The sequence below is a fragment of the Agromyces allii genome, from assembly GCF_009749385.1.
GTDB classification, from domain to species: domain Bacteria; phylum Actinomycetota; class Actinomycetes; order Actinomycetales; family Microbacteriaceae; genus Agromyces; species Agromyces allii.
On sequence record NZ_WBIN01000008.1, the window covers coordinates 1 to 230,686 of the forward strand.

At 71.1% G+C, this 230,686-nt stretch carries 186 protein-coding genes, 2 tRNA genes and 1 other RNA gene (1 of these 189 cut by a window edge); 74 read left to right on the forward strand and 115 right to left on the reverse strand.

Features of this window, described 5'->3' with window-relative positions:
* The 3 genes from GQR16_RS19600 to GQR16_RS11120 all read left to right on the forward strand — a co-directional run.
* A partial coding sequence (locus GQR16_RS19600) for an Ig-like domain-containing protein (protein WP_246200749.1) occupies positions 1 to 1,063 on the forward strand: 1,063 nt, incomplete at its 5' end.
* Between the two features lie 38 nt (positions 1,064 to 1,101).
* Complete coding sequence (gene purU, locus GQR16_RS11115; protein ID WP_157415220.1) at positions 1,102 to 1,974, forward strand: formyltetrahydrofolate deformylase; 873 nt, start codon at positions 1,102 to 1,104, stop codon at positions 1,972 to 1,974.
* 131 nt (positions 1,975 to 2,105) lie between these two features.
* Entirely contained in the window at positions 2,106 to 2,471 is a 366-nt protein-coding gene (locus tag GQR16_RS11120; protein ID WP_157415221.1) for a YrdB family protein, read from the forward strand.
* An 88-nt stretch (positions 2,472 to 2,559) separates the two neighbouring features.
* Here the strand turns inward: GQR16_RS11120 and GQR16_RS11125 are convergent, their stop codons facing one another.
* Positions 2,560 to 3,612 carry a hypothetical protein gene (locus GQR16_RS11125; RefSeq protein WP_157415222.1) on the reverse strand — a complete coding sequence of 351 codons (1,053 nt, stop codon included), beginning with the start codon at positions 3,610 to 3,612 and terminating at the stop codon, positions 2,560 to 2,562.
* Between the two features lie 112 nt (positions 3,613 to 3,724).
* Here GQR16_RS11125 and GQR16_RS11130 point away from each other — a divergent pair, with 112 nt between their 5' ends.
* Complete coding sequence (locus GQR16_RS11130; protein WP_157415223.1) at positions 3,725 to 4,315, forward strand: TetR/AcrR family transcriptional regulator; 591 nt, start codon at positions 3,725 to 3,727, stop codon at positions 4,313 to 4,315.
* 25 nt (positions 4,316 to 4,340) lie between these two features.
* On the opposite strand, the gene GQR16_RS11135 is transcribed toward GQR16_RS11130, so the two are convergent.
* The 9 genes from GQR16_RS11135 to GQR16_RS11175 form a co-directional block, all read right to left on the reverse strand.
* Positions 4,341 to 5,126 (reverse strand): glucosamine-6-phosphate deaminase, encoded by a 786-nt coding sequence (locus GQR16_RS11135; protein WP_157415224.1) that lies wholly within the window; start codon positions 5,124 to 5,126, stop codon positions 4,341 to 4,343.
* Positions 5,111 to 6,037, reverse strand: a complete 927-nt coding sequence (locus GQR16_RS11140; protein ID WP_157415225.1) for an ROK family protein — start codon at positions 6,035 to 6,037, stop codon at positions 5,111 to 5,113. Before GQR16_RS11140 ends, GQR16_RS11135 begins: the two co-directional genes overlap by 16 nt.
* Positions 6,034 to 7,563, reverse strand: a complete 1,530-nt coding sequence (locus tag GQR16_RS11145) for a glycoside hydrolase family 3 protein (RefSeq protein WP_157415226.1) — start codon at positions 7,561 to 7,563, stop codon at positions 6,034 to 6,036. The genes GQR16_RS11140 and GQR16_RS11145 overlap by 4 nt, the downstream gene beginning before the upstream one ends.
* Entirely contained in the window at positions 7,560 to 8,489 is a 930-nt protein-coding gene (locus tag GQR16_RS11150; protein WP_246200751.1) for a carbohydrate ABC transporter permease, read from the reverse strand. Before GQR16_RS11150 ends, GQR16_RS11145 begins: the two co-directional genes overlap by 4 nt.
* Positions 8,486 to 9,469, reverse strand: coding sequence for a carbohydrate ABC transporter permease (locus tag GQR16_RS11155; protein WP_157415227.1), 984 nt, complete (start codon positions 9,467 to 9,469; stop codon positions 8,486 to 8,488). The genes GQR16_RS11150 and GQR16_RS11155 overlap by 4 nt, the downstream gene beginning before the upstream one ends.
* Before the next feature lie 130 nt (positions 9,470 to 9,599).
* Positions 9,600 to 10,847 carry an extracellular solute-binding protein gene (locus GQR16_RS11160; protein ID WP_157415228.1) on the reverse strand — a complete coding sequence of 416 codons (1,248 nt, stop codon included), beginning with the start codon at positions 10,845 to 10,847 and terminating at the stop codon, positions 9,600 to 9,602.
* A 66-nt stretch (positions 10,848 to 10,913) separates the two neighbouring features.
* The gene (locus tag GQR16_RS11165) at positions 10,914 to 12,149 is read right to left on the reverse strand and encodes an ROK family transcriptional regulator (RefSeq protein WP_157415229.1); all 1,236 of its coding nucleotides are present in this window, start codon (positions 12,147 to 12,149) and stop codon (positions 10,914 to 10,916) included.
* A gap of 76 nt (positions 12,150 to 12,225) precedes the next feature.
* The gene (locus tag GQR16_RS11170; protein ID WP_157415230.1) at positions 12,226 to 14,130 is read right to left on the reverse strand and encodes a heavy metal translocating P-type ATPase; all 1,905 of its coding nucleotides are present in this window, start codon (positions 14,128 to 14,130) and stop codon (positions 12,226 to 12,228) included.
* 110 nt (positions 14,131 to 14,240) lie between these two features.
* The gene (locus GQR16_RS11175; protein WP_157415231.1) at positions 14,241 to 15,458 is read right to left on the reverse strand and encodes an NADP-dependent isocitrate dehydrogenase; all 1,218 of its coding nucleotides are present in this window, start codon (positions 15,456 to 15,458) and stop codon (positions 14,241 to 14,243) included.
* A gap of 229 nt (positions 15,459 to 15,687) precedes the next feature.
* Between GQR16_RS11175 and GQR16_RS11180 the strand changes: the two genes are divergently transcribed.
* On the forward strand, positions 15,688 to 16,140 hold the full coding sequence (locus GQR16_RS11180; protein WP_157415232.1) for a GNAT family N-acetyltransferase: 453 nt from the start codon (positions 15,688 to 15,690) through the stop codon (positions 16,138 to 16,140).
* Positions 16,141 to 16,189: 49 nt separating this feature from the next.
* Positions 16,190 to 16,522 carry an MGMT family protein gene (locus tag GQR16_RS11185; protein ID WP_246200753.1) on the forward strand — a complete coding sequence of 111 codons (333 nt, stop codon included), beginning with the start codon at positions 16,190 to 16,192 and terminating at the stop codon, positions 16,520 to 16,522.
* Between the two features lie 31 nt (positions 16,523 to 16,553).
* On the opposite strand, the gene GQR16_RS11190 is transcribed toward GQR16_RS11185, so the two are convergent.
* Together GQR16_RS11190 and GQR16_RS11195 are read right to left on the reverse strand one after the other, a co-directional pair.
* The gene (locus GQR16_RS11190) at positions 16,554 to 18,407 is read right to left on the reverse strand and encodes a sensor histidine kinase (RefSeq protein WP_157415233.1); all 1,854 of its coding nucleotides are present in this window, start codon (positions 18,405 to 18,407) and stop codon (positions 16,554 to 16,556) included.
* On the reverse strand, positions 18,407 to 19,069 hold the full coding sequence (locus GQR16_RS11195; RefSeq protein WP_211373498.1) for a response regulator transcription factor: 663 nt from the start codon (positions 19,067 to 19,069) through the stop codon (positions 18,407 to 18,409). The genes GQR16_RS11190 and GQR16_RS11195 overlap by 1 nt, the downstream gene beginning before the upstream one ends.
* Positions 19,070 to 19,264: 195 nt before the next feature.
* Between GQR16_RS11195 and GQR16_RS11200 the strand changes: the two genes are divergently transcribed.
* A complete protein-coding gene (locus tag GQR16_RS11200) occupies positions 19,265 to 19,831 on the forward strand; it encodes a hypothetical protein (protein ID WP_157415234.1) in 567 nt (188 codons plus the stop codon).
* A complete protein-coding gene (locus tag GQR16_RS11205) occupies positions 19,828 to 21,252 on the forward strand; it encodes a type III PLP-dependent enzyme (RefSeq protein ID WP_157415235.1) in 1,425 nt (474 codons plus the stop codon). Before GQR16_RS11200 ends, GQR16_RS11205 begins: the two co-directional genes overlap by 4 nt.
* Positions 21,253 to 21,372: 120 nt before the next feature.
* On the opposite strand, the gene GQR16_RS11210 is transcribed toward GQR16_RS11205, so the two are convergent.
* Together GQR16_RS11210 and GQR16_RS11215 are read right to left on the reverse strand one after the other, a co-directional pair.
* Positions 21,373 to 23,178 (reverse strand): ABC transporter ATP-binding protein, encoded by a 1,806-nt coding sequence (locus tag GQR16_RS11210; protein WP_157415236.1) that lies wholly within the window; start codon positions 23,176 to 23,178, stop codon positions 21,373 to 21,375.
* Complete coding sequence (locus GQR16_RS11215; protein WP_157415237.1) at positions 23,175 to 25,073, reverse strand: ABC transporter ATP-binding protein; 1,899 nt, start codon at positions 25,071 to 25,073, stop codon at positions 23,175 to 23,177. Before GQR16_RS11215 ends, GQR16_RS11210 begins: the two co-directional genes overlap by 4 nt.
* Positions 25,074 to 25,551: 478 nt before the next feature.
* Between GQR16_RS11215 and GQR16_RS11220 the strand changes: the two genes are divergently transcribed.
* The 4 genes from GQR16_RS11220 to GQR16_RS11235 are packed head-to-tail and all read left to right on the forward strand — an operon-like array spanning position 25,552 to position 33,146.
* A complete protein-coding gene (locus tag GQR16_RS11220; protein WP_157415238.1) occupies positions 25,552 to 28,617 on the forward strand; it encodes a hypothetical protein in 3,066 nt (1,021 codons plus the stop codon).
* On the forward strand, positions 28,614 to 31,361 hold the full coding sequence (locus GQR16_RS11225; RefSeq protein WP_157415239.1) for an ABC transporter permease: 2,748 nt from the start codon (positions 28,614 to 28,616) through the stop codon (positions 31,359 to 31,361). Before GQR16_RS11220 ends, GQR16_RS11225 begins: the two co-directional genes overlap by 4 nt.
* A 4-nt stretch (positions 31,362 to 31,365) precedes the next feature.
* A complete protein-coding gene (locus GQR16_RS11230) occupies positions 31,366 to 32,451 on the forward strand; it encodes an ABC transporter ATP-binding protein (RefSeq protein WP_157415240.1) in 1,086 nt (361 codons plus the stop codon).
* Positions 32,448 to 33,146: an ABC transporter ATP-binding protein gene (locus tag GQR16_RS11235; protein WP_157415241.1), complete on the forward strand. Its 699-nt coding sequence runs from the start codon at positions 32,448 to 32,450 to the stop codon at positions 33,144 to 33,146. Before GQR16_RS11230 ends, GQR16_RS11235 begins: the two co-directional genes overlap by 4 nt.
* On the opposite strand, the gene ddaH is transcribed toward GQR16_RS11235, so the two are convergent.
* The 13 genes from ddaH to sp36 all read right to left on the reverse strand — a co-directional run bounded on the left by ddaH (position 33,118) and on the right by sp36 (position 48,532).
* Complete coding sequence (gene ddaH, locus GQR16_RS11240; protein WP_157415242.1) at positions 33,118 to 34,371, reverse strand: dimethylargininase; 1,254 nt, start codon at positions 34,369 to 34,371, stop codon at positions 33,118 to 33,120. The two genes, GQR16_RS11235 and ddaH, sit on opposite strands and share 29 nt — an antisense overlap.
* A gap of 31 nt (positions 34,372 to 34,402) precedes the next feature.
* Positions 34,403 to 35,503: a Glu/Leu/Phe/Val dehydrogenase family protein gene (locus tag GQR16_RS11245; protein WP_425482622.1), complete on the reverse strand. Its 1,101-nt coding sequence runs from the start codon at positions 35,501 to 35,503 to the stop codon at positions 34,403 to 34,405.
* A gap of 171 nt (positions 35,504 to 35,674) precedes the next feature.
* The gene (gene purH, locus GQR16_RS11250; RefSeq protein WP_157415243.1) at positions 35,675 to 37,285 is read right to left on the reverse strand and encodes a bifunctional phosphoribosylaminoimidazolecarboxamide formyltransferase/IMP cyclohydrolase; all 1,611 of its coding nucleotides are present in this window, start codon (positions 37,283 to 37,285) and stop codon (positions 35,675 to 35,677) included.
* A complete protein-coding gene (gene purN / locus GQR16_RS11255) occupies positions 37,282 to 37,872 on the reverse strand; it encodes a phosphoribosylglycinamide formyltransferase (protein ID WP_157415244.1) in 591 nt (196 codons plus the stop codon). Before purN ends, purH begins: the two co-directional genes overlap by 4 nt.
* 9 nt (positions 37,873 to 37,881) lie before the next feature.
* Positions 37,882 to 39,459, reverse strand: a complete 1,578-nt coding sequence (locus GQR16_RS11260; RefSeq protein ID WP_157415245.1) for a cell division protein PerM — start codon at positions 39,457 to 39,459, stop codon at positions 37,882 to 37,884.
* Between the two features lie 31 nt (positions 39,460 to 39,490).
* A complete protein-coding gene (locus tag GQR16_RS11265; RefSeq protein WP_157415246.1) occupies positions 39,491 to 41,101 on the reverse strand; it encodes a hypothetical protein in 1,611 nt (536 codons plus the stop codon).
* A 184-nt stretch (positions 41,102 to 41,285) separates the two neighbouring features.
* A complete protein-coding gene (gene sucD / locus GQR16_RS11270; RefSeq protein WP_157415247.1) occupies positions 41,286 to 42,188 on the reverse strand; it encodes a succinate--CoA ligase subunit alpha in 903 nt (300 codons plus the stop codon).
* Positions 42,189 to 42,209: 21 nt separating this feature from the next.
* Positions 42,210 to 43,376, reverse strand: coding sequence for an ADP-forming succinate--CoA ligase subunit beta (sucC, locus tag GQR16_RS11275; protein WP_157415248.1), 1,167 nt, complete (start codon positions 43,374 to 43,376; stop codon positions 42,210 to 42,212).
* Positions 43,377 to 43,608: 232 nt separating this feature from the next.
* Entirely contained in the window at positions 43,609 to 44,712 is a 1,104-nt protein-coding gene (locus GQR16_RS11280; RefSeq protein ID WP_157415249.1) for an FUSC family protein, read from the reverse strand.
* Positions 44,709 to 45,251 (reverse strand): NUDIX domain-containing protein, encoded by a 543-nt coding sequence (locus tag GQR16_RS11285; RefSeq protein ID WP_157415250.1) that lies wholly within the window; start codon positions 45,249 to 45,251, stop codon positions 44,709 to 44,711. Before GQR16_RS11285 ends, GQR16_RS11280 begins: the two co-directional genes overlap by 4 nt.
* Positions 45,252 to 45,262: 11 nt before the next feature.
* The gene (locus GQR16_RS11290; protein WP_157415251.1) at positions 45,263 to 47,746 is read right to left on the reverse strand and encodes an ATP-dependent helicase; all 2,484 of its coding nucleotides are present in this window, start codon (positions 47,744 to 47,746) and stop codon (positions 45,263 to 45,265) included.
* Positions 47,747 to 47,834: 88 nt separating this feature from the next.
* Complete coding sequence (locus GQR16_RS11295; protein WP_157415252.1) at positions 47,835 to 48,305, reverse strand: RidA family protein; 471 nt, start codon at positions 48,303 to 48,305, stop codon at positions 47,835 to 47,837.
* Positions 48,305 to 48,532, reverse strand: coding sequence for a Sp36 family protein (sp36, locus tag GQR16_RS11300; protein WP_157415253.1), 228 nt, complete (start codon positions 48,530 to 48,532; stop codon positions 48,305 to 48,307). Before sp36 ends, GQR16_RS11295 begins: the two co-directional genes overlap by 1 nt.
* A 166-nt stretch (positions 48,533 to 48,698) precedes the next feature.
* On the opposite strand from sp36, the gene GQR16_RS11305 reads away from it, so the two are divergent.
* The 3 genes from GQR16_RS11305 to GQR16_RS11315 all read left to right on the forward strand — a co-directional run bounded on the left by GQR16_RS11305 (position 48,699) and on the right by GQR16_RS11315 (position 52,446).
* A complete protein-coding gene (locus tag GQR16_RS11305) occupies positions 48,699 to 51,320 on the forward strand; it encodes a transglycosylase domain-containing protein (RefSeq protein ID WP_157415254.1) in 2,622 nt (873 codons plus the stop codon).
* Positions 51,317 to 52,294: a metallophosphoesterase gene (locus GQR16_RS11310; protein WP_157415255.1), complete on the forward strand. Its 978-nt coding sequence runs from the start codon at positions 51,317 to 51,319 to the stop codon at positions 52,292 to 52,294. The genes GQR16_RS11305 and GQR16_RS11310 overlap by 4 nt, the downstream gene beginning before the upstream one ends.
* A 78-nt stretch (positions 52,295 to 52,372) precedes the next feature.
* Positions 52,373 to 52,446: transfer RNA gene (locus GQR16_RS11315), tRNA-Pro, on the forward strand.
* Between the two features lie 92 nt (positions 52,447 to 52,538).
* Here GQR16_RS11315 and GQR16_RS11320 read toward each other — a convergent pair.
* The 5 genes from GQR16_RS11320 to GQR16_RS11340 are packed head-to-tail and all read right to left on the reverse strand — an operon-like array spanning position 52,539 to position 58,717.
* Complete coding sequence (locus GQR16_RS11320; protein ID WP_157415256.1) at positions 52,539 to 53,237, reverse strand: 4'-phosphopantetheinyl transferase family protein; 699 nt, start codon at positions 53,235 to 53,237, stop codon at positions 52,539 to 52,541.
* Positions 53,234 to 53,485 (reverse strand): acyl carrier protein, encoded by a 252-nt coding sequence (locus GQR16_RS11325; RefSeq protein ID WP_067874251.1) that lies wholly within the window; start codon positions 53,483 to 53,485, stop codon positions 53,234 to 53,236. The genes GQR16_RS11320 and GQR16_RS11325 overlap by 4 nt, the downstream gene beginning before the upstream one ends.
* Positions 53,482 to 55,248: an acyl-CoA dehydrogenase family protein gene (locus GQR16_RS11330; protein WP_157415257.1), complete on the reverse strand. Its 1,767-nt coding sequence runs from the start codon at positions 55,246 to 55,248 to the stop codon at positions 53,482 to 53,484. Before GQR16_RS11330 ends, GQR16_RS11325 begins: the two co-directional genes overlap by 4 nt.
* Positions 55,230 to 56,975 carry an acyl-CoA dehydrogenase family protein gene (locus tag GQR16_RS11335; protein ID WP_157415258.1) on the reverse strand — a complete coding sequence of 582 codons (1,746 nt, stop codon included), beginning with the start codon at positions 56,973 to 56,975 and terminating at the stop codon, positions 55,230 to 55,232. The genes GQR16_RS11330 and GQR16_RS11335 overlap by 19 nt, the downstream gene beginning before the upstream one ends.
* Positions 56,972 to 58,717, reverse strand: coding sequence for a fatty acyl-AMP ligase (locus GQR16_RS11340; RefSeq protein ID WP_170298470.1), 1,746 nt, complete (start codon positions 58,715 to 58,717; stop codon positions 56,972 to 56,974). Before GQR16_RS11340 ends, GQR16_RS11335 begins: the two co-directional genes overlap by 4 nt.
* A 232-nt stretch (positions 58,718 to 58,949) precedes the next feature.
* On the opposite strand from GQR16_RS11340, the gene GQR16_RS11345 reads away from it, so the two are divergent.
* From GQR16_RS11345 to GQR16_RS11365, 5 genes are all read left to right on the forward strand, one after another.
* A complete protein-coding gene (locus GQR16_RS11345; protein ID WP_157415260.1) occupies positions 58,950 to 60,191 on the forward strand; it encodes a polysaccharide pyruvyl transferase family protein in 1,242 nt (413 codons plus the stop codon).
* 138 nt (positions 60,192 to 60,329) lie between these two features.
* Positions 60,330 to 60,890, forward strand: coding sequence for an acyltransferase (locus GQR16_RS19910; RefSeq protein ID WP_157415261.1), 561 nt, complete (start codon positions 60,330 to 60,332; stop codon positions 60,888 to 60,890).
* The gene (locus GQR16_RS11355; protein ID WP_157415262.1) at positions 60,887 to 62,104 is read left to right on the forward strand and encodes a glycosyltransferase; all 1,218 of its coding nucleotides are present in this window, start codon (positions 60,887 to 60,889) and stop codon (positions 62,102 to 62,104) included. The genes GQR16_RS19910 and GQR16_RS11355 overlap by 4 nt, the downstream gene beginning before the upstream one ends.
* A 342-nt stretch (positions 62,105 to 62,446) precedes the next feature.
* A complete protein-coding gene (locus GQR16_RS11360; protein ID WP_157415263.1) occupies positions 62,447 to 63,964 on the forward strand; it encodes a sugar transferase in 1,518 nt (505 codons plus the stop codon).
* 31 nt (positions 63,965 to 63,995) lie between these two features.
* Entirely contained in the window at positions 63,996 to 65,165 is a 1,170-nt protein-coding gene (locus GQR16_RS11365; RefSeq protein WP_157415264.1) for a glycosyltransferase, read from the forward strand.
* Here the strand turns inward: GQR16_RS11365 and GQR16_RS11370 are convergent.
* The 7 genes from GQR16_RS11370 to GQR16_RS11400 are packed head-to-tail and all read right to left on the reverse strand — an operon-like array spanning position 65,114 to position 73,027.
* Positions 65,114 to 66,067, reverse strand: coding sequence for a glycosyltransferase family 2 protein (locus tag GQR16_RS11370; protein ID WP_211373499.1), 954 nt, complete (start codon positions 66,065 to 66,067; stop codon positions 65,114 to 65,116). The genes GQR16_RS11365 and GQR16_RS11370 overlap by 52 nt on opposite strands.
* Before the next feature lie 48 nt (positions 66,068 to 66,115).
* On the reverse strand, positions 66,116 to 67,099 hold the full coding sequence (locus tag GQR16_RS11375) for a glycosyltransferase (protein ID WP_157415266.1): 984 nt from the start codon (positions 67,097 to 67,099) through the stop codon (positions 66,116 to 66,118).
* Entirely contained in the window at positions 67,096 to 67,959 is an 864-nt protein-coding gene (locus tag GQR16_RS11380) for an SGNH/GDSL hydrolase family protein (protein WP_157415267.1), read from the reverse strand. Before GQR16_RS11380 ends, GQR16_RS11375 begins: the two co-directional genes overlap by 4 nt.
* Positions 67,959 to 69,656 carry a lipopolysaccharide biosynthesis protein gene (locus GQR16_RS11385; RefSeq protein ID WP_157415268.1) on the reverse strand — a complete coding sequence of 566 codons (1,698 nt, stop codon included), beginning with the start codon at positions 69,654 to 69,656 and terminating at the stop codon, positions 67,959 to 67,961. The genes GQR16_RS11380 and GQR16_RS11385 overlap by 1 nt, the downstream gene beginning before the upstream one ends.
* Entirely contained in the window at positions 69,653 to 70,501 is an 849-nt protein-coding gene (locus GQR16_RS11390) for a glycosyltransferase family 2 protein (protein ID WP_170298471.1), read from the reverse strand. Before GQR16_RS11390 ends, GQR16_RS11385 begins: the two co-directional genes overlap by 4 nt.
* Before the next feature lie 8 nt (positions 70,502 to 70,509).
* Positions 70,510 to 72,174, reverse strand: coding sequence for an O-antigen ligase family protein (locus GQR16_RS11395; protein WP_157415270.1), 1,665 nt, complete (start codon positions 72,172 to 72,174; stop codon positions 70,510 to 70,512).
* Between the two features lie 7 nt (positions 72,175 to 72,181).
* Positions 72,182 to 73,027, reverse strand: coding sequence for a hypothetical protein (locus GQR16_RS11400; protein ID WP_157415271.1), 846 nt, complete (start codon positions 73,025 to 73,027; stop codon positions 72,182 to 72,184).
* 265 nt (positions 73,028 to 73,292) lie between these two features.
* Here GQR16_RS11400 and GQR16_RS11405 point away from each other — a divergent pair, with 265 nt between their 5' ends.
* From GQR16_RS11405 to GQR16_RS11435, 7 genes are all read left to right on the forward strand, one after another.
* Positions 73,293 to 74,507: a glycosyltransferase family 4 protein gene (locus tag GQR16_RS11405; RefSeq protein ID WP_170298472.1), complete on the forward strand. Its 1,215-nt coding sequence runs from the start codon at positions 73,293 to 73,295 to the stop codon at positions 74,505 to 74,507.
* Complete coding sequence (locus GQR16_RS11410) at positions 74,491 to 75,438, forward strand: glycosyltransferase family 2 protein (protein WP_157415273.1); 948 nt, start codon at positions 74,491 to 74,493, stop codon at positions 75,436 to 75,438. The genes GQR16_RS11405 and GQR16_RS11410 overlap by 17 nt, the downstream gene beginning before the upstream one ends.
* The gene (locus GQR16_RS11415; RefSeq protein WP_157415274.1) at positions 75,435 to 76,748 is read left to right on the forward strand and encodes a wax ester/triacylglycerol synthase domain-containing protein; all 1,314 of its coding nucleotides are present in this window, start codon (positions 75,435 to 75,437) and stop codon (positions 76,746 to 76,748) included. The genes GQR16_RS11410 and GQR16_RS11415 overlap by 4 nt, the downstream gene beginning before the upstream one ends.
* A 4-nt stretch (positions 76,749 to 76,752) precedes the next feature.
* A complete protein-coding gene (locus tag GQR16_RS11420) occupies positions 76,753 to 77,394 on the forward strand; it encodes an acyltransferase (RefSeq protein ID WP_157415275.1) in 642 nt (213 codons plus the stop codon).
* Positions 77,391 to 78,518 carry a glycosyltransferase family 4 protein gene (locus GQR16_RS11425; RefSeq protein WP_157415276.1) on the forward strand — a complete coding sequence of 376 codons (1,128 nt, stop codon included), beginning with the start codon at positions 77,391 to 77,393 and terminating at the stop codon, positions 78,516 to 78,518. Before GQR16_RS11420 ends, GQR16_RS11425 begins: the two co-directional genes overlap by 4 nt.
* A gap of 85 nt (positions 78,519 to 78,603) precedes the next feature.
* Positions 78,604 to 80,352, forward strand: coding sequence for an Ig-like domain-containing protein (locus tag GQR16_RS19745; RefSeq protein WP_211373500.1), 1,749 nt, complete (start codon positions 78,604 to 78,606; stop codon positions 80,350 to 80,352).
* A 50-nt stretch (positions 80,353 to 80,402) separates the two neighbouring features.
* Positions 80,403 to 81,704: a UDP-glucose dehydrogenase family protein gene (locus tag GQR16_RS11435; protein WP_157415277.1), complete on the forward strand. Its 1,302-nt coding sequence runs from the start codon at positions 80,403 to 80,405 to the stop codon at positions 81,702 to 81,704.
* A 67-nt stretch (positions 81,705 to 81,771) separates the two neighbouring features.
* On the opposite strand, the gene GQR16_RS11440 is transcribed toward GQR16_RS11435, so the two are convergent.
* Positions 81,772 to 83,019: a hypothetical protein gene (locus tag GQR16_RS11440; protein WP_157415278.1), complete on the reverse strand. Its 1,248-nt coding sequence runs from the start codon at positions 83,017 to 83,019 to the stop codon at positions 81,772 to 81,774.
* 252 nt (positions 83,020 to 83,271) lie between these two features.
* Between GQR16_RS11440 and GQR16_RS11445 the strand changes: the two genes are divergently transcribed.
* Complete coding sequence (locus GQR16_RS11445; protein WP_157415279.1) at positions 83,272 to 83,775, forward strand: VanZ family protein; 504 nt, start codon at positions 83,272 to 83,274, stop codon at positions 83,773 to 83,775.
* Here GQR16_RS11445 and GQR16_RS11450 read toward each other — a convergent pair.
* The 4 genes from GQR16_RS11450 to GQR16_RS11465 form a co-directional block, all read right to left on the reverse strand.
* Positions 83,700 to 85,499 (reverse strand): glycoside hydrolase family 15 protein, encoded by a 1,800-nt coding sequence (locus GQR16_RS11450; protein WP_157415280.1) that lies wholly within the window; start codon positions 85,497 to 85,499, stop codon positions 83,700 to 83,702. The two genes, GQR16_RS11445 and GQR16_RS11450, sit on opposite strands and share 76 nt — an antisense overlap.
* Before the next feature lies 1 nt (position 85,500).
* A complete protein-coding gene (locus tag GQR16_RS11455) occupies positions 85,501 to 86,607 on the reverse strand; it encodes a heparan-alpha-glucosaminide N-acetyltransferase domain-containing protein (RefSeq protein WP_157415281.1) in 1,107 nt (368 codons plus the stop codon).
* 122 nt (positions 86,608 to 86,729) lie between these two features.
* A complete protein-coding gene (locus GQR16_RS11460; protein WP_157415282.1) occupies positions 86,730 to 87,227 on the reverse strand; it encodes a hypothetical protein in 498 nt (165 codons plus the stop codon).
* 93 nt (positions 87,228 to 87,320) lie between these two features.
* Entirely contained in the window at positions 87,321 to 89,054 is a 1,734-nt protein-coding gene (locus GQR16_RS11465) for a DUF4012 domain-containing protein (RefSeq protein WP_157415283.1), read from the reverse strand.
* A 10-nt stretch (positions 89,055 to 89,064) separates the two neighbouring features.
* Between GQR16_RS11465 and GQR16_RS11470 the strand changes: the two genes are divergently transcribed.
* The 3 genes from GQR16_RS11470 to GQR16_RS11480 all read left to right on the forward strand — a co-directional run bounded on the left by GQR16_RS11470 (position 89,065) and on the right by GQR16_RS11480 (position 92,465).
* A complete protein-coding gene (locus GQR16_RS11470) occupies positions 89,065 to 89,280 on the forward strand; it encodes a hypothetical protein (RefSeq protein ID WP_157415284.1) in 216 nt (71 codons plus the stop codon).
* Positions 89,281 to 89,603: 323 nt separating this feature from the next.
* On the forward strand, positions 89,604 to 91,334 hold the full coding sequence (locus tag GQR16_RS11475; protein ID WP_157415285.1) for a thiamine pyrophosphate-binding protein: 1,731 nt from the start codon (positions 89,604 to 89,606) through the stop codon (positions 91,332 to 91,334).
* Entirely contained in the window at positions 91,335 to 92,465 is a 1,131-nt protein-coding gene (locus GQR16_RS11480; RefSeq protein ID WP_157415286.1) for an NAD-dependent epimerase/dehydratase family protein, read from the forward strand.
* Between the two features lie 27 nt (positions 92,466 to 92,492).
* Here the strand turns inward: GQR16_RS11480 and GQR16_RS11485 are convergent, their stop codons facing one another.
* The gene (locus GQR16_RS11485) at positions 92,493 to 93,959 is read right to left on the reverse strand and encodes a lipopolysaccharide biosynthesis protein (protein WP_157415287.1); all 1,467 of its coding nucleotides are present in this window, start codon (positions 93,957 to 93,959) and stop codon (positions 92,493 to 92,495) included.
* Between the two features lie 536 nt (positions 93,960 to 94,495).
* Here GQR16_RS11485 and GQR16_RS11490 point away from each other — a divergent pair.
* The 3 genes from GQR16_RS11490 (at position 94,496) to GQR16_RS11500 (ending at position 97,546) form a co-directional block, all read left to right on the forward strand.
* Positions 94,496 to 95,536, forward strand: coding sequence for a glycosyltransferase family 2 protein (locus tag GQR16_RS11490; RefSeq protein WP_170298473.1), 1,041 nt, complete (start codon positions 94,496 to 94,498; stop codon positions 95,534 to 95,536).
* An 8-nt stretch (positions 95,537 to 95,544) separates the two neighbouring features.
* Positions 95,545 to 96,681: a polysaccharide pyruvyl transferase family protein gene (locus tag GQR16_RS11495; protein ID WP_246200790.1), complete on the forward strand. Its 1,137-nt coding sequence runs from the start codon at positions 95,545 to 95,547 to the stop codon at positions 96,679 to 96,681.
* 304 nt (positions 96,682 to 96,985) lie between these two features.
* Entirely contained in the window at positions 96,986 to 97,546 is a 561-nt protein-coding gene (locus tag GQR16_RS11500) for a hypothetical protein (RefSeq protein WP_157415290.1), read from the forward strand.
* Between the two features lie 137 nt (positions 97,547 to 97,683).
* Here GQR16_RS11500 and GQR16_RS11505 read toward each other — a convergent pair whose 3' ends face one another.
* From GQR16_RS11505 to GQR16_RS11535, 7 genes are all read right to left on the reverse strand, one after another.
* On the reverse strand, positions 97,684 to 98,853 hold the full coding sequence (locus GQR16_RS11505) for a hypothetical protein (RefSeq protein WP_157415291.1): 1,170 nt from the start codon (positions 98,851 to 98,853) through the stop codon (positions 97,684 to 97,686).
* A gap of 260 nt (positions 98,854 to 99,113) precedes the next feature.
* Positions 99,114 to 99,893 carry a glycosyltransferase family 2 protein gene (locus tag GQR16_RS11510; RefSeq protein ID WP_157415292.1) on the reverse strand — a complete coding sequence of 260 codons (780 nt, stop codon included), beginning with the start codon at positions 99,891 to 99,893 and terminating at the stop codon, positions 99,114 to 99,116.
* A complete protein-coding gene (locus tag GQR16_RS11515) occupies positions 99,890 to 100,804 on the reverse strand; it encodes a glycosyltransferase family 2 protein (RefSeq protein ID WP_157415293.1) in 915 nt (304 codons plus the stop codon). The genes GQR16_RS11510 and GQR16_RS11515 overlap by 4 nt, the downstream gene beginning before the upstream one ends.
* Positions 100,805 to 102,268, reverse strand: a complete 1,464-nt coding sequence (locus tag GQR16_RS11520) for a sugar transferase (protein ID WP_157415447.1) — start codon at positions 102,266 to 102,268, stop codon at positions 100,805 to 100,807.
* Positions 102,268 to 103,209 carry a hypothetical protein gene (locus tag GQR16_RS11525; RefSeq protein WP_157415294.1) on the reverse strand — a complete coding sequence of 314 codons (942 nt, stop codon included), beginning with the start codon at positions 103,207 to 103,209 and terminating at the stop codon, positions 102,268 to 102,270. The genes GQR16_RS11520 and GQR16_RS11525 overlap by 1 nt, the downstream gene beginning before the upstream one ends.
* Positions 103,199 to 103,864, reverse strand: coding sequence for an arsenate reductase/protein-tyrosine-phosphatase family protein (locus GQR16_RS19610; RefSeq protein WP_211373501.1), 666 nt, complete (start codon positions 103,862 to 103,864; stop codon positions 103,199 to 103,201). The genes GQR16_RS11525 and GQR16_RS19610 overlap by 11 nt, the downstream gene beginning before the upstream one ends.
* Positions 103,861 to 105,324, reverse strand: a complete 1,464-nt coding sequence (locus GQR16_RS11535) for a tyrosine-protein kinase domain-containing protein (RefSeq protein WP_157415296.1) — start codon at positions 105,322 to 105,324, stop codon at positions 103,861 to 103,863. The genes GQR16_RS19610 and GQR16_RS11535 overlap by 4 nt, the downstream gene beginning before the upstream one ends.
* 93 nt (positions 105,325 to 105,417) lie before the next feature.
* Between GQR16_RS11535 and GQR16_RS11540 the strand changes: the two genes are divergently transcribed.
* Positions 105,418 to 106,152, forward strand: a complete 735-nt coding sequence (locus GQR16_RS11540; protein ID WP_157415297.1) for a CPBP family intramembrane glutamic endopeptidase — start codon at positions 105,418 to 105,420, stop codon at positions 106,150 to 106,152.
* Between the two features lie 62 nt (positions 106,153 to 106,214).
* Here the strand turns inward: GQR16_RS11540 and GQR16_RS11545 are convergent, their stop codons facing one another.
* From GQR16_RS11545 to GQR16_RS11575, 7 genes are all read right to left on the reverse strand, one after another.
* A complete protein-coding gene (locus tag GQR16_RS11545; protein WP_157415298.1) occupies positions 106,215 to 106,829 on the reverse strand; it encodes a thymidine kinase in 615 nt (204 codons plus the stop codon).
* A gap of 30 nt (positions 106,830 to 106,859) precedes the next feature.
* Positions 106,860 to 108,020: a hypothetical protein gene (locus GQR16_RS11550; protein WP_157415299.1), complete on the reverse strand. Its 1,161-nt coding sequence runs from the start codon at positions 108,018 to 108,020 to the stop codon at positions 106,860 to 106,862.
* Positions 108,017 to 109,219 (reverse strand): sensor histidine kinase, encoded by a 1,203-nt coding sequence (locus GQR16_RS11555; RefSeq protein ID WP_157415300.1) that lies wholly within the window; start codon positions 109,217 to 109,219, stop codon positions 108,017 to 108,019. Before GQR16_RS11555 ends, GQR16_RS11550 begins: the two co-directional genes overlap by 4 nt.
* A 114-nt stretch (positions 109,220 to 109,333) precedes the next feature.
* Positions 109,334 to 111,439 carry an intein-containing Rv2578c family radical SAM protein gene (locus GQR16_RS19750; protein ID WP_211373502.1) on the reverse strand — a complete coding sequence of 702 codons (2,106 nt, stop codon included), beginning with the start codon at positions 111,437 to 111,439 and terminating at the stop codon, positions 109,334 to 109,336.
* 76 nt (positions 111,440 to 111,515) lie between these two features.
* Entirely contained in the window at positions 111,516 to 113,396 is a 1,881-nt protein-coding gene (locus tag GQR16_RS11565; protein WP_157415301.1) for an ATP-binding cassette domain-containing protein, read from the reverse strand.
* Between the two features lie 366 nt (positions 113,397 to 113,762).
* The gene (locus tag GQR16_RS11570; protein ID WP_157415302.1) at positions 113,763 to 115,241 is read right to left on the reverse strand and encodes a malate:quinone oxidoreductase; all 1,479 of its coding nucleotides are present in this window, start codon (positions 115,239 to 115,241) and stop codon (positions 113,763 to 113,765) included.
* Between the two features lie 212 nt (positions 115,242 to 115,453).
* On the reverse strand, positions 115,454 to 115,873 hold the full coding sequence (locus tag GQR16_RS11575) for a hypothetical protein (RefSeq protein WP_157415303.1): 420 nt from the start codon (positions 115,871 to 115,873) through the stop codon (positions 115,454 to 115,456).
* 133 nt (positions 115,874 to 116,006) lie between these two features.
* Between GQR16_RS11575 and GQR16_RS11580 the strand changes: the two genes are divergently transcribed.
* Positions 116,007 to 116,627, forward strand: a complete 621-nt coding sequence (locus GQR16_RS11580) for a MerR family transcriptional regulator (RefSeq protein ID WP_157415304.1) — start codon at positions 116,007 to 116,009, stop codon at positions 116,625 to 116,627.
* A 42-nt stretch (positions 116,628 to 116,669) separates the two neighbouring features.
* Here GQR16_RS11580 and GQR16_RS11585 read toward each other — a convergent pair whose 3' ends face one another.
* From GQR16_RS11585 to GQR16_RS11630, 10 genes are all read right to left on the reverse strand, one after another.
* Entirely contained in the window at positions 116,670 to 117,719 is a 1,050-nt protein-coding gene (locus GQR16_RS11585) for an N-acetylglucosamine kinase (protein WP_246200755.1), read from the reverse strand.
* Complete coding sequence (locus tag GQR16_RS11590) at positions 117,716 to 118,975, reverse strand: family 4 glycosyl hydrolase (protein WP_157415305.1); 1,260 nt, start codon at positions 118,973 to 118,975, stop codon at positions 117,716 to 117,718. Before GQR16_RS11590 ends, GQR16_RS11585 begins: the two co-directional genes overlap by 4 nt.
* 105 nt (positions 118,976 to 119,080) lie before the next feature.
* Entirely contained in the window at positions 119,081 to 120,235 is a 1,155-nt protein-coding gene (locus GQR16_RS11595) for an ROK family protein (protein ID WP_157415306.1), read from the reverse strand.
* 65 nt (positions 120,236 to 120,300) lie between these two features.
* Positions 120,301 to 121,149, reverse strand: coding sequence for an ABC transporter ATP-binding protein (locus tag GQR16_RS11600; protein ID WP_157415307.1), 849 nt, complete (start codon positions 121,147 to 121,149; stop codon positions 120,301 to 120,303).
* The gene (locus GQR16_RS11605) at positions 121,146 to 121,997 is read right to left on the reverse strand and encodes an ABC transporter ATP-binding protein (protein ID WP_157415450.1); all 852 of its coding nucleotides are present in this window, start codon (positions 121,995 to 121,997) and stop codon (positions 121,146 to 121,148) included. The genes GQR16_RS11600 and GQR16_RS11605 overlap by 4 nt, the downstream gene beginning before the upstream one ends.
* A gap of 50 nt (positions 121,998 to 122,047) precedes the next feature.
* On the reverse strand, positions 122,048 to 123,145 hold the full coding sequence (locus GQR16_RS11610; protein WP_246200757.1) for an ABC transporter permease: 1,098 nt from the start codon (positions 123,143 to 123,145) through the stop codon (positions 122,048 to 122,050).
* On the reverse strand, positions 123,138 to 124,142 hold the full coding sequence (locus GQR16_RS11615; RefSeq protein ID WP_157415308.1) for an ABC transporter permease: 1,005 nt from the start codon (positions 124,140 to 124,142) through the stop codon (positions 123,138 to 123,140). Before GQR16_RS11615 ends, GQR16_RS11610 begins: the two co-directional genes overlap by 8 nt.
* Positions 124,143 to 124,193: 51 nt before the next feature.
* Positions 124,194 to 125,858: an ABC transporter substrate-binding protein gene (locus GQR16_RS11620; protein WP_157415309.1), complete on the reverse strand. Its 1,665-nt coding sequence runs from the start codon at positions 125,856 to 125,858 to the stop codon at positions 124,194 to 124,196.
* 250 nt (positions 125,859 to 126,108) lie between these two features.
* Positions 126,109 to 126,768: a bifunctional 4-hydroxy-2-oxoglutarate aldolase/2-dehydro-3-deoxy-phosphogluconate aldolase gene (locus tag GQR16_RS11625; RefSeq protein ID WP_157415310.1), complete on the reverse strand. Its 660-nt coding sequence runs from the start codon at positions 126,766 to 126,768 to the stop codon at positions 126,109 to 126,111.
* A complete protein-coding gene (locus tag GQR16_RS11630) occupies positions 126,765 to 127,661 on the reverse strand; it encodes a sugar kinase (RefSeq protein WP_157415311.1) in 897 nt (298 codons plus the stop codon). Before GQR16_RS11630 ends, GQR16_RS11625 begins: the two co-directional genes overlap by 4 nt.
* A gap of 110 nt (positions 127,662 to 127,771) precedes the next feature.
* Between GQR16_RS11630 and GQR16_RS11635 the strand changes: the two genes are divergently transcribed.
* From GQR16_RS11635 to GQR16_RS11660, 6 genes are all read left to right on the forward strand, one after another.
* Positions 127,772 to 129,109, forward strand: a complete 1,338-nt coding sequence (locus GQR16_RS11635; protein ID WP_157415312.1) for an alanine racemase — start codon at positions 127,772 to 127,774, stop codon at positions 129,107 to 129,109.
* Positions 129,109 to 130,758: an N-acyl-D-amino-acid deacylase family protein gene (locus tag GQR16_RS11640; protein WP_157415313.1), complete on the forward strand. Its 1,650-nt coding sequence runs from the start codon at positions 129,109 to 129,111 to the stop codon at positions 130,756 to 130,758. The genes GQR16_RS11635 and GQR16_RS11640 overlap by 1 nt, the downstream gene beginning before the upstream one ends.
* A 1-nt stretch (position 130,759) precedes the next feature.
* On the forward strand, positions 130,760 to 131,491 hold the full coding sequence (locus GQR16_RS11645) for an IclR family transcriptional regulator (protein ID WP_157415314.1): 732 nt from the start codon (positions 130,760 to 130,762) through the stop codon (positions 131,489 to 131,491).
* 107 nt (positions 131,492 to 131,598) lie between these two features.
* On the forward strand, positions 131,599 to 131,982 hold the full coding sequence (locus tag GQR16_RS11650; RefSeq protein ID WP_067874113.1) for a RidA family protein: 384 nt from the start codon (positions 131,599 to 131,601) through the stop codon (positions 131,980 to 131,982).
* Between the two features lie 72 nt (positions 131,983 to 132,054).
* Entirely contained in the window at positions 132,055 to 133,257 is a 1,203-nt protein-coding gene (locus tag GQR16_RS11655; RefSeq protein ID WP_157415315.1) for a glycoside hydrolase family 6 protein, read from the forward strand.
* Positions 133,258 to 133,272: 15 nt separating this feature from the next.
* Positions 133,273 to 134,160, forward strand: coding sequence for a response regulator transcription factor (locus GQR16_RS11660; protein ID WP_157415316.1), 888 nt, complete (start codon positions 133,273 to 133,275; stop codon positions 134,158 to 134,160).
* 85 nt (positions 134,161 to 134,245) lie between these two features.
* On the opposite strand, the gene GQR16_RS11665 is transcribed toward GQR16_RS11660, so the two are convergent.
* Positions 134,246 to 135,742 (reverse strand): glycosyltransferase family 2 protein, encoded by a 1,497-nt coding sequence (locus GQR16_RS11665; protein WP_157415317.1) that lies wholly within the window; start codon positions 135,740 to 135,742, stop codon positions 134,246 to 134,248.
* A 184-nt stretch (positions 135,743 to 135,926) separates the two neighbouring features.
* On the opposite strand from GQR16_RS11665, the gene GQR16_RS11670 reads away from it, so the two are divergent.
* Positions 135,927 to 136,529 carry a hypothetical protein gene (locus GQR16_RS11670; protein ID WP_157415318.1) on the forward strand — a complete coding sequence of 201 codons (603 nt, stop codon included), beginning with the start codon at positions 135,927 to 135,929 and terminating at the stop codon, positions 136,527 to 136,529.
* A gap of 9 nt (positions 136,530 to 136,538) precedes the next feature.
* Here GQR16_RS11670 and GQR16_RS11675 read toward each other — a convergent pair whose 3' ends face one another.
* The 5 genes from GQR16_RS11675 to GQR16_RS11695 all read right to left on the reverse strand — a co-directional run bounded on the left by GQR16_RS11675 (position 136,539) and on the right by GQR16_RS11695 (position 142,688).
* Complete coding sequence (locus GQR16_RS11675) at positions 136,539 to 137,696, reverse strand: GGDEF domain-containing protein (protein WP_157415319.1); 1,158 nt, start codon at positions 137,694 to 137,696, stop codon at positions 136,539 to 136,541.
* Positions 137,693 to 139,300 carry a sensor histidine kinase gene (locus GQR16_RS11680; protein WP_157415320.1) on the reverse strand — a complete coding sequence of 536 codons (1,608 nt, stop codon included), beginning with the start codon at positions 139,298 to 139,300 and terminating at the stop codon, positions 137,693 to 137,695. Before GQR16_RS11680 ends, GQR16_RS11675 begins: the two co-directional genes overlap by 4 nt.
* 86 nt (positions 139,301 to 139,386) lie before the next feature.
* On the reverse strand, positions 139,387 to 140,085 hold the full coding sequence (locus GQR16_RS11685; RefSeq protein ID WP_157415321.1) for an SGNH/GDSL hydrolase family protein: 699 nt from the start codon (positions 140,083 to 140,085) through the stop codon (positions 139,387 to 139,389).
* A 71-nt stretch (positions 140,086 to 140,156) separates the two neighbouring features.
* The gene (locus GQR16_RS11690; protein ID WP_157415322.1) at positions 140,157 to 141,212 is read right to left on the reverse strand and encodes an aspartate-semialdehyde dehydrogenase; all 1,056 of its coding nucleotides are present in this window, start codon (positions 141,210 to 141,212) and stop codon (positions 140,157 to 140,159) included.
* A 201-nt stretch (positions 141,213 to 141,413) separates the two neighbouring features.
* Positions 141,414 to 142,688: an aspartate kinase gene (locus GQR16_RS11695; protein WP_157415323.1), complete on the reverse strand. Its 1,275-nt coding sequence runs from the start codon at positions 142,686 to 142,688 to the stop codon at positions 141,414 to 141,416.
* 115 nt (positions 142,689 to 142,803) lie between these two features.
* Between GQR16_RS11695 and GQR16_RS11700 the strand changes: the two genes are divergently transcribed.
* A complete protein-coding gene (locus GQR16_RS11700; protein ID WP_157415324.1) occupies positions 142,804 to 143,298 on the forward strand; it encodes a hypothetical protein in 495 nt (164 codons plus the stop codon).
* Positions 143,299 to 143,361: 63 nt separating this feature from the next.
* Here GQR16_RS11700 and GQR16_RS11705 read toward each other — a convergent pair whose 3' ends face one another.
* The 3 genes from GQR16_RS11705 to GQR16_RS11715 form a co-directional block, all read right to left on the reverse strand.
* Positions 143,362 to 143,724, reverse strand: a complete 363-nt coding sequence (locus GQR16_RS11705) for a nuclear transport factor 2 family protein (RefSeq protein ID WP_157415325.1) — start codon at positions 143,722 to 143,724, stop codon at positions 143,362 to 143,364.
* A gap of 155 nt (positions 143,725 to 143,879) precedes the next feature.
* Positions 143,880 to 144,476 carry a recombination mediator RecR gene (gene recR, locus GQR16_RS11710; protein WP_157415326.1) on the reverse strand — a complete coding sequence of 199 codons (597 nt, stop codon included), beginning with the start codon at positions 144,474 to 144,476 and terminating at the stop codon, positions 143,880 to 143,882.
* A gap of 3 nt (positions 144,477 to 144,479) precedes the next feature.
* Positions 144,480 to 147,041, reverse strand: a complete 2,562-nt coding sequence (locus tag GQR16_RS11715) for a DNA polymerase III subunit gamma and tau (RefSeq protein WP_157415327.1) — start codon at positions 147,039 to 147,041, stop codon at positions 144,480 to 144,482.
* 78 nt (positions 147,042 to 147,119) lie between these two features.
* On the opposite strand from GQR16_RS11715, the gene GQR16_RS11720 reads away from it, so the two are divergent.
* Positions 147,120 to 147,494: a TraR/DksA family transcriptional regulator gene (locus tag GQR16_RS11720; RefSeq protein ID WP_246200759.1), complete on the forward strand. Its 375-nt coding sequence runs from the start codon at positions 147,120 to 147,122 to the stop codon at positions 147,492 to 147,494.
* 67 nt (positions 147,495 to 147,561) lie between these two features.
* Here GQR16_RS11720 and GQR16_RS11725 read toward each other — a convergent pair whose 3' ends face one another.
* The 4 genes from GQR16_RS11725 to pta all read right to left on the reverse strand — a co-directional run bounded on the left by GQR16_RS11725 (position 147,562) and on the right by pta (position 153,196).
* Positions 147,562 to 148,971, reverse strand: coding sequence for an MFS transporter (locus tag GQR16_RS11725; RefSeq protein WP_170298475.1), 1,410 nt, complete (start codon positions 148,969 to 148,971; stop codon positions 147,562 to 147,564).
* A complete protein-coding gene (locus GQR16_RS11730) occupies positions 148,968 to 149,618 on the reverse strand; it encodes an ArsR/SmtB family transcription factor (RefSeq protein ID WP_157415329.1) in 651 nt (216 codons plus the stop codon). The genes GQR16_RS11725 and GQR16_RS11730 overlap by 4 nt, the downstream gene beginning before the upstream one ends.
* A gap of 204 nt (positions 149,619 to 149,822) precedes the next feature.
* Positions 149,823 to 151,031, reverse strand: coding sequence for an acetate/propionate family kinase (locus GQR16_RS11735; protein WP_157415330.1), 1,209 nt, complete (start codon positions 151,029 to 151,031; stop codon positions 149,823 to 149,825).
* Entirely contained in the window at positions 151,031 to 153,196 is a 2,166-nt protein-coding gene (gene pta / locus GQR16_RS11740) for a phosphate acetyltransferase (RefSeq protein ID WP_157415331.1), read from the reverse strand. Before pta ends, GQR16_RS11735 begins: the two co-directional genes overlap by 1 nt.
* Positions 153,197 to 153,396: 200 nt before the next feature.
* On the opposite strand from pta, the gene GQR16_RS11745 reads away from it, so the two are divergent.
* From GQR16_RS11745 to GQR16_RS11770, 6 genes are all read left to right on the forward strand, one after another.
* A complete protein-coding gene (locus GQR16_RS11745) occupies positions 153,397 to 154,752 on the forward strand; it encodes a flavin-containing monooxygenase (RefSeq protein ID WP_157415332.1) in 1,356 nt (451 codons plus the stop codon).
* Positions 154,749 to 155,777 (forward strand): bile acid:sodium symporter family protein, encoded by a 1,029-nt coding sequence (locus GQR16_RS11750; protein WP_157415333.1) that lies wholly within the window; start codon positions 154,749 to 154,751, stop codon positions 155,775 to 155,777. The genes GQR16_RS11745 and GQR16_RS11750 overlap by 4 nt, the downstream gene beginning before the upstream one ends.
* Positions 155,774 to 156,739 carry an SDR family oxidoreductase gene (locus GQR16_RS11755; RefSeq protein WP_157415334.1) on the forward strand — a complete coding sequence of 322 codons (966 nt, stop codon included), beginning with the start codon at positions 155,774 to 155,776 and terminating at the stop codon, positions 156,737 to 156,739. The genes GQR16_RS11750 and GQR16_RS11755 overlap by 4 nt, the downstream gene beginning before the upstream one ends.
* A gap of 175 nt (positions 156,740 to 156,914) precedes the next feature.
* Positions 156,915 to 157,011, forward strand: an RNA gene (ffs, locus tag GQR16_RS11760) — signal recognition particle sRNA small type.
* Positions 157,011 to 157,098 (forward strand) — tRNA-Ser (locus GQR16_RS11765). Before ffs ends, GQR16_RS11765 begins: the two co-directional genes overlap by 1 nt.
* 390 nt (positions 157,099 to 157,488) lie before the next feature.
* Positions 157,489 to 158,043, forward strand: coding sequence for a hypothetical protein (locus tag GQR16_RS11770; RefSeq protein ID WP_170298476.1), 555 nt, complete (start codon positions 157,489 to 157,491; stop codon positions 158,041 to 158,043).
* An 87-nt stretch (positions 158,044 to 158,130) separates the two neighbouring features.
* Here GQR16_RS11770 and GQR16_RS11775 read toward each other — a convergent pair whose 3' ends face one another.
* From GQR16_RS11775 to GQR16_RS11790, 4 genes are all read right to left on the reverse strand, one after another.
* Complete coding sequence (locus GQR16_RS11775) at positions 158,131 to 158,793, reverse strand: GNAT family N-acetyltransferase (protein ID WP_246200761.1); 663 nt, start codon at positions 158,791 to 158,793, stop codon at positions 158,131 to 158,133.
* 35 nt (positions 158,794 to 158,828) lie between these two features.
* Positions 158,829 to 160,787, reverse strand: coding sequence for a helicase HerA-like domain-containing protein (locus GQR16_RS11780; protein ID WP_157415337.1), 1,959 nt, complete (start codon positions 160,785 to 160,787; stop codon positions 158,829 to 158,831).
* Between the two features lie 90 nt (positions 160,788 to 160,877).
* On the reverse strand, positions 160,878 to 161,369 hold the full coding sequence (locus GQR16_RS11785; RefSeq protein ID WP_157415338.1) for a hypothetical protein: 492 nt from the start codon (positions 161,367 to 161,369) through the stop codon (positions 160,878 to 160,880).
* A gap of 92 nt (positions 161,370 to 161,461) precedes the next feature.
* Positions 161,462 to 161,917 carry an SRPBCC domain-containing protein gene (locus tag GQR16_RS11790; protein WP_157415339.1) on the reverse strand — a complete coding sequence of 152 codons (456 nt, stop codon included), beginning with the start codon at positions 161,915 to 161,917 and terminating at the stop codon, positions 161,462 to 161,464.
* 264 nt (positions 161,918 to 162,181) lie between these two features.
* Between GQR16_RS11790 and GQR16_RS11795 the strand changes: the two genes are divergently transcribed.
* The 3 genes from GQR16_RS11795 (at position 162,182) to moaA (ending at position 165,805) form a co-directional block, all read left to right on the forward strand.
* Complete coding sequence (locus GQR16_RS11795) at positions 162,182 to 163,303, forward strand: AraC family transcriptional regulator (protein WP_246200763.1); 1,122 nt, start codon at positions 162,182 to 162,184, stop codon at positions 163,301 to 163,303.
* A gap of 54 nt (positions 163,304 to 163,357) precedes the next feature.
* Positions 163,358 to 164,593 (forward strand): DNA polymerase domain-containing protein, encoded by a 1,236-nt coding sequence (locus tag GQR16_RS11800; RefSeq protein ID WP_157415340.1) that lies wholly within the window; start codon positions 163,358 to 163,360, stop codon positions 164,591 to 164,593.
* Positions 164,594 to 164,740: 147 nt separating this feature from the next.
* Positions 164,741 to 165,805 carry a GTP 3',8-cyclase MoaA gene (gene moaA / locus GQR16_RS11805; protein WP_157415341.1) on the forward strand — a complete coding sequence of 355 codons (1,065 nt, stop codon included), beginning with the start codon at positions 164,741 to 164,743 and terminating at the stop codon, positions 165,803 to 165,805.
* A 76-nt stretch (positions 165,806 to 165,881) separates the two neighbouring features.
* Here the strand turns inward: moaA and GQR16_RS11810 are convergent, their stop codons facing one another.
* Together GQR16_RS11810 and GQR16_RS11815 are read right to left on the reverse strand one after the other, a co-directional pair.
* Entirely contained in the window at positions 165,882 to 166,496 is a 615-nt protein-coding gene (locus GQR16_RS11810; RefSeq protein ID WP_157415342.1) for an FMN-binding negative transcriptional regulator, read from the reverse strand.
* Between the two features lie 7 nt (positions 166,497 to 166,503).
* On the reverse strand, positions 166,504 to 167,694 hold the full coding sequence (locus GQR16_RS11815) for a ThiF family adenylyltransferase (protein ID WP_157415343.1): 1,191 nt from the start codon (positions 167,692 to 167,694) through the stop codon (positions 166,504 to 166,506).
* Positions 167,695 to 167,750: 56 nt separating this feature from the next.
* Here GQR16_RS11815 and GQR16_RS11820 point away from each other — a divergent pair, with 56 nt between their 5' ends.
* On the forward strand, positions 167,751 to 167,999 hold the full coding sequence (locus GQR16_RS11820; RefSeq protein WP_157415344.1) for a MoaD/ThiS family protein: 249 nt from the start codon (positions 167,751 to 167,753) through the stop codon (positions 167,997 to 167,999).
* Here GQR16_RS11820 and GQR16_RS11825 read toward each other — a convergent pair.
* A complete protein-coding gene (locus tag GQR16_RS11825; RefSeq protein WP_246200794.1) occupies positions 167,996 to 168,628 on the reverse strand; it encodes a TetR/AcrR family transcriptional regulator in 633 nt (210 codons plus the stop codon). The two genes, GQR16_RS11820 and GQR16_RS11825, sit on opposite strands and share 4 nt — an antisense overlap.
* Positions 168,629 to 168,781: 153 nt before the next feature.
* Between GQR16_RS11825 and GQR16_RS11830 the strand changes: the two genes are divergently transcribed.
* Both GQR16_RS11830 and GQR16_RS11835 read left to right on the forward strand, forming a co-directional pair.
* Positions 168,782 to 171,271, forward strand: a complete 2,490-nt coding sequence (locus GQR16_RS11830) for a glycoside hydrolase family 3 C-terminal domain-containing protein (protein ID WP_157415346.1) — start codon at positions 168,782 to 168,784, stop codon at positions 171,269 to 171,271.
* A gap of 3 nt (positions 171,272 to 171,274) precedes the next feature.
* A complete protein-coding gene (locus GQR16_RS11835) occupies positions 171,275 to 174,019 on the forward strand; it encodes a glycoside hydrolase family 3 protein (protein WP_157415347.1) in 2,745 nt (914 codons plus the stop codon).
* Between the two features lie 105 nt (positions 174,020 to 174,124).
* Here GQR16_RS11835 and GQR16_RS11840 read toward each other — a convergent pair whose 3' ends face one another.
* The 9 genes from GQR16_RS11840 to GQR16_RS11880 all read right to left on the reverse strand — a co-directional run bounded on the left by GQR16_RS11840 (position 174,125) and on the right by GQR16_RS11880 (position 186,351).
* On the reverse strand, positions 174,125 to 175,432 hold the full coding sequence (locus GQR16_RS11840; protein WP_157415348.1) for an FAD-binding protein: 1,308 nt from the start codon (positions 175,430 to 175,432) through the stop codon (positions 174,125 to 174,127).
* Positions 175,433 to 175,564: 132 nt separating this feature from the next.
* A complete protein-coding gene (gene arfA, locus GQR16_RS11845) occupies positions 175,565 to 177,076 on the reverse strand; it encodes an arabinosylfuranosidase ArfA (RefSeq protein ID WP_157415349.1) in 1,512 nt (503 codons plus the stop codon).
* Positions 177,077 to 177,173: 97 nt separating this feature from the next.
* Complete coding sequence (locus GQR16_RS11850; RefSeq protein ID WP_157415350.1) at positions 177,174 to 178,127, reverse strand: carbohydrate ABC transporter permease; 954 nt, start codon at positions 178,125 to 178,127, stop codon at positions 177,174 to 177,176.
* Complete coding sequence (locus GQR16_RS11855; protein WP_157415351.1) at positions 178,127 to 179,080, reverse strand: carbohydrate ABC transporter permease; 954 nt, start codon at positions 179,078 to 179,080, stop codon at positions 178,127 to 178,129. The genes GQR16_RS11850 and GQR16_RS11855 overlap by 1 nt, the downstream gene beginning before the upstream one ends.
* A gap of 93 nt (positions 179,081 to 179,173) precedes the next feature.
* On the reverse strand, positions 179,174 to 180,508 hold the full coding sequence (locus GQR16_RS11860) for an ABC transporter substrate-binding protein (protein WP_157415352.1): 1,335 nt from the start codon (positions 180,506 to 180,508) through the stop codon (positions 179,174 to 179,176).
* Positions 180,509 to 180,703: 195 nt separating this feature from the next.
* The gene (locus tag GQR16_RS11865; RefSeq protein WP_157415353.1) at positions 180,704 to 181,726 is read right to left on the reverse strand and encodes a LacI family DNA-binding transcriptional regulator; all 1,023 of its coding nucleotides are present in this window, start codon (positions 181,724 to 181,726) and stop codon (positions 180,704 to 180,706) included.
* A gap of 112 nt (positions 181,727 to 181,838) precedes the next feature.
* Positions 181,839 to 182,711, reverse strand: a complete 873-nt coding sequence (locus GQR16_RS11870; RefSeq protein ID WP_246200764.1) for a phosphatase PAP2 family protein — start codon at positions 182,709 to 182,711, stop codon at positions 181,839 to 181,841.
* A 309-nt stretch (positions 182,712 to 183,020) separates the two neighbouring features.
* Entirely contained in the window at positions 183,021 to 184,295 is a 1,275-nt protein-coding gene (locus tag GQR16_RS11875) for a multidrug effflux MFS transporter (protein WP_157415354.1), read from the reverse strand.
* 304 nt (positions 184,296 to 184,599) lie between these two features.
* Entirely contained in the window at positions 184,600 to 186,351 is a 1,752-nt protein-coding gene (locus GQR16_RS11880; protein WP_157415355.1) for an FAD-binding protein, read from the reverse strand.
* A gap of 55 nt (positions 186,352 to 186,406) precedes the next feature.
* On the opposite strand from GQR16_RS11880, the gene GQR16_RS11885 reads away from it, so the two are divergent.
* Positions 186,407 to 187,015 carry a TetR/AcrR family transcriptional regulator gene (locus GQR16_RS11885; RefSeq protein ID WP_246200765.1) on the forward strand — a complete coding sequence of 203 codons (609 nt, stop codon included), beginning with the start codon at positions 186,407 to 186,409 and terminating at the stop codon, positions 187,013 to 187,015.
* A gap of 15 nt (positions 187,016 to 187,030) precedes the next feature.
* Here GQR16_RS11885 and GQR16_RS11890 read toward each other — a convergent pair whose 3' ends face one another.
* Positions 187,031 to 188,221, reverse strand: coding sequence for an ROK family transcriptional regulator (locus GQR16_RS11890; RefSeq protein ID WP_157415357.1), 1,191 nt, complete (start codon positions 188,219 to 188,221; stop codon positions 187,031 to 187,033).
* 144 nt (positions 188,222 to 188,365) lie between these two features.
* On the opposite strand from GQR16_RS11890, the gene GQR16_RS11895 reads away from it, so the two are divergent.
* Genes GQR16_RS11895 through GQR16_RS11915 form a run of 5 tightly spaced genes read left to right on the forward strand, consistent with a single transcriptional unit; the run spans position 188,366 to position 195,797 of the window.
* Positions 188,366 to 189,661 carry an extracellular solute-binding protein gene (locus GQR16_RS11895; RefSeq protein WP_157415358.1) on the forward strand — a complete coding sequence of 432 codons (1,296 nt, stop codon included), beginning with the start codon at positions 188,366 to 188,368 and terminating at the stop codon, positions 189,659 to 189,661.
* Positions 189,662 to 189,674: 13 nt separating this feature from the next.
* Complete coding sequence (locus GQR16_RS11900; protein WP_157415359.1) at positions 189,675 to 190,727, forward strand: carbohydrate ABC transporter permease; 1,053 nt, start codon at positions 189,675 to 189,677, stop codon at positions 190,725 to 190,727.
* Positions 190,724 to 191,593, forward strand: coding sequence for a carbohydrate ABC transporter permease (locus tag GQR16_RS11905; protein ID WP_157415360.1), 870 nt, complete (start codon positions 190,724 to 190,726; stop codon positions 191,591 to 191,593). The genes GQR16_RS11900 and GQR16_RS11905 overlap by 4 nt, the downstream gene beginning before the upstream one ends.
* Positions 191,590 to 194,064, forward strand: a complete 2,475-nt coding sequence (locus GQR16_RS11910) for a beta-xylosidase/alpha-l-arabinosidase (RefSeq protein WP_157415361.1) — start codon at positions 191,590 to 191,592, stop codon at positions 194,062 to 194,064. The genes GQR16_RS11905 and GQR16_RS11910 overlap by 4 nt, the downstream gene beginning before the upstream one ends.
* A complete protein-coding gene (locus GQR16_RS11915; protein ID WP_157415362.1) occupies positions 194,064 to 195,797 on the forward strand; it encodes a glycoside hydrolase family 43 protein in 1,734 nt (577 codons plus the stop codon). The genes GQR16_RS11910 and GQR16_RS11915 overlap by 1 nt, the downstream gene beginning before the upstream one ends.
* A 145-nt stretch (positions 195,798 to 195,942) precedes the next feature.
* Here the strand turns inward: GQR16_RS11915 and GQR16_RS11920 are convergent, their stop codons facing one another.
* Positions 195,943 to 196,977, reverse strand: coding sequence for a LacI family DNA-binding transcriptional regulator (locus GQR16_RS11920; RefSeq protein ID WP_211373503.1), 1,035 nt, complete (start codon positions 196,975 to 196,977; stop codon positions 195,943 to 195,945).
* Positions 196,978 to 197,090: 113 nt separating this feature from the next.
* On the opposite strand from GQR16_RS11920, the gene xylA reads away from it, so the two are divergent.
* The 5 genes from xylA (at position 197,091) to GQR16_RS11945 (ending at position 203,516) form a co-directional block, all read left to right on the forward strand.
* Positions 197,091 to 198,284: a xylose isomerase gene (xylA, locus tag GQR16_RS11925; protein WP_157415364.1), complete on the forward strand. Its 1,194-nt coding sequence runs from the start codon at positions 197,091 to 197,093 to the stop codon at positions 198,282 to 198,284.
* Between the two features lie 211 nt (positions 198,285 to 198,495).
* Entirely contained in the window at positions 198,496 to 199,890 is a 1,395-nt protein-coding gene (locus tag GQR16_RS11930) for an FGGY family carbohydrate kinase (protein ID WP_157415365.1), read from the forward strand.
* A 308-nt stretch (positions 199,891 to 200,198) separates the two neighbouring features.
* Positions 200,199 to 201,245: a sugar ABC transporter substrate-binding protein gene (locus tag GQR16_RS11935; RefSeq protein ID WP_246200767.1), complete on the forward strand. Its 1,047-nt coding sequence runs from the start codon at positions 200,199 to 200,201 to the stop codon at positions 201,243 to 201,245.
* Positions 201,246 to 201,456: 211 nt separating this feature from the next.
* Positions 201,457 to 202,209, forward strand: coding sequence for an ATP-binding cassette domain-containing protein (locus GQR16_RS11940; RefSeq protein WP_157415367.1), 753 nt, complete (start codon positions 201,457 to 201,459; stop codon positions 202,207 to 202,209).
* The gene (locus tag GQR16_RS11945; RefSeq protein WP_157415368.1) at positions 202,206 to 203,516 is read left to right on the forward strand and encodes a sugar ABC transporter permease; all 1,311 of its coding nucleotides are present in this window, start codon (positions 202,206 to 202,208) and stop codon (positions 203,514 to 203,516) included. The genes GQR16_RS11940 and GQR16_RS11945 overlap by 4 nt, the downstream gene beginning before the upstream one ends.
* A 112-nt stretch (positions 203,517 to 203,628) precedes the next feature.
* On the opposite strand, the gene GQR16_RS11950 is transcribed toward GQR16_RS11945, so the two are convergent.
* The 12 genes from GQR16_RS11950 to GQR16_RS12005 form a co-directional block, all read right to left on the reverse strand.
* Positions 203,629 to 204,663, reverse strand: a complete 1,035-nt coding sequence (locus tag GQR16_RS11950) for a DUF1648 domain-containing protein (RefSeq protein ID WP_157415369.1) — start codon at positions 204,661 to 204,663, stop codon at positions 203,629 to 203,631.
* On the reverse strand, positions 204,660 to 205,013 hold the full coding sequence (locus tag GQR16_RS11955) for a GntR family transcriptional regulator (protein WP_157415370.1): 354 nt from the start codon (positions 205,011 to 205,013) through the stop codon (positions 204,660 to 204,662). Before GQR16_RS11955 ends, GQR16_RS11950 begins: the two co-directional genes overlap by 4 nt.
* 83 nt (positions 205,014 to 205,096) lie before the next feature.
* Entirely contained in the window at positions 205,097 to 206,242 is a 1,146-nt protein-coding gene (locus GQR16_RS11960; protein WP_157415371.1) for a glycerate kinase, read from the reverse strand.
* Complete coding sequence (locus GQR16_RS11965; RefSeq protein WP_157415372.1) at positions 206,239 to 208,248, reverse strand: beta-galactosidase; 2,010 nt, start codon at positions 208,246 to 208,248, stop codon at positions 206,239 to 206,241. The genes GQR16_RS11960 and GQR16_RS11965 overlap by 4 nt, the downstream gene beginning before the upstream one ends.
* 54 nt (positions 208,249 to 208,302) lie before the next feature.
* Complete coding sequence (locus tag GQR16_RS11970) at positions 208,303 to 210,138, reverse strand: FAD-dependent oxidoreductase (protein ID WP_157415373.1); 1,836 nt, start codon at positions 210,136 to 210,138, stop codon at positions 208,303 to 208,305.
* A gap of 167 nt (positions 210,139 to 210,305) precedes the next feature.
* Positions 210,306 to 210,950, reverse strand: coding sequence for a hypothetical protein (locus GQR16_RS11975; protein ID WP_246200769.1), 645 nt, complete (start codon positions 210,948 to 210,950; stop codon positions 210,306 to 210,308).
* Positions 210,947 to 211,855: a carbohydrate ABC transporter permease gene (locus GQR16_RS11980; RefSeq protein WP_157415374.1), complete on the reverse strand. Its 909-nt coding sequence runs from the start codon at positions 211,853 to 211,855 to the stop codon at positions 210,947 to 210,949. The genes GQR16_RS11975 and GQR16_RS11980 overlap by 4 nt, the downstream gene beginning before the upstream one ends.
* Positions 211,852 to 212,904: a carbohydrate ABC transporter permease gene (locus tag GQR16_RS11985; RefSeq protein WP_157415375.1), complete on the reverse strand. Its 1,053-nt coding sequence runs from the start codon at positions 212,902 to 212,904 to the stop codon at positions 211,852 to 211,854. Before GQR16_RS11985 ends, GQR16_RS11980 begins: the two co-directional genes overlap by 4 nt.
* Before the next feature lie 38 nt (positions 212,905 to 212,942).
* Positions 212,943 to 214,241, reverse strand: a complete 1,299-nt coding sequence (locus tag GQR16_RS11990; protein ID WP_157415376.1) for an ABC transporter substrate-binding protein — start codon at positions 214,239 to 214,241, stop codon at positions 212,943 to 212,945.
* A 593-nt stretch (positions 214,242 to 214,834) separates the two neighbouring features.
* Positions 214,835 to 215,815: a family 43 glycosylhydrolase gene (locus GQR16_RS11995; RefSeq protein ID WP_157415377.1), complete on the reverse strand. Its 981-nt coding sequence runs from the start codon at positions 215,813 to 215,815 to the stop codon at positions 214,835 to 214,837.
* Positions 215,812 to 216,816: a DUF6807 domain-containing protein gene (locus GQR16_RS12000; protein WP_157415378.1), complete on the reverse strand. Its 1,005-nt coding sequence runs from the start codon at positions 216,814 to 216,816 to the stop codon at positions 215,812 to 215,814. Before GQR16_RS12000 ends, GQR16_RS11995 begins: the two co-directional genes overlap by 4 nt.
* Positions 216,813 to 217,907: a Gfo/Idh/MocA family protein gene (locus GQR16_RS12005; protein WP_157415379.1), complete on the reverse strand. Its 1,095-nt coding sequence runs from the start codon at positions 217,905 to 217,907 to the stop codon at positions 216,813 to 216,815. The genes GQR16_RS12000 and GQR16_RS12005 overlap by 4 nt, the downstream gene beginning before the upstream one ends.
* Positions 217,908 to 218,130: 223 nt before the next feature.
* On the opposite strand from GQR16_RS12005, the gene GQR16_RS12010 reads away from it, so the two are divergent.
* From GQR16_RS12010 to GQR16_RS12025, 4 genes are all read left to right on the forward strand, one after another.
* On the forward strand, positions 218,131 to 219,159 hold the full coding sequence (locus tag GQR16_RS12010; protein WP_157415380.1) for a LacI family DNA-binding transcriptional regulator: 1,029 nt from the start codon (positions 218,131 to 218,133) through the stop codon (positions 219,157 to 219,159).
* Positions 219,160 to 219,580: 421 nt separating this feature from the next.
* Positions 219,581 to 220,819, forward strand: coding sequence for a Gfo/Idh/MocA family protein (locus GQR16_RS12015; protein WP_157415457.1), 1,239 nt, complete (start codon positions 219,581 to 219,583; stop codon positions 220,817 to 220,819).
* A gap of 2 nt (positions 220,820 to 220,821) precedes the next feature.
* Entirely contained in the window at positions 220,822 to 222,129 is a 1,308-nt protein-coding gene (locus GQR16_RS12020) for a dihydrodipicolinate synthase family protein (RefSeq protein ID WP_157415381.1), read from the forward strand.
* On the forward strand, positions 222,126 to 223,004 hold the full coding sequence (locus GQR16_RS12025) for a sugar phosphate isomerase/epimerase family protein (protein ID WP_246200771.1): 879 nt from the start codon (positions 222,126 to 222,128) through the stop codon (positions 223,002 to 223,004). Before GQR16_RS12020 ends, GQR16_RS12025 begins: the two co-directional genes overlap by 4 nt.
* A 208-nt stretch (positions 223,005 to 223,212) precedes the next feature.
* Here the strand turns inward: GQR16_RS12025 and GQR16_RS12030 are convergent, their stop codons facing one another.
* Positions 223,213 to 225,009, reverse strand: coding sequence for an ABC transporter ATP-binding protein (locus GQR16_RS12030; RefSeq protein ID WP_157415382.1), 1,797 nt, complete (start codon positions 225,007 to 225,009; stop codon positions 223,213 to 223,215).
* 45 nt (positions 225,010 to 225,054) lie between these two features.
* On the opposite strand from GQR16_RS12030, the gene GQR16_RS12035 reads away from it, so the two are divergent.
* Together GQR16_RS12035 and GQR16_RS12040 are read left to right on the forward strand one after the other, a co-directional pair.
* Positions 225,055 to 226,458, forward strand: coding sequence for a GNAT family N-acetyltransferase (locus GQR16_RS12035; RefSeq protein ID WP_170298477.1), 1,404 nt, complete (start codon positions 225,055 to 225,057; stop codon positions 226,456 to 226,458).
* A gap of 175 nt (positions 226,459 to 226,633) precedes the next feature.
* Complete coding sequence (locus tag GQR16_RS12040) at positions 226,634 to 228,205, forward strand: peroxidase family protein (RefSeq protein ID WP_170298478.1); 1,572 nt, start codon at positions 226,634 to 226,636, stop codon at positions 228,203 to 228,205.
* A gap of 48 nt (positions 228,206 to 228,253) precedes the next feature.
* Here the strand turns inward: GQR16_RS12040 and GQR16_RS12045 are convergent, their stop codons facing one another.
* Together GQR16_RS12045 and GQR16_RS12050 are read right to left on the reverse strand one after the other, a co-directional pair.
* Complete coding sequence (locus tag GQR16_RS12045; protein ID WP_246200773.1) at positions 228,254 to 229,921, reverse strand: SulP family inorganic anion transporter; 1,668 nt, start codon at positions 229,919 to 229,921, stop codon at positions 228,254 to 228,256.
* 91 nt (positions 229,922 to 230,012) lie between these two features.
* A protein-coding gene (locus tag GQR16_RS12050) for an AI-2E family transporter (protein ID WP_246200775.1) crosses the window boundary here: on the reverse strand, positions 230,013 to 230,686 show its 3' portion. Its footprint extends 415 nt past the window's final position; 674 of the gene's 1,089 nt are visible here — the last part of the coding sequence; the start codon falls outside the window, past its right edge — the gene reads right to left on this strand; the stop codon is at positions 230,013 to 230,015.

Here is a 230,686-nt window from a genome sequence, read left to right on the forward strand (position 1 = left end):
CGGAGCCGCCGGAGGCACCGCCGCCGCCACCGCGGCCGCATCGGGCGGCTCCGCCGGCATCGGCGGCGTCGCGATCGGCACCGGCATCGGCGTGCTGACCCTCGCCGCGGCGGCCGTCGCCGCGGCCGTCGTGATCGCACCGAACTTCGGCCAGGGTCCCGAGCAACCGGCACCCCCAGCCGCGATCGCAGCCGAGCCGGCTGAGCAGCCCGCGGCGCCCGCGGCCGTCGCTCCCGTCACCGAGACGCCGGCGCCACCGGTTCCGGCTGAAGAAACGCCGGCACCCGCGCCACGCCGGCAGGCGGCACCCGAGGCCGCGCCCGTCGCCCCTCCGGTCGTCACGACGCCGATCACGACCCCCACGACGCCGCCGGTCACCCAGCCGACCCCCGACCCGGTCGACCCGGTGGACCCCGTCGATCCCGTCGACCCGGTGGACCCTGTCGACCCCGTCGACCCCGTCGACCCCGTGGACCCCGTGGACCCCGTCGATCCCGTCGACCCCGTCGACACGATCGCCCTCCCGCCGTCCGTCGCCGCCGTCGACACCGCCGGCGGCCTCGTCGACCCGGTCCTCTCGGGCACCGCCGAGCCGGGCGCGACGGTGCAGGTCACGATCGCACACGACGCGATCGCGCAGGCGGCGACCGCCCAGGCCGCCGGGTCCGCCGGCACGTGGACCACCACGGCAGCGGCCGACGGCGCCTGGTCGCTCATGGTCGACGGACTGCCGGCGGGCACCACCGCGCTCGCGGTCGTCCAGACCGACACCGCGGGCAACGTGTCCGAGGCCGCCGCGGTCGACGTGACGCTGTCGAGTCCACAGCTGGTGCTCACGAGCGGACGCCTCGGCTGGCAGGGCGAGTACTCGGGCGCGGCGAACGCCGTCGTCCAGGTGCGCATCGGCGGGTGGTTCACGACCGAGGTCCGGCTCGACGGCGACGGCCGCGCCGCGGCATCCGGGTTCCTGCTCTCGCTGATCTCGGAGTTCTTCGACGTCACCGTGCGCTACATCGCCGACGACCGCACCGGCCCGGCCTCGGGCATCACCTGGCTGAGCTGAGTCACGGGCGTGCCGTGCCGCCCCGGTACGCTGGGCGGATGACCTCGGATGCCTCGACCGAACACCTGAACCACTGGGTCCTCACCCTCAGCTGCGTCGACTCTCCCGGCATCGTGCACGCGATCAGCGGGGCGATCGTGGCCGCGCGCGGCAACATCACCGAGAGCCAGCAGTTCGCGAGCACCGAGACCGGCCGGTTCTTCATGCGCGTGCAGATCGAGTCGCCCTCGCAGCGCGCCGAGTTCGAGACCGCGCTCGAGCCGGTCACCGCGCGCTGGCAGATGACGTGGGACCTCGACGAGGTCGGCCGTCCGCTGCGCACGCTCGTGCTCGCGTCGACCGCGGGGCACTGCGTCAACGACCTGCTGTTCCGTCAGCGCGCCGGGCAGCTGCCGATCGAGATCCCGCTCGTGCTCTCGAACCACGGCACGCTTCGCGACCTCGTCGACTTCTACGGGGTTCCGTTCGAGGCGTCCGCCGTCACCGACCCGGCGGCGAAGGCGGCGTTCGAGGCGCGCGTGCTCGAGGCGGTCGACGCCCACGACATCGAGCTCGTCGTGCTCGCCCGCTACATGCAGATCCTCTCGCCCGAGCTCTGCGCGGCGCTCGCGGGGCGCTGCATCAACATCCACCACTCGTTCCTGCCCGGGTTCAAGGGCGCGAACCCCTACCGTCAGGCTCACGCGCGCGGCGTCAAGCTCATCGGTGCGACCGCGCACTTCGTCACGAGCGATCTCGACGAGGGGCCGATCATCGAGCAGAACGTCGTGCGCGTCGACCACTCGCGCTCGGTGTCGGAGCTCGTCGCGATCGGTCAAGACGAAGAGAGCCGCACGCTCAGCCAGGCCGTGAAGTGGTTCGCCGAGCGCCGGGTGCTGCTCGACGGCGCGCGGACGATCATCTTCCGCTGAGCCGGTCCGCCGGTCGGGTCGCTCCGCGCCGTCCGAGCAGGTCGGGGGGCGGATGCCGCTGGCCGGCGTCGACGGGCCACGACACCGTTCGAGGCGGTTGCACAGCGCGAGGCGAAGTAGGCTGGTCTCCCGTGAGCAGTGCACTCCCCCAGTCCCAGCCCAAGGTCGGCCCGAACGACATCCTCCGCTTCCTGCTGGAGCTCTTCGCGTTCGTGAGCCTCGGCATCTGGGGCTTCCTGTCGTTCCCGCTGCCGTGGCCCGGCGTGCTCGTCGGCCTCGGCGCACCGCTGCTCGCGGTGCTCGCCTGGGCCCTGTTCCTCTCGCCGAAGTCGGTGTTCCGCATCGACGTGTTCGGCCGCGCCCTCGTCGAGATCGTCATCTTCACGACGGTCGCGATCGCCTGGTGGATGCTCGGCCAGCCGATCGTCGCCATCGTGTTCGCCGTCGTCGCCGCGATCAGCGGCATCCTGCACGGGCGCAGCCAGCTCGCCGACTGAACGGCGACCCGAGCGTCGACGAAGGCCCGCGACATCCGTGCATCGGATGTCGCGGGCCTTCGTGCGTCGTGCGCTCGCGCGCTGCGGCTCAGGCCGCCACGGCCGCCTCGGCGTCGGACTCGGCCCCGCCCGCGGTGCGGAAGTGCCCGACGACCGAGAGCAGCAGTCCGCCGACCGCCCACGACCCGAGCACGAGCCACGGGAACGTCGCATCGGCCTCGGGGAAGTACGACAGGTCGCGGAGCAGCGTCGCGGCCGCCCCCGGCGGGAACCACTGGCCGATCGCCCCCCACGGTGCGAGCAGGAACTCCTTGGGCACGGCCGCGGCCGAGAGCGGGTTGGCGAAGAGCAGCATGACGACCGGGCCGAACGCGATGCCCGCCCGGCCGATCAGGGCGACGAGCCCGGTGATCGGCGCGGCGATCGCGACGAGCGTCAGCCCGATGGCCGCGGCGTTCGCCCAGTAGTCGCCCTGGAGCGAGCCGAACCAGCCGCCCAGGATCCACGCGAGGAGCAGACCGCCGACGGCGCCGTAGACGACCACGGCGAGCACGCGGCGCAGGGCGCCGATGACGACGAGCGAGACGGCGATGCCGCCGATCATGCCGCCGAGCACGAGCGGGAACATCGCGGTGGCGATGCCCGTGCCGCGGGCGTCGGTCTCGGCGAGCGGGACGATGTCGGTGACCGCGACCACGATGGTGTCGGGCGCAGGGGCACCAGCGGCCGCTGCGGCCGCCTGGGCCTGCGCGTTCACGCCCTCCTGCAGGTTCGCGGCGACGCCCGTGAGCATCTGCGCGACCGCGAGGCCGCCGCCCGAGGCGATGAGCACCTCGGGCTTCTCGCCGAGGATCACGGCCCCGTAGACCTCGCGCCGCTCGATGGCGTCGACGGCCGCGGCCCGGTCGTCGACCGTCTCGAGCGCGACCGCACCGTCGGCCTGCTGGTCGATCGCCTCGGTGGCCGCGGTGACGGCCTGTTCGGGCCCGGCGATCGCGACCGGCAGGTCCTTCGGGTCGATCGTCACGGTCGGCCATGAGAAGGCGAGCACGAGCACGCCGACGAGCGCCACGAGCCCGAGTGCGAGCCCGACCACGCGTCCGAGCGACGTGTGCGCCGTCGTGGCATCCGGATGCGACATGGTTCCTCCAATAAAAACGAATATTCGTTCTTTATTGTGAGCCGAGCTTCTATGATTGTCAAGAACGCCCGTTCGGTTTGCGCGTCCGGGTGCACGTTCGAGGGGAGCACCGATGCCGAAGGTCACCGAGGAGTACCGCGCGGCACGCCGCGACGAGATCATCGAGGCCGCGCTGCGGAGCTTCGCCGAGCGCGGCATCCAGCGCACGTCGATGGCCGACGTCATCGAGTCGTCCGGCCTCTCGGCCGGCGCGATCTACGGGCACTTCGCCGGCAAGAAGGAGCTCTTCACCGCGGTCGCCGAACGCGTGCTCGGCACCCGCACCGCCGAACTCGAGGCGCTCGGCGAAGGCGGGGCGATCCCCTCCCCCGGCGAACTGATGGCCTCGCTCCTCGGCGGCATGAGCCGCGAGCCGTTCGCCGACGTCGTCGTGCAGCTCTGGGGCGACGCGGCCATCGACCCCGAGATCCGCTCGATGGTGCAGGGCGTGTTCGCCAAGCTCCGCGGGCTCCTCGAGTCGGGCGTGCTGGCGTGGGCGCTGGCGAACCCCGATCGCATCGAGGGCGACCCGGCCGAGTGGGCGAAGCGGGCCGCGCCCGTCGTGCTGGGGTTCGGGCCCGGCTTCCTGCTGCAACGGGCGCTCATCGACGACTTCGACGGCGACGCCTACATCGCGATGCTGCCCCGGCTGCTCCCCCGCTGACGGCTCGGGCCCGCCCCGATCGGGCTCAGATGCCCTGCCACTCCGGCTTGTTGTTCCACGCGTGGCGGTAGTAGTCGAGGTTCTCGAGCCGCGCGGCGGCCGCCTCGTCGACGATCACGGTCGTGTGCGGGTGCAACTGCACGGCCGAACCGGGCTGGCTCGCCGTGACGGGGCCTTCGACGGCCGCTGCGATCGCCTCGGCCTTGGCCTCGCCGAACGCGAGGAGCACGAGGTGCCGCGCGCGCAGGATCGTGCCGATGCCCTGCGTGATGCAGTGCATCGGCACGTCGTCGGGCGAATCGAAGAACCGCGCGTTGTCGGCGCGGGTCGGCGCGGTCAGCGTCTTCACGCGCGTGAGCGAGGCGAGCGAAGAACCGGGTTCGTTGAAGCCGATGTGCCCCGTGCGACCGATGCCGAGGATCTGGATGTCGATGCCGCCGGCCGCGACGATGGCCGCCTCGTAGTCGGCACCGGCGTGCTGGATCTGCTCGGGATCGCCGTTCGGCACCCGGACGAGCTCGGGCGTGAGTCCGAGCGGCTCCACGACCTCGCGGGTGATGACCGAGCGGTAGCTCTCGGGGTGGCCGGCCGGCAGGCCGACGTACTCGTCGAGCGCGAAGCCGCGCACGCCGCGGACGTCGATCGAGCCTTCGGCGATACGGCCGGCCAGGGCGCGGTACGTGGCGAGCGGGGTCGAGCCCGTCGCGAGACCCAGCACCGCGTCGGGCTTGCGACGGATGAGCGAGACGATCGATCCGGCGACGAGTTCGCCGGCCGCACGCTCGTCTTCGACGATTACGAGTTCTGCCATGAGGGTTCTCCTACGAGGGCGGCGCCGACGGCGGCCGCCGGGAATCCGAGCGGGATGACCTGCACCCGCTCCGCAAGATCGGTCGAGGCGAGGAAGGGCGACCTCCCTGCCCATTCGTTCAGGATACGGCGGATGCCGACGAGCAGCGGTTCGCCGAGCGAGGCGAGCCCGCCGCCGATGACGATGTCGTCGACATCCGTCGTCAGCGCGAGCAGGCGCACCGCCGAAGCCGCACCGCGCAGGAACTGCTCGCGCACCTCGACGGCACGCTCGTCGCCGGCCTCGGCCAGCTCGAAGAGCTCGCGGGCGGGCAGCGGGTGCGCGGTCGGCCACATGCGTGCGATCGCCGAGCCCGACGCGAGGGTCTCGAGGCATCCGCGCTGACCGCAGCCGCAGACGACGCCCGCCGGGTCGACCGGGATGTGCCCGATCTCGCCCGCGACGCCGTGTCCGCCGCGCAGGAGTTCGCCGTCGAGCACGATGCCCGCGGCGAGACCGGTGCCGAGGTTCAGGTACGCCATGGAGTGCGCGGTGATGCCGTCGGCGACGCCGAGCAGGTGATGCGCACCGAGCGCGGCCGCCTTCACGTCGTTCTCGATGCGCACGATCACGCCGAGCTCGTCGGACAGCCGCGGCCCGAGATCGAGCCCCTCGAGTCCGAGGTTCACGGCGTGCTCGACCCGACCGGTCGAGCTGTCGACCGCCCCGGGGATGCCGATGCCGATCGACGAGAACGACGAGACGTGCACGCCGGCGAGTTCGCTCATGCGGGACACGACCTGCAGGGCCGTCGAGACGACCTCGGGCGCACCGAAGCCGGTGGGCAGGGACACGAGGTCGCTCAGCTCGCCGTCGGCGCCGATCGCGACCGCGGCGGTCTTCGTGCCGCCGATGTCGATGCCGAGCTTCATGCCACCCCAACCGTCGAGCCGGAGAGCGTCGAACCGACGAACGCGAGCAGGGCCGATCCGATGAGTCGCGAGGCGCCGAACGTCGACACGTCGGCGTAGGCGCGGTCGTTCGACGGCCATCCCATGTCGACGGTCACCACGTCGGCACGCGCCGCACGCAGACGGTCGATCGCGTCGACGGCGAACGGATGCCGGTGCAGGTCCTTTCCGACGACGAGCACCGGTCCTGCGAGGTCGGCGACCTCGGCGAGGGGCGCGGCCTCGGAGATCGGGACGACCGCGGCATCCTGGAACCAGGCGGGCACGCCGTCGACGAGCGACGACGCGAAGGGGCCCCATGGCGCGACGCCGACCGCGATGTTCGCGATCGTGTCGACGCGGACGATCGTGCCGATGCGCGAGGCGGACGCGAGGCGCGTGCGCGCGGCATCCGACACCTCGAAGGAGGCGGCGAAGGCCGTGACCTCGCCGTCGTCGTGGGCCGGCTCGATGACCGCCACCGCGGACGGGATCGCGGGCGCGTCGGCGCCCAACGCGCGAACCCGGGCCGCGGCCTCGCGGATGCGCTCGGCCGGGAGCCTCCCTGCGGCGACGGCGGCCTCGACCGCCTCGACGATCTCGTCGAGCTGCGCGTCGGTGTTGTCGGAGCCGATGCAGAGCAGGTCGCAACCGGCGGCGAGGGCGAGCACGGCAGCCCCAGGGATGCCGTGCACGCCGCTCGCCCCCTTCATGTCGAGGGCGTCGCTGACGATGACGCCCTCGTACCCCAGCTCCCCGCGGAGCAGGCCTTGCAGAATGCGGGAAGAGAGGGTGGCCGGGTTCTCCGCATCGAGTTGCGGGAGCAGGATGTGGCTGGTCATGATCGTGCGCGTGCCCGACGCGATCGCGGCACGGAACGGCACGAGTTCACGCTCGCGCAGCGTCTCGAGCGAGACGTCGACGATCGGCAGGGCCAGGTGCGAGTCGGTGGCGGTGTCGCCGTGGCCCGGGAAGTGCTTCGCGCTGGCGGCGACGCCCGCCGACTGCACGCCGCGCACCCACGCGGAGGTGTGGCGCGCGACGAGCTCGGGATCCGACCCGAAGCTGCGAACCCCGATCACGGGGTTGTCGGGGTTGGAGTTCACGTCGATGTCGGGCGCGAACGTGACGGTGCAGCCGGTGGCCGCGAGCGCCTCGCCGACCTCGCGGGCGACCCGTTCGGTCAGCTCGGTCTCGTCGAGTCGGCCGAGCACGGCGTTGCCCGGGTACGGCGCCCCGCGGTCGTAGAACAGGCGGGTGACGTCGCCGCCCTCCTCGTCGATCGCGACGACCGCGAGCGGGTTCGCCTCGCGGAGGCTCACGTTGAGGGCCAGGAGCTGTGCGGCGTCGACGATGTTCGGGCCGAACACGCAGACTCCGCCGAGCCCGTCGCGCAGGCGGGCGAGCAGCCAGTCGGGGGCGTTCGTGCCGGCGAATCCGGGGAGCAGGGTCGTATGGATGTCCCGGCGCAGCTCCGCGACCGCGTCGGTGTGGTGCGGCGCGCTCATCCCTTGACGGCTCCGCTCACCAGACCACCGGTCATGCGGCCCTGCACGAAGAGGAAGAAGATCACGACGGGCAGTGCGATGAGCGTGGATCCGGCCATCACCGCACCCCAGTTCGTCGCCTCGGTGGCCGACTGGAAGGAGTTCAGCCACGGCGGCAGCGTGAGGTTGTAGCCCTTGAGGAAGAGGAGCGCCATCAGGAACTCGTTCCAGCTCTGGATGAAGGCGAAGATGCCGGTCGAGACCAGGCCGGGCGCGAGCAGCGGGAAGGTGACCTTCCAGAAGGCCTGCGCCTTGGTGCAGCCGTCGATCTGGGCCGCCTCCTCGAGATCGGCGGGGACGCCGGCGACGAAGCCGCGCAGGGTCCAGATCGTGAACGGCACGACCGAGGCGAGGTGCACGATGAACAGCCCGATGAGGGTGTTCATGAGGCGCCAGTCGTCGACCATGTTGTAGATCGTGTACATCATGGCCTCGCCGGGCACCATCTGCACGACGAGCACGCTCACGATGAAGACGTAGCGGCCGCGGAACGCGAACCGGGCGAGCGCGATCGAGGCGAGGAATGCGAAGATGCCGCACACCACGACGACCGAGAGCGCGACGATCAGGCTCGAGGCGAGCGCGTGCGGGAAGTCGGTCTGTCCGGGCGCCGCCTCGCGGGTCCAGGCGGTGATGTAGTTCTTGAACGTGAACTCGAGCGGGAAGAAGCTCGGGTTGCGGCTGATGATCTGGTTCGACGGGGTGAACGACATGTTCACCATCCAGTAGACCGGGAACACGGAGCAGAGGAACACGAGGATCGCGACCGTGTTGACCACGGCGCGCGGTGCACTGCCGCGGAACGTCCGACGGGGCTTCTGGGGGCCTGGCGTCATGCGCCCAGGTGTCTCGGCGAGTTGGACGGCGGGAGAGATCTGCGTGGTCACGCCTCCTCCTCCTTCAGGCTGGAACGGACGTTGTAGTAGGAGATGCCCATGAGCAGTAGGACCATGAACACGCCGATGGCGGCGGTCACGCCGAATTCGCCCAAGCCCTGCCTGAACAGATAGGTGCCGAGCACGTTCGTCTCGGAGACGAGGCCGCCCTGCTGTTGCAGTGCGTAGACCTGCGTGAAGATGCGGAGGTTCCAGATCGTTTCGAGCACGATCACGGCCGTGAGCACGTTGCGCAGGTACGGCAGCACGATGAGGCGGAACCGTTGGACGGCGTTCGCGCCGTCGAGCTGCGATGCCTCGAGCACCTCGTCGGGCACCTGGCCGAGTCCGGCGTAGAACGTGAACGCAGCGAACGGAAGGCTCTGCCAGACGATGATGATGACGAGGACCATCATGAACGACCAGGGATTGGCGAGCCAGCTGTGGCCGCGGAAGTCCTGCGAGTCGGTGAGGGTGTTCAGGGCCCAGTTGACCAGTCCGTAATCGGTGTCGAAGATCCAACCCCAGACGACGGTCGCGGACAGCGGCGGCATCGCCCAGGCGAGCAAGAGACCGACGGAGACGAGGAGTCGCCAGCCCTTCGTCAGCCGCAGCATGAGGAGCGCGATCAGCATTCCACCCGCGACAATGATCACCGTCAGGACGACCATGAGGCCGAGGCTGCGGGCGAGGACGGCCGGGAAATCCGATGCGGTGAAGACCTCGACGTAGTTGTCGAACCCGACGAAGTTCGCCGGAGTGTCGAGCATCTTGTTCTTGATCTCGAGGTCGGTGAACGACGTGATGAACATGACGATCGTCGGGTAGACGACCATGACGGCCAGCAGGACGATGCTCGGGGCGAGCAGCATCCACGGGGCGAAGGGGAACTTCTTCTTCCGGGGGCTGCGGCCTGCGGAGGTCTCGGGCTTCGGGGGGCGGGTACCGGGCGTGCGCGGCGCTGCGTCGTGTTCCGTGAGGGTTGCGCTCATCGGCTGCTCCTCGGGGTGGTCGCGAGGGGATCGCGGGTGGGACTGATGGTACGGGCACGGGAGCGTTCCCGGCAGGGGAACGGGGGGCGGAGCTGTGTGGGACTCCGCCCCCCGCGTCGTGCTCAACAGGTCAGCTGTTGAGGATGTCCTCGATCTGCGCGTCGAGGTCGGTCGCGATCGACTTCACGTCGCCACCCTGGGCGATCTTGACGAGCGCCTCCTGGATGATCTGCGCGGCCTCGACCTCGGCCCACTTCGGGGTGGTCGGCGTGACCTTCGAGTTCTCGAGCGCGACGGCCTGGGCCTTGGCGATCTCGGTGTCGGGCAGGTTCGCCGCCGAAGCCGTGAGGCCCGGGGTCAGACCACCGGCGGCCAGGAGGTCCTGGTAGCCGGCGCTCGCCATGATGTCGAGCGCGGCGCGGGCCTGCTCGGGGTTGGCGCTCTTCGTCGCGACGGCGACGTTCGAGCCACCGGCGAAGATCGGGGCGGTCTCGCCGGCCGTCTCACCCGGGAGGGCGAAGGCCTTGAGGTCTGCACCGTAGGTGTCGGGGCAGCCGGGCGCGTCGGCGTCGGCCGGCGCGTTGATCGACCACTGCACCCATGCCGGAGCGGAGAGGAACAGGTCCTCACCGGCGCAGAACGGGACCTGGGGGTCGGTCTCGTCGCCGTCCTTGGCCGCGTTGGACGCGTTCAGGTAGACGTCCTGCAGCTGGGTCAGGCCCTCGATGCCGCCCTCGCTCGAGAAGCCGGCCTTCCAGGTGTCGCCATCCTGCTCGGCGATGAATCCGCCGTGCGACCAGACGTAGGGAAGGGCGTTGTACCAGTCGCGACCCGGAGCCCAGATGCCCGAGAGGGTGTCGGTCTTGCGCGCCTTGCCGGTCTCCACATACTCGTCGAGCGTCGTGGGGATCGCCGTGTCACCGAGGATCTGCTGGCTGTAGAAGACGATGCGGCCACCGGCGTAGTACGGGGCTGCGTAGAGGTCGCCGTCGTACGTCGCCGACTCGACGAGACCCGGGAGGTAGTCGTCGGTGGCGAAGTCCTCGAGCGGGAGGAACAGGCCCTGGTCCGCGAAGCTCGCGGTCTGGGTGTTGCCGACCTCGACCACGTCGGGCGAGTCGTTCGACTGGAGCGCTGCGGCGTAGGTGTCGCTCACGTCGGCCCAGGTCTTCTCCTCGACCGTGAGGGTCCAACCGTCGTTCTCGGACTCGAACGTGTCCTTGAGGTAGGCGCGCGCCTCCTTGGGCGTGTCGGTGCCGACGACCCAGACGGTGATGTCGCCGCCGTCAGCCGACGTCGACTCGCCGCCACCGGTGCTGCAACCGGCGAGGGTCAGCGCAGCAGCGGCGCCGAGGGCCACGATGCCGAGTTTCCTCATTTGCGTTTCCTTTCATGGGGGGTGGGTCGCGGCGGGGGTTCGCCGCACCCTTGGTGCGTAGGGTCTCTAGGAGACCCCGAGTTGTCCGGAGAGGACCATGACGGCCGCGCCGCGAAGGACGATGTCCTGCGCCTGCTCGGTCATCCGGAGCCTCAGATCACGGTTGTGTTCCGCCATCGTCCGCGTCCGGAGCGTTTCGACGGCCGCCAGGGCGAGGGGGCCGTCAAGCAGTTCGGCGGGGCCGCTGAGCGCGACCTCCGACAGGTTGAGGGCACCCACGACGGGTGCCAGCACGATGCCGAGCCGGCGACCGGCCTCGGTGAGGATGGCCTCGCGCTCGGATGCCGCGTGCTCGCCGCTCTCGATGGCGTCGAGCTGTGCGGTGAGCCGGGGCACGGCGAGCCAGGTCTCGAGGCAGCCGTGCTTGCCGCACGCGCAGCGGGGACCGCCGTCGGTGCCGACGGTGACGTGGCCGATCTCGCCCGCGGCGAAGCCGCCGCCGATGACGGGGCGTCCGCCGATGATGAGCCCGGCGCCGACACCGTGGCCGATCTTGACGAGCAGGAGGTCGTCGGCGGTCGAAGAGCCGTGCTCGGCGAGCACGGCGACGTTCGCGTCGTTGCCGACGTGCACGGGCAGTCGGGATGCGGCGTGCAGTCGGCCCTGCAGGTCGAGGCCGCGCCAGCCGAGGTTGGGGGCCGACCGGATGACGCCCTGGGGGTCGACGACACCGGGCGAGCCGACGCCGATGCCGAGCACGGGGGCGGTCGCGGTTGCGACGAGACGGGCGACGAGGGCGTCGACGAGGGCTGCGGCGGCCTCGCCGGTGGCGCCGTCGCGGGGCACCTCGGCGCGGGCGACGATGCCGCCGTCGAGGTCGACGATCGCGCCGAGGAAGCGCTCGTGGTCGGAGAGGTCGACGCCGACGATCTGGAACGCGGCCCGGTCGACGTCGATGAGGATCGCGGGCTTGCCGGGGCGGGAGTCCTCGCGGTGACCGAGCTCGACGACGAGGCCCTCGGCGATGAGCTCGGCGACGAGGTCGGAGACGGTGACCCTGGTCAGGCCGGTCTCGCGGGCGACGTCGGCGCGGCTCTGGGCGCCTGCGGTGTAGAGCGTCTGCAGTACGAGCGCACGGTTGTGGCTGCGAGCGTGCTCGGGCAGGACCTTGCCGGTGGGGCGCAGGGCACGCGACCTGGTGAAGATCGGTGCGTTGTCGAACGGCGCGGTGAGCACGTCTGCGCCGACCCCGGTGGGGGTCTGGCTTTCGAGGGTCTGACCTCGCTGCGCCTCCGTTGACATGTTTGTTAGTAAAGCTTACGAACAAACATCGCGCAAGAGTTCGCCTGAGGTTTTCCAGGCTGTTATCGAACCGTGATCAGCTCGATCCGGCGGGCCGGGTTCCGAGTGCGGCTCCGGGTTCCGGAGCCGGCACGACGGTCCGCGGCGCGCGATCGTCGAGCCGGCCGCCGATCGCCCGCAGCGCGGCCAGGATCGTGATCAGGTCGACGACCTCCTGCAGCACGGCCCCGACCGTGGCCGGGATCACGCCGAACGCCGCGATGAGCATGAGTCCGACGCTCACGACGATGCCGACCCAGATGCTCTGCAGGGCGATCCGCACCGTGTCGCGCCCGATCTCGACGGCCTTGGCGACCCGCGAGATCTCATCGACCAGGATCACGGCGGAGGCCGACTCGCTCGCGGCCGTCGCTCCCCTCGCCCCCATCGCGATGCCGACGTCGGCCGCGGCGAGCACCGGTGCGTCGTTGACGCCGTCGCCGACCATGATCACGGGCCGCTCGACGATCGCCCGGACCTCGTCCACCTTGTCGGCCGGCAGGCAGTCCGCCCGAACGCGCGTAATGCCGAGCTCGGCGGCCACGTGGTCGGCCGTGGCCTTCGCATCGCCCGTGAGCATGACCGCGTGGTGCACGCCGAGCGCATCGAGGCGGACGAGGGTCTCCCGCGCGTCGTCGCGCAGGCGATCGCTCGCCAGCAGGGCGCCGGCGAAGCGCCCGTCGATCGCGACGTAGACCGCGAGTTCGCCGGGGGCGATGCTCGTGCGCACCGCGTCGGGGGCGTGCTCGAGCACGAACGCGAACTTGCCCACGACGACGGCTCGACCGCCGATGCTCGCCTGCACGCCGTTCGTCGCCGTCTCGCGGGCGCCGGTCGCCTCGACCAGCGGCAGGCCGCGCTCGCGGGCGGCCTCGATCATCGAGGCCGCGAGCACATGCGAGGAGTACTGCTCCGCGGATGCCACGGCGGCGAGCACCTCGTCCTCGCCGAAGCCGTCGGCGGCCCTGATCGCCACGAGCGCCGGCCGGCCCCGGGTGAGCGTGCCCGTCTTGTCGAACACCGCGGTGCGCGCGGAGGCGAGGAGCTCGAGCACTCCCCCGCCCTTCACGATGACGCCGTTGCGCGCCGCGCGACTCATGCCGCCGATGAACGCGACCGGAGCGGCGATGAGCAGCGGGCACGGCGTCGCGAGCACGAGCACCTCGGCGAACCGCACCGGGTCGCCGGACACCCACCAGGCGACCGCCGCGAGCGAGAGCGAGAACACCGTGAACGGCACCGCGTACCGATCCGCGAGGCGCACGACCGGAGCCTTCGAGTCCGCCGCCTCTGCGACGAGCGCCACGATCTGCTGGTACTGACTCTCCGCCGCTGTGGCGGTCGCGACGATCTCGACCGCGACCTGGCCGTTGACCGCGCCGCTCAGCACGGCATCGCCCTCGTGCCGCTCGACCGGCACGCTCTCGCCCGTGATCGACGACTCGTCGAGCGTCGCCGAGCTCGACCGAAGCGTGCCGTCGACGGGCAGGATCTCGCTCGGCCGCACGAGGAGCACGTCGCCCACCCGCACCTCGTCGGCGTGGATCTCGACGATGCCGTCGCCCTCGACCCGGTGCGCCAGCTGCGGCGCCCGCGTGAGCAACGCGTCGAGTTCTCGCTTGGCCCTGCGGTTGGCGTAGTCCTCGAGGGCCTCGCCCCCGGTGAGCATGAGCACGACGAGCAGCGCGGCGATGTACTCGCCGACCGCGACGGTCGCGACGATCGCGGTGATCGCGAGCACGTCGAGCCCCCAGTGCCCGCGGAGCATGTCGCGCACCATGCCGACCGCCTGCCAGGCGGCGATCGCGATGGCGTAGCCGCTGAAGAGCCAGGCGACCGCGCTGCCGGCTCCCGCGAGGGCGAGCACGATGCCGAGGCATCCGATCGCGATCGTGAGCGTGACGGCCCAATAGCGGCGGGCGAGCTTCAGCAGGCGTGCCATGCCTCCATCCTGCCCCGACCTCCGGCCGTCACGCGCGACATCCGACGCCCGGCGGATACGACGGAGGGGCGGATGCCGCAGCATCCGCCCCTCCGATTCGAAACCGCCGACTAGGCCGCGACGCGGGCCTTCAGGTTGTCGGAGAGGGTCTGCAGGAACTCCTCGGTCGTCTGGTAGGGCTGCTCGGGACCGACGAGGGCCGCGAGGTCCTTCGTCATGGCGCCCGACTCGACCGTCTTGATGACGACGTCTTCGAGGGTCAGCGAGAAGTCGATGAGCTCCTGGTTGCCGTCGAGCTTGCCGCGGTGCGCGAGGCCGCGCGTCCAGGCGTAGATCGAGGCGATCGGGTTCGTCGAGGTGGGCTTGCCCTGCTGGTGCTGGCGGTAGTGGCGCGTGACGGTGCCGTGCGCCGCCTCGGCCTCGACCACCTTGCCGTCGGGCGTGGCCAGGACCGAGGTCATGAGGCCGAGCGAGCCGAAGCCCTGCGCGACGGTGTCGGACTGCACGTCGCCGTCGTAGTTCTTGCACGCCCAGACGTAGCCGCCCTCCCACTTGAGCGATGCCGCGACCATGTCGTCGATGAGGCGGTGCTCGTAGGTGAGGCCGGCGGCGTCGAACGCCTCCTTGAACTCGGACTCGAAGACCTCCTGGAAGAGGTCCTTGAAGCGGCCGTCGTAGGCCTTGAGGATGGTGTTCTTCGTCGAGAGGTACACCGGGTAGTTGCGCGAGAGGCCGTAGTTCAGCGAGGCGCGCGCGAAGTCGCGGATCGACTCGTCGAGGTTGTACATGCCCATGGCGACGCCGGAGCCCGGCGACTGGAAGACCTCGAACTGCTGCGGCTCGGAGCCGTCCTTCGGGGTGAAGGTCATCGTGAGCGTGCCCTCGCCCTCGAACCGGAAGTCGGTGGCGCGGTACTGGTCGCCGAAGGCGTGGCGGCCGACGATGATCGGCTTGTTCCAGCCGGGCACCAGGCGCGGGATGTTCGAGATGATGATCGGCTCGCGGAAGATGACGCCGCCGAGGATGTTGCGGATCGTGCCGTTCGGCGAACGCCACATCTTCTTCAGGCCGAACTCCTCGACGCGCGCCTCGTCGGGCGTGATCGTGGCGCACTTGACGCCGACGCCGTGCTTCTGGATCGCGTGGGCCGCGTCGACCGTGATCTGGTCGTCGGTCTCGTCGCGCTTCTGGATCGAGAGGTCGTAGTACTCGAGGTTCACGTCGAGGTACGGGTGGATGAGCTGGTCCTTGATGGCCTGCCAGATGATGCGGGTCATCTCGTCGCCGTCGAGTTCGACGACGGTGCCTTCAACCTTGATCTTGGACACGTGCGTGTTCTCCTTGCGGTCGTTCGGGAAGAATCGAGGAAGCCTCGAGAGGGCGCGCGAACGCCATCGAGCAGTTTACCGTGTCGGCCGGAATGTCTTGACATCGAGACATCCGACCCGCTTCGGAGGCCCGGAGACACGCCATCCGCCCGGTGTTCACGACGCGTTCGCTGCCGGCATGACGACCTGCGCTACCTCGGCGCGGCCTCGTCGGGTTAGCCTTGGCTGCATGGCTGAGCTGAGACTCGAAGAACTGTCCGCGTCGAACATCGTTGCGGCGAACTCGCTCTCGCTGAAGCCGGGCCAGGAACAGTTCATCGCACCGGTCACCTACTCGGCCGAGGCGACGGTCGTGAATCCGGCCACCTCGTGGCAGCGCGTGGTGACGCTCGAAGATCGCGTCGTCGGCTTCATCCACGGCAACTTCGACCCCGAGAACTCGCACGAGGAGTTCCGCGCGTGCATCTGGCGCATCAACGTCGACGCCGGCGCGCAGGGCAAGGGCGTCGGCCGATTCCTCGCCGAGTCGCTCGCGCAGGAGGCGAAGAGCCGCGGCTTCGACCGCATCACGGTGCTGTGGGAGCCGGGCGAAGACGGGCCCGAGGCGTTCTTCCACCGCATCGGGTTCGCCGATGTCGGCGAGACCGCGTACGGCGACGTGATCGGCGCGCTCGCGCTCTGAGCGCGCGGCGCCGATCCACGCCCGCGACCGGGTTCCGAGCCGAATGCCGATGAGCGAGGGCGAGCGGATGCCGCAGCACCCCGTCGGCTTCGTCGAGGCCGTGCTCGTCGTGGTCGCCGACATCCCGTCCGGGCAGGTGGCCACGTACGGCGACGTCGCCGCGCTGCTCGGCTCCCGCGGCGCGCGCGCCGTCGGCGGTGTCATGGCCCACTACGGGTCGGAGGTCGCGTGGTGGCGCGTCATCCGTGCCGGCGGTCGCCCGCCTGCCGGGCACGCCGAAGCCGCACGGCAGCACTACGAGGCCGAGGGCACGCCACTGCTGCCGGCCGAGAACGAAGACGGGTACCGCATCGACCTGCGCGCGGCGCGCTGGCGGGCCTGAGGCCCCAGAGCGCGCAGACCGGCGCGGAGGCTCAGAGCCCCCATTCGGCGGCCGCCCACTTCGCCTCGCCGAGCGGGATCCGCACGGTGAGCGTCGTGCCCGCGCCCGCCGGGCTCTCGACCGAGAGCGTGCCGCCGACCGCGTCGATGCGGTCGCCGATGCCGAGCATGCCCGTGCCGGCGTCGATCGAGGCGCCGCCGACCCCGTTGTCGCGCACCTCGAGCACCAGGTCGCCGTCGACGACGTGGGCGCGAACCCATGCGCGGGTCGCCCACGAGTGCTTCGCGACGTTCGCGAGCGACTCGGCGATCACGAAGTACGCGGTCGACTCGATGAGCTCGGGCAGGCGCCCCTCGCCCTGCACCTCGACCTCGACGGGCACCGGGCAGCGACCCGCGAGTTCGGGCACGGCGAGCGCGAGCCCGCCGGAGCTGAGCAGGCTCGGGTGGATGCCGTGCGCGAGTTCGCGCAGTTCGCGCAGCGCCTGGTTGAGCGTGACGATCGTGCGCTCGAGGTCGGCGGCCAGGTCGGCGTCGCCGATCGCCTTCGCGGCGTTCGCCGACAGGCGCAACTGCATGCCGAGCGACACGAGGTGCTGCTGGGCGCCGTCGTGCAGGTCGCGCTCGATGCGCCGTCGCGCCTCGACGCCCGCTTCGACGATGCGCTGACGCGACTGGCGCACCTGCTCGAGCGTGCGCTCGATCTCGGACCGGAGGCGGCCGTTGTCGACCGAGAGCCGGAGGGCGCTCGAGACGCCGTCGAGCAGCCGCATGTTGTCGGTGAGCACCCGGTCGTGCCGGATAAGGGCGATCGGCGCCCCGAGCGGCGACGCCACGGGCAGGATGCTGTGGCCCGCCCGCGAACCGAGATCCTCGTCGGAGATCGGGTCGCCCGCGGCATCCGCATACCTGCCCCGCGTCTCGTCCCACCAGAAGACGCGCACCGAGGCGTCGCGCAGCGTGCGGGCGAGCGACTCGGCCCAGAGCCCGCGGTCGGCGCCCTCGCGCGTGATGCGCATCAGGTCGGCGACGCGGGCGCGCATGTTGCGGGCGTGCGAGACCCCGGCGTCGAAGCTCACGGGGATCGACGCGATCGCGATGAGCGAGAACGTGCCGAGCACCATGGCGGTGTCGGTCGCGACCGTGTCGGGCGCCGAGGCCGCAGTGGTGGCCGACGCGGGCGAGACCGCGTACGCCACGGCCTGCGCGGCGAGGGTCGTCGCCCAGGCGAACAGGGCGACCGGCATCAGGAACGCGACGGTGCGCGCCGGCACGCTCGCGCGCACCCACCGCACGAGCAGGCGGCCGGCGATGACGAGCGCGAGCCCCACGCCGATGATGCGGTAGGCGATGTCGGTCACGGCGAAGAGCAATGGGGCCTCGGCGAGCTGGTACCCGTTCGGCGCGCAGCCGCACGGATTCACGTCGGGGCCGGCGAACAGCACGACGACGAGCAGGTTCACGACGAACGACACGATCGCGATGCCCGCGATCCAGAGGTCGAACCGGCCGCTCAGGCGGCCCTTCGGGTACACGAGCACGAGGATGCCGGCCACGACCGCCCAGGCGAGGTCGACGCCGCGGAGGACCGGCCAGACCCACTGCCAGCCTCCGATGACGTAGTAGAACGACTGCGGGATCCAGGTCACGACGAACGCGATCATCAGCCGTGCGGGCGTTCGCGCCGGCCCGATGTGCCATGCCACGCCCGCGCAGGCGGCGAACACGAGCGGCACGAGCGCGTGCAGGGTCGTGTACGAGACCTCGGGGCGCTCGTCTGCGGGCGTCGCGAGGAATCCGCTGATCTCCATCGCGAGGCTCAGCGCCACGGCGAGCGCGATGGTGATCGTGCGCCTGATGATCCGGCCTTTGCGGCCGGGCGCCATCACCGTTCGCCGAGGAGGGTGAGCACGGCGAGCACGCGCCGGTGGTGCTCGGGCGACTCCTCGAGGTCGAGCTTCTGCAGGATGCTGCGCACGTGGGTCTCGACGGTCTTCAGGCCGAGGAACAGGGTCTGGGCGATGCCGCCGTTCGAGTAGCCCTGCGCCATGAGCTCGAGCACCGACCGCTCGCGCTCGGTGAGCCGGGAGATCGGGTCGTCGGCGCGCGTGCGCTTGACGAGCTGCTCGACGACCTCGGGGTCGACGACGGACCCGCCGGAGGCCACGGTCTCGATCGCGCGCACGAGGGTCTCGGGTTCGGAGACGCGTTCCTTCAGCAGGTAGCCCGTGCCGCTGCCGGCCTGCATGACCCGCAGTGCGTACTCGGGGGTCGCGTACATCGACAGCAGCAGCACGCCGATCGTCGAGCCGCTCGCCCGGATCGTTTCGAGGGCGCGCACGCCCTCGTCGCGGTGGGTCGGAGGCATGCGGATGTCGAGCACGGCCGCGTCGATGCCGCCGCCGCGCACGGCCTCGACGAGCTCGTCGCCCGTGCCGACCGATGCGACGACCTCGATGCCGCCGCCCTCGAGCACCTTCGCGATGCCTTCGCGCAGGAGGAGGGCGTCGTCGGCGACGGCGACGCGCAGCGGGCGGGCATCGTTCATCGGGGTACCCTCCGGTCCTCAGGCACGCAGGAAAGCGGTGGCTCGTCCGCTGGTGCGACGATACCGCCCGCGCACCCCCGCCCCGTACCCCCAAACTGGGGGTGCCGCCCTAGGAGGGCCCTCAGTGCCTGCCCAGACGCCGACTGGGTGGAGGCACCGATGCGGCGCCCGGCCGCTTCGAACAGGCTCCTCGTCATGACCACGAATCGCGGCCGCGCACGCGTCTGGCTGCTGCGCTACCTCCCATTGGAGGTGTGCGGCACGATCGCCGCGCTGCTCGGCGCCTGGTACGCGTACGAGGCGAGCGGTTCGCTCGCGATCGCGGCCCTGGCCGGCAGCCTGGCCGAATCCGTCGGGTACTACACGCTCGTCGTGGTTCGGGCCGTCCGCGGCCACGCCGCCTCGGCGCGCGTGCTCCGGGTGAGGGGCCGCGACGGACGGGGACGCGCAGCGCTCGTCACGGCCGGGCTGACGCTCCGGAGCGTCGCCGTCGAGTTCGGGCCGGCCGAGATCGTCGACTCCGTGCTCGTGCGTCCGGCACTGCTCTGGGCCGCGAGCGCCGCCCTCGGGGCGCACCCGTGGGCCTGGCTCGTCGGCAAGCTCGCCGCGGACGCCGTGTTCTACGCGATCGCGATCGTCTCGTTCGAACTCGGCCGCCGGGTGATCCTGCCCGCCGAGACGGGCGCGTCGGCACCCGCCCAGTCCCCCGCATCCGTCGATCGGCCGATCGCCCGGCCGCTGATCTCTGGAGCCCCACGATGACCGTCACCACCACCGAGCACGGACGCCACGCCGAGCCCCCGCATCCGGAACGCCGACCGCGTCGCGGCCGGGCCGAACGCCGGGCCGAACGTCGGTCCGTTGGCCGGGCCGACGCCGCGTCCGCCGATCACGGGCCGAGCACGCCGAACGGGTCGCCGCCTGCGGCAGGTCGCGCGGCACCGCCCGAGCTCCCGCCCCACCGCGAACTCGAGCGACGCCGGCTCGCAGAGGACGCGCGCCGGATCGACCTCCTGGGCCTCGCCGACCGGCTCGGCACCCCGTTGCTCGTGCTCGACGCCGATCGCGTCGCCTCGCAGCTGCTCGAGCTGCGGCGGCAGCTGCCGGGCGTCGAGATCCACGTGGCGCTGAAGGCGCTCCCCCACCCGGCGCTCATCCGGGCGGTCGACGCGTTCGGCGCGAGCTTCGACGTCGCCTCGCGCGGCGAGCTCGACCTCCTCGAGGGCGAGGGGGTCGACGTGTCCCGCTGCGTGCACACGCACCCGGTGTCGTCGGTCGCCGAACTCACGGGCGCCTACCTCCGCGGCATCCGCACCTTCGTGGTGGACGCCCCGGGCGAGGTCGACCGGTTCGCGGGCCTGCCCGCCGACGCACGCGTGCTCGTGCGCCTCTCGTTCCCGAATCCGGATGCCGTCTCCGACCTCTCCGCGAAGTTCGGCGTCACGCCAGAGGCGGCGCCCGACCTCGTCGAGCACTGCCTGCGCACCGGCCGCGAGGTCGCGGGCTTCACGTTCCACGTCGGCAGCCAGACGACGAGCGCCGAGCCGTGGCGGCGCGCGATCGCCCGCACGCTGAAGCTCATGCGCGATCTCGAGGGCCGCTTCGGCGTCGAGTTCGACACGCTCGACCTCGGCGGCGGGTTCCCCGTGGCCTACGACGAGCCGGTGCCCGCGCTCGCGGTCATCGCCCACGGCATCCGCGAGGCGCTGGCCGAGGTGCCGTCGCGCTACCGGGTGCTGGTCGAGCCAGGGCGGTTCGTCGCGGCGCCCGCGATGACGCTCGTCACCAGGGTGGTCGGCACGGCGACGAGGCCCGACGGGTTGTGGGCGTACCTCGACGACGGCGTCTACGGCGCCTACTCGAACATCCCCGCCGAAGGCGTGCACGCGCTCGTGTTCGCGGCGTCGGAACTCGCGCACCGCCCGCCCGCCGACGAGGGCGCCGAGCGGGCCGTGCGGCGCCTGCGCGAGCTCGCGTACGTGCCGGTGACCCTGGCCGGCCCGACGTGCGACAGCGTCGACGTCGTCGCACGCTCGCTGCGCCTGCCCCCGCTCGCCGCAGGCGACCTGCTCGTGAGCCCAATGATGGGCGCCTACACGTCGGCGACCGCGACGCGCTTCAACGGCCTCGAACCGACGCCGATCCACGTGCTCGTGCGCGACGAGCAGGGTGTCTCGCACTGACAGCCGCCGAACCCGACGACGGCCGCCCGCGGCATCCGCCCATCAGACGATGGTGACGGATGCCGCGGGCGGCCGCGGGGTCGAGCATGCGGCGCCCGACGGGGTGCTGCTCTGGTGGCCTCAGACCAGCGAGTCGCGCCAGGCCGCGTGCAGTGCCGCGAACCGGCCCTCGCCGCCGATGAGGTCGGCGGGGGCGCCGTCCTCGACGATGCGACCGTGCTCCATGACGAGCACGCGGTCGGCGATCGCGACGGTCGACAGCCGGTGGGCGATGATGATCGCGGTGCGGTCGGCGAGCAGCGACTGCAGGCCCTCCTGCACGAGGCGCTCGCTCGGGATGTCGAGCGAGCTGGTGGCCTCGTCGAGGATCAGCACGGCCGGGTTCGCGAGGAACGCCCTCGCGAACGAGATGAGCTGTCGCTGCCCGGCGCTCACACGGCCGCCGCGCTTGTTCACGTCGGTGTCGTAGCCGTTCGGCAGGCCCTCGATGAACTCGTGCGCGCCGACGGCCTTCGCCGCCGCGACGATCTCGGCGAACGTCGCATCGGGCTTGCCGAGCGCGATGTTGTCGGCCACTGAGCCCGAGAACAGATACGCCTCCTGCGTGACCATGACGATCGCGCGGCGCAGGTCCTTCGGGTGCAGTGAGCGCAGGTCGACGCCGTCGAGCTCGAGCACGCCGTCGCTCGGGTCGTAGAACCGGGCGATGAGCTTCGCGAGCGTCGTCTTGCCCGCACCGGTCGACCCGACGAGCGCGATCGTCTGGCCCGCGGGCAGGTCGAGGTCGAAGCGCGGCAGGATGACGCGGTCGGGCGTGTAGGCGAACTCCACGTTCTCGAACCGCACGTGGCCGTTCGCGTTCCAGAGGTCGACCGGGTGCGCCGGATCGGGCACGCTCGGCTCCTCCTCGAGCACGCCCGAAATCTTCTCGAGTGCGCTCGACGCGGACTGGTACCCGTTGTAGAACACCGCGATGTCCTCCATCGGGTCGAAGAACCGCTTCACGTAGAGCACGGCGGCCAGCAGCGCGCCGATCGCGAGCGAACCCTCGACCACCCGGTACCCGCCGAGCACGATCGTCGCCGCAACCGACACGGCGCCGATGAACGCGAGCGCCGGGTTGAACACCGTGAACAGCCCGAGCACCCGGGCGTTGACGTCGCGGTAGTCCTCGACGAGCCCGCCGAACTCGTCTGCGTTGCGGCGCTCGGTGCGGAACGCCTGCACGGCTCGGATGCCGGTCATCGTCTCGACGAACTTCACGATGAGGCTCGCCGAGGCGACGCGCGAACGCCGGAACAGCGCCTGCGAGCGCACCTGGAACCAGCGCGTCACGAGCGTCATCGGGATCAGCGCGCCGAGCAGCACGAGCCCCGACATCGGGTCGAGCAGCACGAGCGCCAGGGCCGTGAACGCCATGTAGGTGAACGAGCGCACGAGCACCACGAGCCCCTCGTCGAGGAGTTCGCGGATCGCGTCGAGGTCGCTCGTCTGCCGCGAGATGATGCGACCCGACGTGTACGACTCGTGGAACTCGAGGCTCAGTCGCTGCGTGTGCAGGAACACCCGCGTGCGCAGGTCGATGAGCACCGCCTGGCTGACGCGCGCCGACAGTCGGATGTACACCGCGATCAGGAACGCCCCGACGACCCCGGTCGCGAGGTACGCGAGCACCGCGAGCCCGGCCGGGAACCAGTCCTGCTCGACGAGCGCGGGAATGCCGCTGTCGATGCCGTACGCGATGATCGCAGGCCCGGCGGCCTGCGCGGCCGAGGAGAGCACGACCGCGAGCGCGGTGAGCCACAGCCGCGAACGCTGCGGACGCAGCAGCGACCCGAGCAGGCGCACCGAACGGCGTCGGATCTCGCGCGATTCGGCGCGCGTGTAGTCGAGGCGTTCTTCGCCCTGGACGCCGCTCACGCTCATGATGCGCCTCCCGTGCTGATCGGTCCGGTCATGGTGTTCTGCAGTCTGCGTTCTCGTTCGGCGGCTTCGAGCCCTGCCGCCTCGGTGTCGGATGCCGCGACGTCGCCGAACCCCGGCTGGTTCACGGCGTCGTCCTCGAGGCTCGAGATGACGAAGCGGTAGTGCTCGCTCTCGCGGAGCATCTCGGAGTGCGTGCCGACCGCGGTGACGCGGCCGTCCTCGAGCAGTGCGACCCGGTCGGCCATCATGACCGTCGAGGGCCGGTGCGCGACGACGAGCGCCGTGGTCGAGGCGAGCACCGATCGGAGTTCGGCCTCGACGCGGGCCTCGGTCGCGACGTCGAGCGCCGACAGCGGGTCGTCGAGCACGAGCACGGCCGGCCTGGCCGCGACCGCTCGCGCGAGCGCGAGCCGCTGACGTTGGCCGCCCGAGAGGCTCATGCCCTCTTCGCCGACCTTGGTGTCGACGCCCTCGGGCAGGTCGTACGCGAAGCCCGCCTGCGCGATGCGCAGCGCCTCGTGCAGCACCTGTTCGGCCTCCTCGCCTTCGAGCTCCGGACGGCCGAGCAGCACGTTCGCGCGAACCGAGTCGCTGAAGAGCGTCGCGTCCTCGAAGGCCATCGCGATGTGCCGGCGGAGCTCTTCACGGGTGAAGGCGCGCACGTCGACGCCGTCGAGCGTGATGGAGCCGCCCGTGACGTCGTAGAGGCGCGTGGTGAGGGCCGTCATCGTGGTCTTGCCGGAGCCCGTCAGCCCGACGAGCGCCATGGTCTCGCCCGGACGGATGTCGAGGTCGACGCCCTGCAGCAGGTCGCCGAAGCGCTCGGGCGAGTCCTGGTACCGGAATCGCACGCCGGTGAAGCTCAGCGCGCCGACGGGGTCGCCCAGCTCGCGCGCCTGCTCGGGGTCGACGACGGTGTTCTCGCTGTCGACCACCTCGAAGAACCGGTCCGTCGCGGTCCGCGCGTCGAGCGCGAACGCGAGCAGGAAGCCGATCGACTCGATCGGCCACGCGAGCATCGTCGCGGTCGCGAAGAACGCGACGAGCGCGCCGACGCTCATCTGGTCGTTCGCGGTGAGCCAGATGCCGAGGCCGAGGCAGAGCGCGATCGACAGCGCGGGAACGAGCAGCAGCCACGCCCAGATGTTCGCGTCGAGGCGCGCCTTCTCGATCTCGGTGCTGCGGAGCGACTCCGCCTGCTCCCGGAAGCTCGAGAGTGCGTGCTTGCCGCGACCGAACGCCTTCAGCACGCGGATGCCGTGGACCGACTCCTCGACCGCGGTCGCGAGGTCGCCGGCCTGGTCCTGACTGCGGCGCGAGAGCGCGGAGTAGCGACCCTCGAACCGGAAGCCGACGATCCAGAGCGGCATCGCGCACACGAGGAACACGAGCCCGAGCATCCAGTTCATCGAGATGAGGATGCCGGTGCCGACCACGATCGTGAGCAGGTTCACGAACGTGAACACGAGTCCGAACGAGAGCCAGCGGCGGATGAGGCCGAGGTCGCTCACGGCGCGCGAGAGCAGCTGACCGCTCGGCCACTTGTCGTGGAAGCTCACGGGCAGGTCCTGCAGCTTGGCGTACAGGGCGTTGCGCATGCGCGACTCGACGCGCGTGCCGGGGCCGACGACGACCCAGCGACGGAGCGCGTAGAACACGGCCTCGAGCGTGCCGAGGCCGAGGATGAGCAGTGCGAACGGCATGACCGCGCTCGCGTCGCCGTCGGAAAGCGGCCCATCGACCATCGACTCGAGCACCTGCGGGATGGACAGGCCGATGAGCTGTCCGGCCGAGGCGAACACCGCGCTCAGCACGAACGCCGGCGCGGCGCGGCCGATGAAGACGCGGAGGCGCCAGAGCGCGCGGACCGCATTGAGGTCGGAACCGACGGGCATGTGATCTGGGTGGTGCTGGGTGGCGGGCAAAGCCGTGTCCCTTTCGAGAGTGGTTTCGAGACGACCGCGCGCGTGAGCGGGTCGGCGGCGCGGCGGACCGTGAGGTCGTGGCGCGGAACGGCGTCGCGTGCGACGCGGGTGCGGGGCTACCGCTGATCAGGCAGGCGGAGCCTGCGGGGCCGGGTGCGAACTACCCTGAGATGCCCATGACCCGGGAGACCGGACGCAGAGCGCTACCGGCCACGAACGGGCGGGCGTAGCTGTCTGTCTGCATAGTGTCCTCCTGCGTCATCGTCGTCTTCTCACCAGCCGGCCGCGTCGAGCGCAGCCAGCCCTCCAGAATACGACGCCCGACGCCTCGCATGCAACACCGATTGCGCGAGTAGGCTGTGCGGACTCGTCATGCGCTCGCGGGCCCCTGCACCGTTCCGCCCCGATGCGTCCCGCCGGCGAGACCCGAACACCACGAGGAGATCGCGTGGGAGCGATATCGACCGCTGCGGCGCGCGCCGGTGCGCATCGTGGCGTGTTCGCGGCCGTCGCGGCGGTCGTGCTCGTGCTCGCGTTCCTCGGCACGGCGGTCGTCGACTCCCTCGCGAGCGCCTCGCTCAGCGGCCTGCGGAGCGGGCTCGCGGCGACCACCGGCAGCGACGGTGCCGCGCGGTGGCAGATCCGCGTCTCCGACGATCCCGTGGAGCAGGCGGATGCCGCGGCGACCGTGCTCGACCGCATGCTCGTTCCCCGCGGCGCGGAGTGGTCGAGATCGGTGCAGGCGTTCCCCGTCGACGCGCGCGCGGGCGGCGCCGCCTTCGACGCGGTGGTCCTCGCCGACGACGGACTCGCCGACCGGTCCTCGCTCGCGAGCGGCGTGTGGCCCGACGACCCGGCCGCGGCCGCCGTCGTCGAGCGCGCGGCATCGGGCGGCATCGCGACGACCGTGCAGGCGACCGCCGCCGCGGCGGAGGGGCTCGAGCTGGGCGATGTCGTCGAGGTGGGCGACGTCGGCGGGATCGGCGCCCCTGGCGCCCTGCCGCTGGTCGTCGTCGGCACCTGGACGCCCGACGACGCCGCCGATCCGGTCTGGTTCGACGACCCGGTCGTCTCGGCCGGCGCGGTCGAGGGGGCGGTCGGCCCGTTCGTGGTCGCCGACGAGGGCGCGCTCGCCGAGCTGCCAGCGGCGGTCGTCGTGCGGTGGACGGCGACCGCCACGCCCGCCTCGTCGACCCCCGAGATCGCGGCCGACCTGCGTGCCGTGCTCCCGAACGTGGAACCCGCCCTTCGCGCCGCCGACGGCATCGGCACCGATGGGCTCGGCACCTCGGGCGGGCTCGTCGCGACGCTCGACCGCCTCCTCGCGGGCCTCACGACGGTGCGGGCCGTCGCACCGCTGCCGGTGCTGCTGCTCGGGTTCGCCGGGTTCGCGGCCGTCGACCGCCTCGCGGCCCTCCTCGCGGCCGGGCGACGCGGCGAGACGCAGCTGCTGCGGGCCCGCGGGGCCTCGGCCGTTCGGCTGACGTCGAGCACGGCGGGCGAGGTCGCGATCCTCGCGCTGCCGACCGCGTTCGCCGGTGCCGCCCTCGCCGAGGCCGGGCTCGGCGCCCTGCGCCCCGACGAGGCCCGGTCGTGGGCGATCGCGGCGCTCGTCGCGGGGGTCGCGGCCCTCGGCACCGTCGCGCTCGTGGCCGGGCGAGCCTGGTGGGAGGCCACGCGTCCGCTGCTGCGCGGCTCGGGCGACGAGGTGGGGCGGATGCCGCGGGCGGCCGTCGCGGGCGGCGTGCTGCTCGTCGTGGTCGCCGCGGCCGTGACGCTGTGGCAGTTCCGGCTGTACGGATCCCCGCTCGTGGCGAACGCGTCGGGCGTGCTCGAGGTGGATCCCGTCGCGGTGCTCGCGCCCGTGCTCGTGCTCGTGGCACTCGCCCTCGTCGGCAACGCGCTCTCCCGTCCGGTCGCGGGCGTGCTCGAGCGGGTCGCCGTCGCCCGTCCCGGGCTCGTGCCCTCGCTGCCGATGCGCCAGCTCGCACGGCGCGCCGGACTCTACGCCTCCGCGTCGCTCGTGACCGTGCTCGCGGTCGGCGGCCTGACCCTCGCCGCCGCGTTCGCCGGAAGCTGGCAGGGCTTCGACCGGGCGGCCTCGGCGATCGCGGTCGGCGGCGACGTCCGGGTCGCGTACGCCGGCCGCTCGATCGTGCACGACGCAGATCCGCTCGCGCTCGTCGACCCGTTCTCGGGCGCGCCCGGCGTCGACGCGAGCCTGCCCGTGGTCCTCGGCGAGGGGCGCATCGGCTCCGACCCCGCGACGCTCATCGCACTGCCCGCGGCCGCCGTGGCCGCCGACGCGGGATCGTCGGCCGCGGCCGACGCGCGCTCCGCGCTCGCGCCCGCGCAGGTCGCGCCCGAGCTCCCGCCTGGTGCCTCGACGCTCGACGTCGACGTGCAGGTCTCGGCCCCGTCCGGCGTTCCGGGCTCCGTCGCGGTCACGGCCTGGGTGCTCGGACCAGACGGCGATGCCGGCCGGCTGCCGGCGGGCTCGTTCGACGTCGCCTCCGGCGGCGGCGCCGGACGGGTCGCCCTGCCCGACCTCGACGGGCTGCGGCTCCTCGGCTTCGACGCGACGCTCGACGGATCGCAGGGCCTCGGCACCGTCGAGGTGCGCTTCGGCGACGTCCTGGTCGACGGCGCGCCCGCGGCATCCGACCTGCTCGCCGATGCCGTCGTGCTGGTGAGCGCGAAGGCACCGACGGGGCGCGCGCCCGTCGCCGGTGCGACCGACGTCGCGCCCGTGTCCGCGGTGCTCGGCGCAGCCCTCGCCGCCCGCATCGACGCCCAGCGCGGCGATGCGTTCACCTTCCGGGTGCTCACGGGCGGCGCGGATGTCGCGGCCGTCGTCTCGGACATCGCTCCCGCCGTGGCGGGCGCCGGCGGCTCGGGCCTGCTCGTCGACCTCGCGGAGCTCTCCCGGGCCGCGTTCGTCTCCGGCGCGGGCGTACCGGCGTACACCGACCGCTGGATCTCGACCTCGGAGCCCGCGGCGGTGGCCGACGGCATCAGTCGGGAGCGCAGCACGGCGCTCACCACGACGACCCGGGCCGACGCGTCGTCCGAGCCGCTCATCGGCCCGGCCGTCGCTGCGCTCTGGGCGGGCGCGGGCGGCGCGCTGCTGTTCGCCGCGGTCGCGGTGGCCGCGCTCAGCGCCGCGCTCTCCCGCGCGCGCTTCGGCGAGGTCGTCGTGCTGCGCGCGCTCGGCATGCCCGCGCGGCTGCAGGCCAGGGCGCGGTCCGCCGAGCTCGCGGCGGCGCTCGGAACGGCCGTCGTCGTCGGGGCGGTCGTCGGCGCGCTCACGGCCGTCGCGACGGCCAGGGAGCTCGCGCGCGCAGCGGTCGCCGGCGCCCCGGCCTCGCTGGGCGTCGACCTGACGCTCGACGTGCTGCCCTGGGCGATCGGGCTCGTCGCGTTCGTGGCGGCGACGGCCCTGATCGGCCGCCTCGCCGCGGCATCCGTTCGACGACTGGCGGCGACGCCCGGCATCCGCGAGGAGGAACGATGAGCGGCTCGCACCGTTCGCGGCTCTCGACGGCCGGGCTGCTGCGCCGACAGCTGACGACCTCGCCGGGGGCGTCGATCGCGCTCGCCCTGCTCGTGCTCGTGGGGGCGCTGCTGGCCACCGCGGTGCCGCGCGCCGCGACCGCGCTGCACACCGAGGCGCTCCACGAGCAGCTCGCCGACCTCCCGGCGGCCGAGCTCGACCTCACCGCCTCGGCTCGCGAGCGCCCCGGCGTCGGCCCGTCGGCGAACGGCACCACGCTCGCCCCCGACGTCGAGGCGGTCTGGGGCGCGCAGGAGGACCACCTCGCGGCGATCGTCGACGAGATGCCCGCACCGCTGGCCGCGATCACCGAACCGCCGCTCGCGATGCTCACAGTCGCCCCGGTGCGGGCGAAGGTGCCCGGCGCGGGCCCGAGTGCGCCGTCGTACCGCATCATGCCCGGATTCGACCCACGCCTCCGGGAGCACGTGACGCTGACCGCCGGCGCGTGGCCGGCCCCCATCGAGGCGGCGGTCCCGTCGGGCACGCCCATCGAGCTCGTGCTCACCGACGCCGTCGCCGAGCGCATGGACTGGGCCCTCGGCGAGGAGCGCTTCATCGACATCGACGGCACGCCGCAGCCCGTCGTCCTCTCGGGCACGGTGGCGCCCGTCGACGCCGGCGACGGCGTCTGGACGCACATCGTGCCCGCCCTCGAGGCGTCGGTGGTCGACAACGGCCTCGCACCGCCCGAGATCACCGCCGTCGCGTTCCTCGACCCGGCCTCGTGGTCGGACTTCGCCCGGGTCAGCGTGCCGCTCACGCTCGAGGTCTGGATCCCGATCGACACGGCGAGCATCACGGCCGACGCCTCCGCCGAGCTCGCGCCCATGCTCGGCCAGTTCTCGAGCGACCTGCACGCGGTCGGCGAGGGCGGGTGGGTCGACGAGTACTACACCGTGGCCGGCCTGGCCTTCTCGAGCAGCCTGCGCGACGAACTCGCGCTCGCCTCCGCTGCCGCCACCGCGAGCGACGCCCTGCTCGCGACCGTGGCGTCCGGCCCCATCGGCGTGATGGTCGCCGTGCTCGTGCTCGGCGCGCGCGTCGTCTTCGAGCGCCGGCGCGAGGGCCTCGAGCTCGTCGCCGCACGCGGAGCGTCGAACGGGCAGCTGCGCGGCATCCTCGCGCTCGAGGGCGGCCTCATCGGCCTGCCGGCCGCGATCGTCGGCGGTGTGGTCGGGACCCTGGCGTTCGACGCCGACGGCGGGTCTGCGGGCTGGGTCGTCGCCGCGCTGTTCGCCGTCACGCCCGCCGCCCTGCTCATCGCCTCCGCCCCGTCGCTGAGCCCGCTCAGGCGGGTCCGCGCCGACCTCGGCTCCGCGAACGGCGGGCGTCTGCGCTGGATCGGCGAGCTCGTGCTCGTGCTGCTCGCCGCGGCATCCGTGGTGCTGCTGTTCCGGCGCGGGCTCGCCTCGTCCGCCTCGGTCGGCGTCGACCCGCTGCTCGCCGCCGTGCCGCTGCTGCTCTCGCTCGTGGCCTGCCTCGTCGTGCTGCGGGTCTACCCGCTGCCGCTCGCGCGCATCGTGCGATCGATGGCCGCCAAGCCCGGACTCGTCGGGTTCCTCGGGTCGGCGCGGGCCCTCCGCGACCCCTCGGCCGGCCTCGTGCCCGTGCTCGCGGTCGTGGTCGGCGTCGCGGTCGCCGTGTTCTCGTCGGTGCTGCTCGGCACGATCGGCTCGGGCGTCGAGGCCGCGGCTTCCCACCGGGTCGGTGCGGATGCCTCGGTCGCCGGTCGACCGCTCACGCAGGCGCAGCTCGACGAGTTGCGGGCCGTGCCCGGCGTCGAGGCGATCGCGCCGGTCTACTCGACCCGCAATGCGTCGATCACGATCGACGGCCGGCAGCGCACCACGACGCTCATCGTGATCGACGTCGCCGAGATGCAGGTCGTGCAGCAGGGGCGGCCCGACGCGACGCCCCTGCCCGACACGCTCGCCGAGCCCCCGGGCGCCGACGGCGTGCCCGTGCTCGTCTCCGGCGTCGTCGCCGCGGTGACCGCCGGCGCGACCGACGTCGAGATCGACGGCGACCCGTTCTCGGTCGAAGGGGTCGTCGACGGCACCACCGCGTACTCGCCCCGTGCGAACTGGATGCTCATGGACGCCGCGAACGCCCGCCCCTACACCGACACGCTCGTGCCGCGCACCGTGCTCGTGCGCTTCGACGCCGGAGCCGACACGCAGGCCGTCGTCGCCGACCTCGAGCGCATCGCCCCCGACAGCACCGTCGAGACGCCCGAGCGCGTCGCCGACGACCTCGGCTCCCGGCCGACCGTGCAGGGTCTCGTCGCCGCGCTCATCGCCGCGATCGTGCTCGTGAGCCTGCTCACCGCGCTCGCGATCGTCCTGACGCTGATCGTCGGTCGCCCTGCCCGCGAGCGCCTGCTGCCCCTGCTCGCGACCCTCGGCCTCGACCGCCGCGGCGAGCGCGCGCTCGTGGCCTGGGAGATCGCGCCCGTCACGGCCGTGTCGCTCGTCGTGGGCGCCGCGCTCGGGGCCGTGCTGCCGTTCGTGGTGCTCGGCGGCATCGACCTGAGCTCGTTCACCGGCGGCGATGCCCAGCCCGCGGTCGCCTACGACCCGTGGCTCATCGCAGGAGTGCTCGCGACCTCGGTCGTCGTGACGGTCGTCGCATCGGCGCTCGCAGCTTCGCTCGGGTCGCGCATCGACGTGGCACGCGCGATGCGCAAGGAGGAGGAAGGATGATCACGTGGCAGACACGCTGACCGGCCCGCACATCCTGTGCACCGACCTGGTGCGCATCTTCACGGCCGACGGAGTCGAGGTGCAGGCGCTGCAGGGGCTGAACCTGCGGGTCGAGCCCGGCGAGATGGTGGCCGTGATCGGCGCCTCGGGCTCGGGCAAGTCGACGCTGCTCACGATCCTGTCGGGCCTCGACACCGCGACCGCGGGCAGCGCGAGCGTGGCTGGCCATGACCTGCTCGCCATGCGCTCGCGCGAGCGGGTGCAGTACCGCAGGCGCACCGTGGGCTTCGTCTGGCAGCAGACCTCGCGCAACCTCCTCCCCTATCTCACCGCCGCCGAGAACGTCGCCCTCGCGATGAACGTCGCCGGCACCTCGCGCGGTGCGGCACGGGCCGCGCGGGTCGATGAGCTGCTCGAGCTGCTGCGCGTCGACGATGTGCGCGATCGCCGCCCGGCCGAACTCTCGGGCGGTCAGCAGCAGCGCGTCGCGATCGCGGTCGCGCTCGCGAACGACCCGCTCGTGCTGCTCGCCGACGAACCGACGGGCGAACTCGACGAGGCCACCTCGGCGGCCGTGCTCGAGGCCATGCGCAGCGTCAACGAGGAGCTCGGCGTGACCACGCTCATCGTCACCCACGACCCCACCGTGTCGGGGCACGTACGGCGCACGGTGCAGATCCGCGACGGCCGCACCTCGACCGAGGTGCTGCGCTCGACGCGCGTCGACGAGCACGGCGCCGAGGAGCACGTCGCCGAAGAGTTCGCCGTGCTCGACCGCGTCGGGCGCCTCCAGCTGCCGCACGAGTTCGTGCAGCGCCTCGACCTGCGCGACCGGGTGCGCCTCGCGCTCGAGCCCGACCACGTCGGCGTCTGGCCGGGCAGCACGGCGAGCGGGGCGGATGCCGCAGCCGGCCGTCGATCCGACGACGCCGCCGCCGAGCCGAGTGCAGCCGGCCTCCCCGCCGACGGGAGCGTTGCCCCGACCGGCGACTCCCTCGCCGACCCGGCCGATGACCTGCTCAGCGACGCATCGCGCGCCCCACGGCGCGCCCCGCGGCACGCCGCGCCCGACGATGAGGAGTCACGATGACCACGCTCGCCGCCGAACACGTGAGCCGCGACTTCGCGACCGACGCCGGTGTCGTCCACGCGGTGGTCGATGTCTCGCTCGAGGTGCGCCCCGGCGAGCTGCTCGTCGTCACCGGCCCGTCGGGCGCCGGCAAGACGACCCTGCTGAACCTGCTCGGCGGCCTCGACCGCCCCACTTCGGGCCGGGTGCTGCTCGGCGACGCCGACCTCTCGACGCTCGACGACGACGCGCTCGCGGCGATCCGCCGCGAGCGACTCGGCTACGTGTTCCAGTCGTTCGGACTCATCCCGGTGCTCTCGGCGTCCGAGAACGTCGAGGTGCCGCTGCGCCTGCTCCGCATGCCGCCGGCCGAGCGCGACGCGCGCGTCGTCGAGGCGCTCGAGGCCGTGGGGTTGGGCGCGCACGGAGCGCAGCGACCGTACGAGCTCTCCGGCGGTCAGCAGCGACGCGTGGGCATCGCCCGCGCGCTCGCGGCGCGACCGAGCCTGCTGCTCGCCGACGAGCCGACGGGCCAGCTCGACAGCAGCACCGCGGCGACGGTGATAGACCTCATCGGCGAGCTCGTGCACGCACGAGGTGTGGCCGCCGTGGTCACGACGCACGATCCGGCCCTCGTGCGTCGAGCCGACCGCGTGCTCGAACTGCACGACGGGGTCGTGAAGCGGGTCAGCGCACCCGCACCGACAGGCACGTGACGCAGCCCTCGAGCTTCTCGAACTCGCTGATGTCGACCGTCACGACCCGGTAGCCCAGGTTCGAGAGCATCGCCGCGGTCTCGGGAGCCGCCGACGACATGAGCAGCGACTCGTCGCTGAGCGCGACGACCGCGACGCCCTCGGGCTCGCGAACCGGCAGGAACCGCGGGAACAGGCTCGGCACGTCGACGCGCTCGGGGTCGCCGATCACGGTGCCGTCGGGCAGCGCCGTGACCGCGCTCTTCAGGTGCAGCGCCTTGGTCAGCGGCACTGCGACGACCTCGTACCCGTGCGGTGCGAGCAGCGCGCGCAGCTGGCGGATGCCCTCGGCGTTCGTGCGGGAGCTCGCGCCGACGTAGACCGTGGAGCCGACCTTCAGCACGTCGCCGCCGTCGAGCGTTCCGGGCGCGAGGATCGTCGCGACCGTGATGCCCGGGATGTTGCGCACCGCGCGCTCGACCGCTTCGGTCTCGGGGCGACGCGACTCGGCACCCGGGTGGGCGATCACGGCGAGGTCGCCGAACATGACGACCGCGTCCTCGACGAAGACCGAGTCGGCCAGGTCGGGCGCGGCGTCGACCTCGACGGTCTCCCAGCCCTCGGCCACGAGCGCGGCGCAGTAGTTGTCCCACTGGTCGTCGGCGAGTGCGTGATCGACGGGCCGTCGGTCGAGGTGCGTGAGCAGCCCCTCGTCGAGGTTCGTCGCGGGAATGCGCACGAGCGCGATGCGCCGCGGATCGCGCTGCGGCGCGTAGGCGAGGATGCCGTTCAGCACGCGTGGCGCGAGGAGCATCTCGCCCACGACGACCGCGGCGATGAAGATCAGGTTGAGGCTCACGAGCGAGCCGACGACGAAGAGGAACAGCGGCCCCGAGAACGGGATGCCGATCGAGGTCGCCGTGACCGTGGTGCCGACGAGCGCCGCCAGGCAGGCGGAGGTGAAGCCCACGATGAGCGTCAGGAACCACGCGCGGGTCGCGCCGGCCGCGTTGCCCACCGAGAGCAGCGCCCAGGCGATGAACGCCACGAGCGCGAAGTGCCCCGAGACCTGCGCGAACGCCTGCGGCGACTGCCCGTTGCCGATGAAGAAGGCCACCACGGCGACGAGGCCCGCGAGGCCGGCGACCGCAGCCGACGAGAGGAACACCGCCAGAACCCGGCGTCCGAGCGTCGGCTCGGGCTTGAACCGGGCAGGGGCGGCGGGCGTGGCGGCGGGGGACGTCATGGGGTTGAGCCTAGCGGCCCCCGCCGCGCGCTCAGTTCGCGGCGTCGAGGCGCGCGTGGGCCAGCCGGTCGGCTGCCGCGAGCGTCGTGGTGCCGTGCTCGTCGGCCGATCGCAGCACGGATGCCACGGTGTCGCCGATCGCCGCGATGCGGGCGTCGAGCGCCTCGACGTCGGCGTCTTCACCGCTCGCGACGTCGAGGTAGATGACCCCGCCGGCGTTCACGACGAAGTCGGGAGCCCAGACGATGCCGCGTTCGGTGAGGAGCCCGGCGACCTCGCGCGACGCGAGCTGGTTGTTCGCCGCGCCGACGACGGCGCGGACCCGCAGGTCGCGCACCACCTCGGGCGTCAGCACGCCGCCGAGTCCGCACGGCACGAAGACGTCGGCCTCGACGAGGTGCGCGTCGGCCGGGTCGACCCAGGCGGCGTCGAGCTCGTCGGCGAGGGCGCGCTTCTCGGGTGCGACATCCGTCACCGTCAGCTCGGCCCCGCCCGCCGCGAGCGACCGGGCGAGGCGTCCGCCCACCTGGCCGAGACCCGAGATCACGAGGTGACGGCCGGCCAGGTCGCGCGACCCGAACACATGCTCGAGCGTCGCGAGGATCGACGCGTGCACGCCGGCCGCGGTCGCGTCGGCCGGTTCGCCGACGCCGCCCTGCTCGGGCGGGAGGCCGCACACGTGCGCGGTGCGCTCGGCGACGACGGCCATGAGCTCGGCGCTCGTGCCGACGTCTTCGGCGGTCATGTAGGCGCCGCCGAGCGACTCGACGGCGTCGCCGAGGTCGAGCATGGCGTCGTGGATGGCCCGACCGTCGAGGGGTGCGCCGTCGGGGATCACGACGACGGCCTTGCCGCCGCCGCGCGCGAGTCCGGCCGCGGCGTTCTTCATGGTCATCGCCTGCGACAGGCGCAGCGCGTCGGCGAGGCCGTCGGTCCAGCTGGCGTACCGCCAGAGGCGTGCGCCGCCGAGGGCCTGGCCGAGTCGGGTCGAGTGCACCGCCACGATGACGGTGAGCCCCGATCGGCGTCCGTGCGAGATGAGCACGCGCTCGTGATCGGGGGCTTCGAGCGGGAGGGCTGTCATGGTCGCCCGGGCTGCGAGGGGGTCGGCAGGGGCGTGGGTGATCGTCATCGATCGTTCTCCTTGTTCATCCGCCTTGTGGGCGGAACGGTGCCGGCGCCTCATGAGCGCCGTTCCGTTCAAGAGTACTGCGATCGGCGGTTCGCCGAGGGAACGACGGATGCCGCGGGCGGCCGCCCGCGGCATCCGGGATCCGCTGTCGTCGTCGCCGTGCGACGCGCCTCAGTGGAAGAAGTGGCGCTCGCCCGTGAAGTACATCGTGACGCCGGCCGCGCGGGCCGCCTCGACGACCTCGTCGTCGCGCACCGAGCCGCCGGGCTGCACGACCGCGCGCACGCCGCCGTCGAGCAGGATCTGCAGGCCGTCGGCGAACGGGAAGAACGCGTCGGAGGCCGCGACCGAACCCGTCGCACGCTCGCCGGCCCGCTCGATCGCAAGCTTGCACGAGTCGACGCGGTTGACCTGGCCCATGCCGACGCCGACCGAGGCGCCGCCCGAGGCGAGCAGGATCGCATTGGACTTGACCGCACGGCACGCGCGCCACGCGAACTCGAGGTCGGCGAGCGTGGCCTCGTCGGCGGCTTCGCCCGCGGCGAGGGTCCACTCGGAGGCGGGGGCGAAATGGCGGTCGGCCTGCTGCAGCAGGAGTCCGCCCGAGACCTGCTTGAGCTCGACGGCCGTCGGCTCGAAGCCCTCGGGCAGCGTGAGCAGGCGGATGTTCTTCTTCTGGGTCAGCAGTTCGAGCGCCTCGGCCTCGAAGGCGGGTGCGATGAGCACCTCGGTGAAGATGCCGGAGACGGTCTGCGCCATCTCGAGCGTGACGATGCGGTTCGCCGCGATCACCCCGCCGTAGGCCGAGACCGGGTCGCACTCGTGCGCGCGGCGGTGGGCGTCGGCGATGGGGTCGGATGCCCCGGCCGACGCGACCGCGATGCCGCACGGGTTCGCGTGCTTGATGATCGCCACGGCGGGCTCGTCGAAGTCGAACGCCGCGCGCACGGCGGCATCGGCGTCGACGTAGTTGTTGTACGACATCTCTTTTCCGTGCAGCTGCACGGCCTGCGCGATGCCGGGGCGCCCGCCGTTCGAGGCGTAGAGCGCGCCCTTCTGGTGCGAGTTCTCGCCGTAGCGGAGGTCGGCGTCCTTCGACCAGGTGCCGCCGACCCACGCGGGGAAGGGCGACTCCTCGGCGGGCTGGTCGGGCGCGACGACGGAGCCGATCCACGACGCGACGGCGACGTCGTACGACGCCGTGTGCCGGAACGCCTCGCGGGCGAGCACCGCGCGCTGTGCGAGCGTGGTGCCGCCGCGGGCGACGGCGGCCGCGATCTCGGCGTAGCGGTCGGGCGAGACGACGACGGCCACGTTCGCGTGGTTCTTCGCCGACGCACGCACCATCGCGGGGCCGCCGATGTCGATCTGCTCGACGACCTCGGCCTCGCCCGCCCCCGATGCGACGGTCTCGGCGAAGGGGTAGAGGTTCACGACGACGAGCTCGTAGGGCTTGATGTCGAGTTCGGCGAGCTGCGTCTCGTGGTGCTCGAGTCGCAGGTCGGCGAGCAGCCCGGAGTGCACGGCGGGGTGCAGCGTGCGCACGCGGCCGTCGAGGTGCTCGGGGTAGCCCGTGACCTCGGCGACCTGCGTGACCGGCAGGCCCGCGTCGGAGATGGCCTTGCCCGTGCCGCCGGTCGAGACGAGCTCGACGCCCGAGGCGACGAGCGAGGTCGCCAGCTCGACGAGGCCGCGCTTGTCGCTCACGGCGATGAGCGCACGACGCACGGGAACGACGTCGCGGGGTCGGTAGAGGCTCGGGTCGATCGTGTGTCCGCTCATCGGGCGAGTTCCTTCAGGTCGAGATGGGAGTTGGCGATGTCGAGCACGGCCTGGATCATCAGGCGGCGCTCCACGGGCTTGATGCGGTCGTGCAGCGACGACTCGGTGTCGCCCGGCAGCACCGGGATGCGCTCCTGCGCGATGATCGGGCCGCCGTCGACCGAGTTGTCGACGACGATGAGGCTCGCGCCCGTCTGGTCGACGCCCGCCGCGAGCGCGTCGCGCACGCCGTGCGCGCCCGGGAACTCGGGCAGATAGGCCGGATGCGTGTTGATGAGCGCCGGCGAGAACGCATCGACCACGGCGGGCGGCACGAGCCGCATGAGACCCGACAGGATCACGAGGTCGGGCTCCCACAGCCGCACCTGCTCGATGAGCTCGGCGCCCCACGCATCACGGTCGGGGAACGCCGTGAACGGCACCGTGAAGGTCGGGATGCCGAACTCCTCGCCGAGGGCCAGCCCGTCGGCGTCGCGGTCGGCGCCGATCGCGACGACCCGAGCGGGGAACTCGGCGTCTCGCGAGGCTTCGAGGAGGGAACGCAGGTTGGATCCGGTGCCAGAGATGAGCACCACGAGCTTCAGCACCATACGAGCCTACCGGGTCGTGTCGAAGGCCTCGGTGTCGTGAGCATCGCCGTCGTGGCCGCCGTCGTCGGCATCGCGATCGGGTGCCGAGCCTCGACGCCACCACGGTGCGTCGGGGTCGGCCGGTGCAGGGTGCGCCGGTGCCGGACGGCTCGTCGGCGTCTCGCGCGACTCGGACGCGGGCCGTGCGGATTCGCGCGGCGCGGGCTCGCGCGGCACCGACGTGCGCGGCGTGGACGCGGGCTCGCGCTGCGCCGGAACCGTCCGCGCGGCCGGCACCCGACGACCCGCCGGTTCGCGCGGCTCGTCGACCCATGGTTCGCGCTCGGCGGACCGGTCCCGCAGCACCAACGACGATTCGACCTCCTCGCGGCGACGCAGCAGTGCCGCGAAGCCGCCGACGAGCGCGCCGATGCCGACCGTGGTCGCACCGGCCAGCCCGACCGCGAGGCCGTCGGGGCCGACGTCGGCGAGACGCCCCGGCCCGACCGCGCCCGCCGACCACCATGCGAGCAGTCCGAGGGTGAGGCCCGCAACGAGGGCCGAGCCCGCGGCGATCGCGAGCGGGCGCCACCACTCCGTGCCGACGCCCGAGGCCGCGCGCCCGCGGGCGGTGGCGACGATCCAGGCTCCGACGAAGCCCAGCAGCACCGGCACCACCAGCCACAGCCCGCCGAGCGCGGGCGAGGTCTCGGGCAGCGCGCCGAGCAGCGGGATGCCGGGCACCGGCCCGAGCACCGTCGCGCCCGAGGACACGACGGAACCCGTGCCGAGGGCGAAACCGGGCCCGAGGAGCCAGGCCGCGGCCCAGACGATGACGTTGGGCAGGAGTGCGAGCTCGGCCATCGTGATGGCGATGCCGCCGTCGATGCCCGGATCGAGTGCCTGGTAGAGCCCCGCGATCGTCGCATAGTCGAGCATGACGGCGACCGCGACGAGCACGCCCGCCACCGCGAGCACGCCGAACGCGGCACCCGCGCCCACGCGCACCGAGACGCCGACCAGCTCGGTCAGCAGGGGCGGCAGCGCGGCGACTCCGCGGCGCACGAACCCGGCGCGCGCGACATCCGTCGACGGATTGCGCACCGACTCCCCCACCGAGCCGATGAGCGCGCCGAGGCCCACCACGAAGGCGGGCAGGCCGACCGACCACCACGGGTTCGCGTGCAGGGCCGGCGAGTCGACGAGCAGCCCGGCACCGGCGCCTGCCAGCGCGAACACGGACATCGCCGCGATCGCGCCCGTGAGCGCGTGGCCGGCCGCGGCCGAGCGACGCCCGACGCGCACGCCCGCCGCGAGCGACAGCAGCGCGATGCCGAGCAGCGCGATCGAGATCGTGAACGGGTCGCCGGCGCCCTCGAGGCCGGTGCGCGAGGCGGTCACCGGATCGATCTGGGCGGTGAGGTTCACGCCGTGGCCGAGCAGCCATACGCCCGCCCCCGCGTGCACGAAGACCATGGCGTCGACCGTCAGCCCGAAGTGCACGGCCCACAGCAGCATGAGCGGCACGATCGCGAGCGCGAAGCCGATGAGCGCCGCGACGAACGCCTCCAGCGAGGCGAGCAGGGCGATCGTGGTGCGTCTCATTCCTCCGGGAGCCTAGCCCGGACGGCGCTCGTCATTCGACAGGCTTCGGGCGATCCTTCGGACCCGACGTCTTCTTCGGTCGAGTGGCCGTGGTCGTTCCGGCTCCCGTGGCGCCGGCACCCGCATCCGACGGCTCGACGGATGCCGCGTCGACCCCGTCGCCGAGGTCGAGGCGCTCGTCGGGCTCCGCGTCGCGCTCGTCGACGACCACCTCGTCGACGACGACCACATCGTCGATCACGAGCGTGTCGGCGTCGCCGGAGGCATCCGGACCGCCCCCGTCGACCGCGGCCCGGGCCGCATTCGCCGCGGCGACCTCGTCGGCCGGACGCTGGAGCATCTCGACGAGCGCGACCAGGAGCAGGGCGATCACGATGGTCCACACGACGAGCCCGAGCGAGATCGGCCTCGTGAACAGGATCACGGCGACCGCGCCGAGCGCGATGACCGCGAAGACCACCCCTCGATACCGGCCGAGCCACGCGCCGAACGAGCCCGTCGTGAGCCCGCGCGCGGCGGCCGAGCGGCGCACCGCCCCGAACCCGGAGTCGACGAAGCCGCGCAGCTTCGTCGGCGTCGCCGTCGGCCCGCTGAGCCACGCGATGAGCGCGACCGAGACCGCGAACACGATGAGCGCCACCGTCGTCGCGAACATGCGATCGACGATCTGGTCGTAGATGACCTCGGCGGCGCCCTTCGGGATGAACGCCGGCGACACGCTGCCGATGAAGTAGAGGCGGCCGATGCCGAAGCCGCTCGCGAGCACCGCGAGCACGACGGCCATCGCCGACGTCGTCCAGATGATCGCACGCCGACGACGGGGTGCCACGAGGATTCCGGCGATGAGGAAGGCCAGCGCGATCCACGGCAGCCAGGTGCCCGCCGACACGGCGAGGCCGTACGCGAGCTGCACCGTCACCAGCGAATCCGCCTTCGCGACGATGATCGTGCGATCGATGGCCGGGATCTGGGAGGCGAAGCCGATGCCCGCATCGACCAGACGCTGCTTGACCTCCTCGATGATCGGTGCCAGCTGGATGCCGATCTCGCCCTTGCCGGTGATCTGCAGTGCCGCATCGGGGTCGCCCTGCAGCGCCGCGACCGTCTGCGTGTGCGTCGTGCGCAGCGCCTGCTCGAAGATGTCGCCGAACGCGTCGGAGGTGACGAACCGGTTCACGAGCTGCCCCACGAGCGACTCGATGCCCTGTACGGCCGGCCCTTGGAGCAGCAGCAGCGCCTGCTCGGCGCGGGGCGGCAGGCCGAGGTCCTTGATCGCGTCGAAGACCGCCGTCGTGTAGCCCTCGATGTCGACTGAGTCGAGGATCGCCGCCGTCGCCTCCTCCGAGACGTACGCCTGCACCTGCGGGTCGTCGGCGAGCGGCGCGAACGTCGCGACGAACGTGTCGGTGTCGACGAGCTGGTTCTTCGCCCACCCGCCGAGCACGGCGATGGGCGTCAGCAGCACGCCGATGAGCACGAGCACGACCGCGGCCGCGGCCCGGCCGCGCCCCGATCGCCTCGTCTTCGCGGGCGAACCCGATGCGGCCTCCCGCGGCGCCTCGGCCTCGACGCGCAGTCGCGCGTTCTCGGCCTCGAGCGCATCGATGCGTGCAAGCAGTTCCTGGTCGCGCGTCTCAGCCATGCCGTCCCCCTCGGACTCCACCTGTCCACACCATATCGGCGCGGATGCGGCGAGCACAGCGATTCGGACCCGCGGAGACGCGAAAACGCCCGCCCCGGCCGCCGTGCGAGGCACGGAACGGTGGGAACGGGCGTTCTCGGGTGGTGGGGCGGCCGACGCTCGAGCGCCGGCCGCCCACCTGGGATCAGAGGGCGGCGTAGACCTCGCGCAGCAGCTGCGCGGTCTCGGACGGCGTCTTGCCGACCTTGACGCCGGCGGCCTCGAGGGCCTCCTTCTTCGCCTGCGCGGTGCCGGCCGAGCCGGACACGATCGCACCGGCGTGACCCATGGTCTTGCCCTCGGGGGCCGTGAAGCCCGCGACGTAGCCGACGACCGGCTTCGTGACGTTGGCCTTGATGAAGTCGGCAGCGCGCTCTTCGGCGTCGCCGCCGATCTCGCCGATCATCACGATGGCCTTGGTCTCGGGGTCGGCCTCGAACGCCGCGAGGGCGTCGATGTGCGTCGTGCCGATGATCGGGTCGCCGCCGATGCCGATGGCCGTCGAGAAGCCGAGGTCGCGCAGCTCGTACATCATCTGGTAGGTCAGGGTGCCCGACTTCGAGACGAGGCCGATCGGACCCTTGCCCGTGATGTTCGCCGGGGTGATGCCGACGAGGGCCTCACCGGGGCTGATGATGCCGGGGCAGTTCGGGCCGATGATGCGCGTCGCGTCGCCCTTCTCCTTGGCGTACGCCCAGAACTCCGCGGAGTCCTGCACGGGCACGCCCTCGGTGATGATCACGAGGAGCGGGATCGCGGCGTCGATGGCCTCGACCACGGCGTCCTTCGTGAATGCCGGCGGCACGAACGCGATCGACACGTCTGCGCCGGTCGCCGCGATGGCCTCGGCCACCGAGGCGAACACGGGCAGCTCGACCGCGTTGCCCGCGGCATCCGTGTGCAGCACCGTGGTGCCGGCCTTGCGCGCGTTCACGCCGCCGACCACCTGGGTGCCCGCCGCGAGCATGCGCGCGGTGTGCTTGGAGCCCTCGCCGCCGGTGATGCCCTGGACGATGACCTTGGAGTCCTTGTTGAGGAAGATCGTCATTGCTCTGCAGTCCTTCTTCTACTACGCGGCGTTCGCGAGCTCGGCGGCCTTGTCGGCGCCCTGGTCCATGTTCTCGGCGAGGGTGACGAGCGGGTGCGCGGCCTCCTCGAGGATGCGACGGCCCTCGACGACGTTGTTGCCGTCGAGGCGCACGACGAGCGGCTTGTTCGCGGTCGAGCCGAGCTCGGCGAGCGCGCCGACGATGCCCTTGGCGACCTGGTCGCAGGCGGTGATGCCGCCGAAGACGTTGACGAACACGCTCTTGACCTGCGGGTCGCCGAGGATGATGCCGAGGCCGTTGGCCATGACCTCCGCCGAGGCTCCGCCGCCGATGTCGAGGAAGTTGGCGGGCTTGACGCCGCCGTGGTTCTCGCCGGCGTACGCGACGACGTCGAGCGTGGACATGACCAGTCCGGCGCCGTTGCCGATGATGCCGACCTCGCCGTCGAGCTTGACGTAGTTGAGGTCGAGCGCCTTGGCCGCGGCCTCGAGCGGGTCGGCGGCGTCCTTGTCTTCGAGGAGCGCGTGGCCGGCGTGACGGAACTCGGCGTTCTCGTCGAGCGTGACCTTGCCGTCGAGCGCGATGACGTTGCCGTCTTCGTCGAGGATCAGCGGGTTGACCTCGACGAGCGTCGCGTCTTCGCCCTTGTAGACCTCGTAGAGCTTCACGAACACGTCGGCGACCTTGTCGACCAGCTCGGCCGGGAAGTTCGCGGCGACCGCGATCTCACGGGCCTTGGCGGCGTCGATGCCGGCGATCGGGTCGACCTCGATGCGAGCGAGGGCCTCGGGCTTCTCGACCGCGAGCTGCTCGATCTCCATGCCGCCCTCGACGCTCGTGAGCGAGAGGTAGGAGCGGTTGGCCCGGTCGAGCAGCACCGAGAAGTAGAACTCCTGCGCGATGCGTGCGCCGCCGGCGACCATGACGCGCTTGACGACGTGGCCCTTGATGTCGAGGCCGAGGATGGCCTGCGCCGCCTCGAACGCCTCGTCGGGGTTCTTGGCGACCTTGACGCCGCCGGCCTTGCCGCGCCCGCCGGTCTTCACCTGCGCCTTGACGACGACCACGCCTCCGAGCTTCTCGGCTGCGGCGCGCACCTCCTCGGCGGTGTCGGCGACGATGCCCGGAAGCACCGGGACCCCGTACTGTTCGAACAGGTCTCTGGCCTGGTACTCGTAAAGATCCACGCTCTACTTCCAATCGGTCCGCACGCGCGACCGCGCACAGTGGCTGGTGGGTGTATGCCCGACTGGAATGTCTCGATGTCGAGATATCCGCTGGGGCCGGGTCAATGCTACTCCGCTCGCATGGCGGCTCCGAACCCGCCGTCGTTGCGGGCTCGGAAGGCAGTGCTGAACCGCGCTCACCGCGGCCGTCGCAGCCGCGGTCATGACGCGTTCGGCCCGCGGCACGACGAGATCAGGGGCGGTCGGATGCCGGTGGCCCGACGCTCGGCATCGCGCTCGTCGGCGGCGGCATGGGCCTGACCTCGACGAACCGGCGGGCGGCGAGCACCGCGAGGAAGCCGACGGCCGCGCCCAGCACGGTCTCGAGCACGCGGTCGGCGAGCAGCCCGAACAGCGGCACGGGCGAGGCGAGGTGCACGACGGTGAGCGCGAGCGGCGTGACGAACACGAGCGCGGCTCCGTAGTGCCGGCCGACGAGCAGTTCGGCGCCGAACTGGCACACGGCGATCACGACGATGAGCACCCACGGCGGCGGATCGGGCCAGAGCACGAGTGCGGTGACCACGACGCCGACCAGGGTTCCGGCGACGCGGTGCACGGCCCGTTGCGCGGTGTGCGCCGCCCGGGCGGGCGGGATCACGGCGACGGCGCTCACGACGGCCCAGTACGGATGCCCGATGCCGAGCGCGAGCGCGGCGGCTCCCGCGAGGAGCGCGGCGACGACGTTCTGCACGACGTTCAGCCACAGGCGCGGGTCGGTCCAGCCGCGGGTGCGCACGGGCGTGCGACGCGGCAGGTCGCGGAACACCGCTTTCGTCCGCCCCGGAGCCGCACGTCGCAGCAGCCAGCCCGACATCGCGAGCAGCCACGCGAAGGCGGCCGCGGCCCATGCGACGCCCCATCGCTGCCACCCCGTTCCGTCGTCGATCGGCTGCGCGGCGCACACCAGCAGGCCGAAGACCGCGAACAGCGGACCCGAGGGGGTGACGCCGAGCAGGTTGTAGGCGACGATCACCGCCGTGATGAGCGCGGCGAGCACCGCCGCCTCGACGGCGAGCGGGGCGTGCACGATCGAGAGCAGGATGCCGAGTCCGGTGGCCGTGATCTGCACGACGGCGGCGGTCGTGACGGTGCGGACGCGCGTGCCGTAGGGCTCGCTGCGACCGAAGATCGCGGTCATCGCGCCGAAGGCGGCGTACGCGGCCCATTCGGTGCGCCCCGTCGCGACGAGGATCGTGAGCGGAACCGCCGCCGCGAGGGCCGCACGGATCGCGACCTCGACGTCGAGCGTGCGGAACTCCCGCCACCACCCGCCGACCGGGGTCGCCCGGCTCACGACACCCGGCCCAGGTGCACGGCCGCGAAGCCGAGCGCGGCGACGGTCTCGCCGTCGGTGATCGCTCCCTCGCGCACGAGCCGCCAGACCTCGGCCCACGGCACGGCCCGCACCTGGCTGATTCCCTCCTCGTGCTGCGAGTGCCCGGCGGATGCGGCGATCTCGAGCCCGGTCGCGAGGAACACGGTCTCGGGGGCGCGGGCGACGCCGTTGAGTGCGGCCATGCGACCGATCTCGCACCACTCGGATGCCGCGTACCCCGTCTCTTCGAGGAGCTCGCGCTGCGCGGCGAGGAGCGCGTCTTCGCCGTCGCTGCCGCCCGCGGGAACCTCGATCGACTCGCCGACCGTGTGGCGGTCGACCGTCACGAGCAGCACTTCGTCGGCCGCCGTCATGGCCACCACGAACACCGCCGGATGCTGCATCTCGACGACGCCGTAGATGCCGGGCTCGCCGTCGGGCCGGATGACCTCGTCTTCGACGACCCTGATCCACTGGTTCTCGTACACGGTGCGCTGCGCGCGGGTCTGCCAGGCCATGTCGGGGCGTCTCAGAGTTTCTCGATGGGGGCGATCTTGATGAGCAGCTTCTTGGGCCCCGCCGTGTCGAAGGCCACGTGCGCGATGCGCTTGGTGCCCTCGCCGGTGACCTGGTTGACGCGGCCCTCGCCGAAGTCGACGTGCCGGATGCGGTCGCCGGCCTCGAGCGTGAGGTCGCCGTTGTCGCGCACGGTGCCCGTGACCCGGTTGGCCCACTCGGCCTTCGGCTTGGCCGATGCCGTGACGCTGAACTTCTCGAGATCGCGGTCGCGCGTGCCCCACGCGCCGCCCGGGCGGCGGGCGTTGAGCGCACGGGGCTGGGTGCCGCCGCGCGAGGTGGCCATGCCGGGCGACTGCTTCCAGTCGACGAGGCCCTCGGGGATCTCCTGGAGGTAGCGCGACGGCATCGCCACGGCGACCTCGCCGAACTGGGCGCGGCTCATCGCGAGCGAGATGTAGAGGCGCTGGCGCGCACGCGTGATGCCCACGTAGAAGAGGCGCCGCTCCTCGGCGGGGCCGCCGGGCTCCGAGGCCGACATCTGGTGCGGCAGCAGGCCCTCTTCGAGGCCGGTGAGGAACACGGCGTGGTACTCGAGGCCCTTCGCCGTGTGCAGGGTCATGAGCGACACGGTACCCGACGCGTCGTCGAGGTCGTCGGCCGCGGCGACGAGCGACACCTGGGTCAGGAAGTCGACGACCGTGGCGAGCGGGTTGTCGCGGTCGAAGTCGCGGGTCTGCGCGACGAGCTCGTCGACGTTCTCGGCGCGCGTCTCGTCTTGCGGGTCGCGGCTGCGGCGCAGCGCCTCGATGAGCCCCGAGCGCTCGAGCAGGAACACGAGCACGTCGGAGACCTTCGACGCGCCCTCGTTCGTGCCGGCCGCGAGACCGGCCGCCGAGGGGGCGAGCATCGCCGCCGCCTCGTCGAGCACGCTGGCGAGCGTCGTGATGGCGCCGGTGACCTTCGGCCCGAGCCCGAGCGCGTCGGCCGAGCGCATCGCCTCGCGGAACGTGACCTGGTTCGCCTCGGCGAAGCTCGCCAGGGCGGTCTCGGTCGCCGGGCCGATGCCGCGCTTGGGCGAGTTCAGGATGCGTCGCAGTGCGAGCTCGTCGAGCGGGTTGGCGACCGAGATGAGGTACGCCATCGCGTCCTTGATCTCGGCGCGCTCGTAGAACTTCGTGCCGCCGACCACCCGGTACGGCAGCGCCGAGCGCACGAAGATCTCCTCGAGCGCACGCGTCTGGGCGTTGGTGCGGTAGAACACGGCGATGTCGCGGTAGGCGACGCCCGTGCGGTGCAGCGCCTCGATCTCGTCGGCGACGAACTGCGCCTCGTCGTGCGCGGTGTACCCCGTGTAGCCCGTGATCTTGTCGCCGTCGCCGACGGCGGTCCAGAGCTTCTTGTCTTTCCGGTCGAAGTTGTTCGAGATGACGGCGTTGGCGGCCGAGAGGATGTTCTGCGTCGAGCGGTAGTTCTGCTCGAGCAGCACGACCTTCGCACCCGAGAAGTCGCGCTCGAACTCGGAGATGTTGCGGATGTCGGCGCCGCGGAACGCGTAGATCGACTGGTCGGAGTCGCCGACGACGGTGAGGCTCGCCCCCGGGATGGCCCCCGTGGAATCCGCCACCGCGCGCACGTTGAAGCCGTGGTCGGCCATCTCGGCGACCCGCTCGGCGGGGATCGGCTGCGTGAACTCGCGGATCAGCGAGTACTGCGCGTGGTTCGTGTCTTGATACTCGTCGACCAGGATGTGGCGGAACCGCCGCTGGTAGAGCGACGCGACCTTCGGGAACGCCCGGAACAGGTAGACCGTCTCGGCGATGAGGTCGTCGAAGTCGAGCGCGCTCGCCGCCCGCAGCCGGCGCGTGTACTGCCGGAAGATCTCGAGGAACATGACCTCCTGCGGGTCGTTCATGTTCGCGTTGCGCGCGTACGACTCGACGTCGGAGAGCTCGTTCTTGAGCTTGGAGATCTTCGACTGGGCGCCCGCAGGGGTGAAGCCCATCGTGTCGGCGTCGAGCTCCTTGATGATGCGCTTCAGCACCGTGCGGGTGTCGGCGGAGTCGTAGATCGTGAACGTCGACGACAGCCCGATGGCCTCGGCCTCGCGGCGGAGGATGCGCACGCACGCCGAGTGGAACGTGGAGATCCACATGCCCGACGCGCCCTCGCCGAGCAGCGCCTCGACGCGCTCGCGCATCTCGGCGGCGGCCTTGTTGGTGAACGTGATCGCGAGGATCTGGCTCGGCCACGCCTCACGGCTGTCGATGAGGCCCGCGATGCGGTGCGTCAGCACGCGGGTCTTGCCCGAGCCCGCGCCGGCCACGATCAGGAGGGCGGGCCCGCGGTACTCGACCGCCTCGCGCTGCTCGGGGTTCAGGCCTTCGGTAAAGCGGTTGCCGGATGCCGCGGGCGCGCCCGGTGCCACTGGTGCACCGGATGCAGCGGGCGCCTCGCGCCAGCCGGCCGGGTCGTCGGGGTCGAGGATCAGCGTCATGTCCCGACAAGTCTAGGCGCGGCATCCGACAGCGCTCCCCCGCTCCTGACGGAGCGAGGGAGCGCGGACGAGCGGGTGCGGTGACGGCTCAGGCGAACTCGACGAGGAGCTCGACCTCGACCGGGGAGTCGAGCGGGAGCACCGCGACGCCGACCGCCGAGCGCGCGTGGCGGCCGGTCTCGCCGAACACCTCGCCGAGCAGCTCGGACGCGCCGTTGATGACGCCCGGCTGGCCGGTGAACGCGGGGTCGGAGGCCACGAAGCCGACGACCTTCACGATGCGCGTGATGCGGTCGAGCGAGCCGATCTCGGCACGGACCGCCGCGAGCGCGTTGAGCATGCAGGTGCGGGCGTAGGCCTTGGCGTCGTCGGCGGGCACGAGGCCGTGCCCGTCGCCCACCTTGCCGGTCGCGGGCAGCGCCCCGGCCGTGAAGGGCAGCTGGCCGGAGGTGTGCACGTAGGAGCCGGTGGCCACGGCGGGGATGTACGCCGCGACGGGCGGCGCGACATCCGGGAGCTCGATGCCGAGCTCGGCCAGGCGAGCCTCGAAGCCGGCCATCAGGCCTGGCCCTCGAACGCCTTCGCCGCCTGCGCCGCGGCCGCAGCGCCCGCGGAGGCCGCGACCGACTCGGAGCCGCCGACCGGGCGCTTGAGGTACGCGACGAGCCCGCCCTCGGGGCCCTGCACGATCTGCACGAGCTCCCAGCCCTCGGAGCCCCAGTTGTTGAGGATCGCGGCGGTGTTGTGGATCAGCAGCGGGGTGGTGATGTACTCCCAGGTGACCATGGGATCCTCGTCTCTTCGTCGACAGGCGGCTTCGGATCGGATCCGACCGGCACCGCGGACGCGTGCGCGCCGCCGAGCGACGGAGCAGGCGTTCGCCCAGCTTCCGTGCCGTTGATTGCCAGTCTTCTCCGTTACGCTCCACTATATGTCTGCCCAAAAACGTACGATGAGCGACGTCGGATCAGGGATCCTCGCGTTCGTCGGCATGAGCGCTCTCGCCGGCGTGCTCGTGACGGCTGCGGTGACCCCCGCACTCGCCGTCACCGGACTGGCCGCCAACAACAGCATCACGATGTTCGAGAACCTGCCAGGGTTCCTCAACATCGACGATCTCGCGCAGAAGTCGACCATCTACGCGATCCAGCCCGACGGCACCCCCGCGGCGATCACCTCGTTCTACGAGGACAACCGCGAAGAGGTCGAGTTCGACTACATCTCGCAGTACCTGAAGGACGCTGCCGTCGCCGGTGAGGACCCCCGGTACTACGAGCACGGCGGCATCGACATCAAGGGAACGCTGAGCGCCGTCGCGAACGAGTTCATCCCCGGCGGTGCGACGCGAGGCGGTTCCTCGATCACGCAGCAGTACGTCAAGAACGTGCTGATCAACAACGGCATGAACGAGGCGAAGACCGAAGAGGAGAAGCAGGCCGCCTACGACGAGGCGACCGCGACGACCCCCGAGCGCAAGCTGAAGGAGATGCGCTACGCGATCTCGATCGACAAGAAGTACACGAAGGACGAGATCCTCAAGGGCTACCTGAACATCGCCGCGTTCGGCGGACAGGTCTACGGCGTGCAATCGGCCGCCCAGTACTACTTCCACACGAACGCGAAGGACCTCACGCTGCCGCAGGCCGCGAGCCTCATCGCCATCGTGAACTGGCCCGAGAAGTTCCGCCTCGACTACCCCGACAGCGAGACGAACGGCGCGAACACGGTCGTCGACGGCGAGAGCGTCCCGTACGCCGACAACAAGAGCCGTCGCGACTACATCCTGAAGGAGATGCTCACCGAGAAGAAGATCTCGCAGGAGGACTACGACGCCGCGGTCGCGACTCCCGTGCAGCCCGACATCCAGGAACCCACCACCGGATGCCAGGCCTCGCCGTACTACGCCTACTTCTGCGACTACGTGACGTGGGAGATCAAGGACAAGCTCGACAAGGCCGACACCCCCGACGTGAACGAGGGCGCCGAGATGCTCTCGCGCGGCGGCCTGAACATCTACACGACCATCGACATGCAGATGCAGGATGTCGCGACGCAGGCGCTCAAGGAGAACGTGCCCTCGTCGATCCCCGAGATGGATCTCGGTGGCTCGGTGGTCTCGGTCGAGGTCGGCACCGGCCGCATCCTCGCGATGGTGCAGAACACCGACTACAACGTCGACCCCGAAGTGACCGGCGACAACTACTCCGCCGTCAACTACAACTCCGGCATCGACTACGGCGGATCCAGCGGCTTCCAGCCCGGCTCGACGTTCAAGACCTTCACCCTGGCCGAGTGGCTCATCGAGGGCCACTCGCTCAACGAGAGCATGAACGCGACCAAGCGGAGCAACTGGGGCACGTTCAACGACAGCTGCAACGGCCCGGTGAACGTCGACGGCTGGGACCCCGGCAACGACGAGGGCGGCAACGGCGGGTTCTGGACCGCGTTGTTCAACACCGTCAACTCCGAGAACACGGGCTTCGTCGCCATGGCGAAGCAGCTCGACCTCTGCGGAATCAAGAACACCGCGACCGCGCTCATGAGCGCGGGCCGTGCCGACGGCGGCGAGCTCGGCACTCCCGCCGGGACCGACTGGACCTTCCAGCCCTCCGCGGTGCTCGGCACCGAAGAGGTCGCGCCCCTGTCGATGGCGACCGCGTTCGCCGCCTACGCGGGTGGCGGCGTGTCGTGCACGCCGATCGCGATCGACAAGATCGAGGATGCCGAAGGCAACCCGGTCGAGTCGCCGAAGTCGACCTGCACGCAGGCGATCACCACCGATGTCGCCGCAGGCATGGACTACGCGCTCAACAAGGTCATGACCCAGGGCACCGGCACGTCCTCGCTCTACAAGATGGACACCTCCGGAACGCCCATGATCGGCAAGACCGGCACGACCGACAACAACGAGGCCACCTGGATGAGCGGCGCCTCCTCGAAGGTCGCCACCGTCGTGGGCGTCTACAACGCGACCGGGCACGTGAACCTGCGACAGACGTACATCAACGGCGAGCAGGCCGCGGTGCTCCGACACAACATCTGGCCGCGGGTCATGGACTTCGCGAACATGAAGTACGGCGGCGACGCCTTCCCCGAGCCGAAGAGCGAGTTCTTGAACGCACCGCAGGCCGAGGTTCCGAGCGTGCTCGGTCTCAGCCCCGACGCAGCCCAGAAGGCGCTCGAGGCCGCCGGCTTCGGCGTGGCGCTCGACGGCGAGGTCGACTCGGCCCAGCCGAAGGGCACCATCGGCGAGCAGAGCGCAACGGGCAGCGCGGCACGCGGCTCGCAGATCATGCTGAAGGTCAGCAAGGGCAACCTGGCAGCCGTGCCGAACGTGGTCGGCCAGCAGGCCGATGCCGCCGAGGCGGCACTGAAGTCCGCCGGGTACAAGGTCCGCCGGGCGACGCAGGACACGGGCGACGACAGCAAGGTCGGCGTCGTGCTCTCGCAGGATCCCGCGGGCGACGGATCGGCCAAGGCCGGCGCGACCGTCACCATCACGGTCGGCAAGAAGTCCAGCGGAGGCGACGACGGCGGAACCGACACCCCGACGCTGCCGGGGGGCGGCGGTTGAGCCCTTCGAAGCTGTCACCGGCCGCGTCGATCGCACTCGCGATCGGCGCGGCCGGTGCCGCAACACTGGCTTGGGGCGTGCTGGTCGAACGCACCCGATGGACCCTGCGCCGCGTCGAGGTGCCCGTGCTGCCCACCGGCTCGAAGCCCATCAAGGTGCTGCACCTCTCCGACCTGCACATGGCGCCCTGGCAACGTGAGAAGCAGGCGTGGGTGCGCTCGCTCGCCGAGCTGGAACCCGACCTCGTCGTCGACACGGGCGACAACCTCGGCCACGAGCGCGGCATTGAGGGCATCCGTGCGGCGTTCGAACCGTTCCGCGGGGTTCCGGGCGTCTTCGTCAACGGATCGAACGACTACTTCGGCCCCGTCCTGAAGAACCCGTTCCTGTACTTCTCCGGGCCCTCGGGCCACGTGCCGCGCAGTGCTCGGCTCGACATCGACGAACTGCACGCCTACTTCGCCGAACTCGGCTGGCAGGACCTCGACAACACGGCGACCTCGCTCGACCTGAACGGCACGCACTTCGAGTTCTTCGGCGTCGACGACCCGCACAAGGGCTACGACCGCCTCGACCTCATCGCGAGCGCGATCGACGACCTGCGCGCCGAAGACCCGCTCGGCGACGAGAGCTGGCCCGACGCCGCATCCGCGGCCGCAGCCCGCCCGACCGTGACGGTGGGTGTGGCGCACGCGCCGTACCAGCGCGTGCTCAACTCCTTCGTGAACCACGGCGCGCAGTTGATGCTCGCGGGCCACACGCACGGCGGACAGGTGTGCGTGCCCGGGTTCGGCGCACTCGTCACGAACTGCGACATCCCCCGCGAGCAGGTCAAGGGCCTGAGCGTGTGGCGCCACGGGCTGCGATCGGCGTTCCTGAACGTCTCGGCGGGCCTCGGCACGTCGATCTTCGCGCCCGTGCGCTTCGCCTGCCCGCCCGAGGCGACCCTCATCACGCTCGTTCCCTCGAGCTGATCGATCGAGTGGTCAGCGGGCCTCGGTTTATCGGCTATCCTTGTTGAGGCCCGCAAGGGCTGTGACTCGCAAGAGCACCGGGGTGTGGCGCAGCTTGGTAGCGCGCGTCGTTCGGGACGACGAGGTCGCAGGTTCAAATCCTGTCACCCCGACACACGAGATGAAGGCCTCCGCGAAAGCGGGGGCCTTCGTCGTTTCCAGCCGATACGTGCGGTCCGCGAGCACGGGCGTGGTTCCGGCCGCGTCAGGCGAGCGGATGCCGGAGCTCGGCGCCCGTCGCCGACAGGCGCACGATCGACAGCTCGGGCTTCGCCCGCTGCTCGTCGTCGCCCGGTCCGGAGACGACGTCGGCGAGGATCGCCTCCGCATCGACCTCGACCGTTCGCGGATCCTCGGCGAGTCCGGTGCCGCGCGCCTTCAGCGTCGCCTCCTTGACCGTCCACGCGCGGGCCAGCGCCCGTCGACGGATCGATCCGTCGGGCACGGACGCGAAGACCTCGAGCTCGGCCGACGAGCACATCCGCCGTACGAGCTGCGGGCGGGCGAACGCCTCGAACGGCGCGTCCTCGACGTCGGCGCCGACCGGAACCCCGACGGCGACCGCGACGAGCATCACGGGCCCGCTGTGCGCGATGCTCACGTCGAGTCCGTGGTCGCCGTCCAGTGCCGGCTTCCGGCCGGGCCGATCCGGGCGGAAGCCCGGCCAGGCCCCGTCGAGCACGTCGCGCACGAGGTCCTCGGCCCAGGCCCGGCCCGTGGCTCGCCGTGCGAGCAGGCGATGCGCGCGCTCGTCGCCACGCGGACCGAGGGATCGGCCGGTGCCGAGGGGATCGGCCGCCCGCGGCATCCATTCGCCGAAGCACCACCGGAGTCCGTCGACCGCGCCGAACGTCCGGCCGCGCCGGTCGGACGAGGCGAGCAGGCCCGGAGCGCCGGAGGTCACGCCGCGGCGAGCCGTTCAGAGATGCCCTCGGCGAGTTCGCCGATCGTCGGGTGGTCCCAGACGATCGTGGGGTCGACGTCGAGGTCGAACTCGTCCTCGATGTCGCCGCACAGGGTGAGGGCGTAGACCGAGTCGAGTCCGAGGTCGGCGAGCGGGGTCGCCGCGTCGAACGTTCCGGCGTCGACCTTGCCGTAGGCCACGACGCGGCCCATCAGCCAGGACTCGATCGTGGGGGCATCCGTGGTCATCTGGTGTCTCCTTCTTCGTCGGGAGCCGGCGACGACGTCGCAGGCTCCGAGATCGTGAATCGCGCGTCGTGGTCGACGAGGCGCCCGGCGATGTCGACGAGGTGGTCGACCGTGCCGACGTCGAGCGGCCCGATCCGCCCGCTGAGCCGGGCCTCGAGCCTGGCCAGGACCGCGGCCTGCACGACCTCGTCGTCGGGCAGCGAGCCCGACGGCGCCTCCGCGCAGACGCCGGCCCAGGCACCGCCCGCGAGCAGCAGGGCCAGTCGGTGCGCGAGCGCGAACGTCGCGGGCGGGGCGTCGGCGCCGAGCAGGGCCGGCGGAACCTCCGCGATCTCGGCGCGCAGTCGGTCGAGCTCGACGGCGAGGCGATCGACCGACTCGGTCGCGAGCGGGCAGAGGCCGTCGCGCACTGCGGGGTCGACGAGCGCCGCGCCGAGCGGGTCGCTCGATCCGGCGCCGAGCGTGAGCCGTGCGAGGTCGAGTTCGTCGAGCGGCTCGCCGAGCCGGAAGAGCGCCGGATCGGTCTCGGTTGTGCGGCGCGACCGCCGCACCCAGGCCGGCAGGTTGGGCAGGATCGTGAGCAGGCAGGCCGTGGATCCCGCATGCCCGATGGGCACCACGGCCAGGTCGCGCACGAACTTCTCGACGATGCCGTACGGTGCGACCCTGGCGTAGAAGGTCGATCCGAACAGCACCGAGAGGTCCTGCATGGCCGACTGCAGCAGCTGGGGCACGAGGTACTTCGACGCGGCGGTCAGCACCATGCACTCGGCCGGGGCGAGGTGCAGTGCGCGCACGACCACGGCGCTCAGGGCGTCGGCGAGCCAGAGGTCGGCCATCGCGCCGGCGAGGAGGGCGCGTGCGTGCGGCAGGTCGAGCACGGCGCCGCCGTACAGCGACCGCTCGCCGCCGTATCGCACCGCGAGGTCGAGCGTCGCATCGACGGTCGCGACGGCGAGCGCCGGGATCACCGCTCGGCTGACCTGGAACGCCGTGAGGGCGGTCTGCGCCGCGGTCCCGGTGGCGCCGACGACCGCCGTGCCCGGGACCGGCAGTCCGCGGAACTCGGCGACCCCGATGCGGCACCCGCGCATGCCGGCGGTGAGCACGCGACGGCTCGTGTCGACGAGCGGCCGCGTCGCGGCATCCTTGTGCCAGAGCAGGAGCGAGTGGCTCCGCGCACCGGGTTCCGGCGACGTGCGGGCCATCACCAGCACCGACTCGGCCCGGTCGACGTTGTTGATGACCTGCTTGACGCCCGTCAGCAGCCATCCCCCGTCGTCGTCGGGCTCTGCGGCGAACTCGTTGGCCAGCAGGTCGTTGCCGTGATCGAGCTCGTGGAAGCCGACGGCGATGCGCTCGCCGCGCAGCAGCCGCACGGCGACCTCGCGACGTTGCGCCTCGTCGCCCGCGACCCAGACGTTGAGCGAGGCCATGAGGGTCGTCAGCCCGTAGCCGAGCCCGAGCGCCGGGTCGCGACGGAAGATCGGACGCCAGCGCCGCACCAGGTCTTCGGTCGACACCCATCGGCCGCCGAGCGAGGCGGGCACGAACTCGGCCGCGGCATGCCATTCGTCGAGCAGGCTCTCGGCGGTCGAGCTCAGGCGTCGCGCATCGTCGTCGGCGACGATCGACGCGTAGTCGAAGGGTCCCGGATGCCGAGGGTCGCCGAAGAGCTCGTCGAGGTCGTCGGGCTCGGCCGCCGCTCGTGGAGACCGCGTCTCGGCGGGGCCGTCGAGGATCGTCATGCGGCGTCCGCCCATCCGTCGAGCATGGTGACCGAGCGGGACCGGCCCGCCTCCTCGAGGGCGAGTTCGGCGAGCGCGGCGGCGGAGGCCGCCGCGGCCGTCGACGGCGCCAGTCCGAGCCGCACCGCGAGTCGGTCGAGGATCGCGGTCAGTCGCACCTCCGACGGCGCGCTCGCGTGCTGCGGCGAGGCGAGTTCGGTGGCGATCGCGCACGCGGCGCCGAAGCAGAGCGCGATGCGTTCGGCGAGGTCGAACGACTCCGCCGACGGCGCGGACTCCCGTGGCGCGAGGCCCGCCGCGGCGACCAGCCGGTCGAGCTCGAGGGCGATGCGTCGCGCGGATGCCGCGGCGGGCCGTTCGCCGAGCAGGTCGACGAGGGCGGGCAGGCTTCGGAGCAGGCGCGAACCGCGTTTCGTCACGAGCCGGAGCCTCGTGGTGTCGACCCAGCCGTCGGCCTCGCCGAAGCCGAAGTCGGCGACGACGGCCTCGGCGGCGACGGCATCCGCTTCGCGCGCGATCGAGGGGAACTCGTTGATCACCATGTTCAGGTTGACGACCGAGTTGCCGTCGAAGATGCCGACGACGCGGTTGTCGCGCGCGGCCTTCTGGAACGCGCCGACGCCCGCGATGCCGAGCAGTTGCGACCTCGCCCCGACGAACGGCGTGAGGTCGCGGAACATGAGGTCGACCGTGTCGGGCACGAGGAACTTCACGAGTGCGCTGACGAGCGACATCTCCTCGGTGGTCCGGTGCGCGCCACGTGCGCCTGCGTACATCACGGACTCCGCGAGGAGCGAGTCCGCGATCGCCGTGCCGAGCGTCGCGCGGGCCGTCGGGAGGTCTGCGAGCGTGCGTCCGAACAGCCTGCGGTTCGACGCGAATCCGGTGGCGATCGCGATCGCGTGGTCGGCCGCCCCGAGCGAGAGCGCCGTGGTGAGCGGGCGTGTGAGTTGGAGGCTCTTCAGCACGATCTCGAGGCCGTGGCCCGGGGCGCCGACGAGGTGATCGCCCTCGACGACCGCGCTGCGGAACTCGAGTCCGCTGATGTCGGCGCCACGGATGCCGTGCGTCGCGACCTTGGGCCGGTACGACAGCGAGCCGGCATCGACGCGCTGCTTGTCGACGAGCACGAGCGAGAGGGAGCGCGGGCCCGGCTGGTCGCTCGTGCGCGCGAGCACGGTCATCGCCCGTCCACGGGTGGCGTTGTTGATCGGCCACTTCACACCGGACACCCGGATGTCGGCGCCGAGGGCGGCGACCGTGGCCGTGTTCGAGAGGTCGGAGCCGCGGCCCTGTTCGGTGAGCCCCCAGGACACCGGGTCGCCCGTGACCACGATGGCGGCCATCTCGGCGGCGATCGGCCCACCGGCGATCCAGGCTCCGACCGCCCCGAGGAACGTCTTGCCGTGCGCCACGGCGGCGGTCACGTCGCGGCCGGCGAGCCGCCGGATCATGGTCATCGGCACGAACACGTCGCCGAGGCATCCGCCGTGCTCCTCGGGGACGTAGGCGCGCTGGAGGCCCCACGCGTCGACGGCCGAGATCTCGGCTCGGGGGAACGCGGAGGCCTCGTCGAGCTCGATCGAGCGGTCGGTCGAGATCACCGCGCCGGGCTCGCTCGGGTCGCCGAGGAACGCGTCGAACGCGGCCACCGACGAGCGGTCGAGCCGCTCGGGCGACACGACCGACTCGGCCGTCGCCTCGGCCGCCTCGATCGGCGGCGCACCGACCGGCGCGCTCACGCCGCCGTCCGATCGAAGCCGAGGCTCAGCACGGTCGCGAGGCGCTCGTCGGCGAGGAGCGACCGGGTGAGCGCGCGCTGCACCTTGCCGCTCGTCGTGCGCGGCAGGGTGCCCTTGCGGATGAACACGACGCCGAGCTCGGGCAGCGTGTACTCGTCGACGACGCTCTTGCGCACGGCCTCGGCGAGGCGCTCGAGTTCGTCGAGCGGTACGCGCGCCGAGTCCACCTCGGCCACGAGCCCGACCGCGGGCTGCGAGCCGAGCCCCTCGAACGCCGCGCTGAGGCATCCCGAGTGCAGCAGGCCCTCTGCCGTGGTCTCGAGGTCCTGGGGGTAGAGGTTGCGGCCGCGGATGATGATGAGGTCCTTGATGCGGCCCGTGATCACGAGCTCGCCGTCGACGAGCGACCCGAGGTCGCCGGTGCGGAGATAGCGGCGCCCGGCCGGCTCGCCGACGATGCCCGCGCCGAACACCTGCTCGGTCTCGTCGGGGCGGTTCCAATACCCCTGGGCGACGCTCGGGCCCCGCACGAGGATCTCGCCGATGGCGCCCTCGACGGCGCGGAGGCCCGACGACGGGTCGACGATCGCGATCTCGTGCCCGGCCGCCGGGGGGCCGCAGGAGACCAGGTCGGCGACCTTGCCGCTCTCGGACGGATCGCGGAGCTCGCCGGCCTCGAGGCCGGCCGCGTCGACCCGGATCGGAGCGACCGGCTCGGCGCGCACGCTCGCCGTCACGAGCAGCGTCGTCTCGGCCATGCCGTACGCGGGGATGAACGCCCGACCGTCGAAGCCCGCCGCGGCGAACCGCTCGGAGAAGGCCGCGAGCGTCGTTCCGCGCACGGGCTCGGCTCCGGTGATGACGCCCTCGAGCGCCGAGAGGTCGAGCTCGGCGAGCTGTTCGTCGGTGACGAGCCTCGTGCACAGGCCGTACGCGAAGTCGGGCCCGACGGTGTGCGTCGAGCGGTACTCGCTGATGAGCCGCAGCCAGAGCAGCGGTCGTCGCAGGAACTGGCTCGGCGAGGTGAGCACGCTGTCGGCACCGACGAAGATCGGTTGGAGCAGCTGACCGACGAGCCCCATGTCGTGGTAATGCGGCAGCCACCCCATCGTGCGCGACTCGGCCGAGATGCCGGCCGCCGCCGTGATCGCGGCCTCGTTCGCCACGAGGTTGCCGTGGCTCACCATGACGCCCTTCGGGGTTCCGGTCGAGCCCGAGGTGTACTGGAGCAGGGCGAGCGACTCGGCGGTGATCGGCGGCGGCGTCCAGGCCGCGGCATCCGCCTCTCCCCCGAGCGCCTCTCCCCCGAGCGTCGCGACCTGCGTCACGGAGGCGCCGGCGGGCTCGTCACCCGGCTCGAGGCCCATCGCGGCGAGCGCGGTGCCGTCGGTGAGCACGAGCGTGCTGCGCGAGTCCGCGATGATCGCCTCGAGTCGGCGCAGGGCCGCGCCGGGCTGCCGCATCGCCGCGACGGGCACGGGGGCCGCGATCAGGCCCGCGTAGAACGTGGCGTAGATCGCCCGGATGAAGGGCAGACCGGGGTCGAAGGCGAGGATGGCCACGTCGCCCGCCCGGTGGCCGCGGGCGGTCAGCGTCGCGGCATCGGCGCGCGCCTGCCGGTCGAGTGCGGCGTACGACCTGAACTCCGAGTCGGACTGACTCGAGTAGAACCTGATCCCGCGCGCCTCGCCCGCCGTCGATGCCGTGCGCATCATGACGTCGATGAACGTGTTGTCCGTCACGTCGGCTCCCTCCCTGTCGACCGCCCGGCTTCGGGAACGCCGTCGTCCGGCAGTGCCTCCGGGTGCACCGCGAGCATAGGGAGCGTTGTTGAACACCACGCACACGGCGTGTTGCGCGCATGTTACGGCTGGGGCCGGCCGCACCCCCAGCTCGGGGGGTCGTTCTCTGAGGTGGGTATGCTGTCCGCCTGTCGGCGCTCCTCGCCGCGCACCGCCACGGAAGGGACCCTCGATGGCCATCGGACTCGGCGCACTCAGACAGCGGATCTCCCAGCCCCTGCGGTCACCGGGGCTGCTCTCGGCAGCCGACCGCATTCTCCTCGCCAAGCATCACGTCGCCGGCGCCCGCGACGGCGCGCATCACGTCCTGCTCGCCCCGGCCGGCGGAGGGAACATCGGCGACCAGGCCCTGGTCGAGGCGTTCATCGAGAACGTCGACGGTCGCGTGAGCGTCGTCTGCCGCCGGCCGTCGGACTACGCGTTCGACGACGAGCGCGTGCAGGTCGTGCCGTTGCTCTCGCTCGTCTACGGCGACCTCGTCGGGCACGCCCGCGACATGCGCGCCTTCCGCGAGCTGCTCTCGACCGCCACGTCGTTCTCGGTCGTCGGCGCCGACGTCATGGACGGCGGCTACGGCTACCGGGCCTCGGCCAACCGCGCGAACCTCGCCGCGCGCGTGGCCGAGGTCGGCATCGACACCCGCATCCTCGGCTTCAGCTGGAACGCGGCCCCCCACCCGGTCGCGCTCGGCGCCGTCCGCGGTGCCGCTGCCCGGGGCGTCCAGACCGTGGTCCGCGACCCGCGCTCGGCCGCCCGCGCACGGGCCGACGGCATCGCGCCCGTCGTCGACGGGGCCGACATCGTCTTCCTCGCACGGCGAACGGATGCCGCGGCCGCCGCGGAGTGGGCCGACCGCGTCACCGGCCCGCTCGCCCTCGTGAACTTCTCGGGGCTGGTGCCCGCCGACGGCGGACTCGAGCCGTACGTCGAGGTGGTGCGCACCCTCCGCGAGCGCGGGCACGGCGTGCTCCTCGTTCCGCACGTCTCCCGGCCGGGCGCCGACGACCTGCCGATCTGCCGCGCGGTCTCCGAGCGGTTCGACGGCGACCCCGACGTCGTGCTCGTCGACCGGCTGCTCTCGCCCTCCGCGATCCGCGGTCTGACCCGCCGCGCGCGGCTCACGGTCACCGGCCGCATGCACCTCGCGGTGATGAGCCTCATGCACGGCGTACCCGCGGTGACCGTGGCGACGCAGGGCAAGGTCGAGGGGCTCATGGACCTCTTCGACGCCCCGCAGCTCTGCGTCGCGACCGACCGCCTCGCGACTGACCTTGCCCGCGTCGCCGGCGAGACCTCCGATGCGGCGGAGGCGCTCTCGGACTCGATCCTCGCCGGGCTCGACGAGGTCCGCGACCTCGCCGGGCGCAACGTCGCAGGCCTCCCCCTCGTGGAGCGCACTGTTACCTCCGGGTAAACAATCGGCGTCCGGCCATCGGTTCGCCGCCTCCGGCGGTTACGCTGAGCGAGCTGGCGACTCGGCCGATGACGGACGCTCGAAGGACGTATTCGGATTCGGGCGTCAGGTCGGTCGCCGCCGGTCGGGGAGGCGGATGTGGACGTTCTGAAGCTGGTGCTGCTCCTGCAGCGGGCGCGCGATGCGGCCTTCTCGAAGATCGCGTCGACGGGGTTCGCGAGGTTCGGCGCGCGCACCCGGATCCTGCTGCCGTTCCGGGTCGGCAACGCGCATCGCATCGCCATCGGCTCCGACGTGCTGATCGGTCCCGGCTCCTGGCTGATCGTGCCGCGCCTCGACGGTCCGACGCCCACCATCGTGATCGGCGACCGGGTGCGCATGAACCAGACCTCGATCTCGGCCGTGCAGAGCGTGGTGCTCGAGGACGGCGTGGCCATCGCGCGCGGCGTCTACATCTCCGACCACACCCACGGATTCGATCAGCCTGACGTCTTCATCCGCGACCAGCCGCTCGACCGGGTCGCCCCGGTCCGGATCTGCCGCGGCGCGTGGATCGGCCAGAACGCCGTGATCATGCCGGGCGTCACGATCGGTGCGGGCGCCGTCGTCGGCGCGAACTCGATCGTGCGCGACGACGTGCCACCGCGGTGCGTGGTCGCGGGCGCTCCGGCCCGCCTGATCAGGGAGCTGGCCGCATGAGCGACCACGCCGACGCCTCGTTCGCCCTCTCCGAGGACGACTCCGAATCGGATGCCGCGCGGGCCGTCCCCCCGTCGCCGACCGACTTCGTCTTCACGTTCAGCTACGAGACCTACACCGATGCGGTCCGCCGCGGCATGATGCGCCCGCCCGACCGGATCCTCTCGAGCCTCATGCGCAGCGCAGAGGTGCGCCGGCTCCTCGTCGCCGACCCGTTCCGCTGGCTGCCGAGGGTCGCGGCGTCGCCGCTGCTCGACCGCGACGTGCGGTTCCCGGTCGACGAGCGCGTCGCGTACCTCCGGCCCTCCCGCCTGCTGCGCGAGGACCCGGTCGACCTCGACGGCGTCTCGACCCAGTACGGCCGTTACGACCGCTCGCTCGAGCGCGGGGCGCGTCGCCTCGGCCTCGACGCGCCGCACCTGCTCACGACCAACCCGCTCGTCGCCGGCTTCGCTCCGGCCGACTGGGCCTCGGGCGTGACGTTCTTCGCGAGAGACGACTGGCTGAGCTCGCCGGCCAGGCGGGCCTACTGGCTGGCCTACCGCGAGGCGTACCGGCGCATCGCCGAGACGGGGCGTTCGGTGGCCGCCGTCTCGGCCGAGATCATCGATCGCATCGCGCCGACCGGCCCGGCGATGGTCGTGCCCAACGGCGTCGAGCCCGACGAGTGGTTGGGCCTGCTCCCCGCGGCGCCGGCCTGGTTCGCCGAGATCCCCGGCCCGCGCGCGGTGTACGTCGGCACGCTCGACTCGCGTCTCGACGTGCCCGGCATCGCCGATCTCGCCACCCGCAGGCCCGAGCTCCAGGTGGTGCTGCTCGGGCCGTGCCCCGATCCCGAGTACGTCGCGAGCCTGCAGCGGTTCCCGAACGTGCACATCCACCCGAGCGTCGCGCGCGCAGAGCTCGTCGCGACGCTGCGGAACGCCGAGCTCTGCCTGCTCGCGCACCGGAGGACCCCGCTCACCGAGGCGATGAGCCCGCTCAAGGTCTACGAGTACCTCGCAGCGGGCGTGCCGGTCGTCTCGATCGACCTGCCGCCCGTGCGTGGCATCGACGAGCGCGTGCTGCTCGTCGACAGCGTCGGCGACTTCGCCGACGTCGTCGACGACGCGCTCGATCTCGGCCCGGTGCCCGAGGAGTGCCGCATCGACTTCATCGCGGCGAATTCATGGTCGGCGCGACACGAGATGGTCTTCGCGCTGGCGCGCGCCTGAGGCTGTCAACCCCCGTTTCCGCCCGGAACACCCCCCGTTCGGAGGGCACCGTCGGCCCCTTTGTGTCGGCGGTGTATCGCGGGCCTGAAGACCCTGTGAACAGCAGGGCGAGCCCCTACCGGTGTTCGCGTGCGACTGATTTGATCCTCGCAGAGCGTGTTTCGACGTCGTCCGGTTCTCAGTTCGACGACGTCGACCGAGGATCCGCCGAGGCCGGAGTCCGCGCTCCATCCCACAGGCAACGACCGCCTGGTCCAGCACCCGTCCCATGAGGCGGGGCTCCGTCGGTCCCCGTGCCGTCGCGGCTCCGCAGGAACACCGACCGACGTCCGAGGGGGTCAGATGTCGACTGAGGCAGAACCGATCGTCCGCCTCGTGAGGCCCGGCGAGCGTCTGCTGGGCCGTGCGTCCGCAGCCGGGGCCCGGGTCGTCGCGCAGCCGAGGCGGCTCGGCTGGCGTCGACGCCTCGTCGCGGCGATCTCGGTGACCGACGCCGCGCTCGTGCTCGTGGCGCTGCTGGTGGCCCAGCTCCTGCGGTTCCAGACGACCGGCCTGCGGGCGTCGACGCCCCAGGCCGATCTCGCCTACCTGACGCTCACGACGGCGATCGCGATCGGCTGGCTCGTCGCGCTCTCGGCCACGAGATCCCGGATGCTGCGCAACATCGGCACGGGCATGGTCGAGTACCAGCGGGTCGTCAACGCGACCTTCCTCACGTTCGGCACGCTCGCGGCCGTCGCGTTCCTCTTCCAGATCGACATCGCGCGCGGGTACCTCGCGGTCGCGTTCCCCCTGGGCCTGGTGCTCCTGCTCATCGGCCGGATGACCTGGCGCGGCGCCCTGCACCGGATGCGACGGGTGGGCCGCTGCACCACGGGGGCCATCATCGTGGGCCGCCCCGACGACGTCGCCCGCGTGGCGGACGAGCTGCGTCGGCAGTACCGGGTGGGCTACCGGGCGATCGGCGCGACCTACGCGGGCCCGGCCCGTTCGACGAAGCGGGTCGCGATCGACCTGCCGACGGTCGAGTTCAAGGACCTCGCGGCGACGTCCAAGCGCACCCGCACGAGGGCCGTGATCATCGCGGGCGACCTCCCGGGCGGCAACGCGACGATCCGTCGTCTCGGCTGGGACCTCGAGAACTCCAACACCGAGCTGATCCTCGTCTCACGGCTGACGGATGTCGCGGGTCCCCGCATCCACCTCCGGCCGATCAACGGCCTGCCCATGGTGCACGTCGACCTGCCGCAGTACTCGGGATTCGCGCACGCCGTGAAGCGCGTCTTCGACGTGGTCGTGGCCGGCGGCATCCTGCTCCTGCTGCTGCCGCTCATCCTCGGGATCGCCATGACGGTGCGCCTGACGAGCGTCGGTCCCGTGCTGTTCCGGCAGGAGCGGGTCGGCGTCGGCGGGGCGCGGTTCACGATGCTGAAATTCCGCTCGATGGTGATCGACGCCGAGGCGCAGCTGGCCGGCCTCCAGTCGCGCAACGAGTCCGACGGCGTGCTGTTCAAGGTCAGGAACGACCCTCGCATCACCCCGATCGGGCGCACCCTGCGCCGGTACTCGCTCGACGAGCTGCCCCAGCTGTGGAACGTGCTCGTGGGCGACATGAGCCTCGTCGGGCCCCGTCCGCCGCTGCCAGCCGAGGTCGACCGCTACGAGGAGGACGTCAACCGGCGCCTGCTCACCAAGCCCGGCATCACGGGGCTCTGGCAGGTCAGCGGGCGCTCGAACCTGACGTGGGACGAGAGCGTGAAGATCGACCTCTACTACGTCGAGAACTGGTCGCTCACGGGCGACATCGTCATCCTGCTGAAGACCGCTCGGGCGGTCGTCGGCAGCACGGGCGCCTACTGACCCTGCACGCCTCACGGATCGGACCACGCGCATGACCGGATTGATCGTTCAGGAGTGGATCGAGGAGTCCGGAGGGGCCGAGCAGGTGCTCGACGCGCTGCGGGCTGCACTGCCGGACGCCCGCGTCGCGTGCCTCTGGAACGACGATCCGGCGCGGTTCCCCGCCCACACGGTCGACGAGTCGTGGCTCGCGCGCACGCCGTTGCGTGGTCGCAAGGCGCTCTCGCTGCCGCTCATGTCGGGCACCTGGCGGCATGGGTGGGGGTCGCTCGAACCCGAATGGGTGGTCACGAGCAGCTACGTGTTCGCCCACCACGCGGGCTTCGGCACCGCACGCGGGATCCCGAAGTTCTCGTACGTGCACACCCCGGCCCGGTACCTGTGGGAGCCCGACCTGGACAGCCGCACGGCCGTGCCCCTCGCAGGCCTGGCCCGTGCGTACCTGCGCGGGGTCGATCGGCGTGCTGCCGCGACATCCGGATCCCTGGCGGCGAACAGCGCGTTCGTGCGCGAGCGCATCCAGCGTGCGTGGGATCGCGATGCCCGCGTCATCCACCCTCCGGTCGACGCGATCGCGATCGCGGAGGTGCCCGTGTGGGCCGACCGCCTGACCCCCGCCGAGGCCGACCTGCTCGAGTCCCTGCCCGACCGGGGATTCCTGATGGCCGCCTCGCGGCTGGTGCCGTACAAGCGGCACGACGCCGTCATCCGCATGGGCGCGCACCTCGGCATCCCGGTCGTCGTGGCCGGCTCCGGACCCGAACGGGAGCGGCTCGAGGCCCTCGCGGCCGCCGCCCCGGTTCCCGTGCACGTGCTCGGCCGGGTCTCCGACGAACTCATGCGCGCGCTCTTCCAGCGTGCCCTGGCCTTCGTCTTCCCGCCGGTCGAGGACTTCGGCATCATCCCCGTCGAGGCGATGGCGGCCGGATGTCCCGTCATCGCCAATCGCGTCGGCGGCGCGGCCGAGTCGGTGCTCGACGGCGTGACCGGGGTGCACTACGACCCCGACGACGTCGAGGGCTTCGCGGCCGCCGTCGACGCCGTGCGCGCCGTCTCGCCGGAGGCCGCACGGGCGAGGGCGCTGGAGTTCGACGCGTCGCGCTTCGTCGACGAGGTGCGCGACTGGGTGCTGGGCGGGGTCTCTGCGGCTCAGGCCGAGGCGAGTTCGCGGCCGAAGAGCGTCGCCTCGGCGCGCGGGTAGCCGTCGATCCAGTCGGAGCGGCGACGCCACACCGTGCGCCAGGGTGCCCGGCTGCGGCGCGTGAGCGCCTCGAGGGCAGCCCGCACGCCGACGCCCGCGACGAGCAGTCGCACGCCGATCGCGGCACGCACGGGCGACCACGTCTTGCGGAGCAGCGTGACCTTGCCCGCCATGACCATGCAGCCCTTCGCCCCGCCGGCGTCGCTCGAACCGCCGACCTCGTGCACGATCTCGGCTGCGGGCACGATGACCCTGCGGAGGCCCGCCCGTCCGGCGCGCAGGCTGAACTCGGCGTCCTCGCCGTAGAGGAAGTACTCCTCGTCCATGCCGCCGAGCCGCTGCCAGTCGGCGAGACGGACGAGCAGGAGGCAGCCGGTGATGATCGGCACCTCGCGCACGGTGTCGCGCGGCCAGCTGCCGAGGGACTCGGGGTCGAAGATCGGCGAGCGCTTGAAGGCGGTCGAGGCCATCGTCGCGAACATCGCGAGCGACCAGAGGCTCGGCTCGCCCCAGCACGAGCTCGGGTCGACGCCGCCGTCGGGTCGCAGCGTGCGCCCGCCGAAGACGCCGTACTCGGGGTGCAGGCGTGCGAAGTCGAGCAGCGCCTCGAGCGAGCCGGGCAGGGTGATCGTGTCGGGGTTGAGCAGCAGCACCCACGATCCCGTGGCCGCCCGGGCGCCCAGGTTCACGCCGCGCGCGAAGCCGAGGTTCTCGCCGGCCGCGATGACGGTCGCATCGGCGAACCGCTCGCGGAACGCCTCGACGCTGCCGTCGGTCGACCCGTTGTCGACGACGACGAGTTCGAGGTCGACGCCGGGCGAGGCGTCGATGACCGAGCGCAGGCATGCGCTCGTCGCCTCACGGGTGTTGTAGTTCACGACCACGATGCTGAGTTCGGGCACGCGCTCTCCGTTCATCGGTCGGCCATTCCGGTCGGCTCGGCCGATCGGTCAGATGCTCACGGGTTCGAGGTCGTCGCGTCGCGTGACGCGCCACCGCGACGCCTCGACGAGGTCGTCGAGCGTGATCTCGTCGGCGGGTCGCACGATCGCGAGCCCCCGCTCGGCGAGGAACGCGGCGAGATCGTCCTGATGGGCGTCGACGTGCTCGCCGTGCCCGACCGATCGCGCGGCGAGCACCGGCACCTTTCCGGCGCTGAGCGCGGCGAGCGCCGTGCCGGTTCCGGCGTGGCCGATGACCACGTCGGCGCGCTCGAGTTCGGCCGACAGCACGGCCGACGGCACCGAGGGCTTCGCGTCGAGTGCGAGGCCCGAGACATCCGTGGAGCCGGTCTGCCAGAGCACCTCCGCCTCGGCGGGCAGTGCTCGCGCCGCGGCCTCGATGAGCCGTCGGAACCCGTACTCGCCATTGCCGCCGACCGTGACGACCGCGCGTTCGATCGGCTTCGCGACCACGCCGACACCCGAGCCGGAGAGGTCAGCACCGGCGCCCGAGCTCGACGGGACCTCCTCGACCTGGAACCCGTCGAAGACCGAGAGCGCGTACCCCCACCGCTCCGACGTGCGGTTCGGATACTGCACGTAGCGGCGCACGTTCGGGATCCGGTCGATGACCTTGCCGGTCGTCGAGAGGTCGGTGACGCGCGTCGCGCTCTCGACGTAGCTGAACGGCACGCGCCGGAGCAGTGCGGGAATGAGCGCCGAGAGCGCGATCTGCGCGCCGGAGCTCACCACCCGGTCGACGCCGTGCTCCGAGAGCGCGCGGGTCGCGATCCGGGTGTCGCGCAGCACGCCGATCGTGTCGCGCGGCGGCCGCGTCGGCACGTGGACGACGGTCTGCCCGTCGAGCAGCGAGCGGCTCTGCGCCGTGTCGTCGGTCATCCAGACCACGTCGTCGCCCGCCGCGATGCGCGGCGCGAGCATGTGCAGCTGCGCGAGGTGGCCGCCCGAGATGGCCACGAGCATCGTCGTCATGACCGGCCCTTCTCGAGGGCCTGCCAGGCGATCTCGGCGATCACGCGCTGGCCCGCGATCGACGGGTGGAAGTGGTCGATCGAGGAGATCTCCTCGGTCGTGAACGGGTAGGCGTACACGGCGCCGTCGTCGTCGATGCAGCGCTCGGCGGCCGCGCAGACCTCCTCGATGACCGCGTTGTACTCGACGACGCGCTCGGCGACCGCGTCGCGCCGCTCGTTCGCCGCGGCCGAGTCGTCGTCGGCCGAGCCGAGCAGGTTCTTGCACGACGGGCTGGAGTTCCATGCCTGCACGGCCGTCGCGTCGCCGCGCCCGATCTCCCACAGGTGGTGCAGGTCGGGCACCGACAGCACGAGGAGGGTCGCGCCGGGCAGGTCGGTGTTCAGCCGCGCGAGCAGTTGCCCGAGGCGGGCCTCGTAGTCGGCCGTCGAGGTCATCTCGTCGAGCGTCGGCGCGCACGCGTCGTTGCCGCCGAGCAGCACGGTGACCAGCTCGGGCTGCGCGGCCACGACCTCGTCGGCGAGGCCGAGCGCGTCCTCGACGTCGCCGCCGTCCTTCGCCGCGTTCACGACGTCCGGTTCGGTTCCGGATGCCGCGGCGAGGCGCGCGGCGACCGACCCGACTGCGGGGTCGCTGCCGCCCGACCACGACGCCTGGGCGCACTGCCCCTGCTCGGCGCAGGCGTTCACGCCGAGCGACACGGAGTCGCCGAGGATGCCGAGGGTCGCCACGGTCGGCGCCGTGGTGGGCTGCGCGATCTCGGTGAGGTCGGGCGGTGCCGCCGCGCTCGGGGTGCATGCGGCGAGTGCGACGGCGGCCAGCACGGCGAGCGCCGCGGCCAGGATCTTCGGGGATCGCATCACGAGTCAGCCTTCCTGTGGTCGGTCGCGGGTTCGGCGACCTGCTCGCGCGGACCGCGCGTCTCGCGCGGACCGCGTTTCTCGTGCAGGTCGCCGGGCTCGAGCAGGTCGACCGGGTCCCGCGGCTCGATCGGCTCGAGCAGGTCGACCGGGTCGCGGAGCTCCGCCTGCTCGGCGAGATCCGCCTGCGCTGCGGCATCCGCACCGCCCTTCGCCTTCGCCGCGGCCGGCTTGCGCACCTGCTTGACGAACCCGATGATGGCCGCGAGGTCGCGTCGGTACGCGGGGATCGCAAGGCAGGCGAAGAGCGGCACGACGCCCGCGGCGACGCCGAGCACGAGCTGCACGATCGTCGGCAGTCCGTCGGTGAGCCGTTCGACGCCCCATGCCGCGCCGAAGCAGAGCGGCGCGAGGATCACGGGCCGCACGATCGGGCGGATGATGTCGCCGACGCGCACGAACGTGCCGACCGTGGCGTAGTAGAAGCCCGGCACGAGCAGCACCATCGTGAGCAGGCCGTAGACGAGCGCCAGCCCCTCGACGCCGGCCCACCAGAGGCCGAGGAAGTACCCGCCGATGACCATCGGCCGGGTCACGAGGTAGTAGACGAGCTGGCGGTGCGCGCGCCCGAGCGTGATGTAGAGCCAGCCGAGCACGCTGCCGATCGACTGGGCGATGCCGGCGATCGCGAGCAGGCTGAACAGCGTGGCCGCCTGCTCCCACCCGGGCCCCAGCAGGATCGCGATGAGCGGCGACGAGACCGCGGCCGCGACCGCGTACACGGGGATCGTCAGGTACCCGATGATCATGAGCGCGCCGCGGATGTACCGGCGGTAGCGGTCGCCGTCGTCCTGCAGCTTGCTGAGCACGGGCAGCGCGACCCGGCCGAGCGTGCCGTTCAGCTGCTGCATCGGCAGCAGGTAGAGCGCGTAGGCGCGCGAGTACTGGCCGAGGGCGGCGGGCCCCATCTGCTGGCCGATGATGACGTTGTCGGCGTTCTTCGCGGCGTAGTTCAGGAGCTGCACGCCGAAGATGCTGCCGCCGGTCGTGACGAGCGGCACGACCTCGCGCGAGATGTGCGGGCGCCCGAACTTCGGCCGCGACGCGACCCAGAGGGCGACGAGGCGGTAGAGCTGGCCCGCGCCCGACATGACGACGAGCGACCAGACGCCCCAGCCGAGCGCCGCGGCCCCGATGCCGAGCACGACGCCGCAGAGCATCGACACGACGTCGATGTTCGCGAGCGTGCCGAACTTCAGGTCGCGCTGCACGCGCGCCTGCATCGGCATCGAGAGTCCGTTGATGAGCAGGATCGGCGCGATGGCGAGGGTGAGCGGAACGAGCCGCTCCTCGTCGTAGAGCAGCGCGATGAGCGGCGCGCTCGCGGCGATGACGCCCATGAGGCCGACGCCGAGCGCGACCGAGAGCCACATCACGCTCATCCACATGCGCTCGCTCAGCTGCTTCGCCTGGATGATCGCGCCCGTGAGGCCGAAGTCGCGCACCAGGTCGGCGACGCCGACGATGGCCGTGACCATCGCGACGAGGCCGAAGTCGGCGGGCGTGAGCATGCGGGCCAGCACGACCGTCGACGCGACCTGGATGAGCGTCTTGCCGCCGAAGCCGCCCATGGTCACGAACACGCCGCGCGACGACGTGTGCGCGAGGCGGTCGGTGCCGGGGCCGGGGCCGCTCACGCCGCCACCCGACTGGTGTCGTCGCGCGACCACTCGCGCGAGGCGTCGGCCATCACGGCACGTCGCGCCCGCACCCGAGGGATCGTCGAGGTCGCGCAGTACACCGCGAACGCGGGCCACAGCGACGGGCGCCGCGCCACGCGCCGGATCAGGTTCGCCATACGGTCTCCGATCGGGTCGTCGTCGAGCACCCGCGGGTCGTCGGGCAGCTCGAGGTTGCCGCGCGCGATGCGCGTGGTGCGCCGCAGGTGCGCACCGAGCGTGCGTGCGCTGCGCACGGTGAAGACGTGGCCCTCGAGCGTGCCGCGCTCGTCGTGCGTGAAGAGCTGCTGCACGAACCGGTCGTCGGCGATCACGTCGGGCCACGCGTCGAACCGCGCTCGGCCCTCGCGGGAGAGGGCGTAGACGCCGGAGCCGATGTGCCCGCGACGACGGTAGTCGGTCATCTCCCAGATGCGGTAGTGCGACTGCACGGCCCACGACGCGAGGCTCGTGTCGACCTCGAACCGCGGCGAGGCGATGAGCGGGCCGTCGCCGGCGTCGAGCAGGTCGGCGAGCGCGAGCAGCGCCGGCAGGTCGACGAGCACGTCGGCATCGACGTAGGCGCGTGGGAACGCGGTCGCCGCGGCGTCCCCTGCCTCGAGGGCCGCGATCTTCGACGCGGTCTCGATCTCGACCACGCGCACCACCGGCTCGAACGTGCGGGCGATGCGCACGGTCGCGTCGGTGCAGCCGTTCGCGACGACGACGATCTCGCACTCGTCGGCCCGCGGGTCGGCGACGAGCGACTCGAGCAGGCGGCTGATGATCGCCGCCTCGTCGTGCGCGGGGATGACGATCGACATCCGGGCGGTCATCGCGCCCCGGCCCCGAGCATGAGGTCATCGGCCGCCGCTGGGTCGGCGAACGTGTCGTCGACGGATGCCGCGGCATCCGCCCCTCCGACGGTCGACCGCCTCGGCGCCTCGGTCACGAGCCACGCGCCCACGGCGAGCAGCATGCAGAGAATGAAGAAGGTCTGGAAGAAGCCGAACGCGTCGTAGAAGAAGATCGCCGCGATGTACCCCGAGATCGCCACAGCGATCGCGAGCGCGAGCACCGCATGACGGCGCTCGGCCGCCTGCGCGAAGGCGAAGCGCAGGAGCATGATCGGGGGCACGAGGAGGAACACGGCGAGCCCGATCACGCCGAGCGCCCCGGTCTCCATGAGCGTGCCGAGGAACTGGTTGTCGAGGATGAACGCGTTCGCGTCGTCGCCGATCACGATGCGGCTGCCGAACCCGCTGCCGAAGAACGGTTGCTGCTCCACCTCGGCCATGGCCGGTTCGAGGTCGGCCAGACGGCCGGCACCGCCCATGCCCGCCGACGTGTACTGCGAGGCGACGAGCGAGTCGACGTCGAGGAAGGACAGCACCATCGACTCGAACACCTTCGGCAGCACCGCGGCCGCGAGCAGCACGACGGGCAGCGAGAGCGCGAACAGCACGCCGGCGACCTTCGGGTGGAAGATCAGCGTCACGAGGAACATCACGGCGAGCACGACGACCGCGGTGCGGGAGATCGCGGCCATGATGCCGCCGAACAGCAGGATCACCGCCCCCGCGTAGACGATCTTGCGGTTGATCTCGTTGCGCGGCCAGGCCGCGTACTTCGCGAGGTAGACGGCGAGCGGGATCAGGATGCACAGCGCCACGGCCAGCGCGATCGGATGCTGCGCCGAACCGAACGCCCGAGCGACACCGGCCCGGCTCACGTCGCCGCCCTCGCGGAGCAGCGTGAGCGGTAGGAAGTTGCCGAGCACGAGGAACACGTTGAAGCGCGAGAGCCGCTCGATGATCGCGAAGAAGGCGACGACCACGCCCGCCCAGGTGACGAACGTGATGAGCAGCATGACGTCGCGTTCGGAGCGGAGCAGGAGCCGGAAGCAGAAGAAGACCGCGAGCATGAAGAGCATCTGCGTGATGCCGCCGACGGCGGTCTGGACGAGCGCCTCGTTCGCGAGCTCCGTGACGTTGACCACGAACGACACGGCGATCGTCACGAGGAAGATGCCGATCGGCCAGCCGAACGCCACCGGCCGCCAGCGCACCTCGGGCTTCAGGATGAGCGAGACCACGAGCGCGACGAGCACGATGCCGAGCACGAGCCGGTAGGGCTCGAGCTGGAACGGCAGCGGGATCGGGATCGCGTAGCGTCTGGCCGGCACGAGCATGATGACCCCGGCGAGGCCGATGATCATGGCCGACCAGGTGAACACGAACCGGCGGAACAGCACGAGCACCGCGACGAACCCGATGGCCGCGGCGGCGATGAGCGGCGGCAGCAGGAGGACGGCGGCGAGGGCGACGACGGCGAGCACGGCCGCCGCGACGACGACCCTCCTGCGGCTCGGCCGGCCCTGCCCCTCGACTTCAGCGGATGAGCCTGCGGACCCCGGGCCGGCCCCGGAAGGGGTCGAACCGGTGCGCTGCTCGCCGTCGCGGGCGTCGAGCGCCCGCACGGCGTCGGCGACGCTCATGCGAGCCTCAGTCCGCCCGGGTTCCGGCGCCGACCAGGACCTGGTCCTCGTCGGCGGTCTCGATCTCCTCGATGCCGGACGCGTCGGATTCGGGCGCCGTGTCGCCTCCGGTCGGCGCCGCCGCGCGCGAGCGACGACGGGAGCGGCTGCGCTTGCTGCGGTTCGAGCGGAACGCGGCGAGCACGAAGGCCAGAGCGATGAACCCGAGGAAGACCGCGAATCCGGTCACCACGATCGGGATCGCGGGGTTGCCCGTCTCGGTCGCGACGGCGTTGCCGGAGCTCAGGACCTCGAGCTCGACGCGGTTCTCGGGGGCGATCTGCTTCGCCTCCTGCTGGTCGTCGACGTACCCGAGGAACACGTCGGTCGCCGTGGCGCTGATCTCCTCGGCCCGCTCGGCCGTCGGCGCGGTGCCCACGATCTGCAGCACCGGCAGCTTCAGCGAACCCGGGAAGCGCTCGTCGCCGGCGGGCTGCGTCGTACGGCGGATCGCCGTGATCGACTCCGTGTCGTCGTCGAGCGCACCGGTGGCCGCCTCGACCTCGGAGCGCACCTCGGCGCCCGACACGAGGTACGCGTAGATCTGCGTCGCGGCCGCGAGATCGAGCGGTTCGGTCGCGGTGACCCCTTCTTCGATGGCCTGGCCGGGAACCTGCGACTGGAAGAGCGTGTCGTTCGGACTCGTCACGAGCACGGTCGTGCTCGCCGTGTACGACTGCACCGCACGCGACTGGATCTCGCCGTTCGAGATGCTGAACCCGGCGAAGAACGCGGCGACCGCGGCGACGACCAGGCCGAACGCCAGCAGCCACTTGTAGCTCCACAGCGTCTGAAGGTACTTCGGAGTCTCCATGTGTTCGTCTCCCTCGAATTCGCGACCCGGAAGGGTCGTGGACAGCGCATGCTCCCCGTGCCGATCGCTCGGAACCCGGTGCGCCGTCGCAGAAGAGATAGAGGAACACTTCGTCATGCTCATGGTGCGGCCGGGGTATTAACGGCGCCCCCGTTTTCTGTTGCGGGCCTGTTAACTCTCCGAGTCAAAACGACGCACCACGTTGTGCCCGCCGCATGCGAACCGGATGGTTGGAAGGACACAGTCTGCGTCACGGGGGTTGCTCATGGGCTCTACGAGATCGGCGAGGGACGGCGAACGCATCTCCATCCTCTACAGCTTCCCGCACGCCTTCGGGGCGGCCGGCATCGGATTCACCGCATGGAACCAGGTCAACGAGCTGGTCCGGGCGGGGCACGAGGTGCACCTCGTCGCCGCCAGCATCGCGCGCCCGGTCGACGGGATCGCCTCGGTGACGACCTCGCTCGAGGTCGCCGGCCGCCGCATCCCGCACCGCGTGCTCGGCCGCGATCGGGCACTCGCCTGGCACGACCGCGTCGCGTCCCGTTCGGTCGCGTCCCGACGCCCGGACGTCGTGCACGTCTGGCCGCTCGCCGCGACCCGCACCATCGCCGCGGCCGAGGCCCGCGGCATCCGCTCGTACCGCGAAGTGCCGAACACGCACACCGCGAACGCCTACGAGGTCGTCGCCGCCGAGTCCGCGAGGCTCGGCATCGCGCCCCGCGCCGGCTCCTCGCACGCTGCCGACCCCGTGCGCCTCGCGACCGAGGAACGCGAGTGGGCGACCGCGACGGCGCTGCTCGTGCCGTCCGACGCCGTCGCGACGACCTTCCTCGATCGTGGGTTCGACGAGTCCAGGCTCCGACGCCACCGCTACGGGTGCACGCCCACCGGTCCGGTCGAGCGACACGACGTCGAGGGCGCGCCGCTCACGGCGGTGTTCCTCGGTCGGGTCGAGCCGCGCAAGGGGCTCCACTTCGCGCTCGACGCGTGGCTCGCCTCCGAGGCGAGCGCACGGGGCACGTTCCTCGTGTTCGGTCCCGTCGACGAGGCCTACCGCACCGTGCTCGGCGAGCGCCTCGCGCACCCGAGCGTGCAGATGCGGGGCACGACGACCGAACCGCTCGAGGAGCTCATCGGCGCCGACGTGCTCCTGCTGCCCAGCATCGAGGAGGGCAGCGCGCTCGTGACGTACGAGGCCCAGGCCGTCGGATGCGTGCCGCTCGTCTCGACCGCGGCCGGCGCCCTGCTCGAGCACGACGTGCACGGCCTCGTGCACGACACGGGCGACGTCGCGACCCTCACCTCGCAGCTCGACCTGCTCGCGAGCAGCCCGAAGACCCTCGGCCGCCTCAGGAGCGCGGCGCTCGCGCACGGGCCCGAACTCACCTGGGCCGCGGCCGCGGCCAGCCTCGTCGAGGCGTACACGTCGCGGCAGGCCCTCGCAGTGGACGGACGTGTGCGTGCCGACGCCGCATGACCTCGCCGTCATCGTCTGCACGCGCAACCGTGCCACGATGCTCGGAGCCGCGCTCGAGTCGATCCTCGCGTCGGTGCCCTCCGACGTCGAGGTGCTCGTCGTGGACTCGGCCTCCGACGACGCCTCCACCCGCGACGCCGCGATCGCCGCGGGCGCCGCGTACGTGCGCAGCGACATCCGGGGCCTCTCGATCGCCCGCGATCTCGGGCTGCGCACGAGCACCCGCCCGCTCGTGCTGTTCACCGACGACGACTGCGTGGCCGTCACCGGCTGGATCGACCCCGTGCTCGAGCACTTCGCCGACGCCGAGGTGGGCGCCGTGACGGGCCGCATGCTCGACCACACCCTCGTCGGGACCGGCGGCGCCGAACCCCCGAAGCGGTACACGCGCACCGTCCAGGGCATCGACGCCGGGCACGGCGCGGTCATGGCCTTCCGACGCGAGCTCGTGCTCGAGCTCGGCGGCTTCGACCCCGTGCTCGGTGCGGGGCGCACGCTCGCGGGCGCCGAGGACCTCGACATGTTCTGCCGGGTGCTCGAGGCCGGGCACGCGATCGTGCACGATCCGACGTGCGTGATCCACCACATGAACACGCGGCAGGGCGACTCCTACACCGAGCTGCACCACGGGTACGGGCTCGGCCTCGGTGCACTCGCGAACAAGATGCTGCGGCTGCGGTTCACGGTCGGCGTCGCGACGCTCGCGGTGCTCCTGAAGCGCACGGGCGGACGCGCGGTGCGGCACATGCGCGACCCGCGCAAGGGCAAGGCCGACCGGGCGATGCTCCGCGGCATCCGCCAGGGCTTCTTCGCCGGCGCCGGCATGCGCTTGGACGGTTCGACGTTCGTCGATGAGCACCCGCCGCCCGTGACGCCGCTCGAACCCGCGATCGACACCCCGATCGATCGAGACCCCGGGAGGGCCAGATGACCCGACGCGAGACGAAGGCCGAACTGATCGGCACCCTCGACGAGAAGTACGTCGCGAACGTGGTCGCGTTCGAGTCGATGATCGCCGCCGCGGCGCTGATCCTCGACGGCGAGCGGATGCGGGCGGCCGACGGCTCGCTCGACCTGGCCGCCGTGCAGGACCGGCTCGCCGCGCTGACCTGGCGGGTGCCGGCGATGCGGCAGCGGCTCGCCCCGACGCCGCTGCGCCTGACGACCCCGGCATGGGTGCCCGTCGACGAGATCGACATCGCGAAGCACGTGACGCTGCACCCCGACATCGAGCCCGACGACCCTCGGCGCGTCGAGATCCTCACGGGCCGGCTGAACGGGCCGATGGACCTCTCGCGACCCCTGTGGGACTTCCGAGTCGTCGAGCTCGACAGCGGCCGCGTCGCGATCGTCGCCCGGTACCACCACGTGATCGGCGATGCGCTGTTCGGCCTGAAGATCGGCGACGTGGTCGCCGGAACGACTCCGACGCCCGAGCTCCCCGCGGTCACCGACGCCGAACGCGAGGCGGTCGGCGCGCCGCCGCGGACCGGCCTCGGCATCCTCGTGATCGCCTGGCGGTCGTGGTGGTCGGCCAGGGACGGATTCGGCTCGGCGTGGCACGAGTACTGGCGGAAGCCGTTCACTCGGCGCCTGCGCAGGTGGGGCGGCCGCGTCATCCGCCCCATGAAGAACCGGGCGATCGTCGCGTCGGGCGAGGCCGAGCGCCTGCTCGTGCCGCGCCACTCGCGGTTCCTCGAGGTCGAGCTCGGCCCCGCGATGAAGCTCGCCTACCGGCTCGGCGGCACGATCCACGACCTCACCGTCGCCGCGACCCTGCGCGCGGTCGCCGAACTCGAACCGGACTCCGAGACGGTGTCGCTGCTCGTGCCGATCTCGAGGCGATCGCGAACGGACGACTCCGCCCGCAACCACATCAGCATCGTGAAGGTGACCGTGCCGACCGCCGACCCGCTCGACCTCGTGGTGCCGTCGGTGCGGGCGCAGGTGCAGGCCGCGGTCGACGACCGGACCCCCCGCGACCTCGGAGCCCAGGACTGGCGCGGCTACGCGACCTACATCACCTGGGGGCCGAAGCAGCGCTTCTTCGGCGAGGCGCCCATCGCCTCGGTCACCGGATGGCCGGCGGGCGACCCGCGCGACGACCTCGCGGTCCTCGCCTGCTCGTACGGCACGAAGCTCACGATCTCGGTGACTGCACGGGCGACGACCGACGTCGACGGCGTGCTGGCCGTGATCTCCGAGTCGTTCTCGGGCGTGCCCGCGATCGTCGGGCGGTGACGGCATGCCCAGGATCTCCGGTCTCGCCCAGTCCCTGCTCGACCTCCGCACGTATGCGCACGCCCTGCGGCTCGCGCACTTCTCGAGCTACTCGCACGTGCGCCAGGTGCGCCGCCTGCACCTCGGCGAGGGCGTCTCGATGGCGCCGAACGTGTCGTTCCGCAACGCCGAGCGCATCAGCATCGGCGCGGGCAGCCACCTCGGCGAGCACTCCGTGATCTGGGCCGGCAACAGCACCGGCCGCATCCTGATCGGCGAGAAGTGCCTGTTCGCGCCCAACGTGACCCTCACGGCCTCGAACTACGGCATCGAGCAGGGCGAGGTCGCGATCATGGACCAGCCCAAGATCGAGCAGGACATCGTGATCGGCGACGGCGCGTGGCTCGGCGCCAACGTGGTCGTCCTCGCCGGCGTCACGATCGGCGCCGGCGCCGTGATCGCCGCGGGCGCGGTCGTCACGAAGGACGTCCCGCCCCAGGCGATCGCCGGAGGCGTCCCCGCGAAGGTCATCGGCGAGCGGCCGAAGCCGTCGGTGCCGGTGGCCGAGGTTGCGACGCCCGAGGTCGCCGAGCCCGAGCCCGCCCAGGCCGGGTCCCAGAGCGCGGTGCCCGCCGAGGCCGGGTCCCAGAGCGCGGTGCCGGCATGACGGGCGCGCGCGAACCGGATGCCGCGGGCCGCCCGCTCGTGATCGAGGCCGAGCCCGCCTTCCGCACGGCGCACGCCAACCCGTACAACGCCCGCCTCTACGCGACCGTCGCAGCCGAGGGGCACACCGTGCGGGACCTCTCGTACCTGCGGCTGTTCACCCGGCCGATCGACGTCGTGCACCTGCACTGGCCCGAGCTGACGTTCCTCACGGGTCGCCGGTGGCGGGTGCTCGCGCGCCTGCTGCTGTTCCGGGCCGGCCTTCGCGTCGCACGGCTCCGCAACGACACGAAGCTCGTCTGGACCGTGCATAACGTCGCCTCCCACGAACAGCGTTCGACGCCCCGACTTCGCGCGATGCACCGCAGGCTGCTCGTCGAGGAGGTCGACGCGCTCCTCTCGCTGAGCGCCGGAGGGCTCGACGCCGCGCGTGCGGCCTACCCGGAGCTCGCCGCCAAGCCCGGCACGGTCACGCCGCACGGCCACTACCGCCTCGACTACGACCTGAGCGTGTCGCAGGCGGATGCGCGCGCGGAACACGGCATCGACGAGGGCGCCCCGGTCGTCGCGTCGGTCGGCATGATCCGCAGCTACAAGAACATCCCCGATCTCGTGCGCACCGTCGTCGAGAGCGACGACGAGGTCCGCCTGGTCGTCGCCGGAAAGCCGGCGGGCCAGGCGCTCGCGGCCGAGATCGTCGCCGCCGCCGACTCCGATCCCCGGGTGCGCCTCGATCTCGCGTTCCAGTCGGATGCCGCGATCGTCGCCTGGATCCGGGCGTCGGACGTCGTCGTGCTGCCGTATCGCGCGATCCAGAACTCCGGGTCGGCGATCCTCGCGCTCTCGGCCGATCGCCCGGTCGTCGTTCCGGCGCTCGGCGCCATGCGCGAACTCCAGGAGCAGGTCGGATCCGAGTGGGTCCGCTGCTACGACGGCGAGTTCGACGCCGCCGAACTCGCCCGCACGCTCGAGTGGGCCGCGACTCCGCGCCCCGAGCGGGCGCCGCTCGACCGGCTCGACTGGGGCGCCATCGCCCGGTCGACGGTCGATGCCTACCGGCGCGTGCGAGACCCGGGGCGGATCGAGGATCCGCTGCCCGAGGCATCCGCGTCGATGACGCGCTGACCCGGCCGCCGACCGCCCGTCGGCAGGCCGCCCCGAAACCCTGCACCGTCACCCATCACAGCACCCGACAGAACCGAGGAGTCCGATGTCCGAACTCGAGTCCCCGACGCGATCGGTGCCCCGCACCCGTCGCCGTCTCGCCGTGCTCGCGAGCCTGGCCGCCGCCGTGTTCGCGACGGCGGCCTTCATCGCGGCGCCGGCGTCCGCGGCCGAACCGCCGCCCGCCGGGGCCTACACCGTGACGTTCACGGATGTCGCGGCGCGCGACGCGGCGATCGGCTCGACGGGCGTCACGCCCGCGCGCCTCTACGACGCCATCTTCGCGGGCTTCTCCGCCAAGCTCACGGCCGAGCAGACGGCGTCGCTCACCGCCGATCCGTCGGTGCTGGGGCTCATGGCCGAGGAGCCGGTCATCGCACTCGCCCAGGACGTGCCGCCGGCCGTCGGGGCGGTCGAGGCCGACGAGCCTCCGATCAAGGCCGGCGACGGCGTCGGCACCTGGACCGGACCGGGCGTCGCGGTCATCGACTCGGGCGTGAGCACCCACACCGACCTCAACCTCGCGACGGCGGTCAACTGCCTGCCGACCGGCACCGCCGCCGACGGCGACGGCCACGGCACGGGCGTCTCGGGCGTGCTCGGCGCGATCGACAACGCGACGGGCATCGTCGGCACCGCCCCCGGCGTGCCGATCCACTCGGTGCGCGTGCTCGGCGACGACCTGCTCGGCACCGTGCAGTCGCTCCTCTGCGGGCTCGAGTGGGTGGCCGACAACGCCGCGGCCAAGGACATCGCGGTCGTGAACATGAGCATCGCGTACACCGGGACCGACGACGGCAACTGCGGCCGCACGAACGGCGACGCCGTGCACCAGGCCGTCTGCGCGCTGACCGACGACGGCATCTCGATCGTCGCGGGCGCCGGCAACTCGGGCAAGGACCTCGCGCTCTACTCCCCCGGCAACTTCGACGAGGTGCTCGTCGTGACGAACATGGCCGACTTCGACGGCAAGCCCGGCGGACTCGGAACGGCGCCGTGCAGCGTGACGACCAAGGACGACGCGTACGCCGTCTCGACCAACTACGCGGTGAGCGCCGCCGACCAGGCGCACACCGTCGCCGCACCCGGCGTCTGCCCGTACACGACGAAGAAGGGCAACCGGTACGGCTACGTCGCGACGGGCACGAGCATGGCGACGGGTGCGGCGAGCGGCGTCGTCGTCGCCTGCTACGCGTTCGGCCCCTGCGACGGCCGTTCGACCGACGAGGTCATCTCGATCATCCGCGGCCAGGCCCAGGCCGCCGCGGCACGCGGTCACGTCTTCACGGGCGACCCCACGAAGCCCGTGGCCGGCAAGTACTTCGGCTACCTCCTCTCGGCGGTGCCGACCGGCTCGACGCCGACGCCGACGCCCACGCCGACGCCCACTCCTACGCCGACGCCGACTCCCACGCCCACACCGACGCCGACTCCCACGCCGACGCCGACTCCCACGCCGACGCCGACTCCCACGCCGACGCCGACGCCGACGCCGACGCCCGACCGCACGGCCCCCGTGGCCACGATCACGTCGCCGGTCTCGGGCAGCACGGTGTCCGGGACATCCGTCGTCGTCACCGTCTCGGCGACCGACAACGTCGCAGTGACCGCCGTGGCCCTCTGGGCGGGCACGACTAAACTCGGCAATGCGACGAAGCAGGCGGACGGAACCTGGCGCGCCGTGCTCAACTCGCGCCTGTACCCGAACGCGGCCTACGGCGTGACCGCGAAGGCGACGGATGCCGCGGGCAACGTCGGCACGAGCGCGCCCGTCACCATCGCAGTACGCAACTGAGCCCCGCCGCAGCGCGCCGACCGGCTCGACCCCGAAGAGAGGAACCACGTATGAAGCTCTCCGTCATCGGATGCGGCTACCTGGGGGCGGTGCACGCCTCCGCCATGGCCGAGCTCGGCCATGAGGTGATCGGCATCGACGTGGATCCCGCGAAGGTCGGCGCGCTGCAGGCCGGACGGCCCCCGTTCTTCGAACCCGGACTGCCCGAGGTGCTCACCTCGGCCGGCGCCACCGGCCGGCTGAAGTTCTCCACCGACATCGCCGAGGTCGCCGACGCGACCGTGCACTTCGTCGCCGTCGGCACCCCGCAGTCGGCCGACGGGTACGCGGCCGACCTGAAGTACGTCGACGCCGCGATCGAGGCGCTCCTGCCGCACCTCAAGGAGGGCGACCTCATCGTCGGCAAGAGCACGGTGCCGGTGGGCACCGCCAGGCGTCTCGCCGATCGGGTCGCCGAGTCCGGAACGGGCGCCAGGCTGGCGTGGAACCCCGAGTTCCTGCGCGAGGGCTACGCCGTGAAGGACACCATCGAGCCAGACCGGCTCGTCTACGGCGTCGACGACGAGCGCGACGTCGACGTGCTCGACCGCGTCTACGCGACCGCGATCGGCGCCGGAACGCCGCGCATCGTGACCGACTACGCCACGGCGGAGCTCGTGAAGGTCGCCGCCAACGCGTTCCTCGCCACGAAGATCTCGTTCATCAACGCGATGGCCGAGATCGCCGAGGTCACGGGTGCCGACATCACGAGCCTCGCCGACGCGATCGGGCACGACGCGCGCATCGGCCGACGCTTCCTCAACGCGGGCGTCGGCTTCGGAGGCGGCTGCCTGCCGAAGGACATCCGCGCGTTCACGGCGCGGGCCGAGGAGCTCGGTCGCGGCGAATCGGTCGCCTTCCTCAAGGAGGTCGACGCGATCAACCTGCGACGGCGCGTCCGCGTGGTCGATCTCGCCGTCGACGCGCTCGACGGCGCTCCGTTCGGCAAGAAGGTCGCGGTGCTCGGCGTGACGTTCAAGCCGCACTCCGACGACGTCCGGGACTCCCCCGCGCTCGACGTCGCGGTGCAGCTGAAGGGGCTCGGAGCCGACGTGGTCGTCACCGACCCCGAGGGCATCGACAACGCCCGCCTGCGGCATCCGCAGCTCCTCTACACCGCCACCACCGAAGAGGCGCTGCGTCACGCAGACCTCGTGGTGCTCGTGACCGAATGGCCCGAGTACGTCGCGCTCGACCCCGAGCACGCGAAGTCGATCTCACGGGCCTCGACGGTCATCGACGGACGCAACGCGCTCGACCCGGCCGCGTGGAAGGCCGCCGGCTGGCAGTACGTCGGCATGGGCCGCAACTGACCGAGCCAGACGCGAAACGGGGGTGCCGCTCGATGAGCGGCACCCCCGTTCGTCGTGCGAGGCGGCCTCAGGCCCAGATGCGCGCCAGGTAGGCGTCGGTCGGCGTCGGCGTCTGCTGGTCGAACCACGACGCCCCGTACGAGCTCATGCCGCGATCGACCTGCCATCCGCCCTCGCCGGCGACGTTCTTCGACGCGGCCTTGTCGTACGACGTGAAGCTGTTGGTGACCGAGGCCCACTGCGTGTCGTACATCGACCCGAAGACGTACGAGTCGTTCGCGAAGAGCTGTCCGGGCTCGCCGCTGCCGTTGATCGCCTGGCCGATGGTCGGCCCCTGCGCACCGGAGGGCAGCGGGTAGCGCGCGCGGATCGCGAAGATCTGCGCGGTGAGGATCGTGTGGTCCAGGGTGAGGAACGGCGTGCCGAGGTTCGGATCCTGCGGCTTCGACCCCCCGACCTGGAGTGCGCTGTTGAGTGCGCCGAAGAACGTCGAATCGCGGATCGTGAGCCCGCGATACGCCCCGTTCCCGTACATCTGGAGCGTGTCGATGTGGTCCTTCGCGCCGCTCGGCCGGAACACCGGCGCGCAGTAGCAGCCCTCCCAGAGGGAGTCCTTGATGATCGAGTTCGTGCCGGCGGCGTAACCGAACGGGTCGTTGATGTCGACCTTCGCGTCGGCCATCACGACCTCGTGGGCCGAGCAGCCCTCGAGCACGCCGCTCGAGGAGGTCATGCGGAACCCGTGCGAGACCTTCGACTGCGCCCACGCGGTGCGGGAGCAGTCGGTGAGCAGCATGAACCGCCCGTTGATGCGCGCGAACGTGACGCCCTTGACGCCGACGAGCCGTGCCGAGTCGGCGACAGTCACGCTGCCCCAGCCGTTCTTGGGCGACACGAGGATGTTCTTTGCGGCGGTGCCCCGACCGACCCCCTTGAGGGCGGCCGGCGACCCCGAGGACGCACCATACCCCGGCAGCGTTCCCGGAGCGACCCTGATGTGCACGCCCGCCACGATCTGCGCGTCGGTGACCGAGGCGATGGCCCTGCCGATGGCGGTCCAGTCGCAGGCGACGTCGATGACCTTCTGGAAGGTCGCCGTCGGCTTCGGCGTGTGCGTCGGCCAGTGCGTGCCGTTCGGGCCGAAGGACCGCACGGTGGATGCCGCGACGGCTCCGGGCACTGCTGCCGTCTGCGCCGAGCTCGGACGCCAGAACGACGGCTTGAGCGGATCGAGGTAGGCGGCACTGGCCATCGCCGCGGGGGCCAGGAGCGCGGCTCCGGTGAGCAGGGTTCGTCGGGAGATGGGTTTCGTCATGCGGTTTGCTCCGATCATCGGAAGGACTCCGTGACGCAATCGGTATCGACCTGACGCGCCAGATCTCTGCGAACTGTCGCGCGAGCCCCCTTGTGCGACACTTCGACGCTAGTCGTGAAGCGTTAACCCGTCGTTACGAGTGCGCGACGACCTCGCGTCACGCGGCGGCCGCCCGCTGCGACTCCGGCAGACGACCACGTCCGGATCCGCACGCGATACCCCGCCGTCATGATGTCGGACTAGTCTTGCCCGATGATCGGCCGGATCCCACGTCGTCGGCGCATCGCGCTCGCGGTCGTCGCTGCGGTCTACGTCGCGGCGCTCGCCGTCGTGCTGTTCTGGCCGGTGCACATCGACGGCGACGGCGGGTTCGTCCGCTTCGACCCGCTGCTGCGGGCGCTCGCGGCGTTCGGCATCCCGGCGTGGGCGAGCTACGCGTTCGTCGAGTTCGCGTTCAACGCGGCCCTGTTCGTTCCGCTCGGGATGCTGGTGGCCGCCGCCGCGTCGCAGCGTCCGGTCGTGCAGCGCATCGGAGCGGCGGTCGTCGGAGGCCTCGTGGTGAGCTGTCTCGCCGAGCTCGTTCAGCACGTCTTCCTGCCCCAGCGCACGACCGATGCCCGCGACGTGCTCGCCAACACGCTCGGCGCCGCTCTCGGCGCGGTCGTCGTCGTCGCGGTGGGTCACCTCGTCCGGCGTCGGCGCGCGTCGGCGATCGCGTCGGCCGCGCGCACGAGCGCGAGGTGCGAGAACGCCTGAGGCGTGTTGCCCGCCTGGCGCCCGGTCACGGGATCGACCTGTTCCGCGAGGAGTCCGAGCTCGTTCGCGAAGCCGAGGAGGCGGCGCATGAGGTGCTCCGCGTCGTCGAGGCGACCGCTTCGAGCGTACTGCTCGACGAGCCAGAACGAGCAGGCGAGGAACGCGTTCTCGTCGCCCGCGACGCCGTCGACGTCGTCCTCCGTGCGGTAGCGCCGGAGCAGCCCGTCGCGCAGGAGGGTGCGCTCGAGGTGCGCGACGGTGCCGAGCATGCGCGGGTCGTCGAAGGCGACGTACCCGACCTGCGCCAACTGCAGCAATGCGGCATCCGGCTCCCGAGCCCCCTCCGCCTGCACGTAGCTGCCGAGTTCGTCGTCGTAGCCGCTGCGCTCGATGCGTTCGGCGAGCCCGTCGCGCATCGCGCGCCAGTGCTCGACCGGACCGCGCCGGCCGTCGTTCTCGACCGCGCACACGGCCCGGTCGAAGGCCGCCCAGAGCATGACCCTGGAGTGCGTGAAGTGGCGTTCGGGCCCGCGGATCTCCCAGATGCCCGAGTCCGGCCGATCGAGGCTGCGTTCGGCCTCGTCGAGCAGCGCGCGCTGCAACGGCCACGAGAACCCGTCCTCGTGCGCCTCGGCGTGCCGAACCGAGTCGAGCGCGATGAGCACCTCGCCGAACACGTCGGCCTGGAACTGGTCGGATGCCGCGTTGCCGACGCGCACCGGACCAGCGCCGCCGTAGCCGGGCAGCGTTTCGGCCTCCCACTCGGGCAGCCGTCGTTCGCCGGCGACGCCGTACATGATCTGCACGTCGGCCGGGTCGCCGGCGACCGCGCGCTCGAGCCAACGTCGCCAGGCCTCGGCCTCGTGGTCGAGTCCGTGCACGAGCAGGGCCTGCAGCGTGAGCGAGGCGTCGCGGAGCCAGACGTAGCGGTAGTCCCAGTTGCGGGAGCCGCCGAACGCCTCCGGCAGGCTGGTCGTCGCGGCGGCCACGATGCCACCGGTGTCCTCGTGCGTGAGCAGTCGCAGGACGAGCAGCGACCGGCGCACCTCGTCGTCGTAGGCGCCGAACGACGTCGAGCGTCGCGCCCAGTCGCGCCACCACGCGTTCGTGCGTTCGATCGCCTCATCGACGTCGACCGGCTCCGGCGGTTCGAGGTGCGACGGGTACCAGGTCAGTCGAAGGTCGACGGTCTCGTCCTGGGCGACGGCGAAGGTGCCGGCGTGCGCGTGGCCGTCGGCCCGGAGCCTCGGCCCGCGCAGCACGAGCGCGTCGGGGCCGGCCACGGCGAGCACGGCCGGCTCGGCGGTCGATCCGCCCTGCCGCATCCAGGGAAGGGTGGCCGCATAGCCGAAGCGCACCCGCAGCTCCTGTCGCATGGTCACCGTGCCGCGGATGCCGCGGACCCGCCGGATCACGTCGCTGCGCTGGTCGTGCGCACCGGCGCCGATGGGCATGAGGTCGGTGACCTCGACCTCGCCTGTTCCGGTCGTCCATCGCGTGACGAGGGTGAAGGTGTCCTCGGCGTAGCTTCGCGCGGCGGTCGCGGCCGGGTCGTCGGGTCGCAGGAGCCATCGGCCGTGGTCCGCGTCTCCGAGCAGCGCTCCGAAGACGGATGCCGCGTCGAACCGGGGCGGGCAGTACCAGTCGATCGAGCCCGCCGCGTCGAGCAGGGCGGTCGTGCGGCAGTCGCCGATGACCGCGTAGTCCTCGATGGGTGCCGGCATCTCAGCTCCGTCCGCTCGCGGTCGTGTCCACTGGTTCCCGCGCCGTGCGCGAGCGACCGCTCGCCCAACGAAGCAGCCACTCGAGCGGACCTCGACCGATGTACCGCCGCCAGAGCCATGCGAAGACCATCGAACCGACGACGAGCCAGAGGAGCAGCGGCCACGAGTCGTCGGTCAGGTACCCCGACGCCGGGTCGACGCGCACGGCGAGCGCGATCACCACGAGATGCAGCGTGTAGATGCTGAGCGGCATCGACCCCATCGCGGCGACCGGGCTGGTCGCGGCCACCGAGACACGGCGTACGCCGGGCGTCGCGAGTCCGGTGAGCACGAGCAGCACGGCGACCACCACCGCGGCCACGCCCGTGTTGGCGAGCGTCTCGAGCGAGGCACGCACGGGCACCGACCACGCGGCATCCGCCACCATGTACGGCGACGGCAGCAGGGTCGAGAGCGGCAGCAGCACGCAGGCGACCGCACCGCCGACGAGCCCGACGAGGTACACCGTGCTGCGCGAGCCGAGGTCGAGGCGGGCGAGCGCGAGGCCGATGAGCATGACCGGCACCCACACGATCACCGGGTACGCGCCGCTCACGGCCCAGTCGACGGGGATCTGGAGCGCGCCCTGTCGCGCCTCGGCGACGAACGGCGTGCGCGCCGCGATCTCGGCGAGCGCCGGCGCGACCGCCAGCAGCCCGATGCCCGTGACGAGTGCAGCCCGCGGCGGGATGAAGAGCAACGGCAGCATGAGCAGGAAGGCCACGCCGTAGACGTCGAGGATGATGAACACCAGCGGGTGCAGCGTGGCCGCGATGAGCAGGCCCATCGCGATGAGGATCACCGCGCGGATCGCGATCTGCCGACGCAGGATGCCGCGCCCCTCGCCCGCCGCGAGCGGCCGCACGCCGCCCGAGATGAACCCGAGCCCGATGCCGGCCGTCAGGGCGAACAGCAGCCGCGGGCGTTCGTCGGCGATGGCGATGAGCGCGAGGGCCGTCGGATCCTCGACGGCCGGGGCGACGTGGGCCACGAACATGCCGATCAGCGCGAGGCCCCTCGCGGCGTCCACGCCGATGACGCGTGCCGGCGCGGCACCTCGCCTACTCATGACCCCATGTTCGAGGCATCCGCTGGGAACCGCGTGCAGACACGACGGAAGCCCGGATCACCGACCCGGGCTTCCGCACCGTTCGTTCTCGTGGCGACGTCTCGCGGCGTCGGCGCGAACCGTCAGCCCTGCCGGCGAGCGCGACGCACGGTCGTCATCACGACCACCAGCGCGACGCCGAGCAGCAGCGCCCCCGCGCCGATCCAGATCCAGAGCACCGGGGCGTCGTAGCCGGTCGTGGCGATGCCCCCGCTCGCAGAATCGGCCGGCACGACGGTCAGGGTCCCCGTGGCGACCCAGTCGCCCGCGGTGTCCGTGATCGTGTACGTGCCCGGCGTGTTCGAGGACACCTGGAAGGAGACCGAGCCCGACGCATCGGTCGCCCGTGAGGCCGTTGCGGCCTTCAGCACGGCGAGCGTGACGGCATCGGGTGCGGTCGCGGTCGACGGCGTGTTCGGCGGCAGCCCGCTGAACGTGATCGTGCCGACTTCGCCGACGGTCAACGTGACGTTGGTGCCCTGACCGGTGTAGCCGGCGCCCCCGGCCGCCTGTGCCGCGGCTGGTGCTCCGATCAGCGCGGCGGCGACGACAGCGACGGTTGCAAGGATCTTTCGGATCATGATTGCGTTACCCCTCGTAGGCTTCATGAGCACAGAGAAACCCCGAATTCGGAACCCCCCAGTGGTGCCGCCGTTCCGAAAGACGACACGACCTCACCTTAGGGGGGATTCACAGGAAAGCGCGACCCCCAAAGTTTCTGGCGTGTAAGCAAGTGGAGTCGATTCGATGAGCGTATGCTTCTCGCCCGCGCTGCCACCGAGGAAGCCGAAGCGGTACTCGGCACTCTCACCCGGAGCGAGCGTCGAGACCACCTTGCTCAGCGTGTACCCCGAATCCGACGTCGGGTGGTACCCGGTCGGCTCGTCGTTGAGCAGCACGCCCAGGTTGTACGTGCCCTGCGCGCTGTACACGTGCACCGACGTCGCGATGGAGCCGGGCGGCGTGCCGTACTCGCCGCCGCCGGTGACGTAGGTCGGAAGGCTCGTCGCGGCATCCGCCGGCGCCGTGTTCGTGAGCTTCACGACGATGTCGTAGTTCGGGAGCCCGTCGTTACGGCAGGTGACCGTGCCGGCCCCGATCTGCACGTCGAGGTAGGGGTCCATCTTCGACCCCGTCATGTCGTTGAGGTAGACGCCGAACGCCTGCTCGTCGGCCGTGCTCTCGGGCAGGCCGCCCGCGATCGTCGTGCCGGCCAACACCGCCTGCTCCTCGACATCCGCGTTCCAGATCAGGATGCGGCGCTCGGAGCCGGCCTGCGCGAGCGCCTCGACGAGCGCGGCAGGGTCGGCTCCCCCTGACGCGAGCGTCGTGAAGACCGCGGTCGCGACCTCCGCGAAGATCGCGTCCTGCTGCGACACCGGATACCGCGCGTAGACGTCGCGCAACAGGAACTGCACGGCGTTCTCGCTCGTGAGCTGGTCGCCCGTGCTGATCGTGACGGGACCGGTCGCGCGCAGCAGGTAGCTCAGCATCACCGGGTCGACCGCCACGACCGCCTGCACCTCGGTGCCGAACTTGCGGTTCCACATCTCGCGGGCGATCGTCGCCGCGAGCGGGAACTGGGGCGTGAAGTTGACGTCCTGCATGTAGCTCGCGGTGTTGTCGCCCCAGAGAGCGCGCGTCTCGATGGGCAGGTCGATGACCGTGGGGCGATACACCGGGAACTCGCTCGCAGCGGACTGCTGCGTCATCGTCACGGTGCCACCGTCGGCGTGGACGAGGGCGAGCGCCCCGGGCACGCCGCCGAGCGATCGCAGTTCGGCGTTGTTTTGGAACAGCAGCAGCGTGTCGCGGGGCCCGTCGGCGCCGAGCATGGGCGGCAGCAGCCGAACCGCGTTGTCGAACCCGGTGACGGTGCCGCCCGTCTCTTCGACCATGCGCGTCAGCTCGTCGCGCGCATCGACGAGCGGAGCGATGACCGGGGCATCCGCCACGCCGTCGAGCGCGAGGGAGGCCGTATCGAAGGCGACCCGGGCCTCGTGCACCGGAGCCTGCAGGTCGATCATCGGCTGGAGGTCCACCGCGCCCCCGCTCGGTGCGAACGCCGCCAAGTCGACCGCCCCTGCCGAGGCCGCGAGCGGCACCACGGCATCGCGCGCGATCCGATCGACCGATGCCGACACCACCCGCACGACCTCGAGGTTCGGGCCCACCAACGGCAGCACCTCGGCCCCGCGCCAGATCGGGTCGCCGGTCAGCGAGGCGGCGGATGCCGCGTGCCCGGCCAGTTCGTCGGCCGCACGCTGCGCCGCCGCGGCGTCGCCCGCCACGATCTGCTTCTGAGCCGCCTTCGCGAGCGGCACGGCCGCCTGGAGCTCGTTCACGGCCAGGAATCCACGGATGCCGATCCACGCTGCCGCGAGCACCAGGAACGCGACCACGCCCACGATCGACCAGATGATGATGCGCCTTCGGTGCTGCCGCTTCTGCTCCTTGCGGCGCTTGCTGCTCGAGCCGTGGCGGCGATGGTGGGAGCTGCCGGAGCTGGAGCCGCCGGAGCCGCGGCTACTCGAGCCGCTGCTGCTCGATCCGGAATCGCTCGACGCCGAGCGGCTGGAGCCCGAATGCGAGCGGGAACTGCCGGAGGCGTTGGACCGTCCTGAGCTCGAATGATGCAAGTCGCCCGAACGGCTCGACTCATGTCGCCGGCCGGAAGCCCCATCCCCATGGTGCCGACCCGACGACTCCGAACCCCCGGAAGACGGCGTCACGATCAGTAGCGTAACCCGCAGCATTCTTCGGGCTCATCACACACGGCGGAATCGGATGCACCCATAGCTCCAAGCGAGGTGTTGCTGTCCGCCGTCCACCCTGGTGCAGCGCAGCTTCGGGCCCAAAGTATTACCGTTTGTCCTACGCTGGACAACGCAACTACTCGTGGGGAAACGGCAGTGGTTGCGGGCTTGTCACAAGCTGGGCGAGGGGGACGCAAGTCAATGCCGGAGTACGCGAGTCAGCGCAACGTTCAGATACTCGTCGCGCTGTTGAAAGAGTTCGGAGTCCGTCAGGCAGTGATCTCTCCAGGTTCACGGAACATGGCGTTGGTCAGAAGTCTTGAGAGCGACCCGTACTTCACCTGCCACTCGATTGTCGACGAGCGAAGCGCAGTGTACTTCGCGATCGGCGTCTCAACCGCAGAGCAAAACTCGCCAGTGTTGCTCAGCAGCACGAGCGCCCAAGCCACGCGCAACTACATCCCCGGCATGACCGAGGCGTATCACCGGGGCACTCCCCTCGTCATAGTCACGGCAGACTACGACATCAGCATGATCGGTCAAGGCATCATGCAGACGCTCGATCAGATGTCGATTCCGCATGATGCTGCGAAATCATCGGTGCGCCTTCCGCTCGTACGAACAGATGCTGAAGCGGCGTATTGCACACGGCTCGTCAACGAGTCTCTGTTGGAACTGCGGCACCATGGTTCCGGGCCGGTGCACATCGATATCCCTATAGATGAGCACTGGGTCGGGAGTGTCGATTCGTTGCCCAAAGTGCCAGCTCTGTCGCGCCACGTGCCCGGTGACGAACTTCCGTCGCTCGATGGCAAACGAGTACTAATTGCGGTTGGCCAGCACGCGCCCTTTTCGAAGGCTGAGCAAGCAGCAATCGATGCCTTCGCCGACCGCTATGACGCCGTCATCTATACGAATCATCTCTCGAACTGTCACGGCCCACGCACCGTGCAGGCGAGTCTGCTGGTCGAGCGGATGGACACCACCAATTGGGCGAAGCATCAGCCCGATGTGCTCCTTACAATTGGCGGGCAGATCGGCGAGTACGGATTCGATCAGAAGGCCAAGACCGGAAGATTCGAGCACTGGCGGGTACACGAAGACGGCAAGGTCCAGGATACGTTCGGAAAACTCACCCGAGTATTCGAGTATCGCGAGCGCGACTTCTTCGACGCCTACTCGGCCAGACGCGAAGTATCCGGCCCGACTGCATACTTTCAGCAGTGGGCGAAGGGCAACGCGCGCCGGAACATTCCGGCGGATTTGCCCCTCTCTCACGCCTTCGTCGGCGCGACCCTCGCGCCAATGCTGCCCGAGAATGCTGTCGTCCACTTTGCGATCCTCAGCAGCCTGCGGAACTGGAACTACTTTGAGCTCCATCCGTCGATCGAGGGATACTCGAATGTATCCGCGTTCGGCATCGACGGGTGTCTCTCTACATTCATTGGACATTCCGTTGCCACCGACCGGCCTGCATACCTCGTCATCGGGGACCTCAGCTTCTTCTACGACATGAACGCCGTCGGTATTCGCAGCGTCAAGGACAACGTCCGGGTCATCCTCGTCAACAACAGCGGTGGCGGAGAGTTCCAGCTGTACTCACACGCCGCCAATCAGTTCTTCGGCGATGGCGCGGACACCCACATCGCGGCCGCGGGCCACAATGGATCGGCTCGCGGTTGGGTCGAGTCGATGGGGTGGGACTACATCGGTGTCACGACAAAGGACGACCTTCACGCTCACTCGAGCAGGTTCGTAGGCTCATCTGAGAAGCCGATTCTCATGGAAGTCTTCACGACCATGAGTGATGATTCGGACGGCGTGCAGATCATTCGAGAGGCGAATACCCTCGAAAGCATGCAAGGAAGGATCGGGAGGCGTCTGCCTCCTCGAGCCAAGAAGGCCATTAAAGCGATGATGGGCCGGAAATAGATGAAGGTCCTCATCCTGGGCTCGACGGGAATCATCGGTCACCATCTTTGTGCCGTTGCATTAGCCGCGGGTCATAGTGTCTGGGGACTGAGCAGGGGCAGCAACCAACGCGTTCCAGCGATCGACGGTGTTCGATATCTCGTGGGCGACGTCAGCGATACATCGAGCATGCGCTCACTATCAGCAGAGATCAGGTTCGATGCTGTCGTCGACCTGCTGTCTTTCCGCCCCGATCAGGTGTCGTCAACACTGGGATGGATCGCCGACACGAGCGTGCAGTACGTGCTCGTGTCATCGGCCACCATCTTTGCGGGCGCCCACGTCGGAGCGCGGCTGACCGAGGGCTCTCCGCAGCTTACGGATGGGTGGGCATACGCTTCGAAAAAAATTGCGAGCGAACAAGCACTCAGGATCATCGCCAGCCGAGATCAACAATTGTTCACGATCGTCCGCCCGTACATCACATACTCGGAACAGCGCCTGGCGTTCGGAGCGTGGGAGGGCGAGGTAGCGTTGGCGCGGCTGCGCGCTGGTCAGCCAATTGTGATCGGTGACGAGATCGCCCGGGCACGCACGTCGCTCACGCATGCTGGAGATGTCGCAGGCGCGATCGTGGCGTTACTAGGAAACCCAGCAGCATCAAGCGCTGAGTTCAATATCGCTACAGCGGAGTCCACGACATGGCGTGATGTATACGCGACCGTTTCCGAGCTCCTTGACGTACCGCTCGACGTCATAGACGCACCAGTCTCAGCCATCCTCAGCGTGTACCCAGAGCTGGGCGGGAAGGTCAACGATCGCGTGCTCGATAGGACATTCGATCCCGCCAATCTTCACGCGGCCTGTCCCGGGTTCGAATTCTCAACCACGTTCGAATCCGGGTATCGCAGCGCACTTGATCAGGCGCTTCCTAGTCGCAGCCGCTCCTCGGGGCGATTGAGTGGGAAAATGGACCGTCTCCTCGCTGTGGCGGGTGCTCCACGGGAGCGGCTCGATTTCATGAGACAAGTGATGAGGATCTCAGGGCTCCGCCAGCGAGCCGGGTACGTCCTTGGCCGATCGCAGTTTCTCTCCACGACCTATGGCCGGCTACGCAACCTGGATTCAACCGGCGACTATTCGGCTGCCTGAGCGCCACGATCGTCCTCGGCGAAACCCCTACTCCAGTAGGCGTCGTCTCACCATCAACGGGACGAGTCGCAATGCTGCCGCAAGATGGCTATAGCCGCCTGGGATCGCAACCATAACGCCGAAGAAAAAGGCGGTTGCAAGAATCGAGCCCACGATGGTCGGGGCCACATCACCCGGCATGTCAAGTGACACGAGCACCACTCGAGTGAGCGCAAAAGCCACACCAGCCGGTACGAGAGTTCGAAGACCAGTTCGAAAGTACGCCCAAGAGTCTTGCTGCGCGACTCGCGATAGCCAGAAGAGGTTGATCGGCCACGCGAGTGCCTGGGCGAGCGCATACCCCGCCGCCACGCCCGTAATACCGAATGGCAGACCGCACAGCACGAGCGCAACCATCATCGGCTTCGTCACCAAGTGGAGATAGAGAAGTTGTCGGCTCTTGCCCTCGAGCAGGAACACCCAGTAACTAACAGTGCCGAACGCAGCAAAGAATCCGCCCAGAGCAAGGACCTGAAATGGACCGACGGCTTGGCTCCATTGTTCGCCGAGCAACAGTGGAAGCAGCCAGTCGGCCGTGGTGGCGGCAATCAAGTACGCAAGCGACAACGCCGCAGAGAGGGTGAACTGAATTCGCAGCAAGAGGTCAGACGCTTTCCGTCCTCTCTCTACGGCGGCGCTGAGCGTCGGAAGCGCGACTTGAGTCAGCGGATCCAGCACTCCGGATCTCGGCACGGTGTACAACTGGAACGCACGGTTGTAGAACCCGAGTTGCCCTGGCCCCCACCGGAGTCCGATGACGAGCGTATCGACGTTGTTCGCGGCGAACGCCAGAAGCTGAGCAAGGCCGATGTCCCAGCCAACGCGAAAGAGTGCCCCGGTCTCATGTCCGCGCCTGGGAAGTCGCGGAATCCATGCAAGAAGGCTGGCACGAAGCAGAAGCAGGAGTGCGGTCGCCACAACAGGTTGCACCACGATCGCCCAGTAGCCCCAACCTGCTGCCGCGCCAAAAAGTGCGACCACGAGCGCAGCACCCTGAGCGACGACATCAGTGACAGCCAGGCTTGTAAATCGTGATGCCCGAGCGAGCTGAACTTGAAGCTGCGCCTGCGCACCGCTCAGGGCAAGCGTGACGGACATGGCTGGTGCGATGAGCAGGAGCCGAGGCTCGGCATAGAGCGAGGCAAGAAGGGGGCTCACTAGCGACAACAGCACGGCGGCCGCGATGCCGAGCACAGTGCTAGCCCAGAAGAAGTTCGACGCCTGCTGGTCAGTGAGCCGCTTCGCCTGCAGCGCGGCAGTGGGCATCCCGAAGTCACGGAGCAAGCTGCCGAGGGCGAGAAACACCGAGACCATTGCAACGAGGCCGAAGTCCTCTGGGGCAAGTAGACGCGACAACAGCACGAGACTCGCAAACTGGATAGCGAGCTTCAGGAACTGGCCGACAATAAGTGCTGCTCCGCCACGCGCGCCGCGGGACAAAGAATCCGTCGACATCAACGATGCCCAAAATGCCGCAATGCACAGTGGCGTTCGGCCCGAGAGCAGCACATCTCGCCACCCATCAACCGACGATCCACCGATGGTTCCTCAACACCACGATTCATTGGATAGCTCCTAGTTGGTCCCGCGCGCGCGACAACCGCCAGTCTCGAAAGAGGACGTTCTCATCCCTTCCCCGTTGGATGACACAAGGTTGATGACACGAGCCAGCGAGCCCCGTCTCCCGAATCTAGCGAAGTACCCGCGGCGGACGTCACCTCGGCGCGCTTCGCAAGCCCGACCGGTGCCTGGCATCAAGAACTACCGGCACGTGCGTGAATCTTCCACGGAAGCACGCAATCCCTCACCAACGCGCCCTCTGTGCCTGGCTTTCAGCATGCTGGGCACCACTAGCCCAGCCCACTTCGAGCGGCGGGGCACGCTGGACTGTTGAAGTCCCGCGCATGTAGCCTCATGGAACTGTGAATCACTCGAACGCCTAGTTGCGTGCCGCACGTGAGAACAAGTGGGGAGCCACCGCGATGCATCGGATGAGCATTATCGTTCCGATGTACAACGTAGAAGAGTTCGTGGGCGTTTGCATTCGTTCGATCGTTGAGAGCGCGCGCAAAGCGGACCATGCTGCCGAAATTGAAGTGGTCTTGGTCGATGATGCCTCAACAGATCGCTCTCTTGAACTCGCGGAGTGTGAACTCCGCTCGTCCGCAGTCAGCTTCAAGACACTGCGGCACATTACCAATCAAGGCGTCGGACAAGCACGTCGCACAGGGTGTGGCGCGGCAGACGGGGAATTCCTCTGGTACGTCGATCCTGACGATGAGATAACGGAGACGGCTGTTCAGACCGTCTTCTCGAGCCTCGATGCCATACCCGAACACGGATTCGCCGAATATCCTCGAATCCTGTGGGAGACCGAGCGAGGGGTTCGTCGACCACCCGATTATTTTGTCGGGTCCGCACCCGGCGGTCGAATTCACGCAGACGGGGCGCCCATATCGACTGCGGAGTACGCCGAACAGCTCCTGCTCCGGCGCGTTCCCGGGGTCGTTTGGACGAAGATTTTCCGTCGTTCGATCCTGACCCCGGATATCGTCGACACAAGCCGGCAGTCGGAGGATCTTGTGACGCTCTTCCAAGTCCTGGATCGCCAGCCCACTGTCTTGTTTCGCTACGACGCCATATATGTCTACCGACAGCGGAACGGTTCTCTCACGACCGGCCGCCAATACCAGCGCGGCTCACATGACGCGTACGAGAAGTGCCTCGCGATCGCACGGAATTCAGCATGGTTTGAGATCGAATCTGTTCCAGCATCGAAGTTCTTCGAAATTTCGCGAATTGCCGTCCCCCGATTGCAGGCGCTTGCTTCAGTGGGTTCACTTCGACAATTCCTCAGCTACTTTCGGAGCGTGACTCGCTCTCTAGATCATGAGGACAGACTGACACTTCGCGAGCCCGGCTATTTAGGGGAAGGGCGCACCTCGCGGCAGGCTCGTCTGATCATCTGGTCGCGAAAGGCCTGGATGCTATCCGCGATTCCTCTGTACGTGTATGGGCGGTTTCGATCATGAATGACGACATGGCGAATGACCGCTCACCAATAGCGGTACTCATCCGGACGCTCCCCCTCCGAAACGGCAACATCGGCGGTGTCCTTCAGGCGTATGCACTTCAGACCGTATTGCGCGAGTTGGGGGCTTCAGTCGTCACCGACACGTCAACCAAGCATCGTTGGACGGCACGCTGGACACTCGGAGCATTTCGGGCGCTCATCACAGGGGCGCCGGTACGCGCTTCACCGAAGATCCGTAACGAGATGAACGCTCGACTCCTTGCTTTCGTGGAATCACGCATGGCAACCATCGATACGACGCAGTCTCGCTCCGCTCGAAAGACAAGCCTCCAGGCCGAGGTCGCTGTCGTCGGGAGCGACCAAGTCTGGCGACCCCGTTACGGTGACACTGCGCGGAACATGTTCGCAGACCTCGACGCAGTCGGTTGGCAGGGAAAGCGAATCTCGTACGCAGCCTCGTTCGGAACCGAATCAGCCCTCGAGTTCTCATCTGACCAAAAACGGAAGAGTTCGATTCTGTTGGGTGAGTTTTCCGCAGTGTCGGTTCGCGAAACCTCCGCCGTCAGAATATGTGCTGATGAGTTCGGGGTGACAGCAGTCCAGCACGCGGACCCGGTATTTCTCCTCTCGCCTTCGCACTATCGCCACCTTGCCGAAAAGGGGACAGCGGAGGGAGGTGGCATTTTCGCGTATGTACTCGACTCCACGGACTCCACACGTTTCATTCTCGATACCGCTGCATCTGTCCGCGGTGTCGTAGCGCACGGGGTACTTCCATTGCCGTATGCGGGGCGAAAAGCGTTCGAGCAAAACCCTCTGCTTTTTTCCATGCCAACTGTCGAAGATTGGCTTGCTGGGATCGCTCGTGCAGATCTCGTGATCACGGACTCGTTCCACGGCACCGCTCTCTCGCTCGTGCTGAATCGCCCTTTCTGGGTGCTCGACAACCCTCTGAGGGGTACAACCCGAATTTCCTCGTTGCTCAGCAGGTTCAACCTCTCGCATCGTTCGGTCTCACACGCACCGAGCCCAGGAGAGGACACCCGAATCGATTGGGTGGCTGTGAACCAGACGATCGCAGCGGAGCGCGAGACCTCGCTAGGGTTCCTTCGTCGCTTCGTCGGTGCCGCAGATGAACCCTAGGTCGCATGCGCCCACATGGGCGAGGCTATGGCGCAAGAGCGAAAGCCTCTGGAATTCGTTCGTCGCTGGCCCCCGACTCCTTCGGGCTGGTAGGCAGGTCGGTAGGGGAATTCCAGGCCTGGATCGTTCCAACCCCGTCATCGTCAGCCTCACGACCCACGGAAACCGGTTCGAGACGGTGCACTTAGTTATTGGGTCCATCCTGTGCGGTCGCGTTCGACCCGGCAGATTGGTCCTCTGGATAGATGACGAGACACTTCTCCGGAACACTTCGGAACAGCTCAGGTCGCTGGTCGCAGCGGGCGTGGAGATCAAACTCACGGACAACTTCGGCCCGCATACCAAGTACTATCCGACGTTGATCGACCCGGCCTTCCAAGCTGAATCAGTACTGGTCACCGCCGATGACGACATCTTGTACCCACCATGGTGGCTCTCTCGATTACTGCGTGCCTATGATTCAGCCCCCGATCTCATCCATTGTCACCGAGCTCATCGCATCGGAGTTGGCGAAGGCGAACGATTCCAGCCCTACAACACTTGGGCGCCGTGCGTCGGCAGGCGCATCTCCAACAAGAATTTTGCAACGGGAGTCTCTGGCGTCCTATACCCCCCTGTGATGCTCCGCGCACTGAAGGCCGCTGCAACAGGGTTCCGCGATCGCGCCCCGTCCGCAGACGACATCTGGATCAATTTCGTCGCTCATCAAGCCGGAATCCCTGTTCGTCAAGCTGGGGTGTTCGCACGCCATTTCCCTTTCGTGCCTGGCTCCCAAGCGTCGGGCCTTTACGTGACGAACGTTGCTGAAGCACAGAACGACGTACAGATCGCACGTACCTACGGGCCACGTTTACTGCGGAACTGAGTTTCGATATGCGCTACAGATCGAAAACTCCGCGAACAGTCGGCCGCCTCAGAGCGAGAGATGTCGCCCAACCAAGTACCACGAAGCTCCGCGAGCGGGCACAAGCACTTGGTTCGGGCGACCCACCCCCTGCACAATCATGGCGCGTAGCGCGGCTCGGCCTCGCCCTTCAACTTGTGTGGCACCGATTCCCGTGATGAGTCGATCATCCAACGACCGAGGAGAACCAGGATTGGAATCTGGAAAACAGTGTTCAGATTGCCGAAATTGTTGCTGAAGATCATCAGCACGGCACATTGATACGAAACGATGAATGACAGGCCGCCCGCCATGTCTTTCGCCCGTGCCAGCAAGAGTGCCGAAAACAGGCTGATCGCAACGGTGAATAGGAAGACGCCAACTAGGCCGGCCTCGACCAGGGGCACGATGTAGCCCGTGGAGATATTGAAGCTGCTTGTCAGCAGCCATGGCGCGGTGGAGTAGGCGGTACCGCCTTCCACATCCACCTGCGATGACCCTTCGAACGCACTAGGCAGCAGGCCTGAGAACGCCTTCCATGGAAATGGTGCATCACCCGCATACCCATGCGCATAGGCGTTCTGCCAGTTGGCAATCGGTGTCACAAGATACGAGTAGAACCACACGAATGCATCCGGCACCCAGTCCGGGCCGCTGTACGCAAGCTTCTCCTTGATTCCTACTCCGGCCGACGACCGGAAATCACCCAAGAAGCCGAACAAGAACACAAGCGCCAGGATGGCCGCTCCCCATCGGATCATGTGAGCGAAGCTGGCGCGAATAACGCGCCTCGCGAGAAGCAGCAATACAAGCTGAATCGCAAGTATGATCAGGTGTTTTCTCCCGATGATGAGGATCATCCAGAAGACAATCACCAACGTGTAGGGGCCTATCGGTTGTCGCCCTTGGTTCAGTCGGACGGCCTGCTCGATCAGGGCGATGGCACAGGCCATGGCAAGAAGCAGGCCGTGAATCGACGTGACTCCGAACTGGAGGTAATCAGAATTCTGACCCAATAGAGAGCGCACCAGCGGCGGAGTACCTTCCAGTGCGATCTCGGCGACAGCGATCGCAATCCATACCCAGAACACCTGACGGAACAGAGGCGTGAGCCTGTTGCCAACTGACAGCGCGCGATCAAGGCGCAGCCGGTCAGGCCGACCCGACAACAACCTTCCGCCGAGCAGGGTGAAGCCAACCACAGTCCCAAGCACAACGACGATCACGAACGGGAGCAGGGCGGCTACCGGTTCCGTAATGTACGCGCTCCACCGAACGCCGTACAGCACGGAAACTCCAACCCAAACGCACGTGACGGCCGATACATACCCCGGAAGTGCGAGAGTTCGGATCCTCCTCATTACCGACTCTCCTCGCCGCACTGGCCGATCACGCATCAGCGACTCCCCGGTAGCGCCGGAAACTCTGGAGACGGCGCGAAGCACGCATGAGTCCTGAATTCATCCGTGCACACACCAGCCTCGAGAATGCCAATGCGCTCAGAGAACATCGATCCAACGCTCGAACAACGTCATTGCGATCGATCATGTCAAATCGCTCGCTTCACAACCGACCGCCGACGATGCCGTACAGCGACGATCTTGCCCGGCGAGTATGCCCGAACGAAAAGGCGAGCCAACGCCACGGGATCTCGGCGAAGCACCCTCATGTGTTTCGCCAGAATGAGTCGGAGGCTACGTTGGCGTGCGCCAGAAGGTCCCTCCGAGATACTGTCGTCTTGTCGGTAGAGCGTGGCACCGCTGATCGGAATGTGCACGAACTTCACGTCGGCGGCAATAAGGGTCAGCCAAAGGTCCCAATCTTGGAATCGCGGAAGCGAAACGTCGAACGGATTGCCTTGCGCCAGGTGAGTGGGCAGCAACGCCGTTTGGGTGGACGCAATGTTTCGGCGAAGTAGGGTGCGCACCGCGTCGGAGACCGGGGCGTCCGGGACCAGCTCTACAGTTCCAGATCGGAAAACCACCGTGTGGGATGTGAATACAACCCGATCGTTCGCAGCGAAGGGCAGTATCGCTTCGAGAAGTTCTGGATCCCATTCATCATCGGAATCCAGAAACGCTATCCAGGCTCCCTTCGCAACGGCGACGCCACGGTTGCGTGCACTGGGCGCGCCAGCGTTGTCCTGCCTGATGTAGCTGACACGCTCATCCCGGCGGCGCTCCACCACCACGCCAGTGTCATCAGTAGACCCATCATCGACCACGATCAGTTCGAGTTCTCGGTAGGTCTGAGACAGCACGCTATCGATTGCCCGGTCAAGCAAATGCCCACGATTGAACGTCGGGATAACGACGCTGATGAGCGTCATCTTGCTCTCCGAACGACGCGCTGCACCGATGCGACTGCGCTCGTGGTGGCGAATCGAGCCCAAACTCCACCACTGACGAGTGCATCCTCAATGAAATGGCGCTTGCTCGCGTGGTCGCGGTAGAACACGAGCATGCTTCTGTGGAAGTGGTAGTTCTGTCGCAGCGGTCGTCGACCACTCGTGCTGCCGCCCTTCAAATGATGTGCAATGACTCGGCCGTCGTATACAACTCGCCACCCTTCGCGATGGAACCGAGCACACCAGTCGAGATCCTCTCCATACATCCAATACCTCTCGTCAAGGAGGCCGACATCCAGTAGCGCCGCGGACCGAACGAGCATGAACGCGCCGTTCACGGCGTCGACGTCCGCGAAGTCCAGTTCTCCAACATCTGGACGTGTGTAGTTCGAGCCTGTCCGACCAATTGCTTTCAGGGCGAAGTACTTGAGTGCTGTGGTCGGCGAGGGGAACGAACGCTTCGCGGCATGATCGAGCGTTCCGTCTCTCGTCAGAAGACGACAGCCGAGGACACCGATCGTGGCATCGCGTTCCATGACACCAATCAAGTGGTCAAGTGTCCCTGATTCGAGGCGAGTATCAGGGTTAAGCACAAGAACGTACGGCGACGATGTCAGGCGAAGCGCCACGTTGTTCGCAACAGAAAATCCGTCATTGCTTCCGCGAGCAATCAATTCAACGAGAGGATACTTTGACCGAACGACTTCAACGGTGTCGTCGGGCGAGGCATTGTCAACGACGAACACCCGCATCGGCACTTGGGGTCGGTGTTCGAAGAGACTGTCAAGACACACTTGGATCAGGTCTCGGCTTGCGAAGGTCACGATGATCACGTCGAGCGCCACGGATACCGACGAAGCCTCACCCGAACGTTGTGTCTTCTGAGCCACCATTTAGAACGCCCCATCCTTCGTGGCCACCGCGCGCGCAGTCCGCCACAAGATCGCGACATCACCAGTGATTGACCAGTTCTCCACGTAATACAAATCGAGACGGACGCTCTCTTCCCAGCTCAAGTTCGAGCGGCCGCTCACCTGCCAAAGCCCTGTCATTCCGGGCTGTACGAAGAGGCGACGGCCGGCGGTCCGGTCATAGAGCTCGACCTCAGCACGGCGCTGCGGCCTCGGACCGACCAAACTCATGGTGCCGTGCAGCACGTTGAAGAGTTGGGGCAGTTCGTCGAACGAGTACTTGCGCAGCACCTTGCCGACCCGCGTCACGCGCGGGTCGTCCCTCACCTTGAAGAGCGGCTGCGTGTCGGCGCCGTTCTGGGCGAGGAGGCCGGCGAGTTCCACATCGGCGCCGTCGGTCATCGATCGGAACTTCAACATCGTGAATGGCTTGTGCTTGAGGCCGACCCGCTCCTGCCGATAGAAGACTGGCCCCGGCGACGAAGCCTTCACGAGCACGGCAAGAACGAAGAACAGTGGCGACAGCACGACCACGAGTCCGAAGCCGACGATCAGGTCGAACGCGCGCTTGGCGACGAGTTTACGACCTTCGAACTTCGGAGTCTCGACGTGCATAAGTGGCAGACCTGCGACAGGGCGGGTGTGGATACGTGGGCCGCCGATGTCAATGAGGCTCGGGGCGACGACCAGATGTTCGGCGCCCGGAATCAGGCCCCAGCTGAGTTCGCGGACGCGCTCGGGGCCGAGTTCGTCGGCACTCGTAATCACGACCGTGTCCGCACCGAAGTCGCGCATCACGGCGAGCGCATGTTCGACGCCGTACTCGACGGGAATCGTCGTGCCGGGCAGGTACGGCGCTCCGTGCCCGGGCACGCAGGCCCCCGCGACCTGATAGCCCGCCTCCGGCATGCGTTCGAACTCGCGCGCGATCAGGGCGACGGAGGCCTCGGACCCGACCAGCAGCACCCGCGATGAGTACTCGCCGCGCTTGCGCATCACGCCCAGCCATTGGCGCCACATCCATCGGGAGAAGATGAGCACGATCACGCCCAAGGGGAACGAGATGAGGATGTACCCACGCCCGATGTCGATCTTGAAGAGGAATGCGACGATCGCAACGAGCCCGAACAGTCGAAGCGTCGCATCCGCCACTCCGCGGTACTCCTGTGTGCCGAGGCCGAGAACGCGAGCCGACCGGGTGTCGTAGAGCTCGAGCGCGACCATCCAGGCAGCGACGATCACGAAAGACATGACCGTATAGCTGATCGTGATGTCGTCGCGCGAGCCACTGAACCCCGGCGTGTTGTAGTCGATGCCGACCCACGCGATCTGCGTGCCGAAGACGACCCACAACAGCACGAGCAGGTCGGTGATGCGCACGCGCGACGCGAGCTTCGACGACCACGCCGAGGTGGTCATGGTCGCGGCGGCATAGAACCTGCGCATCACCACGTCGCACCCCCATCGGTCGAGCGCGCGAGCACTCCCCCGCTCCAAGCCCAGACGATGCCGCCGGATGCCGCGTCGATCACGGTCGACCCCGGTGCAGCGTCGGCATCGAGACAGGCTCCCGGCGCGCTGACACCTGTCGCGCTCGCGAGGTCGACGTCGGCGATGCGGATGCCGCGGCATCCGTCGCTCGTGAGCGCCACGACGTACCCCGACGGTCCGGCCGCGAGCGCCACCGCTCCCGTCGCGGTGGCCGCCGCCCAGGTGGCGCCGACATCGGTCGTGACGAACAGCTCCCCCGAGGCGCACAGCACGGCGGCCGAGGTCGGGGACGAGCCCGCGGCCTGCACGGCGCCCGCCTCGCAGGGCGCCGAGTCGCCGTTCGGTCCGACGACGCGCTCGCCGTCGAGGTACCACGCGGGTTCGACCTCGCCCGTGGGCTCCCAGTCGTCGCCCTGCACGTAGCTGCGATAGCGGCCGAGGGCGCAGGCCGGGTCGCGGGCGACCATCGTGACGATGTCGCCGTCGCTCGCTTCGACCGACTGCAGCTCGGTCAGCCCCTCCGTGAAGCCCGCGGTCCATGTTTCACCGCCATCGACCGTCACCTCGATCGTGGCCTCCGCACCCTGGCATGTGCCCGTTGCGCCCCGGTAGGCGGTGTTCGCGTCGAGCGCGGCGAGCATCACGGTCGGGCGGATGCCGGTGGCGGGCGTCGGCCCGGTCGTCGCAGTCGCGCTCGAGGCATCCGTCTGTGGCGGCGACCCGGTGGGCAGGGCCGGGAAGGTGGGCAGCACCTCGCGTTGCGGGGTCGACTCCTGGCGCATCGACGCCAGCGCCCACCAGACGAGCGCTGCGTCGACGAGGACGAACACGACGATCGCCGCGACGGCCCATGGGGCGGTGGCGAGGCGTGCCTGCGGGGAATCCCTACGAGCCACCGCGACCACCCGACACCGACGTCGTGGCGAGCGCGGACATGATCGAGTCGACGGCTTCGTCGATCAATCGTCCAGCCTCGTCGTAGACCGCGTCGGGAGCGCGGTACGGATCGAGGATGTCGTCGTCGTTCGGGTCGGACGGCGGTGGCGCGAGGCCACGGGATCGTGCTGCGGCATCCGTCGCCTGTTGCAGCCGAGAAGTGATGCCGGGGTGGGCGAGGTCGAGGGTCGATGCGGCGGGGTCGAGACGGGCGGCGATCGAGTCCGGCGGTGCGGCGCCTTCGTCGAGGGCGCCGTCGGCGGCGAGGAAGTCGAGCACCCGCGCGAACTCGCGCAGGGTGTAGGCGCGGCGGGCAGCCCGCGGCACGAGCTCGGCGACCTTCGCCCGATGGGCCCGGGTCGCGGTGAGCACGAGGTCGGCGTCGAGCACCGTCTCGGCGGTGAGTTGCCGGGCGGCGTGCCCGGACGGATCGGCGCCGAAGCTCCGCGAGAGCTCGGCCGCCTCGCGCGTCATCGGTTCACCGGCGAGGGCATTTGTGCCCGCGCTCGAGACCCGCACCTCGTCGAATCCGGCAGCGCTAAGCCGCGCGGCGAGCACCTGCGCGGCCACGGGAGACCGGCAGATGTTTCCGGTGCACACGACGAGCACGTTCACGCGCCGGCCACCGGCTCCTGCTTCGGCGCCGGCGCAGGCTCTTCCCTCGGGGCGTAGCCGTAGCCGTATCCATAGCCGTAGCCGTATCCGTAGCGCCCGTACCCGTACGCATCGGGTCCCTTGGTCGGGAGCATCGTGAGCACGATGCCCGAGACCTTCGCGTCGACGTTGTCGAGCACCGAGAACGCGCCGCGCACGTGCCCCTTGTGCGCACGACCGGCCGCGACGACCAGGATCGCGCCGCCCGCGGCCCGCGTCAGCACGGCGGCATCGGTGACCGGCAGCAGCGGCGGTGCATCGAAGAGCACCACGTCGAACGCCCGGTTCAGCTCGGTGATGGTCTGGGCCATGACCGCCGAGCCGAGCAGCTCGCTCGGATTCGGTGGAACGCGGCCTGCGGGCAGCACGTACATCTGCGTGCGACCCCACGGCTGGATCACGTCCTGCAACTCGGCCTTGCCGATGAGCAGGTCGGTCAGGCCGACCGCTCCCTCGATGCCGAGGTACGACGCGACCTTCGGCCGCCGGAGGTCGGCGTCGACGAGCAGCACCCGCGCACCGGCATCCGCCAACGCGATGGCCAGGTTCGCGGCCGTGGTCGACTTGCCCTCCGACTCGATCGAACTCGTGACCACGAACGAACGCTCGGGCCGGCCCGCATCGAGGAACTGCAGGTTCGTGCGCAGCGCGCGGAACGACTCCGCGCGCGGCGAATGCGGATCGGCGTGCACGATGAGCGGGCGGTCCTTGGCCTTCGGGTCGAACACGATGCCGCCGATCACGGGCGTGTCGGTCACCTGCTCGAGGTCGCGCTCGTTGCGGATGCGGGTGTCGAGCGTCGCCCGCAGCACGGCTGCGCCGACGCCGAGCGCGAGGCCGATCAGGCCGCCCAGCACGATGTTCAGCGGCACGTTCGGACTCACCGGCTTCTGCGGAACCGAAGCGTGCTGCACGAGCGTCAGCCGCACGGGCGACGCCGCCGCGGGCTCGGCGTCGGTCCCCGTGCCGTCGGCATCGGCGCCGGTCGTCTCGATGGCCTCGACGACGTTCGTGAGGCTCTGGGAGACGGCCGTCGCGACCTCCGCCGTGAGCGCCGGATCGCTGTCGGTCACGGTGATCTCGATGAGCGTGGTGTCGGGAAGGCTGACGGCGGTCACCTCGCGCACCAGCTCATCGCTCGTCATGTCGAGCTGAAGGTCGGCGATCACGGGCAGCAGCACGATCGGTGTCGACACGAGATCCGCATACGTCTTGACGCGCTGCTGGGTGAAGGTGTTGCCCTGCGCCCGCTCGCCGATCGAGTCGCCGCTCGAGGTCGAGACGAACACCTTCGCCGAGGAGCTGTACAGCGGCGTCTGCACCATCGAGAAGACGGCGCCCGCTGCGACGCCGAGGAGCGTGAGCAACGCGATCAACACCCAGCTCTGCCGCAAGATGCGGATGTAGTCGCGCAATTCCACGTGTTCAGTCCCCGTCCCCACAGCGTGCTGAAACGCGACACGGTTACGCTTGGCCCCGTGGCACCCTCTCAACATGCCCCGCGGAGTGGGGGTGTGTCAACAACCGACACTCCGCCGATCGGTCGCGGTGACGCTGCGAACGTGCGCTGGGGCGTGACGGATGCCGCGGCGGGCATCCTGCTCGCGGCTGCCTGTTCGCTCGGCTGGGCGTGGCTGACCCGCACGGTCGTGATCGACGAATGGCTGCAGGTGCTCGGCGCCTACCTCGCCGTCTGGGTGCCCCTCGTCGTCGTGCTCTGCATCGCGGATGTCGCGCGCGGCCGCCGATCGTTCGCCGCCGACTTCGGACTCCGCGTGCGCTGGATCGACCTCCTCTGGGGCGTCGGCCTCGGACTCCTCGTGCGCGGACTCGTGACCCTGATCGAACTCGCCTGGACCGGACGCACCTCGCTCGACGGCGGCGTGCTCGCCCTGCCCACGGGCTTCGCCCTGTGGTTCGGCATCGTCATCGCCCCCGTCGTCATCGGGCCCCTCGTCGAGGAGACGTTCTACCGCGGGCTCGTGCTGCGGGCCGTGCAACGGCGCACCGGCGGCCGGGCGGCCGTCGCGGCATCCGTCGCCGTCGTCGTGAGCGCGCTCGTCTTCGGGCTCGCGCATCTCGCTCAAGGGGCCGCGCTCAGCCCGACCGCGGCCGCCGTGACGTTCGTGAGCACCTTCGTGTTCGGGCTCGCAGCCGGGGCGCTCGCGGTCGCGACGGGCCGGCTCGGCGGTGCGATCATCGCGCACATGGTCTTCAACGGGATGCTGGTGCTCGCGATCCTGAGCTGAGCAGGCCGCGCCCTCGCATGGCTGATCGCAACCGGTCAGTGACGATCGGTCAGTGGCAACTGTCAGTGGCGGCCGTTCAGCACGCCGCCCGACTCCTCGAGGTAGCAGACGCCGCAGAGCGACTCGTAGGTCACGGTCTCGCCGTCGATCGCGACCTGGTCGCCGTCGAACACGAACCGGCCGTCGATCGTGCGCCCGTTGAAGATCGCCTTGCGCCCGCACCGGCAGATGGTCTTCAACTCCTCGAGGCTGTGCGCGACCTCGAGCAGTCGGCGGCTGCCGGGGAACGCGACCGTCTGGAAGTCGGTGCGGATGCCGTAGGCGAGCACCGGGATGCCCTCGATGAGGGCGATGCGCAAGAGGTCGTCGACCTGCTCGGAGGTGAGGAACTGCGCCTCGTCGACGAGCAGGCAGCTGACGTCGCGCCCGTTCTCGGCCGCCGACACGGCGCGACGCTGCTCGAACAGCTCGCGGGCGTTCGCGGTGGGCTCGATGACGAAGTCGACCTCGCGCACCACGCCGAGCCGCGAGACGATGTCGCGATCGCCCTTGGTGTCGACCGAGGGCTTGGCGAGCAGCACCGCGTGCCCGCGCTCCTCGTAGTTGAACGCCGCCTGCAGCAGCGCCGTCGACTTGCCCGAGTTCATCGCGCCGTAGCGGAAGTACAGCTTCGCCATCAGACGCTCCCGCCCCTCGACGGACGGACCTCAACCGATGACATGACGAAACTCCACCGTGACATTCTCCCCCGTCGTCGCGACCTCCGCCGCCAGGCCCACCGCTCGCGCCACCGCGGCGAACCGCTCGATCGACCGGCGGTTCGGCGGTTCGGCGCCGACGACCGCGTCGACCGCGATGCGAACCACCCGTCCGCGCATGAGCTCCGTGTCTTCACGGTTCACGGCCACGCGGATCGACGCAGCCCGCTCGTCGCTCGCGAGCCAGCTCAGCAGTGCGGTGAGCGCGGCACGCTGGTCGTCGTGGAGGCTCGCGACCGCCGTATCGCTCTCGACGACCTCGACGGGCACCCCCTGCCTTCGCTCGAGATCGGCCGCGAGGTCGTTCAGCCAGCTCGTCGCGATCTCGTCGCGGAGGGTCGCGCGGAGCGCCTCGGCCAACTGCCGGGCACGGTCGGCCTCCGCCACGGACACGCGTTCGACGCTGAGCATCGAGGCGAGGAACGGCAGCACCTCGCGGCGGAGCACCGCCACTCGCCCGTGATCGGCGGAGCGGGCGAGTCCGGCGCGGAGTTCGGCGTCGCGCTGGAGCAGCACCTGGTTCGCCTTGCGCTGCCACTCGAGCGTGATGTGCACGATGGCCCACGAGTACCCCGCGGCCGCGGCGCTCGCCACCACGGTCGGCATCACGAACACGAGCATCATCGCCACGACGGGCAGGCGATGCCACACGGGGCCGGCGCCGTCGGCGACGAGCACCGAGAGCACGGCGGCCGAGAGGGCGCCGGCGGTGAGCAGGGTCGTCCAACTGCAGTACGGCGCGAGCGACACCATCAGGATCCCGATCACGATCGGGCCGAAGTCGTCGTAGAGGTACCGGTCGTTGCCGATCGTGCTGAGGTACTCGGCGACCGCGGCGCCGACGCCGAACACGACGACGATCCACAGGCGCTCGGGGGTGAACGGCGCACGCGACGGACGTGTGGCGAGCGTCGCCGTCACCGAGGCCACGACCACGAAGACGACCGCCGCGATCGCCGCGACGGGCGAAACGACCTCGGGCCAGTGCGCGATCGTGATGACGACCGCGGTCAGGGTCGCGACGACCCCGCCGAAGTGCTGCAGGATCGACGACGAGGCGAGCCCGACGATCGGGTCGATGTCTTTCGGGGCGAGGCGCGCGGTGCTCATGCGCCGCCCTCGGGCACCGTGAGCACGATCGTCGTGCCGACGCCGATCGCCGACCAGACCCGGGCCGTACCGCCCTCGCGCTCGATGCGGGCGACGACGCCGTCGCGGAATCCTCGCCGACCGGCCGGGATCTGGTCGGCGTCGAACCCCGAACCGATGTCCATGACGGCGACGGTGACCTCGCCGCCGCCGATGCCCAGGATCATCTCGGCCTCCTGCACGCCGGCGTGCCGGGCGACGTTGCGCAGGCACTCGGCCACGGCCGCGTCGAGCTCGGCGGCACGTCGCGCTCCGAGGTGCGAGAGCACCGCCAGGTCGCCGGTCAGCTGCACGTCGAGCCCTTCGTCTTCGGCGGCCGCGAAGGCCAGGTCGAGCACTGGGGTGCCGTCGGCATCGCCGTCGACCGCGACCACAGCCACGTCGCCAGCTTCGCTTCGGTGCTGGGCGATCCAGTCGCGCCCGACGAGCAGTTCGAGATCTTGTCGGATGTCGGTGCGCAGGCGCTCGTCGACCGGCCCCGAGCCGGCCGAAGCGATGGCGAGCAGGTGGCTCATCGCGGTGTCGTGCAGGCGCGTGACGGCCTCGAGTTCGTGGTCTCGCCGGGCCGTGGCCTCGCGGGCCGCGACGTTCGCGCGCACGAGCGCGGCCTGGCGGCGGAGCCCCGCCCGTCTGGTCAGCCCGTCGACCCCGCGGATCAGCATGACGAAGACGGCCACGGCGGTCGCGGCGGTATTGATCTGGAACGTCGAGTCGCTGATCGTCGCGCCGACGTACGCGGCGGGCTGGCCGACCGTGTAAGCCACGACGACCCACAGGCACGCGATCCACGACCCGCTACCGGCTCCGCCGACGAGCACCAGCGCGATGCACGGGATCGCGACGACCGCGTTGTCGGTGCTGGCGAAGTCGTACTCGGAGCGCATCGCGAGCGCCGTCATCCACACGGTGATCCCGGCCCCGGCGACGAGGTAGAGGAGCGTCGACATCACGGTTCGATGCAGTGCGACGAACGAGAGCAGCCCCGCCATGATGAGCAGGAGTCCGGCGGCGATCCAACCGGCCGGTCGGCCGCCGATCGCGAGGGAGAGCGAGACGAGCCCGCCCATCGCGAGGTAGACCCACCCCGCGACATGGCCGGCGTGCACGATCGCACGGCCCACGGAGTCGCGCGACAGATCGCCGGGGAGCCCCAGCGTCATGGGCACCTCCGTGAGCTCATGCCGAGCGCGACGGGTTCACACTGGACTCTCCGGATTATCCCAGCAATGGGGCAGGATTCGTGCATGTGCGGAGCCGTGGCGCCGCCGCGACGCTCAGAACAGCACGTCGGGCGCCGCCGCGAACTGCGTGCGTTCGGCGGATCGGCGGGCCGCCGCATCTGCGAGACCGGCCGACCTGACTCCGCCCGTGGCGGGATCTTCCTGCCCTCGCGCCAGCCCGTGAGCCCGAAGCAGCGGCGCCACTCTGGCGGCCAGCCATTTGCGGTACTCCTTGGGCGCGTAGGCGTTCTGGCCGTAGTACATCGACCGGTACTTCGTCACGAGTTCGGGGTGCTCGCGGTCGAGCCACTGCATGAACCACGGCTTCACGCCGCCGCGCAGGTGCAGCGCGGAGTACACGACGCTCGTCGCGCCGGCCGCCTTCACCTGCCGCAGCGCCTCGTCGAGGTGGGCCCGGGTGTCGGTGAGGTACGGCAGGATCGGCATCAGGAACACCGTGCAGTCGAGCCCCGCCTCGCGCACGGCGGTGACGGTCGCGAGCCTCGCCTTCGTGCTCGGCGTGCCGGGCTCGATCGACTGCTGCAGTTCGTCGTCGTAGACCGCGATCGACATCGCGAGGTCGACCGGAACCTGCTGGGCCGCATCGACGAGGAGCGGAAGGTCGCGGCGCAGCAGCGACCCCTTCGTGAGGACGCTGAACGGCGTGCCGCTCGAGGCGAGCGCGTCGATGATGCCCGGCATGAGCCGGTAGCGCCCCTCGGCCCGCTGGTACGGATCGGTGTTCGTGCCGAGCGCCACGGGCTCATGGCGCCACGTTCGCTTCGCGAGCTCGCCCGCGAGCACCTCGGCGACGTTCACCTTGACGATGATCTGCCGATCGAAGTCGTCGCCCGCGTCGAGGTCGAGATATGTGTGCGTGGGGCGGGCGAAGCAATTGTGGCTCACCACGCCGTTCGCGATGAAGTCTCCGGTGGAGGTCGTGATGTCGAGCAACTCACGCTCGCCCGGAAGCCGCTCGATCGAGACCACGCGCAGATCGGCGTTGCTCTTGATCGCCGATCCCACGAGGGCGAGCTTTCGCGTGATCGCGGGTTGCGCGATCGAGAAGAAGGCGCTCCTCGAGGGAAGGCCTCCCGTGAGTCGAATGTTGGCGACACCGATCGAATTGGCCTTCTCACGGATGAACGGAACTGCGAACCGTCGGAGCGCGCCCTCGATGGCACCCAAGATGGTCTCGTCCTTGTTCGAGATCCGCAGGATGCCCCGGCTGCACGACCCCTCTGCATCGAAGATGCCCCCGAGATAGCCGGCCGCCCACTCGTCGCACGGGTCTTGCGGCCACGAGATCAGACGTGAGATCGACTCGTGGTCGGCACGACGGGCCGTGCGGATCGCGGACATCGGACGACGTGTCGTGCTTGCCGGAGCGAACTCGAACGACTTCGTGGTGATGCCGAAACGCTCGAGATACGCACGCGTGCGGACGAGCGCTTCGGTGTCGGCGAGCGCGAGCCGGAATTGGAAGACGTTGTTCGGGGTTCCGCTCGGTCGTGTGTACGTTCGCGCGAACAGCAGCCCGTCGCCTCGGATCATGCCCGCAAGATATCCGGTCGCATAGCGGTCGGAGTCGATCGAGATCTCAGGACGAATGCCGGCTCGACCGAACCCCATGAGCGAGTTTCCGGTGGTGAGGTAGGGCCGCTGGCCCGGACCGTTCATCGCCCCCGTGACGTGCTTCCACCCGCGTTCGGTGAGGAAGCGGTGGTCGCCGCTCGCGATGACCGTCGTGCCGTCTGCGAGCGTCACGCGATAGGCCGGCTTGCGCGTCGGCCACTTCGCGAGGACCTTCGCAGGCGTGTAGCGGCGGTAGCGCCCCTCGACACGGGTGCCGAGCACTTCATCGCCCACCTCGATTGTTCGGAGCGCCTTCTCGCGCCCGTCGCTCATCGTGATGATCGTCTCGGGGTCTAGGCAGTACACACACGCATGGCTGCAGCCCCGGTAGGGATTGACGGTCCAGCTGAAGGGCATCGACGACGGGCCCGGCACGTGGTTCAGCGCCGACTTCGCGAGCACCTCGTGGAAGGTGATGCCCGCGAAGTCGGGGGTCTGCACCGATCGCACGAGGTTGTTCAGGCGGGCCAGGCCCGGCAGCGTGCCGGCCTGGTCGACGCCCAACTCCTGCCCGCTCCACCTCATGCTGACATTCGAACACATGTTCGAATGAGGTGCAAGCGGCGCGCCGCGACATCCGGATGCCGCGGCGCGCCGTCGCTCAGGCCGGAACCGTCACCCGGGCCGGCGCCCGACCCGAGGCCCGACCCGCCACCGCCCCGCGACCGGCGGCGAGCTCGAAGCTCTCCCCCGCCCACCGCCGGCGCAGCCACCGGTCGTGGCTGGCCAGCACGACCGCCCCCGGGTAGGCGCCCAGCGCCTCCTCGAGGTCGGTCGCGAGCGAGAGCGAGAGGTGGTTCGTCGGCTCGTCGAGCAGGAACAGGTGCGGCGGCCTCGCGATCACCAGGGCGAGCGCGAGGCGCCGCTGCTGTCCGACCGAGAGCGCCCCGACCGGCCTCGACTCGTCGCGAGGGGCGACGAGGCCGAGGCTCGACAGCGGCACCTGCTCGGCCCGCCGCTCGCCCAGGGTGCGCTCGTAGACCCGGCGCGCCGCGGCATCCGGATCGGCGAAGCGCACGTCCTGCTCGAGCAGCTGCACGCGCAACCCGCGACGGCGGAGCACCGAGCCGCCGTCGACCGCCTGCGTGCCCGCGAGCACGTTGAGCAGGGTCGACTTCCCGGCGCCGTTCGCCCCGGTCACGAGCAGTCGCGTGGTCGCCGCGAGGTGCAGCGACGGCACCTCGAGGCGGCCTTCGACGGCGGCATCCGTCACCTGCACGAGCAGCCCGGCCGCCTCCTCGAGCGCGTGCGACCCCTGCGGGATGCCCGCGAACGAGAGCGGCGCCGGCGGCTTCTGCACCTGCTCGCGCTCGAGCACCTCGAGCCGCTGCTCGGCGTTGCGCACCCGCCGGGCGACCGCGTGCTCGACGCCCTCGCGCTTGAAGTGCTTCAGGAACTTGTCGTTGTCGGTCGGCGCTCGACCGTGCGCCACGGAACGCGCCGCACCGCCCGCTGCGACCTCCGCCCGAAGCGCGGCGAGCTCCTTCTGCTCGACGTCGAACTGCCGCTGCCAACGCAGCCGCTCGTCGGCCTTCACCGCGAGGAACTCGGTGAACCCGCCGCCGAACACGGTGCCGCCGGTGGCCGCGAGCAGGTCGTCGCGCGTGACGCGAGTGCTCGCGTACGTCGACGGACCCGATCGGCCGCGCGTCGCCTGCGGCTCGGCCACGGCCAGCGCCCCTCGACGCCCCGGATCGAGGTCGAGCAGGCCGGTGGCGACCCGGTCGAGGAACTCCCGGTCGTGGCTGGCGAAGATCACCGGCCCGGCCCAGGCGCGAAGCCTCGACTCGAGGAACGCCGCGGCGTCGTCGTCGAGGTGGTTCGTCGGCTCGTCGAGCAGCAGCGCGTCGGGTGCGCGGAGCAGCAGCGCCGCGAGCGCGAAACGGCTGCGCTGGCCGCCCGACATCTCGTCGACCCGACGGTCGAGGCCGAGCCCCGCGACGCCGAGCCCGTGCAGCAGCTCGTCGCGCCGGGCATCGGCTCCCCAGACGTCGGCCCGCTCGGCCGCGTCGAGCGCCGCCGCGTACCGGTCTGCGGATGCCGCGGCGGCGCGTTCGCCGTCGAGGTCACCCACGCCCGGAGAGCCCCCAGGGGCATCGGCCAGCGCGGCCGCCGCGTCGTCGAGCTCGCGCTCGATGGCGCGCACCTCGCCGAGCGCATGCTCGAGCACGTCGCCGATGCGGTCGCTCGCCGCGAACGGGAGTTCCTGCGTGAGCAGGCCTGTTCGTCGCGGACGGCTGACCCGGCCGTCGCCCGAGACGTCGGGCATCGACGCGGGCGGCCCGGCTGCGGCATCCGTCGCCTGCGAGAAGGCGATCAACCGAAGCAGGGTCGATTTTCCGGCACCGTTCTCGCCGATGAGGCCGAGACGCTGGCCGGGGGCGACCGAGAAGCCGAGATCGCTGAACACACGGCGATCGGGGTAGTGCGCCGACAGGTCGTCGACGCGGAGATACGAGGAATACGAGACGTGTACCGTCATGCGGTCCGCCTTTCACGAATGCTCCCGAGCCGTCGACGGATGCCGCGGGCAGGCGGCCGGTCGAACGGTGCACCGCACGGGTCCGTCGCGCGCGCATGGCAGCGCCGACGACCCGGGAGCGGAGAAGGATCCCGCCGGGCATTGCCGAGATGGATGCAGCCGTCACCGTCGCGAACAGTGGAATGGGTACACCCGATGTCTACGGCGCCTCAGGCGCGGGACGGTGGGAGTACTTACTTCATAGCGGGGTCGACGATAGCAGAGGTCGATCGGTGAAGTACAGGGCGCGCCCCAATTCCGCGCGACGCGTGCGACACGGGCGGCTCGTGACGCGCGGCCACCGCGGGAGACGCGGGCGAACGCCGCCTACGCCTGGAGCTGCAGGGTCTTCGCGGTCTCGGCGAGCGACGCCTCGGCCGCGGCCGGGTCGCTCGAGAGCGTCGTGCCGTAGCCGGGGATCATGTCGCGGAGCTTCGGCTCCCACTCGCCCATGCGGTCGGGGAAGCAGCGCGCGAGCACGTCGAGCATGATGGGCGCGGCGGTCGAGGCGCCGGGCGAGGCGCCCAGCAGACCCGCGATCGTGCCGTCGGCGCCCGTGATGACCTCGGTGCCGAACTGCAGGATGCCGCCCTTCTCAGGGTCTTTCTTCATGACCTGCACGCGCTGGCCGGCCGTGATGAGCTCCCAGTCTTCAGTCTTCGCAGTGGGCATGAACTCGCGCAGGGCCTGCATCTTCTTCTCGCGGTTGGCCATGAGCTCGCCGACGAGGTACTTCACGAGGTCGAAGTTCTTGAGGCCGACCTGGAGCATCGGCCCGAGGTTGTGCAGGCGGATCGAGAACGGCAGGTCGAACCAGGTGCTCGTCTTCAGGAACTTGGGCGTGAAGCCGGCGTACGGGCCGAAGAGCAGTGCGGTCTCGCCGTCGACGACGCGCGTGTCGAGGTGCGGCACCGACATGGGCGGCGCGCCCACGGCCGCCTTGCCGTAGACCTTCGCTTGGTGCTGGGCGACGAGCTTGGGGTTCGTGGTGCGCAGGAACTGGCCCGAGATCGGGAAGCCGCCGAAGCCCTTGATCTCGGAGATGCCCGAGTGCTGCAGCAGGGCGAGCGCGCCGCCGCCGGCGCCCACGAACACGAAGCGCGCGTTCACCTCTTTGGGCGTGCCGCCGACGAGGTGCTTGACGCGCAGACGCCAGGTTCCGTCTTTCTGGCGCTTCAGGCGCGTGACCTGGTGGTTCGTGTGGATCTCCGCGCCGTGCGCGGCGATGTCGGTGAAGAGGTACTTGGTGAGCGCGCCGAAGTCGACGTCGGTGCCCGAGACGATGCGCGTGGCCGCGACCTTCTGCTTCGGGTTGCGCTTCTTCGCCAGGAGCGGGGTCCACTCGGCGATGCGCTCGAGGTCTTCGGTGTACTCGAGGTCGGGGAACAGCGGCTGGTCCTTCAGGGCCGCGACGCGCTTCTTCAGGTACTCGATGTTCGCCTTGCCGCGCACGAAGGTCATGTGCGGCGCGGTGTTGATGAAGTTGTGCGGCTCGGGCAGCGCCCCGATCGACACGAGGTACGCCCAGTACTGGCGGCTGATCTGGAACTGCTCGTTGATCGAGACGGCCTTGGCGGCGCTGACGCTGCCGTCGGGGTTCTCGGGCATGTAGTTCAGCTCGCAGAGCGCGGCGTGACCGGTGCCCGCGTTGTTCCAGGCGTTCGAGGACTCCTGGGCGACCTCGCCGAGGCGCTCGTAGACGCGGATGGACCAGTCGGGCTGCAGCCGGGAGATGAGGGAGCCGAGCGTCGCGCTCATGATGCCCCCGCCGATCAGGACGACGTCGACCGTTTCCGCTGAATTCACGGATTCCAGTGTATGCGCCGTCGAGGGTGCCCCCGACCACGTCCGTTCGACGTCGAGAGACTCTCGAATACGGCGCTGACCGGGCGCGTTCAGGGCGGGCGGATGCCGCGGGCGGCTGCGGCGCGTCGGGCGGCCGCCCGCGGCATCCGCTCGCCCGTCGCCTTCGGCCGTGCCGCCCGAGATGCCGCTCGCAGCTACGCCCGCGCGTCGGGTCAGAGCGCCGCGATGCCGCCGCCGATGAGGCCGACGCCCGCGACGACGAGGCCGACGGTGAGCGAGAGCGCGCCGACCCAGAGCAGGGCGATGGCGCGGCCGGGCTTCTGCGGATCGGCCCCGAGCACCGAGAGGAAGAAGCCCGCGGGCATGAGGATCGCAGCGACGGGGGCGCCGAGTCGGGCGACCCACATCCACGCGTCGTCGAGCGCGGCGGACTCCAGCACCCCGAGGATCGCGACCGAGAGCACGAGCAGCACTGCGGCGTGCGCGTGACCTGCGCGGAAGAAGTTCTGCTGCAGCCGATTGGCGGGCGCCAGGCCCCGAACGACCCTCGTGAGGAAGTACCCGCCGCTCTCGACCGTGACGAGGGCGAGCAGCAGGGTGCCGATGAGGATGGCGTCGATCGCGTGGTTCATGCTCGATTCCTTCCGGAGATCGTGATTGGATAGTTGTGCTCTCCAATATTAGAGAGTTGTACTATCCAATGCAAGGGATCGACGCGACCCCGCCGCCGGACGAACACCGCCCGCCGCACGAGAAGGAGCCCCGATGCGCATGTCAGCCCTCGCCGCCGAGGCGGGCCTGCCCGTCGCGACCGTCAAGTACTACCTGCGCGAGGGCCTCCTGCACGCGGGCACGGCGACCGGGGCGACCCAGGCCGTCTACGACGAGGGCCACGTGCGGCGGCTGCGCATGGTTCGCGCGCTCGTCGGCCCCGTCGGGCTCAGCGTGCAGCAGGCGCGCACCGTGCTCGACCTCGTCGACGAGCCCGGCGGCGACCTCTACACGACGCTCGGCCGGGCCGTCGGAACGCTGCCGCCCGCCGCGGCACCCCCCGGCGAGGCATCCGACCCCTACCCGCGCGCCCGCGCCGCACTCGAGGCGCTCGGCCAGGTCTACGACCCCGAGTTCGCCGCCGTCGCGCAGCTCGAGGGCGCTCTCGCCGCCGCAGCCGACGCGGGCCTGCCGATCGACGCCGAACGGCTCGCCGCCTACGGCAGTGCCGCGACCGACATCGCCGCCTTCGACCTCTCGCGCATGCCGGCCGAGCCGCACGCCGCCGTCGCCTACACCGTGCTCGGCACCGCGCTCTACGAGCCCGTGCTGCTCGCGCTGCGGCGCCTCGCGCACCAGGACGCCGCGGTGCGGCGCCTCGCGCGGGAGGAGTGACGCGAGCCCGGCCCACCGGGGCACGTGCTCGAACGGCGCGCCTCAGGAACGAGCAGGTGCCGGCTCGCGTGCGGCCTCTGAGGGCGCGACGCCGCCCGTGGCCAGGGTCACCTCGGCTCGAGCACGTTCGAGCGCCTCCCCGGTCGCTCCCGCCCGACTGAGCGCGAGCAGCGCGGCCCCGACGATCGGTGCCGTCTCGAGGATCTCGATGCGGGCGCGGGGCGCGACCCGCTCGAGTCCGGCGACGATCCCGCCGATGAGGCGCTCATCGCCGGAGCGGATGATGCCGCCGCCGAGCACGATCGGAACCGCCTGCTCGGCGAGGCCGAGCCGCGTCACGCACGCACGGGCGAAGGCCACGAGCTCCTCGGCCTGGCGGTCGACCAGTCCGATCGCCACGGCGTCGCCGGCCCGGGCGGACGCGAAGACGGCGGGGGCGAGCGCGGCGAGCTCGCTCGCATCGCGGCGGCCGAGGTGGAGCTCCTCGATGAGCACCGAGACCGACGCGACGCCGTACTGCTCGACGATCGCGGCCGACAGCGCGGTGCGCGGCCCGCGGCCGTCGACGTCGCGCGCCGCATGCCACAGCGCCTGCTCGCCGAGGCCGCTGCCCCCGCCCCAGTCGCCCGAGAGCCCGCCGAGCGACGGGAAGCGCACATCGGCACCGTCGGCGCGCACACCGACGGCATTGACCCCCGTGCCGCAGACGATGGCCACCGCGTCGGGTTCGTCGGTGCCGGCCCGCAGCAACGCGTAGAGGTCGTTCGCGACGACGGTCGTCGACGACGCCCAGTCGAACGCGGCGATCGCGGCGGCGTACTGGTCGACCTCGACCGGGAGGTCGAGCCCCGAGATGTACAGTCCGGCGTGCCCGACCCGACCCCTGCCCGCGACGGCGCGCACGAGCTCGTCGACGACGGCGACCGCCTGGCCGAGCCCCTCGAAGTGTGGGCTCGACCCGGCCCCCCGCTCGTGCGCCACGAGCTCGCCCGTGATCGTGAGGGCGACCGCGTCGGTCTTCGAGCCGCCGCCGTCGACGGCCACGACGAGGTCGGCGCCGCCGAGGCCGCCCACGCGGTTCGGGGCGCTCACCGCGCCCACTCCAGGAACGGGGCGTTCTCGGCCATCAGCAGGTCGGTGAGACGCTCGGCGCGCTCGTGCTGCAGCACCAGCGGGTGTGCGCGCATCGCCCGGAGCACCCGGTCGCGGCCCCCGTGCACTGCGGCGTCGAGGGCGAGCCGCTCGTACCCCGCGACGCCGGCGATGAGCCCGCGGATGTCGTCGGGCAGCGGCGCGACCGGCTCCGCGACGAATCCCCCGTCGCGGAACACGGCCGGCACCTCGATGACGTGGTCGTCGGGCAGGAACGGCAGCACGCCGTCATTGCGCAGGTTCACCACCCGCGACCGACCGGCGCCGTCGCGCATCGCCGCGAGCAGCTCGATCGCCGCCTCGGAGTAGAAGGCGCCGCCGCGCCCCTCGAGCGCGGCCGGCTTCTCGTGCTGGGCCGGGTCGGCGTAGAGCTCGAGCAACTCGCGTTCGATCGCGCGGACGGCTTCGGCGCGCGTCGGCTCGTGCCGCTGCTCGCGCAGCACCTCGTCGTGGGCGTAGTAGTACCGCAGGTAGTAGGAGGGCACCACGCCGAGCTGGGCGACGAGCGCGGGTGCGAGATGCACCTCGTCGGCGAGGTCGCCGAGTCGATGCTGCAGGAGTCCCGGCAGCCGGTCCTCGCCGTCGATGACGACGCTCCGCTCCCAGGTCAGGTGGTTGAGCCCGACGTGTCCGAGGCTCACCCGGTCGTGGTCGACGTCGAACATCGAGGCGAAGCGCCGCTGGAACCCGATCGCGACGTTGCAGAGGCCGACCGCGCGATGGCCGGCCTCGAGCAGGGCGCGCGTCACGATGCCCACGGGGTTCGTGAAGTCGACGATCCACGCATCCGGCTTCGCGTGCGCGCGGACGACGTCGGCGATCCGGAGCACCACGGGCACGGTTCGCAGCGCCTTCGCGAGTCCGCCGGGGCCCGTCGTCTCCTGGCCGATGCATCCGACCTCGTGCGGCCAGGTCTCGTCGGCGTGGCGGGCGTCCTGCCCGCCCACCCGGAGCTGGATGAGCACCGCGTCGGCATCGGCGACGCCCGCGACGAGGTCGGTGGTGCCGAGCACCTTCGCCGGATGCCCAGCATGCTCGAGCATGCGCCGCGACATGCCGGCGACGAGCGCGAGCCGCTGCTCGTCGGGGTCGACGAGGCGGATCTCCTCGAGCGGCAGCGTGTCGCGCAACCGTGCGAATCCGTCGATGAGTTCGGGCGTGTAGGTCGAGCCTCCGCCGACGATGGCGAGCTTCATGGGTCCTCGATTCCGTGCATGGTCGGCCGCGCGCACTGGCGCGGAACGAAGGGTTTCAGGGGTCGGTCGACGGATGCCGCGGCATCCGCGGTTCGAACGAACGGGTCAGTTGGCGAGCGAGATGTCGGCCTCGAGCTGATCGCGGATCTGGTCGACGAGCTGTTGGCGCGCGCCGAGGAGCACGGGCTGCGCGCCCGTTCCGCTCGTGCGCATGGCGAGCTTGGGGTGGGCGGCCGGATCGACGCGTTCGGCGACCAGCTCGGCGAGCCTGGCGCCTCCGGCGATGCCGGTGGGCCCGCCCAGCACGATCATCGAGGGGTCGAGGATCGCGAGGAGCGGATTGACGGCGAGGATCACGCGGTCGGCCAGCACCGTCAGGACGGCCGGATCGTCGGCGAGGCGGGGCAGCACGTCGGCGAGCGTCGCACCGTCGGATCCGAACAGGCGCGCCACCGCCGGGCCGCCGAGCAGGTCCGTGAAGTCGTTCGCCGCCGGCGCGAGCGGCGCAGCCGTGCGGGGCACGGCGAGGTAGCCGATCTCACCCGCCCCGCCCGAGGCGCCGCGGTGCACGCCCCAGCCGAGGTCGAGGCCGACGCCGAGGCCGTCGCCGATCCAGAACAGCGCGAAGCTCTCGGCCTGCTGCGCTGCGCCCGCCGACCGCTCGGCCATCGTCGCGAGGTTGACGTCGTTGTCGATCGTCACCTGCAGGCCGAGCTCCCGCTCGATCCGCGCACGCGACCCGACGGCGGGCCACCCCGGCAGGGTGTCGGTGAACGAGAGCTCGTCGCCGTCGACGAAGAAGGCCGCCTGCACGCCGATCACGACGCGGCTGACCGTGCCCTCGTCGATGCCGGCCGCCTCGCACGCCGCTCGGACGGCGGCGCGGACGTCGCCCTCGGGCGTCCGGGAGCCGGTCTCGGCGGCGACCTGCACGATCGGGTGCTCGTGGTCGACGGCGTCGACGACCACGGCCTGGATCGCCCGGTCGAGGATCGAGATCGCGACCCCCGTGATGCGATCGGTGCGCACGCCGTACGTGATCGCGTTCGGCCCGCGCCCGGCCGACCGTTCGCCGACCGGCTTGATCAGGCCGACCCGCTCGAGGCGCGCGAGCATCTGGGAGGCGGTGGGCTTGGACAGGCCCGTGAGCTCGCCGAGCGCCGAGCGCGTGAGTGGGCCGTGCTGCAGCAGGAGCCGGAAGGCGGCGCGGTCGTTGCGCGCGGCGAGCCACGTCGGGGTGCCCGGGTCGATCTGGTTCATGCCGTCCGCCGCTCTCGTCTCGATCTCGTCACTCTATCTGAAAGGAATGTTTACTGATTGATGCCTCACCCGCCGTTCCGAACCTCGTCGCGGAGCCGCCCGAGCCGATCGGGATCGGCCGCGGCCTCGAGCAGGGTCTTGGTGTACTCGTGCTGAGGATCGAGGATCACCCGTTCGCTCGGCCCCCGTTCGACGATCTCCCCTCGGTACATCACGAGGATCTCGTCGGAGAAGTGCCGCGCGGTCGCGAGATCGTGCGTGATGTAGAGCACGCCGAGGTTCTCCTGCCGTTGCAGGTCGGCCAGCAGGTTCAGCACGCCGAGGCGGATCGACACGTCGAGCATCGACACCGGCTCGTCGGCGATGATGAACCGGGCCCCCGGGGCGAGCGCCCGGGCGATCGCGACGCGCTGCCGCTGGCCGCCCGAGAGCTCATGCGGTCGTCGATCGGCGAACGTCGCCGCCGGCGACAGTCGCACCCGCTCGAGCAGCTCGTCGGCCCGCTCGCGGACCTGCCGCGACGACAGCCCCGGGTGATGGATGCGCAACGGACGCTCGAGGTGGTGCCGGATCGGGTGGAACGGGTTCAGCGAGCTGAACGGGTCCTGGAAGACCATCTGCACGTCGCGCCGGTACCTGGCCAGGCCACGTCCGCGGGTCGCACTCTGGCGCCCGTCGAGCAGGATCTCGCCCGACGAGGGCGTCTCGAGCTTCGCCATCATGCGTGCGATCGTCGACTTGCCGGAGCCGGACTCGCCGACGAGGGCGATCGTGCGCCCGGGCTCGAGCGTGAACGAGACGTCCTTCACGGCGTGCAGCGTTCGCACGTTGACGCCGCTCCGCAGCCGGAAGTCCTTGACGAGGTTGCGCGCCTCGAGGGTCGTTGGCTCTCCTGCCCGGTCGTGCCCGCTCATGCCGCACCTCCCGCCGCAGCGCCGGTGCGGATGAAGTCGCCGCGCTCGCCGCGAAGGCTCGGGAAGCTCGAGAGCAGGCGCCGCGTGTACGGATGCTCGGGGTTGCGGTAGATCTGCTCCGACGCGCCCTGCTCGATGATCTCTCCTTCGAGCATGACGGCGATCCGGTCGCTGATCTCGATGAGCAGCGGCAGGTCGTGCGTGATGAAGATGACGGCGAAGCCGAGCCGCTCGCGCAGGCGCATGATCTCGCGGATGATGCCGCGCTGCACGACCACGTCGAGCGCCGTGGTCGGCTCGTCCATGATCATCACCTGCGGATCGAGGGCGAGCGCCATCGCGATCATGACGCGCTGGCGCATGCCCCCCGACAGCTCGTGCGGGAAGCTCGACAGGCGCGCGGGGTCGACGCCGACGAGCGTCAGCAGCTCCGCGCAGCGCGCGTCGCGCTCGGCGCGCTTCATCTTCGGACGGTGCGTCAGGAACACGTCGGCCAGCTGCTTGCGCACGTTCATGACGGGGTTCAGGGAGTTCATCGAGCCCTGGAAGACCATCGACACCTTGTCCCATCGGAACCGGCGCAAGGACTCGCCGTCGAGGGCGACCACGTCGATGTCGGCACCGGACGCGTCGTGGAACACGACCTCGCCGCCGGTCATCAGCGCGGGCGCCTTCAGCAGCCGGTTCAGTCCGTACGCGAGCGTGGTCTTGCCGCACCCGGACTCCCCGGCCAGGCCGAGGATCTCGCCGCGGTGGAGCGTGATCGACGCCCCGCGCACCGCCTTCACCGGCGGGTCGACCTCGTACTCGATCGAGACGTCGCGCGCGGTGAGCACGGGCTCGCCCATGACGGTGTCGCGTCTCGTGACCTCGGTGGTCGTGACGGCATTCGTGGGGTTCATGCGAAAGCTCCGGTGTCGGCGACGCCCTTGCCGGCCTTCGCGGCCCTGCGCTGGCGCTTCGCGTTCTCAGGCGCGAGCCTGAGCTTGGGGTTCACGACCTCGTCGATCGCGAAGTTGATGAGGGAGAGTCCGGCGCCGAGTGCGGCGATGATGAGCCCGGGCGGCACGAACCACCACCAGGCGCCGGTGCCGACGGCCTGGCCGGTCTGGGCGTCGTTCAGCATCGTGCCGAGCGTGATCGACCCGGTCGGCCCGAGGCCGAGGTAGGACAGGCCGGCCTCGCCGAGCACCGCGAAGATGACGCCGAAGATGAACTGGGCGGCGAGCAGCGGCACGAGGTTCGGCAGGATCTCGACGAAGATGATGCGGCTCGGCTTCTCGCCCGCAACGCGGGCCGCTGCGACGTACTCCCGGGTGCGCAGCGAGCGCGCCTGCGCCCGCAGGACCACGGCCGAACCGGCCCAGCCGGTGATGCCGAGCACGAGGGCGACGAGGAGCGAGCTCCGGGCGAGCGGTCCGAGGCCCTCGGCGTTCTGCACGTAGGCCGCGATCACCATGACCACGGGCAGACCCGGGATGACGAGCACGATGTTCGTGAAGAGGGTGAGCACCTCGTCGAGCACGCCGCCGAAGTACCCGGCGAACACGCCGAAGATCACGGCGAGCAGCTGCGCCACGATGCCGGCGACGATGCCGATGAACAGCGAGCCCTGGGTGCCCCACGCGAGTTGCGAGAAGACGTCGTAGCCGAGCTTGGTCGTGCCGAGCCAGTGCTCGGCCGACGGCGGCTGCAGCGCCTCGTTGCTGGAATCGCGCGGCGGCTGGGCGATCATCGGCCCGAAGATGCCGAACAGCGTGATCAGGCCGACGATGACGACGCCGGTGATGAGCTTGCCCGACCGGCTCGGCAGGATGTGGCGGAACCGGCCCGCCCGGGTCGAGGTCGCCGCGGCGATCGCCGCCGTGGCGCTCGCCTCCCTGGCCGTCTCGCGGACGGCTTCGGCCGAGACGGGCGACTGGAAGGGTGCGTCGTCGCCCATCGCGTAGCCGGAGTCGTCGGCCGTGCGGTCGAGCGTGGGTTGTGAGTCAGCCATTGTGTCGCACCCTCGGGTCGATGAATCCGTAGATGAGGTCCATGAAGAAGTTGGCGGCCAGCACCGTGAGCGTGATCACGAGGAACACGCCCTGCATGAGCGCGTAGTCGAGGCCCTGCACCGCCTGGATCATGAGCTTGCCGATGCCCGGATAGCTGAACACCTGCTCCATGACGATCGACCCGGCGACGACGAAGCCGAGGGCGATTCCGAAGCCGGCGAGGCTCGGGATGGCGGCGTTGCGCGACGCGTACTTCGTGCGGACCCGACGCGGGGTGAGCCCCTTGGCCTCGGCGGTCACGACGTAGTCCTCGGACATCGTCGAGACCATCATGTTGCGCATGCCGAGCAGCCAGCCTCCGACCGAGGAGATCACGATCGTGGTCGCCGGCAGGATGGCGTGGTACACCGCGCTGCCCACGAACGCCCAGCTGAGCTCGGGGCCCGCCGGGAACTCGAACACGTCGTAGCCGCCGACGATCGGGAACCATCCCAGCTGCACCGAGAACACCGCGACGAGCACGAGCGCCAGCCAGAAGTACGGGATGGATTGGAAGACCGTCGTGACGGGGACGAGATGGTCGAGCTTGGTGCCGCGCCGCCACCCCACCCATGCGCCGACGACGATGCCGAGCATGAATGAGATGACGGTCGCGACGCCGACCAGCGTGATCGTCCACGGCAGTGCCGCGGCGATCAGGTCCGAGACGGTGGCCGGATACCGCGTCGAGGAGACGCCGAGGTCTCCCTGCAGCAACCGGCCCCAGTACGCGAGGTACTGGTCCCACATGGACATGTCCTTCCCGGCCCCGAGGATCGAGGTGATCGCCTGGATCGTCTCCTCCGAGAGCGGACGCCCGCCGCTCGCACGCCGGAGCTTGCCCAGCATGATCGCGGCCGGGTCGCCCGGCAGAAGGCGCGGGAGCAGGAAGTTGAGCGAGATCGCCGCCCACAGGGTCACCAGGTAGAAGGCGACCCTCCGCAGGTAGAAGCTCATGCCGCTGCCGTCCTCGGGTTGGGGATGGTTCGTTCCATGGGACCGCTCGGCCTACTTCGCCGGCGTGAGGTGCGTGAGCACGACCGCGTTGGCCACTGCGAGGTACGGCAGCGGCGCGGCGTACAGGTCGCCCTCGGTCGGCCATCCGCTGAACTTCTCGGTGTTGAAGAAGGACTGCGAGGCGTTCAGCACGACCGGGATGTACGGCAGGTCGCGAGCGATCTCGGCCTGGATGGCGGCGTACGCCTCCTGCTTCGTCGCGACGTCCTGGGTCGCTCCGGCCGCGAGCACGGCCGCGTCGACGGTCGGGTTCGTGTAGCGCGAGTAGTTCTGCCCGACGAGCGGCATCTCGCCGACCTTGGCGGTCGAGGTGCCCGCGAAGTACTCGTGGTAGTTCGAGTACGGATCGGCGACCAGGCTCTGGGTGAGTCCGTACAGCGCCATCTGGAAGTCGCCGTTCTGGATCGGGGTCCAGTACTCGGCGTCGGAGACCGTGCGGGCGTTGATGCGGATGCCCGCCTCGGCCGCCTGCTCGGAGATGAGCTTCGCGGCGTCGTTGTAGTCGGTCCAGCCGTCGGGCGAGAACAGGTCGATCTCGATCGCCGTGCCGCCCTTGCCGTAGAACCCGTCGGCGTCCTTGGTGTAGCCGGCGGCTTCGAGGATGGCGCCGGCTTCTGCGGCATCCGCCGTCTGCGGGCTCGTGGCGAGCTCGGGGTCGCTCAGCCACTGCTCGTCGCGCGGCTGGAGGGTGAACGACGGCGAGGATTCGCCCGCGAGGCCGGCGAACGCCTTGTCGGCGATCGTCGCGCGGTCGATGGCGACGTTGATCGCCTGGCGCACCGCCGGATCGGTCTGCGGGCCGACGCAGCCCAGGTCGGCGTTGGCGCAGGTCGTGATGGTGGTCGGGTCCTGCTGCTGGTTGAGCGTGGTGATCTTGCCCGAGGCGGTGACGGCGTCGGGGTTCGCGATGAACTGGCCGACCCAGTCGATCTTGCCGGTCGTCAGCAGGTCCTGCGACGACTGGTTCGAGTCGAGTCCGACGTACTGCACCTCCTCGACGGCGGGGGCTCCGTCGCGGAACTGGTCGTTCGCCTCGACGGTGTACGCCGCGTCGGAGAAGCTCTTCAGCTTGTACGGGCCCGAGCCCACCGGCTCGGGGTTCGTCTCGGCCATGAAGTCGTCGATGTCGGCCCAGATGTGCTCGGGGATGATGTAGGTCGAGCCGAGCGTGAGCGAGGCGCTCGTGAACTGCGGTTCGCTGTAGGTGAGCACGACCGTGGTGTCGTCGGTGGCCTCAGCCGAGACGAACTGCTCGGACTTGTTCGAGCCGTAGCCGAACGTGAAGGCGACGTCGGCGGCGGTGAGCGCCTCGCCGTCGTTCCACTTGAGGTCGGGCTTGATGGTGACCGTGAGGGTGCGGCCGTCTTCGCTGTACTCGAAGCTGTCGCCGATCAGCCCCATGGGCGCGTCGGCCGACAGCTGGTTGAAGAAGAACAGCGGCTCGTAGATCGCACCGAACGTGGCGTGGACCGCGGTGTCGACGGCGAACGGGTTGAAGTTGTTGTTGATGGGGGTCGCGCTGCCCGCCCAGACCCGGAGGACGGCGGCGTCGCCGCCGGATCCTCCGGCCGACGGGGCGCACCCGGTCATTCCCAGGGCGATCGCGGCCGCTCCGGCGGCGAGCGCCACCGCGAGGGAGCGTTTGGTTCGAGTCATCTCCGACATTCCTCTCGTGCTTCGTTGCGTGGAAGGTGGTGCAGTGACGCCGCGTGCAGGATCTCGGTGCTCACGCGTTACTGGAAGCGACCCTAACAGAAAACATAGTAACTGGAAACAAATCATTCAGTTTCTGTTTCCAGCGCGTTTCCGCGCCGCGTCGGCCACGCGCAGAACTCGTTCGCGCACGACGAAAGCGCGGCCCCGACCAGGTCGGGACCGCGCTCAGACGAGGGGCGAAGGGAGCGGACTATCCGCCGAGCAGCGCGGCGAGCGCCGGCAGCTGCGCCGGGTCTTCGAGGGCCGAGCCGACGGCGACCGTGCGCACGCCGGCGTCGAGGTACGTGCGGGCGTTGGACGCGTCCATGCCGCCGGTCGCCACGAACCGCGCCTGCGGGAACGGGCCCGCCATCGCGCGGAACCACGGCACGCCGAGGAGCGACGCCGGGAAGGCCTTCATCCACGTGAGGCCGAGCGCGAGCGCGGCCTGCACCTCGGTCGCCGTCGCGACGCCCGGCAGCGACGGCAGCCCGGCGGCCGTCGAGGCCCGCACCACGTCGGCGTCGAATCCGGGGCTCACGGTGAACGCGGCGCCCGCCGCCGCCGCGAGCTCCACGTGGCGGGTCGAGAGCACGGTGCCCGCGCCGACGAGGCGGCCCTCCGCGCGACCGGCTTCGGCGACCGCGGCGAGCGCCGCGACATCCGCCTCGGACTGGATGGGCAGTTCGACGAGGTCGATGCCGAGATCCCACGCGGTGCGGGCCAGCTCGAGGCTGCGCGCCTCGCCGAGTCCGCGGAAGAGCGCCATGAGCGGGCGGCCGGCGAAGATCGCGTCGAACTCCCCGTTCGAGACCGGGGCGGTCGAAGCAACGGCGTCCGCGGGAGCGGCGGGCGGGGTGTGGCTGGTCATCGGATGCCTCTCGGGACGTCTGCGGTGTCGGCGATGGTGAGCACGGCGCGCTCGTGGCCTGCGAGCAGGCGCTCGTCGGGGGCCGCGCCTCGGAGCATGGCGTGCAGGTAGCCGGCGGCGAACGCGTCGCCCGCGCCGACCACCTCGACGACGTCGACCACGAATGCGGGCACGTGCACGCCCTCGGCATCGCCCAGGTATGCGGTGGCCCCCACGGCGCCGTCCTTCACGACGAGTTCGCGCACGTCGGGCAGCAGTCGGCGCACGTCGTCGGGCGTCTTCGCGCCCCAGAGCACCTGGGCCTCGTCGAGCCCGACGAACACGAGGTCGGCGCGGGCGGCGAGGGCGGCCAGGCGCCCGGCCGCGGCATCCGTCGACGGCCAGAGTTGCGCGCGGTGGTTGACGTCGAAGCTGACCGGCACGCCGGCCGCCGCCGCGCGGTCGAGGATCGCGTCGACGAGCGCGTCGCAGGAGGTCGAGAGCGCGGGCGTGATGCCCGAGACGTGCACGAGGCGCACGTCGGCGATCGGCAGGTCGTCGGCGAACGACGGCTCGAGCCGAGAGGCCGCCGAGCCGGCGCGGTAGTACCGCACGCCGTTGCCCGGATCCTTCACGTAGAGACCGGTCTGGGCTGCGGCATCGCGGCGCACCCATGCGGTGTCGACGCCGTGGTCGGTGATCTGGCGTACGAGCCGGCGCCCGAGCGCATCGTCGCCGACGGCGCTCGCCCAGGCGACGGACGTGCCGAGGGCCGCGAGGTGGCAGGCGACGTTCGACTCGGCTCCGCCGGGGTCGAGGTGGAAGGCGGTGGCGGATTCGAGCGGCTCGGCGACGGCCGGCGTCACGAGCACCATCGTCTCGCCGACGGTGAGCACTTCTGGGTGCGGGGTCACGCCCTCTATGCTGACTGGTGTGCAGATATGGCGCAAGCCGGTTGCAGCATGTGCAACACAGGCCGCACCGCACACCTGATCCCACGAACCGAGCACCTGAGGAGCAGCGGATGTCACGCCGAATCGACGACCTGTCCGACGAGGTGCTGACGACCGCCGACACCGGCCTGCCGGCTCGCGCCGCAGGGCTGACCGTGCGCGAGTTCCTCGCGACGGAGCCGCGCCTCGGCGAGTTCTGGACGCCGCTCACGGTGCTCGACGCCGACGCCATGCGCCGCAACGCCGCGACGATCCAGGCGTGGGCCGAGTCGAAGGGCATGGAGCTCATGCCGCACGGCAAGACGACCATGGCCCCCGCGCTCTGGCAGCTGCAGCTCGAGATGGGGGCGACCGGCCTCACGCTCGCGACCCCCGGACAGGTGCGCACGGCGCGCGCGTTCGAGGTGTCGAGGATCATGCTCGCGAACGCGCTCGTCGCGCCGCCCGCCCTCGCCTTCATCGCCGGCGAACTGGCCGATCCCGACTTCTCGTTCCGTTGCTGGGTCGACTCGGTCGACACCGTCGAGGCCATGGAGCGCGGGCTCGCCGAGGCCTTCTCGGGCACGAACCGGGCCCTCGCCGGAACGGATGCCGCGCTCCCCCGCCCGATCGACGTGCTCGTCGAGCTCGGCGCACCGGGCGGCCGAACCGGTGCGCGTTCACTCGACGCCGCCGTCGAGATCGCCCGGCGCGTCGCCGACTCGCCCGTGCTGCGCCTCGTCGGCGTCGCCGCCTACGAGGGCAGCCTCGGCCACGACCGGTCGCCCGAGGCCCTCGCCGCGGTGCGCGGCTACCTGGCCGATCTCGTCGCGCTCCGGGACCTCCTGCTCGATCGCGGGCTCCTCACACCAGGGCGCATCGCGGCCGACGACGTCATCGTGAGCGCCGGCGGCAGCGCCTACCTCGACCTCGTGGCCGAGGCGTTCGCCCCCGCGATCGAAGCGGATGCCGCGGCCGGCCGCCGCACGCGATGGATCCTCCGCTCGGGCGCCTCGCTGCTGCACGACCACGGGTTCTACCGCGGCATCTCCCCGCTCGACGACCTCCTCGAACCGGCCATGCGCGGATACGCCCGCGTCGTCTCGCATCCCGAGCCCGGCCTCGCGCTGCTCGACGGCGGCAAGCGCGACCTGCCCTACGACGAGGGCCTGCCCGTGCCGCTCGGGGTCGCCGCCGCGCTCGGCGCCGAGCAACGGGCGCTGCCCGCGGCATCCGTCACCGCCCTGAACGACCAGCACGCGTTCCTGCGCGCCGACGAGCCCGGCGCGGCGCTGCCCGTCGCGATCGGCGACGTCGTGTCGCTCGGGCTCTCGCACCCGTGCACCGCGTTCGACAAGCGGCGCTGGCTCCCCGTGGTCGAGCGCGCCGGCTCCGACCTCGTCGTCGACCTCGTGCGGACGTTCTTCTGATGCCGGCCGCCGCTCACGTCCTCCGCGACGTCATCGTCGTCGACGGCGACTCCGGTGCGGGCCCGGAGCTCGCCGAGCCGGTCGACGTCGTGATCGACGGCGAGCGCGTCCTTCGCGTCGAGCCTCGTGGCACCACGCCCGACGCCGCGGCGACGCACGTCGTCGACGGCCTCGGCCGCCTGCTCCTGCCGGGCTTCATCGACGCCCATGCGCACGCCGACGGCCTCGTCTTCGACGCCGACGTGCAGCTCGCGCTGCTGCGCCAGGGCGTCACGACGGTGATCGGCGGGCAGGACGGCGTCTCGTACGCCCCGGGCGACGGCGCCTACGCGAGCGAGTACTTCGCCGCGATCAACGGCCCGCACCCGCGCTACGCGGGCGGCGGCATCCGCGAACTGCTCGCCTCGTACGACGACGCGACGGCCGTGAACCAGGCGCTGCTCGTGCCCGCCGGCACGGTGCGCAGCCTCGTCTGCGGGCGGTCGACGGATGCCGCGAGCCCCGCCGAGCTCGACGCCATGCTCGCCCTGGTCGCCGAGGGCCTCGCCGACGGCGCGGTCGGCCTGTCGACCGGACTCGACTACGTGCCGGGCGCCTTCGCCTCGACCCACGAGCTCGCGCGCCTCGCCGAGCCCGTCGCCGCGGTCGGAGGCGTCTACGTGTCGCACATGCGCGGCGGCTACGAGTCGGGCTCGCAGGCCGGCATCGACGAGATCCGGGCGATCGCGCAGCGCTCGGGCGTCGCCGCGCACGTGTCGCACTTCCACGCCGAACCGCATCTCGTGCACGAGCTCATGGCGGGGCTCTCGGCATCCGGCGTCGATGCGAGCTTCGACGCCTACCCCTACACGCGCGGCTGCTCGATCCTCGCGATGCCCGTGCTGCCCGCGTCGATCACCGTGCGCCCGACCGCCGAGGTGCTGGCCCTGCTCGCCGACGCCGTCGAGCGCGCGCGGCTGCTCGACGAGTGGTTCCCCACGATCGTCGACTATCCGAGCCTCGGCCCCGACTGGCCCGAGCAGCTCACGCTCGCGCACATCGCCGCACCCGAGTTCGCGTGGGCGCACGGACTCACGATCGGCAAGGCTGCCGCCCGCACCGGCACGACGCCCGCCGAGTTCACGCTCGACGTGCTCGCCGCCTCGCGGCTCGAGGTCAACGTGGTCATGGCCGTGCGGTACGCCCGTACCGACGCCGACCTCGCGTCGATCCTCGCCCACCCGCGCGCGATGGGCGGCTCCGACGGCATCTTCGTGGGCGCGCACCCGCATCCGCGGGCGCGCGGCTCGTTCGCCCGCTACCTGCGGTCGCTCGTCGTCGACCAGGGCGCCATCGGTTGGGCGGATGCCGCGGCGCTCGTCTCGACGCGCGCCGTCGACCGGTTCGGGCTCGGCGATCGGGGGCGCGTGCGACCGGGCGCCGTCGCCGACCTCGTGCTCGTGGATCCCGCGCGGGTCGCCGACTGCGCCACCTACGACGCGCCGCTCGCCCTCGCCGAGGGCATCGACGACGTGCTCGTCGCCGGGGTGCCCGTGCTGGCAGGCGGGCGACTCACGGGGGCGACGCCCGGCCGCGGCATCCGTCGCTCGCCCGTCGCCGGTCGAGGAGCGCAGCGTCTCGAGACCCCGAGACCGACCGAGGGAGCCTGACATGTCGCAGTCCGTGACCCGCGCCGCGCGCATCATCGACGCGATCGCCGCCGACCCTCGCACGGTCGCCGAACTCGCCGAGGCGTTCGACCTGCACCGCTCGACGATGTTCCGCGAGCTGCAGGCGCTCGAGGAGGTCGGCTGGGTGCGTCGCCGCGGCAACGGCCGCTACACGCTCGGCACCCGGCTCGCAGCGCTTTCGAAGGAGGCGCTCGACTCGCTCGACCTGCGCGAGGCCGGCTCGGCGCACGTTCGGCGGCTGCAGCGGCGCGTCGGCAACACCGTGCACCTCGCAGCGCTCATGGACCGCTCGATCGTCTACGTCGACAAGGCCGAGGACGAATCGGGCGTGCGCATGTACTCGCGCGTCGGCAAGGCCGTGATCCCCTACTGCTCGGCCGTCGGCAAGGCGATCCTCGCCAACCTCGACGTGCCCCGACGCGACGCCGTGCTCGACGGCGTCACCTGGGAACGGTTCACCGACCTCACGATCACGACCCGCGAACGCCTCGACGAGGAGCTCGTGCGCGTGCGCGCCCGCGGCTGGGCGACCGACGACCGCGAGTTCGAGCCGTACGTCAACTGCCTCGCCGTGCCCATCGAGAGCCCGCTCGGCGTCGTCGGCGCGATCTCGGTCACGGCCGTGCGCATGGTCGCCGACCTCGACCAGCTGAGACGCCACCTGCCCGCCCTGCGCGAGGCGGCCACCGCCATCTCGGCCGAGATCGCCTAGGGCGACGGATGCCGCGGGCGCGCGCCGCGACATCCCACCCCGCTCCCCTGCCGACCGCCCGCCCATCGTCCATCCCTCACCGAAACCGAATCACACTGGAGGAACCCATGCCCAAGACCGCCGTCACCCTGTCGAACGCACCCAAGCCCGCCGGCCCCTACAGCCACGGCGTCGTCGCGAACGGCTTCCTGTACACCGCGGGCTTCGGCCCGCAGGACCCGGCCACGGGCCTCGTCGTCGAGGGCGGCGCCGCCGAGCAGACGCGCCAGGTGCTGCGCAACATCGGCGCCGTGCTCGCCGAGTACGGCCTCGGCTTCGACGACGTCGTGAAGGTCACGGCCCACCTCGAGGACCTCGCCGACTTCGCCGAGTACAACGTCGCGTACGCCGAGTTCTTCACCGAGCCCTACCCCGTGCGCACCACGGTCGGCTCGCGCCTCGCGAACATCCTCGTCGAGATCGACGTCGTCGCGGCGATCCCGCAGGACTGACCCCCGAATGGGCGCACGTCGCCCCTTCCCCTCGTAGACTGGCCCGACACCGGCCGCTGGGGAGGGGGCGACGTGCCGAACGATGCCGCGCGCGGCGACGAGCCCGTCGTGCGTCACGACCGTGACGACGCCCGCTACGTGCTCCGCGGCCACGACGCGGGGTCGCCCGATGCAGGGTCGCCCGACGCGGGGCCGGCCGGCGCGGAATCGGCCGATGACGCTGCCCCGCGCGCTCCGGTCGACGGCACGATCGCCGTCTGGGCCCCGGGCGCACCGGCGCCGCGGCGATCGGGCCGGGCCCTGCCCATCGCCCTCATCGCCGTCGCAGCGCTGCTGCTGCTCGCCCTCGCCGCGTTCGCGACGACGCTCGTCATCGTGTCGCAGCAGGCCGCGGGCAACCCGTTCCGGGATCGCGCGCTCTTCGTCGACCCGGATTCCAACGCGGCCCGCGCGGCGACCGGTTCCGGCACCGAGGCGCAGCGCGCCGCGGCCTCGCGCATCGCCGAGTCCCCCGCCGCGATCTGGTTGACGCCCGAGCGCGTGCGACCCGGAACCGCGTCCGACGCGGTCGCCGACACCGTGGCGCAGGCGACGGCCGCCGGTGCACTCCCGGTGTTCGTGGTCTACGGCATCACCGACCGCGACTGCGGCGGGTTCTCGTCGGGGGGCCTGCCGCGCGACGAGTACCTCGACTGGGTCGACGAGATCGCCGCCGGCCTCGGCGACCGCACGAGCATCGTCGTGCTCGAGCCCGACTCCCTCGCGCTCGCCTCCGAATGCCCCGACCCCGAGGCGCGCACCGCGCTCGTGCGGTCCGCGCTGGAACGCTTCTCGGGCACCGGCGCCGAGGTCTACCTCGACGGCGGGCACTCCGCGTGGCTGCCTGCCGCCGACATGGCGGAACTGTTGCGCGCCGCGGGCGTCGACCAGGCCCGCGGCTTCGCCACGAACGTGTCCAACGCGCAGGCGACCGAGGCCGAGTCCGCCTATGCCGCACGGGTCTCCGACGCGCTCGGCGGCGCTCACGCGATCGTCGACACGTCGCGGAACGGCGCAGGGCCGCCCGCCGACGGGCAATGGTGCAACGCACCCGATCTCGCACTCGGCGAAGCGGCGCACGCCGTCGACGACCCGGTCGTCGACGCGGTGCTGTGGGTCAAGCCGCCAGGCGAGAGCGACGGAACGTGCAACGGCGGGCCGGCCGCGGGGACCTGGTGGCCCGAGCAGGCGGAGGAGCTGGTCGCGAACGCCGATCGGCTCGCCGGAGGATCATGATGAACGGGGGAACACATGACGGCACGTGACCGCGTCGCGGTGATCATCGAGGACGACGCGGACATCCGCCGACTCCTCGAGGAGGTGCTCGAGCAGGGCGGATTCGAGACGCACAGCGCCGGCAACGGACTCGACGGGGTCGAGAAGGTGCGCCGCTACCGGCCCACGCTCACGACCCTCGACGTCAGCATGCCCGGCATCGACGGCTTCGAGGCGGCCAAGCGCATCAGGGCGTTCAGCGACACCTACCTCATCATGCTCACCGCCCGGACCGAGGAGATCGACACCCTCATGGGGCTCGAGTCTGGCGCCGACGACTACATCGCGAAGCCGTTCCGACCTCGCGAGCTCCGGGCCCGGATCGACGCCATGATGCGACGTCCACGGCTCGCCGCGTCCGGCGGCGACGGCGATCAGTCGGCTTCGCCCTCGACGGACACCGTGCCGCCCGACGTCCCGGCCGGCGAGAAGGCCTCAGCGCAGCCGGGTGCGCCCGCCGAACCCGCGACGGCAACGGCATCGCCGCCGTCGGCGGCCGTCGTCGTGCCGGCGACCGCCGCGGGCGACGAGGACTGGATCGAGCATCGGGGCCTGCGGGTCGAACCCGACATGCGCCTCGTGGTGGTCGACGGCGAGGAGGTCGAGCTGACGCGCAGCGAGTTCGACCTGCTCAGCCTCATCATCTCGTCGCGTCGGCGGGTGCGCAGCAAGGCCGATCTCGCCCTCGCGCTGCGAGGCGAGAGCTACGTCACGTCGTACTACGTGAGCGACGCCGACAAGCGGGCCGTCGAGGTGCACCTCGCCAACCTGCGCCGCAAGCTCGGCGAGAACGCCAGCCAGCCGCGCTGGATCGAGACGGTCCGCGGAGTCGGCTACCGCCTCACCGCCGACGACGGCGCCTGACCGGGACGACGGATGCCCCGCCTCGAAGTTCGAGGCGGGGCATCCGTTCGTTCCGCCGCGAGCGTCGCGCCCGCGGCATCCGTCATCAGACCTTGTAGCCGTGGTGGCGGCGCACCAGCTTGCCGAACATGCTGAGCGTCTGCAGCACCGTGATGGTGCCGAGCACGGGCCAGCCGACCCAGAGGATCGAGGACTGCACGACGGGGCTGAGCTGGGTCCAGATCGCGACCATGGCGATCACCGCGGCGAGCGCGATCAGCAGCGGTGCCAGGTAGGCGTGCCCCGAGCCGCGCTCGGCCTTGGCCTGAGCCGCCCAGTTGTCGACCTGCTTCTTGCTGGCGAACTTCGTCCAGGCTCGGGCGAAGTGCCCGATGCGCACCCACATGTACACCTCGGCCGGCAGCAGCAGCACCGCGAACAGGATGTCGCGCGCCGAACGGCTCTCCATCGACAGCGCGATGCGGAGGTTCAGGAGGATCGCGACGACGGGCGGGATGAGCCAGACGGGGCTGAACACGAACGCGCCGATCGAGAGCGACCCGGCGAGCAGCACGAGGAACAGGATGCGGCTGAGGGCGTTGATCACCATCGACGCGTTCTCCCACCAGCGCAGGCGCAGGTTGGGGTGGAAGGGCTGGCCCTTCGTGTCGCCGCGCTGCCCGGGCCACATGAGCTCGATGGCGCCGTAGTTCCACTTCACCTGCTGGGCGTCGAGCGCCCGCAGCGTGGTCATGCCGCCGACGTCGGCGCGAGCGCGCGCGCTGATCTTCGTGAGGTACCCGGCGCTCTTGATCTGGAGCGAGAGGAGCGAGTCCTCGACCTCGCTGTCCTTGACCCAGGGGGTGGTCTGGCGGTTCGCGGTCATCGCGTCGCGCAGGGCGTGCGTGGCGAAGATCGAGTACTGGCCTCCGAGCACCGCCATGTTGCGGCCTCGAAGCATGTTCTGCATGTTGAACGCGGCGAACTGCGCGCGCTGGCCGGCGATGAGGAACGGGGCCACGACGCCCGTCATCTCGCGGTCGTCGATCGAGTAGATCGCCGAGATGCCGCCGATGCGGCTGTCCGAGGCGATCTCGGCCTCGAGGAACTCCACGGCGCGCTCGTCGGCCACCGTGTCGCCGTCGACGCCGAGCAGGAAGTCGAGGCCCTCGACGAGCGTGTAGCCGTAGTTCAGGGCGCCGACCTTCTTGTCGGGGTTCTTGCCGATGTCGTGCACGAAGATCTCGGTGAACTGCTCGACGCCGTCCGCATCGACGCGGGTGTGCGCCCCGGCGAACGTCGCGGCGACCTCGACGGTGCGGTCGGTCGTGTTGTTCACGACGACGTGCACCACGTCGGGCAGCCGCGTCTGGGCGAGCAGCGACTCGAGGACGGCCCCGATCGACGCCTCCTCGTTGTAGGCGGGGACGATGCACCCGATCGTCGATCGCGTCGACGGAAGGGTGTCCACGAGCGCGGCGAAGTCGTCGACGTACGCTTCGAGTTCGGGAGCGGGAAGCGGCCGGACGTACGATTCTGCGATGCCCGCGCCGTCTCGCGTGACGGCCCCGTGGGCGATGGGGCTGGCGACGACACCGGTCATCATGGAACTCCTTCGACGATCTGGGTGCAGCGTCCCCGCACCACGTTCCGAGTCTGGCGGGGCGACCTCGGGTTCAGCGCTGGGATGCGATAGCGTCGGCTCAAGATCTGCTCAAGATTCCGGCGTTTGGGGGGCCAGACGTCGCCGGACCGGAAGGCATCCCGTGCGCGAGCGACCCGTTCACATGTCCGTCACCCGCATCGCGGCGGTCGGGGTGATCTCGGCCGCGGCGTTGCTCGTGTCCGGGTGCTCGGCACCGCCGTGGCTCTCGGCGGGCGGCTCCCCGTCGCCATCGGCATCGGCATCGCCGACGAGCACCGCGGCGCCGGTGCAGAACGATCTCGCGGCGGGCGCGGTCACCCGCACCGTCGAGGTCGGTGCGATCACGCTGACGATCGACTACTGGTCGACGCTCCCGATGGACCAGTGGACCGCCGCGGCCAATAAGCCCCTGAGCTTCGCGGTGCACGCGACGGTGACCCCCGCCGACGGCCAGAAGATCTACCTCTCGAGAGTCACGGCCACCCCCGTCGTCGCCGGAGACGACGGCGCCCTGCCGGCTCCCGACCCCATCGTCGACCAGGCGAGCGTCGCGCCCGGCTACCTGGTGCTCGACCCCTACAGCTACAGCCAGACCTTCATCGTGCCCGCCCTCGACAGCGCCGCCACGAGCCTCGAGCTCACCGTGAAGTACGAGCTCCTGCAGCAGTCCACGCCCACGTCGAGCGACTACGCGAAGCAGACCGCGGTCGACACGCTCTCGATCGCGATCGCACCGGAGGACTGACCGCGGCGGTCAGTCTGCGACCGCGACCACGCCGCCGCCCTTCGCACGTGCGGATGCCGCGGCATCCCGTGCTGCGGCCATCAACCCGTCGAAGTCGTACCCGAAGCGATCGGTGCCCGCGAGGCCGATGCTCGCCGACAGTCGCAAGCCCTGCGCGGCCTCGATGCGATGCTCCCGCAGCCCTCGCTGGACCGCCTCGGCGTCATCGACGGCCAGGTCGAGCCGTGCGAACGGCGCCACCAGGACGAGTGATCCGCGCCCGTCGTGGCCGATGTCGGAGTGCGGCGACCCGTGCCGCCGCACGACCTCGGTGAACTCCGTCAGGAGCTGGTTGCCAACCGATCGGCCGAACGCCGTGTTCAGGGCATCCAGCTCGTCGACCTCGATGCGCAGGAACACGAGCTGCTCGTCGTGGTAGTTCGCGCGCTCCAGCCAGTCCTCGACGATCTCGCGGAACGAAGCGTCGTTCAGCACGGCATCGGGAGCGTACGACGGCACGGTGTCGCGTCGGTTCGAGGTGCGCGGCACCCGTTCGCCCTGGAGGACGACGAGACTCACGACGGCGACGACCATGAGCGAGATGAGCACGAACCCGGCGGCCTGGGTGCCGAGTGCGGCCCTGAACCACGGGTCGTCGGGGCCGAGCACGACGAACGCCGCCGCCCTCGTGGCGTAGTACACGGTGACGACCACGAAGATGACCGTCAGGCCGCGAGCCGCCCAGTGCACGCGCATCGGCGTCCGCAGCGTCTCCCACGCGCCGAGCGCGGCGAAGAGGGCGATGAGCGAGAACATGACGATCGCACCGGCCCAGTCGCCGCCGTCGGCCCCCTGCGCGACGACGGCGACGACCGCTGCACCCGCCGCGACGAGGGCGACCCAGGCGAGCTCACGTCGACCGTTGTACGCCCGCGCGCCGGACCAGAGCAGGGCCGGGCTCAGCACGACCGCGCCGTTGCCGATCGCCACGGCCCACCACGCCTCGGGACTCACGATCCACGTCGCGTACGACAGCGACGCGAGGATGCCCGACAGGAACGCGACCGTCCACACCCGCCCCGCGGCATCCGCCGTGCGGAGCACCGTGTCGAGGATGAACATCACGGCCGCCACGATGGTGACGGTGATGACCGCGAGCTGCATGGTGTACGGATCGATGGTGGTCATGCATCCTCCTGGCCCGCGGTCGGCAGCGTGACGATGACGGTCGTGCCGACGCCCTGCGTGCTCTCGATCGTCAATCGTCCGCCGTGCCGTTCGACGAAGTCGCGCGCGATGCCGAGACCGAGCCCGCTGCCGTGCACGCTGCCCTTGCGCACCGACTCCGAGCGGAAGAACCGATCGAAGATCTTCGGCATCTCGGCCTCGGCGATGCCGATGCCGGAGTCCCGCACGACGATCCAGGCCGTGCTCTCGTCTGCGGTCACCCCGATCGAGACCTCGCCGCCCTCGTCGTTGTACTTGATGGCGTTCGAGAGCAGGTTGTCGACCACCTGCCTGATGCGGAAGGGGTCGGCACGGACGATCACGCACTCGGCCGACGTGATGTTGACGGTGATGCCGCGCTCGTCGGAGCGAGGACGGAGCGACTCCACCGAGTCGCGCACGATCGCCCCGAGATCTGCGTCGTCGAACTGCAGGAGCGGGGGCGCGTCGACCTGACGCGCGCTCTGGAGGATGCTCGCGATGAGCTCGAGCATCCGCTCGCCGTTGCGCTCCATGATCTCGAGGTTGCGCCGCACCGAGGCCGGCAGCTCCGGATCGTCGAGCGAGAGCTCGATGTAGCCGAGCACCGAGGTCATCGGCGTGCGCAACTCGTGCGAGACCGAGGCGACGAGGTCGTCGCGGGCCCGGATCGCCCGGAGCTCGGCCGTCACGTCGCGCACGACGAGCACGCTGCCGTCCGGCTCGTTGTCGACGTCGTACAGTCGGCGGGCCGTCGCGGCCACGGCCGCCAGCTCCTGCCGTTCCGTGGGGATCCACGTGATGACGTCGTCGAACTCCTCCCCGTCGGCGGCCCGGTTGAAGGGGAGCTCACCCGGTTCGAGGGCGGTCGCCCGATCCTCGGCGAACGCCATGCCGTGGCGGGCGTCGTCGGGTCGCCCGATCTCCAGCCCGTAGAGCCTCGCGTATGCCGCATTCATGATCGCGCCGCGTCCATCGCGGTCGAGCCGCACGACGCCGAACTCGACCGCGTTCAGCACGTCGGCGATGAGCGCCTCCTGACGGCTCGCCCGTCGCAGTGCCCGCTCGAGCTGGGTCGCCTGCGAGCGCAGCAGCACGCGCTGCGCCGCGGCGCGTCGATTCGACAGCACCGCGCTCGTCGCGACGAAGAGCAGCGCGATCGGCAGCAGCACGACCCCCGGCACGCCCGCGGCGGCGAACTCCCGCTGCGCGAGGATCTCCGACGTCCAGACCAGCACCGACGCGGACCCGACCGAGATGACGGCCCCGCGCACCCCGAAGTAGCTCGAGAGCCAGATGGTGGGGAAGATCCAGAGCAGGCCGACGCCGACCGCCGGGTCGCCGATGCGCATGAGGCCGATGGCGACGATGTCGAGGATCGGCACGACCATCACGAACTCGCGCGGCAGCCGATGCCAGGGCGTCACGACGGTGACGCCCGTCACGACGAACGCCAGGAGGATGCCCGCGAGCACGAGCGGTTTCGCCATCGAGCTCGGCGCGAACGCCTGGAGGGTGAAGACGACGACGATCAGCGCCGCGCCGAACAGCAGTTGCGAGAGGATCACCGAACGGTCGAGGGTCACGCTGCCCCTCTGAGGCTCCCCCGATGCCCGCATGCAGCGAGCCTACTCGGGCGAGTCGGGCACGGGCCCGAGGCCGCCCCGGCCGGTCACAGCCCGAGCGCCCGCAACTCGGCGTCCATGCGGCGCGCCATCTCGGCGTACCCGTCGTCGTTCGGGTGCAGGCCGTCGGCCGCCATCCACTCCGGGTGCCCCTCGATCCAGTGCGAGGCGCCGCCGATCCAGTCGGCGTCGACCCGCTCGGCGCCGTCCTCGACCCATCCGATGATCTCCTCCACCGACGCCGGGCGTTCATCGGTGTACCAGAACGGCTCGACCACGATCAGCCGGGCCTCCGGGAGTTCCGCGGACAGCCGCGCGAGGTCGGCGTCGATCGCCGCTCGGATGTCGTCGGCGCGCGACGGCATCGAGAAGTTGTCATTCAGTCCCATCGTCACGAAGACGAGGTCGGGCGCGGGCTCGTGCGCGACGATCGCCTCGACGAGGTCGGGCTCCGGCCCGCCGATGTCGGGATCACGGTTGTTCACGAACCCGAGCCCGTTGACGCTCGGGTTGAACTCGTCCCAGCCCCGATCGGCGGCGATGATGCTCGACCAGCGCCGCTCGGGCGAGCTCGCGCCGGTGCCGAGCGTGTACGAGTCGCCGTAGAAGGCGACGACGGGTGCACCGGCCGGCACCGCGTCATCCGCCTGATCGGATGCCGGTGCGCCGGCGCAGGCCGCCAGCAGCAGTCCGACCGCGCCGAGTCCTGCCACCGTGCCGAACGCCCGCCTGCCCCGAGTCCTCATGGAGGTGGTTCGTGGCCGGCGGGCGTTCGGATGGTCGGCGTGATCGCCTCGACGTGATCGTCTCGCGGGGGTCAGACCGCCGCGGGCAGCTTCGCCGCGATGAGCTCGGCGATCTGCACGGCGTTCAGCGCCGCGCCCTTGCGCAGGTTGTCGTTCGAGATGAAGAGCACGAGGCCCTTGCCGTCTTCGGCCGACTGGTCCTGGCGGATGCGGCCCACGTAGCTCGGGTCGGTGCCGGCCGCCTGCAGCGGGGTCGGCACGTCGCTGAGTGCGACGCCCGGAGCGGCCGAGAGCAGCTCGGTCGCGCGGTCGGGCGTGATCGGGTTGGCGAACTCGGCGTGGATCGAGAGCGAGTGGCCGGTGAAGACGGGCACGCGCACGCACGTGCCCGCGACGCGGAGGCCGGGCAGCTCGAGGATCTTGCGGCTCTCGTTGCGGAGCTTCTTCTCCTCGTCGGTCTCGAGGTCGCCGTCGTCGACGATCGAGCCGGCCAGCGGGATCACGTCGAACGCGATCGTGCGCGGGAACTTCTCGGCGGGGGGGAACTCGACCGCACGGCCGTCATGCACGAGGTTGATCGCGTCCTGGGCGACCGCGGCCCGCGCCTGCGCGAGCAGCTCCTCGCCACCGGCGAGTCCCGCGCCCGACACGGCCTGGTACGTCGAGACCATGAGGCGCTCGAGTCCGGCCTCGTCATGCAGCACCTTGAGCACGGGCATGGCCGCCATCGTGGTGCAGTTGGGGTTCGCGATGATGCCCTTGACGGCCTCGTCGATCGCGTGCGGGTTGACCTCGCTCACGACCAGCGGAACCTCGGGGTCCATGCGCCAGCCGCTGGAGTTGTCGACGACCGTGACGCCGGCCGCGGCGAAACGGGGCGCCTGCGCCTTCGAGAGCGTCGCACCGGCCGAGAAGATCGCGATGTCGAGGCCCGACGGGTCGGCCGTCGACGCGTCCTCGATGACGATGTCTTCGCCCTTCCAGGGCAGCGTCGAACCGGCCGAACGCGCCGAGGCGAAGTAGCGGATGGATGCGACCGGGAAGTCGCGCTCCTCGAGCAGCTGGCGCACGACGGCGCCGACCTGACCGGTGGCGCCGACGACGCCGATGTTCACTCCGTGTGCCATGCGTGTATCCCTATCTCTTCGGGTTCGCGGAATCACCGCGACCCGGACGATCGTCATTCCAGTGTGCCGGACGTGGATGCCGCTTCAGGACCGAAATCGAGCATTCGTCCTGTTCTGGCAGCTTTCACCCGATCTGCGGCAGTCCGTCGGCTCTCGACGGATGCCGCGGCATCCCCTCGTGTGCGAAGCAGCCGGCCTGGCTCAGCGGCCGGTGCCGCCGTGCACGACCGCGTCGACCTCGGAGTCGAGCCCGAACGCCGTGTGCACCGCGCGGGCCGCGTCGGCGACGCTGTCGGCCCGGGTGACCACCGAGATGCGGATCTCGCTCGTCGAGATCATCTCGATGTTGATGCCGGCCTCGTAGAGGGCCTCGAACAGCTTCGCCGAGACGCCCGACGCGTTGCGCATCGCGTTGCCGACGAGCGAGAGCTTGCCGATCTGGTCGTCGTACTGCAGCGACTCGAAGCCGATCGAGTCCTTCGCGTTGGCGAGGGCCGTGAGCGCCTTCTCGCCGTCGGCCTTCGGCAGCGTGAACGAGATGTCGGTGCGACCCGTGGTCGCCGCCGAGACGTTCTGCACGATGACGTCGACGTTCGCGTTGGTGTTCGCGACGATCTTGAAGATCTTGGCGGCGACGCCCGGCTTGTCGGGAACCCCGACGACGGTGATCTTGGCCTCGGTGAGGTCGACGGCGACACCGGCGATGACGGACTCTTCCACAGCTGCTCCTTCGGGAAGACGCGAGGGGTCGTAGACGATGGTCCCCTCGGTGTTGTTGAACGACGAGCGCACGTGCAGCGTCACGCCGTGGCGGCGCGCGTACTCCACGGCACGGATGTGCAGGACCTTGGCTCCGGATGCCGCGAGCTCGAGCATCTCTTCACTGGTGATGCGGTCGAGCTTGGCGGCCTTCTTCACCATGCGCGGATCGGACGTGAACACGCCGTCGACGTCGGTGTAGATCTCGCAGACGTCGGCCTGGAGCGCTGCCGCGAGCGCGACCGCGGTCGTGTCGCTGCCGCCTCGACCGAGCGTGGTGATGTCGCGCGACTCTCGGCTGAAGCCCTGGAAGCCGGCGACGATGACGATCGCGCCCTCGTCGAGCGCCTCGCGCAGGCGCACCGGGGTGACGTCGACGATGCGCGCGGCGCCGTGCGTGGCATCCGTGATCATGCCGGCCTGGCTGCCCGTGAAGCTGCGTGCGTCGTGGCCCATGCTCTTGATCGCCATCGCGAGCAGCGCCATCGAGATGCGCTCGCCCGCGGACAGCAGCATGTCGAGCTCACGAGGCGCCTGGATCGGCGTGACGTCGTTCGCGAGGTCCATGAGCTCGTCGGTCGTGTCGCCCATCGCGGAGACCGCCACGACCACGTCGTTGCCCGCCTTGCGGGTCTCGACGATGCGCTTGGCCACGCGCTTGATGCTCTCCGCATCGGCGACGGACGACCCGCCGAACTTCTGCACGATCAAGCTCACGTGGTCTCCAAGGGGGTGGGTGGGGCGCCGGGTTTGCACCTCGGGACGCCGGAACCCCCATCATACGTGCGGCGCGTATGCCCCTCCGGCAATGTGACGGCGCTAGAGTGCGGGCATGGCTGAGGCACTCGAGCAGTGGTCCGAGTTCAACGTCGCGATGGTCGGGGCGACCGCCGCACTCGCCGGTCTGCTCATCGTCGCGATGTCGGTGAACATCGGCACCATCATGCAGTCCAAGACCATGCCCGCGCGTCTCGCGGCGTCGATCGCGGCGCTCGTGCTCGCGATCGCGGTGAGCGCCATGGGACTCATCCCCGGCCAGCCGGTGATCGCGTACGGCGTCGAGATCATCGTCGCCACGCTCGGCGCCGGCGCGTTCCAGTGGCACGTGGTGAGCCTGGTGTTCCGTCAGCCCGGGGTGCCCGCGAACTACCGGCTCGGCCAGAGCGCAGCCGGGGTGTTCCCGATCGCGGCGTTCCTGCTCGGCGGCGTGCTCGTGGTCGTCGGGCAGGTCGAGGCGGGGCTCATCGCCGTGGCGTTCGGCGCGATCCTCGCGATCATCGCCGCGCTCCTGATGGCGTGGGTCGTGCTCGTCGAACTGCTCAGGTGACGGATGCCGGTGGCGGGCCGGTCGTGCTCGGACCCGGGGCGGCGCGTTCCGCGTTCGACGCGTTCAGTCCTTGTGCCCGCGAGCCATGTACCACTCGGTGTACTCGCTCGCGCGACCGTCGGGCGCGAGGCGGATGATCCAGAGGTTCAGGTAGTCGCTGCGGGCCGGGTAGACGGTGCGCCCCTGCACGACGACGAATCCGTCGTGCTCGTGCAGGATCTTCCAGTCGAAGGCCCACGTGCCCGGCTCGTCGAGGTCTTCGAGCCACCCGGCGACGATCTCGTCGCGCCCGACGCGCGGCCTCGAATCGGGGCTCGTGAGGTAGACGGCGTCATCGGTGAACAGGGCGCCGATCTCGGCCGGGTCGTTGGACTGCCAGGCCGCGACGTACCCTGCAACCCACTCGGCACCTCGACTGACGGCCATGACCCCAGTCCAGTCCACGGCGGGGCCTGCGTCAACCCTCGCCGGAACGAGCGGATGCCGCGTCGCGCCGTTCGCTCGACGCATCCGCTCGCGCGGTGCGCCGGGGCCGCCCGACGCATCCTGCCCGTCTGGAACGGCTGATGCGTGGCGCAGCGTCAGCCGACGACGCGACGGCCCTCGAACGCGCGGCCGAGCGTGACCTCGTCGGCGTACTCGAGGTCGCCGCCGACGGGCAGGCCGGAGGCGAGACGCGTGACGCGGATCTCGAGCGTGGTCAGGAGCCGGCTGAGGTAGGTGGCCGTCGCCTCGCCCTCGAGGTTGGGGTCGGTCGCGATGATGACCTCGACGACCGTGCCGTCGGCGAGACGCTGCATGAGCTGGCGGATGCGGAGCTCGTCGGGCCCGATGCCGTCGATCGGGCTGATTGCGCCGCCGAGCACGTGGTAGAGCCCGCGGAACTCGCGCGTGCGCTCGATGGCGACCACGTCCTTGGCCTCTTCGACGACGCAGATCAGGGTCGGGTCGCGGCGCGGATCGCGGCAGATCGCGCACGTCTGCTGCTCGGAGACGTTGCCGCAGATCTCGCAGAAGCGCACCTTCTGGCGCACCTCCGAGAGGATCTCGGCGAGCCGGCTGACGTCGAACTGCTCGGTCTGCACGATGTGGAACGCGATGCGCTGCGCCGACTTCGGCCCGATGCCCGGAAGGCGACCGAGTTCGTCGATGAGTTCTTGGACGATGCCCTCGTACACGCGCTACCCCCGCTCACCGAAGCCGGGGCGCGCGGGCGCCTCGACCTCTTCGAGGAACGTGGCGCCGAGCACTTCGCGCACGACGGCCTCGCCGTAGCGCTGGATGCCGCCGCCGTTCGCCGCGCTCGGGCCCGGGTTCGACCGGCCCTGCGAGCGCGCCGACCTGGCCGGTGCCGACGCCGGTGCGGATGACGCCGCGGGCGCCGACGCCGGTGCCGGCGCGCCGCGCGACGGCTGCGCCCCTGCGGCGCGCGGCTCGTCGGCCGGAGCTCCCCGGTCGTAGTCGGGATCGAACGGCGGCTCCTCGTCGAGCGGCGGAGCATCGGCGTCGTCTGGGACGGTCGGCGAACCGGGTGGGCGGGTCGTTCCGCGGGCTGCGACGGGGGACGCGGATGCCGCGGCTGCGTCTGGACCGGTCTCGACGACCGGCTCGACCTCGCGCGTGAGCACGGCGGTCGCAGTGGCGGGCACCGACGGCGCGGCGAGAGCCTCGGACGAGGCGGCCGGCTCGTCGCGCGGGATCGCGACCGTCGCCCACGAGTCGACCGGCGCGGATGCCGACGTGCTCGACGGCGCGCTCTTGGACGCACGGTTCTTCGAACCGGCGCCCTGCTGTGCGGAATTCGTCTGGGCCGCGCTCGACGCGTCGGAGCTCGCAGCACCCGCGGGTGCGGCGCTCGGCGCGCCCGCGCCCGGCGCTGCGGCCGACGCCGCGGCGCGCGAACCTCCGCCGCCCGGCGCAGATGCGGGAGCAGACGCGGATGCGGGCCCCGACGCGGAACCGTCGCCATCGGCAGGACGGGTGCCGGACGCCGGGGCTCCTGACGACTGCGCGCCGACCACGCGAGGGACGAACTTGACCTGGATGCCGAGCACCTCGGTGATCGCCGCACGCAGCAGCTCGGCGGGACTCTGCGCACCCGCGGAGCCCCTGAGGTCGTTCACGTCGTTCTGGCTCGGGAAGCCGAGCACGAGCACGTCGTCGTCGGAGCGGTAGTCGATGACCTGGGCCGTGAGCGCGGCCATCCATGCCGTGCGCTTGACGCGCTGCAGCGCGGCGAGCACCTCGGGCCACGCGTCGCGCATCTGCTGCACGGTCACCGGTCCGACGGGCTTCAGTCTCGGCACGGCGACCCGTTCGGGCTCGCCGCCCGCGGATGCCGGTGCAGCTTCGGCGGGAACCGGTCGCGAGGTCGCGGCCGCCGACTCGGCCGTCTGCGTCGCGGACTCGGTCGCCGATGCAGCAGGTGCCGCCGATGCAGCAGATGCGGGCGCTGCGGCGGGCGCCGAGACGGCGGGCGCCGGACCAGCGCTGCGGGCCGAGGCCGCGGGGGCGCCGCCGGTCGCTCGGGCGGGCGCTGCGGCGGGTTCGTCGCGAGTGGGGGCGCCACCGGCATCCGAGACGCCGACGCGACGCTCGAGCCGCTCGACGCGGGCGAGCGCGCCGCGCTGGGTGTCGTCGATGGCGGGCACGAGCACGCGCGCGAGCATGAGCTCGAGGTGCAGGCGCGGCGAGGTTGCACCGCTCATCTCGGTGAGGGTCTGGTTGACGAGGTCGGCGACGCGCGAGAGCTCGGCGGCGCCGAACGCCGCCGCCTGCGTGCCCATGCGCACGAGCTCGTCGGCCGGGACGCCGCGCAGCACCGCCGCAGCGGCCTCGGGCGTCGATGCGGCGACGATGATGAGGTCGCGCAGGCGCTCGAGCAGGTCTTCGACGAAGCGGCGCGGGTCTTGCCCGGTCTGCACCACGCGATCGGCGGCCGCGAAGGCGCCCGCCGCGTCGCCCTGGCCGATGGCGTCGACGACCTCGTCGAGCAGCGCGCCGTGCGTGTAGCCGAGGAGTGCCACGGCCCGCTCGTAGTCGATGCTCGTGCCCTCGGAGCCGGCGATGAGCTGGTCGAGCAGCGAGAGGGTGTCTCGCGGCGACCCGCCGCCGGCGCGCACGACGAGCGGAAGCACGCCGGGCGCGACCTCGACGCCCTCTTCGGTGCAGAGCTGCTGCACGTACTCGAGCATGGGGCCGGGCGGCACGAGCCGGAACGGGTAGTGGTGCGTGCGCGAGCGGATGGTGCCGAGCACCTTGTCGGGCTCGGTCGTCGCGAAGATGAACTTGACGTGCTCGGGCGGCTCCTCGACGAGCTTCAGCAGGGCGTTGAAGCCCTGCGGCGTGACCATGTGCGCCTCGTCGAGGATGAAGATCTTGTAGCGGTCGCGTGCTGGGGCGAACACGGCGCGCTCGCGCAGGTCGCGCGCGTCGTCGACGCCGTTGTGGCTCGCGGCGTCGATCTCGACCACGTCGAGCGACCCTCCGCCGCCGCGCGCGAGCTCGACGCAGCTCGGACACGTGCCGCACGGCACGTCGGTCGGGCCCTCTGCACAGTTCAGGCAGCGGGCGAGGATGCGCGCCGACGTCGTCTTGCCGCAGCCGCGCGGGCCGCTGAACAGGTAGGCGTGATTGACACGATCGGTGCGCAGCGCCGTCATGAGGGGATCGGTCACCTGCGACTGTCCGATCATCTCGGCGAACGTCTCAGGCCGGTAACGGCGATACAGGGCGGTGACCACGGCTCAATCGTAGTTGCCGCGTCTGACACCCGTTCCTGACGACGTGGGCGTAGCATGCGGTGATCGAAAGGGGGCGTGATGACGGCGACGACGATGACACCGGCACAGCTCACGAGATTCGAGGCGAGGCTGCGCGCCGAGCGAGCCGACGCCCAGGAGCGCCTGGCCGAGTTCGACGACGCGATGACCGCGGTTCGCCTCGCCAGAACCGACGCGACGGCCGACGACGAGCACGACCCCGAGGGGCCGACCATGACGCAGGAGTGGTCGCAGCGCAGCGCCGTGCTGGCCGACGTGCGCGCCGAGCTCGCCGACGTCGACCGCGCCCTCGCGCGCATCGCCGACGGAACCTACGGCTTCTGCGCGAACTGCGGCAAGCGCATCACGGTCGCGCGCCTCGACGCGCGCCCGACCGCCGAGCTCTGCATCGACTGCGCGCGCCACGTGCGCTGAGCGGATGCCGCGGCATCCGTCATCGCGCGCTCCGTAGCGCGCCGACGCGCGCCGACGCGCCGGAGCATCACGCCGACCGGTCGGATTCCGCCGCTTCGGGCGCCGACGACGACGCCGCCGGACGCGACCCCTCGACGTCGGCGTCCTCACGGGTCGCCCCGGCGGCCAGGCCGCTGAACGCCCTGATGAACAACGGGCTGGCACCGAGCACGAAGTAGAGGCAGCCGGCGCCGACGAGCGTCGGCGTGAGACCGACCTGCTCGACCGCGAACCCGCCGACCAGTGCGCCGAGCGGCATCGACGCGGCGACGCCGGCCGTCATCGCGCCGAACACCCTGGCCCGCATGCCGTCGGGCACCTCGCCGTACATGGCCGTGGCGATCATCGGGTTCAGCATGCCCGCCGCGAGGCCCGAGCAGAGCAGCACCACGAGCAGCACGGGGAACGGAACACCTGCGGCCATCGCGAGGTAGGGCGGCGTGCCCGCGAGCATGAAGCAGGCCGCGAACATGCCGCGCCCCGACCAGCGGTGCCCGATCCAGCCGAACACCGCCGACCCCGTGAGCGCTCCCGCTGCGAAGCACGCGATCATGCCGCCGAGCAGGCCGGGCTCGCCGAGCACCTCGGTCGCGTAGACGGGCTTGAGCACCGTCAGCCCGGCCGCGTCGATCGCGTTCGTCAACGTCACGAGCAGCACGACCGCGAGCAGCAGCGGCGAGCGCACCATGAAGCGGATTCCGGCGACGAAGCCGTCCTTCGCGCGCTCGCCCGCCGTTCCGGTGGCGGACGCCTCGGCCGAGGCCGAGACGGTGCGCGGGATGAACGCGAGCACGAGCACCGCGGAGACGAGGAATCCGGCCGCGTCGAACACGAGCGCCGGCATCGGCCCCACCAGCGCCACGGCGAGACCGGCGATGCCCGCCCCGATCATCGAGGCGGTGCGCTGCACGGTCGACTGCACGCCGGCGGCGCGGGCCAGCGGCATGCGCGCGAGGGCGGCGAGGTCGGGCACGAGCACCGTCTTGGCCGTGTCGCCGGGCGGGTCGAGCAGGCCGCCGAGGAACACGAGCGCGAGCAGCACGCCGAAGTGGAGCCCGGTGGTGGCCGCGAGGATCGGGATCGCGATGACCGTGAGGCCGCTTGCGACATCGGCCACGATGCTCGAGAGGCGGTAGCCGAAGCGGTCGACGAGCACGCCGCCGAGCGCGCCGCCGATCACGAGCGGCACGGTCGCGAACACGCCCGCGACGCCCGCGGCGAGCGGGGATCCGGTCTGCTGCAGCGCGATGATCGGGATCGCGATCAGGGCGATCGCATTGCCGGCGAGCGAGAAGAACTGCGCCGCGAACAGCGCGAGGATCGGCAGGCGGCGGCGCGCGGCATCCGTCGCCTCGGGGTCGGGCCGCAGCGCATCGGATGAAGGGGCGTCGAGCGCGGCAGCGCCGGCGCCGATCACGCCCGCGTCGTCGCCGCTCACGATTCGCCCCGCGGGAAGACGTGCGTCATCCACCGCACGGTGCGCGCACCCTCGCGGGGCTCGCGACCGACCGCCCACCACTTGTCGTGCACGGCGGAGAGGTCGGCCGCGAGCTCGCGCATCTCGTCGAGTGTGAGGCGTGCCGCGCCGTCGCTCGAGTCGGACGCCTCGACCCATTCGGGTTCGAGCGAGAGCTCCGCGTCGAGCGCGTCGAGCAGTTCGCGGTGGTACGACTCGAGCACCGTGCGCCGCATGGCCTCGGAGGCCTCGCGTCGCTCGGGGTCGCCCGAGTACTGCTCGGGGTGCCAGGTCGTCATCTCGTGCGCCGACTTCCACCAGCGCTCGCGGCCGTCGCGCTCGCGCTCGGGGGCCGGCACGACGAAGCCGTGCTTGGCGAGCGTGCCGAGGTGGTAGCTGATCGAGCCGGATGCCGCGCCGGTGGCCTCGACGAGCATGCCGACCGAGTGCGGTCCCCCGACGCGCAGCAGGCCCAGGATGCGCAGGCGCAGCGGATGCGCGAGCGCGCGCATCGAGCCGGCGTCCTGCACGTCGATGGTGCGGGTCTCGCGGACGGGCGGCGGAGCTGCGGCGGCGTCGGCCGGAGGGCTCGCCGCGGCATCCGTCGTCGGGTTCTCTGGGCTGTCCATACCCGCGATGCTAGTTCAGCAAGAGTTCTTGCACAAGTGTTCTTGCAGAATCGCGGATGCCGCGACGAACGCCCGACGCGCCCTGGAAGCAGGCAGCGGGCAGTGCACAGCGCACAGCCGGAGTGGGCAACGCGCAGCATGGCAGCGCGCACAATCTCGCGAGCGACCGTGCGCCCCGCGATCGGGCCGGCGGGCCGGCGGGTCTCAGCCCAGCACGACCTCGAGCGCCTGACGCGCGATCTCGAGCTCCTCGTTCGTCGGGATCACGAGCACCGCCGTGCGCGACGCATCGGTCGAGATGCGCCGGGCTCCGCGCTCGCGCGACGTGTTGCGCTCCTCGTCGATCTCGACGCCGAACCCCTCGAGCCCGGCGAGCGCCGCGCCGCGCACGGTCGCCGAGTTCTCGCCGACGCCGGCCGTGAACACGATCGCGTCGACGCGTCCGAGCTGCGCCGCGTAGGCACCCACGTACGAGCGCAGGCGGTGCGTGTACACGTCGAACGCGATGACGGAGGCCTCGTCGCCGGCCTGGCGCGCCGCCTCGAGGTCGCGCATGTCGGCGTGGCCGCTCAGGCCGAGGATGCCGCTCTGCGAGTTGAGCAGGCGGTCGGTCGCGTCGGCGTCGAGCGAGGCCCTGCGCTGCAGGTGCAGCAGCACGGCCGGGTCGATGTCTCCGGAGCGCGTGCCCATGACGAGCCCCTCGAGCGGGGTCATGCCCATGCTCGTGTCGACCGAGCGCCCCTCGGCGACCGCGCAGGCGGACGCCCCGTTGCCGAGGTGCAGCACGATGAGCCGCAGTTCTTCGACGGGTCGTCCGAGGAACTCGGCCGCGGCGCGCGACACGAACCGGTGCGACGTGCCGTGGAAGCCGTAGCGGCGCACGCGGTGCCTCTCGGCGAGCGCGCGGTCGATGGCGTACGTGTACGCAGCCGGCGGCATGGTCTGGTGGAACGCGGTGTCGAACACCGCGACGTGCGGCACGCTCGGGAACGCCCGCTCGGCCGCGCGGATGCCCGCGAGGTTCGCGGGGTTGTGCAGCGGCGCGAGCACCGAGAGCTCGTCGATGTTGATCTTCACGAGCTCGGTGATGACGGTCGGCTCGAAGAACCGGGCCCCGCCCTGCACGACCCGGTGGCCGACCGCGACCGGCGCGAACTCCTCGAGCGACGGCCCGTGCACGGCGAAGGCCTGCAGCATGACCGCGAAGGCGGCGTCGTGGTCGGGTGCGTCGACCGCGGCATCCCACACGATCGGTTCGCCGGCTCCGGGAACCGAGGCCGTGTGCTTGACGTGCCCGTCGGTCGTGCCGATGCGCTCGACCAGGCCGCTCGCGAGCGGATGCCCCGTCTCGACGTCGAGCAGCTGGTACTTCAGTGACGAGGAACCCGAGTTGACGACGAGGACGATGCTCATCAGTCGTCGGCCGCCTGGATCGCCGTGATCGCCACGGTGTTCACGATGTCCTGCACGAGGGCCCCTCTCGAGAGGTCGTTCACGGGCTTGTTGAGTCCCTGCAGCACGGGGCCGATCGCGACGGCGCCGGCCGAGCGCTGCACGGCCTTGTACGTGTTGTTGCCCGTGTTGAGGTCGGGGAAGATGAACACGGTCGCCCGCCCCGCCACATCGGACTCGGGCAGCTTGGTGCGCGCGACCGCGGCGTCGGCGGCGGCGTCGTACTGGATCGGGCCCTCGACCGCGAGCTCGGGCGCGCGCTCTCGCACCAGCGCCGTGGCGCGACGCACCTTGTCGACGTCGGCGCCCGTGCCCGACTCGCCGGTCGAGTACGAGAGCATCGCCACGCGCGGCTCGATGCCGAACTGCGCGGCGGTGCGCGCCGACGAGATCGCGATGTCGGCGAGCTGCTCGGCCGTCGGGTCTGGCACCACGGCGCAGTCGCCGTAGACGAGCACGCGGTCGGCGAGCGCCATGAGGAACACGCTCGAGACGACCTCGACGCCCGGCTTGGTCTTCACGATCTCGAACGACGGACGGATCGTGTGGGCCGTCGTGTGCACGGCCCCGGAGACCATGCCGTCGGCGAGGCCGAGCTCGACCATCATGGTGCCGAAGTACGACACGTCCTGCACGGTGTCGCGCGCCTGCTCGAGGGTGACGCCCTTGTGCGCACGGCGCTTCTGGTACTCCTCGGCGAAGCGCGCGACGTGCACGAAGTCGTGGTTCGAGAGCACCGTCGCACGCGAGAGGTCGAGGCCGAGGCCGATGGCACGCGAGCGCACCTCGATCTCCTCGCCGAGGATCGTGAGGTCCGCGACGTCGCGCGCGAGCAGGGTCGCCGCGGCGCGCAGCACGCGGTCGTCGTACCCCTCTGGCAGCACGATGTGCTTGCGGGCGCTGCGGGCGCGCTCGAGCAGTCCGTACTCGAACATGAGCGGCGTCACGACCTCGGGCGCCGCGAGGTCGAGCAGGTCGAGCAGCGCCTGGCCGTCGACGTGCTTCTCGAAGAGCGAGAGCGCGGTGTCGCGCTTGCGCTGCGACTCGGCGGCCAGACGCCCGCGGGTCTGCGTGATCGCGACCGCGGTGTCGTAGCTGCCGAGCGTCGTGCGGATGATCGGCAGCCCGGCCCGCAGGCCCTCGACGAGCCGCTCGACCTGCTCGGAGAGCGGGAACCCGCCCACGAGCACGATGCCCGAGATCGACGGGAAGTTCGCCGACGCATGGGCCGTGAGCACGCCGAGCAGCACCTCGCTGCGATCGGCCGGGATGATCACGATCGAGCCCTCGATGAGGCGCGTCAGCACGTTCTCCATCGACATCGCCGCGATCACGACGCCGAGCGCCTCGCGGTCGAGCAGGTCGGGGTCGCCGGTCGCGAGCTCGCCCTCGACGGCTTCCATGATCGAGCGCACCGACGGCGCGACGAGCACCTGGTCTTCGGGGATCGCCCACACGGCGACGGATGCCGCGCCCAGCGCATCGCGACCGGCCGCCTCGTGCGCGGGCACGCGCTTCATGACGGGCTGGAGGGCCGCGACGATCTCGTCGAGGTGCTCGGCGTCGGCGCGATTGACGACGACGCCGAGGAGCGTCGAGTGCTCGCGCGCGAGCTCCTCGACCGCGAGGTCGGCGAGCTGGGCGAGGTCGTCGGGCGTGCGCGCCTCGGCCTGGCCGAGGTGCTCGGCGCGCTGACGGATGCCGCCGCCGACGCGACCGCCGAGCACGAGCAGCACGGGGGCGGCGAGGTTCGCCGCGATGCGGGCGTTGTAGGCCAGCTCGGTGGGGCTGCCGACATCCGTGAAGTCGGAGCCGAGGATCACGACCGCGTCGCAGCGGTGCTCGATGGCCTTGTAGCGGCGCACGATCTCGGCGAGCGCGCCCTCCGGATCGGCGTGCACGGCGTCGTAGTCGACGCCGATGGCCTCTTCATAGGCGAGCGGCACGACCGCGTCGTGGGCGAGCAGCAGGTCGAGCACGTAGTCGCGCTCGTCGGTGGACCTCGCGATGGGCCGGAAGACCCCGACTCGCGTCGCGCGCCTGGTCAGGGTGTCGAGCACCCCGAGGGCGACCGTCGACTTGCCGGTGTTGCCCTCGGCCGAACAGATGTAGATTCCGTGCGCCACCCTCCAAGCCTATTGGGCGGCGGCTCGGCGCCGTCTGGGAGTCTCCCGCGAGCGCGCGGCCGGCAGACACGGCCCGCGCGGTCGGCGGCCTGCCGCCCGTGAGAGCGCGCGCACAGAACCGAGCAGTCTTCGCTTATGCTGGGTCGGCCCCACGGCCGGTCGCCTCCCCCAGCGGCCAGAACCCAGCACAGGAACCACCAGTGAACCCCATCGCCCTCATCGGAGCGGGCCCCTCCGGCCTCGCAGGTGCCCGCGCGCTCAGCCGCGCCGGCATCCCCTTCCACGGATTCGAGGCCGGCCCCGACGTCGGCGGCCTCTGGAACATCGACAACCCGCGCTCGACCATGTACGAGTCGGCCCACCTCATCTCGAGCCGCACCACGACCGAGTTCGCCGAGTTCCCCATGCGCTCGACGGCCGACTACCCGAGCCATCGCGAGCTCTTCCGGTACTTCGGCGAGTACGCCGACGAGTTCGGCCTCCGCGAGCACTTCAGCTTCGACACGCGCGCGACCTCGGTCGAGCCCGTCGACGGCGACGCGACCGGCGCGAGCGGATGGCTCGTGAGCTCGACCGGCCCCGACGGCGAGACCTCGGGCGTCTACTCCGCCGTCGTGCTCGCCAACGGCACGCTCGCCGAGCCCAACGTGCCCTCCTTCCGGGGCGAGTTCGCCGGCGAGATCATGCACACGAGCGCCTACAAGTCGCCCAAGGTGTTCGACGGCCGGCGCGTGCTCATCATCGGCGCCGGCAACTCGGGCTGCGACATCGCCGTCGACGCGGTGCACCACGCGGCATCCGTCGACATGTCGGTGCGTCGCGGCTACTACTTCGTGCCCCGCTACCTCTTCGGCAAGCCGTCGGACACCCTGAACCAGGGTCGTCCCCTGCCCGCGCCGATCAAGCAGTTCATCGACAAACGCGTGCTCCAGGCGTTCACCGGCGACCCCGTGCGGTTCGGCTTCCCGAAGCCCGACTACAGGATCTACGAGTCGCACCCGATCGTGAACACGCTGATCCTCAACCACCTCGGCCAGGGCGACCTGCGCATCGTGCCCGACATCGACCGCTTCGACGGGCGCACGGTGCACTTCTCCGACGGAACGTCGGGCGAGTACGACCTCGTCATGCTCGCGACCGGCTACCACCTCGACTACCCGTTCGTCGATCGCGCGCACCTGAACTGGACGTCGGCCTCGCCGAAGCTCTACCTCAACATGTTCCCGCCGTCGTTCAACGGCCTCTTCGTGCTCGGCATGATCGAGGCGTCGGGCATCGGCTGGCAGGGCCGCGCCGAGCAGGCCGAGCTCATCGCCGCCTACCTCGCGGCGCAGCGCGACGCCCCCGAGGCCGCGGCCGCGTTCCGATCCCGTGCGGATGCCGCATGGCCCGACCTCAGCGGCGGCTACCGGTACCTCGGGCTCGAGCGCATGTCGTACTACGTCAACAAGGACGCCTACCGGCGCACCGTGAAGAAGCTGATCGGTACGCTGCCCGTGGCATCCCCCGCCGAAGCACCGACCGGCTCCACCGCTGCCCAGGAGGCGCGCGCATGAACATCGACGACGTCGTCCTGAACTTCACGCCCGGCTCGATGGTGGCCCTCAACATCGTGCTCGGGTTCATCATGTTCGGCATCGCGCTCGACACCGCGCCGTCGGACTTCGCGGCCGTGCTCAAGGCACCGAAGGCCATGATCATCGCGATGCTCGCGCAGATCATCCTGCTGCCGGCCGTGACCTTCGGGCTCACGCTGCTGCTGAACGTGCAGGCCTCGATCGCACTCGGCATGATCCTCGTGGCCTGCTGCCCGCCCGGCAATATCTCGCAGGTGCTCACCTACCGCTCGCGCGGCAACGTGGCGCTCTCGGTGTCGATGACGGCCGTCGCGAACGTGCTCTACATCTTCATCCTGCCGATCAGCGTCGTGTTCTGGGGCAGCCTGCACCCGACCGCGTCGGAGCTCGTGCGCACCGTGAGCCTCAACGGCTGGCAGATGCTGCTCGAGATCTTCCTCATCATCGGCCTGCCGTTCTTCGCGGGCCTGTTCATCCGCGCGAGGTGGCCGCGGTTCGCGGGCCGCGTGCAGCCCTACGCCCGCTGGATCAGCCTCGCCGCCCTCGTCGGCTTCATCGCCATCGCCCTCATCGGCAACTGGACGATCTTCATGGCGTACATCGGCGTCGTGCTCGTGGCCGTGTTCCTGCACGACGCGGTCGCGCTCGGCCTCGGCTACGCGAGCGCCCGCATCGGCGGGCTGCCGAGCCGCGAACGCAAGGCCATCACGTTCGAGGTCGGCATCCGCAACGCGGGCCTCGGCCTGGGCCTCGTGTTCACGTTCTTCGGCGGCATCGGCGGCATGGCGATCGTCGCCGGCTGGTGGGGCATCTGGGACATCATCGCGGGCCTGCTGCTCGCGACGGCCTGGGCTCGCGTCACCAGGAAGGCGGATGCCGCGTACGCGGCGTCGCACGCCGCCTCGGCGTCGAGCGAGCCCGGCGCCGAGGGCGACCCGGTGGGCGGCACCCCCGCCTCCCCCGCCTCCTCCGCCGACGCCGCACGCCCGGAGGCCTCCGCATGAGGCGCGTGCTCGTGACCGGCGGCAGCGGATTCCTCGGATCCAACGCCGTGCGCGCCCTCGCCGCCCACCCCGGCGTCGCGCTCGTCGTGTCGGGCGATGTACGGCCGCCCGCGACATCCGCCCCCGACGACGTCGTCGTCGAGACCTGCGACGTGACCGATGCCGCGACCGTCGCCGCGGTCGTCGAGCGCCACGCGATCGACACGATCGTGCACCTGGCCGCGATCGTGAACCCCGGCGGACTCAGCGAGGAGATCGAGCGCCGCGTCGATGTCGACGGCACCCGCAACGTGCTCGAGGCGGCCGTCGCCAACGGCGTGACGCGCATCGTCGTGTCGTCGTCGGGCGCCGCCTACGGCTACCACGCCGACAGCCCCGAGTGGCTGACCGAGACCGACCCGATCCGCGGCAACGAGGAGTTCAGCTACTCGCGGCACAAGCGCATCGTCGAGGAGATGCTCGCCGCCTATCGCGAGTCGCACCCCGAGCTCGGCCAGGTGGTGCTGCGCATCGGCACGATCCTCGGCCCATCGGTGTCCAACCAGATCACGGCGCTCTGGGAGGGGCGGCGCATCCTCAAGATCCGCGGCTCGGAGAGCCCGTTCGTGTTCATCTGGGTCGACGACGTCGTGGGCGCCATCGTGCAGGGCGCCACGGGCTCCGTGACCGGGGCGTTCAACGTCGCCGGCGACGGCAAGGTCACCGTGAGCGAGATCGCCGAGGCCTTCGGCACGCCCACGCTCGAGCTCTCGCCCGGCCTGCTCACCGGTGCGCTGCGCGTCGGACACGCCCTGCGCCTGACCGTGCACGACGCGCACCGCGTCGGGTTCCTGCGCTACCGCCCCGTGCTCGACAACGCGCGCCTCAAGGCCGAGCTCGGCTACACGCCCGCCAAGACGAGCCGCGAGGCGTTCGACGCCTACCTCGCGGCGCGGCATCCGGAGCTCGCCGCCCGCGTGTAGTCCGGGGCGGGCCGGCAGGCCGGGCTTCGAACCGGCCGAACTCCGGATGTCACGGGCGACGCGCCGAACGCCCGGCACCGCCGCGCGGCGCGCCGCCGCCCGCATCCGGAGTTCGGCCGCCCGACGTCGTTCGGACGGCGCGTACATTTCGCACGCGCGGCTCAGGTAGACTGTCGGAGGCTCCTCACGTGGCGCCATCCAGGCCAACTCCCCCAGGGCGGAAACGCAGCAAGGGTAACCGGGCTCTGGCGGGTGCGTGAGGGGTCATCAAGGAGAATTCGCCTAGTGGCCTATGGCGCACGCTTGGAAAGCGTGTTGGGTGCAAGCCCTCGGGGGTTCGAATCCCCCATTCTCCGCCATGCAAGAGAGGCCGCGCCCGAAGGGTGCGGCCTCTCTTGCACTCTGGACACTGCGATTCGAGGAGGAGGAAGGGCGGAGCCCGACCGACGGAGTCCCCCATTCTCCGCCATGACGAAAGCGCTCGCCCGAAGGGTGGGCGCTTTCGTCTTTCCACACAAGTGCGACTCCGGGCCATAAATTCAGGAGATCTCGGTCTCGACCTCGCCGGGGAGGTCCGGAGGCCGGAATCTCCTGAATTTCGGGCGCCGCGAGACCGGCGACGGCGCGCCGCGGCATCCGTGTCCTCATTAATGCCGAATAGCGCGAGCACCGGGGTCTCCCGCATGATTTCAGAGATGTCAGCGGCGAAGATGGATACACGGAGTGGGGACGCAGGGGGCTCCTCCATCGTGGCCGGGGCAGTAAGGGGCGACGGCCTCAGGGTGCACACCCTGAGGCCGCGTCGCACTCTCGGCCGGAACATCGGCTTCTCGATCGCGGCCCTCGTGCTGCCGATCCTCGCGACGCAGCTGTGGATGCTCGATCCGACGGGCGCGTGGGCCGTCATGGCCTGGGCCGGCGCGATCATCGCGGCACTGCTCGTGATCGCGTGGATCTCGTACCAGCGCACGCAGGCGTCGGTCAGCCGCTACGGCATCGTCGAGCGCGGGTTCTTCGGCGGCACCTACACGATCCCGGCGAGCGACATCGCGACCGTGCTGCGCGTGCAGCTCTACCGCGGCTCGAGTCTCGACACCACGCAGGAACTGTTCGTCGTCAACCGGGCCGGCCGCGGCGTGTTCCGCATGCGCGGCCGCTTCTGGAACACCTCGACGATGGACCAGGTCGCGAAGATCCTCGACGTCGAGGAGACCGTGCGCACCGAGCCCGTCACGCTCGCCGAGCTGCGCGAGACCGACCCGAACCTGCTCTACTGGTTCGAGCGCCGGTCGCTCACGCGCTGACGGCCGCGGTTTCGTCTTCGGCGGGGCGGTGGTCTCGATACGGCGCTGTGGCGCCTCCTCGACCGGCGACGGTTCTACCGAGGCGAACTAGCGGGCCGTCGGGATGCCGAGCAGCGGGGAGTTCGGCTTGCTCGACGCGAGCTCGACGAACCCGAGGCGGTCGTAGAACGCGCGGGCACTGACGTTGCCCGGGTCCATGCTGAGGTGCAGGCCGGGCACGCCGCGCTCGGCGAGCGCGTCACGCAGGGTGTCGATGAGGCGACGACCGAAGCCCTGCCCCTGCAACTCGGGCAGCAGGTCGATGTGCAGGTGCGCGGGGTAGCCGTCGAGCTCGGCGATGAGCATGCGCTCGGGCTTGCGGCCGGCGTCGAGCAGCTCCTGCTCGGTGAACTTCGGGTCGCGGCCAGTGGCCGGGCCCGGCTCGGGGTGGCGCGCGACGAAGCCCGGCGTCCACTCCCGGTTCCACCAGTCGACGAAGGCCGCGGTGTCGGCGACCCCGATGATGTAGCCGACCGCCCGCCCGGTGCCGTCATCGACGACGAACGCGAGCTCGGGCGCGAATGTCACGTAGGGCAGCGCGAAGACCTCGGGCATGAGCAGGTCGTCGGAGTAGACGCCGGTCGCGTCGCCGCCTCCAGCAGCCGTGAGCGTGCAGATGCGCGCGACGTCGCCACGATCCGACGCCCGGTACGGGCGGATGAACGGATGCCGCGACTCGGCGGCGGCTTCGGCTGAGGTCTGTTCGGGCACGAACGGCGAGCCTACGGCATCCGGACGAACGTCACTCATCGCCGGCGCCGCGTGCCGAAGATGCCCTGCACGACGCTCGTGAGCACGTCGCGCGTGGCCTTCGAGCCGAGCACCTGCTCGAGCACCGAGGTGTCCTTGCCGCGCGAGGATCCGGTGCTGCGCGACGTGCCCGACCCCGTGCGTGATGTGCCGGAGGTGCGCTTCATCATGCGGTCGTACTCGGCCTGCGCGGCCTTCTCCTCCTTCTCGCGCTGCTTGTCGACGGCGGCCTGCTGCTTGGCGAGCTCGGCGTCGGCCTTCGCCTTCGCGGCCGCGTCCTCGACGGCCTGGGCGGCGGCCGCCGCGGCGTTCATCTTCGCCGTGAGGATCTCGTGCGCGGACTCGCGATCGACGGGCGAGCCGTACTTCGCCTGCAGCGGCGAAGCCGCGACCGCGGCGTCGATCGCGGCATCCGGAGTCGGCGACATGAGGGCCTGCGGGGCGCGGAGGCGGGTCCACGCGACCGGCGACGGCGCGCCCTTCTCGTTCATGACCGTGACGATCGCCTCGCCCGTGCCGAGGGTCGTGAGCACCTCTTCGAGCGCGTACCCCGACTTCGGATACGTCGACACCGTGGCCCGCAGCGCCTTGGCGTCGTCGGGCGTGAACGCGCGCAGCTGGTGCTGCACGCGCGAACCGAGCTGCGCGAGCACGTCGGCGGGCACGTCCTTCGGGGTCTGCGTCACGAAGAAGATGCCGACGCCCTTCGAGCGGATGAGGCGCACGGTCTGCACGACCTGCTGCAGGAAGTCCTTCGACGCGTCGGCGAAGAGCAGGTGCGCCTCGTCGAAGAAGAACACGAGCTTGGGCTTGTCGAGGTCGCCCACCTCCGGCAGGTCGTTGAAGAGGTCGGCGAGCAGCCACATCAGGAACGTCGAGTACAGCGCGGGCTTGTCGGCGACGCCCGGCACCTCGAGCAGGCTCACGATGCCGCGGCCGTCGGGGGCCACGCGCAGGAACTCCGCGGTGTCGATCTCGGGTTCGCCGAAGAACGCGTCGGCGCCCGACTCGGCGAACGCGACGAGTTCGCGCAGGATCACGCCGACCGTCGCCTTCGAGAGCCCGCCCAGGCCGTCGAGCTCGCCCTTGCCCTCGACGCTCGTGAGGTACTGCAGCACCGCCCGCAGGTCTTCGAGGTCGAGCAGCGCGAGGCCGTTGTTCTCGGCGTAGTGGAAGACGAGCCCGAGGCTCGACTCCTGCGTGTCGTTGAGCCCGAGCACCTTGCTGAGCAGCAGCGGTCCGAAGCCCGCGACGGTCGCCCGGATCGGCACGCCCTTGCCGATGCCGCCGAGCGAGAAGAACTCCACGGGGAAGGAGGCCGCCTCCCACGCCTGCCCGATGCCGGCCGTGCGCTTGAGCAGCTTCTCGTTGCCCTCGCCCGGCGTCGCGATGCCCGAGAGGTCGCCCTTGATGTCGGCCGCGAACACGGCGACCCCGTTGGCGGCGAGCTGCTCGGCGAGCACCTGGAGCGTGCGCGTCTTGCCCGTGCCGGTCGCACCCGCGACGAGTCCGTGCCGGTTCGTCATGGCGAGCGGGATGCGCACCTGCACGTCGGGCAGCGCCTCGCCGTTCACGAGCGCGCCCATCTCGAGCGCGGCGCCCTCGAACGTGTAGCCCGAGCGGATGCCGGCGACGCCGTCGGCGTCGAGCGGCGCATCGGCGGCGGGCTGCGCGGGTGCCGGCGGTGCGGGTTCCGGAGGTGCAGGGGCTGCGCCCGCGTTCGCGTCGGGCGCGGCGGGCGGTTCGGACGGCGCGTCGGGCACCGCGGATGCCTCGGGCGCGGCGTTCGCCGCGGCATCCGTCGCCCGTTGCTGGGCCTCGGCCGCCGCCTGCGCGAGCGCCGCCGCCTCTTCGGCCTTGCGGATCGCCTCCGCGGCCTGCGCCTGCAGCGCTGCCGCCGCCTCGGCCGCCGCTGCTGCCGCCCGTTGTGCCTGCTCGACCGCGTCGTCCCCCATGTCGCCATGCTAGCGACGCACCTCGCCCGGGCGACAGGCCGCGAGCGCGGCGCGCCGGGCGGACGGGTCGGGGCGGGGTCGCGCGACCGGCTACTTCAGCCGGATGGACTTCGGCAGACGCTCGGGCTTCGCGATGCCCGCGCGCTTCAGGCGCACGGCGGAGTTGAGGTACAGGAATGCGAGGAGAGCGGCCTCGAGGGTGCCGCCTACCGTCGGGCCGATTCCAGGCGTTCGGCCGAGGCCTGGCAATTCCGCGCCCACGATGGCGATCACCACGCTGAACGCGCCGAACGCCGCGACGATGGTGAACAGCACCCCGAGCCGCAGGCTGAGGGTCGGCCACGCCGTCATTCGCCACCAGGCACGGGCCGGCTCCACCGGTTCCCCCTGACCGCGGAAGACGCGCACTGCCAGGGCGAACGGCACGGCGAGCGTGATGAGGTTGACGAGGGTCACGACCTCGATCGGCACGCCGATCGAGGCGAGCGCGTTGACGATCACGTACCCGACGATCCACGCGACGGCGATGTAGAGCACCTTGAACTCCCAGCGCACGATCCGGAAGTCGAGGATTCGCCGCATGGTGTTCGCTCCGTGTTCGGTCGTCCGGTGGGTCGCCCAAACCTACTCCACGCGATGCCGGGCGCCGCGGCGCCACCCGCACGGCCGCCCGGTCACGACGGGAACGGCAGCGCGCGGCCCGTCTCGATCCACGACTTGAAGCTCGAGAGCACGAGCGGCCAGGTCTCGGCGGTGTCCGTCTCTGCGGGGTGCGCGTCGCTCCACTGGTCGTTCGTGAACGTCAGCTTCGTCAGGTCGTCGCCGGCCGGCTCGAGGCGCCAGGTCATGCGGCTCGTGAGCTCGGCGTGGTTCTCGCGGTAGGTCGGTCCCGGGTGCTCGGTGAGCTGGAGCAGCGCGCCCGGCTCCGCCTGGAGCACCTCTCCGTAGACGTGGACGGTCTCGTCGCCGTCCTGTCCGGGGCCGACGTACTCGTAGCGGCTGCCGGGGGTCAGGTCGCCGCGCAGCGCCGAGCCCCACATGACGGCGCGGCTGCCCTCCTCGCCCGTGATCGCGTCCCACACGCGCTGCGGGTCGGCGGCGATGTACAGGGTCGCCTCGAAGTCGCTCATGCTGTCCTCCTCAGGTTCGTCACGACGCCTCGGCCGCGACATCCGTCACGCTACGGATGCCGCGGGCGGGCGTCTTGAACAAACGCGACCGGTACGCGGGGCGGTCACCCAGCCTCCATCTCGTGCGTCGCGGCGGACTCGGACTTCCCGGATCGGGAATGCCAGTTCCGCCTCAACGATGAGGCGGAACTGGCATTCGCCGATTGAGAACGGCGTGGCGGGAACCGAGCGGGCGAGGTCGGCGGCCGTGGCCATACTGATGGCATGAGTGATGGCGGGGTGCACGACGGCGCGATGCAGGAGGGCGCGATGCACGAGGTCGCGGCGCTCGATGGCGCCGTGCTCGACGGCGCGACGCGCGACGGCGCAACGCGTGACGGCGCAACGCGCGACGGCACGACGCGTGACGGGGCGGTGCGTGATGCGCCCAGCGCGATGCACGGCGAATCGACGGGCGACGAGTACTGGCGCTCGCGTGCGGGCGCGGCGGTCAAGGGCGTGCTCGCGGGGCCGGCCGGCGAGCCGGGCATCGCGCCGCTCGCCGAGGCGGCGGCCGAGCAGGCGTCCTCTCCGGCCGCACCGGTCCGGCTCGCGCGCCACGCGGTGAGCGCCGACCTCGCCCAGCTCGTGCGGCACGTGTGGATCCCCCGCTGGCGACTGCCGCCCGGCGTCGTCATCGAGCAGGGCGTGCTCGAGTACCCGTCGGCGAACCTCGTGATCGACGCGACGTCGGCGGCGCTCCACGGGCCGGCGCTCGGGCGCGGATTCCAGCGGCTCGAAGGCGACGGGGCGGCGCTCGGCGCGCTGCTGCAGCCCGGCGTCTCCCGGCGCCTCGTGCCTGGAGCCGTGCGCGCGCTCATCGGTTCCTCGATGCCGCTCGCCGAGCTGCGCGGCGTGGATGCGGCGAGCGCCGCAGCACTCGCCGCCGATATCCGCTCCGCGCTCGACGCCGACGACGATGCGGGCGCACTCGACGCGTTCGAGCACTGGCTGCGCGGACTCCACCTCGAGCTCGACGCCGATGCCGCGCTCGTCGGCCGCATCGTCGAGCTCGCCGAGACCGACCGCTCGATCGTGCGCGCCGAGCAGCTCGCCGAGTCCGCCGGGCTCGGTCTCCGCGCCCTGCAACGCCTCGTGCGCGAGCAGCTCGGGCTGACGCCGAAGTGGCTCATCGGGCGGTACCGCATGCAGGAGGCGGCGCAGGTGCTCGCGGCGCCCGACGCTCCCCCGCTGGCCGACCTCGCGGCATCGCTCGGCTTCGCCGACCAGGCGCACTTCTCGCGGCAGTTCCGCGCGGTCATCGGCGAGACGCCCCGCGCCTACGCGCGCGCCGCGGCCTCGGGTGCTGCCGCGGCATCCGTCGCCGGCTCGGCCGTCACCGGCTGAGCGGCTCGCCGGCAGCCCTGTCGCAGCGCGGGCGAGCGCCATAGTGTTGAGCCCGTGAGTCCTTCGAAGGGCGAGGCCACGACGATCGAGGTCGACGGGCACGAGGTGCGCATCTCGAGCCCGAGCAAGGTCGTGTTCCCCGAACCGGGCATTACGAAGCTCGACCTCGTGCACTACTACCTCGCCGTGGCCGACGGGGCCCTGCGCGGGGCCGGCGGGCGCCCGATGGTGCTGAAGCGGTTCGTGAAGGGCATCGGCGCCGAGGCGTTCTTCCAGAAGCGCGTGCCCGAGAACCACCCCGACTACGTCGACACCGCGACGCTGCACTACGCGCGCGGCACGTCGGCCGAGGAGGCGGTGATCCGCAACCGGGCGGCGCTCGCGTGGGTCGTGAACCTCGGATGCCTCGACCTGAACCCGCACCCGGTACGGGCCGAAGACCTCGACCACCCCGACGAGCTCCGCGTGGACCTCGACCCGATGCCGGGCGTCGACTGGGCGCAGATCATCGACGTGGCCATGGTCGCCCGCGAGGTGCTCGAGGACCACGGACTCGTCGGCTGGCCGAAGACCTCCGGCTCGCGCGGCCTGCACATCACCGTGCGCATCGAACCCAGGTGGGACTTCCGCGAGGTGCGGCTCGCCGCCGAGACGCTCGCCCGCGAGGTCGAGAACCGGGCGCCCGGCATGGCCTCCGCCCGCTGGTGGAAGGAGGAGCGCGGCGAGAGCGTGTTCGTCGACTTCAACCAGAACGCGAAGGACCGCACGGTCGCATCGGCGTACTCGGTGCGTCCGCTGCCCGACGCGCGCGTGTCGACCCCGCTCGACTGGAGCGAGGTTCGGGGCTCCAACCCCGAGCGCTTCACGGTGCCGACCGTGCTGGAGCGGTGCGCCGAGCGCGGCGACGCGGCATCCGGAATCGACGACGCGACTCCCGGCAGCCTCGAGGGGCTGCTCCGCCTCGCGGAGGAGCTCGGCCCGGCCGAGAAGCCGCCGCGCGCGGGCGACGGCTCGGGGCGGCGCGCGTCGACCATGCCGCTCATCGAGATCGCGCGCACGAAGACGAAGCCCGAGGCGCTCGACGCCCTCGAGGCATGGAAGTCGAGGAACCCGGGCGTCGTCGCGCAGCTGCACCCCGCCGACGTGCTCGTCGACGGCATGCGGGGGTCGAGCTCGCTCTGGTACCGCGTGCGGGTCAACCTGCAGCACGTGCCCGAGGGCGAGCGGCCGGAGCAGGGCGAGCTCGAGGCCGACTACGACACTCCCCACGACCCCTCCACGCATCGCTGACGCGCTGCGCGGAGCCTCCGGTCGCGTGGGCCCAGGGCGGGCCGCTCCTGGGAGTGACGCCGGCCCGCGGTTCAGCTCAGCATGACGGATGCCTCGGCGAGGCGCACATGGCCCGGTGTTAGCGTTGACGGCACGGAAGGGGCTGTCATGACGAGCACGGCGATGCGACTGCCCTCGACGGGGCGCCTCGCCGACGCGCGCGACCGACCCCTGCGCGACCTGCGCATCTCGGTCACCGACCGCTGCAACTTCCGCTGCGTGTACTGCATGCCGAAGAGCGTGTTCGGCCGCGACTACGCGTTCCTCGATCGCGACGAGCTGCTGAGCTTCGAGGAGATCACGCGCATCGCCCGGGTCGCGGCGGCGCACGGCGTCGAGAAGCTGCGGCTCACGGGCGGCGAACCGCTGCTGCGGCGCGGGCTCGAGGGCCTCATCGCACAGCTCGCCGAGCTGCGCACGCCCGACGGTCGACCGCTCGAGATCGCCCTCACGACGAACGGCTCGGCGCTCGCGATGAAGGCCGCCTCGCTGAAGGCCGCCGGGCTGACGCGCGTCACGGTCTCGCTCGACTCGCTCGACGACGAGCTGTTCCAGGCGATGAACGACGTGCGGTTCCCGGTCGGGCGCGTGCTCGACGGCATCCAGGCGGCGCACGATGCCGGCCTCGGCCCCGTCAAGGTCAACATGGTCGTCAAGCGCGGCCTCAACGACCACGAGATCCTGCCGATGGCCGAGCACTTCAGGGGCACGCCGTTCACGCTGCGCTTCATCGAGTACATGGACGTCGGCACGTCGAACGGATGGGAACTCGGCGAGGTCGTGCCCTCGGCCGAGATCGTCGAGCGCATCGGCGAACGGATGCCGCTGGCCGCCGTCGGCGCGACGGCCCCCGGTGAGACCGCCGCCCGCTGGCGCTACGTCGACGGCGGCGGCGAGATCGGGGTCATCTCGAGTGTCACCCAGGCGTTCTGCGGCAGCTGCAACCGGGCCCGGATCTCGACCGAGGGGCGCCTGTTCACGTGCCTGTTCGCGTCGGAGGGCCACGACCTGCGCGCGCTGCTGCGCGGCGGCATCGACGACGACGGCCTCGCCGACGCCATGGGCGCGATCTGGGGTGCGCGCGACGACCGCTACTCCGAGGTGCGCGCGACGCTCACGCCAGAGCTGCGCGCTGCGCGGCCCAAGGTCGAGATGAGCTACATCGGCGGCTGAGGTCCAGCGGCGTCCTGGTCTCGAGTCGCTGCGCTCCTCGACCGGCGAGCCCGGCGGGCCCGGCGGCTGAGCGCCGCTAGGCCTGCGGCGGCTCGGAGCGGGCTCGGCGCATCTCGTCGGCGAGGCCCGGATTGCGCTCGTCGAGGTGCGCGATGACGTTCGCCGCGACATCCGGAGCCTTGTTCTGGCTGAGCTTCGCCCGGGCGTCGAACCGGTCGACGCTCATGCGCAGGCCGACGGTGCCCTTGGCGACCCGGCGCGTGCCCTCTTCGTCGTCGGCGAGGCTGCGGCCGCCGGCGTGGTGCTGCTCGAAGTGGTCGGTGAGCCGCCCGAGCATCTCGTAGTTCTCGTCGTCGCCCAGGATCTCGGGCGTGCCGTAGAGGTGCGCGGTGACGTGGTTCCAGGTCGGGATGACGTCGCCCGGGGCGTACCAGCTCGGCGAGACGTAGTCGTGCGGCCCCTGCACGATCACGAGGATCTCGTGCTGGCCGAGCTCGTGCGCGATCTCGTCTGGACGCCCGAAGTGGCTGATGATCGTGATGCCGTCGGCCTCCTCGTCGAGGATCGCCGGATAGTGGGATGCCACGAGTCCGGTGCTCGCGGGCGAGACGAACGTGGCCCACGCGTTGCCGCGGATGAGCCGCTTGACCTCGTCGGGGTCGGTCATCAGGTAGCGGGGCGTGTGGCGCATGGAACTCCTAGCGTTCGACGAGATCGGCGGCGACGCTCGCGAAGCGGTCGATGCCCCCGACGAGGAACACGACGTCGTCGTGTCCTCGTTCGAGGAGCAGGCGCGCGGCGCGGCGCGAGCGGAGGTCCTGTTCGCAGTAGACGACGAGCGTGCCGGCGCCGGCCGAGGGCTCATCGCCCGCCGCCAGGTCGCCGAGCGGCAGCAGCTCGCTGCCGGCGATGCGTCGCAGCTCGGCCTCGGCGGGCTCGCGGACGTCGAGCAGGCGCACCGGTTCGCCGCCGCGCACCCGGGCGAGCAGGTCGGCCGCGGTGACCCCGCGCGGGGCGGAGGCTGCGGCGAGCGCGGCGGCCGCGGCATCCGTCGCCGTCTCGATCGTCGATGGGGCGGGCTCGAGCCCGCAGAAGCGTTCGTAGTCGACGAGCGAGGTGATCCGAGGGGCATCGGCGATCGCCAGGTACGAGAGCTCGCGCGAGCGCCCCGTGAGGGCGTCGATCGTCGTGACGCGGCCGAGCAGCGGCTCGCCGACGCCCGTGACGAGCTTCACGACCTCGGTCGACATGAGGGCGCCGACCCAGGCGCACACGCTCGGCAGCACGCCGCCCTGCTCGCACGAGAGCACCTCGTCGGGCGACGGGGGCACGGGGAACAGGTCGCGGTAGGTCGGCCCGTGCTCGCGCCACGCGACGCCGACCTGGCCGTGGAACCGCAGGATCGAGCCCCAAACGAGCGGGATGCCCGTGAGCAGCGCGGCATCGTTCACGAGGTAGCGGGTCGGGAAGTTGTCGCTGCCGTCGACCACGAGGTCGTACCCGGCGAGCACCTCGAGCGCGTTCGCCGAGGTGAGGCGGTCGCGATGACGGATGACGCGGCACTCCGGATCGATGCTTGCGACCGTGTCGGCCAGCGAGTCGACCTTCGCCCGCCCGACGTCGGCGACGCCGTGGCTGACCTGCCGGTGCAGGTTGGAGAGTTCGACCGTGTCGTCGTCGACGATGCCGATCGTGCCGACGCCGCTGCCGGCGAGGTAGGGCACGAGCGCGCTGCCGAGGCCCCCTGCGCCCACGACGAGCACCCGGGCGGCCGCGAGACGGCGCTGCGCGAGCTCGCCGAAGCCTGGGAGCATGAGCTGGCGGCTGAAGCGCGAGACCCGCTCGGCCGTCAGCGGCGGGCCCGGCTCGACGAGCGGGGCGGGGTTCATGCTGCCATCCTCGCACGCACCCGCCTGGTGGCATCCTCCCGGGTACCATCGAACCCGTGACGCTCGTGACCGTTCGGTACTTCGCTGCGGCCGCCGAAGCGGCCGGGCTCGAACAGGAACGACTCGAGCTCGCGGCATCCGCCACCGTCGCAGACCTTCGCGAGGTGCTGCTCGCCCGCTACGGCGCGCCCATGGAACGCGTGCTGAGGTCGGGTTCGTTCCTCGTGGGCGGGCGCGTCGAGCGCGACCCCGCGGCAGCGCTCAGCGAGCAGGTCGACATCCTGCCGCCGTTCGCAGGCGGCTAGACCGGGTCCGTCAGGCCGAAGGCGCGGCGCAGTGCCCGGCCGAGCAGTTCGGGAACGTCGAGCTCGCCGGGGTGCAGCGCGTCGTAGACCTGCAGCCCCTCCCACGTGGAGATGAGCACCGCGGCGCTCTCCTCCGGAGTGAGTCCGTCGTCGGCGACCGCGCCCGCGAGGCGCTGCGCGCGGATCGTCGCGGCCATGATGTCGCGCGGGATCAGCTGACGACGTGCCATGAACTCGCGGGCCGGGTGGTCGGGCGACCCGGCCTCGGCCGACATCACGGAGAGCAGCTGCACGAGGCCGGGGGCCGCGAGGTTGCGGCGGGCGGTCGCGACGAACCCGTCGGCGACGGCCGCAGGCGTGGGTTCCGTCGACAGCGTCGACAGGTCGTCGGGCAGGTGCTGGGCGTCCTGCCATTCGAGGACGGCCTGCAGCAGTGCGGTCTTGTTGCCGAAGTGGTGCAGCAGCGTCGAGTGGTCGACGCCGGCGGCCCGCGCGATGCCGCGCACGGAGGCGCCGTGGAACCCCTGCTGCGCGAACGCCTCGGCCGCCCTGGCCACGATCTGGTGCTTGGTGGCGCGCCCGTTGACGTAGCCCTCGAGGCGCTCGATCAGTTCGTCGTCGGTCGTCATCACGTCTCCATGCTTCCACGGCCCCTTCGCCGCTCAGCCCGAATTCCACCATGTGGTGGAATTCGGTTACCATAGCACTGCGCCGCCCGTGCGGCAGCACGCCTGCCGGCCCCCACCGGCGGGCACATCGACCGACGTCGTCCGAGGAGCCCCATGCCCGAGCGCATCCAGCAGCTGCTTGCGCAGCTGACCCTTTCGGAGAAGGCGTCGCTGATGTCGGGCGCGAACTTCTGGAACACGAAGGCGGTCGACCGCCTCGGCGTTCCCGCGATCATGCTCACCGACGGCCCCCACGGCCTGCGCAAGCAGGGCGGCGCGGCCGACCACCTCGGCCTGAACGCGAGCATCCCGGCGACCTGCTTCCCCACGGCCGCCACGCTCGCCAACAGCTGGGACGTCGACCTGCTCCGCCTGGTCGGCGAGTCGCTCGGCGCCGAGGCGGCGGCCGAACAGGTCAGTGTGCTGCTCGGCCCCGGCCTGAACATCAAGCGCAATCCGCTGGCCGGCCGCAACTTCGAGTACTTCTCCGAAGACCCCCTGCTCGCGGGTACGATGGCCGCCGCCTTCATCCGCGGCGTGCAGTCGCAGGGCGTCGCCGCATCGGCCAAGCACTTCGCGGTGAACAGCCAGGAGACCCACCGCATGTCGATCGACGAGGTCGTCGACGAGCGGGCCCTGCACGAGCTCTACCTCGAGGGCTTCCGCATCGCGATCACCGAGGGCGACGCGTGGACCGTGATGAGCTCGTACAACCGGGTCAACGGCACCTACGCCAACGAGAACCACGAGCTCATGCTCGACATCCTGCGCCGACGTTGGGGCTTCGACGCGCTCGTCGTGACCGACTGGGGCGGCAGCAACGACCGCGTCGCGGGCCTCGTCGCCGGCAACGCGCTCGAGATGCCGTCGACGAACGGCGTCACCGATGCCGAGATCGTGCGCGCGGTCGAGTCGGGCGAGCTCGATATCGCGCTGCTCGACGCCCGCGTGGCCGAGCTGCTGACGCTCATCGAGCGCACGGCGCCGAAGCCGACCGGCACGAGCACCGGCACCGGCACCGGCACCGGCACCGGCACCGGCACCGGCCACGTCTCCCCCGCCGACCTCGATGCGCACCACGCCCTCGCCGTCGAGTCGGCCCGCCGCTCGCTCGTGCTGCTCGCCAACCGCGACGGGGCCCTGCCGCTCGCCTCGGCCGCCGGCGCCGGCCGCGTCGCCGTCATCGGCGACTTCGCCGAGACCCCGCGCTACCAGGGCGCCGGCAGCTCGCTCGTGAACCCCACGCGCATCGATTCCGCCCTCGACGCGCTGCGCGCCTCCGACCTCGACGTCATCGGCTTCGAACCCGGGTTCTCACGCATGGACGGCCCCTCGAAGGCCCGTCGCCGACGTGCGCTCGCCCTCGCGGCGAAGGCCGACACCGTGCTGCTCTTCCTCGGGCTCGACGAGTCCGCCGAGGCCGAGGCCGTCGACCGCACCCACATGCGCCTCGCGCAGAACCAGCTCGACCTCGTCGAGGAACTGCTCGCGCTCGGCGCGCGCGTCATCGTCGTGCTCGCGGGCGGCTCGCCCGTCGAGCTGCCGTTCGCCGATCGGGTCGACGCGATCCTGCACGGCTACCTCGCGGGCCAGGGCGGCGGCCGCGCGGTCGTCGACGCGCTCACCGGCGCGGTCAACCCGAGCGGCAAGCTCGCCGAGACCTACCCGCTGCGCTACGAGGACGTCGCGTCGGCGGCGACCTTCCGCCGCACCGAGGCGACGAGCGAGCACCGCGAGAGCATCTACCTCGGCTACCGCCACTACGACAAGGTCGGCGCCGCCGTGCGCTACCCCTTCGGCCACGGCCTGAGCTACACGAGCTTCGCGTACTCCGACCTCGTCGTCGGCGCCTCGACCGTCAGCGTCGCCGTGACCAACACGGGCGAGCGCGCCGGCTCCGAGATCGTGCAGGTCTACCTCGAGGCTCCGGATGCCGCGAGCGGCCGCTTCCGCGCACCGCGCGAGCTCGGCGGCTTCGCGAAGGTCGCGCTCGAGCCCGGCGAGCGCGCCATCGTCGAGGTGGCCCTCGCCGAGCACGCGTTCGACGCGTACGACGTCGCCACGCACGACTGGCGCACGGTGCCCGGCACCTACGCGGTGCTCGCCGGGGCGTCGTCGCGCGACATCCGCCTTCGCGAATCGATCGAGATCGACGGCGAGGCCTGGTCGTTCGCCCACGAGCGAGACCTGCCGAGCTACGTCTCGGGCCGTGTCGACGCCGTCGACGCCGCGGAGTTCGAGACGCTGCTCGGCCGCCCCCTGCCCGACGCCGAGTGGGACGCCGAGCGTCCGCTCACGCGCGACGACATCATCGCGCAGACCAAGGGTCGCGGCGGATTCGCCGGGCTCCTGTACTGGCTGATCACGACGAGCCACGACGTGCTCATGCGCCTGAAGCGCCCCCTCGCCGCGAACAACACCCACTTCGCGCTCGACCTGCCGTTCCGCTCGATCCCCCGCCTGTCGGGCGGGGCATTCGACGAGGACATGCTCGACGGCCTGCTCCTCATGGTCAACCGTTACTTCTTCCGCGGCGCACGCCGCCTCATCAGCGCGGCATGGAAGCTGCGCGCCACCAAGAACCGCGACCCGAAAGCGAACTGAGAAATGCCCACCCGGAAAGAGATCACGCAGGAGGCGGTCGCCCGCGTCCAGGCCGAGAAGGCCGCGAAGCGCGCGCGCAAGGCGGAACTGAAGGCGATGTCGCCCGCAGACCGCAAGGCGGCCAAGGCGGCCGACCGCGCCGCCGCCCGCGAGGCGAAGCAGGCGGCCAAGGCCGAGCGCAAGGCCGCCCGCGCCTCGATGTCGCGCACCGAGTTCCGCGAGCTCAAGCGTCGCGAGCGCGCCTACCGCAGGATCAAGGCGCGCCCCCGCCGCATCATCGGCTGGAGCGTCGTCGTGGCGATCGTCGCCGTCGTCGCCGTGCTCGTCGCGCCCGTCGTGCGCGACATCGGCCGGCTCACCTCGATCGAGCTCGACAGCTCGACCGCCGCGGGCGAGGCCGCACGCGAGCACAGCACCGAGGTCACCGAGGCGATCTCCGACGAGGGCATCGTGCTCCTGAAGAACGAGGGCGACGTGCTGCCGCTCGCAGGCGACCGCCTGAACGTCTTCAGCTTCGCGTCGTTCAACCTCCGGTTCGGCGGCGCCGGATCGGGCGGCGCGAACCAGGCGAGCGCCGTCGGCCTGTACGACGCGCTCGACCAGCAGGGCGTCGAGGTCAACGGCGAGCTGCGCTCCGCCATGGAGGACGCCGGCGCCGAGACGAAGTCCGACGCCCCCAGCGGCCTGCTCGGCATCCTCGCGATGCTCACCGGCGGCGACGAGCCCGAGCCCGAGCCCGACTACCTCACCGACGACGTGCTCGCCCAGGCGCGCGACTACGCCGACACCGCGCTCGTCGTGATCGGCTCCGGCGCCTCCGAGGCGGCCGACCAGACGGCGGAGAGCCTCCGCATCAGCGACGCCCAGCGCGACCTGCTCGACGTCGTGACCGCGAACTTCGACGACGTCGTCGTCGTGGTCAACTCGGGCAACCAGATGGAGCTCGGCTTCGTCGAGGAGTACCCGCAGATCACCGGTGCCGTGTGGATCGGCACCCCCGGCCCGCGCGGCGCGGTCTCGCTCGCGAAGGTGCTGACGGGCGAGGTGAACCCGTCGGGCCACCTCACCGACACCTACGCGCGCGACATCACCGCGGCTCCCGCGGCCGAGAACCTCGGCGACTTCCGCTACGAGAACGCCTCCCGCAGCGTGCTCGAGTACGAGGAGGGCATCTACGTCGGCTACCGCTACTACGAGACCCGCTACCTCGGCGACGAGGCCGGCTACGCCGCCGCGGTGCAGTTCCCCTTCGGCTACGGCACGAGTTACACCGACTTCGCCTGGGACGCGGCGCAGCCCGTGGTCGGCGACGACGACCTCTCCGTCGATGTGACGGTGACGAACACGGGCGACGTCGCGGGCAAGGACGTCGTGCAGGTCTACTTCTCGGCGCCGTACACCGACGGCGGCATCGAGAAGTCGGCGATCGAGCTCGCGGGCTACGCGAAGACGTCGCTGCTCGAGCCCGGCGCATCCGAGACCGTGACCGTCGAGTTCGCGAAGCGCGACATGTCGTCGTGGGACGACGCGACCGGCACCTACCTGCTCGAGCAGGGCACGTACGGCATCACGGTCGGCACCGACGTGCACACGCCCGTCGCCTCGTTCGAGACCGACGTGGCCGCCGATGTCGTCTACGACACCGACGAGACCACGGGCACCGCGCTCGAGAACCGCTTCGGCTACGCCGGTGAGGGGCTCACCACGCTGTCGCGCAGCGACTGGGAGGGCACCTACCCCGACAGCTCGGACATGGACCTCGTGGCATCCGACGAGCTCCTCGAACGCATGGACCCCGAGATCGCACCCGCCGACGGCGAGGCGCCCACGTACGGCGCCGACAACGGCATCGTGCTCGAAGACCTCGAGGGCCTCGACTACGACGACCCGAAGTGGGAGCAGTTCCTCGACCAGCTCACGGCCGACGAGCAGATCTCGCTCTTCGCCAACGGCGCCTACGTGACCGAGGACGTCGAGCGGCTCGGCATCCCGAAGTCGGTGCTGCTCGACGGCCCGGCCGGCCTGAACTACCTCTTCGGCGACCTCGGGGCGGCGTCGTTCGCGACGCAGGTCGTGGTGGCGTCGACGTGGAACGACGAACTCGCCGCCGCACTCGGTGAAGCGGTCGGCGCCGAGGCCAACGCCTACGGCGTGCAGGGCTGGTACGCCCCCGGCATGAACCTGCACCGCACCGCCATGGGCGGCCGCAACTTCGAGTACTTCTCCGAGGACCCGCTGCTCTCGGGCAAGATGAGCGCCGCCATGGTCGAGGGCGCGCAGAGCAAGGGCGTGCTGACGTTCATGAAGCACTTCGCGCTCAACGAGCAGGAGGTGAGCGCCCGTGCCCCGGGCATGAACATCTTCGTCGACGAGCAGGCCATGCGCGAGCTCTACCTGCGTCCCTTCGAGATCACGGTCAAGGAGGCGGATGCCTCGGGCGCGATGACCTCGTTCATGAACATCGGCGGCCGGTGGGCCGGCGGCAACGAGCAGCTGCTGCAGGACGTGCTCCGCGGCGAGTGGGGCTTCGACGGCGTCGTGTCGACCGACGCGGTGCTCGGCGGCTGGATGGACCCCGCGCTCGCGGTGCGCTACGGCAACGACCTGATGCTCGCGATGCTGCCGACCTCGACCGCGAACCAGACGAAGTCGGCGCTCGAGGCCGACCCGGTCGGGGTCGGCGAGGGCCTGCGCGACCGTGTCCACGCCGTGCTGTTCGCCGTGCTGCAGACCGACCTGTTCGACTGACGGCCGACCGGTCTCCCGGTACGGCCGGCATGCGGGAAGCCTCCGGATCGTTCGCGATCCGGGGGCTTCCTCGTTCCGGCAGCCTCCGCGTGTCCGCGGAACGCGTCAGAGTCCGAGGCGCTCGAGCAGGTCGTTGCGGAACACGCCGTTCGGGTCGTACCGGGCCGCGAGCGAACGGAAGTCGTTCCAGCGGGCGTAGAGCTGCGGCATCCGCTCGCTCGCCTCCGCGACGTCGAAGAGCTTGCCCCAGTGCGGGCGCGCCTCGAACGGCGCGAGTGCGGCCTGCAGCGTCGGCAGCAGCGCCTCGACCGCCGGCTGGTCGGGCAGCCAGGTGAAGTGCAGGCCGAGGGCCGGCCGCTCGTACGACGACGACAGCCACAGCGTGTCGGCCGCGACCGTGCGGATCTCGCACACCTGGAGCAGGGGCGCGATCGACCCGGCGAGCCCGCGCACGGCGGCGATCGCGTCGGCGGCGTGCTCGCGCGGCACGAGGAACTCCGACTGCAGCTCGTCGCCGTTCGACGGGGTGAAGCCGAGCTTGAAGTGCGGCAGGCGCTCGAACCACGGGCCCGGCAGCCCGAGCTGGTCGGTGCAGTGCTCGGCCGAGACGCCCGGCAGCGGGTGCCGCTTCACGGTCGCCGCGTGCACGCCCATCGCCGCGAGCGTCTCAGGGAGGGCCTCGGACGCCGCTGCATCCGTTCGCTGCTTCAGCCAGAGCTGGTCGATGACGTCGGGGTCGCGCCAGGTCGTGAACAGGCTCGTCGAGGTCGCGAGGCCCGTGACGGCATCGAGGTCGGCGAGCACGGCCTCGAGCGGGAGCCGCTCGAACACGCGCTGGGCGACCTCGTAGGTCGGTTCGATGTCGAGTTCGAGCGCCGTGACGACGCCCAGCGCGCCGAGGCCGACGACCGCGCCGTCGAAGTCGGGCTCGCCGCGGCGGAGCCGGCGAAGCGACCCGTCGGCTGCGACGAGCTCGAGCGCGGCGACCTGGGTCGCGAGCGAGCCGAGGCGGTCGCCCGAGCCGTGGGTACCCGTGGCGACCGCTCCGGCGACGGAGATGTGCGGCAGCGACGCGAGGTTCGCGAGCGCCCAGCCCTCGCGGTCGAGCGCCTCGGCGACCTCGCCGTGACGGAGGCCGGCCGAGACCCGTGCGGTGCGCGCCTCGGCGTCGATCTCGACGTGCGCCGGCAGGCCGGCCGTCTCGACGAGCAGGCCCTCGGTGTCGGCGATGCGGTTGAAGCTGTGCCGCGAGCCGAGGGCGCGCACGCGGGTCGCGCCGCCGGGTGCACCTGCGTTCGCCGCCGAGGCCACGAGCTCGGACAGCTCGTCGACCGAGGTCGGCCGTGCGATGCGTGCGGCGCCGTACTCGAGGTTGCCGGCCCAGTTGCGGCCCGCACCGGTGCGTTCGGTCATCGTGCTCCCGTCGTCGTGGTCGTTCGGGCCCCGCGGATGTCGCGGCTGCGCGCCCGAGCGGAGTGCACCGCCCGGACGCGCCGGCCGTCACCACCGTACGACAGGATGCGTACGACGGGACGGCCGGCGTGCTCAGCCCAGCGAGACGGCCGACCAGGACACGGGCGGCAGGGTGATCGTGAGCTCGCCGCCGGCGATCGAGATCGACTCGTTCGCGCTCGGGGCCACGCGCTCGGGCTGCTCGAGCGTGTTCTTCGCGTACACGTCGTCGTCGGTGAGCGTGTGCGACTCGAGCACGGCGACGTCGCCGAGGCCGCTGACGTCGACGGTCACGGTGATCGCCTCGGTCTGCGAGCGGTTCACGAGGAACACGGCCGAGCGGCCGGTCTCGGCGTCGTGCGTGGCGACGGCGTCGACGAGCGGGACCTCGCCGTACGCCTTCGTCGAGTAGGTGGGCGCATCGAGCTTCAGCTCGAGCGCCTCGCCCTGCGCGAGGCGCGACGTGATCGAGAACGGGAAGAACGTCGTCTGGCGCCAGGCGATGCCGCCCGGCTCGGTCATGATCGGCGCGATGACGTTCACGAGCTGCGCGAGCGAGGCGCTCGTGACCCGGTCGGAGTGCTTCAGCAGCGAGATCATGAGGTTGCCGAACACGACCGCGTCGGCGACCGAGTAGACGTCCTCGAGCAGGCGCGGGGCGACCGGCCAGTTGTCGATGCCCTCGATCTTGTCGACCCCGTGGAACCGCTCGATGTACCAGACGTTCCACTCGTCGAACGAGATGTTGATGCTCTTCGAGCTGCCGTTCACGGCCTTGACGTGGTCGGCCGTCGCGACGACGGACTCGATGAAGTGGTCCATGTCGACCGCCGACGCGAGGAACGAGTCGAGGTCGCCGTCGCGCTCCTCGTAGTACGCGTGGCAGGAGATGTAGTCGACGTCGTCGTAGGCGTGCGTCAGCACGACGCGCTCCCACTCCCCGAACGTCGGCATGTGCGCGCTCGACGAGCCGCACACCACGAGCTCGACCGACGGGTCGAGCTGGCGCATCGCCTTGGCCGTCTGCGAGGCGATCTTGCCGTAGTCGTCGGCCGAGCGGTGGCCGAGCTGCCACGGGCCGTCCATCTCGTTGCCGAGGCACCACATCTTCACGCCGAACGCGTCGGTGCGGCCGTTGTCGATGCGGCGCTGCGAGAGCGCCGTGCCGCCGGCGATGTTCGTGTACTCGAGCAGGTCGAGCGCCTCGAGCGTGCCGCGCGTGCCGAGGTTGACCGCGAGCATGAGGTCGCTGCCGACCTTGTCGAGCCAGCCCTGGAACTCGTGCAGGCCGACCTCGTTCGTCTCGGTCGAGTGCCATGCGAGGTCGAGACGGCGGGGGCGCTCCTCGCGCGGCCCGACCGAGTCCTCCCAGCGGAAGCCCGACACGAAGTTGCCGCCCGGGTAGCGGATGGTCGAGACGCCGAGCTCCTTCACGAGCTCGACGACGTCGGAGCGGAAGCCCTCGGCATCCGCGCTCTCATGGCCGGGCTCGTAGATGCCGTCGTAGACGTGGCGGCCGAGGTGCTCGACGAACCCGCCGAAGACGCGGCGGTCGATGCGGCCGACGGCGAAGTGCGGGTCGACGGTGAGGCGTGCGGTGGTCATGATGCTCATTTCAGGATCGAAGTCGAGGGTCGGTCGAGGTCGAGTGGTCGGTGGGTCGAGAGGTGGTGCGAAGGTCGTGCGGATGCCGCGGCATCCGTCACTTGATGGAACCGATGGCCAGGCCGCCCTGCCAGTAGCGCTGCAGGAACAGGAACGAGAGCACGAGCGGGATCACCGAGATGAACGAGCCCGACGTGATGAGGTTCCAGACCTGCTCGCCGCCCGCGCCGGCGTTCGACAGCGCGGTCCAGCGGTTGAGGCCGACGGTGACGGGCAGCAGCTGCGGGTCGGTGAGCACGGCCAGCGGCAGGAAGAAGTTGTTCCACGTGCCGACGACCGAGAGCAGCAGCACCGTGACGATCGCGGGCTTCAGCAGCGGCAGGGCCACCTGGAAGAACGTGCGGATCTCGCCGGCGCCGTCGATGCGGGCGGCCTCGAGCATCTCGTCGGGCACCGCGTCCTGCGTGTAGATGCGCATGAGGTACACGCCGAACGGGCTCAGGAGCGAGGGCAGGATCACCGCCCACGGGGTGTTGATGATGCCGTACTGGCTGAGGAGCATGAACGTCGGGATCACGAGCGCCGTGAGCGGCACCATGACCGACCCGAGGATCACGCCGAAGACGCCGTTGCGCCCGCGGAACCGGTACTTGGCGAAGCCGTAGCCCGCGAGGATCGCGAGGATCGTGGCGCCGATGCCGCCCGCGAACGCGTAGAGGAACGAGTTGCCGAGCCAGCGCCAGTAGATGCCGCCCTGGTGGGTGAACAGCTCGCCGATGTTCGAGAACAGGGCGAACGTGTCGTCGAACCAGAACGCCGGGCTGCTGAACAGGCCTGCCGTGTCTTTCGTGGCGGCGACGAACAGCCACCAGATCGGCACGATGAAGTAGATCGCGAGGATGATCAGGAACACGTGCGAGCCGATGCGGCGCCCGCCCTTGCGGCGGCCGTCGCCCCGCGCGCCCCGGGGGCCGCGATATTCGTGGTCGGGCACGCCCGTGACGGTCGTGAGGGCGTCGGCGCGGTCGCCGCGGGTGTTGAGGATGGCCATCACTTGAGTCCGCTCTGCTTGCGGGTGAGGAAGAGGAAGAGGTACGAGCCGGCGAATACGAGCGCGCCGAGCGAGAACGCGATCGCCGAGGCGTAGTTGAACTGGCTGTACGAGAACGCCAGCGAGTACGCGTACATGTTCGGCGTGTACGCCGCGTCGATCGCGCCCTGCGCGATGTTGCGCAGCACCACCGGTTCGGTGAAGAACTGGAGCGTGCCGATGAGCGCGAACGTGATCACCATGACCATCGACGACGAGATCATCGGGAGCTTGATGCGGAGCGCGGTCTGCAGGCCGTTGGCGCCGTCGATGCGGGCCGCCTCGTAGATCGACGGGTCGATCGACCGAAGCGCCGCGTAGATGACGACCATGTAGTAGCCCGACCACTGCCAGGTGACGATGTTCACGAGGCTGCCGAAGATCGTGCCCGACGCGAGGAAGTCGGGTGTGGGCAGGCCCACGGCCGTGAAGAGCGTCGCACTCGGCCCGAACTTCGGGCTGTAGAGGAAGCTCCACATGAGTGCGCCGATGACCACGGGAATCGCGTACGGCACGAAGATGAGCAGCCGCGAGAGCTTCGACAGCCACGAGGTCAGCGAGTCGAGCACGAGCGCCGCGAGGAGCGCGACGATCAGCTGCGCCGGGATCATGACGATCGCGAACGCGGCGACGCGCAGCAGGCCCTCCATGAAGAGCGGGTCGGTGAACGCCTTCACGTAGTTGCCGATGCCGGTGAACTTCGTGCCCGTCGCGAGCGTCGACGTGAACAGGCTCATGCCGAACGCGTAGAACAACGGGAACACCAGGAACAGGGCGAACACCGCGAGGAACGGGGAGACGAAGAGCCAGCCCCAGCGTTGGCGGCGGCGCTCGAGGCGCGAGCCGGGCGCGCGCGTCGTGCCGGTGCGGCGCGTCGCGACGGGCTTCGGCCCGGCGGTGGTCTGGGTGGTCATGCTCGCTCTCCTCGTCGAGGCGGTCGGTCGGGGGTCGGTGAGGGGCGGGGGGGGGGGGCGGGGGGGCCCCCCCCCCCCCCCCCCCCCGACCGGTTACTCCAGGGTGAAGCCCTGCTCGCCGGCGTAGGTCTCGAGCGAGGACTGCAGGTCGTCGAGCGCCTGGTCGGAGCTCTTCTCGCCCTGCGTCATCGCGTAGAGCTGCTCGGTGAGCTGGTCGTACGCGTAATTCTGGAACGGGCTGAAGGTGAAGCCGGTGTAGCCGGCCGCCGCCTCGAGGAAGACGTCCTTGTTGATCTGCTGACCGCCGAAGAACGGGTACTCGAGGTCGCGGAAGTAGTCGGACTCGAGGATCGGCTTCCACAGTGGGAACAGGGCGGCCTGTTCGATGCCGATCTTCCACGCCTCCTCGGTGCCGAAGACCTCCTTGGCCACGACCGCGGCCGCCTCCTTGTCCTTCGCCTGGCTCGTCACGGCGAAGGTCGAGCCGCCCCAGTTGATCTGCACGGGGTTCGCGGCGTCCCACTGGGGAACCGGCGCTGCGCGCCACACGGCGTCGCTGTCGGCATCCGAGAGACCGCTCAGGTAGCCGGGGCCCCAGGCCGCGGCGACGTAGATGGCGTAGCTGCCGTCGACGAGCTTCGTGTTGTAGTCGGCCGTGAACGCGTCGTCGGTCGCGACGAGGCCCTGGTCGACGAGGTCGCTCCAGTAGCTCAGGACCTTCTTCGAACCCTCGTCGTTGACGTCGATGCCGATCTCGGTGGGGTTCGCGTTGTCGTACGCGAACGGCACCGAACCGGCCTGCGCGAACAGCGCCTGGTTGTAGGCGCGACCGTTCGTCGGGAAGTCGGCGAGCACGCCGGGCGCGCCCGCGTCCTTCAGGGTCTTCGCGGCGGCGGCGAACTCGTCCCACGTGGTGGGGGCGGCGATGCCGTACTGGTCGAGGATGTCCTGGCGGTAGAGCATGCCCATGGGGCCGCCGTCGACGGGGATCGCGTAGACCGCGTCGCCGCTCGAGACGTCCTTCCAGGCACCCTCGGTGTAGTCGCCCTTCACGTCGTTCGCCCCGAACTCGGTGAGGTCGACGAGGCCGTCGCGGATCGAGAAGCTCGAGAGCACCTCGGACTCGAGCATGATGACGTCGGGGGCGCCCGACCCCGCCTCGAGGGCGGTGGAGAACTTCGTGTACTCGTCGTTGCCCTGGCCGGCATTGGTCCAGCAGATCTGGACGTCGTCGTGGCTCTCGTTGAAGAGGTCGACGACGTCTTCGAATGCCGGGTACCAGGCCCAGACGCTCACCTGGGTGGCGTCGGCGTTCACGATCTTGTTGGTGCATTCCGTGGCGGAGGTGGATTCGCCTGCGCTGCAGCCGGTGAGGGCTGCGGCCGCGACGGCGACCGTGCCGCCGACGGCGAGGAGCTTGCTCTTCATCGTGCGGTGCTCTTTCTGTTGCGGTGGACAACTCTGTCTTGGTGCCCTGTGCCGGTGGTCTGTGCTCGGGCTGTACAACGTTGTAAAGTAAACGTTGTAGAGACATGATGCCCAAGGGCGCGCCCGCTGTCAAGTGGAGTCGGACAGCGGTTGCCGAGCTCGCGACGACATGCGGACACCGCGCGGACGCCGCGGTCAGGCGGCGGGCGCCGCGACCGCGGACTCGCGCTCGGCGATGCGGAAGTCGGCGAGCAGCAGCCGCGGCGGGCCCAGCTCGGCGCCCGACGCGATGCGCTCCACGAGCGTCGCGACGGCCGTCTTCGCGATCCACTTCTGGCCCGGATCGACCGTGGTCAGCGACGGGATCGAGTAGCCGGCCTCGTCGAGGTCGTCGAAGCCCATGACCGCGACGTCCTCGGGCACGCGTCGGCCCGATGCCTGCAGCACGCGCATCGCACCGAGCGCGAGCGTGTCGTTCAGGCCGAAGACGGCGTCGAACGCGACGCCGCGGTCGAGCAGTTCGGTCATCGACCTCGCGCCGTTCGAACGGTGCCACAGCGTCGTGTAGCCGATGAGCGACTCGTCGAACGGGATGCCGTGCGCCTCGAGCGCCTCGCGGTGCCCCTGCAGGCGCAGCGCGGCCGACCCCACGATCTCGTCTTCATGGGCGCCGACCACGGCGATGCGTCGCCGCCCCGACGCGATGAGGTACTCGGTCGCCGCACGCGCCGCCTCGACGTTGCGCATGGTCACGTGGTCGATCGGGCCGCCGAAGATGCGCTCGCCGAGCAGCACCATCGGGAAGTCGACGCGGAGGCTCGCGACATCCGCCTCGCTCATGCCCAGCGCACTGAAGATCAGGCCGTCGGTCATCTTGAGCCGGGGACTGCGCAGCAGTTCGAGCTCGCGGTCGCGGTCGCCGCCGGTCTGCTCGACGAGCACCACGAGCCCCGCCGCCTCGGCCGCCTCGATGACGGCGGCCGCGAGTTCGGCGAAGTAGCTGAGTCCGAGCTCGGGCACGGCCAGGGCGATGGCGCCCGTGCGCCCCGACTTCAGGCTGCGGGCGGTGAGGTTCGGCACGTAGCCGAGCTCGGCGATGGCCGCCTCGACGCGCTCGCGCGTCGCCGGGCGGATGTGCGGATACGCGTTGATCACGTTCGACACGGTCTTGATGGACACGCCGGCGACCCGCGCCACGTCGTGCAACGTCACAGCCATGTCGCCTCCGGGTTCATGCCAGCACTCTACAACGTTGTACCCCAGTGGTGCCGCCGGAGTCGAGCACGACGCCGATGTGCCGTCGACGCGTCATCGACGCGTCGCCGCCGCGTCATCGAGGAGGGCGCGGATGCGACGGCGGCGTGACATGCGCCTGCGCGAGCGCGGCGTTCCGCTCCGAGGCGCGCGCGAGCCGCGCCAGCCGCTCCCGCTCGAGGGGCACCGCGAACGCCGCCCAGAGCAGCAGTGCGACCCCCGCGCCGACGAGCGCCCCGCCGATCGTGTCGGTCAGCCAGTGCACGCCGAGATAGGTGCGACTGATCGCCATGAGCACGGTGTACACCGCCCCGGCCACCCACACCCAGACCCGCGGCACGATGACGCCGAGCGCCACCGCGATCGTCGCCGCGTTCGCCACATGCCCCGAGGGGAATGAACCGAAGTCGCTCGTGACCATCATGTCCTCGGGCCGAGGCCGGCCGTACAACTCCTTGAGCACCTGCACCACGAGGGCGCTGCCGGCCGAGGCCAGCGCGAAGTACAGCGCGGCCCACGGCCGACGCAGCACGAGCAGCGCGATCGTGATGCCGACCGGCACGAGGATCACACCGACGATGCCGCCGCCCAGCATGTTCATGAACAGGGCGAAGACGTCGGCCGCCGGCGAGTGCGCCTCAGCGAGCTCGAGCGACCACTCCTCGTCGACCCCGAGCGGCAGTCCGCCCGCGCGCACCGCGATCACCAGGCCGAGCAGGGCGCCCATCGCCACCGCGATGCCGCCCGCGATGAGCGGCACCCTTCGGCCCATGCGGTGCACGCGCGCGGCGCGCTGATGCGGCGCGAGATCGTCGGAAGCAGCCACGGTCGCATCGGGGCGGCCGGCGGGCTGGGCCGCGGGCCCCGACTCCGCGGCGGCGGTGGGCTCCGCGTCCGCGTCGCGCTCGGCGGCGTCGTCAGGCTCGGGCGGCTCGGCAGGCGCGGTCATGGCCCAACGCTAGCGAGGCGGCGGATGCCTCGGCGCGCGGCACGCGGCATCCGTCGCCCTCGGCCGGTTCGGGCTCGCCCGCGGGTCGCCACCGACGCGACGTCTGCGCCGGACTGTGCGGAACAGCGCGGACCACCCGACGCGGCGCAACTCCGGATGTCGCGAGCGACGCGCAGAGGCGAGCCGGCCGACACGCGGGCGCCCGCCACCGGCATCCGGAGTTCGGATGCCGGCGCGGACCCGGACGCAGCCCGAGATGCGAACGCAGGGCAGGACGGCCCGCGCGACGCAGGCCCTACCGACGACGCGTCAGTCGCTGAGCGGCGGCACCGTGCTCGGGCGCACGAGCAGCCACAGCGCGGCGATCGCGATGACGGCCGCGCTGATCTGCACGATCGCCATGGGGACCGCGCTGCCGACGCCCATGAGGCCGATGAGCGGCGAGATGAGCCCGGCGAGTCCGAAGTTCAGCGCGCCGAGGAGCGACGCCGCGGTTCCGGCCTCGGCGCCGTGGTGCGCGAGTGCCAGCACCTGCACGGCGGGGAACGAGAACCCGCAGGCCAGGATGTAGATCCAGAGCGGGATCGCGGTGCCCCAGAACCCGGCGCCCGAGGAGTCGAGCACCATGATCGCGACGGCCATCGCGAGGTGCACGATCGTGGCGATCGCGAGGATCCACTGCGGCTGCACGGTGCCGCGCATGAGCCGCGAGCTCGTCTGCACGCCGATGATGATGCCGATCGAGTTGACCGCGAAGAGGATGCCGTACTGCTGCGCGGTGAACGCGTACAGCTCCTGGAAGAGGAACGACGAGGTCGACAGGTAGCCGAACAGGCCCGTGAAGGTCATGCCGCCGACGATCGCGGCGCCGAGGTAGACGCGGTCGCGGAACAGCGCCTTGTACCGGTCGCCGAGCGTCGAGTGGCCGGCCACGTGGCGGCGCGACTCGGGCAGGGTCTCGACGATGAGGAACGCGACGGCGAGCACGACGACGAGGCCGTAGACGCCGAGCACGATGAAGATGCCGCGCCAGTCCATGACGTTGAGCAGCTGCGAGCCGATGACGGGCGCGAGCACGGGCGCAAGGCCGTTGACGAGCGCGAGGCGCGAGAGCATGCGCACGAGCGGCTTGCCGCCGAAGAGGTCGCGCACCATGGCCATGGCCACGACGCCGCCGGCCGCGGCGCCGAAGCCCTGGAGCAGGCGGAACACGAACAGCCACGTGATGTCGGGCGCGAACGCCGCACCCACGGAGGCTGCGATGTGCAGCACCGTCGAGAGGATCAGGGGCAGGCGGCGGCCGACCTTGTCGCTCCAGGGGCCGACGATGAGCTGGCCGAAGCCGAAGCCGAGCATGGTGCCCGTGAGCGTCAGCTGCACGGCCGCGGCCGAGACGCCGAGCTCGCTCTGCAGCACGGGGAACGCGGGCAGGTAGAGGTCGACGGTGAACGGCCCGAGCGCGGTCAGCGCGCCGAGCACGAGCACGTACACCAGCCGCTGGCGGCGGCTCAGGCGGTCGCCGGGGTGCGACGGGGTCTCGTAGTCGGACGGTCGGAGGATGGGGATGGAGGCGGTTGATGACATGCGGGTGTCCAGGCGTGCTCGAGTGCGGCGGCGCACGCCCTCGGGCGCCGGGAGACAGGAAACGGCGCCCCGTGGGGCGCCGCCGTGGTGCGATTCGGCCCCACGATGGGCTCGAATCGATTCGACTAGGTTCCAAGTGTACCCGAGCCCCCCTCCCCTGCCGCAAGTCCGAATTGCATTCGGGTTTCGCGGATGTCGTCGGCGGGCGCCTCGCGAACGCACGCCCAGCGGTACGCCGGGAAGACGTGAGCGGATGCCGCGACGCGCCGTCGCGGCATCCGCTCACCGGATCTGCGTGCTCGACCTAGACGGCCGGCACCTCGACCGACTCGGCCTCGCCGGCCGGAGCCGAGGTCTCGACCGGAGCCGAGGCGACGGACGCCGGGAGCCCGGTCGCCTGCCCCGCTGCGTGCCCGGCCGCATGCACCGCCGCGAGATAGCCGAACACCGCGGCCGGCCCGATGGTCGAGCCGGGCCCGGGGTAGGTGCGCCCCATGACCGAGGCCGTGGTGTTGCCCGCGGCGTAGAGGCCCTCGATGACCTCGCCCTCGGCATCGAGCACGCGCGCGTGCTCGTCGGTGAGCAGGCCGCCCTTGGTGCCGAGGTCGCCGGGCACGAGCTGCACCGCGGTGAACGGCCCCTTCTCGAGCGCGGCGAGATTGGGGTTCGGCTTCACGCGCGGGTCGCTGTAGTACCGGTCGTAGGCGGTGTTCCCTCGGCCGAAGTCGAGGTCGACGCCGCCGCGGGCCAGTCCGTTGAACCGCGCGATCGTCGCGGCGAAGGTGGACGCATCGACGCCCATCCTGCGGCCGAGCTCCTCGAGGGTGTCGGCCTTGACCGCCACGCCCTCGCGGAAGAGCAGCTTGCCGTCGCCGAGCAGCGCAGCGAACATGTAGCGCTGGCGGTGCCGCTTCTCGACGACGAGCCACGACGGGTTCGCGGGCGAGACGGCGTTGCGCTCGAGCAGGTGGTGGCCGAAGTCGATGTAGCTCTCGGACTCGTTGAGGTAGCGCGCACCCGACTGGTCGACGACGAGGCTGAACGGGTCGGAGCGCTCGTTGAGCACGAACATGGCCTGCTTGCCCGGAACCGGCACGGAGGCGCCCCACCAGGCGTCGTCCATGAGCGCGACATCGGCGCCCGCCTCGACGCCGGCCTCGATCGCGGTGCCGAGGTCGCCCTCGGCGGCCGACGTGTAGCCGGGGATGCCGTGGTACTTCTGCCGCCAGGCCGTGTTCGCGGCGAAGCCGCCCGCGCCGAGGATCACGCCGTGCCGCGCACGGATGCGCAACGCTCCGCCGGGGGCCGCCACGACGGCGCCGATCACGCGCCCCTCGTCGTCCTTCAGGAGCTCGGTGAGCGGCGAGCTGAGCAGGATCTCGGTGCCCTGCTGCTTCGCGATGTGGCCGAGCTGGAGCATGAGTCCGCCGCCGAACCCGTAGAGGTTCTTGCCCGTGACGAGCCCGCCGAGCGTGCGGAACACGAACCGCGCGCCGCGCACGAACCCCGAGAACGACGACCACGCGCGCATGAGCAGCCACACGTCGTCGGTCTGCATGGGGGCGGGAATGGAGTCGCCCGTGCGCGAGGTCTTGCGCCAGTCGCCGAGCTTCTTCGCGTCGAACGGCTTCGACTCGATGCCGCGACCGATCTTGCCGCCCGGGCGGTCGGGGTAGTAGTCGGGGTAGTCCTTCGCGACGGCCCAGCGCACGCCCAGCGCCTCGAGCCGGTTCACGAGCTCGGGGATCGTGTCGACGAACGCCTCGCGCCTGGCCTGCGAGCTCGCGGGCCCGATCGCGTCGACGGGCCCGATCGCGGACTCGAGGTAGGTCAGCGCCTCGGCGCGCGAGTCGGCGATGCCCCTGCGCTTCATGACGGGGTTGTTCGGCATCCACAGCCCGCCCCCGCTGCGCATGGTGGTGCCGCCCCAGCGGTCGGTGCTCTCGACGATGAGCGTGGACAGCCCGCGATCGGCCGCGGTGATCGCGGCGGTCATGCCGGCGGCACCGGTGCCGGCGACGAGGACGTCGACTTCGCGGTCCCAAGATGCGGTCATTGCTTCCTCCTCCAACCGGACATCCTTGTCCGGTAACGGTTGTACGCTAACACCCGTGCCCGAATCCCGGAAGAGCCCAGAACCGAGTGCGCACGGCGACGCCGCCTCGCCGGCGAAGGCCAACCGCGGCCCGGTCGCCGGCCCCGAGAACCGCCGCGCGATCATCGCCGCCGCCCGCGAGATCTTCGCCGAATCCGGCCTGCAGGCGCCGTTCAGCGCCGTCGCCAAGAAGGCGGGCGTCGGCCAGGGCAGCCTCTACCGCCACTTCCCCGACAAGGCGGCGCTCGCGGTCGCGGTCTTCGACGAGAACCTCGACGCCCTCGAGGCATCCGTCGCCGACCCGGCGATGACGCTCGACGACCTCATCGACGCGATCATCGACCTCGCCGCCGTCTCGACAGCGCTCATCGACCTCATCTGGCAGCACCAGTACGAGGACCGCGTCGTGCACCTCAGCGCCCGCCTCGCCGTGATCGTCGGCACCGTCGTCGCACGCGAACGCGCCGCCGGCCGACTGGGCGACCACGTCGACGACAGCGACGTGCTGCTCTCGATCACCATGCTCACCGACCTGCTCGCCCGAGCGGATGCCGCGGACCGGCGCCCGATGGCCGAGCAGGCGTGGGCGATCTTCCGCAGGTCGTTCGCACCGCTGCCGGGCTGAGCGCCGAGGCTCGCGTCAGTCGACGTGCGCCGCGTCGGCCGACGCCACGAGCGGGTCGGCGAGGAGCGCGGCGAAGGCGAGTTCGGCCGCTCCGATGAGCAGGCGGTTCTCGCCGAGTTCGGCGACCCGGATGTCGAGTCCCTCGGAGGCCACGGGCAGCGCCTGCGCGGCGACGGCCGCATCGAGCGCCGCCGGATCCCACGAGGCGAGCGTGGCGAGGAACCCGCCGAGCACGATGAGCGACGGGTTCAGCACGTTGATGGCGTTGCCGAGCGCCGTCGCGAGGATGCGCTGCTGCCTCGCGAGCTCGTCGGCGACGCGGGGATCGTCGGATGCCGCGAGCAGTCCGGCGAGGGTCGGCTCATCGGCACTCGCGCGGCCGACCGCATCGAGCAGTCGCGCGCGGCTGACCTCGTCTTCGAGCACGCCCTCCGGCGCGCGCCGGTCGCCGTCGCGCGAGATGCCCGGACGGTTCTGGCCGAACTCCCCCGCGTACCCGTGCGCGCCGCCGACGAGCCGGCCCTCCACGACGAGCCCGCCGCCGATGCCGCTCGCGCCGCCGTTGAGGTACACGAGGTCGTCGACGCCGCGCCCGGCGCCGAAGAGGTGCTCGGCCCTGGCGCCGAGCGTCGCGTCGTTCGCGACCTGGGTCGGCAGCCCGGTGGCGGCCTCGACGAGCGCCCGCACCGGGGCATCCGTCCATTCGAGGTGGGGCGCCCAGCGCACGAGGCCGTCGGACTGGCGCACCTGGCCCGGCACCGCGAGCCCGGCGCCGATGAGCCGGACGTCGGCGAGCTCGGCCAGGCGCCAGCGGGCGATGACCCTGGCGACGAGGTCGGCGGTCTCCTCGGGGGTCACGAGGTGGTCGACGTCGATGCGCTCGCGCACGACGATGCGGGCGTTGAGGCCGACGGCCGCGACGGTCACGGCGTCGACCTCGGGGTTGACGGCGATGGCCTGCACGCCGGGGTGCACCGCGACGACGGGTGAGGGGCGCCCGACGCGGTTGGTGGGGTCGGGCGCGTGCTCCTGGACGAGGCCGAGCTCGACGAGTTCCGCGGCGAGCGCGGCGACCGTCGAGCGGTTGAGCCCGGTCTCGGCGGTCAGACGGGCGCGCGAGAGCGGCCCCTCGCGGTGCGCGAGGGCCAGGAGTTTCGAGAGGTTTCGACGATGCACGCCGTCGAAGGTTCCGAGTCGGTCGACCACGGGAGCAACTCTATGTTCCCGCCCGGAGCGGGCGGGCGCGGCTCGCGGGATTTGTTGCTCTTGACGGCATATCCCCTCGCGGCTAGAGTTCCAACGTCCAGATCACTTTCGGCGTTGAGGCCGAAACTTTCGAGAGGTTCAATGATGAACAGACGACGCATCGGCAGGTTCACCGCCATCAGCGCCGCAGCAGCACTGGCCGTCGGCGCCCTGGCAGGATGCAGCGCCGGCAGCGACGAATCCGGAGACGGATCGGTCACCCTGACCTTCTGGCACAACTCCACCACCGGCGACGGCAAGGCCTACTGGGAGGCGACCGCGGCCGACTTCGAAGCTGAGCACCCCGGCGTCAAGATCGAGATCCAGGCCATCCAGAACGAGGAGATGGACGGCAAGCTCCAGACCGCCCTCAACTCCGGCGACGCACCCGACATCTTCATGGCCCGCGGCGGCGGCAAGCTCGCGGCCGTGGTCGAGGCCGGCCAGGCGCAGGACCTCTCCTCCGCGCTCTCCGACGACACGAAGGCCGCGCTCGGCGACGGTGCGCTCTCGGCCTTCACGGTCGACGGCAAGCTCTACGGCGTGCCCTCCTCGGTGCTGCCCGGCGGCATCTACTACAGCAAGGACCTGTTCGAGCAGGCGGGCATCACCGAGACGCCGACGACCTTCGACGAGCTCGGCGACGCCGTCGACAAGCTCAAGGCAGCGGGCATCGACCCCATCGCCCTCGGCGCGAAGGACGCCTGGCCCGCCGCGCACTGGTTCTACTTCTTCGCCCTCCGCGAGTGCTCGCAGGACGTGTTCGCCGGCCTGACCGACGACCCGAGCTTCACCGACGACTGCTGGCTGCGCGCCGGCGAGGACCTCGCGGACTTCGCGGGCACCGAGCCGTTCAACCAGGGCTTCCTCACCACGACGGCCCAGCAGGGCGCCGGCTCCTCCGCCGGTCTCGTCGCCAACCACAAGGCCGCCATGGAGCTCATGGGCGCCTGGGACCCCGGAGTGATCGCCTCGCTCACGCCCGACGAGAAGCCCCTCGCCGACCTCGGCTGGTTCCCGTTCCCGGCGGTCGACGGCGGCGACGGCGAAGCCGGCGCGATGATGGGCGGCGTCGACGGGTTCTCGTGCTACGTGGATGCCCCGAAGGAGTGCGGCGAGTTCCTCGAGTTCGCCTCGCAGAAGGAGTACCAGGAGGGCTACGCCAACGCGTTCGTGACGCTGCCCGCCAACAAGGACGCCCAGAGCGTCGTCACCGACCCGGCTCTCCAGGAGGTGCTCGCCGCGGTCAACGAGGCGCCGTACGTCTCGGTCTGGCTCGACACGCTCCTCGGCCAGAACGTCGGCAACGCGCTGAACGTCGGCGTCGTCGACCTGCTCGCCGGCAAGGGCTCGCCCCAGGGCATCGTCGACGCGGTCGACGAAGCCATCCAGAAGGGCTGAGGCCGAGCACATCATGAGCGTTCGCACCAACTCACCCGCCGAAGGGCGAGTCGACGCGGACGACGTCACGGCCGGGGGCGGCACGCCGTCCCCGGCCCCCGGCCGGGTCGCCGCGACGTCGCCCCGCCCGGGACGTCGGCCCCGCCCCGACCGCCCCCGCCGCGACCACCTGAAGACGATCGAGATCGCGGTGCTCGTGGGCCCCGCCCTCATCGTCTTCCTCGCCTTCGTCATCTTCCCGGTCGTCATGGCCGGCTACTACGGGTTCTTCCGGTGGAAGGGCTTCGGGCCGCCCACCGACTTCATCGGCCTGCAGAACTACGTCACGATCCTGCAGGACACCGCGTTCCACGAGGCGCTCTGGCACAACGCGATCATCGTCGTGATGTCGCTCGTGCTGCAGGGGCCGGCCGCGCTGCTGCTCGCCCTGCTCCTCAATCGCCCGATGCGCGGCCAGTCCGTGATCCGGGTGCTCATCTTCGTGCCCTACGTGCTCGCAGAGGTCGTCGTCGGCACGGGCTGGAGCCTGATGCTGCAGAGCGAGGGCGCCCTGAACGGCCTCCTCGAGAAGATCGGGCTGGGCGGCCTCGCGCAGGACTGGCTCGCCGACCCCGACATCGCGATCTGGACCCTGCTCGGCATCATCACCTGGAAGTACATCGGCTTCGCCGTGATCCTCTTCCTGGCCGGCCTGCAGGGCATCCCGCAGGAGCTCACCGAGGCGGCCCAGATCGACGGCGCCTCCTACTGGCAGATCCAGCGCCGCATCACCCTGCCCCTGCTCGGGCCGACCCTGCGCATCTGGGCGTTCCTGTCGATCATCGGCTCGCTGCAGCTGTTCGACCTCGTCTACATCATCTGGGGCCAGTACGTGGCCTCGACGGCGGGCACGTCGACCATGGCGACCTACATGGTCGCCAACGGGCGCAACGCCGGCAACTACGGGTACGGCAACGCCGTCGCCGTCGTGCTGTTCCTCATCTCGCTCGTCGTCGCCCTCGTCTACCAGCGCTTCGTGCTGCGTCGCGACACCGCCGGCGCCCTCACCGAACGGACTGGCCGATGACCGCATCGATCGCCCTGCCGCGGGCCAGGCGGCCTCGCGGGTCGGGCACCCTGCCATGGGGCAGCCCAGCCATCTACTTCGTCGGCTTCGTCGTCGTCGCGCTCATGCTCGCGCCGATCGCGTACATCATCATCGGCGGCTTCCGCACGAACTCGCAGATCACCGCGGACCCGTCGGCGCTCCCCGCGCCGTGGGTGTTCGCGAACTACGCCGAGGTGCTCGTGAGCACCACGTTCTGGGGCGAGGTGCTGAACTCCACGGTCGCCGCGGTCGTCACCACGGTCGGCGTCGTCGCACTGGGCCTCATGGCCAGCTACGTGCTCGCCCGGTACCGGTTCAAGAGCCGGGGCCTGCTCTACGCCGTGTTCGCCGCCGGGCTCATGTTCCCGATGACGGTCGCGATCACGCCGCTCTACCTCGTGGTGCGCAACCTCGGCCTGACGAACTCGCTCGCCGGCGTCATCCTGCCGCAGATCGCGTTCGCCCTGCCGACCACGATCATCATCCTCGTGCCCTTCCTGCGGGCGATCCCCGACGAGATCGAGGAGGCGGCCTCGATCGACGGCTGCTCGCGCCTCGGCTTCTTCTGGCGCATGGTGCTGCCGCTCGCCCTGCCCGGCGTCATCACGGTCGGCATCCTCGCGTTCATCGCGAGCTGGAACAGCTACATCCTGCCGCTGTTCATCCTGAACAACGAGGCGACGTACACGCTGCCGTTGGGCGTGCAGGCGTTCGCGTCGCAGTACTCGGTCGACACGGCCAAGGTGCTCGCGTTCACGTCGCTGTCGATGATCCCGGCACTCGTGTTCTTCAGCATCTTCGAGCGCCGCATCGTCGGCGGCCTGACCGGGGCGGTGAAGGGATGAGCGCGCACGAGCAGACCACCACGGCGACGGATGCCGCGGGCCTCGCGCCCTGGCACGACGTCACGCGTCCGATCGGCGAACGCGTCGAGGCGCTCATCGCCGAACTCGCCCTCGAGGAGAAGATCGCCCAGCTCTACGGCGTCTGGGTCGGCGCCTCGGCAGAGGGGCTCGACGTCGCCCCGAACCAGCACGAGATGAGCGGCGACGTCGATCTCGACGAGCTGCTGCCGAAGGGCCTCGGGCAGTTGACGCGCCCCTTCGGCACGGCGCCGGTCGACCCGGGCCTCGGGGCGCTGTCGCTCGCCCGCACCCAGCGGCGCATCGTCGCCGAGAGCCGGCTCGGCATCCCGGCGCTCGCGCACGAGGAGTGCCTCGCGGGCTTCGCGACGTGGGGCGCAACGGCCTATCCCGTGCCGCTGTCGTGGGCGGCGACGTTCGACCCAGACCTCGTCGAGCGGATGTCGCGGCGCATCGGCGACGACCTGCGACGCGTGGGCGTGCACCAGGGTCTCGCCCCCGTGCTCGACGTCGTGCGCGACGCCCGTTGGGGCCGCGTCGAGGAGACGATGGGCGAGGACCCGTTCCTCGTCGGCACGATCGGGGCGGCCTACGTGCGCGGCATCGAGTCGGCCGGCGTCGTCGCGACCCTCAAGCACTTCGTCGGGTACTCGGCCTCGAAGGCGGGTCGCAACCTCGCACCGGTCTCGGTGGGGCCGCGCGAGCTCGCCGACGTGCTGCTGCCGCCGTTCGAGACGGTGCTGCGCGAGGGCCGACCGCGCTCGGTCATGAACGCGTACACCGACCTCGACGGCGTGCCGACCGCGGCCGACGCCGCCCTGCTCACCGACCTGCTCCGCGACACGTGGGGCTTCGCGGGCACGGTCGTCGCCGACTACTTCTCGGTCGCCTTCCTGCAGACCCTGCACGGCACGGCCGGTTCGCTGGCGGATGCCGCGGCCGCGGCGCTCGTCGCCGGCATCGACGTCGAACTGCCGACCGTGCACGCCTTCGGGGCCCCACTCGTGCAGGCCGTCGCCGACGGGCGGCTCGACGAGGCGGTGCTGGATCGCGCGCTGCGCCGCGTGCTGGCGCAGAAGGCCGAGCTCGGCCTGCTCGACCCCGACTGGGACGCCACGCCCGAGGCCCTGGCCGGCCTCGCCGACGACCCCGAAGCGGTGCGCGGCGCGATCGACCTCGATCCCCCGGCGAACCGGGCACTCGCGGCCGAGGTCGCCGAGCGCGCCGTCGTGCTGCTTCGCAACGACGGCACCCTGCCGCTCGTCGGCGACGGCCGCACGAGCCCGGGCCGCACGCCCCCGGCCCGCACGCCCCCGGCCCGCATCGCGGTGATCGGCCCGACGGGCGACGACCGGTTCGCGGTGCTCGGCTGCTACGCGTTCCCGACGCACGTCGGCGTGCACCATCCCGACTCCGGCGACGGCATCGAGCTGCCGACGCTCGTCGCCTCGCTGCGGGCGGAGTTCCCCGACGCGGTCGTCGAGTTCACCGCAGGGACGAGCATCTCGGGCGGCGAGACCGACGGATTCGCCGCAGCGGCGGCCACGGCATCCGCTGCCGACCTCGTGGTGCTCGCCCTCGGCGACCGCGCCGGCCTCTTCGGCCGCGGCACGAGCGGCGAGGGGTGCGACGCCGAGACGCTCGCGCTGCCCGGCGCCCAGGCCGGACTGCTCGAGGCCGTGCTCGATGCCGGAACCCCGACGATCGTGACCCTGCTCGCAGGCAGGCCGTACACGCTCGGCACCGCGCCTGAGCGTGCGGCGGGCATCGTCGCGGCGTTCTTCGCCGGCGAGGAGGGCACCCGGGCGATCGCCGGCGTGATGAGCGGGCGTGTCGCCCCGAGCGGGCGCCTGCCCGTCTCGGTGCCCCGCTCCGCGGGCGTGCACCCGTCGACCTACCTCGCGTCGAGGCTCGCACGCAGCAACACCGTCTCGAGCATCGACCCGACCCCGCGCTACCCGTTCGGCCACGGCCTGACCTACACGGCGTTCGAGTGGACCGACCTCGTCGGCGACGCGCCGACGGTCGGCATCGGCGGAGAGGTCGTCGTGAGCCTGCGCGTGCGCAACTCCGGCGAGCGCACCGGCGTCGAGGTCGTGCAGCTCTACCTGCACGACCCCGTGGCCTCGGTCGTGCAGCCCGTGCAGCGCCTCATCGGGTTCGCACGGGTCGAGCTCGGAGCCGGCGACGCCGCCGACATCCGCTTCGCCGTCCCGACCGACCTCGCGTCGTTCACCGGGCGCGACGGCGTGCGAATCGTCGAACCCGGAGCGCTCGTGCTGAGCGCGGGCCGTTCGAGCGACGACCTGGCGTCGGCCCACGAGGTGCAGCTGACCGGCGCCGTGCAGGTCGTCGACCACACACGTCGGCTGCGGCTCGAGGTCGAGATCTCGGTCGGCGTCGTCGAGGTGGCGGGCGCGGGCGCTTCCGCAGGTGCGGGCGCCGTCGGCTGATGGCGCTCGCCCGCAACCCGGTGCTGCCCGGCTGCCACCCCGATCCGAGCGCGTGCCGGGTCGGCGAGGAGTTCTTCGTCGTCACGTCGAGCTTCGAGCTGTTCCCCGGGCTCCCGGTGCACCGGTCGCGCGACCTCGTGCACTGGGAGCTCGTCGGACACGCGATCCACCGCGAGACGCAGGTCGACCTGTCGGGCGTGCCCGCGAGCGGCGGGCTGTTCGCCCCGACGATCCGGCACCACGACGGGCGGTTCCTCGTGGCGTGCACGCTCGTCGACGGCACGGGCCGTTCGGGCAGCTTCATCGTGACGGCCGCCGATGCGGCCGGCCCCTGGTCGGACCCGGTGTGGGTCGAAGGGGCCGAGGGCATCGACCCGTCGATCCTCGTCGATCGCTCGGGCCGGGCGTGGTGGAGCGGCACGCGGCTCGCCGACCCGCCGGCGTGGCCCGAGCAGACCGAGGTCTGGGTGCGCGAACTCGACCTCGCGACCCTGCAGCTCGTCGGCGAGGAGCGGGTCGTGTGGAACGGCGCGGTCACCGGGGCGGTGTGGGCCGAGGGGCCGCACCTGTACGACCTCGACGACGGCATCCTGCTCCTCGCGAGCGAGGGCGGCACCGAGCGCCATCACGCGGTGAGCGTTGCGAGGGCCGATGCGCCGCTCGGCCCGTATCGCGGCAGCCCGGGCAATCCCGTGCTCACCCACCGGCACCTCGGGTCGACCGCTCCCGTCGCGAACGTCGGCCACGCCGAGCTCTTCGACGACGGCCGCGGCGGATGGTGGGCGACCGCGCTCGCGACCCGGCGCGTCGACGGCCGCGAGGCGTTGCAGGCGCGGGAGACCTGGCTCGTGCCCGTGACCTGGGAGGACGGCTGGCCCGTGTTCGCGCCCGGGCTCGGCCGGCTCTCCGACACGGTCGAGGTGCCGTGGGCGGATGCCGCGGGCGAGGCGTCCGTCGGGGGCGAGCCGTTCGTCGGGGGCGAGCCGTTCGTCTCGGGCGGGCCGGATGCCGCGGGCCGGCGCTCCGGGCGACGGCTCGACGGTCTCGTCGACGGGGCCGTCCACCCGGAGCTCGCGCTCGTGCGCACGGCGCCCGGCCGGCTCCGCGTCACCGTGGATCCCGCCGCGGGCGCCCTGCTCCTGCATCCGTCGTCGCGATCGCTCTCGGAGGCCGCACCGCACGCGCTGCTCGCGTGGCGGCTCGAGGAGATGCACGCGACCCTGTCGGCCTCGGTCGCGCTGCCGGCCGGTTCGGCGGTCGATCCGGCGGCCGACCCGTCTGCCGACCCGTCTGTCGACCCGACGGCCGACCCGACGGCCGACGGCGACGGGGGCGGTCACGCCGGCCTGGTGCTGCGGCTGAGCGACGCCCGGTTCGTCACCCTCGCGGTGCACCGCGCGCCGGACAGTACCGCAGCGGCATCCGTCGTCCGCGTCGAATTCGTGCGGCACGTCGACGGCGTGGACGAGCCGCTGGGCACGGTCGTGCTGCCGGCCGGGACCTCCGACGCCGGGGCCTCCGACGCCGGGATCCCGCTCGCCCTCGAGATCGACGGCTTCACCTGCCGTGCGAGCGTCGCCGGCACGCCGCTCGGCGAGGCCGACCTCACGGCCCTGAGCCCGAGCGAGGGCGGCGGGTTCTTCGGCGTGCTGGCGGGTGCGTTCGCCACCGGGGACGCAGCGCAGGCCGGGCCGACCGCTTTGCGCGACCTCGGGCTCGCCCACCACGCCTGACCGATCCGCAGGCGTCACGCACCGGCGCGCCCCGCGCTGCGCCCGACCGCGCCACGGGCGTCCGACGCATCGGGGTGCCGTTCGTCCGCACCCGGATGGGTCGAACGCCCGTCGCACGCACCCGGAGATGCGGATGCGCGTGCGTTCAGGCCCGCGGCGGCGCCGTGCTCTCGCGCACGATGAGGTTCGTCGCGAGGTCCATGCGGGGCGTGCTCTCGGGGTGCGGCTCGCCGCTCAGGCGGATCGCGAGGCGCGCGGCCTCCTCGCCCATGCGCCGCAGCGGCTGGTGCACAGTCGTGAGCGGCGGACTCACCCACGGCGCGAGCGTGATGTCGTCGTAGCCGACGATCGAGAGGTCTTCGGGAACCGACAGCCCGACCTCGCGGGCGGCGTCGAGCACGCCGAGCGCCTGGAGGTCGCTCCCGGCGAAGATCGCGGTGGGGCGCCGCCCGGCCGGCAGCGCGAGCACGGCCCTGGCGTGGTCTCGGCCGCCGCCGACCGCGAAGTCGCCGAAGCGCACCCACCCCGGGTCGACCGCGAGACCGGCCTTGTTCATCGCGCTGCGGTAGCCGTCGAGACGGGCGAGCGAGCACATCATGTCTTCGGGCCCGGTGATCGCGGCGATGCGCCGGTGGCCGAGCTCGATCAGGTGCCTGGTCGCCGCGAGCCCGCCCGACCAGTTCGCCGAGCCGACGCTCGGCACGTCGGGCGAGGGGTCGCCCGCCGGGTCGACGATGACGTACGAGATGCCGCGCGCGTGCAGCCGCTCTCGGTACTCGGGCGAGAGCTCGGAGAACACGAGCACGACTCCGACGGGTCGGCGGCGGATGACGCCGTCGATCCACTCGGGGTCGGGCGCGTGCCGGTCGCCGCTCACGGTGAGCACGACGCTCAGTCCGTGCTCCTTGGCGACGGCCTCGACGCCGCCGATCAGCTCCATCGACCAGATCGGGTCGAGGCCGTGGAAGACCAGCTCGAGCAGTTCGGCCCTCGTGTCGGAGCGGCCGGCGCCCCGGCGCACGTAGCCGCGTTCGTGCAGGACGCGCTCGATGCGCTCCCGTGTCGGCTTGGACACGTCGGTTCGCCCGTTCAGCACTTTCGAGATCGTCGACAGGCTGGCGCCGGTCGCTTCGGCGATCTCGGCGAGTGTGACCCGGTCTCCCTCGGCATCCGTCTTCATGTTTCGAAGCATAGACGCGAAAGTTGCGTGATTCGAGACTTGCGCCGGGATGCGCGTCCGGTTTATGTTGGGCGTGCCAACAAATCATCGAAGACGCTGAAAGGCGGATCTCCATGGCCAGCGCGCCCACCCGCGACGACAAGTTCTCCTTCGGTCTCTGGACGGTCGGGTACAACGGCACCGACCCGTTCGGCGGCCCCACCCGCGAACCCCTCGACGTCGTGCACGCCGTCGAGAAGCTCGCCGAGCTCGGCGCCTACGGCCTGACGTTCCACGACGACGACCTGTTCGCCTTCGGCTCGACCGACGCCGAGCGCCAGAGCCAGATCGACCGCCTCAAGGGCGCGCTCGACGACACCGGCCTCATCATCCCGATGGTGACGACCAACCTCTTCAGCGCACCCGTCTTCAAGGACGGCGGCTTCACGGCCAACGACCGCGACGTGCGCCGCTTCGCCCTGCGCAAGGTGTTCCGCCAGCTCGACCTCGGCGCCGAGCTCGGCGCGAAGACGTTCGTCATGTGGGGCGGCCGCGAGGGTGCCGAGTACGACTCCGCGAAGGACATCCGCCAGGCACTCGAGCGCTACCGCGAGGCCGTCAACCTGCTCGGCGACTACGTCACCGACAAGGGCTACGACATCCGCTTCGCGATCGAGCCGAAGCCCAACGAGCCCCGCGGCGACATCCTGCTCCCCACCCTCGGCCACGCGATCGCGTTCATCGACTCGCTCGAGCGCCCCGAGCTCGTGGGCCTCAACCCCGAGGTCGGACACGAGCAGATGGCGGGCCTGAACTTCGCCGCCGGCATCGCGCAGGCGCTGTACCACGGCAAGCTCTTCCACATCGACCTCAACGGCCAGCGCGGCATCAAGTACGACCAGGACCTCGTGTTCGGCCACGGCGACCTGCACAACGCGTTCGCGCTCGTCGACCTGCTCGAGAACGGCGGCCCCGGCGGCGTGCCCGCCTACGAGGGCCCGCGCCACTTCGACTACAAGCCGAGCCGCACCGAAGACGAGAAGGGCGTGTGGGAGTCCGCCGCGGCGAACATGCGCACCTACCTGCTGCTCAAGGAGCGCGCCGCGGCCTTCCGCGCCGACCCCGAGGTGCAGGAGGCGCTCGAGGCGGCCAAGGTGTTCGAGCTGTCGACCCCGACCCTGAACCCGGGCGAGACCTACGACGAGTTCCTGGCCGACCGCTCGGCCTACGAGGACTTCGACGCCGACGCCTACCTCGGCGGCAAGGGCGGCGGCTTCGTGCGCCTGCAGCAGCTCGCGACCGAGCACCTGCTGGGCGCGAGGCCGTAGGCCTCGCGAAAGGCGGCAGCCGCAGCCCCATGAGGTGCGCCAGCACCGAAGGGCGTGCTGCGGCAGTCTCGGGTTCGTGACCTTTCATGCCGACCTCGAGAAGCCGACCAGCTGCTGAAGCCACCCCTGCGCCGGGTTCGACGACTCGGCGCAGGGGTTTTCCCGTACCTGCACCACCTCCACCTGCACCACCGACAGAAAGGGGCGGGCTTTGGCGCTCGTCGCAGGGGTCGACTCGTCGACCCAGTCATGCAAGATCGTCATCCGGGATGCCGCCACGGGCGCCCTCGTGCGCTCCGGGCGCGCACCGCACCCCGACGGCACCGAGGTCGCCCCTGCCGCGTGGTGGGGCGCGCTGCTCTCCGCGATCGGCGACGCCGGCGGACTCGACGGCGTCGAGGCGATCTCGGTCGGCGGGCAGCAGCACGGCATGGTCGTGCTCGACGCCGAGGGCCGCGTCATTCGCGACGCCCTGCTCTGGAACGACACGCGCTCGGCGCAGGCTGCGCTCGACCTCATCGCCGAGGTCGGCGCCGACGAGTACGCGCGCCGCACGGGCGTCGTGCCGGTCGCCTCGTTCACCGCGACCAAGCTGCGCTGGCTCCGCGATGCCGAGCCGGATGCCGCGGCGCGCGTGGCCGCGGTGGCCCTCCCCCACGACTGGCTGACGTGGCGCCTGCGCGGGTACGGCCCGGCGGGCGAGTCGCCCCTCGGCCCCGTGCTCGAGGAGCTGACGACCGACCGGTCCGACGCGAGCGGCACGGCCTACTGGGGCGCCGACGGCTACGACCGCGATCTGTTCGTGCGCGCCCTCGGGCACGACGCGATCCTGCCGCGCGTGCTCGGCCCGTCGGAGTCGGCGGGGCGCACGCCCGACGGCATCCTCGTGGGCGCCGGGGCGGGCGACAACGCCGCGGCCGCGCTCGGCCTCGACGCGGCATCGGGCGACGTCGTCGTCTCGATCGGCACGAGCGGCACGGTCTTCGCGGTGACGGATGCCGCCGTCGCCGACGCCTCGGGCACGGTCGCCGGGTTCGCCGACGCGACGGGCCGCTTCCTGCCGCTCGTGGCCACGCTCAACGCCGCCCGGGTGCTCGACGCGTTCGCGCGCGTGCTCGGCGTCGACCACGACGGGCTGGGCCGGTTGGCGCTCGAGGCCGACCCCGCGGCATCCGGCGCCGTGCTCGTGCCGTACTTCGAAGGCGAGCGCACGCCCAACCTGCCGAACGCGACCGCGCACCTCGACGGCTTGAGCCTCGCGAGCATGACCAGGCCGAATCTCGCGCGCGCCGCGATCGAGGGCATGCTGTGCGGCCTGGCCGACGGGCTCGAGGCCGTCGAGCGCCTCGGCGTGACCGTCGAACGCGTGCTCGTGATCGGCGGAGCGGCGCAGAACCGCGCCGTGCGCGCGATCGCCGCACAGGTGTTCGACGCCCCGGTCGTGATCCCGGAGCCGGGCGAGTACGTCGCCGACGGGGCCGCCCGACAGGCCGCCTGGGCGCTCGTCGGCACGCGTCCGGAGTGGCCGATCGAGCTCGCAGCGACCCTGCCGGGCGACCACCGCGCCGACATCCGCGAGCAGTACTCGCGGGTCTCCGGTCGCTGAATCGATTCGACTCCAAAGAAATCTCCGCCGCCGCGGGAGGCCGCCTCGGCCCCCGCGGCGGTCGTGATTCCGGGCATGTGACAGTCGCATGCCGCCACCCGGGCGGAACGCCCGATCGGGAACCGATTTCCCGATTTCGTGTGACGTGTCACATCGCGATTCGCGTTACTCGATCGTTATCAGCGCGGCCCTCCGGCGGGGCTTACCGAGTCGTAAGTTTCGTCGTGCCGATGTCAGTGCAGACGCGGTAGCAGTGATTGTCCTGCACACTCACCAGTCAGAAGGGGAGAACGATGAAGAAGGCTTCATTGATCTCGATCACAGCCCTCGCCGGAGCATCGATGCTGTTGCTCGCAGGCTGTTCCAGCAGCGGAGGCGACGGCGGAAGCACCGACGACGCCACCGCGACCCGCGCTTGCGTCATCCTGCCCGATGCCGCGTCCTCGCCTCGTTGGGAGAACGGCGACCGTCCGGCCCTCGAGAAGGCGATCACCGACGCCGGGTTCGAGGCCGACATCCAGAACGCCCAGGGCGACACCAGCAAGTACGCCACGATCGCCGACCAGCAGCTCAGCAAGGGCTGCGGCGTCATGCTCCTCGTCGACTACAACGGTGCGGCCGTCGCCGTCGCCGCCAAGGCGAAGGACCAGGGCATCCCGGTCATCGCGTACGACCGTCCGATCGAGGGCGCCGACTACTACGTGTCGTTCGACAACGAGCAGGTCGGGGCGCTCGAGGGTCAGTCGATCCTCGACGGCCTCGCCACGGCCGGCAAGGACCCGAAGACCGCGGTCGTGGTCTACATGGGCGGCGACCCCGCCGACGGCAACGCGAAGATGTTCCACGACGGCGCCGTGAGCGTCATGGAGCCCGCCGGCATCAAGCCCGCGCAGGAGCCCCCGGGAGTCTGGGACGGCGACAAGTCGGCGACCAACTTCGAGCAGGCCCTGACCGCCCTCGGCGGCAAGGTCGACGCGGTCTGGGTCGCCAACGACACCAACGCCGCGGGCGTCATCACGATCCTCGACAAGAACGGCCTCACCGTTCCCGTCTCGGGTCAGGACGCCTCGATCGCCGGTCTCCAGAACGTGCTCCTCGGCAAGCAGACCGCCACGGTCTACAAGCCGTTCGCGCTCGAGGCCGACGCCGCCTCCGAACTCGCCATCCAGCTCCTGAACGGCGAGACCCCCTCGGTCGACAAGAAGCTCGACGACGGCACCCCCTACATCGCCGTCACGCCGATCCTCGTCGGACCCGACGACGTGCAGACGGTCGTCGACGACGGCAACGCCGACGCCGCCGAGATCTGCACGGCCGACGTGGCCGCAGCCTGCACCGAGCACGGCGTCGGATAATCCCATCCGATCCGGCGGGAGGTTCCGGGGCGTTCATTCGCCCCGGGGCCTCCCGCTCCCGCACGACCGCACCACGCGGCGCCCGTCCGCTTCCCCGCTTCCCCTGCTTCCCGCTTCCCGCTCCGCCCGCGCCAGCGCACGCGTACGCACACCCCGAGCACTCGCACCGCAGCTTCCGGAACAGCGCAGTTCCCCACAGAAAGGACCCGGCATGGACCAGCCGATCATCGAGCTGAGAGGGGTTGTGAAGAGCTTCGGCCCCGTGGATGTGCTGAAGGGCGTGAACTTCACGGCCTACCCCGGAAAGATCACCGCCCTCGTCGGCGACAACGGCGCCGGCAAGTCGACCCTCATCAAGGGACTCGCCGGTGTGCAGCCCTACGACGACGGCGAGGTGCTCTTCAACGGCGAGCCCGTGAACCTCCACACGCCGCGCGATGCCGCCCACCTCGGCATCGAGGTCGTGTACCAGGACCTCGCGCTCTGCGACAACCTCGACATCGTGCAGAACATGTTCCTTGGTCGCGAGGAACTCGCGGCCGGCACGTTCGACGAGGGCGTCATGGAACGCGAGGCCGCCGAGACCCTGCGACAGCTCTCGGTGCGCACCGTCAAGTCGGTCCGGCAGAAGGTCTCCTCGCTCTCGGGCGGCCAGCGCCAGACCGTGGCCATCGCCCGCTCGGTGCTGAAGAAGGCGAAGGTCGTCATCCTCGACGAGCCGACCGCCGCACTCGGCGTCGCCCAGACCGCCCAGGTGCTCGCGCTGGTGAAGCGCCTCGCCGAGCAGGGCGTCTCGGTCGTCATCATCAGCCACAACCTGGTCGACGTCTTCGAGGTCGCCGACTACATCAGCGTGCTCTACCTCGGCCAGATGGTCGCCTCGGTCGAGACGTCGAAGACCACGAACGAAGACGTCATCGGCTACATCACCGGCGCGAAGACCTACGAAGGAGAGCACGCATGAGCGGCGAGCAGGGCACTTCGGCTCCGACGTCGACACCGCCCACCGATTCCACGACGGCCCTCTCGGCGCTCAGCACCGAGGCGCTCATCGGCAGCGGGCAGGAAGGCGGCCTGATGGATCAGGTCCGCGCCTGGCTGCAGCGCGTCCGCGGCGGCGACATGGGCGCACTTCCCGCCGTCGGCGGCTTCGTCGTGCTCAGCATCCTGTTCACGATCCTCAGCCCGTTTTTCTTCACCGAGCGCAACTTCGCGAACCTGCTCACGCAGGCGGCCACCCTCGTCATGCTCGGCATGGCGCTCGTCTTCGTGCTGCTGCTCGGCGAGATCGACCTGTCGGCCGGTGTCACGGCCGGCCTCACGATGGTCATCTTCGTGGTGCTCATCGCGGTCGTGAACCTGAACTGGGTGCTTGCGCTCGCGATCGCCTTCCTCACGGGCATCGCGATCGGCACGTTCATCGGCTTCTTCGTGGCGAAGGTCGGCATTCCGTCGTTCGTGGTGACCCTGGGCCTGTTCCTCGGATTCCAGGGCCTCGAGCTCATCATCATCGGCGCCGGCGGCCTGTACCGCGTCGAGACCCCCGAGATCCTCGCGATTCAGAACGGCACGCTCCCGCCGTGGGGCGGATGGGTCATGCTCGCCGTCATGCTCGCGATCTCGGCCGGGACCTCGTTCCTCGACCGGTCGCGCCGCACGCGGGCCGGAGTGCCGAACCGAACGATCGCGCTCGTCTGGGCGAAACTCATCACGATCCTCGTGCTCGGCGGAATCGTCGTCGCGATCCTCAACCAGAACCGCGGCACGGGCTTCAAGGCCATCGAGGGCGTGCCGATCGTGGTGCCGATCACGCTCGCGATCCTGTGGCTCGGCACGTTCGTGCTCGACCGCACGAAGTTCGGCCGGTACATCTACGCGGTCGGCGGCAACGCCGAGGCCGCCCGTCGTTCCGGCGTCAAGGTCGCGACGATCCGCTGGTGCGCGTTCATCGTGTGCTCGTCGCTCGCGGTCGTCGCCGGCCTGTTCAGCATCAGCAAGGTCGGATCGGTCGATGCCGCGGCGGGCCGCGACATCGTGCTGAGCGGCGTGGCGGCGGCCGTCGTCGGCGGCGTCAGCCTCTTCGGCGGTCGCGGCCGTCTGATCCACGCGGCGATCGGCGCACTCGTGATCGCCGTCATCACCAACGGACTCGGCCTGCTCAACCTCCCGGCCGGCGTCAACTACGCGGTGACCGGCGGCGTGCTGATCCTCGCGGCCACGGTCGACGCGATCTCGCGCAAGCGCGCGGGCGGCTCGATCCTGCGCACCTGACCTCCGGCGCTCCGAACCAGGCCTCCCGAGCCGAACGGGCCCGTGCGATGTCCCCGCACGGGCCCGTTCTCGTGTCTGGGGCACGCCACTTCGAAGCGACGGATGCCGCGGCTCAGCGTTTCGCGGCCGCCAGCGCGTTCAGCAACGCGGCGCCCGTGCGGGCGTCGGCGACCGTCACGACAAGGGGCGCGGCACCTGTTCGCTCGACCTCGATGGCCTCGCCCGAACGGATGATGATGCCGCGCCGGCCGTGCATGTCGAACCGGAAGCCCCACCCGCCGAACTCCGCCGGCAGCACGTCGACGTCGGCTGCGGAGATCACGCGGTCGAGCGGCACATGGGAGAGCGGGAACCCGAGCAACGTGCGCACGACGAGGCCGTTGCGGTCGACCGTGACGCGGATCCAGGCGGTCGTCGCGAGCAGCAGCACGAACACGAACAGCAGCACCCAGAGCCACCACGCCTCCGGCGCGAGCACGAGCGGTACGGCCGTCACCGCCAGCGCCAGGCCGATGAGGAACGCCACGAGCCATGGCGATGACGAGGTCTCGGTCCACACGGCCCGCTCGCCGGGCGCGAGGTCGAGCGCAGGCGTCGCCGCGGGAGCATCCGACGCCGAGCGATCGGGCGCAGGCAGCACGCGCCACGCGATCCATCCGACGAGTGCGCCGAGCAGCAGGCCGCCGATGATCGCGACGGGAACCGACCAGGCAGGCGCCTCGACCCCTTCGAGTTGCAGTCCGTACAGCGCGAGCATGATGCCGCTGACCGCGACCGTCGTCGCGGGGGCGAACACGGCGGTCGGGCGCACCCTCGCGAGGTAGCGCACGGGCCGGCCCTCGCCCTGCCGCATGGCCCTGGCTCCGCCGAAGGTCGCGATGGCGAGGGCGAGCACCAGGCTGAGCGAGATCACGGCCGAGCCGAGCACCGCCCGGCCGGGCGTGGTCCAGCGGTCTGGCTGGCCTGTCGCGTCGAAGTGCACGGCGATCTCGTCGGGCATGCGCGGAATCCAGAGCAGTTGCACGAGCGTGGTGACGGCGACGATCGCGAACGGGATCCAGACGACGACGGCCCAGACGAGGCGGCGTTCGCGGCGATCGCGTGCCTGGACGGTGGTCGTGTCAGCAGCGGTTCCGTGGTCGGTCATCGGTCGAGTTCCTCTCGGACGAGCGCCAGCACGGCGTCTGGGGCGATGCCGCGCTCACGGGCGGCGGTGACGAGTTCGGCGGCGAGGCGCCGCGTCTGCTCGAGTTCGGGTGACGCGGCGCGCACGACGGCTCCGCGCCCGCGGCGCAGTTCGAGCAGGCCCTCGTCGCGCAGGGTCTGATAGGCGTGCAGCACGGTGTGCTGGTTCACGTCGAGCGACTGGGCCAGGTCGCGTGCCGCGGGCAGGCGTTCGCCCGCGGCCACGCGGCCGGCGAGGATCTCGCCTCGGACCGCGCGCGCGAGCTGCTCGAACAGCGGCGTGCTCGAGGCGGGGTCGATGCGGATGATCACGCGTTCCATTGTTCTAGTTGCAGCTAGAACAAGTCAAGTTGAGCACTCGAGCGGGCGGATGCCGCCGGCCGGCGTCGGCCGGGTCAGGAGCAGGCGAGGGCGGCACCCGCCGCCTCGAGCCAGCGCGCGGGGTCGGCCATGGCCGCGGCGCCGGATCCGGCGAGGTCGGTGAGCGACGCGGAGGCCGAGAACGCGGAGGCATCCGCGGTGATGGACCCCGCGACGAGTGCCACCGGAACCCCGGCCGCACGCGCGAGCGCCGCGACCTCGGTCGGCGCCTTGCCCGCCTCGGACTGCCCGTCGAAGCGGCCCTCGCCCGTGACGACGAGGTCGGCTCCGGCGAGGGCGTCGGCGAGCCCGACGGCCTCGGCGACGAGCCGGGCGCCGGCGCCCATGCTCGCGCCCCAGGCGAGGAGCCCGAAGCCCGTGCCGCCGGCTGCTCCGGCGCCCGGCGCCGAGGCGAGCGCGGCGCCCGGCGATGCACCGGGCGCCGCACCGTCGGACGATCCGGCCGGCAGGGCCGCGGCCACGGCGTCGGCGAGGCGCGCGAGGTTCGCCTCGAGCACCTCGACGGTCGCCGGGTCGGCTCCCTTCTGCGGTCCGAACACGGCCGCCGCGCCCAGCGGTCCGAGCAGCGGGTTCGTGACGTCGCCGAGGATCAGCACGCCGCCGGGCGGCAGCGCGCGCAGCCCCGAGAGGTCGACCGAGGCCACCGACGCGAGTCCACGCGAGCCGAGCAGCACGGGCCGACCGTCGCCGTCGAGGAACCGCGCGCCGAGCACCGCGAGGGCTCCAGTTCCGCCGTCGCTCGACGCACTGCCGCCGAGGCCGAGCAGCAGCCGGGTCGCCCCGGCGTCGAGGGCGGCCGCGATCGCCTCGCCGAAGCCGCTCGTGTGCGCGTCGAGCGGCTGCAACGGATCAACGAGGCCGAGGCCGCAGGTCGCGGCGAGCTCGACGACGGCGGTGCCGTCGGGCAGGCGCAGCCACGAGGTGCCGACGGCGCGGGAGCCGGGGGCGGGCGGCGCGACGGTGAGCGCCACGCGCTCGGCGCCGGGCACCGAGGCCGCGAAGGCATCGAGCGTTCCCTCGCCGCCGTCGGCCATGGGCCGCTGCACGAGGTCGTCGCCGGGGCTCGCGCTGCGCCAGCCGCGGGCGAGCGCCGCTGCGGCGTCGGCCGCATCGACCGTGCCCTTGAACGAGTCGGGCGCGAAGACGACGCGGCGGCTCATGCGGCTCCCTCGCGCACGATGGCCCACTCCCACGCTGCGAGCTCGACGCCGTCGACGGCCCCGCCCGTGACGAGGTCGGTGCCCGCGAGCGGCACGCCGGCCGTCGGCCCGCCGTGGTTGATCGCGGTCACGACGTCACCGCGGCGGGCGACCTCGACGTGCTCTGGCAGCCCCTCCACGATCGGGGCGACGGATGCCGCGGCGAGCAGGTGATCGACGACGGACTGCGTTCCGCGCTCGTCGGGCACGGTCGCGAGGTAGCGGGCGGTTCCGGAGCCGTGGCGGCGGGCCGTGAGCGCGGGCCGGCCGGCGAGGCGCCCCCCGACGAACGAGGCCTCGACCGCGGCGTCCGTCACGTGGATCTCCTCGGCGAGCAGCGTGCCGGCGGACTCGTCGAGCACCCCGCCGCCACCGTGCGAGCCGCCGAACGGCGCGAACCGCTCGCCGGGCTCCCCGGCCGGCGCATCCGGCGCGACGAGGGCGCCGAAGTCCTCGAGGCGCACGCCGAACACGTCGCCGAGCTGGGTGAGGAACCCCCCGAGCCGGAATCGGTCGGCATCGTCGACCACGTCGGTGTACGGCCCGGCGAGCAGGTGCCCGCCGCCCTCGACGAACGAGGCCAGCGCCGCGGCATCCGCTTCGCGCACGAGACCGAGGAGCGGTGCGACGACGAGGTCGTAGCGGTCGTCGACCCGGGCGGCCGGCACGACGTCGACCTGCACGTGCCGGCGGTGCAGCGCGCGGTGCCAGCGCTGCACGACGGCCGGGTAGTCGATGCCGTTCATGGGGTGGTCGGAGGCCTCGACGGCCCACCAGTTCTCCCAGTCGAAGACGAGCGCGACCCGGGCGTCGCCGCTGGTCGGCGCGGGCAGCGACGGCAGGGCCGCGAGCGCCTCGCCGAGCGCCGTGACCTCGCGCCAGGTGCGCGTGTCGGTGCCGGCGTGCGGCAGCATCGCCGAGTGGAACTTCTCGGCGCCCGCGCGCGACTGCCGCCATTGGAAGAACAGGATGCCGTCGGCGCCGCGCCCGATCGCCTGGGCGCTGAGCGCCGCCATCTGGCCGGGGGCCTTCGGCGCGTTCGACGGGCGCCAGTTGAGCGCGTTCGTCGCCTGCTCCATGAGCACCCAGGGTACGTCGGGCTTGAACGAGCGCACGAGGTCTCGCTGGAACGCCGCCGTGCGGAAGCCCTCGGGGTCGTTCGGGTCGGGGTAGCAGTCGTCGCTCACGAGGTCGAGGTGCGGTGCCCACTGCTCGTAGTTCGCGGGCTTGAACGCGCCCATGAAGTTCGTCGTGATGGGCTGGGTCGCGCCCGCCGCACGGATGAGGTCGCGCTCCATGAGGTAGCACTCGAGCAGCATGTCGCTCGTGAACCGGTGGTAGTCGAGCATCTGGCCGGGGTTCAGGCTGTACGGCGCCTTGCGCGGCGGGAACACCTCGTCGAACGAGCCGTAGCGCTGCGCCCAGAAGTTCGTGCCCCACGCGAGGTTCAGCGCGTCGACGTCGCCGTAGCGGTCGGCGAGCCAGCGACGGAACGCGTCGCGCGCGGCATCCGAGTAGTCCATGTTCAGGTGGCAGCCGTACTCGTTGTTGACGTGCCACATGACGACGGCCGGATGCCGCGAGTACCGCTCGGCGATGGCGCTCACGAGGTCGCCGGCGAGGCGTCGGTACACGGGCGACGAGGGCGCGAACTGCTGACGGCTGCCCGGCCAGTAGGTGGCGCCGTTCTCGTCTTGCGGGAGCAGCTCGGGATACGCGGCACTCGCCCACGGCGGCGGTGAGGCGGTGGCCGTGGCGAGGTCGACGGCGATGCCGCCCTCGTGCAGCAGGTCGATCACGCGGTCGAGCCAGGCGAAGTCGAACTCCCCCTCGCACGGCTGGATGCGAGCCCACGAGAAGATGCCGAGGCTGACCATCGTGACGCCGGCCTCGCGCATGCGCGCGACGTCGTCGGGCCAGACCTCTTCGGGCCACTGCTCGGGGTTGTAGTCGGCTCCGTAGTGCACGTGGTTCCTCCGTCGTTGGCGGGAAAGCGTATTCCAAGCCTACCCGAGGCGCGCTCAGGCGTGCACGCCTCCGCGCTGGAGTGCGAGGTACTGGTGCACGAACGCGATCGCCATGCCGCCCTCGCCGACGCCCGCCGCGACGCGCTTGACCGACCCAGAGCGAACGTCGCCCACTGCGAACACGCCGGGCGTGCTCGACTCCAGCGCGAACGGGCGGCGCTCCTCGTGCCACGAACCGCCCGCTGCGGCATCCGCACCCGTCAGGATGTAGCCGCGGGCGTCGCGCTCGATCTCCGGCGGCAACCAGCCGGTCACCGCATCGGCGCCGATCATGACGAAGACGACCGTGAACGGGCGCTCGGTCGTCACGGCCTGCTCGCCGGATGCCCCGGTCACGTCTGCACCGCCGCGCTCCCCCGCGGATCGCGCGCGCACGTCGACCGAGGTCAACGCCTCGGCGCCGTGCAGCCCGACGACCTCGCTGCGCGTCTCGACCTCGATGCCGCCGTGCGACTCGATCTGGTCGATCAGGTAGCGCGACATGCTCGCCTCGAGCGACTCGCCGCGCACGAGCATCGTCACCGAACGCGCGTGCCGCGAGAAGAACAGGGCCGCCTGGCCCGCCGAGTTGCCCGCGCCGATGATGCACACGTCGGCGCCCTTGGCCACGGCCGCGTCGCTGCGCGCGGCGCCGTAGTAGACGCCGTTGCCGAGGAACCGCTCGACGTCCGCCACCGGCAGGTCGCGCCACTCGACGCCGGTCGCGACGATCACGACCGCGGCACGCAACGTGTCGCCGCCGTCGAGCACGATCAGGTGGCCGGTGCCCTGGTCGGCGCCGGCCGCGCTCTCCGCGCCCTCGGCGTCGCCCGCGCCCGCCGGGCGGATCGCCTCGACCGTGCGCGTCACCACGATCTCGGCGCCGAGGCGCTTCGCCTGCTTCAGCGCCCGGCTCGCGAGGTCGTCGCCCGAGATGCCGAACGGGAACCCCGTGTAGTTCTCGATGCGCGTCGAGGTGCCCGCCTGCCCGCCGGGCGCGAGCGACTCGATGATGACCGTGCGCAGGCCCTCGGCCGCCCCGTTCACCGCCGCGGTGAGCCCCGCGGGGCCCGCCCCGAGGATCACCACGTCGTACTCGTCGGCGGACGGCTCGACGTCGAGCCCCACCGCCACCGCGATCTCGCGCATGCTCGGGTCGACCAGTCTCGCCCCGCCGGCCGTCTCGAGCACCGGGAACGCGGATGCCGCGGCATCCGCCCCGCCCTGATCGTGCGCGGCCCGATCACCGGCCGCACCGGCCGCACCGGCCGCACCGGCCGCACCGCCGGTCGCCTCGGTCGTGACCCGGTCGAACGCGACCTGGTTGCGCGTGAGGAAGCGCGCGATGCGGTGCGTCCTCGCCTCGTTGCGCGGTCCGATGAGGCGGATGTCGGTCTCGGGCACCTCTGCGGCGATCACCTGCAGCGAGTCGAGGTAGCGGCGGGCGAGCGCGGCGACCCGCGCCGGAACCGACGGGGCCATCGCCGCGAGCGTGTAGAAGGCGGTCACGTCGAGCTTGATGATGCGCGACGCCTGCCCGGTCGAGCCGCCCGGCCCGCCCTGGGCCGCCCGCCCGCTCGCCGGGAACGGCGTGCTCAGGGTCATCGGCACCTCGCCGAAGAACTGCCCGGGCTTGCGCGTGCCGATGACGCGCTCGTCGCCGTTCACGACCTTCGTGATCTCGGCACCGCCCTCGACCACGATGAACAGGGCGCGCTCGTCGCCCTCGTGCGCGAAGTACTCCCCCGGCACGAGCTGGATGTCCTCGACCGCACCCGCCAGGTAGGCGAGCGTGGCGTCGGGCAGCGGCGCGAAGATCGGGATCGCGCGCAGCGCCTCCGCCGAGATCATCGGCGGGCCTCCGGAATCGTCGCCTCGAACACCCTCGCCGCCTCGCCCGTCTCTCGCACCCTGCGACCGTATCCGCGGGCGCGAGGCACCGTCAATGACCGTTGGCACCCCCAGATCACGGGCGAGCGGATGCCGCGGGCGGGCCGCAGCGCGTCGGCCGACGCCGGTCAGCGACGCGTGCGCCGCTCGCGCTCCCCCGTCGCGACGACGGCGAACACGAGACATCCGACGCCCGGAACGACGAGCGGCGGCAGCTGCCACGTGACGACCGCGGCCAGCCCGAGTGCGACGACGAGGTAGAGGGCGCCGACCGGGTCGCCGGCGAACCGCGCGGGCACCGATCGGAGCGCCGGGCGCCAGCCGCGCTCGGGCGTCCAGGCCGACGCGGCGAGCAGCAGCGCGACCGCCAGGGCGACCAGTCCGAGCGCGCCCACCGCACCGACGACCGGGCCGCCGGGCAGTGCTCCGGATGCCGCGAGGCGCACATCGAGCCACAGCACCGCCGCGAGCACGACCGCAGCAGCCCCGACGGCCACGCCGCCGGGGAGGCCACGGCGCACGTCGCCGAGGAAGAGCCTCACGCCCGACGCCTCGGCCGCGAGGAACCGGTGCAGGTGGCGGATGCCGGCGGCGAGCGCCGCCGGGAGCGTGACGATCGGCAGCGAGCACGCGACCACGAGGATGCCGACCCACAGCACCTCGCCGAAGAGCGCGAACCTGTTCGCCGCGCCCGGCCAGCGCAGGGTGCTGCCGTCGACCTCGGGGCGACGCGCCCGCTTCGGTCGACGACCGGCCCCCTGCACGGCGCTCACCCCTTCAGCCCCTGCGTGGCCACGCCCTCGACGAGGAAGCGCTGGAAGATGATGAAGAACGCCAGCACCGGCAGCAGCGCGAGCACCGAGACCGCGATCGTCGCACCGAGGTCGGAGGTCGACGTCTGGTCGTTGAAGATGCGCAGGGCGAGCGGCACGGGCTGCTTGTCGGGCGAGTTCAGGTAGAGCAGCGGCCCGAGGAAGTCGTTCCAGCTCCAGATGAACGCGAAGATCGACGACGTGATGAGCGCGGGCTTGATGAGCGGCAGCGTGATCGAGAAGAAGATCCGCGGATGCCCCGCTCCGTCGATGCGCGCCGCCTCGTCCAGCTCACGGGGCAGGTTGCGGATGAACTGCACCATGAGGAACACGAAGAACGCCTCGGTGGCGAGGAACTTGCCGAGGAGCAGGGGGACGAAGGTGTCGACGAGACCCAGGTTCCGGAACAGCATGTACTGGGGAATGATCAGCACGTGGAACGGCAGCAGCAGCGTGCCGATCATGATCGTGAAGAACACCGGGCGACCCCGGAAGTCGAGCCGGGCGAAGGCGTAGGCCGCCATCGACGACGACAGCACGATGCCGATGACCGAGCCGACCGCGAGGATCAGCGAGTTCGCGAAGAACTGCCAGAGCGGCACGCCCGCGACGCCGCCGAGCACCGTGATGTAGTTGTCGATCGTCGGGTTCTCGGGCAGGAGTCCCATGTTCGAGCCGAACTCGGAGTGCGGCTTGAACGAGGCGGCGAACATCCAGATGAGCGGGTAGAGCACGACCGCGGTCAGGGCGAGGATGCCCACGAGCCAGGCGATCTTGCCGACGCGCCGTCGGGTACGGGCGCTCTTCGGGCGGGCTTGACGCAGCTCGCGCTCGTCGACCGCGAGCATCGCTCGGGTGGCGGTCATCGGGAGTCACCTCCGTAGTGCACCCAGCGGTTCGAGGTGCGGAACATGATGAAGGCGATCACGCCGACGGCGAGCAGCAGCACCCAGGCCATGGCCGAGGCGTAGCCGAGCTGTCCGTCGCGGAAGGCCCGCGTGTACAGGTAGACCGTGTAGTAGTTCGTGGCGCCGGCGGGGCCGCCCGTGCCCGAGCCGATGATGTACGCCGACGCGAAGATCTGGAAGGCGTGGATCATCTCGAGCAGCAGGTTGAAGAAGATGACCGACGAGAGCATCGGCAGCGTGACACTGCGGAACTTGCGCCACGGCCCTGCGCCGTCGACCGAGGCCGCCTCGTAGAGCTCGTTCGGCACGCCCTTGAGGCCCGCGAGGAAGATCACCATGGGGGCGCCGAACTGCCAGACGGCCAGCAGGATCATCATCGGCAGCACGAGCGCCGGGATGCCGACCCAGCCGCCGATGTCGATGCCGAAGATGTTCAGCGTGTTGTCGACGGGGCCGTCGGTCGAGAACATGGCCCGCCAGACGATCGCGATCGAGACGCTCGCGCCGATGAGCGAGGGGGCGTAGAACGCCGAGCGGAAGAATCCGGTGCCGCGGTTGCGGGCGTTCAGCAGCATCGCGACGCCGAGCGCGGCGGCGAGCTTGATGGGGGTGCCCACGAGCACGTAGAGCAGGGTGATCTGCACCGAGCCCCAGAACTTCTGGTCGTTCATCATGCGCTCGAAGTTGCCGAGGCCGATCCACTCGGGCGAGCTGAAGATGTTGTACGACGTGAACGAGAGGTACAGCGAGAACAGCATCGGACCGGCCGTGAGGCCGATGAAGCCGATGAGCCACGGCGAGAGGAAGACGTAGCCCGCGAGGGTGTCGCGGCGCGGCTTGCGGGGCCGGGGCGTGCCGGCCTTCGCATCCGTGCCGGCGGTGCCGCTGCCCGTGCCGCCCGAGGCGCCCGCCGGGCGGCCCGAGGCCGCCCGGGGGGCGCCGGAATCGGCGACCCGTGGTGCAGTCGGCGCTGTGGCAGTCGACACTGCCGCCGATTCCGTTGACATGGGAGGAACTCCTTCGTCCGTCAGACTTCGAGGGTCCGTCAGCCCGCGAGGATCACGTCGGCCTCGTCGAAGAACTGGGTGACCGCGTCGTCGACGCTGATCGCCCCCAGCCCGAGCGACTTGCCGAGGTCCCAGAAGGTCTGCTCGATCGAACCGTAACCCACGACGGGAACGGGCGGGGCATCGCCGATACGGTCGGCCACCGAGTCGAGGTAGTCGGCGACCTGCTTGTCGGCGCCCTCGAGCACGGCGCCCTCGAGCTTCGACGAGGAGGCCGGGAACCCGAGCGTGGTGCCGAAGATCTCACCGGCTTCGGGCGAGTTGACGACGTAGTCGAGGAAGATGGCCGCGGCCTCGGGGTGCTTGCTCGTCTTGGAGATCGCCATCTGCAGGCCGGCCTGGCGGTAGAGGTCCTTGGCCGAGTCGTCGGTGGTCGGCGGGGCGACCATCGAGAGGGTCGCGTCGCCCGTCTCGGCGAGATACCCGCCGAGGAAGTTCGACCACGTCATCTCGCTCGCGGTCAGCTTCGCACCGAGGCCCGAGGTGGGGGTGATCTCCTCGAGCTTGGACTGCGGAACGCCGACGCCGTCGCGGACCGCGGCGCCCGACTCCCAGAAGTCGCGCAGCTGGTCCTCGTCGAATCCGAGCTCGCCGTCTTCGGTGAAGAGGTTGCCGCCCTCCTGGCGGAGGAGCAGCTCGAAGTTCTGGATGCGCTGGGTGACGTCGGTACCGCCGTAGACCGTGCCGCCCGAGGCATCCGTGACGCTCTTCATCCAGTCGTCGTACTCCTCGGGCGAGGTGCCGCCCTCGTACGGTGCGACGCCGACCTCGCCGAGGAGGTCGTCGTTCTGGAAGACCGACCAGGCGCTGTAGCCGGTCGGCAGCGAGAACTGGGTGCCGTCGAGCTGGCCCGTGCCGAGCAGCGCGTCCTCGAAGGTCGAGGTGTCGACGTAGTCGCTCACCTGGGCGAGGTCGAGCAGCATGCCGGGCTGGCCGTACTGGCGCAGGTAGGTGTCGGAGAACTGCCACACGTCGGGGAGCCCGCCGCCGGCGGCCTCGGTCTGGCGCTTCTCCCAGTAGCTCGGGAAGTCGGTGAAGCTGCCCTCGATCGTGATGTTCGGGTACTCCTCGTTGAACTTCTCGATGAGCTGGCCGTAGCGGTCGGCGCGGTCGTCGTTGCCCCACCAGGTGAAGGTCAGCGTGACCTTCTCGTCGGGGTCGTAGCTGCCGCCGCCCGAATCGCCGCTCGTGCCGGAGCAGCCGGTGAGCGCGAGGGCGCTGACGGCGGCGATCGCCGCTGCGGCGAGCCCGAACCGCTTGATACGTGAGTGGAACATCGTTGTCCTCCTGGAGACGTCGCTGTGATCCATGCCGGGGGTGCGCCTTCGGAAAGCGCATTCCCGAATATAGTTTGAATCGAATCAAGCGTCAACCGCGAGATTCCGGATGTCTCGGATCGCGCCGCTCCGATCGGCGCACATCCGCGGAGATCCGGGGCTGATCGGTCTCCGATTCGACCGGCCCACCTTCGAGGGTACCTGCTTGTGACCGGTCACAGGCCGTCGCTCGACGTCGTGTGGGTCACGATGCGGGGGCGCGAGCCGGGCGCGCAGGAGACGTCGGAGCGGCCGCCGCTCGACGCGATCGGAGAAGAGGCGTCCGGTCCGACGCGATCGAGAACGAAGCGTCCGGTCCGTTGCGATCGAGGACGGGGCGTCCGGTCCCTGCACGATCGGAGACGAGAAATTCAGGAGATCTCGCCCTCGAGGCCTCCCACCGGCCGTCCGACCCGGGATCTCCTGAATTTCTGCCCAACGGGCGCGCTCGAGCTGACCCCGTCTCGAGCTCGCCCCGTCCGGGTCCGAGCTCACCCCGCCTGGACCCGAGCGCAGCCGTCCGGGCCCGACCGTGACGCCGCCGCGGGCGGGCGCTACTCCGCGGCGAGCGGCAGCGGCTCCACGTCGCGATCGCAGAGGAGTTCGTCGTCGACGACCGTGAGCCGTGCGACGTGCACAGCGGTGCGGCGGGCGGCGACACGCGCCGCGCCGTCGGCGGCACCGCCGGCGGCACCGTCGGCCGCGGCATCCGCCCCCGCGTCGGCGAGTTCGAACCCGTCCCAGCCGGGGTGCGTGAAGTAGAAGAGCACGGCGTGGTCGCCCTGCACGACGGCGTCGGCGTGCCGCCCGACCTGCCGGTCGTCGGGATGCGCGCCGGGCCGGTCGAGCACGAGTCCGCGTCGCTCCCACTCGACGCCGTCGCGCGACCGGTGCACGCGCTGTCCGCGCCACTCGTCGGTGAGCATCCACTGCCACCCGCCGAGCTCGAAGACGTTCGGACCCTCGTGCGGCGGTCCGCCGATCGCGATGCCCTCGCGGGTCCAGGTCACGAGGTCGTCGCTCACGGCGGCGAACGTGGACGATCCGGCCGCCTCGTCCTTGCCCCACAGGCGCCAGCGCCCGTCGGGGGTCCGCGCGACCGCGGCGTCGATGACGAAGTCGGATCCGACGTCGACCCGGCCCTCGTGCCGCCAGTTCCAGAGGTCGTCGCTCGTGAAGTGCTCGATGCGTCGCGGATGCCCGCCCCACTCGGCGGGCACGCCCGCGATCCAGCTGAGCCACAGGTGGTAGCCGTCGTCGTGGCGGATCACCTCGGGCGCCCAGTGCGTGTGCTGCCCCGGGCCGGCATCCGCGGGGTCGAGCCCGGGCAGCGTGCCGCGGTACTCCCACTGCACGCCGTCGGGCGAGACGGCGACCGCGATCGCGCTGCCGTGCACCCAGGCCACGCCCGGCCCCTCGTCGTCGGGCCTGCGCTGCGTGGTGAGCATCCACCACTCGCCGCGCTCGACGTTGCGGATCACCACGGGGTCGGCCGCGCCATCCGTCACCGGATCGCGGTACACGGGTGCGCTCATGCGCCCGGGCCCGCGCCCGGGTCCAGGCGAGGGCGGGGGTCGCCATTGTCGCCGAGGCCGTCGGTTCCGGATGCCGCGGCCGCGAGCTCCTCGACGTCGGGCCGCCCGTCGAACACGGCGACGCGCCAGCGCCACTCGGCGGTGCCGCCCGCGGGCAGCCGCCAGACCTCGTCGAAGAAGGGCGCCGCGCAGAGCATCACGGTGTCGCCCGTGCGCACGAACCACGGCGTCGGCGCGACGGGATTCTCGGCCGACGCGGCGAGCAGCACGGTGCGGTCGTGGCCGCGCAGGGCGGCCCACGTGCCGCGGCGCCCCATGGCCGCCTCGGGCGTGACGACCTCGCCGTCGAGCAGCACCTCGGCCTCGCCGAGCTCGGGCGCGGCGCGCAGGAAGAGTCCGCCGTAGCCGGCGCCCGGGCGCCCGGCGGTGGTCGGGCTGCCGAAGCCGAGTTCGTCGCCGGCGGTGTTGCGCCAGTCGCTGCGCCAGTCGAGCACCCAGCCCGCTGGGCCGCCGTCATCGGACCGACCGACCGGCCCGCCGTCCGCCCGTCCCCGGATCAGCGAGAACGACAGGTCGCGACGCTCGGCCAGCACGGCACGCCCGCCGGGCGTCTGCCATTCGAGCTCCGCGCGGTACCTCGCATCCGTCTCGTCGATGCGGGCCTCGCGGAGCACCTGACGACCGTCGTTGTCGAACTGCCGGTACTCGCCGTGCTCGAAGGTCGGGCCGCCCCAGAAGTTCACGCCGTGCGGCTCGCCCGCCAGGGCGACGTTCGCGATCGCGAGCGAGAGCCCCCAGTGCCAGTCGTGGTCGGCCGGACGGAACGCGCTGACCTCCCGCCCACCGGGCGTCCGGATCGGGTGCAGGTACGGCCGCGGCGACTCGATCGCGGGTGCCCCGTCGCCGCGCTCGATGCGCGCGAGCTCGGCGCCCCCGGCTTCGAGCAGGAAGGCGGATGCCGCGCGCCGCAGTCGCACGTCGGCAGGTGCCTCGCGGCTCATCGCACCTCCACCGGGGCGTGCAGCGGCCCGCGCAGGGCGGGATCTGCGAGCTCGGATCGTCGCAGCGGACGCCCGGTCGCCGCCGCCACGTGCATCGCGGTCACGATCTCGAACGCACGCGCCGGGTCGGCGAGCACGGGCGGCACCGGGTCGCCGGCCGCGATGGCGCGGTAGACCTCGCCGAGCAGGGCGTCGTGGCCCGACGCCTCCTCCTCGGCCGGGAACGCCCAGGTCGCGGCGAGCGCCGGGTCGACACCGGCCGCGGGCGTGATGCGCCAGTTCGCGTTGGCGTGGCCGTAGAGGTGCTCGAGCTCGAGGGTCGCGAGCTCGGTGTCGATGCGCAGCCGGCTCGTCTCGCGCGCGGCGAGCGTCGTGGTGACGGCGTTCGCGACGACGCCGGACTCGAACACGATCGTGCCGCGCGAGACGTCCTCCATCTCGAGGTCGTTGGCGATGCGCCAGAAGCGGCCGTCGGCCTCGGACCATTCGCCGAGCAGGTGCGCGAGCAGGTCGAGCTGGTGCACCGCGAGCCCGAACGTCGGCCCGCCGCCCTCGGCGGCCCACGTGCCGCGCCACGGCACGGCGTAGTAGTCGGCGCCCCGTCGCCAGAGCGTCTCGCAGAGCGCGACGAGCGGGCGGCCGAGCGCTCCGTCGTCGAGCAGGCGCTTGACGTGGCGCACGGCGCTGCCCGAGCGCTGCTGGAAGACGACGGCCAGCCGGCGGCCCGCGACCCGGGCGTCGGCCTGCATGCGGTCGAACTCGACGAGGGAGAGGGCCGGGGGCTTCTCGACGATGACGTCGGCGCCGGCCGCGAAGGCGGCGGCGGCCTGGCCGGCGTGTCCGGCGGGCGGCGTGCAGAGGTGCACGACGTCGGGCCGGGCGCCCTCGAGCAGCGCGGCGAGATCGGGATGCACCGAGGGGCCGCCGTGCCGGGCGGCGAACTCGGCCGCGCGCTCGAGCGAGGCATCCGCGACGCCGACGAGTTCGACGCCGTCGAGGCCCGCGACGGCCTCGGCGTGCAGCCGGGCGACGCCGCCGGTGCCGAGGATCGCGGCCCGCACGGGGTGGGCGGGCGTCAGGTCTTCAGGCATCCGATCTCCCTCGTTCGTGCCGGTCAGCCTAGCAGGGAAAACGCTTACCAAGGGCGGGTCGCCCACTCCGGCGCCCCTCGGCCATGCAAGGATGTCTCGCACGGTCGGCGAGGATCCGCGCTTCGCCGCGACATCCGCACGTCGAAGACCGGGCACCTCGAGGCACGTCAGCGCATCTCGGGCACCGAAGACCACCGCCGGATCCCGGCGAAGAGGAGGAACGATGGAACGCGACCCCGTTCGCGCAGCCGTCACGCTGCACGACGTCGCACGTGAAGCCGGCGTCTCGCTCGCGACCGCCTCCCGCGCCCTCAACGGCAGCACGCGCAAGGTCAACGACGCGTACCGCGAGCGCGTGCTCGCCGCCGCGGCCCGCCTCAACTACTCCCCCAACCTCTCGGCCCAGGCGATCGCACGCGGCACCACCACGACCGTGGCACTGCTCGTCGCCGACATCGCCGACCCCTACTTCTCGCAGATCGCCGCGGGCGTCGTGCGCGAGGCCGACAGCCAGGGCCTCATCGTCACGATGGCCGCCACCGAGCGCGACGCAGAACGCGAGCTCGAACTCGTTCGCGCCCTCCGCGGGCAGCGCCCGCGCGTCATGATCCTCGCCGCCTCCCGGCGCGACGACGACCCCAGCGCCGAGGCGCTCGCGGCCGAGCTCGCGGCCTACGAATCCACCGGCGGACGCGTCGCGTTCATCAGCGAGAGCGGCGCAGCGTTCCGCGAGGTCCGCCTGGAGAACCGCGCCGGCGGCGAGGCGCTCGCCCGCGCACTCGTGGCACTCGGCTATCGGAGCTTCGCGGCGATCGGCGGCGCCGAGGGCATCCGCACGGCCGACGACCGCCTGGCCGGCTTCCGCGCAGGCCTCGAGTCGGAGGGCGCGACCCTCGACCGCGTCGTGCGACCGGACTTCACGCGCGACGGCGGCTACGCCGGCATGCAGCAGCTCATCGCCGACGGGCTCGAGGGCATCGAGGCCGTGTTCGCGGTGAACGACGTGATGGCCGTCGGCGCCATGTCGGCCCTGCGCGACGGCGGCCTCGTGCCCGGCGTCGACGTCGCGGTCGCCGGCTTCGACGACATCCCGACCGTGCGCGACGTCACGCCCGCGCTGACGACCGTGCGGCTTCCGCTCGAAGAGATCGGGCGCCGCGCCCTGCAGCTCGCGCTCGGCGAGGCCGGCGACGACGGGACGCCGCTCGCGACCGAGGTCGTGGTGCGGGCGTCCACCCCGGCGCGCGGCTGACCTTCGGGCGCACCCAAGCTCGGACGCATCCAGGCCCGGGCACATCGAGGCTCGGGCGCATCCAGGCGCGGGCGATCCCGCAGCCGGGCGATCCCGCAGCTCGGTGTCTCCCGCAAGCGGACCCTTCCCGGTCGATCCACCCGGACGCCGACGCATCGGACGAGCCCGCGCACTGACGGACGGATGCCCCGGCAGCGGCCCGTCGGCACTGCACGCGTTGCTCCGACATCCGTCGCCTCCGACCCCGCGCCGTTCTGAACGTTGCAACTTTCGGTTGCGCGAACCGCAGCGCCCGTGTCAGACTCGGGTAAACGCTTTCCCGAGTGGCGGCATCGCAGCCGCACTCCCGGACGAACAGGAACACACCGTGGCAGAGCAGACCGCCCCGCAGACCTCGCAGCCGCAGCCGATCGGCATCATCATGAACGGCGTCTCCGGCCGCATGGGCTACCGCCAGCACCTCGTGCGCTCGATCCTCGCGATCCGCGAGCAGGGCGGCGTGCTCCTCGCCGACGGCGAGACGCGCGTGCAGGTCGAGCCGATCCTCGTCGGTCGCAGCGAGAAGAAGCTCGCCGACCTCGCAGCCAAGCACGGCATCGAGCACTACACGACGAACCTCGACGAGGCGCTCGCCGACGACCGCTGGCAGATCTACGCCGACTTCCTGGTGACGAAGGCGCGGGCCGTCGCGATCAGGAAGGCGATCGCCGCGGGCAAGGCGATCTACACCGAGAAGCCCACCGCCGAGTCCTTCGAGGAGGCCCTCGACCTCGCCCGCCTGGCCGACGAGGCCGGCATCAAGAACGGCGTCGTGCACGACAAGCTGTACCTCCCGGGCCTGCAGAAGCTCAAGCGCCTCATCGACTCGGGCTTCTTCGGCCGCATCCTCAGCGTGCGCGGCGAGTTCGGCTACTGGGTGTTCGAGGGCGACTGGCAGCCCGCCCAGCGCCCCAGCTGGAACTACCGCGCCGAAGACGGCGGCGGCATCATCGTCGACATGTTCCCCCACTGGAACTACGTGCTCGAGAACCTCTTCGGCCGCGTCGAGTCGGTCTACGCGAAGGCCGTCACCGAGATCCCGGCGCGCGTCGACGAGCACGGCGAGACCTACCCGGCCACGGCCGACGACGCCGCCTACGCGATCTTCGAGCTCGAGGGCGGCGTGATCGCGCAGCTCAACTCCAGCTGGACCACGCGCGTGAACCGCGACGAGCTCGTCGAGTTCCAGGTCGACGGCACGCACGGCTCGGCCGTCGTCGGCCTGTTCGGCTGCAAGATCCAGCCGCGCAACGCGACGCCCAAGCCCGTCTGGAACCCCGACCTCGCCGACGCGCACGACTACGCCGGCGACTGGATCGAGAGCCCCGGCAACCGCGAGTTCGAGAACGGCTTCAAGACGCAGTGGGAGGAGTTCATCCGCCACGTCGTCGAGGATGCGCCGAACGAGTTCGACTTCCTCGCCGGCGCCCGCGGCGTGCTCCTCGCCGAACAGGGCCTCGCCTCGAGCCGCGAGGGCCGCCGCATCGAGATCCCCTTCGTGACGCTCGAGACCGGCACGGCATCGGCCACGAGCGCCGGCACTGCGGATGCCGCGGCCGACGCCCCCGCATCCGACGCCGCCCTGCACGACGCCGCGTCCGAGCTCGCGGCGGCCCGCTGACCATGACCACGCTCAGCCTGCTCGACCCCGACGGCGGACGGCGCGCCGCCGACCTCGTCGAGGCGCCCTCGTTCGCCCGCCCGCGGCATCCGCTCACGAGCCGGGTCGCCTACGCGGCCGCGCACGTGGTGCCGAAGGCGCACGCCGACAACACGCCGGGGCAGCCGGCCGAGATCGACTGGGACGCCACGCTCGCGTTCCGCCACCACGTGTGGTCGTGGGGGCTCGGCGTGGCCGACGCCATGGACACGGCCCAGCGCAACATGGGGCTCGACGCCGCGGCCACGCGCGAGTTGATCTCGCGCAGTGCGGTCGCGGCGGCATCCGTCGGCGGAAAGCTCGTCGTCGGCGTGAACACCGACCACGTCGACGACGAGCACCTGACGCTCGACGAGGTCGTCGATGCCTACAAGGCGCAGCTGCACCTCACCGAGGACGCGGGCGCGGGCGTCGTGCTCATGGCCAGCCGTCACCTGGCGCGCGCCGCGCAGACCGCCGACGACTACCGCCGCGTGTACCGCGAGGTGCTCGCCGCCGCGAGCGGGCCGGTCGTGCTGCACTGGCTCGGCACCGCGTTCGATCCGGCACTGGCCGGGTACTTCGGCTCCGACGACACGGATGCCGCGGCCGAGACGCTGCTCCAGGTCATCGAGTACAACCGCGACAAGGTGCAGGGCGTGAAGATGAGCCTGCTCGACGCCGACGCCGAGATCGCCGTGCGGCGGCGCCTGCCCGAGTCGGCGCGCATGTTCACGGGCGACGACTTCCACTACGTGGGCCTCATCGAGGGCGACGACCAGGGGCACTCCGACGCGCTGCTCGGCGCGTTCTCATGCCTGGCGCCGAACGCGTCGGCCGCGATCCAGGCGCTCGACCGCGGCGACGTCGACGCCTACCGCGCGATCCTCGCCCCGACCGAGCCGCTCTCGCAGCAGGTCTTCGCCGCGCCCACGTACTACTACAAGACGGGCGTCGCGTTCCTGTCGTGGCTGAACGGGCACCAGTCCGCGTTCCAGATGGTGGGCGGCCTGCACGCCGCGCGCGGCCTGCCGCACCTCTCGCGCATCGTCGAGCTCGCGAACGGATCGGGCGCCCTCGAGCGGCCCGAGCTCGCGGCGGCGCGCTGGCACTCGCTGCTCACGCTGAACGGCGTCGACGTGTCGTCGGCCGCGGTTCCGAGCTCGACCCCTGCCCCCGTGCCACCCGCCACTGAGGCGACGACGGATGCCGCAGGCAGCCCGGTCGCCGACGGCTCCGACTCGGCGGGTGCCGTCGACGCGGCATCCGTCGACGAGGAGGTGCTCGCGTGAGCGCCCACCCCCGCTTGTCGATGAACCAGGCCACGATCAAGTACGCGCCGCTCGACGACGCCCTGCGGGTCACGGCCGAGGGCGGCTACGAGTCGATCGGGCTCTGGCGCGAGCCCGTGCAGGCCGTCGGGCTCGACGAGGCCGCGCGCCGCTTCGCGAACTCGGGCCTGCGCCTGTCGACGTACTGCCGCGGCGGCTTCTTCACGATGCCGGAGGGCCCCGCCCGACGGGCGTCCATCGACGACAACCGCCGGGGCATCGACGAGGCCGCGACGCTCGCCGCGGCCGGCGCACCCGGCAGCACCCCCGTGTTCGTGCTCGTGGCCGGCGGACTCCCGGAGGGATCCACCGATCTCGTCGGCGCCCGCTCGCTCGTGGCCGACGCCCTCGCCGAGCTCGCCCCGCACGCGGCATCCGCCGGCGTCACGCTCGCGATCGAACCGCTGCACCCGATGTACGCGTCGGACCGCGCGGTCGTCTCGACGCTCGGGCAGGCGCTCGACCTCGCCGAGCCGTTCGAGCCGTCGGTGGTCGGCGTCACGATCGACACGTTCCACGTGTGGTGGGACCCGGATGTCCTGCCGCAGATCGCCCGCGCCGGGGCATCCGGCCGCATCGCGACCTACCAGGTGTGCGACTGGAACACGCCGATCGCCGCGGACGCCCTGCTCTCGCGGCACGAGCCCGGCGACGGGGTGATCGACTTCGCGAGCCTCACGTCCGCCGTCGAGGCCACCGGCTACGACCGCGACATCGAGGTCGAGATCTTCAACCAGGAGATCTGGGATGCCGCGTGGCCCGACGTCGTCGACCGCACCGCACGCGCCTTCGGGGCCGTCGTCGCGCCCCACCTGCGCGCCTCGGTCACCGCGTAGCCGCGCCCGCCGCGCCCTCGCGCGCTCGCGCGCGCTCGCCTCACGCCGCTCGCTGGCGCCGCCGCTCGCGCGCCGCACCACCCCGATCCCCTCCCGTCACACCGACGGGAGGGGATCGTCGCGCGCGGAGGACCTGCTCGCCCGAAGCGTCCTCCCCTCGCGCCGATCTCCTCCCGTCGGGTACTCCCGTCAGGTGCTCCGGCCGGCTCTACGCCGACTGCACGCGGTCGAGCTCGGCGTAGCGCCCGCCGGCGGCGATGAGCTCGGCGTGCGACCCGACCTCGACGATGCGCCCCTGCTCGAGCACCACGATGCGGTCGGCCGAGCGGATCGTCGACAGGCGGTGCGCGACGACGAGGGTCGTGCGTCCGCGCATGAGGTGCTCGAGGGCGACCTTGATCTTCGCCTCCGACTCGGGGTCGAGCGCGCTCGTCGCCTCGTCGAGCAGCAGCACACGCGGGTCGCGCACGAGCGCGCGGGCGATCGAGAGCCGCTGCCGCTGGCCGCCCGAGAGCCTGGCACCGCGTTCGCCGACGACCGTGTGCCAGCCGTCGGGCTGGGCGTCGACGATCTCGAGCGCGTTCGCGTCGCGCAGGGCGTCGAGCACGCGGGCGTCGTCGACCTCGCCGAGCCCGTACGCGATGTTCTCGCGGATGCTCCCTTCGAACAGCACCGAATCCTGCGGCACGACCGACACGAAGCTGCGGAACGTGCGCAGGTCGAGCTCCTCCATGTCGGCGCCGTCGAGCAGCACGCGTCCGCTCGTCGGTCGCAGGAACCCGAGCACGAGGTTCAGCAGCGTCGACTTGCCCGATCCGGACGAGCCGACGAACGCGATCGTCTCGCCGGCACGGATGTCGAGGTCGAGGCCGGCGAGCGCGGGCCGGGCCGGGCGCGCGCCCGCGGCATCCGCACCTCCGTCGTCGTATCGGTACCCGACGCCTTCGAGCGTGAGGTCGCCGTGCACCGAAGCGACCGGCCGCTTGCCCTCGTTGCGTTCGAGGTCGGGGTCCTGCATGACCTCGCCGATCGACCGGATCGACTCGGTGCCGCGCGCGATGATCGGCAGCAGCATGAGCAGGTTCGTCGCGGCGCCCGTCAGCAGCGCGAAGTACGAGCTGAGGAGCACCACCTGGCCGGGCGTGATCGGGATGAGGCCGGTGATCGAGACCCAGGCGGCGAGCACGAGGCATCCGACGCCGAGCAGTTGCAGGCTGACCCACGAGAGCGATGCGAAGCGCCCGTTCAACAGATCGAGCTGGAACCCGGCGGCGCGCACGCCCTCGGCGCCGTGCGCGACCCGGCTGACGGCGGTCTGCTCGAGCCCGTGTGCGCGGGTGATGGGCAGCAGCGTCGCCATCTCGCCGACGCGGGCCGAGAACTGCTCGACCTCGCGGCGGAACGAGGCGTTGCGCATGGCGCTGCGGCGGTTGAGGATCGCGCGAAGCAGCACCGCGAGCGGAATCGCGAGCGCGTAGACGGGCAGGAACGCGGGCACGTTGATCGCCGTCATGACGACCGCGCCGACGAGCACCATGGTCGCCGAGAGCAGCGGATGCGCGGCCTGCTGCAGCATGACCTCGACGTTCTCGACGTCGCGCACGACCTTGGTCTGCACGACCGCGGAGTTCGCGCGCGAGTGGAAGCCGATCGAGAGCGCCTGCAGCCTGGCGGCGAGGGCGTTGCGCAGGTCGGCGCCGATCTCGCGCACGGCGCCCATGAACAGCCGCGTGTACTGCACGTGGTTCGGGTAGTTCTGGGCGAGCGCGACGACCGCGACGCCGGCCCAGATCATGAGGGTCGAGACGGGCCCGCCGGCGACGACCACGTCGATGATCGCCGCGGTGATGACGGGCAGCAGCCACAGCGGCGTGTCCTTGACCGTGAAGAACGCGACGGCCGCGAGCACGCTGCCGCGGTGCAGGTCGAGCAGCCGGAGCACCGAGCGTGCCGGACGCTGTCCGTCGATCGCGTGCTCGATTCGGGAAAGCGCTTGCCCATTCATGCAACCATTCTGCCCCGAACACGCGCCCATGGGTACGCTGGGATGATGTTCGATCCCCGCAGCATCCCGGCCGATCAGTCCACGATCGACGCCCTCAGAAGCCGCGGGCTCGACTACCGCCAGGTCGACCCCGCCGACGACGCCGCACTCCAGTCCTGGGCGCAGGCCGAGACCCGCGGGTTCCACCACGCCAGGCCCGAGCCGGCCGAGCTGCGCCGCGAGCTGCGCGTCGCGAAGCAGCGCAGCCTCCGCGGGGTCTACGACCCCACCGCGCACGACGCAGGCGTGCCCGTCGCGACGGTCGACGGCTGGCCCTCCGGCCTCAGCGTGCCCGGGGGGCGCAGCGTCGACGCCTGGGCCGTGAGCGCCGTCACGGTCTCCCCCACGCACCGCCGACGCGGCATCGCCCGTGCGCTCCTCGAGGCGCAGCTGCGCTACGCGAGCGAGGCCGGCGCAGCCCTCGCCATGCTCACGCTCACCGAGGCCACCATCTACGGGCGCTACGGGTTCGGCCCCGCGGCATCCGCGGCCACGATCAAGGTCGACCGGCGACGCGTGAGCTGGATCGGCCCCGACGCCCCCGGCCGCGTGCAGTTCGTCGAACCCGCCGACCTCATCGCGAAGGCGCCCGCCATCGCGCGCCGCGCCGTCTCGCGCACGCCCGGCGAGATCGACCGCTGGCCGGGGCTCCTCGAGCGCCACCTCGGCCTCGTCGACCCCGACAGCGCCGCATCGCGCGCCCTGCGCGTCGCCCGGTACGACGACCGGTCCGGACAGGCCCAGGGGTTCGTCGCCTTCACGGTCGGGCGCGAGCCCAACCTGCCCGGCATCGTCGAGGCCGACGTGTTCGTCGCCGCGACCGACGAGGCCGAGCGCGCACTCTGGCGCTTCCTCGTCGAGATGGACTTCGTCACCGAGATCCGCTCGCGGCTGCGCAGCGTCGACGAGCCGCTCGGCTGGCTCCTCGAAGACCCGCGCGCCGTGAGCATGCACGACGTCGTCGACCACCTCTGGCTGCGCGTGCTCGATCCGGTCGTGGCGCTCTCGGCGCGCGAGTACGGTGCGTCGGGCACGCTCACGCTCGAGGTCGGCGACGCGCTCGGGCATGCGGCCGGCAGCTACGTGCTCGATGCCTCCGGCGACGGTCGCGCCGAGGTGCGTCGAACCGACGACCCCGGAGTCGACGAGCGCAGGACCGACGAGCGCAGGGCCGACGAGGGTGCGGATGCCGCGGCCGCCGGCTCCCGTTCGGGCCGGCGTTCGCGCGGCAAGGCGACGCACGGCCTGCGGCTCGACGTGCGCGAGCTCGGATCGATCTACCTCGGCGGCGTGCGCCCGTCGGTGCTGGCCCGGGCCGGACGCATCGAGGAGCTCTCGCCTGGCTCGCTCGCCCTCGCCGACCGGCTCTTCGCCGCACCCCGAACCCCGCACCTCAGCATCTGGTTCTGAGGGCCGACCCGGCCAGGAGAAGCCGGCCGGCGATCTGCTCCACCCCACCTCAGTGTCCGCACTGATGAGCATTTCTCACCTCAGCGTTACGTTCGCCGTGTTCACCCCCGCAGCCGCCGCGATGGCGTCGCCGAGCCGTCGTTGCGCACGGGCCCATCGCTGGAGGGCGAGAACCATGCAACACGCGAGCAAGCACTCGATCGTGCCCCTGAACGTGCCCCACTCCCGCAGCCACGAAGGGCGCTTCGGGCGCCTCTTCGGCCGCGGCTTCACCCCGTGGTCGCCTCCAGGGGCCACCGACGCCGAGAAGGAGGCGGCGATCCGCACCTTCGCGATCGACGAGATGTTCGCCGTCGGCGCCCCGCCCGACAGCGCCACGCCCGTCGGCTACACGTATCTCGGCCAGTTCATCGACCACGACATCACGTTCGACCCGCAGTCGAGCCTCACGAGGCACAACGACCCCGACGGCCTGCAGAACTTCAGGTCGCCGAGGTTCGATCTCGACAGCCTCTACGGGCGCGGCCCCGACGACCAGCCGTACCTCTACGACCACGTCCGCGTGCTGCCCGACGGGTTCCCGGGGTTCCTCAAGGTCGGCACGGGCGAATCCCCGAAGGAACCCGATGTGCAGCGCAACGCCGACGGCGTCGCGCTCATCGGCGACCCGCGCAACGACGAGAACCGCATCGTCTCGCAGCTGCAGCTGGCGTTCGCGCTCGCGCACAACAGCACGCTGCAGAAGCTGGCGGACGCCCCCGTGCCGGCGGGTGAGATCGCGCCGTCCGGACGGAAGCTGTTCCTCGAGGCGCAGCGCATCACCGTGTGGTTCTACCAGTACGTCGTCTGGAACGACTTCGTCTCGCGCATCGTCGACGAGAAGGTCTTCGCCAAGGCAATCGCGTTCGACGAGGACGGCGGCGACGCCGGCGGCCCGTTCTACTCGGTCACCTACGGACTCCAGGACGTGTACGACTGGAGCGAGAACCCGTTCATGCCGGTGGAGTTCTCGGTGGCCGCGTACCGCTTCGGCCACTCGATGATCCGGGCGGAGTACCAGATCAACATCGAACTGCAGCGCAGCGTCGGCGTATCGCCGCCCATCGGCACGCAGTTCGGCAAGCCCATCTTCTCGACGCCCGGCGTGGCCCAGCCGTCGGTCCCGGTGCCCGGCCCGCCCGACCTGCGCGGCGGATCGCCGTTGCCCGACCGGCACTCGCTGCAGTGGGACTGGTTCTTCGACTTCCCGTCCTCGGGCGGCCCGTTCCCGCAGCGGGCGCACAAGATCGACACGCACCTCAGCAAGTCGGTGTTCACGATTCCGGGCGGGCCCACGCCGAACCCGCTCGCGGAGCTCAACATCCGGCGAGGCTGGCGCATGGAGCTGCCGTCGGCCACCGACGTCGCGCACGCCCTGCACATCCGCCCGATCGAGAACCTGAAGCCGCTCGAGGAGTCGCTCTGGGTCTACATCCTCAAGGAGGCCGCCGAGCAGGCCGACGGAGAGCACCTCGGCGCGGTCGGGTCCACGATCGTCGCGGCGGTTTTCTCGGGCCTGCTGCGAGGAGACGCGTTCTCGTACCTGAACCGCGATCCGCACTGGACGCCGGCCAAGGAGAAGGCCGGTGGCGTCGCGCTCTTCGAGAAGGTCTCGACGGCCGATCCCGAGAAGTGGGAGATCAGCGACCTGCTCGCGGCCGCTGGGGTTCCGGTCGACGGCCAGGACATCGCCGACCTGTTCTCCTGATCCGTCGGGCGGATGCCGGGACTCGCCGCTCGTGCGGCGGGCCCGGCGTCAGTGCCGCTCCGGGTCCTCGTGCACCCAGGTGCGGGCCTCGTGCACGGCCATGCGGACGCCCGCGCCGATCCACTCGGTTCCGCGCACGATGCCGCCGTCGCCGAGCTCGGCCGTGAGCCCGGTGAGCTCGAGCTGCTCCATGACGCGGTCGTTCGACACGACGAGCACGAGCCGCGAACCGCGCGCCTCGAGGTCGCGTCCGTAGCGCTTCAGCACCTCGATCGACGAGAACCCGAGCTGGTCGATGCCGCGCAGCCGCAGCACGACGGCGGATCGCACGGTGCGCTCGTCGACCGTCGGGAGCTGCGACTCGAAGCGGGGTGCGCTCGCGAAGAAGAGGCTGCCGTACGGCTGGAGCGCGACGACCTGGTTGGCCCCGATGTGGTCGACGGGGTCGAGCTCTCGGATGCGGCCGTCGTCGACGAGGTCGAGCTGGCGGACCCGCACCGAGTTCGACTGGTCGGCGACGAAGAGCACGATGCCGAGGGCGACGCCGACGAGCACCGCGAACTGCAGCGGGATGAGCAGCGTCAGCACGAACGTGACGGCCATGATCGTGAGCGGGAAGATGCCCGACCGGGCGACCGAGTTCACCCGCGCGGGCTTGATCGCGCCGAACCCGACCACGATGAGCAGCGCCGCGAGCGCGGGCATCGCGACGTAGCCGACCAGCCCGGAGAAGAGCATCAGCGTGAGCGCCATGACGGTGCCGGCGACGAAGAGCGCGAGGCGCGTCTTCGCCCCGCCCGCGACGATGAGCCCCGTGCCCGACATCGAGCCGCCGACCGGCATGCCCTGGAAGACGCCCGCGACGAGGTTGCCCGCGCCCTGGCCGAAGAAGTTGCGCGAGGGAGGAACCGGTCGCCCGTCGGGGTTCGGATAGGCGGCCGCGACCGCCGCCCCCTGCACGAGCCCGACGAACGCCAGCGACACCGCTGGCACGAGCAGGAAGAGCACGTCGTCGAACGACGGTGCGACGGGGGCCGGGAGCCCGCCCGGCACATCGACGAGGTCGTCGAGCACCGCGACGGAGGCGCCGGACCAGGCGTCGAGCGCCGCGGCGAGCGCCGAGCCGAGCACGATGGCGACGACGAGTCCGAGCGCGCGGAGCCTCGTGCGCTGCAGCACGACGATGAGGCCCACGGTCACGAGCCCCACGATGGTCGTCGGCAGGTCGATGCGCCAGATGTGGAGCAGCAGGTCGAAGGTGCGCGTGACGCGGTTGGCCCCCTCCGCGGCGTACCCGGTGAAGTTGGCGAGCTGCCCGAGGATGATGTTGACCCCGACCGCGGTGATGAAGCCGGTCATGACCGCCGTCGGCACGAACCTCAGCAGGCGTCCGCCGTTCAGCAGGCCGGCGATGACCATCACGACGCCCGTCATCAGGGCGAGGGTCGAGAGCGCCCGATCCGGGTCGGGGAGCGTCTCGAGGCCGCTGTCGGCGACGATGAGCGACATCGCGCCGGTGGCCTGCACCGCCATGAACATGCTCCCGGTCGCGAACGCCGCACCGACCATGCCGAAGAGGTAGGCGTAGAGACCGGCGAGCGGGTTGACGCCGGCCAGCAGGCCCGCGGCGAGCCCGTCGGGCACGGCCTCGAGCCCCAGCACGAGGCCCGACGAGACATCCGACTTCAGCGTCCTCCGATCGAAGAGCGCTCGCACCGGCCTCGTGGCGCGCCCGAGGCGGCTCCGGAATCCGGAACCGCCGCTGCGGGCCTCGCCCGCTTGCCCGGGGCCTTCCGGGGTCGGGTCGTCAGTGGGCATCCTGCCTCGGGAAGATCACCTTCTCGACGATGATGATGAGCGAGGCGGCCACGGGGATCGCGACGAGCGCGCCGAGCACGCCGCCGAGCGTGCCGCCCGCCACGGCCGCGATGACCACGAGCGCCCCGGGCACGGCGACCGCGCGGTTCATGATGCGGGGGCTCAGCACGTACGCCTCGACCTGCATGTAGATCAGGTAGTAGATGATCGCGGCGAGCGCGGTGGCCGGCGACGCGGCGAGGCAGACGAGCGAGATGATCACGGCGCCCGTGAGCGTTCCGACGAGCGGCACGAGCGAGAGCAGGAACGCGATGAAGGCGAGCAGGATGGGGGCCGGCGCGCCGATGATCGTCAGGTAGATGAGGCTCAGCAAACCGTTGACCGCGCCGAGGCTGAACTGCCCGATCACGTAGCGACCCACGGAACCGGTGATCTCCTCGGTCACCTCGCGGTACTTGCCGCGCGAGCTGGCCGGAACGAACTTGGTCGAGTAGCGCTTCATCGAGTCGAGCGAGGCGAGGAAGTACAGGGTGAGGATCAGCACGATCGTGGCCCCGGTGAATCCGCCCGCGATCCCGACGCCGACCGCGAGGATGCCGCCGCCGAGCGCGCCGAGGTTCGCGGGATCGGCGAGCCAGTCGCCGGCCGAGGCGATCGCGTCGT

Bases quoted from the DNA above. Each gene is read 5' to 3' on its own strand.
- GQR16_RS11235 (WP_157415241.1), top strand. From the start codon at position 32,448: ATGACCACGCTCGCCGCCGAACACGTGAGCCGCGACTTCGCGACCGAC.
- GQR16_RS11795 (WP_246200763.1), top strand. From the start codon at position 162,182: ATGAGTGATGGCGGGGTGCACGACGGCGCGATGCAGGAGGGCGCGATG.
- GQR16_RS11460 (WP_157415282.1), bottom strand. From the start codon at position 87,227: ATGATCCGAAAGATCCTTGCAACCGTCGCTGTCGTCGCCGCCGCGCTG.
- GQR16_RS11595 (WP_157415306.1), bottom strand. From the start codon at position 120,235: ATGAACCAGATCGACCCGGGCACCCCGACGTGGCTCGCCGCGCGCAAC.
- GQR16_RS11945 (WP_157415368.1), top strand. From the start codon at position 202,206: ATGAGCGGCGAGCAGGGCACTTCGGCTCCGACGTCGACACCGCCCACC.
- GQR16_RS11620 (WP_157415309.1), bottom strand. From the start codon at position 125,858: ATGACTCGAACCAAACGCTCCCTCGCGGTGGCGCTCGCCGCCGGAGCG.
- GQR16_RS11215 (WP_157415237.1), bottom strand. From the start codon at position 25,073: ATGCCCGTCGGTTCCGACCTCAATGCGGTCCGCGCGCTCTGGCGCCTC.
- GQR16_RS11755 (WP_157415334.1), top strand. From the start codon at position 155,774: ATGAGGCGCGTGCTCGTGACCGGCGGCAGCGGATTCCTCGGATCCAAC.
- GQR16_RS11685 (WP_157415321.1), bottom strand. From the start codon at position 140,085: ATGAGGACTCGGGGCAGGCGGGCGTTCGGCACGGTGGCAGGACTCGGC.
- GQR16_RS11295 (WP_157415252.1), bottom strand. From the start codon at position 48,305: ATGGCCGGCTTCGAGGCTCGCCTGGCCGAGCTCGGCATCGAGCTCCCG.
- GQR16_RS11735 (WP_157415330.1), bottom strand. From the start codon at position 151,031: ATGAGCATCGTCCTCGTCGTCAACTCGGGTTCCTCGTCACTGAAGTAC.
- GQR16_RS11480 (WP_157415286.1), top strand. From the start codon at position 91,335: ATGAAGGTCCTCATCCTGGGCTCGACGGGAATCATCGGTCACCATCTT.
- GQR16_RS11405 (WP_170298472.1), top strand. From the start codon at position 73,293: ATGGGCTCTACGAGATCGGCGAGGGACGGCGAACGCATCTCCATCCTC.
- GQR16_RS11125 (WP_157415222.1), bottom strand. From the start codon at position 3,612: ATGTCGCATCCGGATGCCACGACGGCGCACACGTCGCTCGGACGCGTG.
- GQR16_RS11200 (WP_157415234.1), top strand. From the start codon at position 19,265: ATGACCACGAATCGCGGCCGCGCACGCGTCTGGCTGCTGCGCTACCTC.
- GQR16_RS12005 (WP_157415379.1), bottom strand. From the start codon at position 217,907: ATGCCTGAAGACCTGACGCCCGCCCACCCCGTGCGGGCCGCGATCCTC.
- GQR16_RS11145 (WP_157415226.1), bottom strand. From the start codon at position 7,563: ATGAGCGCGCCGCACCACACCGACGCGGTCGCGGAGCTGCGCCGGGAC.
- GQR16_RS11790 (WP_157415339.1), bottom strand. From the start codon at position 161,917: ATGAGCGACTTCGAGGCGACCCTGTACATCGCCGCCGACCCGCAGCGC.
- GQR16_RS11290 (WP_157415251.1), bottom strand. From the start codon at position 47,746: ATGACGCTGATCCTCGACCCCGACGACCCGGCCGGCTGGCGCGAGGCG.
- GQR16_RS12020 (WP_157415381.1), top strand. From the start codon at position 220,822: ATGACCACGCTCAGCCTGCTCGACCCCGACGGCGGACGGCGCGCCGCC.
- GQR16_RS11865 (WP_157415353.1), bottom strand. From the start codon at position 181,726: ATGGCTGTGACGTTGCACGACGTGGCGCGGGTCGCCGGCGTGTCCATC.
- GQR16_RS11705 (WP_157415325.1), bottom strand. From the start codon at position 143,724: ATGGCCGTCAGTCGAGGTGCCGAGTGGGTTGCAGGGTACGTCGCGGCC.
- GQR16_RS11895 (WP_157415358.1), top strand. From the start codon at position 188,366: ATGAACAGACGACGCATCGGCAGGTTCACCGCCATCAGCGCCGCAGCA.
- GQR16_RS11875 (WP_157415354.1), bottom strand. From the start codon at position 184,295: ATGTCATCAACCGCCTCCATCCCCATCCTCCGACCGTCCGACTACGAG.
- GQR16_RS11635 (WP_157415312.1), top strand. From the start codon at position 127,772: ATGTCACGCCGAATCGACGACCTGTCCGACGAGGTGCTGACGACCGCC.
- GQR16_RS11780 (WP_157415337.1), bottom strand. From the start codon at position 160,787: ATGGGGGACGACGCGGTCGAGCAGGCACAACGGGCGGCAGCAGCGGCG.
- GQR16_RS12015 (WP_157415457.1), top strand. From the start codon at position 219,581: ATGAACGGCGTCTCCGGCCGCATGGGCTACCGCCAGCACCTCGTGCGC.
- GQR16_RS11195 (WP_211373498.1), bottom strand. From the start codon at position 19,069: ATGAACGATGCCCGCCCGCTGCGCGTCGCCGTCGCCGACGACGCCCTC.
- GQR16_RS11960 (WP_157415371.1), bottom strand. From the start codon at position 206,242: ATGAGCCGCCGCGTCGTCTTCGCGCCCGACTCGTTCAAGGGCACGGTC.
- GQR16_RS11880 (WP_157415355.1), bottom strand. From the start codon at position 186,351: ATGACCGCATCTTGGGACCGCGAAGTCGACGTCCTCGTCGCCGGCACC.
- GQR16_RS11545 (WP_157415298.1), bottom strand. From the start codon at position 106,829: ATGGCGAAGCTGTACTTCCGCTACGGCGCGATGAACTCGGGCAAGTCG.
- GQR16_RS11670 (WP_157415318.1), top strand. From the start codon at position 135,927: ATGTCCGTCACCCGCATCGCGGCGGTCGGGGTGATCTCGGCCGCGGCG.
- GQR16_RS11645 (WP_157415314.1), top strand. From the start codon at position 130,760: ATGTCGCAGTCCGTGACCCGCGCCGCGCGCATCATCGACGCGATCGCC.
- GQR16_RS11445 (WP_157415279.1), top strand. From the start codon at position 83,272: ATGATCGGCCGGATCCCACGTCGTCGGCGCATCGCGCTCGCGGTCGTC.
- GQR16_RS11360 (WP_157415263.1), top strand. From the start codon at position 62,447: ATGTCGACTGAGGCAGAACCGATCGTCCGCCTCGTGAGGCCCGGCGAG.
- GQR16_RS11825 (WP_246200794.1), bottom strand. From the start codon at position 168,628: ATGACGACCGACGACGAACTGATCGAGCGCCTCGAGGGCTACGTCAAC.
- GQR16_RS11660 (WP_157415316.1), top strand. From the start codon at position 133,273: ATGACGGCACGTGACCGCGTCGCGGTGATCATCGAGGACGACGCGGAC.
- GQR16_RS11400 (WP_157415271.1), bottom strand. From the start codon at position 73,027: ATGGAGACTCCGAAGTACCTTCAGACGCTGTGGAGCTACAAGTGGCTG.
- GQR16_RS11345 (WP_157415260.1), top strand. From the start codon at position 58,950: ATGGCCATCGGACTCGGCGCACTCAGACAGCGGATCTCCCAGCCCCTG.
- GQR16_RS11940 (WP_157415367.1), top strand. From the start codon at position 201,457: ATGGACCAGCCGATCATCGAGCTGAGAGGGGTTGTGAAGAGCTTCGGC.
- GQR16_RS11605 (WP_157415450.1), bottom strand. From the start codon at position 121,997: ATGGGCGAGCCCGTGCTCACCGCGCGCGACGTCTCGATCGAGTACGAG.
- GQR16_RS11425 (WP_157415276.1), top strand. From the start codon at position 77,391: ATGACGGGCGCGCGCGAACCGGATGCCGCGGGCCGCCCGCTCGTGATC.
- GQR16_RS11675 (WP_157415319.1), bottom strand. From the start codon at position 137,696: ATGACCACCATCGATCCGTACACCATGCAGCTCGCGGTCATCACCGTC.
- GQR16_RS12030 (WP_157415382.1), bottom strand. From the start codon at position 225,009: ATGAATGGGCAAGCGCTTTCCCGAATCGAGCACGCGATCGACGGACAG.
- GQR16_RS11285 (WP_157415250.1), bottom strand. From the start codon at position 45,251: ATGGCCTGGCAGACCCGCGCGCAGCGCACCGTGTACGAGAACCAGTGG.
- GQR16_RS11565 (WP_157415301.1), bottom strand. From the start codon at position 113,396: ATGACGGTACACGTCTCGTATTCCTCGTATCTCCGCGTCGACGACCTG.
- purH (WP_157415243.1), bottom strand. From the start codon at position 37,285: ATGAGCGGACACACGATCGACCCGAGCCTCTACCGACCCCGCGACGTC.
- GQR16_RS11355 (WP_157415262.1), top strand. From the start codon at position 60,887: ATGAGCGACCACGCCGACGCCTCGTTCGCCCTCTCCGAGGACGACTCC.
- GQR16_RS11165 (WP_157415229.1), bottom strand. From the start codon at position 12,149: ATGTCAACGGAGGCGCAGCGAGGTCAGACCCTCGAAAGCCAGACCCCC.
- GQR16_RS11190 (WP_157415233.1), bottom strand. From the start codon at position 18,407: ATGGCGCCCGGCCGCAAAGGCCGGATCATCAGGCGCACGATCACCATC.
- GQR16_RS19750 (WP_211373502.1), bottom strand. From the start codon at position 111,439: ATGAGGTGGAGCGGGCAGGAGTTGGGCGTCGACCAGGCCGGCACGCTG.
- GQR16_RS11810 (WP_157415342.1), bottom strand. From the start codon at position 166,496: ATGCGCCACACGCCCCGCTACCTGATGACCGACCCCGACGAGGTCAAG.
- GQR16_RS11610 (WP_246200757.1), bottom strand. From the start codon at position 123,145: ATGGCTGACTCACAACCCACGCTCGACCGCACGGCCGACGACTCCGGC.
- purU (WP_157415220.1), top strand. From the start codon at position 1,102: ATGACCTCGGATGCCTCGACCGAACACCTGAACCACTGGGTCCTCACC.
- GQR16_RS11590 (WP_157415305.1), bottom strand. From the start codon at position 118,975: ATGAAGCTCGCCATCGTCGGCGGAGGCTCGACCTACACGCCCGAACTC.
- GQR16_RS11160 (WP_157415228.1), bottom strand. From the start codon at position 10,847: ATGAGGAAACTCGGCATCGTGGCCCTCGGCGCCGCTGCTGCGCTGACC.
- GQR16_RS11415 (WP_157415274.1), top strand. From the start codon at position 75,435: ATGACCCGACGCGAGACGAAGGCCGAACTGATCGGCACCCTCGACGAG.
- GQR16_RS11640 (WP_157415313.1), top strand. From the start codon at position 129,109: ATGCCGGCCGCCGCTCACGTCCTCCGCGACGTCATCGTCGTCGACGGC.
- GQR16_RS11915 (WP_157415362.1), top strand. From the start codon at position 194,064: ATGGCGCTCGCCCGCAACCCGGTGCTGCCCGGCTGCCACCCCGATCCG.
- GQR16_RS11435 (WP_157415277.1), top strand. From the start codon at position 80,403: ATGAAGCTCTCCGTCATCGGATGCGGCTACCTGGGGGCGGTGCACGCC.
- GQR16_RS11180 (WP_157415232.1), top strand. From the start codon at position 15,688: ATGGCTGAGCTGAGACTCGAAGAACTGTCCGCGTCGAACATCGTTGCG.
- GQR16_RS19745 (WP_211373500.1), top strand. From the start codon at position 78,604: ATGTCCGAACTCGAGTCCCCGACGCGATCGGTGCCCCGCACCCGTCGC.
- GQR16_RS11205 (WP_157415235.1), top strand. From the start codon at position 19,828: ATGACCGTCACCACCACCGAGCACGGACGCCACGCCGAGCCCCCGCAT.
- GQR16_RS11840 (WP_157415348.1), bottom strand. From the start codon at position 175,432: ATGACCGAACGCACCGGTGCGGGCCGCAACTGGGCCGGCAACCTCGAG.
- GQR16_RS11990 (WP_157415376.1), bottom strand. From the start codon at position 214,241: ATGTTCCACTCACGTATCAAGCGGTTCGGGCTCGCCGCAGCGGCGATC.
- GQR16_RS11185 (WP_246200753.1), top strand. From the start codon at position 16,190: ATGAGCGAGGGCGAGCGGATGCCGCAGCACCCCGTCGGCTTCGTCGAG.
- GQR16_RS11580 (WP_157415304.1), top strand. From the start codon at position 116,007: ATGCGCATGTCAGCCCTCGCCGCCGAGGCGGGCCTGCCCGTCGCGACC.
- GQR16_RS11380 (WP_157415267.1), bottom strand. From the start codon at position 67,959: ATGCGATCCCCGAAGATCCTGGCCGCGGCGCTCGCCGTGCTGGCCGCC.
- GQR16_RS11900 (WP_157415359.1), top strand. From the start codon at position 189,675: ATGAGCGTTCGCACCAACTCACCCGCCGAAGGGCGAGTCGACGCGGAC.
- GQR16_RS11730 (WP_157415329.1), bottom strand. From the start codon at position 149,618: ATGGACAGCCCAGAGAACCCGACGACGGATGCCGCGGCGAGCCCTCCG.
- GQR16_RS11375 (WP_157415266.1), bottom strand. From the start codon at position 67,099: ATGACGACGATGCTCGTGGCCATCTCGGGCGGCCACCTCGCGCAGCTG.
- GQR16_RS11830 (WP_157415346.1), top strand. From the start codon at position 168,782: ATGCCCGAGCGCATCCAGCAGCTGCTTGCGCAGCTGACCCTTTCGGAG.
- GQR16_RS11495 (WP_246200790.1), top strand. From the start codon at position 95,545: ATGGCGAATGACCGCTCACCAATAGCGGTACTCATCCGGACGCTCCCC.
- GQR16_RS11920 (WP_211373503.1), bottom strand. From the start codon at position 196,977: ATGAAGACGGATGCCGAGGGAGACCGGGTCACACTCGCCGAGATCGCC.
- GQR16_RS11850 (WP_157415350.1), bottom strand. From the start codon at position 178,127: ATGGCCATCCTCAACACCCGCGGCGACCGCGCCGACGCCCTCACGACC.
- GQR16_RS12010 (WP_157415380.1), top strand. From the start codon at position 218,131: ATGGAACGCGACCCCGTTCGCGCAGCCGTCACGCTGCACGACGTCGCA.
- GQR16_RS11980 (WP_157415374.1), bottom strand. From the start codon at position 211,855: ATGACCGCCACCCGAGCGATGCTCGCGGTCGACGAGCGCGAGCTGCGT.
- GQR16_RS12035 (WP_170298477.1), top strand. From the start codon at position 225,055: ATGTTCGATCCCCGCAGCATCCCGGCCGATCAGTCCACGATCGACGCC.
- GQR16_RS11420 (WP_157415275.1), top strand. From the start codon at position 76,753: ATGCCCAGGATCTCCGGTCTCGCCCAGTCCCTGCTCGACCTCCGCACG.
- GQR16_RS11170 (WP_157415230.1), bottom strand. From the start codon at position 14,130: ATGGCACGCCTGCTGAAGCTCGCCCGCCGCTATTGGGCCGTCACGCTC.
- GQR16_RS11260 (WP_157415245.1), bottom strand. From the start codon at position 39,459: ATGAGACGCACCACGATCGCCCTGCTCGCCTCGCTGGAGGCGTTCGTC.
- GQR16_RS11910 (WP_157415361.1), top strand. From the start codon at position 191,590: ATGAGCGCGCACGAGCAGACCACCACGGCGACGGATGCCGCGGGCCTC.
- GQR16_RS11325 (WP_067874251.1), bottom strand. From the start codon at position 53,485: ATGACCACGGATGCCCCCACGATCGAGTCCTGGCTGATGGGCCGCGTC.
- xylA (WP_157415364.1), top strand. From the start codon at position 197,091: ATGGCCAGCGCGCCCACCCGCGACGACAAGTTCTCCTTCGGTCTCTGG.
- GQR16_RS11140 (WP_157415225.1), bottom strand. From the start codon at position 6,037: ATGAAGCTCGGCATCGACATCGGCGGCACGAAGACCGCCGCGGTCGCG.
- GQR16_RS11510 (WP_157415292.1), bottom strand. From the start codon at position 99,893: ATGACGCTCATCAGCGTCGTTATCCCGACGTTCAATCGTGGGCATTTG.
- GQR16_RS11615 (WP_157415308.1), bottom strand. From the start codon at position 124,142: ATGAGCTTCTACCTGCGGAGGGTCGCCTTCTACCTGGTGACCCTGTGG.
- GQR16_RS11905 (WP_157415360.1), top strand. From the start codon at position 190,724: ATGACCGCATCGATCGCCCTGCCGCGGGCCAGGCGGCCTCGCGGGTCG.
- GQR16_RS11440 (WP_157415278.1), bottom strand. From the start codon at position 83,019: ATGACGAAACCCATCTCCCGACGAACCCTGCTCACCGGAGCCGCGCTC.
- GQR16_RS11450 (WP_157415280.1), bottom strand. From the start codon at position 85,499: ATGCCGGCACCCATCGAGGACTACGCGGTCATCGGCGACTGCCGCACG.
- GQR16_RS11395 (WP_157415270.1), bottom strand. From the start codon at position 72,174: ATGAGCGTCGCCGACGCCGTGCGGGCGCTCGACGCCCGCGACGGCGAG.
- GQR16_RS11490 (WP_170298473.1), top strand. From the start codon at position 94,496: ATGAGCATTATCGTTCCGATGTACAACGTAGAAGAGTTCGTGGGCGTT.
- GQR16_RS11470 (WP_157415284.1), top strand. From the start codon at position 89,065: ATGATGATGCGCCTTCGGTGCTGCCGCTTCTGCTCCTTGCGGCGCTTG.
- GQR16_RS11785 (WP_157415338.1), bottom strand. From the start codon at position 161,369: ATGCGGCGAATCCTCGACTTCCGGATCGTGCGCTGGGAGTTCAAGGTG.
- GQR16_RS11720 (WP_246200759.1), top strand. From the start codon at position 147,120: ATGACGGCGACGACGATGACACCGGCACAGCTCACGAGATTCGAGGCG.
- GQR16_RS11815 (WP_157415343.1), bottom strand. From the start codon at position 167,694: ATGAACCCCGCCCCGCTCGTCGAGCCGGGCCCGCCGCTGACGGCCGAG.
- GQR16_RS11455 (WP_157415281.1), bottom strand. From the start codon at position 86,607: ATGAGTAGGCGAGGTGCCGCGCCGGCACGCGTCATCGGCGTGGACGCC.
- GQR16_RS11995 (WP_157415377.1), bottom strand. From the start codon at position 215,815: ATGAGCGCACCCGTGTACCGCGATCCGGTGACGGATGGCGCGGCCGAC.
- GQR16_RS11835 (WP_157415347.1), top strand. From the start codon at position 171,275: ATGCCCACCCGGAAAGAGATCACGCAGGAGGCGGTCGCCCGCGTCCAG.
- GQR16_RS11690 (WP_157415322.1), bottom strand. From the start codon at position 141,212: ATGGCACACGGAGTGAACATCGGCGTCGTCGGCGCCACCGGTCAGGTC.
- sucD (WP_157415247.1), bottom strand. From the start codon at position 42,188: ATGACGATCTTCCTCAACAAGGACTCCAAGGTCATCGTCCAGGGCATC.
- GQR16_RS11130 (WP_157415223.1), top strand. From the start codon at position 3,725: ATGCCGAAGGTCACCGAGGAGTACCGCGCGGCACGCCGCGACGAGATC.
- GQR16_RS11855 (WP_157415351.1), bottom strand. From the start codon at position 179,080: ATGACCACCCAGACCACCGCCGGGCCGAAGCCCGTCGCGACGCGCCGC.
- GQR16_RS11330 (WP_157415257.1), bottom strand. From the start codon at position 55,248: ATGGGCGGACGCCGCATGACGATCCTCGACGGCCCCGCCGAGACGCGG.
- GQR16_RS11305 (WP_157415254.1), top strand. From the start codon at position 48,699: ATGAGCGACGTCGGATCAGGGATCCTCGCGTTCGTCGGCATGAGCGCT.
- GQR16_RS11985 (WP_157415375.1), bottom strand. From the start codon at position 212,904: ATGTCAACGGAATCGGCGGCAGTGTCGACTGCCACAGCGCCGACTGCA.
- moaA (WP_157415341.1), top strand. From the start codon at position 164,741: ATGACGAGCACGGCGATGCGACTGCCCTCGACGGGGCGCCTCGCCGAC.
- GQR16_RS11555 (WP_157415300.1), bottom strand. From the start codon at position 109,219: ATGACGCTGGGGCTCCCCGGCGATCTGTCGCGCGACTCCGTGGGCCGT.
- GQR16_RS11600 (WP_157415307.1), bottom strand. From the start codon at position 121,149: ATGAGCGGGCACGACCGGGCAGGAGAGCCAACGACCCTCGAGGCGCGC.
- sp36 (WP_157415253.1), bottom strand. From the start codon at position 48,532: ATGGTCACCTGGGAGTACATCACCACCCCGCTGCTGATCCACAACACC.
- arfA (WP_157415349.1), bottom strand. From the start codon at position 177,076: ATGACCACCGCACGCCTCACCGTCGACCCGCACTTCGCCGTCGGCCGC.
- GQR16_RS11700 (WP_157415324.1), top strand. From the start codon at position 142,804: ATGGCTGAGGCACTCGAGCAGTGGTCCGAGTTCAACGTCGCGATGGTC.
- GQR16_RS11665 (WP_157415317.1), bottom strand. From the start codon at position 135,742: ATGACCGGTGTCGTCGCCAGCCCCATCGCCCACGGGGCCGTCACGCGA.
- GQR16_RS11750 (WP_157415333.1), top strand. From the start codon at position 154,749: ATGAACATCGACGACGTCGTCCTGAACTTCACGCCCGGCTCGATGGTG.
- GQR16_RS11265 (WP_157415246.1), bottom strand. From the start codon at position 41,101: ATGGCTGAGACGCGCGACCAGGAACTGCTTGCACGCATCGATGCGCTC.
- GQR16_RS11155 (WP_157415227.1), bottom strand. From the start codon at position 9,469: ATGAGCGCAACCCTCACGGAACACGACGCAGCGCCGCGCACGCCCGGT.
- GQR16_RS11625 (WP_157415310.1), bottom strand. From the start codon at position 126,768: ATGACCAGCCACACCCCGCCCGCCGCTCCCGCGGACGCCGTTGCTTCG.
- GQR16_RS11365 (WP_157415264.1), top strand. From the start codon at position 63,996: ATGACCGGATTGATCGTTCAGGAGTGGATCGAGGAGTCCGGAGGGGCC.
- GQR16_RS12000 (WP_157415378.1), bottom strand. From the start codon at position 216,816: ATGAGCCGCGAGGCACCTGCCGACGTGCGACTGCGGCGCGCGGCATCC.
- GQR16_RS11135 (WP_157415224.1), bottom strand. From the start codon at position 5,126: ATGGCAGAACTCGTAATCGTCGAAGACGAGCGTGCGGCCGGCGAACTC.
- GQR16_RS11475 (WP_157415285.1), top strand. From the start codon at position 89,604: ATGCCGGAGTACGCGAGTCAGCGCAACGTTCAGATACTCGTCGCGCTG.
- ddaH (WP_157415242.1), bottom strand. From the start codon at position 34,371: ATGACGTCCCCCGCCGCCACGCCCGCCGCCCCTGCCCGGTTCAAGCCC.
- GQR16_RS11575 (WP_157415303.1), bottom strand. From the start codon at position 115,873: ATGAACCACGCGATCGACGCCATCCTCATCGGCACCCTGCTGCTCGCC.
- GQR16_RS11520 (WP_157415447.1), bottom strand. From the start codon at position 102,268: ATGCGCAGGTTCTATGCCGCCGCGACCATGACCACCTCGGCGTGGTCG.
- GQR16_RS11245 (WP_425482622.1), bottom strand. From the start codon at position 35,503: ATGACGATCACCCACGCCCCTGCCGACCCCCTCGCAGCCCGGGCGACC.
- GQR16_RS11870 (WP_246200764.1), bottom strand. From the start codon at position 182,711: ATGACCGCGCCTGCCGAGCCGCCCGAGCCTGACGACGCCGCCGAGCGC.
- GQR16_RS11485 (WP_157415287.1), bottom strand. From the start codon at position 93,959: ATGTCGACGGATTCTTTGTCCCGCGGCGCGCGTGGCGGAGCAGCACTT.
- GQR16_RS11210 (WP_157415236.1), bottom strand. From the start codon at position 23,178: ATGAGCGTGAGCGGCGTCCAGGGCGAAGAACGCCTCGACTACACGCGC.
- GQR16_RS11970 (WP_157415373.1), bottom strand. From the start codon at position 210,138: ATGATCTCGGCGGAGGCGCTGCGCGCGATCCCGATCTTCGCGCCGCTG.
- GQR16_RS11390 (WP_170298471.1), bottom strand. From the start codon at position 70,501: ATGTCGATCGTCATCCCCGCGCACGACGAGGCGGCGATCATCAGCCGC.
- GQR16_RS11550 (WP_157415299.1), bottom strand. From the start codon at position 108,020: ATGAGCACCGCGCGCCTCGCCCCGAAAGACATCGACCCGATCGTCGGG.
- GQR16_RS11225 (WP_157415239.1), top strand. From the start codon at position 28,614: ATGAGCGGCTCGCACCGTTCGCGGCTCTCGACGGCCGGGCTGCTGCGC.
- GQR16_RS12040 (WP_170298478.1), top strand. From the start codon at position 226,634: ATGCAACACGCGAGCAAGCACTCGATCGTGCCCCTGAACGTGCCCCAC.
- GQR16_RS11950 (WP_157415369.1), bottom strand. From the start codon at position 204,663: ATGACCGACCACGGAACCGCTGCTGACACGACCACCGTCCAGGCACGC.
- GQR16_RS11515 (WP_157415293.1), bottom strand. From the start codon at position 100,804: ATGGTGGCTCAGAAGACACAACGTTCGGGTGAGGCTTCGTCGGTATCC.
- GQR16_RS11650 (WP_067874113.1), top strand. From the start codon at position 131,599: ATGCCCAAGACCGCCGTCACCCTGTCGAACGCACCCAAGCCCGCCGGC.
- GQR16_RS11860 (WP_157415352.1), bottom strand. From the start codon at position 180,508: ATGAAGAGCAAGCTCCTCGCCGTCGGCGGCACGGTCGCCGTCGCGGCC.